At 58.0% G+C, this 230,686-nt stretch carries 208 protein-coding genes and 4 pseudogenes (2 of these 212 only partly in view); 134 read left to right on the top strand and 78 right to left on the bottom strand.

All coding sequences use genetic code 11. The features are described from left to right. The 6 genes from IPM27_07960 to IPM27_07935 all read right to left on the bottom strand — a co-directional run. Window positions 1-1,600, bottom strand: partial view of a DUF2075 domain-containing protein gene (locus IPM27_07960; GenBank protein ID MBK9161485.1) — the 5' portion only. The gene continues 377 nt to the left of window position 1, outside the view; 1,600 of the gene's 1,977 nt are visible here — the first part of the coding sequence; the start codon lies at window positions 1,598-1,600; the stop codon falls past the left edge of the window. A 16-nt stretch (window positions 1,601-1,616) separates the two neighbouring features. Next, window positions 1,617-2,117 (bottom strand): GNAT family N-acetyltransferase, encoded by a 501-nt coding sequence (locus IPM27_07955; protein MBK9161484.1) that lies wholly within the window; start codon window positions 2,115-2,117, stop codon window positions 1,617-1,619. Window positions 2,118-2,119: 2 nt separating this feature from the next. Further along, window positions 2,120-2,386 (bottom strand): DUF1778 domain-containing protein, encoded by a 267-nt coding sequence (locus IPM27_07950; protein MBK9161483.1) that lies wholly within the window; start codon window positions 2,384-2,386, stop codon window positions 2,120-2,122. A 68-nt stretch (window positions 2,387-2,454) separates the two neighbouring features. Beyond that, window positions 2,455-2,706 carry a type II toxin-antitoxin system prevent-host-death family antitoxin gene (locus IPM27_07945; protein ID MBK9161482.1) on the bottom strand — a complete coding sequence of 84 codons (252 nt, stop codon included), beginning with the start codon at window positions 2,704-2,706 and terminating at the stop codon, window positions 2,455-2,457. Window positions 2,707-2,818: 112 nt separating this feature from the next. Further along, window positions 2,819-3,157: an endoribonuclease MazF gene (mazF, locus tag IPM27_07940; GenBank protein ID MBK9161481.1), complete on the bottom strand. Its 339-nt coding sequence runs from the start codon at window positions 3,155-3,157 to the stop codon at window positions 2,819-2,821. Next, the gene (locus IPM27_07935; protein ID MBK9161480.1) at window positions 3,157-3,399 is read right to left on the bottom strand and encodes an AbrB/MazE/SpoVT family DNA-binding domain-containing protein; all 243 of its coding nucleotides are present in this window, start codon (window positions 3,397-3,399) and stop codon (window positions 3,157-3,159) included. The genes mazF and IPM27_07935 overlap by 1 nt, the downstream gene beginning before the upstream one ends. Before the next feature lie 145 nt (window positions 3,400-3,544). Here IPM27_07935 and IPM27_07930 point away from each other — a divergent pair, with 145 nt between their 5' ends. The 3 genes from IPM27_07930 (at window position 3,545) to IPM27_07920 (ending at window position 5,166) form a co-directional block, all read left to right on the top strand. Further along, window positions 3,545-3,805, top strand: coding sequence for a YkgJ family cysteine cluster protein (locus tag IPM27_07930; protein ID MBK9161479.1), 261 nt, complete (start codon window positions 3,545-3,547; stop codon window positions 3,803-3,805). Window positions 3,806-3,812: 7 nt separating this feature from the next. Then, complete coding sequence (locus IPM27_07925) at window positions 3,813-4,022, top strand: DUF1289 domain-containing protein (GenBank protein MBK9161478.1); 210 nt, start codon at window positions 3,813-3,815, stop codon at window positions 4,020-4,022. A 316-nt stretch (window positions 4,023-4,338) separates the two neighbouring features. Next, window positions 4,339-5,166 (top strand): undecaprenyl-diphosphate phosphatase, encoded by an 828-nt coding sequence (locus tag IPM27_07920; GenBank protein ID MBK9161477.1) that lies wholly within the window; start codon window positions 4,339-4,341, stop codon window positions 5,164-5,166. 206 nt (window positions 5,167-5,372) lie between these two features. On the opposite strand, the gene IPM27_07915 is transcribed toward IPM27_07920, so the two are convergent. Beyond that, a complete protein-coding gene (locus IPM27_07915) occupies window positions 5,373-7,577 on the bottom strand; it encodes a TonB-dependent receptor (protein MBK9161476.1) in 2,205 nt (734 codons plus the stop codon). Window positions 7,578-7,747: 170 nt separating this feature from the next. On the opposite strand from IPM27_07915, the gene IPM27_07910 reads away from it, so the two are divergent. Next, window positions 7,748-8,020 (top strand): oxidative damage protection protein, encoded by a 273-nt coding sequence (locus tag IPM27_07910; protein MBK9161475.1) that lies wholly within the window; start codon window positions 7,748-7,750, stop codon window positions 8,018-8,020. Window positions 8,021-8,031: 11 nt separating this feature from the next. After that, window positions 8,032-10,122: a polyphosphate kinase 1 gene (ppk1, locus tag IPM27_07905; GenBank protein MBK9161474.1), complete on the top strand. Its 2,091-nt coding sequence runs from the start codon at window positions 8,032-8,034 to the stop codon at window positions 10,120-10,122. A gap of 45 nt (window positions 10,123-10,167) precedes the next feature. On the opposite strand, the gene IPM27_07900 is transcribed toward ppk1, so the two are convergent. Beyond that, complete coding sequence (locus IPM27_07900; GenBank protein MBK9161473.1) at window positions 10,168-10,551, bottom strand: hypothetical protein; 384 nt, start codon at window positions 10,549-10,551, stop codon at window positions 10,168-10,170. Between the two features lie 79 nt (window positions 10,552-10,630). Here IPM27_07900 and IPM27_07895 point away from each other — a divergent pair. From IPM27_07895 to IPM27_07885, 3 genes and pseudogenes are all read left to right on the top strand, one after another. Continuing rightward, a pseudogene (locus tag IPM27_07895) lies at window positions 10,631-11,076 on the top strand (histidine phosphatase family protein). Window positions 11,077-11,105: 29 nt separating this feature from the next. Further along, on the top strand, window positions 11,106-12,590 hold the full coding sequence (pap, locus tag IPM27_07890; protein MBK9161472.1) for a polyphosphate:AMP phosphotransferase: 1,485 nt from the start codon (window positions 11,106-11,108) through the stop codon (window positions 12,588-12,590). Window positions 12,591-12,780: 190 nt separating this feature from the next. Next, window positions 12,781-13,727: pseudogene (locus IPM27_07885) on the top strand (cytochrome-c peroxidase). Between the two features lie 63 nt (window positions 13,728-13,790). Here the strand turns inward: IPM27_07885 and IPM27_07880 are convergent. The 14 genes and pseudogenes from IPM27_07880 to rsmI all read right to left on the bottom strand — a co-directional run bounded on the left by IPM27_07880 (window position 13,791) and on the right by rsmI (window position 25,919). Next, window positions 13,791-14,105, bottom strand: coding sequence for a DUF2288 domain-containing protein (locus IPM27_07880; GenBank protein MBK9161471.1), 315 nt, complete (start codon window positions 14,103-14,105; stop codon window positions 13,791-13,793). Next, a complete protein-coding gene (locus IPM27_07875; GenBank protein MBK9161470.1) occupies window positions 14,102-14,479 on the bottom strand; it encodes a hypothetical protein in 378 nt (125 codons plus the stop codon). Before IPM27_07875 ends, IPM27_07880 begins: the two co-directional genes overlap by 4 nt. A 2-nt stretch (window positions 14,480-14,481) precedes the next feature. Continuing rightward, window positions 14,482-15,021: a gamma carbonic anhydrase family protein gene (locus tag IPM27_07870; protein ID MBK9161469.1), complete on the bottom strand. Its 540-nt coding sequence runs from the start codon at window positions 15,019-15,021 to the stop codon at window positions 14,482-14,484. Window positions 15,022-15,044: 23 nt separating this feature from the next. Then, window positions 15,045-15,542 carry a DUF3465 domain-containing protein gene (locus tag IPM27_07865; protein ID MBK9161468.1) on the bottom strand — a complete coding sequence of 166 codons (498 nt, stop codon included), beginning with the start codon at window positions 15,540-15,542 and terminating at the stop codon, window positions 15,045-15,047. A gap of 123 nt (window positions 15,543-15,665) precedes the next feature. After that, window positions 15,666-15,818, bottom strand: a pseudogene (locus tag IPM27_07860) (cold shock domain-containing protein). A gap of 214 nt (window positions 15,819-16,032) precedes the next feature. Continuing rightward, window positions 16,033-16,509, bottom strand: coding sequence for a hypothetical protein (locus IPM27_07855; GenBank protein MBK9161467.1), 477 nt, complete (start codon window positions 16,507-16,509; stop codon window positions 16,033-16,035). Between the two features lie 314 nt (window positions 16,510-16,823). Next, a complete protein-coding gene (gene pyrC, locus IPM27_07850; protein MBK9161466.1) occupies window positions 16,824-17,858 on the bottom strand; it encodes a dihydroorotase in 1,035 nt (344 codons plus the stop codon). Between the two features lie 78 nt (window positions 17,859-17,936). After that, entirely contained in the window at window positions 17,937-18,212 is a 276-nt protein-coding gene (locus IPM27_07845) for a type II toxin-antitoxin system RelE/ParE family toxin (GenBank protein MBK9161465.1), read from the bottom strand. Further along, complete coding sequence (locus tag IPM27_07840; GenBank protein ID MBK9161464.1) at window positions 18,205-18,432, bottom strand: ParD-like family protein; 228 nt, start codon at window positions 18,430-18,432, stop codon at window positions 18,205-18,207. The genes IPM27_07845 and IPM27_07840 overlap by 8 nt, the downstream gene beginning before the upstream one ends. A gap of 76 nt (window positions 18,433-18,508) precedes the next feature. Continuing rightward, window positions 18,509-19,138, bottom strand: coding sequence for a CerR family C-terminal domain-containing protein (locus IPM27_07835; protein MBK9161463.1), 630 nt, complete (start codon window positions 19,136-19,138; stop codon window positions 18,509-18,511). Next, complete coding sequence (locus IPM27_07830; protein ID MBK9161462.1) at window positions 19,135-20,637, bottom strand: efflux transporter outer membrane subunit; 1,503 nt, start codon at window positions 20,635-20,637, stop codon at window positions 19,135-19,137. Before IPM27_07830 ends, IPM27_07835 begins: the two co-directional genes overlap by 4 nt. A 46-nt stretch (window positions 20,638-20,683) precedes the next feature. Then, entirely contained in the window at window positions 20,684-23,803 is a 3,120-nt protein-coding gene (locus IPM27_07825) for an efflux RND transporter permease subunit (GenBank protein MBK9161461.1), read from the bottom strand. 9 nt (window positions 23,804-23,812) lie between these two features. Then, window positions 23,813-24,961 (bottom strand): efflux RND transporter periplasmic adaptor subunit, encoded by a 1,149-nt coding sequence (locus IPM27_07820; GenBank protein MBK9161460.1) that lies wholly within the window; start codon window positions 24,959-24,961, stop codon window positions 23,813-23,815. Between the two features lie 88 nt (window positions 24,962-25,049). Further along, window positions 25,050-25,919, bottom strand: a complete 870-nt coding sequence (rsmI, locus tag IPM27_07815) for a 16S rRNA (cytidine(1402)-2'-O)-methyltransferase (protein MBK9161459.1) — start codon at window positions 25,917-25,919, stop codon at window positions 25,050-25,052. Here rsmI and IPM27_07810 point away from each other — a divergent pair. The 15 genes and pseudogenes from IPM27_07810 (at window position 25,914) to purU (ending at window position 38,243) form a co-directional block, all read left to right on the top strand. Then, window positions 25,914-27,155 (top strand): penicillin-binding protein activator, encoded by a 1,242-nt coding sequence (locus IPM27_07810; protein MBK9161458.1) that lies wholly within the window; start codon window positions 25,914-25,916, stop codon window positions 27,153-27,155. The two genes, rsmI and IPM27_07810, sit on opposite strands and share 6 nt — an antisense overlap. Further along, entirely contained in the window at window positions 27,152-27,496 is a 345-nt protein-coding gene (locus tag IPM27_07805) for a YraN family protein (GenBank protein ID MBK9161457.1), read from the top strand. Before IPM27_07810 ends, IPM27_07805 begins: the two co-directional genes overlap by 4 nt. 190 nt (window positions 27,497-27,686) lie before the next feature. After that, window positions 27,687-28,274: a phosphoheptose isomerase gene (locus IPM27_07800; protein ID MBK9161456.1), complete on the top strand. Its 588-nt coding sequence runs from the start codon at window positions 27,687-27,689 to the stop codon at window positions 28,272-28,274. Between the two features lie 2 nt (window positions 28,275-28,276). Continuing rightward, window positions 28,277-28,849 (top strand): BON domain-containing protein, encoded by a 573-nt coding sequence (locus IPM27_07795; GenBank protein MBK9161455.1) that lies wholly within the window; start codon window positions 28,277-28,279, stop codon window positions 28,847-28,849. Beyond that, window positions 28,849-29,334, top strand: a complete 486-nt coding sequence (rfaE2, locus tag IPM27_07790) for a D-glycero-beta-D-manno-heptose 1-phosphate adenylyltransferase (GenBank protein MBK9161454.1) — start codon at window positions 28,849-28,851, stop codon at window positions 29,332-29,334. Before IPM27_07795 ends, rfaE2 begins: the two co-directional genes overlap by 1 nt. After that, window positions 29,331-29,693: a DUF971 domain-containing protein gene (locus IPM27_07785; protein ID MBK9161453.1), complete on the top strand. Its 363-nt coding sequence runs from the start codon at window positions 29,331-29,333 to the stop codon at window positions 29,691-29,693. Before rfaE2 ends, IPM27_07785 begins: the two co-directional genes overlap by 4 nt. Before the next feature lie 15 nt (window positions 29,694-29,708). Next, window positions 29,709-30,443, top strand: a complete 735-nt coding sequence (gene ubiE / locus IPM27_07780) for a bifunctional demethylmenaquinone methyltransferase/2-methoxy-6-polyprenyl-1,4-benzoquinol methylase UbiE (GenBank protein MBK9161452.1) — start codon at window positions 29,709-29,711, stop codon at window positions 30,441-30,443. 28 nt (window positions 30,444-30,471) lie between these two features. Next, entirely contained in the window at window positions 30,472-30,810 is a 339-nt protein-coding gene (locus IPM27_07775) for an alkylphosphonate utilization protein (protein ID MBK9161451.1), read from the top strand. Window positions 30,811-30,822: 12 nt separating this feature from the next. Then, window positions 30,823-31,017: a hypothetical protein gene (locus IPM27_07770; GenBank protein ID MBK9161450.1), complete on the top strand. Its 195-nt coding sequence runs from the start codon at window positions 30,823-30,825 to the stop codon at window positions 31,015-31,017. Next, window positions 31,001-31,636 (top strand): RluA family pseudouridine synthase, encoded by a 636-nt coding sequence (locus tag IPM27_07765; protein ID MBK9161449.1) that lies wholly within the window; start codon window positions 31,001-31,003, stop codon window positions 31,634-31,636. The genes IPM27_07770 and IPM27_07765 overlap by 17 nt, the downstream gene beginning before the upstream one ends. 77 nt (window positions 31,637-31,713) lie before the next feature. Beyond that, complete coding sequence (locus IPM27_07760; protein ID MBK9161448.1) at window positions 31,714-32,559, top strand: Tim44 domain-containing protein; 846 nt, start codon at window positions 31,714-31,716, stop codon at window positions 32,557-32,559. Window positions 32,560-32,564: 5 nt separating this feature from the next. After that, complete coding sequence (locus IPM27_07755) at window positions 32,565-33,146, top strand: hypothetical protein (GenBank protein ID MBK9161447.1); 582 nt, start codon at window positions 32,565-32,567, stop codon at window positions 33,144-33,146. 4 nt (window positions 33,147-33,150) lie between these two features. Beyond that, a complete protein-coding gene (gene ubiB / locus IPM27_07750; GenBank protein ID MBK9161446.1) occupies window positions 33,151-34,674 on the top strand; it encodes a ubiquinone biosynthesis regulatory protein kinase UbiB in 1,524 nt (507 codons plus the stop codon). Window positions 34,675-34,851: 177 nt separating this feature from the next. Then, window positions 34,852-35,736: pseudogene (locus IPM27_07745) on the top strand (serine/threonine protein kinase). Between the two features lie 1,637 nt (window positions 35,737-37,373). Then, window positions 37,374-38,243 (top strand): formyltetrahydrofolate deformylase, encoded by an 870-nt coding sequence (purU, locus tag IPM27_07740; GenBank protein ID MBK9161445.1) that lies wholly within the window; start codon window positions 37,374-37,376, stop codon window positions 38,241-38,243. A 78-nt stretch (window positions 38,244-38,321) separates the two neighbouring features. Here the strand turns inward: purU and IPM27_07735 are convergent, their stop codons facing one another. The 3 genes from IPM27_07735 to IPM27_07725 are packed head-to-tail and all read right to left on the bottom strand — an operon-like array spanning window position 38,322 to window position 40,914. Then, a complete protein-coding gene (locus IPM27_07735) occupies window positions 38,322-39,731 on the bottom strand; it encodes an ammonium transporter (protein MBK9161444.1) in 1,410 nt (469 codons plus the stop codon). Window positions 39,732-39,740: 9 nt separating this feature from the next. Then, window positions 39,741-40,079 carry a P-II family nitrogen regulator gene (gene glnK / locus IPM27_07730; protein MBK9161443.1) on the bottom strand — a complete coding sequence of 113 codons (339 nt, stop codon included), beginning with the start codon at window positions 40,077-40,079 and terminating at the stop codon, window positions 39,741-39,743. Window positions 40,080-40,128: 49 nt separating this feature from the next. Then, the gene (locus tag IPM27_07725) at window positions 40,129-40,914 is read right to left on the bottom strand and encodes a hypothetical protein (protein ID MBK9161442.1); all 786 of its coding nucleotides are present in this window, start codon (window positions 40,912-40,914) and stop codon (window positions 40,129-40,131) included. 236 nt (window positions 40,915-41,150) lie between these two features. Here IPM27_07725 and IPM27_07720 point away from each other — a divergent pair, with 236 nt between their 5' ends. Both IPM27_07720 and IPM27_07715 read left to right on the top strand, forming a co-directional pair. Then, on the top strand, window positions 41,151-41,390 hold the full coding sequence (locus IPM27_07720; protein ID MBK9161441.1) for an accessory factor UbiK family protein: 240 nt from the start codon (window positions 41,151-41,153) through the stop codon (window positions 41,388-41,390). 157 nt (window positions 41,391-41,547) lie between these two features. Beyond that, complete coding sequence (locus tag IPM27_07715) at window positions 41,548-43,038, top strand: YifB family Mg chelatase-like AAA ATPase (protein MBK9161440.1); 1,491 nt, start codon at window positions 41,548-41,550, stop codon at window positions 43,036-43,038. A gap of 11 nt (window positions 43,039-43,049) precedes the next feature. On the opposite strand, the gene IPM27_07710 is transcribed toward IPM27_07715, so the two are convergent. Further along, window positions 43,050-43,505, bottom strand: coding sequence for a bacteriohemerythrin (locus IPM27_07710; protein ID MBK9161439.1), 456 nt, complete (start codon window positions 43,503-43,505; stop codon window positions 43,050-43,052). Between the two features lie 169 nt (window positions 43,506-43,674). On the opposite strand from IPM27_07710, the gene IPM27_07705 reads away from it, so the two are divergent. The 8 genes from IPM27_07705 (at window position 43,675) to mpl (ending at window position 52,424) form a co-directional block, all read left to right on the top strand. Then, the gene (locus tag IPM27_07705; GenBank protein MBK9161438.1) at window positions 43,675-47,583 is read left to right on the top strand and encodes a methionine synthase; all 3,909 of its coding nucleotides are present in this window, start codon (window positions 43,675-43,677) and stop codon (window positions 47,581-47,583) included. Between the two features lie 63 nt (window positions 47,584-47,646). Beyond that, entirely contained in the window at window positions 47,647-48,741 is a 1,095-nt protein-coding gene (locus IPM27_07700; GenBank protein ID MBK9161437.1) for a 3'-5' exonuclease, read from the top strand. 68 nt (window positions 48,742-48,809) lie between these two features. Next, on the top strand, window positions 48,810-49,496 hold the full coding sequence (locus tag IPM27_07695; protein ID MBK9161436.1) for an FKBP-type peptidyl-prolyl cis-trans isomerase: 687 nt from the start codon (window positions 48,810-48,812) through the stop codon (window positions 49,494-49,496). Further along, window positions 49,497-49,949 (top strand): FKBP-type peptidyl-prolyl cis-trans isomerase, encoded by a 453-nt coding sequence (locus IPM27_07690; GenBank protein ID MBK9161435.1) that lies wholly within the window; start codon window positions 49,497-49,499, stop codon window positions 49,947-49,949. A 64-nt stretch (window positions 49,950-50,013) separates the two neighbouring features. After that, window positions 50,014-50,457: a hypothetical protein gene (locus IPM27_07685; GenBank protein ID MBK9161434.1), complete on the top strand. Its 444-nt coding sequence runs from the start codon at window positions 50,014-50,016 to the stop codon at window positions 50,455-50,457. Then, window positions 50,454-50,624: a hypothetical protein gene (locus IPM27_07680; protein MBK9161433.1), complete on the top strand. Its 171-nt coding sequence runs from the start codon at window positions 50,454-50,456 to the stop codon at window positions 50,622-50,624. The genes IPM27_07685 and IPM27_07680 overlap by 4 nt, the downstream gene beginning before the upstream one ends. Beyond that, the gene (locus tag IPM27_07675; protein ID MBK9161432.1) at window positions 50,621-50,974 is read left to right on the top strand and encodes a DMT family protein; all 354 of its coding nucleotides are present in this window, start codon (window positions 50,621-50,623) and stop codon (window positions 50,972-50,974) included. Before IPM27_07680 ends, IPM27_07675 begins: the two co-directional genes overlap by 4 nt. Window positions 50,975-51,056: 82 nt before the next feature. Next, window positions 51,057-52,424 carry a UDP-N-acetylmuramate:L-alanyl-gamma-D-glutamyl-meso-diaminopimelate ligase gene (mpl, locus tag IPM27_07670; GenBank protein ID MBK9161431.1) on the top strand — a complete coding sequence of 456 codons (1,368 nt, stop codon included), beginning with the start codon at window positions 51,057-51,059 and terminating at the stop codon, window positions 52,422-52,424. 1 nt (window position 52,425) lies between these two features. Here mpl and ntrC read toward each other — a convergent pair whose 3' ends face one another. From ntrC to IPM27_07645, 5 genes are all read right to left on the bottom strand, one after another. Then, entirely contained in the window at window positions 52,426-53,835 is a 1,410-nt protein-coding gene (ntrC, locus tag IPM27_07665; GenBank protein ID MBK9161430.1) for a nitrogen regulation protein NR(I), read from the bottom strand. Between the two features lies 1 nt (window position 53,836). Further along, entirely contained in the window at window positions 53,837-54,877 is a 1,041-nt protein-coding gene (locus IPM27_07660) for a PAS domain-containing protein (GenBank protein MBK9161429.1), read from the bottom strand. A gap of 38 nt (window positions 54,878-54,915) precedes the next feature. Beyond that, complete coding sequence (locus IPM27_07655; GenBank protein MBK9161428.1) at window positions 54,916-55,389, bottom strand: DUF4124 domain-containing protein; 474 nt, start codon at window positions 55,387-55,389, stop codon at window positions 54,916-54,918. A gap of 134 nt (window positions 55,390-55,523) precedes the next feature. Further along, a complete protein-coding gene (gene glnA, locus IPM27_07650; protein ID MBK9161427.1) occupies window positions 55,524-56,939 on the bottom strand; it encodes a glutamate--ammonia ligase in 1,416 nt (471 codons plus the stop codon). A gap of 186 nt (window positions 56,940-57,125) precedes the next feature. Continuing rightward, a complete protein-coding gene (locus tag IPM27_07645) occupies window positions 57,126-58,316 on the bottom strand; it encodes a cation transporter (protein ID MBK9161426.1) in 1,191 nt (396 codons plus the stop codon). Window positions 58,317-58,470: 154 nt separating this feature from the next. On the opposite strand from IPM27_07645, the gene IPM27_07640 reads away from it, so the two are divergent. After that, window positions 58,471-58,923, top strand: a complete 453-nt coding sequence (locus tag IPM27_07640) for a rhodanese-like domain-containing protein (protein MBK9161425.1) — start codon at window positions 58,471-58,473, stop codon at window positions 58,921-58,923. Here the strand turns inward: IPM27_07640 and xth (IPM27_07635) are convergent. Beyond that, on the bottom strand, window positions 58,920-59,687 hold the full coding sequence (xth, locus tag IPM27_07635; protein ID MBK9161424.1) for an exodeoxyribonuclease III: 768 nt from the start codon (window positions 59,685-59,687) through the stop codon (window positions 58,920-58,922). The two genes, IPM27_07640 and xth (IPM27_07635), sit on opposite strands and share 4 nt — an antisense overlap. A gap of 69 nt (window positions 59,688-59,756) precedes the next feature. Here xth (IPM27_07635) and pyrE point away from each other — a divergent pair, with 69 nt between their 5' ends. Both pyrE and IPM27_07625 read left to right on the top strand, forming a co-directional pair. Continuing rightward, window positions 59,757-60,404, top strand: coding sequence for an orotate phosphoribosyltransferase (gene pyrE / locus IPM27_07630; GenBank protein ID MBK9161423.1), 648 nt, complete (start codon window positions 59,757-59,759; stop codon window positions 60,402-60,404). Continuing rightward, window positions 60,397-61,002 (top strand): DUF4124 domain-containing protein, encoded by a 606-nt coding sequence (locus IPM27_07625; GenBank protein MBK9161422.1) that lies wholly within the window; start codon window positions 60,397-60,399, stop codon window positions 61,000-61,002. The genes pyrE and IPM27_07625 overlap by 8 nt, the downstream gene beginning before the upstream one ends. Here the strand turns inward: IPM27_07625 and IPM27_07620 are convergent, their stop codons facing one another. The 7 genes from IPM27_07620 to IPM27_07590 all read right to left on the bottom strand — a co-directional run bounded on the left by IPM27_07620 (window position 61,003) and on the right by IPM27_07590 (window position 68,822). Continuing rightward, window positions 61,003-61,638 (bottom strand): carbonic anhydrase, encoded by a 636-nt coding sequence (locus IPM27_07620; GenBank protein MBK9161421.1) that lies wholly within the window; start codon window positions 61,636-61,638, stop codon window positions 61,003-61,005. Continuing rightward, window positions 61,635-62,519, bottom strand: a complete 885-nt coding sequence (locus IPM27_07615; GenBank protein ID MBK9161420.1) for a phosphoribosylaminoimidazolesuccinocarboxamide synthase — start codon at window positions 62,517-62,519, stop codon at window positions 61,635-61,637. The genes IPM27_07620 and IPM27_07615 overlap by 4 nt, the downstream gene beginning before the upstream one ends. Window positions 62,520-62,531: 12 nt before the next feature. Further along, a complete protein-coding gene (gene purE, locus IPM27_07610) occupies window positions 62,532-63,023 on the bottom strand; it encodes a 5-(carboxyamino)imidazole ribonucleotide mutase (protein MBK9161419.1) in 492 nt (163 codons plus the stop codon). A 61-nt stretch (window positions 63,024-63,084) separates the two neighbouring features. Further along, window positions 63,085-64,086 (bottom strand): class 1 fructose-bisphosphatase, encoded by a 1,002-nt coding sequence (locus IPM27_07605; protein MBK9161418.1) that lies wholly within the window; start codon window positions 64,084-64,086, stop codon window positions 63,085-63,087. Between the two features lie 74 nt (window positions 64,087-64,160). Beyond that, complete coding sequence (locus tag IPM27_07600; GenBank protein MBK9161417.1) at window positions 64,161-66,428, bottom strand: VWA domain-containing protein; 2,268 nt, start codon at window positions 66,426-66,428, stop codon at window positions 64,161-64,163. Window positions 66,429-66,491: 63 nt separating this feature from the next. Then, complete coding sequence (locus tag IPM27_07595; protein MBK9161416.1) at window positions 66,492-67,295, bottom strand: CbbQ/NirQ/NorQ/GpvN family protein; 804 nt, start codon at window positions 67,293-67,295, stop codon at window positions 66,492-66,494. 114 nt (window positions 67,296-67,409) lie between these two features. Continuing rightward, window positions 67,410-68,822 carry a ribulose-bisphosphate carboxylase gene (locus IPM27_07590; protein ID MBK9161415.1) on the bottom strand — a complete coding sequence of 471 codons (1,413 nt, stop codon included), beginning with the start codon at window positions 68,820-68,822 and terminating at the stop codon, window positions 67,410-67,412. A 167-nt stretch (window positions 68,823-68,989) separates the two neighbouring features. On the opposite strand from IPM27_07590, the gene IPM27_07585 reads away from it, so the two are divergent. Beyond that, window positions 68,990-69,880 (top strand): LysR family transcriptional regulator, encoded by an 891-nt coding sequence (locus IPM27_07585; protein ID MBK9161414.1) that lies wholly within the window; start codon window positions 68,990-68,992, stop codon window positions 69,878-69,880. A gap of 59 nt (window positions 69,881-69,939) precedes the next feature. On the opposite strand, the gene IPM27_07580 is transcribed toward IPM27_07585, so the two are convergent. The 17 genes from IPM27_07580 to def all read right to left on the bottom strand — a co-directional run bounded on the left by IPM27_07580 (window position 69,940) and on the right by def (window position 90,731). Then, a complete protein-coding gene (locus tag IPM27_07580) occupies window positions 69,940-74,283 on the bottom strand; it encodes a hypothetical protein (GenBank protein ID MBK9161413.1) in 4,344 nt (1,447 codons plus the stop codon). Between the two features lie 21 nt (window positions 74,284-74,304). Then, entirely contained in the window at window positions 74,305-74,937 is a 633-nt protein-coding gene (locus IPM27_07575; protein MBK9161412.1) for a pilus assembly protein PilX, read from the bottom strand. Further along, window positions 74,937-76,013: a PilW family protein gene (locus tag IPM27_07570; protein ID MBK9161411.1), complete on the bottom strand. Its 1,077-nt coding sequence runs from the start codon at window positions 76,011-76,013 to the stop codon at window positions 74,937-74,939. Before IPM27_07570 ends, IPM27_07575 begins: the two co-directional genes overlap by 1 nt. A gap of 16 nt (window positions 76,014-76,029) precedes the next feature. Then, entirely contained in the window at window positions 76,030-76,452 is a 423-nt protein-coding gene (locus IPM27_07565) for a hypothetical protein (GenBank protein ID MBK9161410.1), read from the bottom strand. A gap of 14 nt (window positions 76,453-76,466) precedes the next feature. Beyond that, on the bottom strand, window positions 76,467-77,057 hold the full coding sequence (locus tag IPM27_07560) for a GspH/FimT family pseudopilin (protein MBK9161409.1): 591 nt from the start codon (window positions 77,055-77,057) through the stop codon (window positions 76,467-76,469). Beyond that, window positions 77,057-77,491, bottom strand: coding sequence for a prepilin-type N-terminal cleavage/methylation domain-containing protein (locus IPM27_07555; protein MBK9161408.1), 435 nt, complete (start codon window positions 77,489-77,491; stop codon window positions 77,057-77,059). The genes IPM27_07560 and IPM27_07555 overlap by 1 nt, the downstream gene beginning before the upstream one ends. Before the next feature lie 183 nt (window positions 77,492-77,674). Further along, complete coding sequence (locus tag IPM27_07550; protein MBK9161407.1) at window positions 77,675-78,739, bottom strand: fructose-bisphosphate aldolase class II; 1,065 nt, start codon at window positions 78,737-78,739, stop codon at window positions 77,675-77,677. A 56-nt stretch (window positions 78,740-78,795) separates the two neighbouring features. Continuing rightward, window positions 78,796-80,244: a pyruvate kinase gene (gene pyk / locus IPM27_07545; protein ID MBK9161406.1), complete on the bottom strand. Its 1,449-nt coding sequence runs from the start codon at window positions 80,242-80,244 to the stop codon at window positions 78,796-78,798. 15 nt (window positions 80,245-80,259) lie between these two features. Next, window positions 80,260-81,441, bottom strand: coding sequence for a phosphoglycerate kinase (locus IPM27_07540; GenBank protein MBK9161405.1), 1,182 nt, complete (start codon window positions 81,439-81,441; stop codon window positions 80,260-80,262). Window positions 81,442-81,508: 67 nt separating this feature from the next. After that, window positions 81,509-82,510, bottom strand: a complete 1,002-nt coding sequence (gene gap, locus IPM27_07535; GenBank protein MBK9161404.1) for a type I glyceraldehyde-3-phosphate dehydrogenase — start codon at window positions 82,508-82,510, stop codon at window positions 81,509-81,511. Between the two features lie 34 nt (window positions 82,511-82,544). Further along, a complete protein-coding gene (gene tkt / locus IPM27_07530; protein MBK9161403.1) occupies window positions 82,545-84,557 on the bottom strand; it encodes a transketolase in 2,013 nt (670 codons plus the stop codon). A gap of 116 nt (window positions 84,558-84,673) precedes the next feature. Further along, window positions 84,674-85,324, bottom strand: coding sequence for a response regulator (locus IPM27_07525; protein ID MBK9161402.1), 651 nt, complete (start codon window positions 85,322-85,324; stop codon window positions 84,674-84,676). Next, window positions 85,324-87,444 (bottom strand): HAMP domain-containing protein, encoded by a 2,121-nt coding sequence (locus IPM27_07520; GenBank protein MBK9161401.1) that lies wholly within the window; start codon window positions 87,442-87,444, stop codon window positions 85,324-85,326. Before IPM27_07520 ends, IPM27_07525 begins: the two co-directional genes overlap by 1 nt. A 7-nt stretch (window positions 87,445-87,451) precedes the next feature. After that, window positions 87,452-88,048 carry a DUF4390 domain-containing protein gene (locus IPM27_07515; GenBank protein MBK9161400.1) on the bottom strand — a complete coding sequence of 199 codons (597 nt, stop codon included), beginning with the start codon at window positions 88,046-88,048 and terminating at the stop codon, window positions 87,452-87,454. Next, window positions 88,023-89,297, bottom strand: a complete 1,275-nt coding sequence (rsmB, locus tag IPM27_07510) for a 16S rRNA (cytosine(967)-C(5))-methyltransferase RsmB (GenBank protein ID MBK9161399.1) — start codon at window positions 89,295-89,297, stop codon at window positions 88,023-88,025. Before rsmB ends, IPM27_07515 begins: the two co-directional genes overlap by 26 nt. Next, the gene (locus IPM27_07505) at window positions 89,298-90,218 is read right to left on the bottom strand and encodes a methionyl-tRNA formyltransferase (GenBank protein ID MBK9161398.1); all 921 of its coding nucleotides are present in this window, start codon (window positions 90,216-90,218) and stop codon (window positions 89,298-89,300) included. 9 nt (window positions 90,219-90,227) lie between these two features. After that, complete coding sequence (def, locus tag IPM27_07500) at window positions 90,228-90,731, bottom strand: peptide deformylase (GenBank protein MBK9161397.1); 504 nt, start codon at window positions 90,729-90,731, stop codon at window positions 90,228-90,230. A 92-nt stretch (window positions 90,732-90,823) separates the two neighbouring features. On the opposite strand from def, the gene IPM27_07495 reads away from it, so the two are divergent. The 4 genes from IPM27_07495 to topA are packed head-to-tail and all read left to right on the top strand — an operon-like array spanning window position 90,824 to window position 95,936. Next, window positions 90,824-91,846: a LysM peptidoglycan-binding domain-containing protein gene (locus IPM27_07495; protein ID MBK9161396.1), complete on the top strand. Its 1,023-nt coding sequence runs from the start codon at window positions 90,824-90,826 to the stop codon at window positions 91,844-91,846. A 2-nt stretch (window positions 91,847-91,848) separates the two neighbouring features. Then, window positions 91,849-92,925 carry a DNA-protecting protein DprA gene (gene dprA, locus IPM27_07490; protein ID MBK9161395.1) on the top strand — a complete coding sequence of 359 codons (1,077 nt, stop codon included), beginning with the start codon at window positions 91,849-91,851 and terminating at the stop codon, window positions 92,923-92,925. Between the two features lie 5 nt (window positions 92,926-92,930). Next, complete coding sequence (locus tag IPM27_07485; GenBank protein MBK9161394.1) at window positions 92,931-93,386, top strand: DUF494 domain-containing protein; 456 nt, start codon at window positions 92,931-92,933, stop codon at window positions 93,384-93,386. Between the two features lie 9 nt (window positions 93,387-93,395). Further along, window positions 93,396-95,936, top strand: a complete 2,541-nt coding sequence (gene topA, locus IPM27_07480) for a type I DNA topoisomerase (protein MBK9161393.1) — start codon at window positions 93,396-93,398, stop codon at window positions 95,934-95,936. A 98-nt stretch (window positions 95,937-96,034) separates the two neighbouring features. Here topA and gyrB read toward each other — a convergent pair whose 3' ends face one another. From gyrB to dnaA, 3 genes are all read right to left on the bottom strand, one after another. Continuing rightward, entirely contained in the window at window positions 96,035-98,413 is a 2,379-nt protein-coding gene (gene gyrB / locus IPM27_07475) for a DNA topoisomerase (ATP-hydrolyzing) subunit B (GenBank protein ID MBK9161392.1), read from the bottom strand. 49 nt (window positions 98,414-98,462) lie between these two features. Continuing rightward, the gene (locus IPM27_07470) at window positions 98,463-99,569 is read right to left on the bottom strand and encodes a DNA polymerase III subunit beta (GenBank protein ID MBK9161391.1); all 1,107 of its coding nucleotides are present in this window, start codon (window positions 99,567-99,569) and stop codon (window positions 98,463-98,465) included. Between the two features lie 197 nt (window positions 99,570-99,766). Further along, window positions 99,767-101,119: a chromosomal replication initiator protein DnaA gene (gene dnaA, locus IPM27_07465; protein ID MBK9161390.1), complete on the bottom strand. Its 1,353-nt coding sequence runs from the start codon at window positions 101,117-101,119 to the stop codon at window positions 99,767-99,769. Between the two features lie 175 nt (window positions 101,120-101,294). Between dnaA and rpmH the strand changes: the two genes are divergently transcribed. The 26 genes from rpmH to IPM27_07335 all read left to right on the top strand — a co-directional run bounded on the left by rpmH (window position 101,295) and on the right by IPM27_07335 (window position 133,028). After that, complete coding sequence (rpmH, locus tag IPM27_07460; protein ID MBK9161389.1) at window positions 101,295-101,429, top strand: 50S ribosomal protein L34; 135 nt, start codon at window positions 101,295-101,297, stop codon at window positions 101,427-101,429. Further along, window positions 101,410-101,781 carry a ribonuclease P protein component gene (gene rnpA, locus IPM27_07455; protein ID MBK9161388.1) on the top strand — a complete coding sequence of 124 codons (372 nt, stop codon included), beginning with the start codon at window positions 101,410-101,412 and terminating at the stop codon, window positions 101,779-101,781. The genes rpmH and rnpA overlap by 20 nt, the downstream gene beginning before the upstream one ends. Further along, complete coding sequence (gene yidD, locus IPM27_07450; GenBank protein ID MBK9161387.1) at window positions 101,766-101,975, top strand: membrane protein insertion efficiency factor YidD; 210 nt, start codon at window positions 101,766-101,768, stop codon at window positions 101,973-101,975. Before rnpA ends, yidD begins: the two co-directional genes overlap by 16 nt. A gap of 14 nt (window positions 101,976-101,989) precedes the next feature. Then, window positions 101,990-103,648 carry a membrane protein insertase YidC gene (gene yidC / locus IPM27_07445; GenBank protein MBK9161386.1) on the top strand — a complete coding sequence of 553 codons (1,659 nt, stop codon included), beginning with the start codon at window positions 101,990-101,992 and terminating at the stop codon, window positions 103,646-103,648. Continuing rightward, on the top strand, window positions 103,629-104,978 hold the full coding sequence (gene mnmE / locus IPM27_07440; protein MBK9161385.1) for a tRNA uridine-5-carboxymethylaminomethyl(34) synthesis GTPase MnmE: 1,350 nt from the start codon (window positions 103,629-103,631) through the stop codon (window positions 104,976-104,978). Before yidC ends, mnmE begins: the two co-directional genes overlap by 20 nt. Before the next feature lie 86 nt (window positions 104,979-105,064). Further along, a complete protein-coding gene (gene mnmG / locus IPM27_07435) occupies window positions 105,065-106,966 on the top strand; it encodes a tRNA uridine-5-carboxymethylaminomethyl(34) synthesis enzyme MnmG (protein ID MBK9161384.1) in 1,902 nt (633 codons plus the stop codon). Beyond that, window positions 106,963-107,598: a 16S rRNA (guanine(527)-N(7))-methyltransferase RsmG gene (gene rsmG, locus IPM27_07430; GenBank protein MBK9161383.1), complete on the top strand. Its 636-nt coding sequence runs from the start codon at window positions 106,963-106,965 to the stop codon at window positions 107,596-107,598. The genes mnmG and rsmG overlap by 4 nt, the downstream gene beginning before the upstream one ends. Further along, entirely contained in the window at window positions 107,595-108,398 is an 804-nt protein-coding gene (locus IPM27_07425) for a ParA family protein (protein MBK9161382.1), read from the top strand. The genes rsmG and IPM27_07425 overlap by 4 nt, the downstream gene beginning before the upstream one ends. Further along, window positions 108,391-109,242, top strand: coding sequence for a ParB/RepB/Spo0J family partition protein (locus IPM27_07420; GenBank protein MBK9161381.1), 852 nt, complete (start codon window positions 108,391-108,393; stop codon window positions 109,240-109,242). The genes IPM27_07425 and IPM27_07420 overlap by 8 nt, the downstream gene beginning before the upstream one ends. A gap of 2 nt (window positions 109,243-109,244) precedes the next feature. Continuing rightward, a complete protein-coding gene (locus IPM27_07415; GenBank protein MBK9161380.1) occupies window positions 109,245-109,742 on the top strand; it encodes an ATP synthase subunit I in 498 nt (165 codons plus the stop codon). Further along, entirely contained in the window at window positions 109,735-110,598 is an 864-nt protein-coding gene (atpB, locus tag IPM27_07410; GenBank protein MBK9161379.1) for a F0F1 ATP synthase subunit A, read from the top strand. The genes IPM27_07415 and atpB overlap by 8 nt, the downstream gene beginning before the upstream one ends. A 50-nt stretch (window positions 110,599-110,648) precedes the next feature. After that, on the top strand, window positions 110,649-110,891 hold the full coding sequence (gene atpE / locus IPM27_07405; GenBank protein MBK9161378.1) for a F0F1 ATP synthase subunit C: 243 nt from the start codon (window positions 110,649-110,651) through the stop codon (window positions 110,889-110,891). A gap of 53 nt (window positions 110,892-110,944) precedes the next feature. Continuing rightward, window positions 110,945-111,415, top strand: coding sequence for a F0F1 ATP synthase subunit B (locus tag IPM27_07400; protein MBK9161377.1), 471 nt, complete (start codon window positions 110,945-110,947; stop codon window positions 111,413-111,415). A 5-nt stretch (window positions 111,416-111,420) separates the two neighbouring features. Next, entirely contained in the window at window positions 111,421-111,954 is a 534-nt protein-coding gene (locus tag IPM27_07395) for a F0F1 ATP synthase subunit delta (protein ID MBK9161376.1), read from the top strand. Window positions 111,955-111,984: 30 nt separating this feature from the next. Next, complete coding sequence (locus IPM27_07390) at window positions 111,985-113,526, top strand: F0F1 ATP synthase subunit alpha (protein ID MBK9161375.1); 1,542 nt, start codon at window positions 111,985-111,987, stop codon at window positions 113,524-113,526. A 71-nt stretch (window positions 113,527-113,597) separates the two neighbouring features. Next, window positions 113,598-114,464 (top strand): F0F1 ATP synthase subunit gamma, encoded by an 867-nt coding sequence (gene atpG / locus IPM27_07385; protein ID MBK9161374.1) that lies wholly within the window; start codon window positions 113,598-113,600, stop codon window positions 114,462-114,464. 52 nt (window positions 114,465-114,516) lie between these two features. Beyond that, complete coding sequence (gene atpD, locus IPM27_07380) at window positions 114,517-115,938, top strand: F0F1 ATP synthase subunit beta (GenBank protein ID MBK9161373.1); 1,422 nt, start codon at window positions 114,517-114,519, stop codon at window positions 115,936-115,938. A gap of 18 nt (window positions 115,939-115,956) precedes the next feature. Beyond that, entirely contained in the window at window positions 115,957-116,382 is a 426-nt protein-coding gene (locus IPM27_07375; protein MBK9161372.1) for a F0F1 ATP synthase subunit epsilon, read from the top strand. Between the two features lie 100 nt (window positions 116,383-116,482). Continuing rightward, a complete protein-coding gene (gene glmU, locus IPM27_07370) occupies window positions 116,483-117,835 on the top strand; it encodes a bifunctional UDP-N-acetylglucosamine diphosphorylase/glucosamine-1-phosphate N-acetyltransferase GlmU (GenBank protein ID MBK9161371.1) in 1,353 nt (450 codons plus the stop codon). Window positions 117,836-117,997: 162 nt separating this feature from the next. Continuing rightward, window positions 117,998-119,821: a glutamine--fructose-6-phosphate transaminase (isomerizing) gene (glmS, locus tag IPM27_07365; protein MBK9161370.1), complete on the top strand. Its 1,824-nt coding sequence runs from the start codon at window positions 117,998-118,000 to the stop codon at window positions 119,819-119,821. Window positions 119,822-120,228: 407 nt separating this feature from the next. Then, window positions 120,229-120,522: a BrnT family toxin gene (locus IPM27_07360; protein MBK9161369.1), complete on the top strand. Its 294-nt coding sequence runs from the start codon at window positions 120,229-120,231 to the stop codon at window positions 120,520-120,522. After that, window positions 120,491-120,799, top strand: a complete 309-nt coding sequence (locus IPM27_07355; protein MBK9161368.1) for a hypothetical protein — start codon at window positions 120,491-120,493, stop codon at window positions 120,797-120,799. Before IPM27_07360 ends, IPM27_07355 begins: the two co-directional genes overlap by 32 nt. A gap of 540 nt (window positions 120,800-121,339) precedes the next feature. Further along, on the top strand, window positions 121,340-123,040 hold the full coding sequence (locus tag IPM27_07350) for a ShlB/FhaC/HecB family hemolysin secretion/activation protein (GenBank protein MBK9161367.1): 1,701 nt from the start codon (window positions 121,340-121,342) through the stop codon (window positions 123,038-123,040). 81 nt (window positions 123,041-123,121) lie between these two features. Beyond that, window positions 123,122-126,232, top strand: coding sequence for a filamentous hemagglutinin N-terminal domain-containing protein (locus tag IPM27_07345; protein ID MBK9161366.1), 3,111 nt, complete (start codon window positions 123,122-123,124; stop codon window positions 126,230-126,232). Between the two features lie 107 nt (window positions 126,233-126,339). Continuing rightward, window positions 126,340-131,757, top strand: coding sequence for an S-layer family protein (locus IPM27_07340; protein MBK9161365.1), 5,418 nt, complete (start codon window positions 126,340-126,342; stop codon window positions 131,755-131,757). Between the two features lie 380 nt (window positions 131,758-132,137). After that, on the top strand, window positions 132,138-133,028 hold the full coding sequence (locus IPM27_07335; GenBank protein MBK9161364.1) for an adenylate/guanylate cyclase domain-containing protein: 891 nt from the start codon (window positions 132,138-132,140) through the stop codon (window positions 133,026-133,028). Window positions 133,029-133,080: 52 nt separating this feature from the next. Here the strand turns inward: IPM27_07335 and IPM27_07330 are convergent, their stop codons facing one another. Both IPM27_07330 and IPM27_07325 read right to left on the bottom strand, forming a co-directional pair. Beyond that, window positions 133,081-133,362, bottom strand: coding sequence for a type II toxin-antitoxin system YafQ family toxin (locus tag IPM27_07330; protein MBK9161363.1), 282 nt, complete (start codon window positions 133,360-133,362; stop codon window positions 133,081-133,083). Continuing rightward, window positions 133,349-133,615 carry a type II toxin-antitoxin system RelB/DinJ family antitoxin gene (locus IPM27_07325; GenBank protein ID MBK9161362.1) on the bottom strand — a complete coding sequence of 89 codons (267 nt, stop codon included), beginning with the start codon at window positions 133,613-133,615 and terminating at the stop codon, window positions 133,349-133,351. The genes IPM27_07330 and IPM27_07325 overlap by 14 nt, the downstream gene beginning before the upstream one ends. A 332-nt stretch (window positions 133,616-133,947) precedes the next feature. On the opposite strand from IPM27_07325, the gene IPM27_07320 reads away from it, so the two are divergent. The 3 genes from IPM27_07320 to IPM27_07310 are packed head-to-tail and all read left to right on the top strand — an operon-like array spanning window position 133,948 to window position 134,705. Beyond that, window positions 133,948-134,232, top strand: a complete 285-nt coding sequence (locus tag IPM27_07320) for a type II toxin-antitoxin system RelE/ParE family toxin (protein ID MBK9161361.1) — start codon at window positions 133,948-133,950, stop codon at window positions 134,230-134,232. Between the two features lie 42 nt (window positions 134,233-134,274). Next, on the top strand, window positions 134,275-134,412 hold the full coding sequence (locus IPM27_07315) for a hypothetical protein (protein ID MBK9161360.1): 138 nt from the start codon (window positions 134,275-134,277) through the stop codon (window positions 134,410-134,412). A 2-nt stretch (window positions 134,413-134,414) separates the two neighbouring features. Beyond that, window positions 134,415-134,705: a HigA family addiction module antidote protein gene (locus tag IPM27_07310; protein MBK9161359.1), complete on the top strand. Its 291-nt coding sequence runs from the start codon at window positions 134,415-134,417 to the stop codon at window positions 134,703-134,705. 219 nt (window positions 134,706-134,924) lie between these two features. Here IPM27_07310 and IPM27_07305 read toward each other — a convergent pair whose 3' ends face one another. The 3 genes from IPM27_07305 to IPM27_07295 all read right to left on the bottom strand — a co-directional run bounded on the left by IPM27_07305 (window position 134,925) and on the right by IPM27_07295 (window position 137,587). After that, window positions 134,925-136,772, bottom strand: a complete 1,848-nt coding sequence (locus IPM27_07305) for a sulfotransferase (protein ID MBK9161358.1) — start codon at window positions 136,770-136,772, stop codon at window positions 134,925-134,927. 124 nt (window positions 136,773-136,896) lie between these two features. Beyond that, a complete protein-coding gene (locus tag IPM27_07300; GenBank protein ID MBK9161357.1) occupies window positions 136,897-137,220 on the bottom strand; it encodes a helix-turn-helix domain-containing protein in 324 nt (107 codons plus the stop codon). Then, window positions 137,210-137,587 (bottom strand): type II toxin-antitoxin system RelE/ParE family toxin, encoded by a 378-nt coding sequence (locus IPM27_07295; GenBank protein ID MBK9161356.1) that lies wholly within the window; start codon window positions 137,585-137,587, stop codon window positions 137,210-137,212. The genes IPM27_07300 and IPM27_07295 overlap by 11 nt, the downstream gene beginning before the upstream one ends. A 71-nt stretch (window positions 137,588-137,658) precedes the next feature. On the opposite strand from IPM27_07295, the gene IPM27_07290 reads away from it, so the two are divergent. Then, window positions 137,659-137,871 (top strand): hypothetical protein, encoded by a 213-nt coding sequence (locus IPM27_07290; GenBank protein MBK9161355.1) that lies wholly within the window; start codon window positions 137,659-137,661, stop codon window positions 137,869-137,871. Window positions 137,872-137,898: 27 nt separating this feature from the next. Here the strand turns inward: IPM27_07290 and IPM27_07285 are convergent, their stop codons facing one another. Together IPM27_07285 and IPM27_07280 are read right to left on the bottom strand one after the other, a co-directional pair. After that, on the bottom strand, window positions 137,899-138,726 hold the full coding sequence (locus IPM27_07285) for a glutamate racemase (GenBank protein ID MBK9161354.1): 828 nt from the start codon (window positions 138,724-138,726) through the stop codon (window positions 137,899-137,901). A 1,177-nt stretch (window positions 138,727-139,903) separates the two neighbouring features. Then, window positions 139,904-141,502: an ABC-F family ATPase gene (locus IPM27_07280; protein MBK9161353.1), complete on the bottom strand. Its 1,599-nt coding sequence runs from the start codon at window positions 141,500-141,502 to the stop codon at window positions 139,904-139,906. Between the two features lie 296 nt (window positions 141,503-141,798). Between IPM27_07280 and IPM27_07275 the strand changes: the two genes are divergently transcribed. The 10 genes from IPM27_07275 to IPM27_07230 all read left to right on the top strand — a co-directional run bounded on the left by IPM27_07275 (window position 141,799) and on the right by IPM27_07230 (window position 153,750). Then, a complete protein-coding gene (locus IPM27_07275; GenBank protein ID MBK9161352.1) occupies window positions 141,799-143,091 on the top strand; it encodes a hypothetical protein in 1,293 nt (430 codons plus the stop codon). 108 nt (window positions 143,092-143,199) lie between these two features. Beyond that, window positions 143,200-144,495 (top strand): glutamate--cysteine ligase, encoded by a 1,296-nt coding sequence (gene gshA / locus IPM27_07270; GenBank protein ID MBK9161351.1) that lies wholly within the window; start codon window positions 143,200-143,202, stop codon window positions 144,493-144,495. A gap of 245 nt (window positions 144,496-144,740) precedes the next feature. Then, window positions 144,741-145,802, top strand: coding sequence for an FAD:protein FMN transferase (locus tag IPM27_07265; GenBank protein MBK9161350.1), 1,062 nt, complete (start codon window positions 144,741-144,743; stop codon window positions 145,800-145,802). Between the two features lie 103 nt (window positions 145,803-145,905). Continuing rightward, window positions 145,906-146,292: a PTS fructose transporter subunit IIA gene (locus IPM27_07260; GenBank protein MBK9161349.1), complete on the top strand. Its 387-nt coding sequence runs from the start codon at window positions 145,906-145,908 to the stop codon at window positions 146,290-146,292. Next, window positions 146,293-146,562 carry an HPr family phosphocarrier protein gene (locus IPM27_07255; GenBank protein ID MBK9161348.1) on the top strand — a complete coding sequence of 90 codons (270 nt, stop codon included), beginning with the start codon at window positions 146,293-146,295 and terminating at the stop codon, window positions 146,560-146,562. Continuing rightward, a complete protein-coding gene (gene ptsP / locus IPM27_07250) occupies window positions 146,559-148,283 on the top strand; it encodes a phosphoenolpyruvate--protein phosphotransferase (protein MBK9161347.1) in 1,725 nt (574 codons plus the stop codon). The genes IPM27_07255 and ptsP overlap by 4 nt, the downstream gene beginning before the upstream one ends. A gap of 209 nt (window positions 148,284-148,492) precedes the next feature. Continuing rightward, entirely contained in the window at window positions 148,493-149,632 is a 1,140-nt protein-coding gene (locus tag IPM27_07245; GenBank protein MBK9161346.1) for a homoserine O-acetyltransferase, read from the top strand. A gap of 452 nt (window positions 149,633-150,084) precedes the next feature. Next, window positions 150,085-150,699: a methionine biosynthesis protein MetW gene (metW, locus tag IPM27_07240; GenBank protein ID MBK9161345.1), complete on the top strand. Its 615-nt coding sequence runs from the start codon at window positions 150,085-150,087 to the stop codon at window positions 150,697-150,699. A 210-nt stretch (window positions 150,700-150,909) separates the two neighbouring features. Then, a complete protein-coding gene (locus IPM27_07235; GenBank protein ID MBK9161344.1) occupies window positions 150,910-152,133 on the top strand; it encodes an AmpG family muropeptide MFS transporter in 1,224 nt (407 codons plus the stop codon). Between the two features lie 54 nt (window positions 152,134-152,187). Further along, the gene (locus tag IPM27_07230; protein MBK9161343.1) at window positions 152,188-153,750 is read left to right on the top strand and encodes an AAA family ATPase; all 1,563 of its coding nucleotides are present in this window, start codon (window positions 152,188-152,190) and stop codon (window positions 153,748-153,750) included. A 149-nt stretch (window positions 153,751-153,899) separates the two neighbouring features. Here IPM27_07230 and argA read toward each other — a convergent pair whose 3' ends face one another. From argA to IPM27_07215, 3 genes are all read right to left on the bottom strand, one after another. Further along, the gene (gene argA / locus IPM27_07225) at window positions 153,900-155,219 is read right to left on the bottom strand and encodes an amino-acid N-acetyltransferase (protein MBK9161342.1); all 1,320 of its coding nucleotides are present in this window, start codon (window positions 155,217-155,219) and stop codon (window positions 153,900-153,902) included. A 269-nt stretch (window positions 155,220-155,488) separates the two neighbouring features. Further along, on the bottom strand, window positions 155,489-155,674 hold the full coding sequence (locus IPM27_07220; GenBank protein ID MBK9161341.1) for a 4-oxalocrotonate tautomerase family protein: 186 nt from the start codon (window positions 155,672-155,674) through the stop codon (window positions 155,489-155,491). A gap of 95 nt (window positions 155,675-155,769) precedes the next feature. Beyond that, complete coding sequence (locus IPM27_07215) at window positions 155,770-156,501, bottom strand: 16S rRNA (uracil(1498)-N(3))-methyltransferase (protein MBK9161340.1); 732 nt, start codon at window positions 156,499-156,501, stop codon at window positions 155,770-155,772. 87 nt (window positions 156,502-156,588) lie between these two features. On the opposite strand from IPM27_07215, the gene IPM27_07210 reads away from it, so the two are divergent. The 16 genes from IPM27_07210 to xth (IPM27_07135) all read left to right on the top strand — a co-directional run bounded on the left by IPM27_07210 (window position 156,589) and on the right by xth (IPM27_07135) (window position 176,281). Further along, window positions 156,589-157,146, top strand: coding sequence for a thioredoxin family protein (locus tag IPM27_07210; GenBank protein MBK9161339.1), 558 nt, complete (start codon window positions 156,589-156,591; stop codon window positions 157,144-157,146). 20 nt (window positions 157,147-157,166) lie between these two features. Beyond that, window positions 157,167-157,958, top strand: coding sequence for an inositol monophosphatase family protein (locus tag IPM27_07205; GenBank protein ID MBK9161338.1), 792 nt, complete (start codon window positions 157,167-157,169; stop codon window positions 157,956-157,958). A gap of 15 nt (window positions 157,959-157,973) precedes the next feature. Further along, entirely contained in the window at window positions 157,974-159,347 is a 1,374-nt protein-coding gene (trkA, locus tag IPM27_07200) for a Trk system potassium transporter TrkA (GenBank protein ID MBK9161337.1), read from the top strand. Next, window positions 159,348-160,808, top strand: a complete 1,461-nt coding sequence (locus tag IPM27_07195; protein ID MBK9161336.1) for a TrkH family potassium uptake protein — start codon at window positions 159,348-159,350, stop codon at window positions 160,806-160,808. It abuts the gene before it with no gap. Window positions 160,809-160,908: 100 nt separating this feature from the next. Next, the gene (locus IPM27_07190; GenBank protein MBK9161335.1) at window positions 160,909-161,307 is read left to right on the top strand and encodes a response regulator; all 399 of its coding nucleotides are present in this window, start codon (window positions 160,909-160,911) and stop codon (window positions 161,305-161,307) included. A gap of 4 nt (window positions 161,308-161,311) precedes the next feature. Next, entirely contained in the window at window positions 161,312-161,677 is a 366-nt protein-coding gene (locus IPM27_07185; protein MBK9161334.1) for a response regulator, read from the top strand. A gap of 17 nt (window positions 161,678-161,694) precedes the next feature. Continuing rightward, a complete protein-coding gene (locus IPM27_07180; protein MBK9161333.1) occupies window positions 161,695-162,189 on the top strand; it encodes a chemotaxis protein CheW in 495 nt (164 codons plus the stop codon). Between the two features lie 28 nt (window positions 162,190-162,217). Beyond that, a complete protein-coding gene (locus IPM27_07175) occupies window positions 162,218-164,242 on the top strand; it encodes a type IV pili methyl-accepting chemotaxis transducer N-terminal domain-containing protein (protein MBK9161332.1) in 2,025 nt (674 codons plus the stop codon). 21 nt (window positions 164,243-164,263) lie between these two features. Beyond that, entirely contained in the window at window positions 164,264-169,360 is a 5,097-nt protein-coding gene (locus tag IPM27_07170) for an Hpt domain-containing protein (GenBank protein ID MBK9161331.1), read from the top strand. Between the two features lie 73 nt (window positions 169,361-169,433). Then, window positions 169,434-169,994, top strand: a complete 561-nt coding sequence (locus IPM27_07165; GenBank protein ID MBK9161330.1) for a YqgE/AlgH family protein — start codon at window positions 169,434-169,436, stop codon at window positions 169,992-169,994. Continuing rightward, window positions 169,987-170,445 carry a Holliday junction resolvase RuvX gene (gene ruvX / locus IPM27_07160; GenBank protein ID MBK9161329.1) on the top strand — a complete coding sequence of 153 codons (459 nt, stop codon included), beginning with the start codon at window positions 169,987-169,989 and terminating at the stop codon, window positions 170,443-170,445. Before IPM27_07165 ends, ruvX begins: the two co-directional genes overlap by 8 nt. After that, window positions 170,442-171,398 carry an aspartate carbamoyltransferase catalytic subunit gene (locus IPM27_07155; GenBank protein ID MBK9161328.1) on the top strand — a complete coding sequence of 319 codons (957 nt, stop codon included), beginning with the start codon at window positions 170,442-170,444 and terminating at the stop codon, window positions 171,396-171,398. Before ruvX ends, IPM27_07155 begins: the two co-directional genes overlap by 4 nt. Further along, window positions 171,395-172,669, top strand: coding sequence for a dihydroorotase (locus IPM27_07150; GenBank protein ID MBK9161327.1), 1,275 nt, complete (start codon window positions 171,395-171,397; stop codon window positions 172,667-172,669). The genes IPM27_07155 and IPM27_07150 overlap by 4 nt, the downstream gene beginning before the upstream one ends. Window positions 172,670-172,797: 128 nt before the next feature. Continuing rightward, complete coding sequence (locus tag IPM27_07145) at window positions 172,798-174,960, top strand: M3 family metallopeptidase (GenBank protein ID MBK9161326.1); 2,163 nt, start codon at window positions 172,798-172,800, stop codon at window positions 174,958-174,960. A gap of 17 nt (window positions 174,961-174,977) precedes the next feature. Next, on the top strand, window positions 174,978-175,523 hold the full coding sequence (locus IPM27_07140) for a glutaredoxin family protein (GenBank protein ID MBK9161325.1): 546 nt from the start codon (window positions 174,978-174,980) through the stop codon (window positions 175,521-175,523). Continuing rightward, window positions 175,520-176,281: an exodeoxyribonuclease III gene (gene xth, locus IPM27_07135; GenBank protein MBK9161324.1), complete on the top strand. Its 762-nt coding sequence runs from the start codon at window positions 175,520-175,522 to the stop codon at window positions 176,279-176,281. Before IPM27_07140 ends, xth (IPM27_07135) begins: the two co-directional genes overlap by 4 nt. Here xth (IPM27_07135) and IPM27_07130 read toward each other — a convergent pair whose 3' ends face one another. The 4 genes from IPM27_07130 to IPM27_07115 all read right to left on the bottom strand — a co-directional run bounded on the left by IPM27_07130 (window position 176,282) and on the right by IPM27_07115 (window position 180,505). Continuing rightward, window positions 176,282-177,445, bottom strand: coding sequence for a UbiH/UbiF/VisC/COQ6 family ubiquinone biosynthesis hydroxylase (locus IPM27_07130; protein ID MBK9161323.1), 1,164 nt, complete (start codon window positions 177,443-177,445; stop codon window positions 176,282-176,284). It abuts the gene before it with no gap. Next, a complete protein-coding gene (gene pepP / locus IPM27_07125) occupies window positions 177,442-178,746 on the bottom strand; it encodes a Xaa-Pro aminopeptidase (GenBank protein MBK9161322.1) in 1,305 nt (434 codons plus the stop codon). The genes IPM27_07130 and pepP overlap by 4 nt, the downstream gene beginning before the upstream one ends. Next, a complete protein-coding gene (locus IPM27_07120; protein MBK9161321.1) occupies window positions 178,739-179,437 on the bottom strand; it encodes a nucleotidyltransferase family protein in 699 nt (232 codons plus the stop codon). Before IPM27_07120 ends, pepP begins: the two co-directional genes overlap by 8 nt. A 69-nt stretch (window positions 179,438-179,506) precedes the next feature. Next, a complete protein-coding gene (locus IPM27_07115; protein MBK9161320.1) occupies window positions 179,507-180,505 on the bottom strand; it encodes a phosphotransferase in 999 nt (332 codons plus the stop codon). 63 nt (window positions 180,506-180,568) lie between these two features. On the opposite strand from IPM27_07115, the gene IPM27_07110 reads away from it, so the two are divergent. From IPM27_07110 to hemB, 9 genes are all read left to right on the top strand, one after another. Further along, a complete protein-coding gene (locus IPM27_07110) occupies window positions 180,569-182,785 on the top strand; it encodes an LPS-assembly protein LptD (protein MBK9161319.1) in 2,217 nt (738 codons plus the stop codon). Window positions 182,786-182,841: 56 nt separating this feature from the next. Beyond that, window positions 182,842-184,170: a peptidylprolyl isomerase gene (locus IPM27_07105; GenBank protein ID MBK9161318.1), complete on the top strand. Its 1,329-nt coding sequence runs from the start codon at window positions 182,842-182,844 to the stop codon at window positions 184,168-184,170. 3 nt (window positions 184,171-184,173) lie between these two features. After that, entirely contained in the window at window positions 184,174-185,166 is a 993-nt protein-coding gene (gene pdxA / locus IPM27_07100; GenBank protein MBK9161317.1) for a 4-hydroxythreonine-4-phosphate dehydrogenase PdxA, read from the top strand. 80 nt (window positions 185,167-185,246) lie between these two features. Continuing rightward, window positions 185,247-186,035 (top strand): 16S rRNA (adenine(1518)-N(6)/adenine(1519)-N(6))-dimethyltransferase RsmA, encoded by a 789-nt coding sequence (rsmA, locus tag IPM27_07095; GenBank protein ID MBK9161316.1) that lies wholly within the window; start codon window positions 185,247-185,249, stop codon window positions 186,033-186,035. A 42-nt stretch (window positions 186,036-186,077) separates the two neighbouring features. Further along, entirely contained in the window at window positions 186,078-186,917 is an 840-nt protein-coding gene (locus IPM27_07090; protein ID MBK9161315.1) for a hydroxymethylpyrimidine/phosphomethylpyrimidine kinase, read from the top strand. Next, window positions 186,889-187,536 carry a thiamine phosphate synthase gene (locus IPM27_07085; protein ID MBK9161314.1) on the top strand — a complete coding sequence of 216 codons (648 nt, stop codon included), beginning with the start codon at window positions 186,889-186,891 and terminating at the stop codon, window positions 187,534-187,536. Before IPM27_07090 ends, IPM27_07085 begins: the two co-directional genes overlap by 29 nt. Continuing rightward, window positions 187,533-188,816, top strand: coding sequence for a glutamate-1-semialdehyde 2,1-aminomutase (gene hemL / locus IPM27_07080; GenBank protein ID MBK9161313.1), 1,284 nt, complete (start codon window positions 187,533-187,535; stop codon window positions 188,814-188,816). The genes IPM27_07085 and hemL overlap by 4 nt, the downstream gene beginning before the upstream one ends. Continuing rightward, a complete protein-coding gene (locus tag IPM27_07075) occupies window positions 188,816-189,412 on the top strand; it encodes a YihA family ribosome biogenesis GTP-binding protein (protein ID MBK9161312.1) in 597 nt (198 codons plus the stop codon). The genes hemL and IPM27_07075 overlap by 1 nt, the downstream gene beginning before the upstream one ends. Before the next feature lie 161 nt (window positions 189,413-189,573). Further along, complete coding sequence (hemB, locus tag IPM27_07070) at window positions 189,574-190,581, top strand: porphobilinogen synthase (protein MBK9161311.1); 1,008 nt, start codon at window positions 189,574-189,576, stop codon at window positions 190,579-190,581. Between the two features lie 19 nt (window positions 190,582-190,600). On the opposite strand, the gene IPM27_07065 is transcribed toward hemB, so the two are convergent. Together IPM27_07065 and IPM27_07060 are read right to left on the bottom strand one after the other, a co-directional pair. Continuing rightward, window positions 190,601-191,212 (bottom strand): hypothetical protein, encoded by a 612-nt coding sequence (locus tag IPM27_07065; GenBank protein ID MBK9161310.1) that lies wholly within the window; start codon window positions 191,210-191,212, stop codon window positions 190,601-190,603. Window positions 191,213-191,221: 9 nt separating this feature from the next. Then, on the bottom strand, window positions 191,222-193,546 hold the full coding sequence (locus IPM27_07060; protein MBK9161309.1) for a penicillin-binding protein 1A: 2,325 nt from the start codon (window positions 193,544-193,546) through the stop codon (window positions 191,222-191,224). A gap of 150 nt (window positions 193,547-193,696) precedes the next feature. Between IPM27_07060 and IPM27_07055 the strand changes: the two genes are divergently transcribed. The 24 genes from IPM27_07055 to IPM27_06940 all read left to right on the top strand — a co-directional run bounded on the left by IPM27_07055 (window position 193,697) and on the right by IPM27_06940 (window position 223,461). Next, complete coding sequence (locus IPM27_07055; GenBank protein ID MBK9161308.1) at window positions 193,697-194,797, top strand: pilus assembly protein PilM; 1,101 nt, start codon at window positions 193,697-193,699, stop codon at window positions 194,795-194,797. Further along, window positions 194,794-195,381: a PilN domain-containing protein gene (locus IPM27_07050; GenBank protein ID MBK9161307.1), complete on the top strand. Its 588-nt coding sequence runs from the start codon at window positions 194,794-194,796 to the stop codon at window positions 195,379-195,381. Before IPM27_07055 ends, IPM27_07050 begins: the two co-directional genes overlap by 4 nt. A gap of 5 nt (window positions 195,382-195,386) precedes the next feature. Next, on the top strand, window positions 195,387-196,016 hold the full coding sequence (locus tag IPM27_07045; GenBank protein MBK9161306.1) for a type 4a pilus biogenesis protein PilO: 630 nt from the start codon (window positions 195,387-195,389) through the stop codon (window positions 196,014-196,016). Then, window positions 196,013-196,522 (top strand): pilus assembly protein PilP, encoded by a 510-nt coding sequence (locus tag IPM27_07040; protein MBK9161305.1) that lies wholly within the window; start codon window positions 196,013-196,015, stop codon window positions 196,520-196,522. The genes IPM27_07045 and IPM27_07040 overlap by 4 nt, the downstream gene beginning before the upstream one ends. 14 nt (window positions 196,523-196,536) lie before the next feature. Then, window positions 196,537-198,603: a type IV pilus secretin PilQ gene (locus IPM27_07035; protein MBK9161304.1), complete on the top strand. Its 2,067-nt coding sequence runs from the start codon at window positions 196,537-196,539 to the stop codon at window positions 198,601-198,603. A gap of 69 nt (window positions 198,604-198,672) precedes the next feature. After that, on the top strand, window positions 198,673-199,230 hold the full coding sequence (locus IPM27_07030) for a shikimate kinase (protein ID MBK9161303.1): 558 nt from the start codon (window positions 198,673-198,675) through the stop codon (window positions 199,228-199,230). Window positions 199,231-199,245: 15 nt separating this feature from the next. Next, window positions 199,246-200,331, top strand: a complete 1,086-nt coding sequence (gene aroB, locus IPM27_07025) for a 3-dehydroquinate synthase (protein ID MBK9161302.1) — start codon at window positions 199,246-199,248, stop codon at window positions 200,329-200,331. Then, window positions 200,324-201,493, top strand: coding sequence for a deoxyguanosinetriphosphate triphosphohydrolase (locus IPM27_07020; protein MBK9161301.1), 1,170 nt, complete (start codon window positions 200,324-200,326; stop codon window positions 201,491-201,493). The genes aroB and IPM27_07020 overlap by 8 nt, the downstream gene beginning before the upstream one ends. 155 nt (window positions 201,494-201,648) lie before the next feature. Then, the gene (locus tag IPM27_07015; GenBank protein MBK9161300.1) at window positions 201,649-206,292 is read left to right on the top strand and encodes a glutamate synthase subunit alpha; all 4,644 of its coding nucleotides are present in this window, start codon (window positions 201,649-201,651) and stop codon (window positions 206,290-206,292) included. Further along, on the top strand, window positions 206,292-207,755 hold the full coding sequence (locus IPM27_07010; protein ID MBK9161299.1) for a glutamate synthase subunit beta: 1,464 nt from the start codon (window positions 206,292-206,294) through the stop codon (window positions 207,753-207,755). The genes IPM27_07015 and IPM27_07010 overlap by 1 nt, the downstream gene beginning before the upstream one ends. Window positions 207,756-207,870: 115 nt before the next feature. Then, entirely contained in the window at window positions 207,871-208,935 is a 1,065-nt protein-coding gene (locus IPM27_07005; GenBank protein ID MBK9161298.1) for a uroporphyrinogen decarboxylase, read from the top strand. A gap of 68 nt (window positions 208,936-209,003) precedes the next feature. Next, window positions 209,004-211,175, top strand: coding sequence for a primosomal protein N' (locus IPM27_07000; GenBank protein ID MBK9161297.1), 2,172 nt, complete (start codon window positions 209,004-209,006; stop codon window positions 211,173-211,175). A gap of 79 nt (window positions 211,176-211,254) precedes the next feature. Further along, on the top strand, window positions 211,255-212,010 hold the full coding sequence (locus tag IPM27_06995) for an elongation factor-1 alpha (GenBank protein MBK9161296.1): 756 nt from the start codon (window positions 211,255-211,257) through the stop codon (window positions 212,008-212,010). Between the two features lie 4 nt (window positions 212,011-212,014). After that, entirely contained in the window at window positions 212,015-213,427 is a 1,413-nt protein-coding gene (locus IPM27_06990) for an FAD-binding oxidoreductase (GenBank protein ID MBK9161295.1), read from the top strand. A gap of 105 nt (window positions 213,428-213,532) precedes the next feature. Next, a complete protein-coding gene (locus tag IPM27_06985; protein ID MBK9161294.1) occupies window positions 213,533-214,357 on the top strand; it encodes an NYN domain-containing protein in 825 nt (274 codons plus the stop codon). A gap of 74 nt (window positions 214,358-214,431) precedes the next feature. After that, window positions 214,432-214,959 carry a menaquinone-dependent protoporphyrinogen IX dehydrogenase gene (gene hemG, locus IPM27_06980; protein MBK9161293.1) on the top strand — a complete coding sequence of 176 codons (528 nt, stop codon included), beginning with the start codon at window positions 214,432-214,434 and terminating at the stop codon, window positions 214,957-214,959. Window positions 214,960-215,111: 152 nt separating this feature from the next. Next, window positions 215,112-216,251, top strand: coding sequence for a cytochrome c4 (locus tag IPM27_06975; GenBank protein ID MBK9161292.1), 1,140 nt, complete (start codon window positions 215,112-215,114; stop codon window positions 216,249-216,251). A gap of 70 nt (window positions 216,252-216,321) precedes the next feature. Further along, on the top strand, window positions 216,322-216,654 hold the full coding sequence (locus IPM27_06970) for a class I cytochrome c (protein MBK9161291.1): 333 nt from the start codon (window positions 216,322-216,324) through the stop codon (window positions 216,652-216,654). Between the two features lie 146 nt (window positions 216,655-216,800). After that, the gene (locus IPM27_06965) at window positions 216,801-218,768 is read left to right on the top strand and encodes a cytochrome C (GenBank protein MBK9161290.1); all 1,968 of its coding nucleotides are present in this window, start codon (window positions 216,801-216,803) and stop codon (window positions 218,766-218,768) included. 211 nt (window positions 218,769-218,979) lie between these two features. Then, window positions 218,980-220,656: an arginine--tRNA ligase gene (locus tag IPM27_06960; GenBank protein ID MBK9161289.1), complete on the top strand. Its 1,677-nt coding sequence runs from the start codon at window positions 218,980-218,982 to the stop codon at window positions 220,654-220,656. Between the two features lie 19 nt (window positions 220,657-220,675). After that, complete coding sequence (locus IPM27_06955) at window positions 220,676-221,254, top strand: SPOR domain-containing protein (protein ID MBK9161288.1); 579 nt, start codon at window positions 220,676-220,678, stop codon at window positions 221,252-221,254. Then, complete coding sequence (locus IPM27_06950; protein ID MBK9161287.1) at window positions 221,251-221,916, top strand: thiol:disulfide interchange protein DsbA/DsbL; 666 nt, start codon at window positions 221,251-221,253, stop codon at window positions 221,914-221,916. Before IPM27_06955 ends, IPM27_06950 begins: the two co-directional genes overlap by 4 nt. A 69-nt stretch (window positions 221,917-221,985) precedes the next feature. Further along, window positions 221,986-222,732 carry an SDR family oxidoreductase gene (locus IPM27_06945; protein MBK9161286.1) on the top strand — a complete coding sequence of 249 codons (747 nt, stop codon included), beginning with the start codon at window positions 221,986-221,988 and terminating at the stop codon, window positions 222,730-222,732. Window positions 222,733-222,738: 6 nt separating this feature from the next. Then, window positions 222,739-223,461 carry a class I SAM-dependent methyltransferase gene (locus IPM27_06940; GenBank protein ID MBK9161285.1) on the top strand — a complete coding sequence of 241 codons (723 nt, stop codon included), beginning with the start codon at window positions 222,739-222,741 and terminating at the stop codon, window positions 223,459-223,461. Here IPM27_06940 and gatB read toward each other — a convergent pair. From gatB to gatC, 3 genes are read right to left on the bottom strand one after another with little or no spacing between them, the layout of a single operon-like run. Further along, window positions 223,458-224,963 (bottom strand): Asp-tRNA(Asn)/Glu-tRNA(Gln) amidotransferase subunit GatB, encoded by a 1,506-nt coding sequence (gene gatB / locus IPM27_06935; GenBank protein MBK9161284.1) that lies wholly within the window; start codon window positions 224,961-224,963, stop codon window positions 223,458-223,460. The two genes, IPM27_06940 and gatB, sit on opposite strands and share 4 nt — an antisense overlap. 2 nt (window positions 224,964-224,965) lie before the next feature. Further along, the gene (gene gatA, locus IPM27_06930) at window positions 224,966-226,420 is read right to left on the bottom strand and encodes an Asp-tRNA(Asn)/Glu-tRNA(Gln) amidotransferase subunit GatA (GenBank protein MBK9161283.1); all 1,455 of its coding nucleotides are present in this window, start codon (window positions 226,418-226,420) and stop codon (window positions 224,966-224,968) included. Between the two features lie 6 nt (window positions 226,421-226,426). Continuing rightward, on the bottom strand, window positions 226,427-226,714 hold the full coding sequence (gene gatC, locus IPM27_06925) for an Asp-tRNA(Asn)/Glu-tRNA(Gln) amidotransferase subunit GatC (protein MBK9161282.1): 288 nt from the start codon (window positions 226,712-226,714) through the stop codon (window positions 226,427-226,429). 97 nt (window positions 226,715-226,811) lie between these two features. On the opposite strand from gatC, the gene IPM27_06920 reads away from it, so the two are divergent. The 4 genes from IPM27_06920 to mrdA form a co-directional block, all read left to right on the top strand. Continuing rightward, complete coding sequence (locus IPM27_06920) at window positions 226,812-227,855, top strand: rod shape-determining protein (GenBank protein ID MBK9161281.1); 1,044 nt, start codon at window positions 226,812-226,814, stop codon at window positions 227,853-227,855. Between the two features lie 85 nt (window positions 227,856-227,940). Continuing rightward, complete coding sequence (gene mreC / locus IPM27_06915; GenBank protein MBK9161280.1) at window positions 227,941-228,867, top strand: rod shape-determining protein MreC; 927 nt, start codon at window positions 227,941-227,943, stop codon at window positions 228,865-228,867. Next, complete coding sequence (mreD, locus tag IPM27_06910) at window positions 228,867-229,385, top strand: rod shape-determining protein MreD (protein ID MBK9161279.1); 519 nt, start codon at window positions 228,867-228,869, stop codon at window positions 229,383-229,385. Before mreC ends, mreD begins: the two co-directional genes overlap by 1 nt. Next, window positions 229,382-230,686, top strand: the 5' portion of a protein-coding gene (gene mrdA / locus IPM27_06905) for a penicillin-binding protein 2 (protein MBK9161278.1). Its footprint extends 594 nt past the window's final position; only the first 1,305 of its 1,899 coding nucleotides appear in the window; its start codon is at window positions 229,382-229,384; its stop codon lies off the right edge, out of view. Before mreD ends, mrdA begins: the two co-directional genes overlap by 4 nt.

Here is a 230,686-nt window from a genome sequence, read left to right as displayed (position 1 = left end):
ACTTAACATCAATTGCGTGTGGCTTCAGCCGTTCCGCCTGAGACGATACAACTATTCCATAGCGTTCACTGCCTCGTGCATGGTGCTTTAGCCACCCCTTCGCCTTTCCCAGGTCTCTAGTAATTACGATCGGATAGCGCGTCTTGACGCTCTCATAGGTACGTTTTGCAGAATCAATATCTAGATCAAGCAATTGCTTCACTAGCAAAGAAACATCTTCTGCGCGGAAAGAACGCATGGATACGCCCAAATGCAGCTCATCCAAATAATTCACGTTAGCGTGGGACTCCAACAGTTTTAGAGCTTCTCCAGCTTGATATTCACTATCCGTCAAACGCGAAGAAACATAGACGTGCCAATCCGGGAAAGTACGAGTTATTGAATTAATCCATTCACCAATCCCGGCTTCACCTGTATTAATTTCTTGTCCGCCACCCACTAGGCAAACAATAGCCGCCCAATCTTTATGCCTATCCATGCATGAAATTAGGAACTCCGGCTCGGACTGGTTAAAGTTTGGGTAATTCTTCTTGCGCCGCATAAATGATGAAGTTTGCTCAACGTTCCATGCGCGTTGTGCTTCATCAAAAATTGCCACATGCTCTATCGGAGCCGCGTTTGCGTCCCGCAAACAGTCATCTCTGAAGTGATGAACATTTTGTATAAAGGCTTTTACCGAGCTTCTTGCCTCCCCGATCTTTACGCGGTCGCCCCTGCATTTTCCGCGAGACACCTGATCGCGAGCGAGCGCCTCACAAAGAATTTTGACTAGCGGACCATTGCCGGACAAATAGACGCTGTACAGATCGTCTCTCGCCTCAGAATGCTTTGTCGCCACATCCAAACCCACTAAGGTCTTACCCGCTCCTGGTACCCCGGTTACAAAACAAAGGGATTTTTGAGATTGCACTTTCGAGCGTTGAATGACATCGGAAATTGCGGAAGAGGTAAGTCTTAAATTGGTAGCCCCCGCATCAGATCGAGTGATTTCAGCAACAGAATGGCTGTTATACAAGGTCATCGCCGCTTCAATAATCGTAGGAGTAGGGCAATACCGACCAGCCTCCCATTCATCGACATCAACTCTTCCTTCCCCGATAAAACTCAGCACCTCGTCTATTACATACCCCAGTTGGTCCTTATTCGTTTTTACTGGGATTAGCAATTTGTCGTTTCGCGTAGTAAACGAAACAGAAATAGGGGATTGAGCTGCCTCTGTCGCAACCAGTATTGGCGCTATGAATTGTTCATGACTGGATTCATGAAAGTTCTTCAAGTCCAAGGCATAGTCGAACACTTGGTCAAAGGCAAAGCTAGTGTGAGTTTTCTCACCGACCTTGAATTCGACTACGAATATCACTTGGCCAATCAACAAGACTGCATCAATCCTGCGGCCCATTCGTGGGATCGAATATTCAAAATAGATTGATCCCTCGCGGTCTACCAAGACATTTCGAAGAAGATCGATTTGCGCAACCCACGCATCGCGTTGAGTTTGGATTAGCGCGTAGTCGTTGTTTAGGGATAGCTTACCGACAATTTCTTCTGTCGAGCTTCGAAGAAATTCATGAACCGATGCTGAGTAGTACGCTCTATTCATATCATGTCACCGATCTTCATTTTTCAATCACCGCAGCCTGCTCCAGCGTCGCCACCGGCAGATACAGCACCAGCGGACTATCGATGCAGGCAATGAAACCCAGCTTGGTATAAAACGCTTTGGCCTTGTCGTGTTTGGCATCGACCACCACGGCATACAGCCCCACGCGCTGCGAAAATTCCACCGCAAGGCGCAATGCGAACGCCAGCAAGTCTTGGCCGGTGCCTTTGCCCTGATGGCGGACATCTACCGCCAGGCGGCCGATGCGCAGGATGGGGGCGGGATGGCGCGGCAGTTTTGACTGGGCGGGCAGCGATGCCGTGGCGATCTGGCCCGCGCTCACCGTGACGAAGCCAATGACGGTTGCGGCATCATCGGCCAGCGCCACATAGGTTTTACCGAAGCCGCGCCGTTGTTGCTGGCCCGCTTGGCGCTGCAAAAATTCGTTCAGCGCGGCGTCGCCGCAATCGAACCCTTTGCGGTTGTGCTGCTTGCCGAGCAGTTGGATGACTGCCACGTTTACTTGCGCGCCATGAGTTTGCGCAATGCGGCTTTTGGTTTGGGCGGTTTTTCCACGGACGAGGCGAATGCCTCAAAGTCGCGCTGGGTGAGCATGAGCGTGTCGTAGTCCGACACCACTCGCCGTGCTGCCTCGTATGCGTTCTGCAGCATGAAACCGGATACGGTCGTCCCCATCAGCGCGGCGGCGCGTTCGATCATGGCTTTGGCATCGGCGCTGGTGCGCAAGTTGATTCGCGACGATTCATTGGTAGTGATTGCTGACATGGCTGTTACTCCCGATTTACCGATGAAGGTATTGTACGTCAAATTTACGCACATGGCTCATGCGGTTTTCAAAGCGCATCCAGAGTCACCTCGATGGCGCGGCCTTTTTGCTTGAGACGTTCCCTTGCCAGCCGCACGAGTTGCAGGTCGTCGAGTTCTTCCGGCATGGCCTCGTAGCGTTCCGGCGGCACTATGTAAAAGGCGGGCCTGTTGTGGCTGAGCACCGCCACCGTTTGCCTGTTTGATTCGCGGAGGGCGTTGTTCGGGTTTTTCTTGAATTCCGTCATGCTGACAGAAAGGTCGGACAGTATCGTTTCCATTGCCATGATTCAGCTCCTTGATTGGCTCTGATCTATGGGTAGATTAAGCCAGTGGACGGACCTTGAATCAAGCGCGGCCCATGAACGATTGCCCTGCAGTTGATGGGCGGCATCACATTCCAAGCAGCGTCGCAATCTTTGCCCGCACCTCATCCAGTTCTTCATCAGATGCCTTGCCTTTTGGTGTGGCCTTGCGTGCTTTCCAGTCGAGGTTTTTTACCTGGTCGGATAGCACCGCGCCACTGACGTTTTTCGTCTGGATGATGACTTCAAACGGGTAGCCTTTGATCTGCGTGGTCATCGGACAGCACAGCATGGTGCCGGTTTTGCCGTTGTAGGCGGCGGGGCTAAGTACCAGCGCGGGTCGGTGGCCTGCCTGTTCGTGCCCGGCCTGCGGGGAAAATTCGAGCCAGACGATGTCGCCCGCGTCCGGCACGAAGCGCTTCGCCATTACCAGACTTCCTTGCCGACCGGCTCGCCGGTATCAATGGGCTTGTGCTGATTGTTGGTTGTGATTCCGCCCAATAATTCGTCCAGCTTGTAAATCTTGCGGCGTACCGGCTCGATGACGATGCGTCCCTGTTCTTCGCGCACTTCGACCGATTGCTCCAAAGCGACATGCGCCGCCGCCATGACGGATGCCGGTATGCGCACCGCCGCGCTGTTGCCCCATTTTTTTACAATGACTTCCATGATGAATGCCTTTCACAATTTATTTGCCGCAGTTTATTGGGGTACTTATGGAGTGTCAACATTGTTTATACGTTCTGCCGAATTACCTTTTGAATGGCAGGACTTAATTCCGCGCATGTAACAGGCACAGATATAATCGCGCCCCATGAACTGCCGCCCCTCCTGCGCCGCCTGCTGCATCGCGCCCTCGATCACCTCTCCCATCCCCGGCATGCCGGATGGCAAGCCCGCCGGGGTGCGCTGTGTTCAGCTGACGGATGACGACCGTTGTGCGATATTTGGCCGTCCCGAGCGCCCTTCTTTCTGTGCCACGTTGCAGCCTTCGGCGGAGATGTGTGGCGATTCGCGCGAGGCGGCGCTGGCGTGGCTGGCGCGTTTGGAACGCGCGACCAGGCCGTCGGTATAATCGCGGCATGCCCTCGCACTCCGCTATTTCCCATCTTGAGATCTCTGCCGCCACGCCCTGCACCGGTCATTGCACGACCGCGCTGGGCGACGATGTTTGCCGCAGTTGCCTGCGCACGTTCGACGAGATCACGCGCTGGGTGGAGATGAACGAGGAGGAGAGGAGGGCGGTGAACCGGCGTATCGCGCTGGAGCGCTGGGAGCAATCGGCCGGTTGAGGCGGGTATAATCCACAGCCTTTTAAACTTATGGATGCACTGAACAAGTATGGTTTTGTCGTTCCCGCGAAAGCGGGAACCCGGTTAAATCAACAAGCTGGATTCCCGCTTTCGCGGGAATGACGACTTGATCAGCGCATCCTCAGGGTTTCTACCCTCTCCCTGGCCCTGATGGGACTACCAGCCATTCGACTAAGCCCGCAAGCGGGCAAGTCGCTGGTTATCTCCCTGCAAGGAAGAGGGGATGGTGTGTTGGCGGGAATATTGAAAAACTTTTTATCACTGGATTCCCGCCTTCGCGGGAATGACGCACTTTATGGACATCGTATTACTACTCAAAGCCGCCATCCTCGGCGTGGTCGAGGGACTCACCGAATTCCTGCCGATCTCGTCCACCGGGCATCTGATCCTTGCCGGCGACCTGCTGAACTTCAACGACGAGAAGGGCAAGGTGTTCGAGATCGTGATCCAGTTCGGCGCGATCCTGGCGGTGTGCTGGGAATACCGCGCGAAGATCGCGTCGGTGTTCGGCGGATTGGCGCAAAAGCAGGAAGCCGCGCAACGCTTCACGCTCAACCTCGTCATCGCGTTCATGCCGGCCGCGGTGCTGGGGCTGCTGTTCGCGAATGCGATCAAGGCACACTTGTTCGCGCCGGTGCCGGTCGCGATCGCGCTCATCGTCGGCGGCCTGTTCATCCTGTGGGCGGAGAAGCGCGACCACCGGATCACCGTGGAGTCGGTGGACGACATGGGCTGGAAGGATGCGCTGAAGGTGGGTTGCGCGCAGGCTTTCGCATTGATCCCCGGCACGTCGCGCTCCGGCGCGACGATCATCGGCGGATTGTTCTTCGGATTGAGCCGCAAGGCGGCGACGGAGTTCTCGTTCTTCCTCGCGATCCCGACGCTGTTCGCCGCGACGGTCTACGAGATGGTGAAATATCGCGCGCTGTTCAGCGCGGAGGATCTGGGCATGTTCGCGGTGGGCGGCATCACTTCCTTCATCAGCGCGTTCCTGTGCGTGCGCTGGCTGCTGCGCTTCATCAGCCACCACGATTTCACAGTGTTCGCGTGGTACCGCATCGTGTTCGGCCTGATCGTGCTGGGCACGGCCTACAGCGGTTTGGTGAACTGGTCGGCGGGTTAATTCGCCGGCCCGTCATTCCCGAGCGGACGCGAATCCACGAACGACAGCTCCGGGAAGCCCCCGAAACCCCGTCATTCCCGCGCAAGCGGGAATCCAGTCGATTGAAAATGTTTCCGCGCAGCGGACAAAACCCCTTGGCTTTGTCCGCTACGCGGAATTGTTGTCTTGCTGGATTCCCGCTTGCGCGGGAATGACAGCAGCTTGCTTTAGAACTTCACAGTCACGCCCGCGTTGAACGAGCGCCCCATGCCGGGGACGCCGGTGCCGTAAGCCACGCCGGTTCCCATGGTCGCCCCCTGACCGACATAGGCGCCGCCCAGCGGATCGAGGTAGTACTTGTCGAGCAGGTTCTCCACACCCAGGTCGAAGCGCACCTGTTTCCACTCGTAGCTGCCGCGCAGGTTGACCAGCCCGTAGCCGCCGGTCGCCAGTTCCTTGCGCGCCGCCTGCACTTGCGTCTTGCTGTCGACCAGACGCGCTTCCAGCGTGTTGGTCCAGCCGCCCATGCGCTGCTCGACGGCCAGTTTGGCGTTGAGCGGCATGATGTTGTAGAGGTTGTCGCCGGTGGTGAGGTTCTTGCCGTTCACGTAGCTCAGCACGCCGCTGGCGTCGAAGTCGCCGTATGCGCCGCCTTTGGAGATCGCCAGCTTGCCGGAAAGGTCCGCGCCATACAGCCGCGCGCTCTGGTTGGACAGCGTGAGGTTGAGGAAGCCGTCCGTCCGCGCCGGGCAGACGATGCCGACCGATGCGCAGGTGGCCGCGTCGATGTAGTTCTGCACGCGGGTGTAGTAGGGCGACACCTTCAGTTCCCAGCCTCCCTGCGACGCGTCGCGCCATTCGGCGGAGGCGCTCAGGGTGTGCGCGGTCTCGGGCTTGAGGTTGAGGTTGCCGACATAGCCGTTGCCGTCGCCGTACCAGTTGTTCATGTTCATCACCATGGTGTTGGTGTTGGACCATGCGAAACGTTCGTACAGGTTGGGCGAGCGGTTCTTCATCGCGTAACCCGCTTCGAAGCTGGCGCCCTCGCTCGGCGTGTAACGCGCCAGCGCGGTGAGGTCGAGGTTGTTGTCGCTGCGCTGGCGATTCTTCGCGTTGAACGCGGTGGCGGCGGCATTGTAGGCTGCGCCGTAACCCTGCACGTTGCCGGTATCCATCTTCACGTTGCCATAACGGGCGCCCAGTTGCGACACCCATTGCGGGTTCCAGCGCGCTTCCCATTCGGCGAAGATGTCGGTGCGGTCGCGCTGGCCGTTGTTGATGTTCCAGAAGGTGTTGGGCGACATCATCGGCGAGGGCGGGGAAGGATCCCACCAGTCGTTCAGCCGGTATTGCTGGTACTCGATCCCGGTGCGCACGATGTCGCGCTCGGACAGGACGATGTCGGCCTTGACGGTCGCACCGGTGTTCCTGCCGTCGGTGTCCATCGGCATGCCGGGTACGTTAAGCAATGCGCCGTACCAATAGGTCTTGTCGCCGAGGAATTGCATGCTGTGCCGGGTCTGTTCGCTGTAGGCGCGCGCGACCAGTCCGCCCCAATCGTACTGGCCCCGATAGCTCAGGTTGAATTGCTGGCTGTCGTTGCCGGTCATGTCCATGCGCTGGTTGGGAAAGCCCTGGTACGGGATGTTCTGCAAGCCGAGCTTGAGTTCGACCAGATGGTTGTCGCGGCGCAGCCCCAGCGCAAGCTGGTGATTGTCCGACTGGTAGCTGGAAGAGCCGACCTCGTCGCCTGCCACGGTGGCGTTGGTCAGCGAGCCGGTGATCGTGGCGGGCGCCTTGAACGCGCTTGCCGCCCGGTAGTTCTTCGCGCTGACCGTGGAGCCGGTATAGCGCACCGACAGCATGTCGCTGGCGATGGTCGCCGACAGGTTGGCGCCCTGCGCCGCATTGTTGCTGCGATAGAACGCGCCGGCCTGTCCCTTCAATAGCGTGGCGCCGTCCCGCGCGAATTCGGGCGCGGCGGAATCCACCTGTATCGTGCCCGCGATGCTGTCGCCGCCGACGCTGACCGGGGCGATCCCCGCCATCACCTCGACACTGGCAACGTTGGCGGGATCGATGTACGACAGCGGCGGGTTCATGTGATTGGCGCAGGCCGAGATGATGTCCATGCCGTCGACCTTCACGCGCACACGGTCGTCCGCCATGCCGCGTATCACCGGCAGGCTGGATACGCCGCCCGCACGGTACAGGCTGACGCCCGGCTGCCCGTCGAGCAGGCCGGCGGTATCGCTGGTGACCGTCCGCTGGCGGTCCAGCGCGTCCCGGTCCAGACCGACATTGTTCAACGACGGCAGCGGCTGCAACCTTTCCGCCGTTACGCTGACTTCCGGCATGGTCGCCGTCTCCGCGGCGAAAGCGTTCGGCGCGACGGCCAGTGCGACATATAAAGTAATCCGTTTGAATTGCATTGCCTGATCTCCCTGAAAAATGCGCGGCGATTATCGGTGCAATGCGCTTCCGCGGGAATGCGGCATATTGTCGCACCCGCATGTTTGCAGGCTTGCGGACCGATGCGCGCAAAAATACCGGCGCGGTGTCATAATTGCGGAACAGAAAGTTCGACCCGGAGAGATACGACATGACAAGAATGGTGCAGTGCGTGAAACTGGGGCGCGAGGCCGAAGGGCTGGAGCGTCCGACCTATCCCGGTCCGTTGGGCCAACGGATATTCGACAACGTTTCCAAGGAGGCCTGGCAGGGCTGGATACGTTTCCAGACCATGCTGGTGAACGAGAACCGGCTCAATCTGGCCGACGCGCAGGCGCGCAAGTATCTCGCCACGCAGATGGAGAACTATTTCTTCGGCGCGGGCACACAGATGCCCGAAGGCTACGTCCCGCCCAAAAACTGACAGGCCGCTTCGTGTCGAAAAAATTCGTCCCGCAACAATTCCTCAACCGCGAGGTCGGCCAACTCGAGTTCAACAGGCGCGTGCTCGCCCAGGCCGAAGACCAGAGCGTCCCGCTGCTGGAACGGCTGAAATACCTGTGCATCGTCAGCAGCAATCTCGACGAGTTCTTCGAGATACGCGTGGCCGGCCTGAAGGAACAGATCCGGCTGGGCGGCATCGCCACCGGCGCGGACGGCATGACGGCAAAACAGACGCTCGAACTGGTACGCGATCAGGCGCACCGGATGATCGAGCGCCAGTACCAGTTGTTCAACAAGGACATCACGCCCGCGCTCGCGCAGCATGACATCAAGTTCCTGCGCCGCACCCACTGGAACGAGGCGCAGCGCGCATGGGTGAAGGACTTTTTCTTTCGCGAGGTCATCCCGGTGCTGACGCCCATCGGGCTCGATCCCGCCCACCCGTTCCCGCGCGTGCTCAACAAGAGCCTGAACTTCGCCGTGGAATTGCAGGGCAAGGACGCGTTCGGGCGCAACTCGGCGCGCGCCATCGTGCAGGCGCCGCGCGTGCTGCCGCGCTGCATCCCGATGCCGCCGGAGGTGAGCGGCTGCGCGCACGGCTTCGTGTTCCTTTCCTCCATCCTGCACGCGCATGTCGGCGAACTGTTCGCCGGCATGGAAGTGCTGGGCTGCTACCAGTTCCGCGTGACGCGCAACAGCAATCTGTTCGTCGACGAGGAAGAGGTCAAGAACCTGCGCATCAGCCTGCAGGGCGGATTGCCGCAGCGCCATTTCGGCGACGCGGTGCGCCTGGAGATCGCCGACACCTGCCCGCCGCAGATCGCCGAACTGTTGCTCAAGGAATTCAACCTGAACGCAGAGGACCTGTACCGGGTGCATGGCCCGGTGAACCTGGTGCGATTGATGGGCATCCCGGACCAGGTCGCGCGCGACGACCTGAAATTCCCCGCCTTCGTACCCAGCGTCCCGCCCGTGCTGCGCAAGAAGGGCGAGAACATGTTCAAGGTGATCCGCAAGGGCGATGTGCTGTTGCACCATCCTTACCAGTCGTTCAAGCCGGTGATCAACTTCATCCAGCAGGCCTCCAGCGACCCGAACGTGGTGGCGATCAAGCAGACCGTGTACCGCACCGGGACGGATTCTGAACTGATGGAGGCGCTGATCGCCGCAGCCAAGCGCGGCAAGGAAGTGACCGTGGTCGTGGAGTTGCTGGCGCGCTTCGACGAGGAAGCCAACATCAGTTGGGCGACGCGTCTGGAGGAGGTGGGCGCGCATGTGGTGTACGGCGTGGTCGGCCACAAGACCCACGCCAAGATGCTGATGGTGGTGCGCCGCGAGGACGGCAGGCTGCGCCGCTATGTGCATCTGGGTACCGGCAACTACCATCCGCGCACCGCGCGGCTATACACGGACTTCGGCCTGTTCACCGGCAACGACGAGGTCTGCGCCGACGCGAACGAGGTGTTCAGCCAGCTCACCAGCCTGGGCAAGGCGCGCAAGCTCAATCACCTGTGGCAGTCGCCGTTCTCGCTGCACAGCGAGGTACTGCGTTCGATCCGGAACGAGACTGCGCTGGCCAGGGCGGGCAAGCGGGCGCACATCATCGCCAAGATGAACGCGCTGCTGGAACCGGAAACCATCACCGCGCTGTATGAAGCCTCGCAGGCGGGCGTCAAGGTGGACCTGATCGTGCGCGGCGTGTGCGCGCTGCGCCCCGGCGTGCCCGGCCTGTCCGAGAATATCCGCGTGCGCTCGATCATCGGCCGCTTCCTCGAACACACGCGCATCTTCTATTTCCGCAACGAGCTGAAGCACGATGTCTATCTGGCCAGCGCGGACTGGATGGATCGCAACTTCTTCCGCCGTATCGAGGTCTGCTTCCCGATACTCGACGCGAAGCTCAAGAAGCGCGTGATCGACGAGGGGCTCAAGACCTACCTGCGCGACAATTCCCAGGCGTGGGAAATGGACGGCGACGGACGTTACCACCTCAAGAGTGCCAAGCCCGCCTTGCGGAAATGCGCCCAGACCGAACTGCTCAAACTGATCGCCAGTTCTCCGGTAAAGGCGATCCCGCAATGACACGGGCCGGACAAGTCCGGCCCGGCATGTTCGGTTGCAGAGACTTCAGTGCTTCCTGGGGCGGCCGGTCTTGATCTTTTCCAGCCCTTCCAGTGTCAGCTTAAGTTTCGCCGCATCGACCTCGGCCAGCATTTTCAGGCCGGCGCGCAATACCTCGCTCTTCTTCACATGCAGCCCGCTTTTCTGGCACAGCTCTTTGAGCTCCGCAATCTTCTGATATTCGTCGCGCGGCATGGTGAAGCTGTCTCGAACGACCTTGACCTTGCCTTCCTTCTTCGTTTTTCTGTCGCGCTGCTTCAGGATGTCGCTCGGCTTGAGTGCGGGTTTGGCGGTGGCCGCAGGTTTCGGCTTGCTCGCAGCAGGTGCTTTTTTTACTGCCGGTCTTGTTGCAGTGCTTGCCGTCTTTGCGACGGCCCCCTTGGTTGCCATGTCATTCCCCTCGCGTTAAAGTGGTAAAAGCAGTGTATACGGTATATGCTGACAAGTGAATAGATGGTCGGAGGGTATCGTGGAATTGATCCTGTGGCGACATGCGGAAGCTGAGGACGGCACGCCGGACATCACGCGCGCCTCACCGCCAAAGGCAGGAAGCAGGCCGCAAAGACTGCCGCATTCCTGAAGGCCCATCTGCCCGCCAACACCCGCATCCTTGTCAGTCCCGCCACCCGCACACAACAGACCATCGCTCCGCTCGGCAAGCATTTCGAACTGGCCGATGCCATCGGCCCCGGCGCCTCTGCACAGGCGGTACTCCAGGCGGCAGGTTGGCCGGATGCCGACGGCACCGTCCTGGTCGTCGGCCATCAACCCACACTCGGCCACATCGCCTCGCAATTGCTCGGTTGCGGAAACGACTCATTAAGCATCAAGAAGGGTGCGCTATGGTGGTTCAGCCAGCGCGAAGGGGTTTCACAAGCCACCTTGCGTCTGGTCATCGCACCGGATCTTTTGTAGGTTTCATCTCTAAACATCGGGAGGGCATCATGTTTGAATCTGCTGAACTCGGACACAAGATAGACAAAGCCACCTATGACGCGGAAGTGCCCAAGCTGCGCGAAGCATTGCTTGAAGCACAGATGGACTTGGCCAAGCTGGCGAAATTCCCGGTCATCATCCTGGTCGGCGGCGTGGACGGCGCGGGGCGCGGCGAGACCGTGAACCTGCTCAATGAATGGATGGATCCGCGCTTCGTGGAAACGCACGGCATGGGCGAACCGTCCGACGAGGAACTGGACCGCCCGATGATGTGGCGCTTCTGGCGTGCATTGCCACCCAAGGGCAAGGTCGGCGTGTTCCTCGGTTCCTGGTACACCTGGCCGATACTCAACCGCGTGCATGGCATCACCAAGAATTCGCAACTGGACCAGAGCCTGGAGCGTGCCAAGCGCCTCGAGAAGATGCTGGTGGACGAAGGCGCGCTGGTGATCAAGTTCTGGCTGCACCTGTCCAAGGATAAACAGCAGAAACGCCTGAAGATGCTGGAGAAGGATCCCAAGACCCGCTGGCGCGTCACCAAGCGCGACTGGGAACATTACAAACTGTACGACAAGTTCAACGCCGTGCACGAGAGCGTGGTGCGCCATACCAGCACCGCCGAAGCACCGTGGATCATCGTCGAGGGCTACGACGCGCGCTACCGTGGCCTGACCGTGGGCAAGACCATCCTTGATGCGATCCAGAAACGCGTCAAGGAAGCCGGCAAGAAGACCGAGGTCTCCGCGCCGCCGCCGCTGCCGTCGATCGACCAGATCAATGTGCTGAAGGCGCTCGACATGAAGCAGAAGCTCGAGAAGAAGAAATACCAGTCCGAGCTGGAGAAATACCAGGGCAAGCTGGCCCTGCTGTCGCGCGATCCGAGGTTCAGGAACATCACCGTGGTCGCGATGTTCGAGGGCAACGATGCGGCAGGGAAGGGCGGCGCCATCCGGCGCATCACCAGTGCGCTGGACGCACGTCAATACAACATCGTGCCGATCGCAGCGCCGACCGAGGAAGAACGCGCCCAGCCTTACCTGTGGCGTTTCTGGCGGCACATCCCGCGCAAGGGCCGCGTGACCATCTTCGATCGATCGTGGTATGGCCGCGTGCTGGTCGAACGCGTCGAGGGCTTCTGCTCCAGATCGGACTGGATGCGTGCCTACAGCGAGATCAACGATTTCGAGGGGCAACTGGCACGTCACCGGATCGTGGTCGTCAAGTTCTGGCTGACCATCACCAAGGAAGAACAGTTGCGCCGCTTCAAGGAACGCGAAAAGATCGGCTTCAAGCGCTTCAAGATCACCGAGGAAGACTGGCGCAACCGCAAGAAATGGGACGAATATGAGCACGCGGTATGTGACATGGTCGACCGCACCAGCACCGAGATCTCCCCGTGGACGCTGGTGGAAGCCAACGACAAGTACTTCGCGCGCATCAAGGTGCTGGAAACTTTGTGCCAGCGCATCGAAGCGGAAATGAAAAAGAAATGACCTGAGGAACCCTCGCCGACCTTTATCGTCGAACCCGGTACGCTGCCATCCATAACAGGTGGCCTTCGTTACCGGGGCGGCGTCAAAATTTATCGCAATCCATCGTTCATCAAGAAAGGAATCATCATGACCAGACAACGCGTACTGGCACTGTCCATTGGACTGTTTGCCCTGTCAGCCGCTCCCCGGAATGGCACTGGCTGCCGGCAGTAACGAACCGATCCAGCCCATCGCCGCGGTCAAACCCGGCAAACCGGCCGTCGTCGAACTCGGCAAGAAACTCTACTTCGATCCGCGCCTGTCCAAATCCGGCTTCATCTCCTGCAATTCCTGCCACAACCTCTCGATGGGCGGCACCGACAACCTCAAGACCTCGATCGGCCACAACTGGCAACAGGGCCCGATCAATTCGCCGACCGTGCTGAACTCGGGCATGAACCTCGCGCAGTTCTGGGACGGCCGCGCAGCCGACCTCAAGGCGCAGGCGGGCGGCCCGATCGCGAATCCGGGCGAAATGGCCTCCAACCACGAACTTGCCGTTGAAGTCCTGCAATCCATCCCGGGTTACGTAAGGGAATTCAAAACGGCTTTCGGCTCCGACAAGATCGACATCGACAAGGTCACCGAGGCCATCGCCGCCTTCGAGAAGACGCTGGTCACGCCAGACTCGCGCTTCGACAAATGGCTCAAGGGCAATAAGAATGCCTTGAGCAAGGATGAGTTGGCCGGCTACAAGCTGTTCAAGGACAGCGGTTGCACCGCCTGCCATAACGGCCCCGCTGTCGGCGGCAACTCGTTCCAGAAGCTCGGCGTGGTCGAGCCGTACAAGACCGACAATCCCGCCGAGGACGCATCGCCGTCACCGGCAAGGATGCCGACCGCTTCTATTTCAAGGTGCCGACGCTGCGCAACGTGGAACTGACCTATCCGTACTTCCACGACGGCGGGGCTGCCACGCTGGGCGAAGCGGTGAACACCATGGGCCGCATCCAGCTCGGCAAGGACTTCACCGAGGAGGAGAACGGCCGGATCGTCGCCTTCCTGAAGACATTGACCGGCAAACAGCCCTCGTTCCAGATGCCGATCCTGCCACCATCCGTCGACGGCACGCCGCGTCCGCAACCTTTCGGCAAGTGAACGCAGTGACGTAAAAAACAACGGGGGCCGCGAGCCCCCGTTTTCACTGGTGCGGCAACGGGACTATCGCGGTCCGTCCACAGATTGCACCAGCACGTAAGGCCGCGCCACCACAGCCCAGACCATGGCATCCTCTTCGTACCATGCCTTCGCCTGCTCGTCCGTCACACGCGCGACCCCGCCGGCGTCCATCCATTGCGACACCTGTTGCGCATCGTCTTCCGACACCCGGAACGCCACCTCCACCAGATCCAGTTCGGGGCTGACGGCGATCACGACACCGCTGGCAAAATAGCGCTGCAACTCGCGCCATGCGATCTGCGCGGTCTCCATGTTCAACTTGGCGCGATAGATCTCGTCCCGTTCGGCCCGGCTCATTGGCGGCTCCCTTTCATTTCGTCGTCGGCCGCGCCGCGCGCATCGAGTTCCCGCCACATCGCCTGCGCCACGGCCGCCCACGACGATTCGTGTTTGGACAGCGTATCGAAATGCGCCATGTAACCCGGCCCGAAGGCGCGCGTGTTGGTCAGGTGCATCAGCATCGCCAGCCCGTACAGCTCGACCTTGGTGCGCGCCTGACGGTCGCCCCTGCAGGATGCATCCCGCAGCGCATCGATGTTCTGCAGCACATCGTGCGCGAACTTCCGCACACCCGGTTCGTCGCCGCAATTGATGCCGAGCGCCAGACATTTGCGCTCGATCGCCTGATCCATCTGGTGCCCGTTCATCAGCAGGGTATCGTTGCTCAACATCGCTATTTGCCCGATCCTTTCAGATAGTCGTCCTTCAGCCGCATGTAATGCTCGGCGGAATAGCGCAGATAGTCGAGTTCCTCTTCCGTCAGCTTGCGCACCGCTTTCGCGGGGCGCCCCATGTACAGCATGCCGCTCTCCAGCACCTTGCCCTGCGTCACCAGGCTGCCCGCGCCGACCACCACGCGGTCGTGGATCACCGCATCGTCGAGGATGATGGAGCCCATCCCGATCAGGCATTCGTTGCCGATGGTGCAGCCGTGCAAAACAACCGAATGGCCGATGGTCACATGGTCGCCGATGATCAGCGGCGAACCCTCCGGTTTGTCCACCGACTTGTGCGACACATGGCCGAGGCTCAGATCCTGCACGTTCGTGCCGCGCCCGATCACGATGCGATTCACGTCGCCGCGCAGCACCGCGTTGCACCACACCGAACTGTCGTCGCCGATGATCACGTCGCCGATGACCTGACAGGACGGATGCAGATAGACGCGGTCGCCGAGGGCGGGGGAGGTATTCAAGTAGTTGGATAGCGGCATCTTCATTGTCGTTCCCACTGAATTTATTGATACCTTTTTCCTTTATGCTCTATCCATCCCGCCACATGAGATCCACTAGGGTCATTATGCGTCCAGTGGATTACCCCACCTTTTTCGTTCCATTCATATTGTCCATAAAATCTGATTGAGTCCCCCTCGGCAAGGGAGTCAATTCTTTGTGCCAGGTCGATGTTGTGAGCAACCAAGAGCGTCTGGCCCGAGTTAAGGCGCACAATAAACCTTTGATGTCGGCTTCCATCGTTGTCGTCAGACAAAAGCGTTACAACCCTCCCGCTTCCTTCAATTTGGAGATTGCTTGTTCGGGATTCGTATGCTTTGAAGAACTCAGAATCGCTATCATTTACTTGAGCTGACTCTGTGTTCCTGCTTGTTTGTGATGTGGCGGAAAGTGAGCTCTCCTGCAATGTGTTTTCGGTGTTCCTCGCCTCTGCTGAGTCGCTGTTTCGTTCTGAGTAGCTGGCATACCCGTAGACCACCAACACAACCAATAGAATTGGCATCAGGCGACCCGCTACGCCTTGCTTATTGTATGACGGCTTTATTTTGCTTTGATTTTGGCGCGATATCTTGGTGCGAGCAGAAAAGGAAATATCTATCGCCCTCTTTTTGCCTGATTTGTCTATTTCTATTTCGAACGACACTGGTTCACCAAGCTTCGGACGCTGCCCGTCATTTGGAAAAGCAGAAATATGGGCGAATATTTCCCCCTTTCCATGATTTGGCGAGATAAATCCAAAGCCGCGATCATCATTCCACTTGGTAAGCTTGCCGTCGATTCTCATTGTCGTTACATACAGTAATTACAATATTCACTTGCGATGTAGCATCGCCTCAACAACTTCCACTTCATCGTCTCCCCCGCCCTCAGCGGCACCAGCTTGGAGCCGCCAAATTAGACTGCGTGCGGCATCTCCCATTCTTCCTTGCGCAGTGTGACCTAGTCGGTGTTTTGATTTCAATTGGGCTCCGCCCCCAGTATTTACTTTAATTTTACTGACTGAGCGCTTTGATCATGGCTGGAAGCAGGAATCCAATCAATAGCAACGCCATCGCCGGTCGCAGCAAGTTTACAGGTTTCATGTTTCTCTCCGTGATAGCGGTGATGGCATGATTTACCGCTGAGAAAGTAAAGAACATCAACATCGCAGTAACGATGGTCGCATCCGCATATCGCCCCCAATCCACGAGATATACAAGCAAGGCTGTCATGGCCGTGGCAGCATTGGCCAGACCCGATTGAATCTGATAAGCCCGATTGGGTGCATAGCCAATTTTCTCGGAGGCCACTTCTCCCAATATCAGAGATTCAAAGGCTACCGTGCCCGACATGAGCATAACGATGAATGGACCCATAATGTGAAATTGCGATATCGCATCATGGCCAAAATAGTAGGCAAAAAAGATAGTAAGCCCTATGCCGACAGGCCGAAGCCACTCCATTGCCATTGCCAGATTCTTCTTTGTCACTTTGCCTCGCCCCCCCCAATCTTAGTTATCCGCCGAACGAAGGTAAGGGGCTGCGCTTTAGCGCAGTCCCAGCACAGCGGAGCGAACCTGACCGAATATAAATGGACTTCCCGCATCGTAGAGCGGCTAAACCGCACGGCATCGAATGTGCCAAGATTGAATTTCCAGTCAATCTGAATAACGAAGGAGAAGTCCACATGAATGCGTGGTTATCAAATCAGCTATAAGCAATATTGCTGAAATTCGAAAAAACCACTTCATCTAACTCTCTCCGCCCCTAGTAATTGGCTTTGGTGAATGAAACTATCTGGCGGTCATCTGTTGAACTTCCACTTCATCGTCTCCCCCGCCCTCAGCGGCACAAGCTGATGCTCTCCAAATCCCACCGACGCAGGCACTTGCCACTCTTCCTTGCGCAACGTGACCTTATCGGTGTTGCGCGGCAGGCCGTAATAATCCGCCCCATAGAAACTGGCGAAGCCTTCCAGCTTGTCCAGTGCGCCCGCATTCTCGAACGCTTCGGCATACAGCTCGATGGCGGAATGCGCGCTGTAGCAACCGGCGCAGCCGCAGGCGTTCTCTTTGGTGTGCTGCGCGTGCGGGGCGCTGTCGGTGCCGAGGAAGAATTTCCTGTTGCCGCTGGTGGCGGCTTTGACCAGTGCAGCTCGGTGCGTCTCACGTTTCAATATCGGCAGGCAGTAGTAGTGCGGACGGATGCCGCCGACCAGCATGGCGTTGCGGTTGTAGAGCAGGTGTTGCGGGGTGAGCGTGGCGGCGATGGTGTCGGGTGCGCTCGTCACGAACTGCGCGGCATCTTGGGTGGTGATGTGTTCGAACACCACGCGCAGCTCGGGCAGGTCTTTCAGCAAGGGCTGCATTACGCGCTCGATGAACACGGCTTCGCGGTCGAAGATGTCGATGTCGGGGCTGGTGACTTCGCCGTGCACCAGCAGCGGCATGCCGCAGGCTTGCATGGCTTCCAGCGCGGCATAAGTCTTGCGGATGTCGGTCACGCCCGCATCGGAGTTGGTGGTCGCTCCGGCGGGATACAGCTTCACCGCATGCACCACGCCGCTGGCTTTGGCCTTGTTGATCTCTTCCGCACTGGTGATGTCGGTGAGGTACAGCGTCATCAGCGGCTCGAACCTCATCCCAGCGGGCAGCGCTTTGAGGATGCGCTCGCGGTAGGCGATGGCCTGTTCGGTGGTGGTGACGGGCGGACGCAGGTTGGGCATGACGATGGCGCGGGCGAACTGGCGTGCAGTGTCCGGCAGGACGGAGGACATCAGCGCGTCATCGCGCAGGTGCAGGTGCCAGTCGTCGGGGCGGGTGAGGGTGAGTTGCTGCATGGCATTATCCCGTCTGGATGGATGGGGAGATTGTAAATCAAAGACGTATGGGCTGCCTTTACCGCAGGACGCCTTTAATCAGCGCTTGAGGTTGCGGTAAAAATTCTCGTGCGTACCTACCAACAGCAACACACGGGTCGCAGGGTCGTATTCGTAAGCCAATAAGAACAGTTGATTCACGCAATCGAACTTGTAGACGTAAACGCCAGACAAGTCACCTTTCTTGGCTTCGCCGATGCCGGGATCGCGAACGATATCGACTACAGCTTGGTCAACTGCGTCTTTCTGGTTGTTGTGTAATTTTTTGTAGGCTCGCAGAAATGCGTTGGCCTGCAAAACCCGAATATCAGCCACGGAACTGACCCGGCACAAAATCGGTAAGTTGCTTGCGATCTTCCGCCTTGGCCACCAGCAATTCGCGGACGAACTCTATCGGCAGGTCGGGATTGTCCAGCGCAGCTTTGCCAACCTTTGCCCAGAATTCGAGTTGTCCCGCAATCGTACGGCACTCGCCTTTTGATGCAGCCTTCGCTTGTTCGTACAACTCACCTTCAATACGGACTGGCATGCTCATGATCTTCTCCATTTGCTACATTTGTAGTAAACAGTAGCAAATTGCAGCAAGGAAGGCAATCCGGTCCTGCGCCCGGCTATTTCGCCTTCCGTCCCGGATAACCGAGCCCGCTCAACGAGAAATCGGCGATGTGTTTCGCGATCGCTTCGATCTCCCCGTGGTCGTAGCGCAACTCCGGGTGCAGGCGTTGCAGCACCGGATGCGAATGGTGATAGAACGAGCATTGTCCGAGGATGCTGTGCACGCAGCGGTTCACTGCCGTTTCGCCCACCGTGCCGCCGACGATCTCGCGCACCAGCCGGACCAGATGATCGTGCAGCGGCGCGATGGCCTCGCGCACGATCTTGTCCAGCCCCGGCGTGGGATCGGCCAGTTCGCGTGCCATGATGCGGCATTGCGACGAGGCGCTGCCCTCGTCCAGCATCATGTGCATGAAGTCGCGGATGAACAGGCGCAGGCGCGCCTCGGGGCAGGCGTCGGCCTGTGCGTTGGTCTCCTGCAACAGGCGCAGCGATTCGAAGTGCAGCGCCTCGGCCAGCAGGCCGTCCTTGCTACCGAAGTGATAGCTCACTGCCGCGACGTTGGCCCCGGCGCGGCGGCAGATCTCGCGCACCGTCGCCCCCTGGAAGCCGCATTCGGAGAAGGCTTCGCGCGCCGCCGCCAGCAGCCGTTCGCGGGTCTGCTCGGCCGGCGCATCACATTTCATTTTCCGGGCTCCGGTTCCGCGCCCTGACCCGCCAGCGCCTTGTAGAGTTGCGCGGCGTTGGACAGCGCGATGCGCCGCACCTGCACTTCGCCCTGCTGCGCGGCGAACGCTTCGCGCTGCGCGTCCAGCAGTTCGAGATGGTTGGCGATGCCCGCCTGGTAGCGCGCCTCGACCAGCTTGAGTCGCTGTGCCTGCGCCCGCGCGTTGGCTTGCTGCGCGTCGAGCTGCACGGCGAGTTTCTCGCGCGCGTCGAGCAGATCGGCCACTTCGCGGAACGCCTGCTGGATGGCCTTTTCGTATTCGGCGACGGCGATCACCTTGCGTGCCTCGGCAACGTCAAGACTTGACGAGTGGCGTCCGGCATCGAACAGCGGTTGCGCCAGCGCGGGCTGGAAGCTCCATGCGCCGCTGCCCGCATCGAACAGGCCCGCCAGTGTGCGGCTGGCGGTGCCGACGCTGCCGGTCAGCGTGATGCGCGGCAGGAACGCCGCGCGTGCCGCGCCGATGTTGGCGTTCGCCGCGACGAGATTTTGTTCGGCCGCCAGCACGTCGGGACGCTGCAACAGCACTTCGGCGGGCAGGTCCGCGATCAGGTCCGGCGTGATGTCCTGTCCGGCAAGGGCGCGGCCGGCCGGCAGGTCCTTCATCTGTGCGACCGGCTGGCCGACCAGCACGTCGAGCAGGTTCGCGGCGGCGGCCTGCTGCCGTTCCAGGCTGGCCTGTTCGGCCAGCGCGGCCTGATATGCGCCTTCCGCCTGCAGGTATTCGAGGTCACCCGCCACACCGAGGTCGCGGCGGCGCGAGGTCAGTTCGCGGTATTCGGCGCGCGTCCTTGCGGTGGCAGCGGCCAGTTGCGCGCGCTCGCCCAGTTCCAGCAACGACAGGTAGGCGTTCGCCACCTCCGCGACCAGTGACAGGCGGAACGCGCGCTGCGCGGCTTCGGTGGCAAGGTAGTTCGCCCTGGCCGCCGCGCTCAGGCTGGCGACGCGCCCCCAGAAATCCAGCTCGAACGACAACAGGCCGAGGTTCACGTCATAGCGTTGCGACTTGAAGGTGCGCCCGGTGAACGAGGTACTGGCCGGCGATGCCGACGCGGTGCGCGACGCATTCACGCTGACGTTGGGCAGGCGGTCGGCCTGCTGGATGCCGTATTGGCCGCGCGCCTCGGCGATGCGCGCCGTGGCGATGCGCAGGTCGCGGTTGTTCTCCAGCGCGGCGGCGATCAGCGTCTGCAAACGCGGGTCCGGGTAGTAGTGCGCGATGTCGGTGTCCGCCACCCGGCGCGCGCCGTCCGCCTTGGCGGAACCGGGCCATGCGGCGGCGACCGGCGCCTCGGGCCGCTGGTAGGTCGGCGTCAGCGAGCAAGCGCTTAACATTGTGAGCGATAAAATGACGAGTATCGGAAAATACCCGTCATTCCCGCGAAAGCGGGAATCCAGATAATTAAAGAATTTACGCGTAGCGGATAAAGCCTTGATTTTGTCCGCTACGCGGGACATTTTTTCGCTGGATTCCCGCTTTCGCGGGAATGACGGAGCTAATGGATTAGCTGGATTCATGGCGCGCCTCCTTCTGTTCGGCATGTGCGCGCGCATGACCGGGGAAGAAGCGGCGCACCACAACGAAGAACACCGGCACCAGGAACACCGCCAGCACGGTGGCGGCGAACATGCCGCCCATCACGCCGGTGCCGATGGCATGACGGCTCTGCGCGCCCGCGCCGGTGGAGATCGCCAGCGGCGTCACGCCGGCGATGAACGCGATGGAGGTCATCAGGATCGGGCGGAAGCGCAACCGGCACGCTTCCAGCGTGGCGTCGATCAGGCTCATGCCTTCGTCCTGCAGCTTGCGCGCGAATTCGATGATCAGGATGGCGTTCTTGGACGACAGGCCGATGATGGCGATCAGGCCGACCTTGAAATACACGTCGTTGGGCAGGTCGCGCAGGGTGACCGCGAGTACCGAACCGAACACGCCCAGCGGCACCACCAGCATCACCGCGAACGGGATCGACCAGCTCTCATACAGCGCCGCCAGACACAGGAACACCACGATCAGCGACACGGCGAACAGCAGCGGCGCCTGCGCGCCTGATTGCGTCTCCTCGCGCGCGGTGCCCGACCATTCGAAGCCGAATCCCGGCGGCAGCTTCGCGGCGATCTCCTGCATCGCCTGCATCGCCTCGCCGGAACTGCGGCCGGGCGCGGGGCCGCCGGCGATCTTCATCGCGGGCAGACCGTTGTAGCGGTCCAGCTTGGGCGAACCGGAGATCCATTCCGCAGTGGCCAGCTCGGACAGCGGCACCATGCCGCCCCGATTGTTGCGCACCGATACCTTGAGGATGTCGTCCGGCGTGCGGCGGGTGTCCGCCTCGGCCTGCATCTGCACGCGCAGCACGCGCCCCTGACGCACGAAGTCGTTGAGATACACCGTGCCGAGCAGCGATTGCAGCGTCTCGTTCAGGTCGGTGATGGACACGCCCAGCGATTCGGCCTTGAGGCGGTCGATGTCGAGGAACAGTTGCGGCCCGGCCTCCTGCCCTTCCGGACGCACGCCGGCCAGCACCGGGTTCTGCATCGCCATGCCGAGCGCCATGTTGCGCGCCTCCAGCAACTTGTCGCGGCCCATCCCGCCGCGGTCCTGCAACCGGAAATCGAAGCCGCCCGCCGCTGCCAGCTCGGGGATGGGCGGCGGGTTGATGGAGAAGATCATCGCCTGCTTGATGCCGAACAGCATCATGTTGGCCTTGCGCGTCAACGCGTCGGCGCCGCTCTCCGCGCCGGGGCGCACGTCCCAGTTCTTCAGGCGCACGAAGGCGATCGCCGCGTTCTGGCCGCGCCCGAAGAAGGAGAATCCCGCCACGCCGATCACGTGTTCGACCTCTTTCTGCCCGAGGAAATACTGCTCGACTTGGGTCAGCACTTCCAGCGTGCGTTCGCGCGTCGCCCCCGACGGCAACTGGATGACGCTGATGAAATAGCCCTGATCCTCGGACGGCAGGAAGCTGCCCGGTAACTTGCTGAACAGCCCGCCCGCCGCCAGCAGGATCGCCGCGTACACCAGCAGGTAGCGCCCGGTGCGCGTGACGATCCGGCTGACCGTGCCGGTATAGCTGCGCGTCAAGCGCTGGAAGAATTCGCCGAACCTGCCGGGCGGCTCGGCTTTCTTGTGCCTGAGCATGCTGGCGCACAGCGCGGGGGTGAGCGTCAGCGCCATCAGCGCAGAGAAGCCCATGGTCAGCACCAGCGTGACCGCGAACTGGCGGTAGATCGCGCCGGTCGAGCCGGGGAAGAACGCCATCGGGACGAACACTGCCGACAGCACCAGCGTGATCGCGATGATCGCGCCGACGATCTGGTCCATGGCCTTGCGGGTCGCGTCGCGCGCCGACAACCCCTCGGTGGTCATGATGCGCTCGACGTTCTCCACCACCACGATGGCGTCGTCCACCACGATGCCGATGGCCAGCACCATCGCGAACAGCGTCAGCACGTTGATCGAATAGCCCAGCAGGTACAGGCCGACCAGTGCGCCGGTCAGCGCGATCGGGATGACGATGGTGGGGATCAGCGTCGCGCGCAGGTTGCCGAGGAACAGGTACATCACCAGGAACACCAGGAATAGCGCCTCGGCAAGACTCTTCTGCACTTCCTTGATGGAGATGTCGATGAACTGCGAGGTTTCGTACGGCACCACCCAGTCGATGCCCTGCGGGAAGAACTTCGCCAGTTCCGCCATGCGCGCTTTCACCGCTGCCACCGTTTCCAGCGCATTGGCGTCGGGCGTCAGGCGGATCGCGATGGCGGCGGTCGGCTGGCCGTCGATGCGCGCGGCGGTCGAATAGTCCTGCGCGCCCAGCTCGACGCGCGCGATGTCCTTCACGCGCAGCGCCGATCCGTCCGGATTGGTGCGCACCACGATGTTGCCGAACTCTTCTGTCGTGGACAGCCGGCTGCGCGTGACGATCACCGCATTGAGCTCCTGCCCGGATGAGGAAGGCAACTGGCCCAGTTCACCGACCGCGAGCTCGGAGTTCTGCGCGCGTACCGCTTTCGACACGTCAGCAGGCGAGATGCCGTAGGCTTGCAGCTTCTCCGGCTTGAGCCAGATGCGCATCGAGTATTCGGTGCCGAACAGCAGCGCCTCGCCCACGCCGGAAATGCGGCGGACGCTGTCCAGCACGCTGGCGCTGGCGTAGCTGCCCAGCGCAACGTTGTCGAGGCTCTTGTCCGGCGACACCAGCGCCACGATCATCACGTAGTTGCGCGCCGACTTCGTCACGGTGACGCCCATCCTGCGCACTTCTTCCGGCAGGCGGATCTCGGCACGCTTGGTACGGTTCTGCGCTTCCACCGAGGCCAGATCGAGATCGGTGCCGGGCTGGAAGGTCAGCGTGATGCTGCCCCGGCCCAGTTCCGCCGACGATTCCATGTACAGCAGGTTCTCGATGCCGTTCATCTCCTGCTCGAGCAGCGCGACGACGGTCTCCTCGATGACCTGTGCCGACGCGCCCGGGTAGGTGACCGTGACCGCCAGTGCCGGCGGCGCGACGGACGGATACTGTGCGACCGGCAGGCCGCGCAACGCCAGCATGCCGCCGAGCAGGATGATCAGCGCGATGACCCAGGCGAACACCGGGCGGTCGATGAAGAATTTGGAGAACATGGCGCGTCCCTACTTGCCGGAAGACAGCTTGTCTTCCATCTTCAGGCCGTTGTTCCCGACCCACGGTACCGGCTTCACCGGCGAACCCGGTCGCGCCTTCTGCAGGCCGTTCACGACGACCTGCTCCCCGCCCTTCAGTCCGGAAGCAATGAGGAAATCCCCGCCTGCCATGCCACCGGTCTTGACCGGCACGGGCACGGCCTTGCTTTCAGGGCCGACCATCATCACGAACTGCCCCTCTGGCCCCGACTGAACCGCGCGTTGCGGGATGCGGATGGCATTCTGCGCCACCGCTTCGGGGAAGCGGATGCGCACAAACATGCCGGGCAGCAGTTCGCGTTTCGGATTCGGGAATTGGGCGCGCAACGATACCGAGCCGGTGGCCGGATCGACCGCCATGTCGGCAAAGAATATCCTGCCGTCCTGCGGGTACACGCTGCCGTCTTCCAGCAGCAGTTCCACTTTTGCGGATTCGGCGCGCTTGAGCCGGCCGTCGGAGATCGAGCGGCGCAGCCGCAACAGGTCGTTGCCCGGCTGGGTGAAGTTGATGTACACCGGATCGAGTTGCTCGACAGTCGCCAGCAGGGTGGCTTCGCCCCTGCCGACCAGCGCGCCCTCGGTCACCATCGCGCGCCCGACGTAACCGGAGATAGGCGCGGGCACGGAAGCGTTCTGCAGGTCTTCCTCGGCGCGGACCAGCGCCGCTTCGGCCTGCCTGGCCTTCGCGACCGCGAGATCGAATTCCTGTTGGCTGACCGCCTTGACCTCCAGCAACGGACGGTAACGCTCGACGGTCTGGCTCGCGATGTCCAGGTCGGCCCTCGCCGCTGTTGCAGTCGCGCGGTAGGTGCGCGCATCGATCTGGAACAACGACGCACCCGCCTTCACATCGCTGCCTTCCCGGAACAGTCGTTTCTCGACCACGCCCTCGACGCGCGCCCTCACCTGCGCGGTGCGGTAGGCCTGCACCCGTCCGGGCAAGTCCTGTGTCAGCGTCGCGTCGCCCGGCGCGACCGTGACGACATCGACCTCGGGGGGCGGCGGCATGCCGCCGCCCGGCGCGCCTGCCGGGGCGCCCTTGCCGTCGCCTCCGCAGGCGGATAGCAACAGTGGGAGCAGCAATACGGGAAGGGCATAAGGCAGGCGATCGGAAAACATCGGGATTCCCTCTGTAAAGATGATTGGCCGTAACGTGTGTCGAGCGTATCAAACGCCTGTTTGAAACACAACCACCGGGCGGGCGTGGCTATTCCGTCGCCTTGCGTTCCAGCGCGTGGCGGTACAGTTCGTTCTTGTTGCCGCCGGTGATCTTCACCGCAAGCTGCACCGCCTGCTTGAGCGGCAGCTCGTCGAGCAACAGCGTCAGGATGCGTTCGGTTTCGGCATCCACGCCACCCTCTTTCTGCGTCGCGGCGCCCGACACCAGCAGCACGAATTCGCCGCGCCGGTTGTTCGGATCGCTGTTCAGCCAGTCCGGCGCCCCGCCCAGTTTGCAACGGTGGATGTCTTCGAACAGTTTGGTGACCTCGCGCGCAAATACGATCTCGCGTTCCGCACCGAACGCCGCGAGCAAGTCCTCCACGCATTCGAGGATGCGGTGCGGCGCCTCGTAGAACACCAGCGTATAAGGACTGTCGACGAGCGGCTCCAGCGCGTTGCGGCGCGCCGCCGGCTTGTTCGGTAGGAATCCGTAGAACAGGAAATGCGGGTTGTCCAGCCCGGAAGCCGACAGCGCCGCGATCGCCGCGCTTGCGCCGGGAACCGGAATGACGCGCAGACCCGCGGCACGCACCGCTTCCACCAGCAGCGCGCCGGGATCGCTGACCGCAGGCGTGCCGGCATCGCTGACGAAGACGACGCTCTGTCCTTCACGCAATGCCGCAACGATCTTTTCCGCCGCGCCGCGCTCGTTGTGCTGATGTACCGCGACCAGCCGGTTCGCGCGGATTCCGTGGTGTGACAACAGGTGTGAGGTGTTGCGGGTGTCCTCCGCAGCCACCACGTCGGCCCCGCCCAGCACGTCCAGCGCGCGCAGCGTGATGTCGCCAAGGTTTCCAATCGGGGTGGCGACTACATATAATGCGGCCTCCAACTTTTGCGGATGTGAATGATGCAACGTGCACTCCTTTTGTTTTCCAGCTTGTTCGCACTATACGCTTGCACCGGTACCGTACCGCACAAAGCGGAGGTTGAAAAGCGCCCCTCCGCCGTGGTCGAACGGCCTGTTGCCAAGGCAACCGTTCCCGAACAGATCGCCGCCCCGGAAGCCAGGGTGGAACGGGTGCCGGCCGTACTGCCCGACGGCACCCCCGCACCGCACATCGCGCTGCTGCTGCCGTTGAAATCGCCGATATTCGGCACCGCAGCCGATGCAGTGCAGCAGGGCTTCATGGCGGCGGCCAGCCAGCCAGGCTCGGTTTTGCCGATACGCGTCTACAGTGACTTCGACGAGAACGTCAGCGTGATCGCCGCCTATCGACAGGCCGTCGCCAATGGCGCCCACGCCGTGGTCGGCCCGCTGACACGCAACGGCGTCGGTGCGCTGGCGGCGGAAAAGCGTATCCCCGTGCCGACCCTGAGCCTGAACATCGTGGACGCACGCCCCACCCAGAACCTGTATTTCTTCGGTATGGCGGTGGAAAACGAGGCCCGGCAAGCCGCCCGGCTGGCCCGCGAGGCGGGCCTGCACAAGTCCATCGTCATCACCACGCATACGCAACTGGCGCGGCGCCTGCAACTCGCCTTCGAGGAAGAATGGGATCGTTCGGGCGGCACGATATCGCGCGAGATCGAATTCAATAACGATCCCGCCGTGTTCGCGGACATCGCCGAAATGCCGGATACGCTGATCTTCCTCGCGACCGATGCGCCCGTTGCGCGCCTGATCCGCCCTTACCTGCCGAACAAATTGCCGATCTACGCCACCTCGCAGATCTTCGTCGGCAACGACAACACGCTGGTCAATTACGATCTGGACGGCATCCACTTCGTCGACATGCCGTGGCTGTTGCAGGCCGATCTCCCGGAAGTGATGATGTATCCGCGCGCCAACCCGCCGCTTCCTGTGGATCACGAACGACTCTACGCGCTGGGGATAGACGCCTTCCGGCTGATCGAATCGCTGCTCGCCGGCAATACGCGGTCGCTGATGCTGGACGGGGTCAGCGGGACCGTGCTGCTCGACGGGCATACCTTCCAGCGCATCTCCCTCCCGGCGGTATTCGGACAAGGGCGCGCGCAACTGCCCGGCACTTCGTCCGGTTCCGTCCTGCCGATGTTTCCCGGCATGATGCCTCCCCCGTCCGGACCTGAGGCAATCCCGGCCGAACCGGGCGCTACCCCGCCGCAATGAACCATGACGGCGCGCAAGCCGAACAATGGGCTGCAGGGCATTTGCAGCAGCAGGGCCTGGAGCCCGTGGCACGGAATTATCGGGGCCGCTTCGGAGAGATCGACCTGATCATGCGCGACGGCGCGACGCTGGTGTTCGTCGAGGTGCGGTTGCGCAGCAATCCCGGTTTCGGCGGGGCCGCCTCCAGCATCGATGCGCGCAAGCAGCAGCGCATCATCCGCACCGCACAGCAATATCTGGCCGGCCTCGCGCACCTGCCGCCGTGCCGTTTCGATGCGGTGCTGATGGACGATGCCTGCGGCAGGAATGCGCAATGGCTGAAGAACGCGTTCGAGGCATGAAGACCCCTGCGCAACCGTCGCGCCCGGTGACGGGTTACCGGAATACGGTTCGACGTCCCCATATATATGCACATGTACTGCGGTTCATCGCCGCTTTCCTCCTTGCCTGTCCGTCACCCGGAGGTCTTGGGCATGAATTTGCAGGTTATTCAGGTTAATATCCGTTCTCAATAAAACAGCAACAATCAACATGGACATCAACAAACGCATCATCAAGCACTTCAAGGACAGCGCCGACCTCAAGCTGAAGGTGAAGGACGCGCTGGCGCAACCCATCGCCGACGGTGCACAGGTCCTTTTCGATTGCGTCGCCAACGACGGCAAGATCCTGTGTTGCGGCAACGGCGGCTCGGCTGCCGATGCGCAGCACTTCGCGGCCGAATTGCTGAACCGTTTCGAGAAGGAACGCCCCGGCCTGGCCGCCATCGCGCTGACCACCGACAGTTCGGTACTGACATCGATCAGCAACGATTACGATTTCAACCAGGTCTTTTCCAAACAGGTGCGCGCGCTCGGCTTGCCCGGCGACAGCCTGCTGGCAATCTCCACCAGCGGGAATTCGCCCAACGTGACGGCCGCGATCCGCGCCGCGCACGATCGCAGCATGCGCGTGATCGCGCTGACCGGGCGTGACGGCGGCGAGATGGCCACCGCGCTTAATCCGGACGACGTGCTGATCTGCGTGGACGGAAAAAATACCGCGCGCATCCAGGAAGTCCACCTGCTTACCCTGCATTGCCTGTGCGATGTGATCGATTACTTGTTGTTAGGAGAATAACCATGCGTACGAAATTTTCACTGTTGTTGCTGGTCATGCTGTCCACCACGCTGCAAGGCTGTTTCCCGGTGATCGCCGCAGGCGTCGGCGCCGGCGTGATGATGGCGACCGACCGCCGCACCAGCGGAGCGTATGTCGAGGACGAGGCGATCGAGACCAAGGCGTTCGACCGGATTGGCAAGCAATACAAGGGGTCGCTCGTGCATGCCAATGTCACCAGTTTCAACCGCAACGTGCTGATCACCGGCGAGGTGCCCGATGCGGAAACCAGGACTGCGATCGGCAGAATCGTCGCCGGCATCGACAACGTGCGCAACATCAGCAACGAACTGGTCGTCTCCGGCCCCAGTTCCCTGACCTCGCGCAGCAGCGACAGCCTGATCACCTCGGACGTGAAACTGCGCTTCGTGCATGACAAGCGTTTCAATGCGGACCACGTCAAGGTCGTCACCGAGAACGGCACCGTGTTCCTGATGGGCATCGTCAAGCGCGCCGAGGCGGATATCGCCACCGAAATAACCAGCACCACCGGCGGCGTGCAGCGCGTGGTGCGGCTGTTCGAATACCTCGATTGATGCTTCAGGCACCTGCCCACGAGCGCAAGATCTGCGCGGCGGGCGACGCCGCTGCGCGTGCCGCGGCGCTGCCGCGTCCGCTGGTGTTCACCAACGGTTGCTTCGACATGCTGCACCGCGGCCATGTCACCTATCTGGCGCAGGCCCGCGCGCTCGGCGCCTCGCTGATCGTCGGCGTCAACAGCGACGCCTCGGTGAGGCTGTTGGGCAAGGGCGGCGACCGCCCCGTCAACCCGCAGGACGACCGCATGGCAGTGCTCGCCGCGCTGGAATCAGTCAGCCTGGTGATCCCTTTCGACGAGGCCACACCGCTGAACCTCATCCTCGCCTGCCATCCGGATGTGCTGGTAAAAGGCGGCGACTGGCCGCCGGAGAGCATCGTCGGCGGCAGCGAAGTACAGGGCTGGGGAGGGGCGGTGCACAGCATCCCGTTCCTGCACGACCGTTCCACCACCGCTCTGTTGAAGAAGATACGCTCATTATGAACAATAATCTTTTGCCTACCGAAATCATCCTGCACCAGCAGTCGAAAGCGCTGGAGATCGCTTTCGATGATGGCGCGCGCCATACGCTGCCCGCCGAATTCCTGCGCGTCTATTCGCCATCGGCCGAGGTGCGCGGACACGGCGAGGGCCAGGAAGTGCTGCAGGTCGGCAAGCGCGATGTCGGTATCGTCGCAGTCGAACCGGCCGGTCAGTACGCGCTCAAGATCATCTTCGACGATGGGCACGACAGTGGACTGTACACCTGGGACTACCTGCACGGACTGGGACAGAACGAAGAGATCCTCTGGCACAATTACCTGCACCGTCTGGAAGAAGCGGGCGCAAGCCGGGACAAATAATCTGGGAGCACGGACATGAGCAAGACCACCCATTTCGGTTTCGAGACCGTCGCCGAGGAAGAGAAGGCCAAAAAGGTCGCCGGCGTGTTCACCTCCGTCGCCGGCAAGTACGACGTGATGAACGACCTGATGTCGGTCGGGCTGCACCGCATCTGGAAGCGCTTCGCGGTCGGCCTGGCCAATGTGCACAGCGGCCAGCGCGTGCTGGACGTGGCGGGCGGATCGGCGGACCTGTCGCGGCTGTTCCTCAAGGCGGTCGGCGAGACCGGCCAGGTCGTGCTCACCGACATCAACAACGCGATGCTGCGCGTCGGGCGCGACCGCTTGCTCGATGAAGGCATCGCCACGCCGGCCGCGCAATGCGATGCCGAGCACCTGCCGTTCCCCGATAATTATTTCGACTGCGTCAGCATCGCCTTCGGTCTGCGCAACGTCACCCACAAGGATGCCGCGTTGCGCGAGATGCACCGGGTGATCAAGCCGGGCGGACGTGTGATCGTGCTGGAATTCTCCAGGGTCGCCAAACCGCTGGAGAAGATGTACGACCTGTATTCCTTCAAGCTGCTGCCGAAGATGGGCGAGCTCATCGCCAACGACGCCGACAGCTATCGCTACCTCGCCGAATCCATCCGCATGCATCCGGGACAGGAAGAACTGAAGCAGATGATGGTCGATGCCGGACTGGAGCGCGTCGAGTATTTCAATATGACCGGCGGGGTGGTGGCGGTGCACCGCGGTTACAAATTCTGATCCGCCACCCAAAGAAGGAAGGCCGGTTGTGAGCAATCTACCAAAATGCCCCAAATGCGGTTCCGAATTCACCTATGAGGACGGCGACAACTATGTCTGCCCCGAGTGCGCGCACGAGTGGCCCAAGGCTGTAGCCGAGGCGGCCGAAGAAGTGAAGGTGTTCAAGGATGCGTTCGGTACGGTTCTGAATGACGGTGACACCATCACCGTGATCAAAGACCTGAAGATCAAGGGTTCGTCTTCGGTGGTGAAGGTCGGCACCAAGGTGAAGAACATCCGTCTGGTGGATGGCGACCACGACATCGATTGCAAGATCGACGGCATCGGCGCGATGCAGTTGAAGACCGAATTTGTGAAGAAGGTTTAACGGAGAAGAACGATGAGTGGCTGGGGCTGTCCGCACGAGGACGATGGCAAATGCCAGAAGGTGTTGAACAAGCCGTGCGACATCGGCATGAAGGGATGCGTGCTGGCAGGACGCTTCCGCTTTGCCGACGACAGCAAGAACCGCCCGAAGAAGGCTCCGCATGGCCCCTCCGGAACGCCCGCGTCGGGTGATGACGACAAGAGATAGTCTTCCCGAACTGATCTACCACGACGGCTCGCTGCTGGTCGCAAACAAGCCCGCCGGGTTGCTCGCCGTGCCCGGACGCGGCGCGGACAAGCAGGATTGCCTTGTTGTGCGACTCCAACAATATTTTCCGGACGCGCTGGTGGTGCACCGCCTGGACATGGCGACTTCCGGCCTGATGGTGTTCGCGCGCGGGGCAGAAATGCAGCGCAGGCTTTCGCGGATGTTCCATGACCGCGATGTGCAAAAGCGCTATGTTGCAGTGGTGGCTGGCAAGCTGGAAAACGCAGCAGGCGAGATCGATTTGCCCATTGCCGCCGACTGGCCGAATCGTCCGCTGCAAAAAATCGATGTCGTAGCAGGCAAGCCCTCGCTCACCCGCTATCGCCTGCTGGCATACGATGCGCAAAACGGTTCGAGCCGCGTCGAACTGGAGCCGTTCACCGGCCGCAGCCACCAGTTGCGTGTCCACATGGCCGTCATCGGCCATCCGATCCTGGGGGATGCGCTGTACGGGAATGCCGCCAGCGCGCCGCGCCTGTTGCTGCACGCCAGCGCGCTGGGCTTCCCCCATCCGCTCGGTGATACTCCGCTTTCCTTTGTGTGTGAGCCGCCGTTTTGAGCTGCGGCAAGTCCTGTGCGCCATTGGCCGATGCTATACTTCCGTTCGCATTGTTTTAACCACCCCCGAGGATACGCATGAAGCGCTTTTTGTTATTTTTCACCATTGTTCTGACCAGCCTTTCCCTGTTTGCAGCGAACGCCGAGGCCAAACGCCTTGGCGGGGGTGGCAGTTTCGGCAAGCAACGCTCGATGGCTCCGCAACAGGCACAGAAAGCACCTGCTGCCGCCCCCGCTCCCGCACAGGGCGCGACCCCGGCAAAGCCGGGCAACAAATGGCTCGGTCCTTTGGCTGGCTTGGCGATCGGCGCAGGACTGGGTGCGCTGTTCGCCAGCATGGGTCTGGGTGAGGGCATGGGCACGATCCTGATGATCATCCTCGCCGGGGTCGCGGTGATGTTCCTGGTCTCGATGTTCCGCAAGAAGCAGCAGCCCGCGATGCAATACGCCGGAGCGGGTGCGCCCTATGGCGGCACACAGCAACCAGCAGCACAACCGCTGAGCGGCGGCGCAACGAATCCGGTTTCCGCAAGCAACGCCAGCATCCCCGCCGATTTCCCGGTAGAAAGTTTTTTGCGCAGTGCCAAGACTTCGTTCATCCGCCTGCAGGCCGCGAACGACCGCAAGGACTTGAATGACATCCGCGAATACACCACGCCGGAGATGTTCGCCGAGATCTCGATGCAGATGCAGGAGCGCGACGGCAGCGCGCAAAAGACCGATGTGCTGTCCATCAATGGCGAGTTGCTGGAAGTGGCCAACGAAGGCGGCCTCGCTATCGCCAGTGTGCGTTTCACCGGTCAGTTGTCCGAGAACAACGGCGCGCCGGAAAGCGTCGACGAGATATGGCATGTGCAGAAGAGCTTGGCCGACGAGAAGTCAGGGTGGCTGCTCGCCGGCATCCAGCAGACCACGCTGCACTGAATGCCATGTTCGCCCAACCGTCTGCCGCTGCGCTGAACCACCTGCTCAAGCAAAACAGCTGGGCGATGGCGCGGCTCATCCGTTTCGCCGGAAAGACGGCGCGCTTCGATATCGCGCCGCTCTCTTTCGCCTTTACCATTCTGCAGGATGGCACGTTGCGCAGCGCGGACGCTTCCGCCAGCGCCGACGCGGCATGCGTGATCGCGCCTTCGCTGTTGCCGAGACTGGCGCTGCATGACGAAAAAGCGCACAGCGAGATCATCAGCGAAGGCGATGGCGCACTGCTCACGGAGATATTCTTCCTGTCGCGCAACCTGCGCTGGGACGCGGCGGAAGATCTGAGCCGCATCACCGGGGACATCGCGGCGGAGCGCATCGTGCAGACCGCTCATGAAGCACAGCGGCAGTTGCGCGATGCGGCCTCGAGCCTGTCGCATGCCGCAAAGGAATACTGGACGGAGGAACAGCCGCTGCTGGCCAAGCCGCAGCAGGTTGCCGCATTCATGCAGCAGGTGGACACGCTGCGCGATGATGTGGCGCGTCTGGAGTTGCGCGTCAGCCGTTTGTTTGCCGCGCGGGAACCCTGACATGTTGCGTCTGCTGCGGCTGTTGAAAATCATCTTTGTGGTATTGCGCTTCGGGCTGGACGAATTCATGCTCGCGCACAGCCGTGTGCGCTGGATGCGCACACCGCTGAACATCCTGCTGTTCATGCGCGACACCTCTGCCCCGCGCGCAATCAGGCTGCGCCACGCACTGGAAAACCTCGGTCCGATCTTCGTCAAATTCGGCCAGATGCTGTCCACGCGCCGCGACCTGATGCCTGTCGATATCGCCGACGAACTCGCCAGACTGCAGGATCAGGTGCCGCCCTTCCCTTCCGCCCAGGCCATTGCGCTGCTGGAAGCCAATTACCGCAAGCCGTTGCGCGAGGTGTTCCAGAGTTTCGATGAAACGCCCATCGCCAGCGCCTCGGTCGCACAGGTGCATTTCGCCGTATTGCCTGACGGACGCAAGGTCGCCGTGAAGATATTGCGCCCAGGTATCACCGACATCATCGCGCACGATGTCTCCTTGTTGAAAGCCGCCGCCGACCTGATCGAACAGGTGTGGGCGGACGGGCGCCGCCTCAGGCCACGCGAGGTTGTCGAGGAATTCGAGAAGCATCTGGCGAACGAACTCGACCTGATGCGCGAGGCCGCCAACGGCAGCCAGCTCAAACGCTCGTTCGCCAGCTCGGACCTGTTGCTCGTCCCGGAGATGTACTGGGATTTCTGCTCCAGCGAGGTGATGGTGATGGAACGCATGAGCGGCATCCCGGTCAGCCAGGTTGGCGCCTTGCGCGCTGCCGGCATCGACATCCCCAGGCTGGCCGCGAACGGGGTGGAGATCTTCTATACGCAGGTGTTCCGCGACGGCTTCTTCCATGCCGACATGCATCCGGGCAACGTACTGGTGTCGCCGGACGGCCGTTATATCGCGCTGGATTTCGGCATCATGGGCACACTCACAGACACCGACAAGCATTATCTGGCACAGAACTTCATCGCGTTCTTCCGCCGCGACTACAAGCGTGTCGCGGAAGTGCACATCGAATCCGGCTGGGCGCCGGCTGAAACCCGCGTGGATGAACTGGAGGCGGCGATTCGCGCGGTATGCGAACCGATCTTCGACCGGCCATTGCGAGAAGTGTCGTTCGGCCGCGTGCTGCTGCGCCTGTTCCAGACCTCGCGCCAGTTCGGCATCGAAGTGCAGCCGCAACTGGTGTTGCTGCAGAAGACCCTGCTCAACATCGAAGGGCTGGGCTTGCAACTCGATCCGGAGCTGGATCTGTGGAAGACGGCCAAACCCTGGCTGGAAAGCTGGATGAACGACCAAGTGGGCTGGCGCGGTTTTATCAGGACGCTGCGCGAGGAAGCGCCAAATTATTCCACCCTGTTGCCGCAGATCCCGCGCTTGCTGCATCGCTACCTGACAAACGATACCGCCAGCCGCAATGATGAGATACAGAGACTGATGCTGGAGCAGCAACGACGCTACAATGCGCGCCTCACGCTCATCAGTCTGCTCCTGCTGGGTATTTTTGCATGGGAAATTGTTCGTACCGCATCCTGACTCAGGATGAAAAAATAATATTTTTTTGGCTGTTCAGGGTGAGAATCAGGGCTTGCTAATAGATAAAATGCTTGCGTTTCCGACTCCCCCAAAAGAATCAGGGACTATATAATGCGACGCGCATGACCTTTGATAGGTGCCGATTCCGCGCTCTTAAAAAGATGGTAATAACGCCGAATGTCTGAATTAAAAAAACTGGGCAAATATAATGTCGTGCGCGAGCTCGGCAAAGGCGCCATGGGCGTTGTTTATGAAGGCTTCGATCCCTTCATCGAACGCGTCGTCGCCATCAAGACCATTCTGAAGAGCCAGCTTGAACCCCAGGAAGCCCAGGACATGCTCAACCGCTTCCGCCGTGAAGCGCAAGCCGCCGGACGTCTGACGCATCCCAACATCTGCGCGATCTACGAGTACGGAGAAGATGGCGACACCGCGTTCATCGCGATGGAATTCATCAAGGGCAAGGAGCTCAAGAGCTTCTTCGACTCGGAGGAACGCTTCCAGCTGCCGGACACCCTGCGCATCATGTCGGAACTGCTGGCCGCACTCGATTATTCGCACAGCAAGGGCGTGGTGCATCGCGACATCAAGCCGGCCAACATCATCATTCTGGATGAAACCGGCCAGGTCAAGGTGGCCGATTTCGGCATCGCGCGCATCGAGTCGTCCACACTGACCCAAGTCGGCACCGTGCTCGGCACGCCCGCCTACATGTCCCCGGAACAGTTCATGGGGAATGTCGTCGACCGGCGCAGTGACATCTATTCATCCGGCGTGATCCTGTACCAGTTCCTGACCGGTGAAAAACCTTTCACCGGCTCGGTGGCGGCCATCATGCACAAAGTGATGAACCAGATGCCGATCCCGCCGTCGCAACTGAACATGTCTATTCCGAAATCGCTGGATTTCGTGGTGGAAATGGCGATCGCCAAACGTCCGGAAGACCGCTTCCAGACCGCCGGGGAATTCGCCGAGGCATTGCGCGACGCCGTCCAGGGAGAGATGACCGGCGACATCGGTGCAGACCTCGGGATGGATTCGGATGCGACTATCGTCGGCTCGGATGAAACGGTCGTCGGCGCAGCGGCCGACATGACCGCGCAAGCCGCTGCCGCTACCGATCCGGCGGAGCTCGATCACTGGCGGCGCATCCAGAGCAGCACCAGCATCGCGGACATACAAGCCTACCTGAAGAAATATCCCGGCGGCAGTTTCGCCAATCTGGCCAAATCCAAGATCGCCGCGCTTGAAAAAGCGATGCTCGAGCGCAAGCGTAAAGTCGCGCAGAAGCAGCCGAAGGTTTCTTCCGGTGAAGACGATACCTCGCAAACCGAGATCAGCTTCTGGAACAACATCAAGGCCGACGCCAACAAGGAAGAACTCGAGCTTTACCTCGAAAAATATCCGGAAGGACATTTCGCGGAACTTGCGCGCCTGAAGCTCAATGCGCTCGGCAAACTGGGGGGAGCTGCTGAAGGACCGCCATCCTCTAAAAAAACCGTCTGGATCATCGCAGCTGTCGTGCTTGTCATCGCAATCGGTGGCGGTGGCACATGGTTCGCGATGAAAAAACCTTCCGAACCGCAAGTGGTCGTGCCGCTGACTGCCGAGGAGCAGGCGCGCGCCGATGTCGAGAAGGTGAAGAAGGAAAGAGAAATGCTGCAGCAAAGGATGGCGGAGCTGCTCAAGATCGAACAGGATAAGCTGGAGCTGGCACGCCAGGAAAGGGAAAAGATAGAACAGGCCAACAAGGAAAGAGAAAAGGCGGAGCTGGAGCTGGCGGAAATGGCCAAGGCCGAGCAGGAAATGATCGAGAAGATCAGAGCGCAGGCCCAGCGCGAGAACGAATTGGCTGAGCAAGCCCGGAAGGAAGGCGAAAGGATCGAGAAAGAAAGGCTGGAAAGAGCAAGACTGGCCAAGGAAAGAGAACAAGCCGAGAAGGAAAGAGCGCAAGCGGAGAAGGAAAGGCTGGCTGCCGCCAAGACTGCTGCAGAAGCTGAACGCATCCGTAAAGAACAGGCAAAGGCTGAGCTGGCAAGACAGAAAGTCGAGCAGGCAAGGCTGAAGGCCGAGCAGGCAAGGCTGAAGGCCGAGCAGGACAAACTCGCCAAGACAAAGGCTGAACAGGAAAGACTCGCCAAGGAGAAAGAACTTCGCGCGAAGCAGGAACAGGAATTGGTCAAGCTGAAGGCTGATCGCGAAGCTGCTGCGGCAAGGGCGGAGGCCGCCAAGCAACGTGCTGCAGAAGCCGAAATCAAGGCCAAGGCTGCCGCGGAAGAAGCCGCCAAAGCCAAGGCCAGAGCTGATGCCGAAGCCCAGGCCCGGGCCGATGCCCAGGCCAAAGCCAAGGCGGAAGCCGATGCCAAAGCGAAGGCCGAGGCGGAAGCCAAAGCCAAGGCAGAAGCAGAAAAGCCCAAGGCCGCTCCTGCCCAGCCTGCCGTATCCGGAAGCGCCAAGGATATGTATGACGAAGGCATCCAGCTTGAAAACGAAGGCAAATTGAAGGAATCCCTGAACGCCCTCCTGAAATCGGCCAAAGCAGGCTACGGGCCGGCCATGAAGAAGGTGGGCGACATCTACAACAAGGGCAACGCAGCCGTCCCGCGCGATTACATGCAGGCCATCAAGTGGTACGACAAGGCGAAAAAGGCGGGCGTCGACGTCGGCGAGGATATCAAGCGCTGATGGCGTCGATCGGCATGAGTGCGGCGCGGCGCTACACCCTGACCATTTCCTGTCCCGACCGCGCGGGCATCATCGCCGCCGTGAGCGGCTTCATCGCACAGCACGGCGGCTTCATCGTCGAGGCCAGCTATCACACCGAGCAGGAAGCGCAACGTTTCTTCATGCGCCAGGAGATACGCGCCGATTCCCTGCCATTCGACGCACAGGAGTTCGACCGCCGTTTCGCGCCGCTGGCGCAGGAATTCGACATGACCTGGCGGCTTGCCGATTCCACGCAGAAGAAACGCCTGGTCATTCTGGTCAGCAAGCAGGACCATTGTCTGGACGACCTGTTGTATCGCTGGCGTAGCGGCGAGCTGCAGGTTGATATTCCCTGCGTGATCTCCAACCACGAAGACCTGCGCAGCTTCGTCGAGTGGCACGGCATCCCGTTCATTCATGTCGAGATGCCGGGCAGTGATGCCTCGGCCAAGGCTGCTGCATTTGACAGGATCATGGCGCTGTTCGAACAACAGAGCGGCGATTGCATGGTGCTGGCGCGTTTCATGCAGATACTCCCGCCGGCAGTGTGCCAGCGTTATCCGGGGCGCATCATCAACATCCACCACAGTTTCCTGCCTTCTTTCGTCGGCGCGAAACCTTATCACCAGGCTCACCGGCGTGGCGTCAAACTGATTGGCGCAACCTGCCATTACGTCACCGAGGATCTGGACGCGGGCCCCATCATCGAACAGGACACGGTACGCATCGATCACGGCGATGCGGTCGAGGACCTGGTGCGCTACGGACGCGACATCGAGAAGACCGTCCTGTCGCGCGGCCTGCGCTACCACGTGGAAGACCGCGTGCTGGTGTGTGGCAACAAGACCATCGTGTTCAAGTAAGCGTACGATTCACAAAAATAAAAAAGGGCACCTTGCGGTGCCCTTGAAATGGAGCCGGGGAGGCTCCGGGAGGAGAGGTTACACGTTGTACGCGCGTTCGCCGTGCGTCGCGGTGTCCAGACCTTCGCGTTCCGCTTCTTCCGAAACGCGCAGACCCATGACCATGTCGACCAACTTGAAGCAGACGAAGGCGACCACACCGGACCACACGATGGTGACCAGCACGCCGGTGGCCTGCGTCATCACCTGACCTGCCATGGTGTAGCCGTCGATGCCCACGCCGCCCAGTGCCGGCGAGACGAAGATGCCGGTGCCGATCGCGCCGACGATGCCGCCCAACGCGTGGATGCCGAACACGTCGAGCGAATCGTCATAGCCTAGCGACTTCTTCAGGCCGGACACGCCCCACAGACAGACCGGACCGACGATCAAGCCGAGGGCGATGGCACCCATCGGGCCGACCAGACCGGCAGCCGGTGTGACGGCAACCAGACCGGCGACTGCACCGGAAGCGATACCCAGCATGGAAGCCTTGCCGCGCATCATCTTCTCAGCGCCCATCCAGCTCAGTGCCGCAGCGGCAGTGGCGACGATGGTGTTCAGGAAGGCCAGTGCTGCACCGCCGGTGGCTTCCAGGTTGGAACCGGCATTGAAACCGAACCAGCCCACCCACAGCAGGGATGCACCGATCATGGTCATCGGCAGGTTGTGCGGAGCCATCGGCTCTTTACCGTAACCGATACGCTTGCCGATCACGATCGCGCCCACCAGTGCCGCGATACCGGCGTTGATGTGCACCACGGTACCGCCGGCGAAGTCCAGCGCACCCATCTCGAACAGGTAGCCACCGGTTGCCCACACCATATGTGCGATCGGCAGGTAGGAGAAGGTGAACCACAGTGCAGAGAACACCATCAGTGCGCCGAACTTGATGCGCTCGGCGAAGCCGCCGATGATCAGCGCGGTGGTGATCGCCGCGAAGGTCAGCTGGAAGGCCACGAAGGTGAACTCGGGGATCACCACGCCGTCGGTGAAGGTGGCAGCGGTGCTGTCACCGGTCATGCCGGCCAGGAAGAACTTCGAAGTGTCGCCGATCAGCCAGTTCATGGCGCCGCCGTCACCGAAGGCCAGCGAGTAACCGTAGATCACCCACAGGATGGAGATCAGCGCGAAGATTCCGAACACTTGAGAAAGTACGGACAGCATGTTCTTGGCGCGCACCAGGCCACCGTAGAACAGGGACAGGCCCGGTACGATCATCAGGATCACCAGCAGCGTGGACAGCATCATCCAGGTAGTGTCGCCCTTGTCGGGAACCGGCGCGGCAGCTTCCTCCACAACAGGTGCTGCGGCATCGACAACCGGCTCGACGACATCCGCGACCTGTGAGACCGCACTGGCTGTGGCGGCCATATCTTCCGCAAAGGCAGGTATGGCCATGCCGCTCAGCATGGACAGCAAGGTAATCATTACGAGAAGTTTTTTCATGATGCTCTCCTATAAGGCATCCGTACCGGACTCGCCGGTGCGGATGCGTATCACTTGCTCCAGGTCGGATACGAAAATCTTGCCATCACCGATCTTGCCGGTTTGTGCAGCTTTCTCGATAGCCTCCAGCACCTGATCCAGCATGTCGGCTTTTACGGCAGCTTCCACCTTTACCTTGGGCAGAAAGTCCACTACATACTCCGCACCGCGATACAGCTCGGTGTGTCCCTTTTGCCGCCCGAAACCTTTGACCTCGGTGACGGTGATGCCCTGCACACCGATGGTGGACAAAGCTTCGCGCACTTCGTCCAGTTTGAACGGCTTGATGATGGCTGCGACCATTTTCATGACTCTCTCCTTGTCAATAAGGGGGCGGTGAACGCCCCCTTGGTTACGTTCAGAATGCGTGGGTAACAGACAAGGCAACCGTGCCCTTGCCCCAGTCGCCACCAGTCGCGGGCCAGGTATAAAAAGGACTGGCGTTGGTGTCGGTATAAGCCAGGCCGAACACATAGCCGCCAAAGTCCTTGGAAACTCCCAGCTTGTAATCGCTATATGTAGGCGTCAGCCCTGCTACCGTAGCGGCGTCAGCAGTCGTGCCCTTATAGGTTTGCTTGCCGACGTGGGCCGCGAACGTGATGCCGGTATCGCCGACAGGCACACTGGCATTCAGCTCGAGATAGTTGGTGCCCTTCGCGCCCGGTACGGTCAGGAACTGGCCCAGTCCATAGGAATACTTGGCGCTGATCCATTTGTAGCCGATCGACCCGTAGATCTCGTCAGTATCAGCCTTGGCAAAACCGGCGGCAGCCGTGTAGCTTCCGAGGTAGTTGTAGCGGATGAAGCCGATGTCATAGGTGAAGTCTTCGGCGAAGCTGTTGCGGAAACCGAAATAGGTGTCCAGTTCCATGCCGACGCTGCCGGTGGCAACCGCGCCGCTATCAGCGATCCAGCTGACGTTGGAACCCCACATGCCGGCATACAGGCCGCTGGCGTGCGAGTAGTCGATGCCGCCCTGCACGGCCGGGTTGTGGGCGTTCTGGGCGATGCCGCGGAAGATGTAGTCGGTGGTGAAGCCGACGTTCGCGCTTACGGTATGTGGGGAGGCCTCTTCGGCCATCGCCACGCCCGGCATTGCCAGCGCAGCCAATATCATGGAGTTCAGTAATTTCGTTTTCATCATGTTTCCTTTCTGGTTGATTAACGGGATAACGGTATCCGCCCATACAAACAGCAGGATGCGTGCCACAAAATAATAATCATTATTAAACAGTATATTGAATGTCATTTTCTGGATGCCATTTATCGCCATGCACCATTTGCATGCGATATAAGGCTTCCTTTGCACCGGCTGTGTGCGTCCTGTGCCGGCTAATTTTGCTAAACTGCCTGACGTCGCAATCATTCAGGAGTTTAGTCATGCTGGACAACAAAGTATTCGATGAAATCTCTGCCAAGCTACAAGAGGCGGTAAACAGCAGTCCGGCCAAGGACATCGAAAAGAATGTCCGTGCGCTGTTGCAGCAGGGCTTTGCAAAACTCGATCTGGTCACCCGTGAAGAATTCGACGTGCAAGCGCAAGTGCTGGCGCGTGCCCGGGAGCAGTTGACCGCACTGGAGGCGCGCATCGCCGAGCTGGAAGCGCAACGGAACAAATAAACCTTGCACCACAAAGCGCACGAAGGCCACGAAGAAACCATGCGCCATTTCGCGGCCTGTTTCCCGGAATCAACTGGCCGGATTCCACGATTGCGCGCCATCAAGCTCCTCCGTGAACCTGGTGTTTTTCGTGGTGCAATGACTCTCCCGGAAAATCATGTCTCTGGCCGTCCTTTATAGTCGCGCACTCTCCGGCATGGAAGCCGCGCTGGTCACCGTCGAGGTGCACCTGGCCAACGGGCTGCCCAGCTTCACCATCGTCGGCCTGCCGGAAACCGAGGTCAAGGAAAGCAAGGATCGCGTGCGCGCCGCCCTGCAGAATTGCCAGTTCGAATTTCCCGCCCGTCGCATCACCGTCAACCTTGCCCCCGCCGACCTGCCGAAAGAGAGCGGGCGTTTCGATCTGCCCATCGCGCTGGGCATCCTCGCGGCTACGGGACAGATCCCTTCCGACAGGCTTGCCGAATATGAATACGCCGGCGAACTGGCGCTGACCGGCGAACTACGCGCGATACGCGGGGCACTGGCGATGACCTATCACGCCGCTGGCTCCGGTCGCGCTTTCATCCTGCCCGCCGTGAATGCCGCCGAAGCGTCGCTGGTGCAGGATGCGACGGTTTACGCGGCGGGATCGCTGTTGCAGGTTGCGGCGCATCTTGCCGGACGCGAGGCGATGCAACCCCATGTCAGCCAGCCGCGAACCCTCGCGCCGCGCTACCCGGACATGCGCGAGGTAAAGGGGCAGGCGCAAGCCAAGCGCGCGCTGGAGATTGCCGCCGCCGGGGGGCACAGCTTGCTGATGGTCGGCCCGCCCGGTACCGGGAAATCCATGCTGGCATCGCGCTTTCCCGGCATCCTCCCGCAGATGTCGGAAACCGAAGCGCTGCAAAGCGCGGCCGTGCAATCACTGGACGGCAATTTCGATGTGGCCAGATGGAAGACCCGCCCCTATCGCGCACCGCATCACACCGCATCCGGCGTGGCACTGGTCGGCGGCGGCAGCAACCCGCGCCCAGGCGAAATATCGATGGCTCTGCACGGTGTGCTGTTCCTGGACGAATTGCCCGAATTCGACCGCAGCGTGCTGGAAGTGTTGCGCGAGCCTTTGGAATCGGGGCATATCACCATCTCGCGCGCCGCGCGTCGTGCCGATTTCCCCGCACGCTTCCAGCTCATCGCGGCGATGAATCCCTGCCCGTGCGGTTACCTCGGCCACTACAACGGCAAATGCCGCTGCACGCCCGACCAGGTCTCGCGCTACCGCAGCAAGATATCCGGCCCGTTGCTGGACCGCATCGACATCCGCATCGAAGTGCCTGCCATACCGCAGGAGGATCTGACCGGAAAGGGAAACGGCGAAAACAGCGCAGAACTTCAGGCGCGTGTCGAAACTGCCCGACAGCGCCAGCTTGCGCGGCAGAACAAGGCGAATGCGGAACTTTCGGTAACGGAGATCGATGCGCTATGTGCGCCGGACGAGCAGGGCACCGCGCTGTTGCACAGCGCCATTGCCCGACTCAACCTTTCGGCGCGCGCCTATCATCGGATACTCAAGGTGGCGCGCAGCATCGCCGATCTGGAAGGATGCGACACCATCACCGCCCGGCATGTCGCCGAAGCGGTGCAGTATCGACGTTTGAGTTTCTGAATTGCAGCGTTTCAGCTGAACAGCCGGCCGAAAAAGCCCTTTTTCTTCTCTACAAAGGCTTCATGCTGCGCCATGTTGCTCTTTACTGCAGTCACATAATCCGCATCGTCGCGTTTGATGTGGTTGAACAGCCAGGTGACCAGCAGATTGTTCAGCTCTTCTGAAACATCATCGCCGAGCTTGAAGCGTTCCTGATACTCGCCCACGCGTTTCACGAACAGGTCATGCACTTTCTTGTGCGCCTTCAGGAAAGGATAGTGCGCCTCTTCCTGCAGACTTTCCTCGAACGCAAAGTGCGATAGCGTGTAATCCACCAGCTCGTCGATCACCTTGCCGATATCCTCTTTTTCGTGTCCGCTGGTGCGCGCATCGTGAAGTTCATTGATGTAATCCACGATCCTTCTGTGTTGCTTGTCGATGACCTCGATGCCTGTATCCAGATCCGCACTCCACTCAAGCTTGCCCATGACATCCTCCCAAGGAATAGTTTTCTATATTTGATCGTCCGCAACTTCCAAAGCGGGCTCGGATAATATACTCCCAATTCGTTGCCTTGTTGATTTTGCGCAAATTCCCGGACTGCCGGGCGGGGGGGCGCATGCTAAAATCTGCGCTCATTTATTGAGCGTACACGCCATGAGCCATACCCTGCATCCCATCGAAAAACTCCTGCAGCAACGCATCCTCATCCTCGACGGTGCCATGGGCACCATGGTGCAGCGCCACAAGCTGACCGAGGCGGATTATCGCGGCGAGCGCTTTGCCGACTGGCCGAGCGATCTCAAGGGGAACAACGACCTGCTGGTGCTGACCCGCCCGGATGTCATCAAGGGCATCCATTGCGAATACCTGGCGGCGGGCGCGGACATCATCGAGACCGATACCTTCGGCGCAAACGCGACCACGCTGAAGGCCTATGGCATGGAGGCGCTGAACTACGAACTGAACAAGGCCGGTGCCGCACTGGCGCGCGAAGCCTGCGATGAATATGCTACCGCAGACAAGCCGCGCTTCGTCGCAGGCGTGCTCGGCCCCACCGACAAGACCGCGACCATCTCGCCCGACGTGAACGACCCGGCGGCGCGCAACATCAGCTTCGACCAATTGGTGAGCGACTACTCCGACGCCACGCGCGGCCTGATGGACGGCGGCGCAGACCTGATCCTGATCGAGACCATCTTCGACACGCTGAACGCCAAGGCTGCCATCTTTGCAGTACAACAAGTCTTCGAGGAACGTGAAGAAGCGGAGCGGCAGCGGGAAGAAGCGTTGCGAGCAGGCAATGATGCAAGGCGCCCCGGAGCGAGCAACGAGACATACCGCGATGGTAGGCGAGGCGTGAGCGAGGACGTAACGCAGCAGACGGGACGCGCAGCAGCTTATTCCCGTTGCCGTCTGCCGATCATGATCTCCGGCACCATCACCGACGCATCCGGCCGTACGCTGACCGGTCAGGTCACCGAGGCGTTCTACAACTCGCTGGCGCACGCCAACCCCATTTCCATCGGTCTCAACTGCGCGTTGGGCGCGGAAGAATTGCGCCAGTACGTGGAAGAACTGTCGCGCGTCGCCAACTGTTATGTGAGCGCCCACCCCAACGCGGGTCTGCCCAATCCATTGGCCGAAACCGGCTACGACGACACGCCCGAGAACATGGCGGGTCACATCAAGGAATGGGCCAGCAGCGGCTTCCTCAATATCATCGGCGGTTGCTGCGGCACGTCGCCCGACTTCATCAAGGCCATCGCCGAGACGGTGCAGGACATCGCGCCGCGCAAGATCCCGCAGAACCCGGTCGAGTGTCGCCTGTCCGGTCTGGAGCCGTTCAACATCGGAGCGGATTCTTTGTTCGTGAACGTGGGCGAGCGCTGCAACGTGGCGGGTTCCGCCAAGTTCAAGCGCCTCGTCATGGAAGGCCAGTACGAAGAAGCGCTGGAGATCTGCAAGCAGCAGGTCGAAGCGGGCGCGCAGGTGATCGACATCAACATGGACGACGCCATGCTCGACGGCCAGGCCGCGATGGTAAAGTTCCTCAAGCTCATCGCTTCCGAGCCGGACATCTCCAAGGTGCCGGTGATGATCGACTCCTCCAAGTGGGAGATCATCGAGGCAGGGCTGAAGTGCGTACAGGGCAAGAGCATCGTCAATTCCATCTCGCTCAAGGAAGGCGAAGAGAATTTCGTCAAATACGCCACGCTGGTGAAGAAATACGGCGCGGCGGCGGTGGTGATGGCCTTTGATGAAAAGGGCCAAGCGGATACCTACCAGCGCAAAATCGAGATTTGCGAAAGGTCATATCGCTTGCTCTCGGGCGACCCGGCAAGATTCAGGGATACCGCTCCTTCCCCCCTGCAAGGGGGAGGGGATAGGTCGGTGGAGTTTGACCAAGGCATCGGTTTTCCGCCCGAAGACATCATCTTCGATCCAAACATCTTCGCGATCGCGACCGGCATCGAGGAGCATGACAACTACGCCGTGGACTTCATCGAAGCGACCGCGTGGATACGCAAGAACCTGCCCTACGCCAAGATCAGCGGCGGCGTGTCCAACGTGTCGTTCTCGTTCCGTGGCAACGAGCCGGTGCGTGAGGCGATCCACACCGTGTTCCTGTACCACGCCGTCAAGGCCGGCATGAACATGGGCATCGTCAACGCCGGACAACTCGGCGTGTACGAAGAACTGCCGAAGGACCTGCGCGAGGCGGTCGAGGACGTGGTGCTGAACCGCCATCCCGACGCGGGCGAGAAACTTGTCACGCTGGCCGAGAACTTCAAGGGCGGCGGCAAGGCACAGGTCGAAGATCTGGAATGGCGCAAAGGCACGGTGCAGGAACGCCTGACCCACGCACTGGTGCGCGGCATCACCACCTTCATCGTTGAAGACACCGAAGAGGCACGCCTGCAAGCGACACAACCGGTGGATGTGATCGAAGGCCCATTGATGACCGGCATGAACGTGGTCGGCGACCTGTTCGGCGCGGGCAAGATGTTCCTGCCGCAGGTGGTGAAATCGGCGCGCGTGATGAAGCAGGCCGTGGCGCACCTCATCCCCTACATCGAAGCGGAAAAGCTGCGCTCCGGCGATACCAAGCCCAAGGGCAAGATACTCATGGCGACCGTGAAGGGCGACGTGCACGACATCGGCAAGAACATCGTCACGGTGGTGTTGCAGTGCAACAACTTCGAGGTCATCAACATGGGCGTGATGGTGCCCGCGCAACAGATCCTCGACACCGCGCGCGAGCACAACGTGGACATCATCGGCCTGTCCGGCCTGATTACCCCGTCGCTGGAAGAGATGGCGCATGTAGGGAAAGAGATGGAGCGTCAGGGCTTCACCATCCCGCTGCTCATCGGCGGCGCAACCACCTCGCGCGTGCACACCGCTGTGAAGATCGAACCCAACTACCCGAGCGGCACCGTGGTGTATGTGACGGACGCTTCGCGCGCCGTGGGCGTGTGTAGCAACCTGCTCTCTTCGACCCTGCGCGACGACTACGTGGCCGAGATCAAGGCCGACTATCAGGCGGCACGCGAGCAGCACGCGGGCAAGCAGGGCAAGGCGACTTATGTCCCGCTGCAAGAAGCACGCGAGCATGGCCTGAAGACCGACTGGAAGAAGTATTCACCACCCAAGCCCAAGCTGCTCGGCGTGCAGAAGCTGGAGAACTACCCGCTGGACATCCTCGTCGACTTCATCGACTGGACGCCGTTCTTCCAGGCATGGGAACTGGCCGGTCGCTATCCGAAGATATTGAGCGACGAGGTGGTCGGTGCGGAAGCGACCAAGCTGTTCGCCGATGCGCAGGCCATGCTGAAGAAGCTGGTCAAAGAGAAATGGCTCACCGCCAACGCCGTGTTCGGCCTGTTCCCTGCCAACACCGTGAACAGTGATGACATCGAGATCTACACCGACGACAAGCGCAAGAACGTGGCGATGATCTGGCACAACCTGCGCCAGCAGACCAAGAAGCCCGCCGACATCCCCAACTATTGCCTGGCCGATTACATTGCGCCCAAGGGCAGCAACGTGAAGGACTACATCGGCGGGTTCGCGGTGACAGCGGGTATCGGCATCGAAAAGAAGATGAAAGAGTTCGAGAAGGCCCACGACGACTACAGCGCCATCATGCTGCAGGCACTGGCCGACCGTTTGGCCGAAGCCTTCGCCGAGCACCTGCACCTGCGCGTACGTCGCGAGTTCTGGGGCTATGCGGCGGATGAAGCCTTGAGCAACGAAGACATCATCGCCGAGAAATACCGCGGCATCCGCCCTGCCCCCGGCTATCCCGCCTGCCCCGAGCACAGCGAGAAAGGCCCGCTGTTCGAGTTGCTGCAGGCACCCAAGAACGCAGGCATCACGCTGACCGAGAGCTACGCCATGCTGCCAACTGCAGCGGTCAGCGGCTTCTACTTCTCGCACCCCGAAGCGAAGTATTTCGCCACCGGCAAGGTGGACAAGGATCAGGTCGCGGATTACGCCCAGCGCAAGGGTTGGACGGTGGAAGAGGCGGAGCGGTGGTTGGCGCCGGTGTTGAGTTACTAGGGATAATCGAAGAAGTCTAAGAGCCGGTTTATTGTATTCATATATCGAGTAGAGAGGCGCTGAATGGCGGGAAAGAAGCCCAAGCTAGAAGTGGGAATGATACCGGCTAATGCTTGGGGGCAGAATGTGCGGGCCATTGTGTCTGAAAGCAGTTGGTCCATGCTCCGCTACCGGTTTGGTGCGATATATGACTCCTACAGCAATTATCCCGACCCGGCATTGCCATTAACGTGCGAATGTTGTGGAGGTCAGTTTCTAGAAAACCTGCACTTGCACGAACTTTGGTGTTTCGATGATGAACAAGGCACCCAAACTCTCACCGGATTCAAGGTGGTTTGCGAGGACTGTCACAACTCAATTCATATAGGCCGAGCTAATAAGGTTGGGATTGGTGATGTCGCGAGACAGCACCTAATGAAAGTGAATGGATGGTCTGATCGACAGCTAATCAATCATCTTGAAAAAGCCCAACGCCAATGGGTTAGAAGGCTCGGGGTTGAATACTCGCTAGATGTGAAATGGCTGATTGACCAAGGTCTTCTCTCCCCTAGAGAAATCCACATGAGCTGGTTGAAGCGACCTGCGCGAGTATTTGATCGCGTTGGCGCTATTGAATGGGCAAGAGACATTTTAGAACTACCTGATGTGGTTATCCTTGATACAGAAACAACTGGCCTGATAGAGGGTTTTGATCGTAATCCTGAGGCTGAAATTATTGAACTTGCAATCATTACAACTTCAGGTGAAACGCTTTATGAGCGCAGATTCAAGCCTTTGCATTCAATACCAGACCGAGCAAAAAAAATACATGGCATAACAAACACAATGGTAAGGCGCAGCCCGAGCTTTGCTAAAGAGTATTCAAAAATCATCGAGATACTTCATGGCAAGATCATCGTGACGTACAACTCACGATTTGATAGCAAGATATTCGACAATACATGCAAGCTGCATGGGTTACCACTTCCAGATCATGTCACATGGGAATGTGCCATGAGGGTATTCAAAGCATATTTGGAGCCAGCAACAAGGTTTGTGAAACTTCCGAACGGATGTCATTCGGCGTTGGGGGATTGTCACGCCACATTAGATTTGATTCACTCAATGGCTAAAAATGAAGATATCCAAATTAGCGATGATATCGAGCAGCAAGCGTAGGATGGTAAAGCAGCGCGATACTGAACAAATGACCTCCGGCATTACAGAAACTAACTAGAAAGAGAAATATGACCACCCTCATCAAAACCGACACCAAACTGGGCGAAGGCGCGGAAGCGCAGGCAGGCCAGACCGTCATCGTGCACTACACCGGCTGGCTGTATGACGAAGACGCAGCAGACAACAAGGGCACGAAGTTCGATAGCTCGCTGGACCGCAACGAGCCGTTCGATTTCCCGCTCGGCGGCGGGCGTGTCATCAAGGGTTGGGACGAGGGCGTGGCGGGCATGAAGGAAGGCGGTACGCGCACCTTGGTGATCCCGCCCGAGATGGGCTATGGCCCGCGCGGTGCGGGCGGCGTGATCCCGCCGAATGCGACGCTGGTATTCGACGTGAAGCTGCTGAAGGTGATCCGCACCGAGATGGTGGATACCAAGGTCGGCGAGGGCGACGAGGCGCAGGCCGGGCAGCATGTGACCGTGCATTACACCGGCTGGCTATTCGACAAGCACGCGGAAGGTAACAAGGGCACCAAGTTCGACAGTTCGCGCGACCGCGACGAGCCGTTCGAATTCCCGCTGGGCATGGGCCATGTGATCCAGGGCTGGGACATGGGCGTGCAGGGCATGAAAGTGGGCGGTCAGCGCACGCTGACCATCCCGCCGGAGATGGGTTACGGCAAGCGCGGCGCGGGCGGCGTGATCCCGGGCAACGCGACGCTGGTGTTTGAAGTCGAACTGCTGGGTGTGAATTAAATGAGGGGCTTCACTTTCTTTCCGCTCGCCGCACTGATCGGCGCAAGCAGTCTGTTGTTCAGCGCCTGCTCTCAAGCCGAGTTGCCGGCGGCCAAGCCCAGCAATGTGACTGAGCTGATGCAGATCGAAGTCAAAGCGGGTGCGGGTGAGGTCGCCAGTGCCGGGCAAATGGTCTCGGTGCATTACACCGGCTGGCTGTATGACGAGGCCGCGCCGCAGCACAAAGGCCAGAAGTTCGACAGCTCGCGTGATCGCAACCGTCCGTTCGAATTCCCGCTCGGTGGCGGTCGTGTCATCAGGGGCTGGGATGTCGGCGTGCAGGGCATGAAAGTGGGCGGACAGCGCACTTTGGTCATTCCCCCGGAATTCGGCTACGGCGCCCGTGGTGCGGGCGGGGTGATCCCGCCGAATGCGACGTTAGTGTTTGAGGTTGAGTTGCTTGGAATCAACTGAGGCTCGCTGTTAGACTTCCCTCATGTTCTATCTCGAACTTTTCTCCGCGCTGGATCGCCACAAAGTGGACTACCTGCTGATAGGCGGGTTGGCAGTCTCATTGCATGGCGTGGAGCGTTCCACGATGGATGTGGATATCACGGTGGCGATGAATCCTGCCAACCTTGCGGCGCTGATCGATACAGCAAGAGAATTGAAGCTGACGCCGGTGCTTCCGGTGCCGCTGGAGTCGTTGGGAAATATCGAGTTGCTGCGTGATTGGCATGCGCAGCGTCACCTTGAGGCTTTTGCGCTACGCACCCCGGAATTGGCCGGGGTGACGATTGATGTGCTGCTGTTTCCTCCGGTCGATTTCGCCGTGATGATAGGGCGCGCGGTCGAGTTTGAGATTGCTGGAACGGCAATCAGGGTGGTTTCAATCGACGATTTGATCGCGCTGAAAAGTGCCGTAGGCCGCCCCGTCGATCTTTCTGATGTGGCGCATCTTCAAAGGATCAAATCGGCATGAAGCAGCCTTTCGATCCTGGCGACCGCACTTACTACGTGAGCGATGAACGGCTGCGCGCGTTCAAGGCGCTCACGCCGGAGCAGCGTTTGCGCTGGGTGGAGGAATTGGCTGGCTTCTTGCGATTGGCCAAGGTCAGCAAGAAGCGGCCTGTCACCAAACGCACATGAATCTGATCTCCAATCCGTTGCTGGTCACGGCGCTGATGCTGGCCGTGTCCAATCTGTTCATGACCTTCGCGTGGTACGGCCACCTGAAGAACCTCTCATCGTCTCCCTGGTATGTGGCGGCGCTGATCAGTTGGGGCATCGCGCTGTTCGAGTATCTGGTTCAGGTGCCGGCGAACCGCATCGGCTACACGCAGTTGAGCCTGGGCCAGCTGAAGATCATGCAGGAGGTCATCACGCTGACGATCTTCGTGCCGTTCGCGGTGATGTACATGAACCAGCCGCTGAAGCTGGATTTTCTTTGGGCGGGGCTGTGCCTGATGGGCGCGGTGTATTTTATTTTCAGGACGTAAAACCTTCCCTCTCCCGCCCTGTCGGGCACCCTCTCCCGCTTGCGGGAGAGGGGAAGGGGAGAGGGTGAAGCTGGAATGAACAATGAGCAAACAAAAACATATCCACATCCTCGGCATCTGCGGCACTTTCATGGGCGGCATCGCGGCGATCGCCAAGCAGTCCGGGTTTCGCGTCACCGGTTGCGACGCCAACGTCTATCCGCCGATGAGCACGCAGCTCGAAGCCCAGGGCATCGAGCTCATCGAAGGCTGGGGCGCGGAACAGCTCGAGCTGAATCCAGATGTTTTTGTGATCGGCAATGTGGTGTCGCGCGGCAATCCGCTGATGGAAGAGATACTCAACCGCAACCTGCCCTATGTATCAGGCCCGCAATGGCTGGCCGATACATTATTGCGCGGCAAGTGGGTGCTGGGCGTAGCGGGCACTCACGGCAAGACCACGACCGCTTCGATGCTGGCCTGGATAGTGGAACATGCGGGGCTGAATCCCGGCTTCCTGATCGGCGGTGTGCCGCAGAACTTCGGCATCTCGGCGCGCATCACCGAGTCGCCGTTCTTCGTGATCGAGGCGGACGAATATGACACCGCGTTCTTCGACAAGCGCTCCAAGTTCGTGCACTACCGTCCGCGCACGGCGGTACTGAACAATCTGGAGTTCGATCATGCCGACATCTTCCCCGATCTTGCCGCCATCGAGACTCAGTTCCACCATCTGGTGCGCACCGTGCCGGGGAACGGGCTGGTGGTATGCAACGGGCGAGAGGAATCCTTGCAACGCGTAATCAAACGCGGTTGCTGGACGCCGGTGGAGCTCTTTGGCGTGCCTCACCCGGCTGCGGAAAATATGGCGGATGAGAAAGGCTGGCGCCTTGACGGAGACGACACGGTCTATTTCGACGGCAAGGTGCAGGGTTCGCTGCAATGGGAGCTGATGGGCGAGCACAATCGCATGAACGCGCTGGCCGCGCTGGCTGCCGCGCGCCACGCCGGCGTGCCGGTCGCACAGGGGCTGGCGGCGCTGGCCGGGTTCAGGAACGTGAAGCGCCGCATGGAGGTGCGCGGAACGGTCAACGGCATCACCGTGTACGACGATTTCGCACACCACCCGACCGCCATCGCCACCACGGTCGCCGGACTGCGCCGCAAGGTCGGGCCGGCACGCATCCTCGCGGTACTCGAGCCCCGTTCCAACACGATGAAGCTGGGCGTGATGAAGGATGCGCTGCCCGGCAGCCTGCAGGACGCCGACCTGACGTTCTGTTATGCCGGGAACCTGGATTGGGATGCGCGCGGCGCGCTCGCGACGCTGGGCGACAAGGCTGTGGTGAAGGATGACATCGGCGCGCTCGTCGAGATCATCGCGGCAACCGCGCGATCGGGCGACCACATCCTGGTGATGAGCAACGGCGGCTTCGAGGGCATACACGAAAGACTGCTGGAACGACTCTGAGTCATTCGTCCTGATTGTCCAGCCCCAGCTCCTGTATCTTGCGCGTCAGGGTGTTGCGCCCGATGCCGAGCAGGGTTGCGGCCTCGACCCTGCGCCCCCCGGTATGACGCAGCGCCTGCAGGATCAGGGTGCGCTCGAACTGTGCGGCAAGCGTATCCATGATGCGTTCGTCACCTCGTTGCAACACCTGAGCCGCATGCCGCGCCAGCGCCGCACTCCAGTCATCCGCAGCCACCATGTCGGCCGCAGAATCGGCGCGCCATTCCGGCGGCAGATCGGCGATCTCGACGACCTGTGAGGGCGTCATCACGGTGATCCAGTGGCACAGGTTCTCCAGTTGCCGCACGTTGCCGGGAAAGTCCTGCGCGGAAAGAAAGCGCAATGCCTCTTCGCTCAGCCTCTTCTGTTCCACCGCCAGGTCACGCGCGCTCTTTTGCAGGAAATATTTTGCCAGCAACGGAATGTCCTCGCGCCGTTCGCGCAGCGGAGGCAGGCGCAAACGGATCACATTGAGACGATGGAACAGGTCTTCGCGGAATGTGCCCTGCTTGACGCGCTCGTCGAGATTCTGGTGCGTGGCGGTGATGATGCGCACATTGGCCCGGATCGGTTGTTGACCGCCGACGCGGTAATAGCTGCCGTCCGACAGTACGCGCAGCAGGCGCGTCTGCAGATCGGACGGCATGTCGCCGATCTCGTCGAGGAATAGCGTGCCGCCCTCGGCCTGTTCGAAGCGGCCCTGTCGGCTTGCGGCCGCCCCGGTGAACGCGCCGCGTTCGTGGCCGAACAGCTCGGACTCGAGCAGATCCTTGGGAATGGCCGCGGTGTTGATCGCAATGAAAGGTTTGTCGGCCCGCGCGCTGTGATGATGCAGCGCACGGGCTACCAGTTCCTTGCCAGTACCGGATTCGCCGTTGATCAACACCGTGGCATTGGATTGCGACAACCTTCCGATGGCACGAAAGACTTCCTGCATCGCCGGCGCCTGGCCGAGGATCTCGGCAGCCACTTCCACTTCTTCGACACTGCCGGATTTGCGCTTGCTTTGATCGATCGCGCGCCGGATCAGTTCGAGCGCATGGTTGACATCGAACGGCTTGGGCAGGTACTCGAAGGCTCCCCCCTGAAAGGCGGAAACGGCGCTTTCCAGGTCGGAGTAGGCGGTCATGATAATGACGGGGACATGCGGATGCCGCTCGTGCAATATCTGCAGGAAATCCAGGCCGGAGCTGCCCGGCATGCGAATGTCACTCACCACGACTTGCGGGGGGTTGCGGTCCAGTTCCCGCAACGCCTCATCCGCCGAGGCAAAACTCCTGAACTCTATATTCTCGCGCGCCAGCGACTTCTCCAGCACCCAGCGGATGGAACGGTCATCGTCTATGATCCAGACAGCTTTCATGTCAGTCACCTCAAGGTAGCGGGAGCATTACCGTAAAACAGGTACGCCCCGGTTCGCTGTCAAATTCTATCGTGCCGTTATGCTGGCTGACGAAATCCTGCGCAAGTGTCAGCCCCAGCCCATGCCCATCCGCACGGCCCGATACCAGCGGATAGAAGATCTTGTCCTGCAGTTCGGCCGCGATGCCGGGCCCGTCATCAATGACCTGCACCATCACTGCAAGCTTGTAGCGGCGCTTGATCAGGGTTACCTGCCGCGCGATGCGCGTGCGCAGGATGATCAACCCTTTGCCCTGCATCGCCTGGGCTGCATTGCGTACGATGTTGAGCATGACCTGGATCAATTGCTCTTTGTCGCCGACCAGCGCGGGCAGGCTGGTGTCATAGTCGCGGCGGAATTTCAAGCTTTCCGGCATCTCCGCCAACATCACGCTGCGCACCCGCTCCAGCACCTCATGAATGTTGAGCGCGCTGTAATGCGAAACATTCTGTGGCGCCAGCAGGTTCTCCGTCAATGCGCGCAAGCGATCCGCTTCCTGCACGATGACCTGGGTATATTCGCGCAGCGCGGGTTTTTCCAGCTCCTGTTCGAGCAGTTGCGCCGCACCGCGGATGCCACCCAGCGGGTTCTTGATCTCATGCGCCAGATTCCGCAACAGCATCCGGTTGGCCTGTGTCTGGTCGAGCATCTGCTCTTCGCGTGCCAGCTTCAACGGGCGGTCTATCGGATGGAATTCCAGCAGCAGATAACGTTTGGCAAACTGCAGGGGGGTGGCCGCACAGCATAACTGCAGCTTGCCTTGCGTATGCGTACCCAGTGTCAGGTCGTGTTCGATGAAACTGGCGTTGTTGCGCACCGCTTGCTGTATCGCGCTGGCCAGTTGTTCGGTATGGGTGAATACCTGCTGAACCGGATGGGTGAGCAGGTTTTTGACACTCACATCGAACAGATCCTCCGCAGCAGGATTGAGGTAACAGATGCGCGCTTCCTCATCCAGCAGGATTACGGCTGTCTTGAGATGTTCGAGTGTAAGGTAGGGAAAGTCAGGCATATATCCTCAATACAGCAGAAAACATGCCAGAGCGAGCGTTATTTCAGCTTGGACAGTTCGGCGTTGAGCGCTTCGATGTTCTTCTGGTGTATCTCTACCTGATCGCTTAACGCCTTGACCTTTTCTTCGTACTTCGCAACGTTGCGATAGGTCTTTCCATCCTTCCCCCTGTAGACCTCCGGATTGTCTTCGCCTTCCTTCAGGTTCTGCCGTGCTTCTTCGAGCAATTTCGTTTCGGTCGCCAGTTCATCCTCGAGTATCTTGCGCCGGGTGTCGTCGCGATTTCTTTGTGTTTCCCCGTCTACCTTCGGGAAGTCCTCCGGCGAAGCGGCCGTATGTTTCCGGCCCGGCGGCGTCATTGTATTGATCGGTTCCAGAATGATCTTTTTGCCGCCCTTGATCGGCGTGCTGGAATAAGTGACATGTCCATCCGCATCGACCGCCTTGTAGATTTCTGCCTGCACCAATATCGGGCAAGCGCATAGCACGGCAAACAGGTATCGGAGTTTCATGTTCGTCTTTCCTCGAAATGACGCGGCAAGTATAGGACATGCATCTGACACAGACAAACCATTTACAGTTCAAGTCGCAACAAAAAACGGGGCTTGCGCCCCGTTTTCCGATACGTTCCGATTCGGGCCGATGATCAGATGCTGTAATACATATCGAACTCGACCGGGTGCGTGGTCATGCGGATGCGGTTCACTTCGGCCATCTTCAATTCGATGAAAGCGTCGATGAAATCGCTGGAGAACACACCGCCACGGGTCAGGAACTCGCGATCCTTGTCCAGGCAAGCCAATGCTTCGTCCAGACCAACTGCCACGGTCGGGATCTTTGCATCTTCTTCCGGAGGCAGGTCGTACAGGTTCTTGTCTGCCGGATCGCCGGGGTGGATCTTGTTCTGGATACCGTCCAGGCCGGCCATCAGCAACGCGGAGAAGCACAGGTACGGGTTCGCAGTCGGATCCGGGAAGCGGGCCTCCACGCGGCGCGCCTTGTCGCTGGCAACGTGCGGGATGCGGATGGAAGCGGAACGGTTCTTGGCGGAGTAGGCCATCTTCACCGGCGCTTCATAGTGCGGAACCAGACGCTTGTAGCTGTTGGTGCCCGGGTTGCAGATCGCGTTCAGTGCCTTGGCGTGCTTGATGATACCGCCGATGTAGTACAGGGCAGTCTCGGACAGGCCGGCATAACCGTTGCCGGCAAAGGTGTTCTTGCCGTCCTTCCAGATCGACTGGTGCACGTGCATGCCGGAACCGTTGTCGCCAACGATGGGCTTGGGCATGAAGGTCGCAGTCTTGCCGTACTGGTGTGCGACGTTGTGCACGATGTACTTCAAGGCCTGGGTCTGGTCGGCGCGGCGCACCAGCGTGTTGAACTTGGTGCCGATCTCGCATTGGCCGGCAGTCGCCACTTCGTGGTGGTGCACTTCGACTTCGATACCGATGTCTTCCAGCGCCAGACACATCGCGGCGCGGATGTCGTTCAGGCTGTCAACGGGAGGAACCGGGAAGTAACCGCCCTTTACGGTCGGGCGATGGCCGGTATTGCCGCCTTCGAATTTTTCGCCGGTCGCCCAGGCTGCCTCTTCCGAATTTACGCGCAACGTGCAACCGGACATGTCCACCGTCCAGTTCACAGAATCAAAGATGAAAAACTCGGGCTCAGGTCCGAAGAAGGCGGTGTCACCCACGCCGCTCGACTTGAGGTAAGCTTCGGCACGCTTGGCGATCGAGCGCGGATCGCGATCATAGCCTTTGCCATCGGTCGGCTCGATCACGTCGCAGGTGATGACCAGTGTGTTCTCGTCCATGAACGGATCAAGGTAGGCGGTAGACGGGTCCGGCATCAGCAACATGTCGGAAGCCTGGATGCCTTTCCAGCCGGCGATGGACGATCCGTCGAATGCATGACCATCCTCGAACTTGTCCATGCCAACATATTTGGCTGGCACACCTACATGCTGCTCCTTGCCGCGTGTGTCAGTAAAACGCAAATCCACGAACTTGACATCGTGATCCTTGATCATCTTCAAAACATCATTTGCCGACATCGACATAACTCTCTCCCAAACAATTTAGGTTAAACAGCGAATAAACAAAAAAACCGGAAACTTTATATGCAGAAAGCATGCCAGAGTTATCTGGCACGCCATGTCACGACATGGTGGGCATTGTGCCATAAGCCCGCGCCGCCACACACAAATTATTTGCACCAAACACGTGCGCCCTGAATTCCTTTTGCACTAATTCGGTGCATGGTTGCGATGGACGTGGATGGCACGAAACCATTCGTCGTTCTGCGCTATCTCGTCGCAACGCGCCTGAAGCAAATCGGCCTGGTCGGCGTGCTGCTGCGTGGCCGGAAGATAGATCTCAGCGTCTATCTTGCCATCCAGATAATGGAAAATCACGCGATTGTCTTTTATCGAAGTCTCGCCGAGCCTTGATACCAGATGATCCAGCAATACCGAGCGACTGGGCAGGTGCGCATTCGGTTTTACCTTGCGGTCATCCTCGGGATCGATGTGTATCATCACATCCAGCACATGATGGTTGCGCAATACTGCCTGCCGCGCCGCCTCGGCGATGTAATGCCCCTCGGAGACGCTGATCTTGGGATCGACCATTATGTGTGCGTCAACCAGGGCATTGTCAGCCATCTTGCGCGTGCGCAGTTCGTGCAGACCGCAGACGCCGGGCGTTTTGCGCAAGGTTACGCGTATCGCCTCCACCTCTTCTTCATCCAGGCCGGTATCGATCAGTTCTGCCATCGCTTCCAGCGCCAGTTTGCCTCCCATGTGCGCGATCATCACGCCCACCACCGCCGCCGCGAGCAGGTCGAAAAAGGTATAGCCCAGCAGATTGCCCGTCACGCCGACTACGACTACAAGCGACGATGCCGCATCGGACCGTGCGTGCCACGCATTGGCGACCAGCATCTGCGAACGCACCCGCTTGGCCACTGCCAGCATGTATCGGAACATGCCTTCCTTGGCGATCAAAGCGATGACCGCCACGGCAAGCGCCATCGGATTCACGGCCTGCAAGGCAGCCGGTTGTTGCAGGCGCAATGCAGCGGTCACCAGCAGACCGATGCCAAGCACTGCCAGGAACGCCCCCAATATCAGCGTGGCGGCCGTCTCCACGCGAGCATGGCCATAAGGATGATTGGCGTCGGCATGTCGATTGCTGCTGCGATTGGCATAAAGCACCAGCACATCGGAAAGCAGATCCGACAGTGAGTGCAGGCCGTCCGCCATCAAGGCCTGCGAGTGCGACAGGAATCCGCCCACCACCTGGAAGATCGTCAATATCAGGTTGATCACGATACTGACCCACGTGCTTTTCTTTGCGGCGGCAAAGCGCTCCGGATTCACCGGTTCAGAAGTGTCAAAATCATCTTGCAGCCGATGTGTGTGCGTGTGCTTTTCCATGTCGATTGCGCTAGTATTTGTCCGTGATGCGGTATTGATTCTACACCTGCGTGGCCGATTCCACTTCCGCCGACTGGACGATGAAAGCAACCGGCCGGGTAGCATAGCATCCGCATCCGATCCGTTAACTATCGGCGCAACAGAGAGAACTGCCATGGGAAAAATCACTGCCATCCTGCAAACCGCGCAGCTACGTGCCAGAGAAGCCGGGCTGCCCTACGAAGGAGCGCTTCTGCCCGGTGAGGCCTATGAGATATTACATTCCGCTCCGGGTGCCGCATTGGTCGACGTGCGCACCCGCGCCGAGATCGACTGGGTCGGTAAAGTACCCGGCGCGATCGAGATCGAATGGGCGTTCTATCCGGGCATGCAGCGCAACCCCAATTTCATGGTGCAACTGGAGCAACAGGTGGACAGGGAATCGCTGGTGTTATTCCTGTGCCGCTCCGCGCAACGCTCACACATGGCCGCCATTGCGGCGACACAGGCCGGATTCAACGATTGTTACAACATCCTCGAAGGTTTTGAAGGCACCAAGAACACCGAGGGCCGGCGTTGCACGATCAACGGCTGGTGCGTAGCCGGACTGCCTTGGTCGCAAAGCTAGCCCGCATAATCGACAATCAGGGGCGCATGATCTGAAAATCGCTGTGCCTTGTAGATGCTGGCTGCCAGTGCGCGCTGTGCGATACCCGGTGTGGCGATCTGGTAATCGATGCGCCAACCGACATCCTTCGCCCACGCCTGCCCGCGGTTCGACCACCATGTATAGGCTTCGAGTTCGGGGTGTACTTTCCGGAACACGTCGACGAAGCCGACCTTCTCGAACAACTCGGTGAGCCATGCGCGCTCTTCCGGCAGGAAGCCGGAGTTCTTTTTGTTGCCACGCCAGTTCTTGAGGTCCTTCTCGGTATGGGCGATGTTCCAGTCGCCACAGATCACCACCTCGCGTCCACTGGCGCGTAATTCCTGCAACCGGGGCATGAATGCCGCCATGAACCTGAATTTCACGGCCTGCCGCTCTTCTCCGCTGGAACCTGAAGGAAGATACAGCGAGACGACGCTGTATTCGGAAAATTCTGCACACAGATATCGCCCCTCGGCGTCAAACTCGGCAATGCCCAATCCGCTGGTGATCTGGGACGGCCGTACCCGGCTGTAGATGCCAACGCCGCTATAACCTTTTTTTTCGGCGTAATGGAAGTGCCCATGAAACCCGGACGGCGCCATCATTTGGGCCGTCATGTCCGCTTCCTGTGCCTTGAGCTCCTGCAGGCAAACGATATCTGCATCCTGCTGTGCCAGCCATTCATAGAATCCCTTTCCGGCTGCCGAACGAATGCCGTTCAAGTTGATGGTGATGATGCGCATGAAAATTTCCGATGGTTGAACTCACGCCATTATAATGCGACGGTCTTCCACCAGACCTCTGCAATGAACATGTCCAATTTCAGGCAGGATTTCATACGCTTTGCCGTACGCCAGCAAGTACTGCGCTTCGGTGAGTTTCAAACCAAGGCGGGGCGCATGTCGCCGTATTTTTTCAATGCCGGGCTGTTCAACGACGGCAGCGCGTTACGCAACCTTTCACAGTTTTACGCCCAGGCGATCCTTGCCGCCGATTTGCCATTCGACATGCTGTTCGGTCCCGCCTACAAAGGCATCCCCCTGGCCGCCGGCACCGCTATCGCGCTGGACGAACAAGGCCGGAACATCCCTTATTGCTACAACCGCAAGGAGGCCAAAGACCATGGCGAGGGTGGCACTACCGTGGGTGCGAAATTGCAGGGCAGGGTATTGATCATTGACGATGTGATCTCCGCCGGCACCTCGGTGCGCGAATCTATCGAACTGATTCGCGCTGCCGGAGCAGCGCCTTGCGGAGTGGTCATCGCGCTGGATCGCATGGAACGCGGACAGGGCGAATTATCCGCCGTGCAGGAGGTACAACGAAACTATGGCATCCCTGTGGTGTCAATTGCCACACTGGACGATTTGCTCGGTTATTTGCAGGGCGAAGCCGAGATGGTGCAGAATTTGGCTGCCGTCCAATCTTATCGTGATCGTTATGGGGTGAAAAATGACTAAATCCAGACTGCTCATCGCACTTATCGCCGGCCTTACTTTCTGCCTGCCCGCTTCGGCCAAGATGTACAAGTGGGTAGATGACAATGGCGTCACCCATTATGGCGAAACCATTCCGCCGCAATACGCCAACAAGGATCGTGCCGTACTGGAGAAGGGGCGCGTTGTCAAAAAACAGGAAGTGCTCACCGCCGAAGAGCGACGTGCCAAGGAAGAGGCGGACAAACAGGAACGTATTGAAAAAGAAGCCGCCATTGATCGAAAACGCCATGACAAGGCACTGATCAATACCTACAGCAATGTGAATGAAATCGATCTGGCCCGCTCACGCAATCTGCAACAGGTGGACGCGCGCATCAGCAGCATCAACTCGCAAATCAGGATGTCCAGCGATAGTTTGGGGGGCTTGCAGAAAGAAGCCGACGGGCGGAAAAAATCCGGAAAAGCGGTTCCGCCTTCGCTGCTTGACGACATCCAGTCAACGCAGGAACGCCTGGAGAATTTACAGCAGGAACTGGGGAACGCCAATGCCGAAAAGGACACCCTGAACGCGCGCTATGATACCGATAAGGCGCGCTACAAGGAGCTGACCGGCAAATAGCTATAGCGTTTCAAACTGGCGGGTGGTTGCATCATATCCCAGCAACTGCCCGAGTTCGATATCGAAGTACCAGCCGTGCAGTGTCAATGACCCCGCATCAACGGCCTCCCGTATCCATTCGAACGTCATCAGATTTTCCAGCGAGCTCAGGATGGCCTGTTTCTCGCATTCCCTCTCCTGCTCGTGCAATGGGGCATCCGTGAGCATTTGCCGAACTTTTTCCTGCGCCTGCTCTGCCACACGCATCCAGCTATTGATGTATGCCGCTTGCTCGCCGGCCGCACCGCCGCTCATCAACGAACGTATTCCGCCACAGTGTGCATGTCCAAGCACGATGATGTGCTCCACTTTAAGAATGCGCACGCCATATTCCAATGCCGCACTGGTGCCATGCCGCCCCCCGCTGCGCATCTCGGCCGGCGGGACGAGGTTCGCCACATTGCGGATGACAAACAGATCGCCCGGTTCGCAATCGAGCACGAGAGCGGGATCCACACGGGAATCGCAGCATGCAACGACCAGAAACCGCGGGGTTTGCCCTTCCTGGACAAGCTGACGATACAAGGCGTCATCATCCGCAAAGTGTCGTTCGCGGAACCGGTGGAAACCCGCGATCAAATCGGTTGGCTGTGTCATGCGCCAATAAGGCGCTGCTGCGCTTCGCGATATTTCTCAGCAGTCTTTTGCAGGATGTCTGCTGGCGCGGGTGGCGCGGGCGGCTTCTTGTCCCAGCCAGAAGCCTCCAGCCAGTCGCGCACGAACTGCTTGTCGAAACTGGGCGGGTTGCTGCCCACATTGTATTGGTCGGCAGGCCAGAATCGTGAGGAATCCGGCGTTAATGCCTCGTCGATAAGATAGAGCTTGCCCGATGCGTCGGTGCCGAACTCGAACTTGGTGTCGGCGATGATGATGCCCCGCGTCAGCGCGTAATCGGCTGCCTCGGTATACAAGGCAAGCGTGGCTTTCCTGACTTCCTCTGCGCGATCCGGGCCCAGCAGCCTTTTGGCTTCTTCAAACGAGATGTTCTCGTCATGTTCTCCAACTGCCGCCTTGGTGGAAGGCGTGAACAGTGGCTCGGGCAATTTCTGTGCTTCCTGCAGCCCATCCGGCAGGCGGATGCCGCACACCGCGCCGGTCTTCTTGTAATCCTTCCAGCCGGAACCGACCAGATAGCCGCGCACGATAGCCTCGATGGGCAGCGGTTTAAGTTTCTTAGTAACGAAGGAACGCCCGCGCACCTGAGCCTTTTCCGCTTCCGTCTTCACCACCGCTTCCGGATCAATGCCGGAAAGATGGTTGGGAATGACATGTGCCAGTTTCCTGAACCAGAAATTGGATACGGCCGTCAGCACCTCGCCCTTGCCGGGGATGGGTGTAGGCAGGATGGCATCAAAAGCGGACAGGCGATCCGTCTGCACGATCAGCAGATGGTCGGCGTCCACCTCGTACAGGTCGCGCACCTTGCCGCGATGCAGGAATTTCAGGCTGGGCAGGTTGGATTCAAGTAATGCAGACATGGCTCTCCCCGATTACAAAGTGGGCAGGGTAGTTGCAGCGATCTGTTCGGCCTGCTTCCTGCGATAGTCGCCCAGTTTCTGTGCCAGGCTCTTGTCGTTCAGCGCCAGCATGGAGACCGCGAACAGGCCTGCGTTTGCTGCCCCTGCCTCGCCGATTGCAAAGGTTGCGACCGGAATGCCCTTGGGCATCTGCACGATGGAGAGCAGGGAGTCCATACCCTTGAGATATTTGGACGGAATGGGCACGCCCAACACCGGCAGCGTGGTCTTGCCGGCGATCACGCCCGCCAGGTGTGCCGCACCGCCGGCACCGGCGATGAAACACTGCGCCCCTTGTGCGCTTATATCCTTGATGTAATCGAACAACAGATCCGGTGATCGGTGTGCCGAGATGACTCTCGCATCGTATTCGACGCCGAAATCTTTCAGTTGCTGGGCAGCCTGCTGCATGATGTCCCAGTCATTGGCGCTGCCCATGATGATGGATACCAGTGGTTTGCTCATTTCTTTCCCTCGGATTGCGGACGGAAAAACGCCCCCGACATCGCGGGGGCGTCCCCGTGGATTATGCGCTTTTGTGGTAACCGACTACGCGATCGACCTCGTTCTTGGAACCCAGGATGACCGGCACGCGCTGGTGCAGGCCTTCCGGCTTCAGTTCCATGATGCGATCACGGCCCGTGGAACTCACGCCCCCAGCCTGCTCGACGATAAAGGACATCGGGTTGGCTTCGTACATCAGGCGCAGCTTGCCGGCCTTGGCCGGATCCTTGGTGTCGAACGGATACATGAAGATGCCACCACGGGTCAGGATGCGGTGTACTTCCGCAACCATGGATGCGACCCAGCGCATGTTGAAGTTCTTCTCGCGACCGCCGTCCTTGCCTTTCATGCACTCATCCACATAACGCTGTACCGGTGCTTCCCAGTAGCGCTGGTTGGACATGTTGATGGCGAACTCGGCCGTGTCCGCCGGAATCTGCATGTTGGGGTGCGTCAGGAAGAAATCGCCGACATCACGGTCCAGCGTGAAGCCGTTCACGCCGTGGCCGGTGGTCAGCACCATCATGGTGTTGGGGCCGTACAGCGCATAGCCTGCGCACACTTGTTTGGTGCCGGGTTGCATGAAGTCGGCAGCGGTCGGATTGGTCACGCCTTCCGGGCAGCGCAGGATGGAGAAGATGGTGCCGACGGAGATGTTCACGTCGATGTTGGACGAGCCGTCCAGCGGGTCGAAGGTGATCAGGTATTTGCCACGCGGATATTGCTTGGGGATCTCGTAGATGTCGTCCATCTCTTCGGAAGCCATCGCTGCCAGGTGGCCGCCCCACTCGTTGGCCTTGATGAAGACCTCGTTGGTAATGATGTCCAGCTTCTTCTGGGTTTCGCCCTGCACGTTCTCGCTGCCCGCCGAACCCAGCACGCCGATCAGCGCGCCCTTGTTCACATCGTGTGCGATCTGTTTACAGGCGGAGACGATGTCGCTGAGCAGGCCGGTGAAATCACCGCTTGCGTTGGGAATATGACGTTGTTCTTCGATGATGAATTGAATCAGGCTTTTGCTCATGCTTCTTTCTCCTCGTTTAGTTATTCCGAATCCCGAATCGCGATTCTACTTCTTTTCCCGCTGGCTCTCTATGGCTATTTGGTCAATGAAATGAATAGTTCCGGCAATTTTTCCGGCAGGCGGTCGATATGATCGACAACGGTGTATTGCTTGCCGAAAATGTCCGACACATATTCGTCCGCCTTTGGGTCCAGTGTGATGCAATAACTGTAAATTCCGTCCCGATCCAGCTCGTTGACCGCCTGATGCGCATCTTCGATCAGCATGCGCTCATCCTTCGTATCGATGTCTGAAGGCTGGCCATCGGTGAGGATCAGCAGCAATTTCTTGTCGGCAGGCTGGGATTTCAAATAATGGCCGGCGTGGCGCATGGCCGCTCCCATGCGGGTCGACCAGGCCGCGTTCATCGCTGCCAGACGGCCTTTTACCTGATCGTCCCATTTTTCGTTATACCCCTTGATGTGCAGGAAGCGCACATCATGACGGGTATTCGAGTGGAAGCCCGAGATCGCAAATGGATCACCCAGATGATCCACAGCCCACGCCAGTAGTGACACGGCCTCCTGTGATAATTCCAGAATCGTCTGGCCCGTACCCTGCACTTTTTCGCCCAATGACTCGGAAAGATCAAGCACCAGGGATACGGCGATGTTGCGTCCGTCCGTGCGGTGGCTCATATTGATACGCGGGTCGGGTGACGAACCGCTCTTGTAGTCGATCAGCGAGCGAAGCGCCACATCCAGATCCAGCTCGGAACCTTCTTCCTGATAACGGATGCGCACCTTGTCCTGCGGCTTGATCATATCGAGGATCCGCTTCATGCGCTTGGCCAATGCAGCATGTTTTTCCAGCAGTCGGTCGATCTTGCCGGCACTGCCCCCGGGATGCAGCACTTCGTACACGCTCACCCAGTCAGGGCGATAGCTCTGGTTGGTGTAATCCCACTCGTCGTAATGGCGCGGAGGCAGTGAATGCAGTTCTTCTTCCTCCTTTTTCTTCTTGTCGAGATGCTCGAATGTGGTGTCCTCGTCATCGCCCTGTTCAATATAAATCCACAGATGACGATTATCGTCGCGATAATCCACTTCGGTATCCTGGAAATAGACGTTGGGTGAAAGATCCTGCTGTCTGCGCATGCGGGCAATAAACGCCAGGGCGAGGCTGGCCATATCAGGACTTTTGCTTTCGCCGTCTTTCATGGCTTCAAGGAAGCGATTGGCAAATTCCCGAATGTCGGCATTTTCGTATTGATAATCAGGATCCAGCATGGCACGCGACACCATGGCCAGCTTGATGCGGATGCTGGAAACCTCGGTGTTCTCCAGCAGGCTTTCATCCGGTATTGGATGCAGAGCAAGGAATAAACGCCTCAGGCCCGGGTACCTTCGCATGGCCAGATAATCGACCCGGCAATCCTCGAAAATCTCGACGCCCAGACGCTGGAACGGGCTCCAGTTGTCGACCACCATTTTGGTGCTCCAGCGCCGGTGTGCGGCCATGTGTGCCAAGGTTGCGCGATAACGGTCAATACCGCTGATGCCATCCATGTCGTCAAACACATCCGGCAACCGGATACCTTCTTCATCGTAGTAGGGCGCCGGCTTGGTCAGCTCATCAAAAGCCAGCGAATAGGGCACCAGTTGATCGTGATCGCTCCACAGGCCGCGCATATACATGTCAAGCTTGCGTTCATTATCGATGAGTAACGTGCCATGGCGCTCGCGCTGTAACACGGCTTTTGAATCGGCCGATTCCAGTGTGAAATACTCGATCTGACGTTCGGGATGATCGTTGTAATAACGGATACCGTATTCGATCCAGTTCTTGAAGCCTTCAATGGGTACCAGCGTCAGAACGCGTGGAGCCTGTTTGAGAAGATCGGGCAGGCCGGGGCTGGGGAATGTCGTATGGTGTCCGTGAACCGAGCCTGAAGTTCGATTCATCATGTCGCGCACGATCTCGACATACTTGGAGAACAACTTGCTGGTATGCAACGATCTGGCCACGGCACCGCTGGTTTGCAAGAACGGAACGATCGCCTTGAAATTGGTATGCGTGGACATGTAGTGTGCAAATTCGCGCAGATCGGCCAATGCCTGCTCGCCGACCAGGTCAGCGACACCCGGCGCTTCTTCCAGATAGACCAGCAAAGGTTCCGCGCCACGCCCCATCTTGCCGATAAAGCGTGCGTTCTCTATGTAAGAGTCAAGTCCTTCATTGGACAGCAGGGCTCTTGCTTCCCGCATGCATCCCTCAAAGACCGCTTCTACCTGGGAAAAATTACAGCCCAGCTCCTTCCAGTACCTTTCGAAGCTCTCGTTCTTCACGGCAGAATCAACCATCGATATCACCTCCAGGCAATGAGATCGTCATGCTTGTTGTGCTGACTTGGATTGCCGGTCTGTTTAGCCGAACGCAGCGTCGATCGCATGGTCGAGCGTATCCCGGATATCGGCATCGTCCGTGATCGGGCGAACCAGCGACATGCGACAGGCCGCTTTAGGATTGACCCCATTCCTGATCAGGGTGGCAGCGTAAACCAGCAGACGCGTTGAGATTCCCTCGTCAAGGCCATGCCCCTTCAGGTTGCGCGCGGCCTGGCCTATCAGGACCAGCTTGCCGCAAACCTCCATATCAAGGCCGGTTTCCTTGGACAGGATCTCCGCTTCCAGACTTGCTTCCGGATAATCGAATTCAAATCCGGTAAAGCGCTGTTTGGTGGATTGCTTCAAGTCCTTCATCAGGCTCTGGTAGCCCGGGTTGTAGGAGATCACCAGTTGGAAATCAGAATGCGCCTCGATCAACTCACCCTTCTTGTCCAGGGGTAACGTGCGGCGGTGGTCGGTCAGCGGGTGGATCACAACTGTCGTGTCCTGACGCGCCTCGACGATCTCATCCAGATAGCAGATCGCGCCGATGCGTGCTGCGGTAGTCAGCGGACCGTCCAGCCAGCGGGTGCCGTTGGCATCCAAAAGGTAGCGTCCAACCAGATCGGAGGCCGTCATATCCTCGTTACAGGCGACCGTGATCAACGGCTTGTTCAATTTCCATGCCATATATTCAATGAAACGCGATTTGCCACAACCGGTCGGCCCTTTGACCATCACGGGCAAACGCGCAGCATAGGCCGCTTCATACAGTTCTACTTCATCGCCCTGAGCCTGATAGAACGGCTCCTTGTGAACTTTGTATTGTTCTTTGCTATCCATTGTGAACTCCTTGGTTCGATGCAACCCCGCTTCTGTATTGCGGGATATTGCGTCTGGAATAAAACGCCCCCAACGTGTGGGGGCGCGTTATTTTTGCTTCGATACAGCCTGGGATTACTTATGAACGCCCAGCTTCTCGCGCCAGCCCGGGAAGTACTTGTCCGAATCTTTCGGGAACGACTCGAAGGCACGGGCGAATTCCTTGTGGGTCTTCGCGTACTCGATCGGGTCTGTTCCGGTCTTCCAGCACTCGTACGCCTGACCCAGAGAGATACCGCCAGCTGCCGGGCTGTCGATGTGGCCGAACGAGCCGCCGCCGCAGGTGTTGATCACGTTGCCGTGGCCCAGGTTCTTGAAGAAGCCTGGCAGACGCAGCGCGTTCATACCGCCGGAGATGATCGGTGCTGTCGGCTTCATGCCGTACCACTTCTGGTAGAAGTAAGGTCCTTGGCACTCGTCACGCTCGATCATGTACGCCAGTACGGTTTCCTTGGCGTGGCCTTCCATCTTGCCGTAGCCCATGGTGCCGGTGTGGATGCCGGAAGCGCCGGACAGACGTGCGATCTTCATGTAGCACAGCGGATCCATGCCCATCGGCGACTTGTAGGAAGTCACAGCACCGTGACCTGCGCGGTGGAAGTGCAGGAAGACGTCCGGGAACGCGCGGCGGGCTGTCGTTACACCTGCGGGGCCTGTCACGAAGCCGTCAACCAGGAAGGCGACATGCTTTTCGGAGCCGATCTTTGCGAACTCACTGAGGATGTACTCGCCACGCTTGATCATCTCGCCGTGGAAGTCAGCGGTCACGTTAGCCGAGAACAGCTTGGCCTGGCCGGTTTCCTGCTGAGCCTTGTCCATCGCTTGAACAACCTTGGGAATGACCACTTCCATCGGGCAGAAGACCTGGTTTGCTTGAGGCTCATCGTTCTTGATGAAGTCGCCACCCAGCCAGAAATCGTAACATGCCTTGGCAAACGGATCCGGACGCAGGCCCAGCTTGGGCTTGATGATGGTACCGGCGATGTAGCCGCCATCCACTTCAGGACGGCCCAGCACGCGCCACAGATCGGCGATACCAGCGCTTGGGCCATCGAACTTCTTGATCATGCACTCAGGCACCAGGAAGTCCAGCATGCGCAGGCCGACGTGATCACCCATACCCTGGTTGTTACCCAGGATCAGGGACCACATGTGAGAGATGTTGTAGTAGCCGTCGATCAGGTTCGGATCAAACAGATCGACCGGATAGGCGATCTTCATCAGACCGCCGCCCTTGACGGGGTCATCACCGAACGCAGTCTCGTCCACTTCATAAACCAGCGCGTCGACGCCACGGGTGAAGTCGTCGGTCGTGGAGACTTCCACGTTGGTACCGGTCGACGATTCGGCGGCCACGTGGGCAGCCACTTCCAGGAAGCCGTAGCCCTTGGCCGGTATCAGTTTATATGCGACAAGCAGGTGCTTGCCGCCCTTGATCAGATCCTCTTCCTTGAGGCTCAGATTTGCATAACGATTCGATTGATCCATTGCTTCCTCTCCTGTGTTTACGTTGAATATCAGAAACCACTACGCCTCTACAACGGTTGTCACTATAGAGGCCTCAAAGCATAAGGGATAGTCAATTGTTTTTATAGAGTCCATAAGAGTTGCTTATGGTTTAGAATGCCCACCTATAAATCAAACCTCGCTCACGCATGCTGCATCTTACTTTGCGACAACTTCAGGTTTTTGAAAAGGTGGCTGCCCACCTCAACCACTCGCGCGCCGCTGAGGAACTATACCTCTCGCAACCCGCCGTGTCCATGCAAATCAAGCAGCTCGAAGAGAATATCGGACTGCCGCTTTTCGAGCAGATGGGCAAGAAACTTTACCTGACCGAGGCGGGGCGCGAACTGTTCCACTATGCGCGGAATATCGGCCAGCAACTCGCTGAAATGAAATCGCTCTTCGATGAGATGAAAGGCCTGGGGCATGGCAGGCTGACCTTGTCGGTGGTCAACACCGCCAACTATTTCACGCCACAATTACTGGCGCGTTTCTGTCAGCAGCACCCCAATATCAACGTCATTCTGCAGGTTGCCAACCGCGATGCGGTGCTCAAGCAACTCGCCGACAACAACACCGATCTGGCCATCATGGGACAACCGCCGGACGGACTGGACATCAGCGCCGAGTCGTTCATGGACAATCCGCTGGTGGTCATCGCTGCGCCCGACCATCCGCTCGCCCGCCTCAAGCGCGTCAAGTTCGCGCAACTGGCGCAGGAAACCTTCCTGTCGCGTGAAATGGGCTCGGGTACGCGCAGCGCAATGGAACGCGTATTCGCAAAGCATCACATCCAGCCGCGCATCAGCATGGAGATGGAGACCAACGAGGCGATCAAGCAGGCCGTGCAGGCGGGCATGGGCCTCGGCATCCTGTCACTGCACAGCATCGAACTGGAACTGGAGACCGGACGACTCGTGGTACTTAACGTCGAGCATTTCCCGCTGCTACGCCACTGGTTTGTCGCGCACCGCAGCAACAAACGCCTGTCCGGCGCGGCGATGGCTTTCAAGAACTTCTTGCTTTCCGGCTTGCTATGAAACGCCTCTGCAAATGAAAAGAGCGGGCATTGCCCGCTCTTTTCCAGAATACCTAGCGCTTATTGGATCAATTCACGCCACGCCTTCCGTGTCACACCCCCACCCCCGCCGGTGGCGGTGGGCGTTTCCTGCGAAGTGATGTTGCCGCCGGTATCCGTGATGATCGTGATCACCTTGCCGGTCTGCAAACGGATCGTGTTCATACCCGCCACCATCGCATTGGAGGCGAGCCGCTTGCCGGCAGTTTGCAACGATGCCGTCGGAAGATACTGGCCGCTCTTGAAATCCAGATTGTAGAGGAACGAATAACCGCCCACCGTACAGGTGTTGGTACTCGGCACGTTGGTCGCAACGGTCAGCGAACCGAGTTGCAACTGCACATCGACGTTCACGCGCTCACCCGGCGAGCTGCCGGCCGGATCGAAATCCATGTACCAGCCGGACTTGGTTGACCAATTGACCGGGGTCGTGGATGTCGTACGCAACTGCTCGCCGCCGGGGCCGGTGAAATTGGTCAGTGTCTGCTCCACCAGCAGGCCGGTTGTCCTCGCCTGACCAAGCCCCACCGGAGACAAGGTATCCTTGATCGCATAGACCGATTGCTGATCCAGATTCCCCTTGTCGGATATGCCGAGATAGCGTCCCGTGCCGACCATCACCACCTGATAATCGACGCCACCGTAGGGTACGACGGTCAATTCAGGCTTCGTGGTAATGGATTGGACCCCCGCGCCGTTGATCGCCCCCAGCTCGGCCAGCAATACCGCCGTGCCGTTGGTCGAAACGGCCGCTGCGGGCGGCGTGGCCGAATCCAGCGTGAAGCGCCACAGATTGCCCAGCAGGTCGCCACCGTAGAAACGCAGGGCGGTATTGTCCGTGTCCGTAGTGACGACCACATTGATCTTCGCCAGACCGCTTGGCGACAAGGTGCTTCCAACCCCGGTTCCGATCTTTTCAAGCAGCGTGCCGTCATTGGCATTCAACACATAGAGATAGCCCTGGCCGTCACCGGGTAGCACGTTGTTATACCCGGAAGTGAGCACGACCACCCAGGTTCCGTCCTTGCGCTTGGCCACCAGCGGGTTGCCGAAACTGTATCCCAGGTCAGGGTCGTCTGCCGTGGTGAAATTCCACAGCGCCTTCGGTGCGGCGGGATCGGTCACGTCCAGTGCGTAATAACCACGGCCGCCGGCGTTCAATCCGCCCACCAGGATGGTCTTCCATTCGGTATCGGCACATGTCGCGGCAGGCGCATTGGGACAGATATCCGCGACTGTCGGTGAACCGTCCACATAATAATGGTGGTTGGCCTTGTAGTTCTCGTCTGCCAGGCGGTACATGTTGTTCATCACCATCGGCGGGATGTACGCCCATTGCTCCTGACCGGTATCGCCGTTGAATGCATGCACCATGCCGTCGTTGGCTGCCACATAGACCGTCGGGGTCCGGCTCGCCTGTACCGTGTCCCGGAACGACACATAGCCGGCATCCACGTACTTGAACGGCGGCTTTCTGACATAGACCGGCTGGGACGTGACCATGTCGCCCAGCACGTGTTCGCGGGTGCGGTAGATCGTGCCTTCGTTGCCTTTCTGTCCGCGCAGGAAATTGACCAGATTGGCGCCGGATGCATCCGTCGCATTGGTGGTGCTGTTGGTCGAGTCGTCGGAGATCAGCGTCGGACATTGCGACAGTTTCATCGGCACGGTACACATGTCGGCGAAATAGGCTTTTTCGGTCGCACTCAGGCTGGCGTAGAGGAACGGCTTCAGGTTGTTGGCGGTACTTCCGTCGTAGGTGTAGATGGTGCGCGTATCGGTCGTCGTCCCCACCTTGACGTCCAGCAGCGGCTGCGCCGTCCAGATCGGGTCTGCCGAAACGTCACCGGTCTGCGGGTCGATGGTCTTGGCCTGCAGGTCGCCGTCCCAGTAGTTGGTGCGGTACAGCGCGATGAACAGGAAGTTGTCGCCCGCCACCGGCTCCAGGTTACTGGTCGCCGCTGCGGCAGCAGAACCGGTGCGCGCCGTGACGCCGGACAGCGCATTGCTGATCCCGCTCACCAGGGTGCCCGGATCGCGCGCGCTGTAATAGACGCCGCGCCCGTCGACCGCGGCATGCCACAGGTCGTCGATCCGCTCCGCTCCGCTATTGGAGATCGGGTCAGGCCAGTTCTTGGTGCCCTGCTTGATCGCGTTGAAATCGGCCGAGCCGCCCGACAGATAGTTGTCGGCATAGCCCAGCGTACCGTCCACGCCCAGCCCCAGCGTGAAGGTCGTCATGTGCTGCTGCTGGTTGACGTCGTCGCCGCTGCCCGGCACGTTGTTCTCGCATACGTCGGTGCCCAGCCCGCCGGTGCAATTGCCGAGCGCAGTGGTACGCAGATCGGTCTGGTAGTAGTACATCGCCACGTCCGCGAGGGAATCCGAAGTCCCCCCCGTGCCGGCGGTGCAGGTGGTCGTGGTGTAATTGTTGGATGCATCCGGCAGGGCCGCGACACAGGACGTGGTGGTGGTCGGGCCGGTCGTCACGGTATCGCACGATGTCGTCACGTAGCTGTTGCCCGAAGTGGGCGCCTCGGGCGTACAGGAAGCCACCGGGGTCGGCGCCAGGACTGAAGTCGTGGTACAGGTGCGGGTCAGCCAGTTATTGCTTACTGAAGCTGTCTGCGGCGTGCACGAGGAGACATAGGTCGGTCCCGTGGTGTTCGTCTGGCAGGTGGTGGTTGCGCCCCCCGAAGTGCCCGCCGTGCAGGCGTCCGTGCCGACCCAACCGGTATCGGCGATCTGGCAGGTGATGGTCTGCCCGTTGGTCGGACCCGAGGCCGTGCAGGAAGTCACGTTCACCCAGCCGGTATCGGTCGTCTGGCAGGAAACGGTCGCGGAAGGTGTGCAACTGGACACATTGCTCCATGCCCCCAGGTTGGTCTGACAATCCACTGACGATGAGCCGCTCCAATAATCCGTACCATCATTGGTCGGGGTGCATGAAGCACTGTTCACCCAGTTCTGGATGAGCCGGCAGTCTTTCCGGCTACTACCGCTGTCGTCTATCACGCAACCGGTGGCGCTGGACCATGAGCTCCAGGTACTGCCGGAATTGCTCGAGGTTCTTTTTTCCAGACTGCCGGTCACGCATTGATCCTGTTGTGAGCCGCTGGAATCTATGGAGCAACTGTTCTTGTCATTCCAGTCCTCCCATGTGACACCGGAATCATAGGAGCGCAGGCGATACAGTTGACCGGTCACCTTCTGGTTTGAACCGCTGGCCTGCTGGATCTGTTGGGTGCGTTGCTGGATCTGGGTCGTCCGGTATTGCAACTGGCTGGTGGACTCGGATATCTTGTCCTGCCGTTTCTTTGTCTGGCTGGTCGATTTCTGCTGGCTCGCGCCGTCGTACAGGGGACGCGGCGCGGCGCCATCCTGCTGGCCGACATTGGTGCTGCCATTGAGCTTGTCCGGACCGTAACTGCTGGATTCATTGTTGGTGTTCCAGTAACCGTCGGTGGACAGGATGGTGAAGTTCTGCTGGCAGGAATACTGCACCGGGTCGTTCGCGCCGGTCAGCAACTGGCCGCCATAGATACGGCCCGCCTTGGCCAAGGCTGCGCGCAGTGGCGTAGCACTGATGGTCTGCGCATCGTACAGTTTCTTGTACCATTTCTCCTTCTGGCCGGTGCCGTCGCCGACATAATTGAAATCGGCAATGTTCAGGAACCGCGCATCCGTGGAACTCACTCCCGTGTAGCTGATGGTCGTAAAGCCCACCCGGAAGCTGCTGTCTATGTCCTTGAACGCCTGGCCGGCCGCCGTTTTCATGGTGGCCAAGCGGTCACGGTAATAGCTGTACCAGTTGGCGAAATTCTCGCGCTCGTCGGGATTCGCTGCCGGTCCCGATGTCGTACTGACAACCACCTTGGTATAACTGCCGTCGGAATAGCAGGTGCCGCGGACCGGCGTAGCCGGGGTCGCCCCGGTATATTTATAGTAGTAAGCCGGCTGGTCCGAGCTGTCGCTGCCGGTCCGGAACTGGCTGGCCAGGTTCTTGGTCGTTGCGCCAGTGGTAAAGCCGTCCGTCGATGCGGCGGTAAAAACGGAGTTCGGATAGGAGGATCCGTCCGCATATACCGGCGGCGAATAGGTGATGTCGGGGTTGTAATAGACGCCGTTGTAGTAGGCATTGCGATAACAGAACTTGCTCTTGTTGTTGTTGACCGAGTCCGGCAGGTATTCCCAACCCATACTGCCGGAATCGTCCAGGATGAACAGCACGTTCGGCTTGACCGACGAGACCCCCCCGGAGGCCAGCGGCGAATTGGAAATATCCGTCAGCGCCGCCTGTGCATTCATGCTCAACCCCAGCAGCAACGCAAGACCCAGCGGCGCAGTTTTAAGGGTGGTTTTCATATGTCCTCCTGCCGTAATAGGCTAGAAAAATACAATGGTTTCGACAAAACTGGTGGTGTTGCGCGGCCCGCGGACACGCGTGGTGATCCGGTAATATTCCACTTGCACCTCGCCGCTCAGGCCGCCCTTGGTGGTGTAGTCCTTGGCGCCGGAACTGGTGCCTGCGACCGTTGTCGCCGTGGAGGCGCAATTGTTCGCCAGCCCGGCTGCCGGGCAGAGCCGGTGTATCACGTACCTGGCCTCGTAGCCGGCCGCATTGGCGGCGATCAAAGGCGACGGTTCGATGCAGGCGGGCACCGCGAGTCCGCCGCAATTATCCTTGTCCCAGTCGACCCTGGGACGGGTCAGGTCGCCGCTGTTGCCGGTCATGTCCAGCGTTTCCTGGCTGGTCGCGTAATACCCGCTGGAAGGGATGTCCGCTTGTGATGCGGCCACTCCCGCGATTGCCGACAGCCAGTTGATGGCGGCTTCGGTTCCGGAATCGCCGGCCAGAACGGCTCCCTGCTTGAAGGCCATGTTGCCGGCCACGACGTTGCCGGTATCGACCGAGCGGATCAGCGCGATCGCGGCCAGGGTCATCGCAACCAGCGCGATCAACGTGATGATCAGCACCACGCCTCTCTGCCGCCCGGCGTTTATATTTTGTTTTTTCATTAGCTGTTTCTCCAGAGCATGTTGCGCAATGGCACGATTGTTTCAAAAGTCTTGTAGCGATAGCACATCCAGTTGGCGTCTGCCGCTAGATTGATGACTCCTCCAGCCCAAGACGGGCCAACTGTAGTGGTGTCGCAAACACCTGTTGCCGGATTCGGTTTTTCCATCAGGCCGTTGCGTGCGACGATGGCAAAACGGATCGCATAGATCCGGTTGACGTCTCCTGCGTCGCCTACCGTACCGCTCGCGTCGGCGTCGATCATGGCGGCGCTCCAGGTATCGACCTGTGAGTCCGTCTGCACGCCGGCACGCGTGTCGAAACCGTATTGCGCCTGCAGGCTCGCCACATCCGAGGAGATGATCTGGGAATTATTGGTATTCGTTGCGGAGATGTAATCCGTCAGCACCAGATTGTTGTTCGCATCCACCGAGTAGGTGTGGGACAACAGGCTGCCGACGTTCATCAGCAATGCATCGGTCGAGAAGGTGGCGGGGAATATCGCTGTATTGCCGTTCCAGCTACCCGCAGCATGTATGACAGGATTCAGCACCGGGTCTGCGTTATCGACCTGGAACAGGGTGCAGTTGGGCGGCGTGCTTCCTTCGTAGGCAATGAGCAGGTCGCCTTGCGACATGCCCAGCGTGGCGCTGACGTTGATCTGCGTGTCGGCCTGGTTGTGTATCGCGATGACTCTGACCGGCAGGCTCCAGCTGGATTTGTTCCCGGAAAGGACGGTGATGCTGTCCGTCGACCCGCCTGCTCCGTCCACAATGGTTGCGGGGGCCAGCATCAGATCGGCCAGCGCCGCGTTGTTGAACGACCTTTTCAACGCGCAGCCTGTCGCCTCGCCCAGCCCATATCCCGACATGCGGATGTCGCGCTCGATGATGTAGAGACTCACACCTCCATTGGTCTGCGCGTCCGAACCGCCTGTGGTAGTTCTTTTCTGGCCTTCGAACGTGGCGAACACCTGCATCACGATAATGGTACTCAGCAAACCGATGACCATGCCGACCATGATCTCAACCAGGCTGAAACCGCTGTTCCGATGTCTGTTCTGAATGATGGGTGACATGTGCGCCTTCTTCCGTCTAGTTTCTGATCACTGCAATGGCGGTGTAATTGTGCGAGGCGGCCTCGTCCGGTGCCTGCCAGAACACCGTGACGCTCGCATTGTTGTCCGCGTCGATGGCGATGGTCGGCGCATTCGCGGGCACTCCCGCAACACCCGGCAGCGTCTGCGCGACTGAACTTGCCCAGGCGATATAACCCGCGCCGGCCTGGCTGCCGAAATTGGCAACGAGGGCGGCATTTGATTTGTCTGCGACCCACATCTGACCGATCGCCTGATTGGCAAGCAAGCTGGCGTCGGTTCGATATTTCGCCAGTGCGACGTTCTTGATCGACGCGGCCTGCAGGCCGATGATGGCCAGGATTCCGATCGAAAACAGCAGCATTGCGATTAATGCCTCCAGGATCACTGCGCCCCGTTGCCTGTTCTCGAGTGATTTCATAGTTCGCATCCTCATCATGCACAGCCTTGCGGATTGGTCGCGCGCGGCAACGCCGGATCGCACATGCGCACTTGGCCGCCGACCTCGACCACGATCACCATGCGTCTGGCATTGGCATTGGCCGCATTCATCACGTCAATCCGGGAAATGTCGGCGCCGATGTTGGCGACAGGCATGCGTCCGATCCCGTCGAACGTGACGCCTGCGGGCAATCCGTTACCGATCGTGAGCGGCACATCGAAATGATTGGCGGGGATGGGGGCGGGGAGTGCTGCCACGCTTACACCTACACGGGCATTCTTGCCGGCCTCGTTGCTGTAGCTCTGGATGTTCGCCGGGCAATCTGCCGTCACCGTGACGCAGCCTACCGTCCAGGACACGACCCCAGTGGCGTCCGTCAGATCGAGGCGCACGTTTGTATTGCGTCTTACCGCTTCGGTGCGCGCCAGTTGCAAACCATTCAGTATCGATTCCGCCGCACCTCTGGTCTGGATGTTTTGCGTCCACAGGTTAAACGCGGGCATGCCCATGGTCATGAGCAGGCCCATGATCACGATCGCGATCAGCAATTCGATCATGGTCACGCCGCGTTGTTTGCGCTCCATCAGCATGTCTGGCCTTGTTTGGTGAGCCAGCAGTTTGCCGGGATTCCTGTCCAGTCTGCCGGCGCATCGTCAGTCACTTTGGTATTGTTCTGGTCGATGGTGTAGATGAAATCGCCCACCCCCTCGGCTGCCACGCCTGTCGCACGCGCCGTAAATGCAGAGGCCGTCAGGATAGGGCAGTCGTAGGTGAAATATTTGGTGCCTGTCGGCAAAGGCGCCACAGTACCGGCAGTACACCCTCCCTCATAAGTTCGGCTATCCTGATAGTATTGCTCGAGTTTCACGCGCATCGCCGCAAGCTCTGTCATTGCTTCGGTCAATTTGCCGCGCTGCACATAGTTACCGTATGCCGGCACGGCAACGGCTGCCAGAATCGCAACGATGGCGACTACCACCATCAGTTCTACCAATGTGAATCCCTTCTGTTTGTTCATGATTTTCTCCTTAGTCGACTGAGTGCGGATGTTAGACATCTCGTTCTGCCGCTTCCAGCGACGTCCGACCAGAGGAAGGTCATTACTGACAAGCGGTTTCACCTAATGGCCAGACGGTTTTTGATTCATGAAAAAAGAAAGCGGCCCGAAGGGCCGCTTTCCTGTTTGCTGCTCTAATGCAAGTTACTTGATGACTGCGTTCAACTCACCCTTGCTGTAGCGGGTCGCCATCGAGTCCAGCGAGATCGGCTTGATCTTCCCGGCCATACCTGCGGATCCGAAGGCTTCGTAACGAGCCTTGCAGATCGCGCGCATCGCCTTGGTGGTTTCAGCAAGGAACTTGCGTGGATCGAAGTCCTTGGGATTCTGCGACAGATAGCGACGGGTCGAGCCGGTGGAAGCCATGCGCAGGTCGGTATCGATGTTCACCTTGCGTACGCCGTGCTTGATGCCTTCGACGATCTCTTCGACCGGTACACCGTAGGTCTGGGGCATCGCACCGCCGAACTGGTTGATGATCTCCAGCCATTCCTGCGGCACCGAGGATGAACCGTGCATCACCAGGTGGGTGTTGGGGATGCGCGCATGGATCTCCTTGATGCGGCTGATCGCCAGCGTGTCGCCAGTGGGCGGCTTGGTGAACTTGTACGCGCCATGTGAAGTGCCGATGGCGATCGCCAAAGCGTCTACCTGGGTCAACTTGACGAATTCGGCGGCTTCATCAGGATCGGTCAGCAGTTGGTCGTGGCTCAGTTCGCCTTCTGCGCCGTGACCGTCTTCCTTCTCACCCATACCGCTTTCCAGCGAGCCCAGACAGCCCAGTTCACCTTCGACGGAGACACCGACTGCATGTGACATGTTCACGACACTGCGGGTGATGTTGACGTTGTAATCGAAGGAGGAAGGTGTCTTGCCATCGGTCATCAGCGAGCCGTCCATCATCACGCTGGAAAAGCCGGAACGAATGGCGTTGATGCAGACCGCTTCGGAGGCGCCGTGATCCTGGTGCATGACGACAGGGATGTGCGGATACATTTCCACAGCAGCTTCGATGAGGTGGCGCAGGAACGGCTCACCCGCATATTTGCGCGCGCCTGCCGAGCCTTGCATGATCACCGGGCTGTTGCATTCGTCGGCCGCCTCCATGATGGCCTTGACCTGCTCCAGATTGTTCACGTTGAACGCGGGCAGGCCATAACCGTTTTCCGCCGCATGATCGAGTAGTTGACGTAGGGATACAAGTGCCATTTTTTCCTCCTGATTAAATGAAAATACTGATTCGTACTGCTGCTTCTGTCATAACTTTATTGGATGCTGTTCTTGCGGTGATCGCCCACCCTCACGATTTTCATCGTGTTGGTATGCCCAGATTTGCCCACGGCTTCTCCTACGGTCACCACGACCAGGTCACCTTCTTCCAGATAACCCATTTTCACCAGCTGCAGTTCGGCATCAATCAGCTCCTGTGAAGTCTTTCTCACCGAGCTTGGAAACAGTACCGGATGCACACCGCTGAACAAGGTTACCTTGGTAAGCGTCTCCGGCACCGGGGTCAAGGCGAAGATCGGCACGCCCGCGTTGACACGTGACATCCACAAGGCGGTAGACCCGGATTGCGTCATGGCCACGATCGCTTTCACGTTGAAATGCGAAGCGGCGAACAAAGCCGACATCGCAATGGACTGGTCGATGCGCAAGAAGCTCTGGTTTGTACTACGACAGTCGATGGCATTGTCCTCGGCTTCGCGCTCGGCCTTGCTGCAGATGCGCGCCATCGCTTCGATGGTTTCAACCGGATAATCGCCAACGGCCGTTTCGGCCGACAGCATCACCGCATCTGTTCCATCCAGAACCGCGTTGGCCACATCAGAAACCTCGGCGCGCGTCGGGATTGGATGGGTGATCATCGACTCCATCATCTGGGTCGCTGTGATGACCAGCCGGTTCTTGGCACGCGCCATCTTGATCATGCGCTTCTGCAGTCCCGGTACCGCCGCGTCGCCCACCTCCACACTCAAGTCTCCGCGCGCCACCATGATGGCGTCGGATGCATCGATGATGTCGTCCAGCACGGGGATGGCTTCGGCACGTTCGATCTTGGCCATCAGCATGCTTTTCCCACCTGCGGCCTCCATCAGTTCACGCGCATAGCGCATGTCATCGCCGGTACGCGGAAAGGATATCGCCAGATAGTCGGCCTTGATCATTGCGGCCGTCTTGATATCTTCCTTGTCCTTGTCGGTCAGCGCCGGCGCGGTCAGGCCGCCGCCCTTGCGGTTGATGCCCTTGTTGTTGGAAAGCACGCCCCCGCGAATGACCGTACAGACGACTTCCTGCCCCCGGACTTCGACCACCTCGAATTCCAGCATGCCGTCGTTCAGCAACAAGATGGAGCCCTGGCTTACATCCTTGGGCAGATCCTTGTAGTCGAGTCCGACACGTTCCTGATTGCCGTTTCCTTCCAGCGCGGCATCCAGAATGAAGGTCGCGCCTTTTTTCAGCACGATCTTGTCGTTCTCGAATTTGCGCACACGGATCTTGGGCCCCTGCAGATCGGCCAGGATACCCACGGTACGACCCACAGCAAGCGCTGCAGCCCGGACCGTTTCCGCCCGTTCCATATGATCCTGTGCCGAGCCATGTGAAAAATTCATCCGCACCAGATCGACTCCGGCGCGGATCATTTGTTCCAATACCTTCTGGTCGCTGGAGGCGGGCCCCAGCGTTGCAACTATTTTGGTTCTGCGCAGCATGTAATTCCTGGTTGGTTATTGTTTGGCGCGCTCTTCCAGAATCGCCACGGCAGGCAAGGTCTTGCCTTCGAGGAATTCAAGGAAAGCACCGCCCGCGGTAGAAATGTAGGACACCTTGTCATAGATATCGTATTTCTGGATTGCCGCAATCGTGTCGCCGCCACCCGCGAGGGTGAACGCCTTGGTTTCGGCAATCGCCTTGGCAATGGTCTTGGTACCATCACCGAACTGGTCGAATTCGAACACGCCAACGGGGCCGTTCCATACCACGGTACCCGCCTTCATGATGATGTCGGCCAGTTCCTGAGCTGACTTGGGACCGATGTCGAAGATCATGTCGTCATCCGCCACTTCGCCCACATTCTTCAGCACGGCCGGTTCATTGGCGTCGAATTTCTTGCCGCACACCACGTCCACGGCGATGGGAATATTGGCGCCGCGCTGTTTCATTTTTTCGATCAGCGCTTGAGCAGTCGGAACCAGATCACCTTCGCACAAAGACTTGCCGACGTTACCGCCGGTCGCCTTGATGAAGGTGTTGGCGATACCACCGCCCACTACCAGCTGTTCGCACTTCTCGGACAACGACTCCAGCACGGTCAGCTTGGTGGAGACCTTGGAGCCACCGACGATGGCAACCATCGGACGTGCAGGGCTCAACAGCGCCTTGGTCAGGGCCTCGAGTTCTTCAGTTAGCAGGATACCCGCAGCCGCCACGGGTGCAAACTTGGCGACACCGTGAGTCGATGCCTCGGCGCGGTGCGCGGTACCGAACGCGTCCATCACAAACACATCGCACAGTGCAGCGTATTTCTTCGACAGTTCGTCGTTGCTCTTTTTCTCGCCCTTGTTGAAACGGCAGTTCTCCAGCAGCACCAGTTCGCCATCGGCAACACTGAAACCGCCATCCACCCAATCCTTGATCAGGCGCACGGGCTTGCCCAGTTTATTGGCAATGGTGTCAGCCACAGGCTTAAGCGAGTTTTCTTCGGAATAAACACCTTCTTCCGGGCGGCCCAAATGGGAAGTCACCATAACTTTTGCGCCGGCATTCAGTGCGGCGTTGATGGTTGCCATGGAAGCAGTAATCCGCGCATCGGAAGTTACCTTGCCGTCTTTGACGGGGACGTTCAGGTCGGAACGGATCAGGACGCGCTTGCCCTTGAGATCCAGGTCGGTCATTTTGATCACAGACATGATTTTTCCTTATATACAGACGATAGAAGCTGAAAGGGCTGGCACAGCCAGCCCTTGTCTTTGTGGATTACTTGGCTACATGCAATGCGAAACGCATCATGTTGCAGGTGTACCCGTACTCGTTGTCGTACCAGGCAACGATCTTCACGAAAGTGCCGTCCAGTGCAATACCGGCTTCGGAATCGAAGATCGACGAATAGCCGCAACCGCGGAAGTCGGTCGAAACCACCTTCTCGTCGGTGTAACCCAGCGTCTTGCTGATGTCGCCATTCTGCGATGCCGCCTTCATTGCCGCGCAGATGTCTTCGTACTTGGCTTCCTTGTTCAACTCGACGGTCAGGTCGACCACGGAAACGTCGGAAGTCGGCACGCGGAACGCCATGCCGGTCAGCTTGCCATTCAGCTCTGGCAACACTTTGCCTACCGCCTTGGCTGCGCCAGTGGAGGAGGGGATGATGTTCTCCAGAATGCCGCGGCCGCCGCGCCAGTCTTTCTTGGACGGACCGTCAACAGTTTTCTGGGTCGCTGTGGCAGCATGCACGGTGGTCATCAGGCCGCGCTTGATGCCCCAGTTGTCGTTCAGCACTTTGGCGACCGGTGCCAGACAGTTGGTGGTGCAGGAAGCGGCAGAAACGATGGCTTCGCCCTTGTAGGCGGTGTGATTCACGCCGTACACGAACATCGGGGTCTTGTCCTTGGAAGGAGCGGAGATCACGACCTTCTTTGCGCCTGCTGCGAGGTGCTTCTTGCAGCCTTCTTCGTCCAGGAAGAAACCGGTACATTCCAGAACCAGTTCAGCACCGACTTCGGTCCACTTCAGGTTTGTCGGGTCAGTTTCGGCAGTCAGGCGGATTTTCTTGCCGTTCACCACCATGCTGTTGCCTTCAACCTTGATATCACCCTTGAAATTGCCATGCACGGAGTCGTATTTCAGCATGTATGCCAGATAGTCCGCGTCCAGCAGGTCGTTGATAGCGACCACTTCAAATTCCGGAAAGTCCTTTGCAATTGCGCGGAACGCCATGCGGCCGATACGACCGAAACCATTGATGCCAACTTTGATAGCCATTGCTTTTCTCCCGTTTAGTAATTAAAGGTGTTATTTACAGTACGCTTTTCACGGCCTTGACGACATTCTCCGTCGTGAAGCCGAAGTGCTTGAACAGTTCGGGGGCCGGAGCGGATTCGCCGAAGGTATCCATGCCGACCACAGCACCGTCCAGCACGTACTTGTACCAACCGCCGGTCACGCCAGCCTCGACCGCGACGCGCTTGACGCCCTTGGGCAATACGCTGTCCTTGTAGGCCTGATCCTGCTTGTCGAACACATTGGTCGACGGCATAGAAACCACCCGTACATTGACCCCTTCCGCCGCCAACGCCGTCTGTGCGCTCAATGCCAGCGACACTTCGGAACCGGTAGCGATGATCACGGCCTGCGGCTTTCCACCCGCTGCTTCGGACAGAACATATGCACCCTTGCGGATGTTGGCGATCTGCGCCGCATCACGCTTCTGGAACGCCAGATTCTGGCGGCTGAAGATCAGGCTGGAAGGACCGTCGGTGCGCTCGACTGCAGCAACCCATGCCACGGCGGACTCAACGGTGTCGCACGGACGCCAGACCTCCATGTTGGGGATGTAACGCAGCGTGGCAGTCTGCTCGACCGGCTGGTGGGTCGGACCGTCTTCGCCCAGACCGATGGAGTCGTGGGTGAACACATAGATCACGCGCTGTTTCATCAGCGCCGACATGCGCAATGCATTGCGGGCATATTCGGAGAACATCAGGAAGGTGCCGCCGAACGGCAGGAAACCGCCGTGCAGTGCCATACCGTTCATGATGTGCGACATACCGAACTCGCGCACGCCATAGCTGATGTAGTTGCCGGGCTTTTTGCCGGAAACATGGTGCGCGCCCGTCCAGTTGGTCAGATTGGAACCGGTCAGGTCGGCAGATCCACCAAGGAACTCCGGTAACGCAGGTTGCAATCCGTTAATGGCGTTTTGCGATGCTTTGCGTGTGGCAACGGTCTCCGCCTTTTCGTTGGTCTTGGCGATGAACTCGGCTGCATGGGCCGCCCAGTTGGCCGGCAGTTCACCCTTGACGCGGCGTTCGAACTCGGCAGCTTCTTTCGGAAATGCTTTTTTGTATTCGGCGAACTTGTTGTTCCACAGCTTTTCCAGCCCTTCGCCTTTGGTGCGCGCATCCCATGCCTCGTAGACATGTGCGGGAATCTCGAACGGAGGATATTTCCAGCCGATATGCTCACGGGTCGCGGCGACTTCTGCATCGCCCAGTGCAGCGCCGTGCACGTCGTGTGTGCCTTCCTTGTTGGGGGAACCCGCGCCGATAACGGTCTTGCAACAGATCAGTGTCGGCTTGTCAGTGACTGCATGCGCAGCCTTGATGGCAGCGTCGATCGCCTCGGGATCATGACCCTGCACGTCGGCGATGACATGCCAGCCATAGGCTTCGAAACGCTTGGCTGTGTCGTCTGTATACCAACCGTCTATGTGGCCGTCGATGGAAATGTTGTTGTCATCCCAGAACGCGGTCAGCTTGCCCAGCCCCCAGGTACCCGCCAGTGCACAGGCCTCATGCGAGATGCCCTCCATCATGCAGCCGTCGCCCAGAAATACGTAGGTATTATGGTTGACGATCTCGTGGCCGGGCTTGTTGAATTCATTGGCCAGCAGCTTCTCGGCCATCGCCATACCCACTGCATTAGTGATACCCTGACCGAGCGGACCTCCGGTAGTTTCCACACCAGGGGTATAACCGTACTCAGGGTGTCCCGGAGTCTTGGAATGCATCTGGCGGAAACGCTTCAGCTCGTCGATCGGGAGGTCGTAGCCGGACAGGTGCAGCAGTGCATAGACCAGCATCGAGCCATGGCCGTTGGACAGGATGAAACGGTCGCGATCGGGCCATTTCGGGTTGGCCGGATTGTGACGCAGATAACGGTTCCACAGCACATCGGCGATTTCCGCCATGCCCATCGGAGCTCCCGGGTGACCGGAATTAGCTTTCTGGACGGCATCGACTGCCAGCATGCGGATTGCGCCTGTGATGTCGTTGTATTTTGGTGGGGTTACATTACGCGCTGCTGACATTTCCGATGCCTCCTGAAATTTTTTTGGGATTATTGAGATGTATTAAGTTTGCGTTTGAGCGGGTGATTATGCCGTAGCCCCCCAATTAGGGCAACAACCGTCCAAAAAGGAAGTTTTTACTGGACGGCGTTCTCATTGCCTTTTTTGGCAAATTTGATTCCCAGTTGCTTGAGTTTTCGATACAAATGGGTTCTCTCCAAACCCACTTTCTCAGCTACCCGGGCAACATTGCCGAGCTCTTTCTTCAAATGGTAATCGAAATACAGGGCGTCAAAATACTCCCGCGCCTCGCGTAACGGCAAGTTCAGCGGCAATGAAAAATGCTGTTCTTGACCATCAATGCTCAAAGTAATTTTTTGTTCCCGCTCTCCGTCCGTCGACATCGGCGGTTTGGGCGCGCCATCCTTGAAAGCTGCGGCAACCGTGCTGAGCAATTTTTGCAGTGAAACAGGTTTCTCCAGAAAATCCACGGCCCCAATACGTGTCGCCTCGACAGCCGTTTCAATTGTTCCGTGCCCCGACATCATTATGACTGGCATGGTCAGCAGATCCTGTTCAACCCATTCCCTGAGCAGGGTCACACCATCGGTGTCGGGCATCCAGATATCAAGCAGAACCAGGTCGGGCTCATGCTCGTTCCGGTAACTCCGCGCCTGCCCGGCATTTTCGGCCAGATGAACCTGATAACCCTCGTCGAACAGGATTTCCGACAGTAATTCGCGGATACCTATTTCATCATCGACCACCAATATTTGCTTGCTTGCCATTATGTCTCCTCAACCAGCGGCAAACGGATATTGACAAGAGCCCCGCCGCTCGCACCATTTTTAATGTCGATTCGACCGCCATGTTCCTCGACGATTTTTTTCACAATTGCCAACCCCAGACCGGTGCCTTTGGTTTTGGTTGTCATGTACGGCTCGAAGGCGCGCGATAGTACTGTCTCGGAAAATCCGGGGCCATTATCTTCAACCTGCAAATGAATCTCGCCGTTTTGTGTTTCCGTACTCAATATGATTCCGGGCCGCGCAACTCCGGCCAGCGCATCTTGTGCATTCTGCAGCAAATTATGGAGTACTTGCCTTAACCGTGTTGTGTCTCCGCTAATTTCACTTCGCGGAGCATCCAGTCTTAATGTAATGGGGGTGGCATTTGCCTCATACAGCCCCAAGACCTCCTTGATCAGCCTGTGCATATCAAGACGTGACAATTTCAAGGCTGGACCACGGGCATAATTTGCGAAGTCGCCCACCATGTTCTTCATTGCAGCCACCTGACTGACTATGGTCTGCGTTGCGCGCGTCAATAACTGGGCATCAGCTTCATCCAACTTGTCGTTCAATTTGTGTTGCAGACGTTCTGCCGAAAGCTGTATCGGAGTAAGCGGGTTCTTGATCTCGTGCGCAAGACGGCGCGCGACTTCTCCCCATGCGGCTTGTCGTTCAGCCTGCAGCAAATGGCTGATGTCGTCGAACACCACCACATAACCCGCCTCCCCTCCTTGTGGCAAACGTGTTCCGCGCATCAGCAATATCTGATTGCCATTCTTGCTTAATCGTTCTATTTGCCTCTGCCATTCCCCGTTGGAGGTTTCGACAAAGGCTTCGCTGATGGTTTTGCAAAACGAATGCAACAAAGGATGGTCTTCGGCAATCCGGCTTAACGACATGCGCTGCATTCCTTCCAGTGGAACGGACAGAATTTGGGCGGCGCTGGTATTCACGGAACGGAGGCGGAATTCATTATCCAACGCCATAACGCCGGAAGACAGATGGGTCAGCACACTTTCCAGATAGCCTTTTGCGCTCTCCACTTCCCGTCGCTGCTGTTCGCTGGACTGTTTGGCCTCGAACAGTTGTTGTGTCATCTGGTTGAACAGGCCTGTCAAAGCGCCTAATTCGTCGCTGCTTTGAATCGGATACTGGCCGGTAAAGTCGCCCTGTGCTACTGCCCGCGTCCCGTCCGCCAATGCTTCCAGGGAGGATCCCAGCCGTTCGCTGATGAAAAAGGCTGTCGATACCGCCGTCAACAAAACCACTAGCAGTGATAGCGTCAGTGTAATCGCATAGAGTCTTTTCAGTGCAAGTCGCGATAGTGTCAGTTCCTGATAATCGCGATATACGGCCTGGACCGTTTCTGCATCTTCTTCTATTTGCTTGGGCACCGGTTGTGAAAACTGCAGAATATAATGCCCGTTCGCGTGAGTATTGGAATTCACCGTCACCAGGACACGCAAGGTCAATCCCTTGTTCGGCAGGGCGTCGATAACTTCATATTCACCCTTATCCAAAACCAGGCGTAACAATTCCGCATCCGGCATATCCGGTAAAAGCGCATTATTACCCGAAGAAAATGCAATCACATTTCCTTTGGCGGTAAACAATGCCGCTTCCTGAGCCACCTTTTCATCTATCAATTGATCCAGCGCGAACTGGAATTGCTGCGGTTGCTTTTCTGCCAGCAACAAGGCAATGAACTGGGTTTTCTTGCTCAGTTCTTTCAGGCTGTTGTCCAATCCGCTTCTGCCAAGATTGAGCCCGCCTTCCAGGGCTTTTTCCACGCGCACATCGAACCATGACTCAATACTCTTACCCAGAAACTGCACCGATACGGCGTAAACCAGAATTCCGGGCAAGACCGAGATCAGTATGAAAAACAGGACCAGTCTTAACGTCAACTTTGCCCCGAATACCTTGCGCTTGAGTTTGTTGCGCAGACGCCATAGCTGATAACCAACCAACCCCGTCAACGCGATCGCCAGCACGCCGGTGATTCCCAGCAGGGTGTAGTAATTGAGTGAAAGTACTTCGGTATTCGCGTTGCCGCTGGACAATAGGTACAGCAATACCCCGCCGAGCAATACACTGATGAGAATTATGTTTCTCATTGCTCCGCTACCCCGCCTTGCTATCACTGCTCGCGTTATTTTCATCGGGCCTGATCACCCAGCGATACCAGCCTGAATCGAGTGTCCAGTCCTTGCCGGTCAACATATTCACCTGAAACAATTTCGGTAATTGTGTGGTGTCCAATCGCAATCTTACCGCGACCGTATAGTCCCCACTCTTCTGCATCGCTTCCGCAGGAATAAAGTCGGAGCTTTGTCTGGATAATATGTCCAGTGCGTCATCAAGGCTGGCAAAATTCTGGAACAGCGCACCTCGCGAGATACGGTATTGCCGCGTCAATACGCTATAGGAAAGCTTGACGGTCTGTTGGCCCAGAAAGATTTCTTCATCCAGCCAATACCAGCGGGAGCGCTTCAATGAAAATTCACTTACAAAATAAATCGGTATCCCGCGTGACAGGGCCTGCTGCACCACGTCGGTCAATTTGATGTCATAGTCGACGTAGATTTGATAACCTTCCTCGCCTGAACGCATTTCCGACTTGTTGACGAAAACGTCATCCGCATAGACCGATGTGAGCAACAGCCCGACGAGCAGCGCGCTGCGCAGCAATACGCTAAACGCTTTTTTGAAGTAGCGCATAAAAGAAACCATCATGCTCGTCATCGGGTAGCAATTGTCCCCCGCTATTCTCCGGCAAGGATATTTGTAATCGGCGCGCCTCCGGGTGATGTTCCAGAAATGTCGCGACTACCCGCTCATTTTCCTGCTGGAAAACCGAACAGGTGGCGTAGAGCAATTTACCATTTTGTGCCAGCAGTCGCCACAACGCCTGCAGAATATCCAGTTGTTGCGCGGCGAATGCGGGGATATCTTCCTGACGGCGCAACCATTTGATATCCGGATGTCGACGCACCACGCCAGAGGCAGAGCAGGGTACGTCGGCCAGTATCCTCTGAAAAGTTTTTCCATCCCACCAGCCTTCCGGTTTGCCTGCATCACCCGACACCAAAGATGCGGATAATTGCAGACGCCGCAAATTTTCCGCGACGCGTTGCAAGCGTTTTTCGTCCTTATCCAACGCAACCATGTCCACCTGCGCGCACTCCAAAATGTGGGCGGTCTTCCCGCCCGGCGCGGCACACGCATCCAGCACGCGCATGCCGTCCTGTACGTCCAGCAGGTGTGCGGCATATTGCGCGCCGGCATCCTGCACTGAAACCATCCCCGAATGAAACCCGGGCAGATTATCTACAGCAACCGGTTTATCCAGTTTCAATGCGTCTGGTTCGACCAATTGGGCGGAGAGACCCTGCCGTTCCAGTTGCGACAAATATTCCGCCGTCTTGCCATATCGTCGGTTAATCCGCAAAGTCATCGGCGGATGCTGATTGCCTGCAGTCAGTATGGCGGGGCTTTGTTCGCCGTACTGCCTTTGCAATTCGTCTATCCACCATTGAGGATGGTTGTATTTTCCTTCTCCATCTTGGGCGGCCTGTTCAAGCAAAATGGCGTGGTTGCGCAAAAAATTGCGCAGGATTGCATTGGCCAAACCGCTCGTTCGGGGGTTCAAGGATTGTGCAGCGCGTACAGCATGATCCACTACGGCGTATTTTGCTGCCCTGCTGTACTGCAACTGGTACAGCGCAACCAGCATGAGAAATTGCAGACGTTCATCTGATAATGGCTTGTGTAATAGCGCTTGCAGGATTGCATGCAACTGTCCATAAAAACGCAGCGTGCCATAACTCAGGTCCTGCAATGCAGCGCGTTGTGATGATGTCCAATTCATCTTGTCGCGCAACGCTGCATCCAGCACATGATTGAGGTTGCGCCCATTCGCCAGCACTTGCTGAACGATTTGGCTGGCGACGAGTTGCAGATTATGCATTTACAAGAACCGGTCGCCGACCCTGACCGGTATGGCCTGCAAAAATTGGCTGGCTGGCTGCGCCTTGCCACCGGGCCGCTGTAGCACTTCCAGCCGTAATGCATCCTTGCCACACGCTACAGTAATTCCTTGCTTACCCAGCGCCAGAACTGTACCAGGCTCGCCTTGTTGCACAGTGTGTTCCGCCTGCCATATCTTGATTCCCATCCCGTTGAAAACCGTATGGCACACCGGGAAAGGGTTGAACGCCCGCACGGCATATACAATCTGCCGCGCATCCATTTGCCAGTTGATCTGGCTCTCGCTTTTGAGCAGTTTCGCGGCATAAGTGGCAACTGTGTCGTCCTGTTTAACCGCTGTCAGCCGGTTTTCCTGCAGCAGACGCAACGCTTCCAGAATGCTGCTTGCCCCCAGCTCTGCCAATTTGTCGTGCAATGTCGCTGCAGTATCGTTTGGCGAAATGGGACAGGATCGCCGCAGCAGCATATCTCCAGTATCCAGCCCCTCATCCATCTGCATGATGGTAATGCCAGTCTCATTGTCGCCGGCAAGGATTGCCCGCTGGATCGGTGCGGCACCACGCCAGCGTGGCAACAGTGAAGCATGGATATTCAGGCAACCGAAACGGGGCAAACCAAGCACAGCCCGTGGCAGGATAAGTCCATAAGCGGCAACAACCATTACTTCTGCATCCAGTGCGGCAATCTCTCGTTGCGCCTCTTCTGTTCGAAGCGAGGCGGGCTGCAATACCTGTAATCCGTGTTGTAATGCCAGCTGCTTTACCGGTCCAGAGGTCAATTGCATGCCCCGACCGGCCCTCCGGTCCGGCTGGGTTAAAACGGCAACAATTTGATGCTCTTCGTGTAGTGCTGCCAGCGCATTGGCAGCAAATTGCGGAGTACCGGCAAAAATGATTTTCACGGAGATACTTTATAGTGTTTCGCGTTGTCGCTTTTTCAGCTTGGCGCGAATGCGGGACTGTTTCAATTGGGACAGATACTCGACAAATACCTTTCCGCGCAAATGATCCATTTCATGTTGTATGCAAACCGCCAAAAAACCTTCGGCTTCGAGCGTAATTAAATCACCTTTTTCATCAAGGGCACGTACGGTCACCTTTTCCGCGCGGCGTACGGTCTCATAAATGCCCGGTACCGACAGACAGCCCTCTTCACATTCATTTTCGCCGTTACTGGCAATAATTTCAGGATTAATAAATACCATCAATTGATCGCGTGCCTCTGAAACATCGGCCACGATAACCTGTTTATGTACGTCCACCTGTGTTGCCGCCAAACCCACGCCGGGAGCGGCATACATGGTTTCCGCCATATCGCGCACCAGTTTGCGGATATGGTCATCAATGTAATCGACGCGATTTGCAATCTTGTGTAGTCGCTCGTCGGGATATTGCAAAATTTTCAGGATTGCCATAAATGCTTGCTTATTTATATGACTAGATGCAGAATTTAACGCAACACGACAACATTGCGTGTCCCTTACTATCGACTCTGCCGGAGCTTTCCATGCGCAAGATTATATCGCTGATTTGCTTTTTATTGCCCGCCCTGGCTTTTGCCGCCCCCTCCGAAATCAGCCCGGAAATACGCACCGACGCGCCAGACCGGCACATCGTCGTCAAGGGTGATACATTGTGGGACATTTCCGGAATGTTCTTCAAGGACCCATGGAAGTGGCCGCAGATTTGGGGCATGAACAAAGATACCATCAAGGATCCACACTGGATTTATCCTGGAGATGTGATCATTCTGAATCGCGCAAACGGAACTTTGGAGATCGGCGCGGCGGGCGGCAGGGATATTCTCAAGCTTTCACCCCAAGCCATCGCGAGTCCAAGCGCTTACGATGTTATTCCGAGCATTTCCTCAAAAAGCATTACACCGTTCCTGAGCCAGCCGCTTGTCATTGAAGAGGGCGCCCTGAAGGATGCGCCAACACTGATCGGAGCGCGTGAGGGTCGCGTACTGTTGGCAGTCCACGATATCGGTTTTGCAAAGAACCTTTCGCAGGATAAAGGCGGCAAATGGCAGATTTACCGCCCGGGCAAGAGATTCATCGATCCTGATACTGATGAAGTGTTGGGTGTCGAGGCAATCTATCTGGGCACTGCAGAAGCCAAGACTTTTGCAAACGTCAGCACTGTTGAAATTACCTCTTCTGTACAAGAAATCTATTCGGGTGATCGCCTGGTTGCGCCTTCCAGTGAAATCATCAGCAATTATCTGCCGCACGCTCCTGGTAATAATATTGCTGCCAGTGTAATTTCAGTATATGGCGGTGTATCCCAAGCTGGGCAAAATACCATTATCACTCTCAACAAGGGCGCGCGTAACGGAATCGAAAACGGTCACGTGCTGGCGCTTTATCGCAAAGGAGAAATGGTAACAAGCGAGGGCGCGGATTTCCTGTTGCCAGATGAACGTTATGGTCTGGTATTCGTGTTTCGCGTATTTGACAAGATTTCATACGGATTGGTAATGAATACACGCCTGCCGGTACAACTGCTGGACCGCGCACAAACCCCCTGAGCATGGCCGTAGATTTCCCGCTCAAGGCTTGGCTGGCGCTAAGCTTGGTACGAGGCTTGGGAGCTGATAGTGCGCGCCGTCTGTTAAAGGAGTTCGGCTCTCCCGAAGCGATTTTTTCTGCATCCCCGGGTTCCCTCAAGTTGATTGTCAAAAGCAATGTAGCTGTTGAGGTTGGCCGGGGAATTGATGATGAACAACTTGTTCCTGTTTTGGCTTGGCTGGAGGACAGCAATAACCACATTGTCACGCTAGCCGATAGTGACTACCCGCAAAATCTGCTGCATATTCCCGATCCTCCATTGCTTTTGTATGTCAAGGGCCGCCTCGATTTGCTCAATCATCCTGCTCTGGCTATTGTCGGTAGCCGCAATTCCACCCCGCAGGGAAACCACAACGCCGAAGCTTTTGCCAAATCGCTTAGTGGCGCCGGAATATGCATTATCAGTGGCATGGCTCACGGCATTGACGCCGCCGCCCATCGTGGCGCACTGCAAGGACGGGGGAGCAGCATTGCTGTTGTCGGCACAGGACTGGACAAGGTTTATCCTGCTGCCAATCATGAGTTGGCTCACATGCTTGTCCAAAAAGGGGCGCTTATTTCGGAGTTTCCGCTTGGCACACCACCATTAGCCGGCAACTTTCCGCGCCGCAATCGTTTAATTAGCGGTATGAGCATGGGTTGCCTGGTAGTGGAAGCGTCATTGCAAAGCGGTTCTTTGATTACTGCACGATTGGCATCGGAGCAGGGCAGGGATGTATTTGCGATTCCCGGTTCCATTCACGCTCCCCATAGTAAAGGTTGTCATGCTTTGATTAAACAGGGTGCGAAATTAATCGAGACTGCGCAAGATATTCTGGAAGAGTTGGGCAACTCGGTAATTGTCCCTTTGGACAATCCAGATAATCAGGGCGCCTGTCTCGCTTTACTTGAGCAACTTGGTTACGACCCGGTTGATACTGACACCCTCAGTATTCGTTGCGGCTTGACGGTAGCCGAGCTATCCGCCATGCTGTTGACGCTTGAATTGGATGGGCGCATCAGCGTGTTGCCCGGCGGCTTGTATCAACGAATTCACTGAATATCATGTTTGAAATATTAATGTATCTTTTTGAAAGCTATTTTGATGCCGGCAGTTATCCCGAGCCGGACAAATTGTCGCGCAAGCTTTCTGCTGCCGGTTTTGAGGGTGAGGAAATAGACGAAGCAATAACTTGGCTGTCCGCATTGCATCAACAAGATCCCGTTAATTATCCCGCCGCCATTGAATGCACCGGAATACGTTACTTTGCAGAGCTGGAGCAACAGCGCATCAGTTTCGCAGCGCGCCAGTTCTTGCTGTTCTCGGAACAACAACGCATGATTTCCGCTGTAGAACGCGAAATGATCATTGATCGGGCTGTCGCATTGCAACACGAGAACCTCGGGCTGGATAAGCTCAAAATGATTATGCTGATGGTGCTATGGAACCGCCATCAAGACCTCGATGCGCTGTTGATCGAGGAATTGCTCAATACACTGCATTCCACGCAATTACATTAAACCTCACGCATGGCAACCAACCTTCTGATCGTCGAATCCCCGGCAAAAGCCAAAACCCTCAAAAAATACTTGGGCAAGGATTTCGATGTCCTTGCTTCATATGGCCATGTACGCGATCTGATACCCAAAACCGGCGCAGTTGATCCAGACAATGATTTTGCCATGCGGTACGAAACCATCGCACGCAACAGTAAACATGTGGAGGCAATCGCCAAGGCAGCAGCTCAGGCCGACAATATCCTGCTGGCGCCAGACCCGGATCGCGAAGGAGAGGCAATTGCTTGGCATATTTCCGAGCTGCTTAAAGGAAAGCGCGCATTGAAAAGCAAGAAAATGCAGCGCGTTGTATTTTACGAGATCACTCAGTCTGCAGTTCGTGAAGCGGTCGCTCACCCTCGCGAGATATCTATGCCGCTGGTAAATGCGCAACAGGCTCGGCGCGCACTTGATTACTTGGTTGGCTTTAATCTTTCGCCCTTGTTGTGGCGCAAGATTCGTCCTGGATTGTCGGCAGGAAGGGTGCAAAGTCCTGCACTGCGGCTAATTGTCGAGCGAGAACTGGAAATTGAAGCGTTCAATAGTAATGAATATTGGACTGTACATCTTGATAGCAACAAGAACCATCAACCATTTACTGCCAGATTGTTTCAATACCAAGGCAAGAAATTGGAGCAGCTCAGTATTGGCAGTCAAACCGAATATGAGGCGATTCACTCCAAGCTTATTAATGCGAAGCTGCCCCCGAAGGTTGTTCGTGTTGAAAAGAAGGTGCGACAGCGCTATGCAGCTCCACCGTTTACCACATCCACCCTCCAGCAGGAGGCCGTACGCAAATTGGGCATGTCAGCTGAACGCACCATGCGTACCGCACAGGCCTTGTACGAAGGCATTGATATCGGCGGTCAGGTTGTCGGTTTGATTTCCTATATGCGCACCGACTCACTTTCCCTTGCCATGGAGGCGGTGCAAGAAATTCGTGGTTATATAAGCAATAATTTTTCCAGTGAATATTTGCCCAGCACACAGCCGATCTACAAGAACAAAAGCAAGAACGCACAGGAATCGCACGAAGCAATACGCCCGACAGCCATCGAGCGTACACCTGATAGCTTGCGCCCCCATTTGACCGCCGATCAGGCGCGTCTTTATGAAATGATATGGAAACGTACGCTCGCATGCCAAATGGCGCCAGCTCGCTTTGATACCGTCAGCCTCGATATTCGTTTGGGCGGCGATAACACGTTATTTCGTGCTACCGGACAAGTATTGGTTTTCCCGGGTTTTATCGGGGTATATACGGAAGGTGTCGATGATGCCGTCGAAGAAGAGGGGGGAAGCTTGCCACCACTGTCTGAAGGCGATGTCTTGCCGGTTGATAATTTATACGGTGAGCAGCATTTTACTCAGCCTCCACCTCGGTTTTCAGAGGCCAGCCTGGTTAAGGCCTTGGAAGAACATGGGATTGGCCGCCCATCTACCTACGCCACCATTATCTCTACGTTGCAAGCCCGTGAATATGCTCTCCTAGACAAAAAACGCTTTGTGCCCACGGACGTTGGGCGAGTGGTTACTCGCTTCTTGACTGAACATTTCACTCGCTATGTAGATTATGGTTTTACAGCGCACTTTGAAGATGAGTTGGATGAAGTGTCTGACGGAAAGCGAGATTGGATTGGCGTGCTTGATGAGTTCTGGAAAGATTTTTCCGCGCTTGTTAACGATAAAACCAACATTGATCGCCCCGTGGAATTACTTGACGAGGCTTGTCCGGACTGTGGCAAACCACTCGCTAAGAAACTTAGCCGTTATGGTAGTTTTATAAGTTGCACCAATTATCCGGAATGCAAGTATAAGCGTAGCATCACCGGGGAATCACCAGATGATGCCTCTGCCCGCGTGATGCTTGGCCTGCACCCGGAAATGGATTTGGCCGTACTTCTGTTACGCGGTCCGTACGGCCACTATGTACAACTCGGTGAAGCTGAAAAGGGGGCAAAAACCAAACCCAAGAGGGTTTCTTGGCCCAAAGAAATGCCGATTGAACAGGCTGATTTATCCAGCGCATTAAAATTGCTATCGCTTCCACGTGAACTTGGCCTGAATCCCGAATCTGGCAAGAAGGTTATTGTCAATATTGGCCGCTTCGGTCCTTATATCGGTCATGACGGCAAATTCAAATCCATTCCGCGCACCGATAATATTTTCGATATGCAGTTGGATCGTGCGCTGGATCTGCTGGCGCAAGCGCGCGATAACAACATTGTGCTTCGCACTCTAGGCAGCCATCCGGATGATAATGCCCCTGTAGAGGTATGCAGCGGTCGCTATGGTCCCTATGTGCGTCACGGCAAGATCAATGCGACCTTGCCAAAGGGCGTATTACCCGAAGCCATCACCCTGGAAGATGGGCTTAATCTAGTCGCCGCCAAAGCGGCAAAGGGCAAAACTGGAAAAATAAAGACAGTTAAAAAATCTGCAAAAAAGGTTGTTGAAAAAAAAGAAGCTAAAACCAAACCCCGTGCGTCGGTAAAAAAGAAAATAGCTGTATAAATTGTAGTGGTTCAGACGTCTTGCATCACAGGTAAGTGTCCACTTTTTCACTTATTGAGAAAAATGTCACCTTTTCTGAGAACCTACAAAAATACAAATTACACGTCCAGGTTTTTCACGCCGAGTGCATTTTGCTCAATGAATGCCCGGCGCGGCTCAACGACATCGCCCATCAGTGTCGTAAATATCTCATCGGCGGAAATTGCATCTTCAATACGTACGCGTAGCAAGATGCGGTTTTTTACATCCATTGTGGTTTCCCACAATTGCTCTGGATTCATTTCACCCAAGCCTTTATAACGCTGGATACTGATACCGCGCTTTGCTTCTTCGAGCAGCCAGTCCATGGCTTGCCTGAAACTGGTTATCATGCGCCTTTGTTCTCCACGAACAATATACGCGCCCGGCTTGATCAAATCGTTCAGCATATCCGCCACTTGACGAATCTGTGCATAGTCACTGCCATGCAGGAAATCATGATCTATATAGCTAACCGAATAATTACCGTGGTATAGCTTGTTTAGGCAAAAACGCAACTCTCCCATTTCATCAGTTTCGACGACAACCTTGATATTGCCCCCACAGGCATCTTCAAGCAATTTGGCACCGCTTTGCGCCAAGCTTTCGTTATCCAATGACAAGGCGGGTAAAGTCAGTAGCGCATGGCTGGCTTCTGGTGCGGTGAAGCGGGACAGCCGATCAATTACAGCCTCTGCAATAAAATATTGCTTGGCAATTTCTTCCAGCGCATCAGTCTGAATCGGATTGGCATCAACCGATGGGTATAACACCGCATTTTTCAACCCGGAATTGAGCATATATGTTTTCATCTCTTGGTCATCCTTGAGATAGCGCTCTTCCTTGCCTTGTTTGATTTTGTATAGCGGAGGTTGTGCAATGTAAATGTGGCCGCGCTCAACCAATTCCGGCATTTGACGATAGAAAAAAGTCAGGAGGAGCGTGCGTATATGTGAACCATCTACATCTGCGTCGGTCATGATGATGATTCGATGATAACGCAGCTTGTCCGCGTTATATTCGTCCTTGCCAATACCGGTTCCCAGCACTGTAATCAGTGTTGCAATTTCCTGTGATGCAATCAACTTTTCAAAACGGGCTTTTTCAACATTCAGAATCTTCCCTTTAAGGGGTAATATTGCCTGAAATTTTCGGTCGCGCCCCTGTTTGGCCGACCCCCCCGCTGAGTCTCCTTCAACCAAATACAGCTCCGACAGGGCGGGGTCTTTTTCTTGGCAATCCGCCAATTTTCCAGGCAGCCCGATACCGTCCAAAATCCCCTTTCGGCGCGTCAGTTCGCGTGCCTTTCGGGCAGCTTCGCGAGCTCGGGCGGCATCAATGATTTTATTAACTATAATTTTTGCATCATTTGGTTTTTCCAGCAAAAATGCGCCCATCTGTTGACCAATCAGATCCTCAATCACTGGGCGAACCTCAGATGACACCAACTTATCCTTGGTTTGGGATGAAAACTTTGGATCGGGTAGCTTTACTGATAATACGGCTGTCAAACCCTCCCGCATATCATCACCGGCGGTGTCTACTTTGGCTTTTTTTGCTAGCTGTTCAGCTTCAATATAATTATTTAAGGTGCGAGTCATCGCGGTACGCAAAGCGGTTAAATGCGTACCACCATCTCGCTGTGGAATATTATTAGTAAAACATTGCACAGTTTCCTGATATGAATCATTCCATTGCATCGCAATTTCTGCAGTAATTCCATCCTTTTCACCGATTGCATGGAAGACCGTTGGGTGTAGTGCCGATTTATTTCGGTTCATATACTCAACAAAGCCCCGAATGCCTCCGGCGAATGCAAAATTCTCTTCCTTGCCGGTACGATGATCAATTAGCGCAACTTTTACTCCGTTGTTTAAAAAAGAAAGTTCTCGCAAACGTTTTGCTAGGATATCAAAATGAAACTCAATTAGACCAAATGTCTCTTTAGCGGGAAGAAAGTGTACAACAGTGCCTTTTTTGGTTGACGCCCCAATTACTTTAAGTGGTGCAACCGGTTCTCCATGATGAAATTCCATGAAGTATTCTTTTCCTTCGCGGTGAATGGTTAGTTTCAGCCACTCTGACAGCGCATTAACTACCGAGACGCCCACACCATGTAAGCCGCCTGATACCTTATATGAGTTGTTATCAAATTTTCCCCCTGCGTGCAGGATTGTCATGATAACTTCAGCGGCGGAGCGCCCTTCTTCTTTATGTATGTCTGTTGGTATCCCTCGCCCATTATCAGCAACACTAATTGAATTATCCGCATGAATTATCACATTTATTTCATTGCAATATCCAGCAAGCGCCTCGTCTATAGCATTATCAACTGCCTCAAACACCATATGATGTAATCCAGTACCGTCATTGGTATCACCGATATACATCCCAGGGCGCTTACGGACTGCCTCTAGTCCTTTAAGTACCTTAATGCTACTAGAATTGTATTCACTCATTATTATTTTCCTGGGGTTTGCTTTGTTTCACGTGAAACCGTGTTTTTAATTAAATGCGCATTGGCATTACTACATAGCGAAATTCTTGATTTTCTGGTGTTGTTATCAATATGCTGCTATTTGGATCCCCAAATGAAAAATTTGCTGTTTCTCCGCTAATATTATTGAGGCCGTCCATCAGGTAGTTAACATTAAATCCAATATCAAGCGCTTCGCCATGATAATCAGTTTCTATTTCTTCTTGCGCCTCTTCCTGCTCACTATTACTGCTGATAATACTGAGATTTTTTTCTGTTAGAACAAAGCGTACACCCCTGAATTTTTCGTTAGACAAGATTGCCGCACGCAGCAGCGCTTGCTGTATCAAAATACGATCCATCGTTAGATGGTTTTCATATTTTGGGATGACTCTTTCATAATCTGGGAACTTCCCATCAATTACTTTAGTTATCAAAGTAACTCCAGAAAAAGTGGCTTTGACTTGCTGTTTCGAAAATTCTATCTCGACACTGTCTTCTGAATCTGCCAGTAATTTCGATAGCTCAATTACAGCCTTGCGAGGCAGAATAATTTCGTTTTTTTCGAAAGCTCCCTCTACGATTCCGCTGTTATAGGCCAGCCTATGTCCATCTGTTGCCACTGCCTTTAATCTATTTCCATCCAATATCAGCAATACGCCATTTAAGTAGTAGCGGACATCCTGTTGAGCCATTGCATATTGTACTGAAAGCAGAAGGTTTTTAAGTTCCTTTTGCATTAAAACTATATTTTTTGCGCCTTCCAACTGATTGCTCAGTTTAGGGAAGTCCTGCGCTGGTAATGTTTGCAGACTGAAACGACTCTTGTTTGCTCTAATTAGGGCTTTATTTTCTTTGACATCAATTGATATCTTGCTTTGTTCGGGCAACACACGAAGGATTTCCTGTAATTTTTTTCCATTAACAGTAATAGAGGAGCTTTGCCCTTTTTCAGAGTTAACGTCGATCGTTGTTGTAATTTGTATTTCCAGGTCAGTTGCAGTAAAGCGAATTTTATTGTCATGGCTTTCAATCAGCACATTGGACAAAATAGGAAGGGTTTGCTTCCTTTCTACGATTCCAATTACCACTTGCAATGGCTTAAGTATGGTTTCTTTATCGACCTTTTCAATAAACATAATATAAATCCTTAGTAAAAACTAATAATAAACACCATCTCTTGTTGGTAACCTGAAAATATATTTATATATAAAGACATGCTTAATAGTGAAACATAGATTAATGTTGTTGATAGCAATCAGAATAGATGTGGATAATTTATGCAGCTAGTTTGATAATCCAACTTATTAACATTCACTCACATATATTTGCTGACTTATCCACGTAACGTCTGGAGCAATATTCTATAGTCAGCATCGATTGTTGTATCTGCTCCCCTGAAGATTTCGACCATCTTACAAGCATGAATAACGGTCGAATGATCTTTTCCACCAAAAGCGTTACCTATTTCAGGTAAGCTCATCGCGGTTAATTCGCGAGCAAGAGACATGGCGATCTGCCGCGGCCTCGTTAGATTGCGTGATCTCTTCTTTGACAATAAATCTACTAATTTAATGCGGTAATAGTCAGTTACAGTTTTTTGGATATTCTCAATTGATATCTGTCTATTTTGTGCGATCAAAATATCCTTTAGAGCTTCTTTTGCTGTTTCTACTGATATGGAGCGACGATGAAATTTTGCATAAGCTTCCACGCGCTTTAATGCACCCTCTAATTCTCTAACGTTCGAGTTTACATGTTTGGCAACAAAAAAAGCGACCGCTTCATCAAGCACATACCCACCCAGATTGGCTTTTTTTAACAAAATAGCTACCCGCATTTCCAATTCAGGAGGCTCAATAGCAACGGTTAACCCCCACCCAAAACGAGAAACCAAACGACTATCCAACCCACTAATTTCCTTTGGAAATGTATCGCTGGTCATAATAACCTGCTTATGAGAATCAACAAGGGTATTAAAGGCGTAAAAGAATTCTTCTTGAGTTTTTTGTTTGCCAGCAAAGAACTGGATGTCGTCAATCAATAATATATCGAGCGAATGGTAGTATTGCTTGAATTCTTCAAATTTATTGGATTGGTAAGCGCGAACCACATCTGAAACGTAACGCTCAGCATGCATGTAACAAATTTTCGCTTGCGGATTGTTGATTTTAATCTGGTTGCCTATGGCTTGTGTTAGGTGAGTTTTTCCCAGTCCCACCCCGCCATAAATAAACAGAGGGTTGTAAGAAGCGCCAGGTAATTCTGCAACTTGAGAGGCCGCAGCAAAGGCAAGCTGATTGGCTTTACCAGTAACGAAATTAGCAAAAGTTAAATTTGGGTTAAGCTTTCCATAACTGCGAAACGAGGGTTCGATTTTTGGCTTGCTTTCTACAACAGTAGGGGATCGTGGTTTAACAACATCAAGCGGTTTATTGGTGTTTTCTATCTCAATAACGCGAAACTCAAACGAGGGTGCGGGCGAATAAATCAACTCGGCCTGCCTGCTGATTTCGGGCATAAAACGCTCCTGAACCAATTTTAAGGTAAAGGTATTGGGAGCGGTGAGAACAAAAGTACCATTCTCGTTTTTAAGCACTAATGGTTTTATCCAGGAGTTATATTGCTGTGGCGGCAAGTTTTTCTTAAACGAACGAAGGCATGAATCCCAAAATGAAATATCCAACATGGCTACGGTATATGGGTTGAGATCTTTTTTGTGTATGAAAATCGGCAAACAGAAAATGCTCGTGCATTTTACAGGCCGGACAAAAACTTATCCACAGGTAAAAAACCAAATTATGCTTGACAGGCCTGCCGTAAGGCTTTGTAATACCGCGCTTTGAGAAAATGGGATTAATACTATGAAACGCACATATCAACCTTCTGTTACCCGAAGAAAGCGTACACACGGATTTTTGGTTCGTATGAAAACACGCGGGGGCCGTGCTGTAATCAATGCACGTCGTGCCAAGGGCCGTGCAAAACTCGCAGTTTAGTATCCGCGCAAAACTTTCTGCCGCACAACGGCTGTTGCGCAAAGACGGCTTTAATCATGTAATCAAGTCTGAAAACATTGCTGGCAGTTGCTACAAGGTTTTTTTCACGCGCAACAAAGGGAAAAGTGCCAGACTTGGAATAATTGCGGGGAAAAAAACCATTCCCAGCGCAACCAATCGAAACAGGGCCAAGAGAGAAATTCGGGAAACGTTCCGTCAGCACAACATAAGGTTCTGCAAGCTGGATCTGGTTGTGTTGGTAAGGCCTGCCTATATTCAAGGGCTGAACAAGCGAGATGAAAATTTAATAAAGCTGTTTGGCTTGGTTGAAAACAGATGCGAAAAATCGTAATCAAGCTGATACACGGCTATCAATATCTGATCAGCCCACTACACCCACCAACCTGCAGATTTGCTCCCAGTTGTTCACATTATGCTTGTGAGGCCATATCAAAGCATGGACTAATCAGAGGTGCTTGGTTAAGCGTTAAAAGATTGTTGCGTTGTAACCCCTGGCATCCTGGTGGATATGATCCAGTACCATAACTTAGGTTTGAATCATGGACTTACAAAGACTATTCTTGTTTCTAATTTTTACATTCTCGCTTGCCTTGGTTTGGGATGGCTGGCAACGCTATCAATATCCTGATCAATATGTTCAGGAAAGCGAGAGCGCCAATAAAAAAACAGAAAATCAAAAGGTTGTACCATCTGGTGAATTGGGGCACACCATCATAAGCCAGCAGTCGGCTGTGGTTCGGCAATCCGCCCAACAGGAAAGCGAACAAATAATTCACGTTAAAACAGACACACTGGAAGCTGAAATCAGCACCATTGGGGGCGATATAAGTTATTTAGCGCTATTGGAGCATCCCGATGGTTTGGATAAGAACAAGCCAATGGTGATATTTCAGCGCGGTGAGGGCACCCACAATTATGTCGCGCAAAGCGGTTTGCTTGGAACGGGGTTGCCTAACCACACCAGCGCATTCATTCCTGAACAATACCAATACGAACTTGCTGAAAACGCAGAACAAATCCGGGTTCAGCTTAAATCCGTGGGTGGCGCACTAGAAGTTTCTAAAACGATTACCTTTTATAAAGGAAGTTATCTATTGGGGGTTTCCTACGAAGTGAACAATGTGGGCCCATCGCCGATAAAGGCAAGTAGCTATTTTCAGTTAATCAGAAACAGCGTGGCTCCAGAGGGCAGCTCGAAACTTTTGCCTACTTATATTGGTGCCGCCGTATACACAGATAAGGAAAAATTCCAGAAAATTCAATTCGAGGATATTGAGAAGGGGAATGCCGAATACGCCAAGCAGGCGGATGATGGTTGGATAGGTATTTTGCAACACTATTTTGTTGCGGCTTGGTTGCCTAGTGATAATGGCACACATGAGAATTTCACACGGAAATTGAGCGGTGATCAATATGCTGTGGGATACATTTCACCCGAAGTAACTGTTGAATCAGGACAAAAAACACAAATAGAATCCAAGCTTTATGTTGGGCCAGCAAAAACAGATTTAAACCAAATTGCACCAGGCTTGGGTTTAACAGTAGATTACGGTTGGCTAACAATTATAGCTACCCCAATATTTTGGGTAATGTCGCTATTAAATGATTGGGTTCACAATTGGGGCGTTGCAATTATATTGCTTACCGTTTTGATTAAACTGGTATTTTTCCCCCTTTCTGCGGCCAGTTATCGTTCGATGGCGAAAATGCGCGTAGTTGCGCCCAAGCTGGAAAAAATCAAACAACAATACCCGGATGACAGAGAGCAGCTAAATCGCGCCATGATGGATTTGTACAAGAGTGAAAAAATAAATCCTTTGGGCGGATGTTTGCCGGTATTGATTCAAATCCCTGTATTTATTGCATTGTACTGGGCAATACTGTCAAGCGTTGAAATGCGTTATGCGCCGTTCTTCGGATGGATTACCGATCTTTCCGCAGCAGACCCATATTACGTATTACCGGTAATAATGGGGGCGAGCATGATTATCCAGATGCGCCTGAATCCCACACCACCAGATCCATTGCAAGCAAAGGTGATGCAGATTATGCCCATTGCCTTCAGCATAATTTTCTTCTTCTTCCCGGCGGGGTTGGTACTGTATTCCATTGTCAACAACCTTCTTTCCATCGGTCAACAGTGGTATATCACCCGTGCTGCCGAAAAGGAAAATAAAGGTGCTACCACGAAACGCTGACATTATTGCTGCCATCGCCACGGCGCAAGGGCGGGGCGGAGTGGGGATAGTAAGAATATCTGGTTGTGACCTCAAAGCGCTGTCATGTGGAATTTTGGGCAAGCTGCCCGCGGTACGCCAAGCCACATACAGTAATTTTATTGATGGAAATGGCGATATCCTGGATCAGGGTATCGCCTTATATTTTTCAGCCCCCCATTCATATACCGGAGAAGACGTTCTTGAGCTGCAGGGGCATGGAGGACCCGCCGTATTACAACTGTTAATACAGCGTTGTTTGGCATTGGGTGCGCGCCTGGCGCAGCCAGGAGAATTTACCCGCCGCGCCTTTCTAAACGGCAAGCTTGATCTGGCACAAGCCGAAAGCGTCGCCGACTTGATAAATGCCAATACCAGCGAGGCGGTACGCAGTGCCGCGCGCTCATTGCGCGGAGAATTTTCTGCGGTCATTCACGGCTTGGTGGATGAGTTGATTCATCTACGCATGCTGGTTGAAGCCATGTTGGATTTTCCAGAGGAAGAAATAGACTCTATTGATATTGAGCAGCGAAATGCACAGCTGGATCACCTCCAGGCCAAGCTTCAACATACGCTGGAAACAGCAAGACAGGGTAGCTTGCTACGCGAAGGCGCATATATAGTTATTGCAGGACAACCCAATGTTGGAAAATCCAGTCTGCTAAACCGACTAGCCGGAGAAGATGTGGCTTTGGTCAGTGATGTGCCGGGCACTACCCGCGATGTCATCCGCCAGGCAATACAGATTCATGGGGTTCCTTTACATATTATGGACACAGCCGGATTGCGCGAATCCCGGGATGTGGTGGAGAGCATGGGAATTGAGCGCACTCACCAGACTTTGCGGAAAGCGGACCTAATACTAATGTTGCTGGATGCAAGCCAAGGCGTGTCAGAATACGACAAGTCCATTCTGGATTGCCTGCCTGCCGATATTCCGCGGATGCTTGTATTCAACAAGGCGGATTTGTTAAATAAAGAAACAGCGCAACACCTGGAAAGTGGCAAACCACCATCAATATGCGTTTCAGCCAAAACCGGTGAAGGGTTGGAGGAGTTGCGCGGCAGCCTATTAAAGGCAATAGGGTGGAGCGATCTGGAAAGCGGTGTATTCATGGCGAGAACCCGGCACCTTCAAGCCCTGTTGCTGGCGCAAATCCATTTGAGGCAAGCTCAATCCGTAATTGCCAGCGCAGAGTTGTTTGCGGAAGAATTGCGTCTGGCTCAGCGGGCGCTGAATGAAATTACGGGCGAATACACCCCTGACGATTTGCTTGGGGAGATTTTCAGTAGATTTTGCGTCGGAAAATAAGCTGGATGTGTTTCACGTGAAACAACCCGTTTGGGGTTCTTGGGGCTGTGATGTATGATGCGCGTCCTTTCCGGAACAGCGATAACATGAAATTTCCAGATGTATTCGATGTGGTGGTGGTGGGCGGAGGACACGCTGGCACTGAAGCCGCTTTGGCCAGCGCGCGCGCTGGTGGCAAGACATTGCTGCTTAGTCATAACATCGAAACGCTGGGACAAATGTCGTGCAATCCATCCATTGGGGGTATAGGCAAGGGGCATTTGGTCAAAGAGATTGATGCGCTTGGGGGCGCAATGGCCGCAGCAACCGACGAAAGCGGCATACAATTTCGTGTCCTGAACTCAAGCAAGGGCCCCGCCGTGCGCGCCACCCGCGCACAGGCTGACCGCCTGCTTTACAAACAGGCGATACGATCCCGTTTGGAAAATCAGCCCAATCTCTGGCTGTTTCAGCAGGCAGCAGATGACCTGCTGATTGAGCAAGCGCGGGTGTGTGGCGTTAGAACCCAACTTGGGTTGCGCTTTAACGCTAAAACCGTGGTGCTGACAACCGGTACATTTTTGTCTGGATTAATCCATATTGGACAGGCAAGTTATCAGGCGGGACGCGCCGGCGATCCGGCATCCATCAGCCTGGCTCATCGTTTGCGCGAAATGAAGCTCCCGGTGGGGAGACTAAAAACGGGCACGCCGCCACGCATTGATGGCCGAACCATCGATTATTCAGTTATGCAGGAGCAACAGGGAGACAGGCCTGTACCTGTATTTTCCTTTATGGGCGATGCCGCTCAGCATCCAAGGCAATTGCCATGCTGGATCACCGAAACCAATTCATATACTCATGACATCATTCGTGGCGGGTTGGATCGTTCGCCATTGTTTACCGGCGTAATTGAGGGGGTTGGACCGCGATATTGCCCGTCTATCGAAGACAAGGTCACTCGCTTTGCCAGCAAGTCCTCGCATCAGATATTCCTTGAGCCAGAAGGATTGACTACGCACGAGGTCTATCCAAATGGCATCTCCACCAGTCTGCCATTCGATATCCAGCTTGATTTGGTGCGCTCCATCAAGGGGTTGGAAAGCGCGCATATCCTGCGTCCAGGATATGCAATCGAATATGACTACTTCGACCCGCGCGGGTTAAAAAACTCGCTGGAAACAAAGGCAATCGAAGGCCTGTTCTTTGCCGGGCAAATCAATGGAACTACCGGGTACGAAGAGGCCGCCGCGCAAGGCTTGTTGGCGGGAATCAATGCATCATTACAGGCGCGCGATCAAGAAGCGTGGTATCCGCGACGTGACGAGGCATATTTGGGGGTGATGGTGGATGACCTGATAACATCCGGCGCATCGGAGCCTTACCGCATGTTCACCAGTCGTGCGGAATATCGCTTACAACTGCGCGAGGATAATGCGGATTTAAGATTGACCGAGATTGGGCGCAGGTTGGGAATCGTAGATGATGAGAGGTGGCAGGCCTTCGAGCGGAAGCGAGAATCCATTGCCCGCGAGCAGGAGCGGTTGCGGAGCATATGGGTGAATCCACGCAATTTGCCCGCAGAAGATGCAATTAGAGTGCTAGGCAAGCCCATTGAACGCGAATATGCTCTTTATGAGTTGTTGCGACGCCCGAATGTCAGTTATGCCAGCCTGTTGACCCTGCCCGGCGCCGGTATTGAAATTGCCGACGGAATGGTCTCGGAGCAAGTGGAAATACAGGCAAAATATCATGGATATATTGAACGGCAGCGCGATGAAATTGAGCGCAACGAACAATATGAAATGTTGGCTTTGCCGGACAATTTTGATTACCAAGAGGTGCGCGGACTATCCATTGAGGCGCAGCAAAAACTTAATCAGCACAAGCCCGAAACGGTTGGGCAGGCAGCGCGCATTTCCGGCATCACCCCGGCGGCAATTTCCCTTTTGCTGGTGCATCTAAAGCGGGGCTTTCATGATAACCGGCCGGGCAAGAAGCGCGCGTGACTAACAACAAAGAATTGCAGGAAGGAATTGAAAGACTGGGGATTCCCCTGAGCGCAGATATGCAGGATAAGTTGCTGGAATATCTTGCATTGCTGCAGAAATGGAACAAGGTTTATAACCTGACGGCAATCCGCGACCCCCGGCAAATGGTGAGCAATCACTTGCTGGATAGCCTTGCGGTAGTGCCGCATTTATGGCCAAGACGATGGCTGGATGTTGGTTGTGGAGCCGGCTTTCCGGGGCTGGTGCTGGCAGTCGCCAAGCCCGATTGGCAGTTCACTTTGCTGGACAGTAGCAGTAAAAAAACCAGTTTTGTGCAGCAGACAATTATCGAGTTGGAATTGAAAAACGCAGCGGTTTATTGTGATCGGGTGGAAACGTTCCAGGCACAGGACAGATTCGATGGAATTATCTCGCGAGCATTTACTGAATTGGGTGATTTCTTGCGAATCACGAGACACCTTATTGCCCCACATGGTCATTGGGCTGCAATGAAAGGTTTGGTTGAACGGGAATTGGCGGGTGTGCCGGACGATTGCATGGTCGAACGCACCATCCCATTAAAGGTTCCCGGACTGGAAGCTACGCGTAATCTGGTAATTGCAACATGCAAGGGGAGAAGAGCAGGATGACGAAAATACTGGCTGTTACCAACCAGAAGGGGGGGGTCGGGAAAACCACCACAACGGTGAATCTTGCGGCCAGCCTTGCGGCAGCCAGACAACGCGTGCTGCTTGTCGATCTTGATCCGCAGGGGAATGCGACCATGGGAAGCGGTATCGACAAGCGGGATTTGCGGGGCAGTGTTTATGATGTGCTGCTGGGGAGCAAGTCCATAGTCGAGGTCAAGGTATATTCAGAGAGCGGGAAATACGATGCTTTGCCAGCCAACCGGGATTTGGCGGGAGCGGAAATCGAGTTGGTAGATATTGCTCATCGCGAAATGCGCTTGCGTAACGCGCTGAAGAATATCGAATCCGAATATGATTATGTGTTGATCGATTGTCCGCCGGCATTGAACTTATTGACACTGAACGGCCTGTGCGCCGCCAGATCGGTGATGATACCGATGCAGTGCGAATACTACGCACTGGAAGGCTTGAGCGATTTGGTTAATACCATCCGCAAAGTACGGGCCAACCTGAATCCGGAATTGGAAATCGAGGGATTGTTGCGTACCATGTTCGACCCGCGCAACACGCTCGCACAACAAGTCTCGGAACAATTACAAGAGCATTTTGGCAGCAAGGTCTATCGAACCGTCATTCCGCGCAATGTGCGCTTGGCGGAAGCACCCAGTTATGGTGTGCCGGCGCTGTACCACGATAAATTATCCAAAGGGACCCGGGCGTATCTGGCTTTGGCCGGGGAATTATTGAACAACGCGGCCCAACATAACATGGCAATATCAGAGGAAACAAAAAATGACTAAACCAAACAGGGGATTGGGACGCGGACTGGATGCCTTATTGTCCAGCGGGAAGAGCGAAAAAGACGAGGTGATGCGCGACTTGAATGTAGCCATGCTGAAGCCAGGGAAATACCAGCCGCGATCCCGGATGGATGAAGCTTCTCTGAATGAACTGGCGGCATCCATCAAAACGCAGGGAATCATGCAACCCATCCTGGTGCGTCAACTTGCCGATGGCAGTCATGAGATTATTGCTGGTGAACGACGTTGGCGTGCAGCTCAACTGGCTGGGTTGACCCACGTGCCGGTATTGGTGCGCAGCGTCGCCGACAATGTGGCGCTGGCAATGGCGCTGATCGAGAACATTCAGCGCGAGAACCTGAATCCGCTGGAAGAAGCCATCGGAATCCAGCGGCTGATCGATGAGTTCAAAATGACCCACCAGGTTGCAGCCGAAGCGGTTGGACGTTCGCGCAGTGCGGCCAGTAACCTGCTCAGATTGCTTAAGTTACCCCAGGCCGTGCAGGAAATGCTGATGGAAAACAAGCTGGACATGGGGCATGCGCGTGCGCTGTTGTCGCTGGAAGGGGTGCAACAAGTACTATTGGCCAACAAAATAGTACTGGAAGGCCTTTCGGTGCGAGAGGCGGAAAAACTGGTACAGCAGCAAGGCGAAAACCCCTCCGCCAAGGTGCCCGGCAAGAAGACACACAAAACAGATCGTGATACGCAACGGTTACAAGAAGAGACTAGCGCCCGACTTGGTGTTCACGTCGAGATCAAGCCGAATAACAAAGGCGGCGGCAAGCTTGTCATCGAATATGCCAACCATGAACAACTTGACGGATTTTTATCGAAACTTTGAGAATGGCAAATGAGGTGACAAAGCAGCATAGCAATCCACTGCGGCAATGTTTGACACCTCTGACAAACGCCGCTATCATCGCGGCGCTCATACAAGCCGAGGCACAAGAAAAAAATCGAGCGTGGCGAGTGACGAAGCTGCAGATTCTCGTCACAATATTCGCAGGAAGCATGGCCTATGGCAGTGGAGCAACGCCGCAATCAGTGATAGCGGTGCTGAGCGGGGGAGGAGTTTCGGTTCTCAACAGTGCATTGCTGGCTTGGAGAATGTCCCGAGTAAACCAGCACACTGCCCATGATGCACAACATCAATTACGGCTAATGTATTTCTACGCTGCCGAGCGTTTTTTAGTGGTAGTGGCGTCGCTAGGGGTTGCCATGGCGACATTGAATTCACCGTTTGCGGTACTGGGCGGTTTTATAACAGGTCAAACGGCGCTGATGCTGGCCCGGTTGTTTATGAATATCAAAACTGAAGATAGCGACCAAGAAAATGTCTAGCGAAGCGCATACATCTGCAGAATACATCAAGCATCACCTCCAAAATCTGACTTACGGTAAATTGCCCGACGGCAACTGGGGCGTCGCTCACAGTTCGGAAGAAGCTCAAGCCATGGGTTTCTGGGCGCTCAATCTTGATACATTCATCATGTCACTGTTACTGGGCGCGCTGTTCATGTTCGCTTTCCGCAGTGTCGCAAAAAGTGTCGTATCGGGAGTACCGGGAAGTCTGCAGAATTTCTGCGAATGGTCGGTCGAATTTGTCGACAGCAGTGTGCGCGGCTCATTTACCGGCAAGAATAAAATGGTGGGCCCGCTGGCGCTAACCATCTTCTTCTGGGTGTTCATAATGAATCTGATGGACCTGATCCCGATCGATTATGTTCCATTGTTGATGAGCGCACTGGGCGTTCCATTCTTCAAGGTTGTCCCATCCACCGATCCCAATGCCACTTTCGGAATGGCAATAGGCGTCTTTCTGCTGGTGCTTTATTACAGCGTCAAAATGAAAGGTGTCGGCGGCTTTCTGGGTGAGTTGACGTTGCAGCCGTTTGGCAAGTGGGGTATGCCGGTCAACTTGTTGCTGGAAGGCGTCAATTTGATCGCCAAGCCGATTTCTCTCGCCTTGCGTCTGTTCGGCAACATGTATGCCGGGGAAATGATCTTTATCCTGATCGCATTGATGGGTGGTGCATGGGCCGGTTTCTCGGTCGGCAATGCAACACTATACGGATCGCAGATTCTGTTATCGCTGGGCTGGGCGATATTCCACATCCTGATCGTGACCTTGCAGGCGTTCATTTTCATGACGTTGACAGTCGTTTATCTGGATATGGCGCATCAGGAACATCATTAAGATTCGCGAGTTTTCACAACTTTAACTTTTATCAACAGGAGAAATAGAAAATGGAAATGACAACTGCTAGTGCACTGCTGTACGTTGCCGGGGCGCTGATGATGGGTCTGGGTGCGCTTGGCGCAGCCGTTGGTATTGGTATTCTGGGTGGTCGTTTTCTGGAAGGTGCTGCCCGTCAGCCGGAGTTGATTCCGATGCTGCGCACCCAGTTCTTCGTGGTGATGGGTCTGGTTGATGCGGTTCCAATGATTGCTGTTGGTATCGCGATGTACGTTCTGTTTGCGGTGGCGTAATAAGTTACTCTCTACTGTAAGAGACAACGCATAATTCAAGAAAGGAAGCTTGCATGAATATCAATGCAACTCTTCTCGCCCAGACCATCATGTTCGCACTGTTCGTGTGGTTCTGCATGAAGTTTGTCTGGACACCCATCATGGCAGCGCTGGAAGAGCGGCGCAAATTGATTGCAGATGGACTGGCTGAAGCAGAACGTGCAAAACATGATCTCGAACTGGCAGCCAAGCGATCCGCAGAGATTCTGCGGGAAGCCAAGGAAAAGGCCGGAGAAATCATTGCTGGCAGTGAAAAACGCGCCAGCGAAATCGTTGAGGCAGCCAAGGAACAGGCCAAGATCGAAGGCGAGCGCATTATTACTGGTGCCAAGGCTGAGATCGAACAGGAAGTATTCCGCGCCAAGGAGCAATTACGCATGCAGGTTTCTGCGATTGCGCTGGCTGGCGCCGGAAAGATTCTTGGACGTGAGATTGATGCCAAAGCGCACAATGATCTGCTCGATAAACTTGCCGCGGAACTCTGATTGCCATGTCTGAAGCCATAACCACAGCGCGGCCCTATGCTCAAGCCGCATTCGAAGAGGCGCAAAAGCTATCCGACCTTAAAGGTTGGTCGGAAATGCTAAGGTCACTTGCAGAAGCAGTAAATTATCCAGAGATTCGCACCGTGATAAGTAGCCCGCGAGTACCAAAGGATAAGAAGGGCCTCTTGATGGCCGATCTGCTGGGCGGCAAACTTGAGCCACAGCAATTGAATTTCGTCCGGGTTCTGGCGGATAACCAGCGTTTGCAGGTCTTACCCGAGATTGCCGCAGCATTCGAAGCGCTCAAATTCGAAGCTGAGAAAAGCATGGATGTGGTGGTGGACTCGGCGTTTGAATTGTCTGTGGCGCAACAAGACAAGATAGTCAATTCGCTGAAGAAGCGCATGGGCCGGGAAATCAAACTGACCTGTAAAGTCAACAAAGAATTGCTGGGGGGCGTAGTGATTCGCGCCGGAGACAAAGTCATTGATGGTTCAGCACTAACTCGTCTCAGCGAGATGGCAAACACCCTAGCCTGATAAAGAATTATCAAGAATAAGGAAATTCAGATGAAGCTCAACCCCTCCGAAATTAGCAATTTGATTCGCAGTCGCATCGAGAATTTCGAGGCACTGACCCAGGCGCGCACCGAAGGTACGGTGGTTAGCGTAACCGATGGTATTGTCCGTGTGCATGGTCTGTCCGACGTGATGCAAGGCGAAATGCTGGAATTCCCCGGCAACACGTTCGGTTTGGCCCTGAACCTTGAGCGCGACTCAGTTGGCGCCGTGATCCTGGGTGAATACGAACACATCACTGAAGGCAACACGGTCAAATGTACCGGTCGCATCCTGGAAGTGCCGGTCGGGCCGGAACTGCGCGGACGCGTAGTGAATGCTTTGGGTCAGCCCATTGACGGCAAGGGCCCGGTCAACAGCAAGATGACTGACAAGATTGAAAAGGTCGCGCCGGGCGTGATCGCGCGTAAGTCCGTCGACCAGCCAGTGCAAACCGGACTGAAATCGATTGACTCGATGGTTCCGGTAGGCCGCGGCCAGCGCGAACTGATCATCGGCGACCGCCAGACGGGCAAAACCGCCGTTGCGGTCGACACCATCATCAACCAGAAGGGTCAGGACATGACCTGTATCTACGTTGCGGTGGGTCAGAAAGCTTCTACTGTTGCCAACGTGGTGCGCAAGCTGGAAGAGCATGGTGCGATGGAATACACCATCGTTGTTGCCGCTACCGCCTCCGACTCCGCAGCGATGCAGTTCCTGGCGCCATATGCGGGTTGCACGATGGGCGAATACTTCCGCGATCGCGGCGAAGATGCGCTGATCGTATATGACGACCTGACCAAGCAAGCCTGGGCGTATCGTCAGATTTCCCTGCTGCTGCGTCGTCCGCCTGGCCGTGAAGCTTATCCCGGCGACGTGTTCTACCTGCATTCCCGCTTGCTGGAGCGTGCAGCGCGAGTGAACGCTGACTACGTCGAAGCCTTTACCAATGGCGCCGTTAAAGGCAAAACAGGCTCTTTGACCGCCTTGCCCGTGATCGAGACCCAGGCGGGTGACGTATCCGCGTTCGTTCCGACCAACGTGATCTCCATTACCGACGGCCAGATCTTCCTGGAGGCCGACCTGTTCAACGCAGGTATCCGCCCCGCGATCAACGCCGGCGTATCGGTATCCCGTGTAGGTGGTGCGGCACAGACCAAAGTCATCAAGAAACTGGGTGGCGGCGTACGTCTGGCTTTAGCGCAATACCGTGAACTTGCAGCATTTGCCCAGTTTGCTTCTGATCTGGACGAGTCCACCCGCAAGCAACTGGAGCGTGGCCGCCTCGTGACAGAGCTGATGAAACAATTGCAATACTGCCCGCTGTCGGTCGCTCAAATGGCCGTTACTCTGTTTGCAGTGAACAAGGGTTACTTCGATGACGTTCCTGTAGCCAAGGCGCTGGCCTTCGAGTCGGCTCTGCATAGCAATCTTGGAGCGAACAAAAAATCGCTGATGGATGCGATCGAGTCGAGCAAAGACCTCTCGGCAGATAACGAGAAATTGTTGATGGCTGCGATCGAGGAATTCAAGGCAACGGCAGTTTACTGATAAAACAACAAGCCATCCCACCAGGCAATCTGAAATGGTTGCCAAGTGGTTGGTTATAAGCGGGAGAGATCATGGCAGGCAGCAAAGAAATCCGCACGAAGATCAAGAGTGTCGAAAACACTCGCAAGATCACGCGCGCGATGGAAATGGTGGCCGCAGCAAAAATGCGCAAAGCGCAGGAACGCATGCGTGCCGCCCGTCCATATGCCGAGAAGATACGCAACGTTGCCGCGCACCTGTCGCGCGCCAACCCGGAATACAAGCATGCATTCCTGGTCAAACGCGAAGCGATCAAGAACGTCGGCCTTATTGTGGTGACTTCCGACAAGGGCTTGTGCGGCGGATTGAATACCAATGTACTGCGTCTCGTGGTGAGTCGCATGAAGTCATGGGATGAAGAAGGCAAGGGGATCATTGTCTGCCCAATCGGGAACAAGGGTTTCAGCTTCATGGGCCGCGTAGGCGCCAAAGTCAAATCCCATCTGACCGGTCTTGGCGATGTACCGCATATGGAAAAACTGATCGGCGCAGTGAAGGCCATGCTGGATGCGTATGTTGCCGGCGAGATCGATGCGATCCACCTGAGCTATAACCACTTCGTCAACACGATGAAGCAGGAACCGCGCATCGAGCAGTTGCTTCCGCTGTCCGGGGAGCAAATAGGCAAGGCCAGCGGTACATGGGACTATATCTACGAGCCGGATGCCAAGCCGGTTATAGACGAGCTTCTGGTGCGCTATATCGAATCCCTGGTGTATCAAGCTGTCGTGGAGAACATGGCTTCCGAACAGAGTTCGCGAATGGTGGCTATGAAGGCCGCCTCGGACAATGCGAAGAACGTCATCAGCGAACTCAAGCTTGTGTACAACAAGGCACGCCAGGCAGCCATTACCAAGGAAATTTCGGAAATTGTCGGTGGCGCGGCCGCGATCGGTTGATACCAGCACGGTTAACGAATTCAGAATTAATTTTTAGACGGGGAATCTCAAAATGAGTCAAGGAAAGGTTGTTCAATGTATCGGCGCGGTGGTTGACATCGAATTTCCACGCGACAAAATGCCCAAGGTTTACGAGGCGCTGAAATTGGCGGACGCGGATAACGCAACCGTTGAAGCGGGCCTGACTTTCGAGGTCGAGCAACAATTGGGCGACGGCGTTGTGCGTACCATTGCAATGGGATCATCCGACGGTCTGCGTCGCGGCATGCTGGTTAACGCCACCGGAAGTGCAATCAAGGTTCCCGTCGGCATGGGTACGCTGGGCCGCATCATGGACGTGCTGGGCCGCCCCATTGATGAAGTGGGTGAAATCAAATCCGACGAATTCCGCGAAATCCACCAGAAGGCACCTAAATTCGACGAACTGTCCCCGTCTGTCGACCTGCTGGAAACCGGCATCAAGGTGATCGACCTGGTTTGTCCGTTCGCCAAGGGCGGCAAGGTCGGTCTGTTCGGCGGCGCCGGCGTGGGCAAGACCGTGAACATGCTGGAACTGATCAACAACATCGCCAAACAGCATAGCGGCCTGTCGGTATTTGCCGGCGTGGGTGAGCGCACCCGCGAAGGCAACGACTTCTATCACGAAATGACCGATGCCGGCGTCATCGACAAGGAAGACTTCACCAAATCCAAGGTTGCGATGGTGTTCGGCCAGATGAACGAACCGCCCGGCAACCGTCTGCGCGTGGCGCTGTCCGGTCTGACCATGGCTGAAAAATTCCGTGACGAAGGCCGCGACATCCTGTTCTTCGTGGACAACATCTACCGTTACACCCTGGCCGGTACCGAAGTGTCCGCACTGCTGGGCCGTATGCCATCCGCGGTGGGTTACCAGCCGACACTGGCCGAAGAAATGGGCCGTCTGCAAGAGCGTATCACCTCCACCAAGGTTGGATCGATCACTTCCATCCAGGCCGTATACGTTCCTGCGGATGACTTGACCGACCCGTCTCCGGCAACCACCTTCCTTCACCTCGACTCCACCGTCGTGTTGAGCCGTGACATCGCCTCGCTGGGTATCTACCCTGCGGTCGATCCGCTGGACTCCACTTCCCGCCAGCTGGATCCGCTGGTCGTGGGCGAAGAGCACTACGGCGTTGCCCGTAAGGTTCAGGCAACTCTGCAGCGCTACAAGGAACTGCGCGACATCATCGCCATTCTGGGCATGGACGAACTGGCACCGGAAGACAAACTGGCCGTAGCTCGTGCGCGCAAGATCCAGCGTTTCCTGTCGCAGCCGTTCCATGTGGCCGAAGTGTTCACCGGAGCGCCTGGCAAATACGTGACGCTGAAGGACACCATCAAGGGGTTCAAGGGCATTGTAGACGGCGAATACGATCACCTGCCGGAGCAAGCGTTCTACATGGTTGGCGGCATCGAAGAAGCGGTCGAAAAAGCCAAGACACTGCAATAATCAGGAATGGGGGCAACCGTGGCAATGACCGTACATCTAGACGTGGTAAGTGCAGAAGAATCCATCTTCTCGGGGCTGGCCGAATTCGTCGTCGTTCCGGGACAGATGGGTGAGTTGGGCATTTACCCGCGTCACGTCGCACTGCTGACGCGCATCAAACCGGGAGCGGTACGCATCAAGCGTCCGGACCAGGAGCAGGAAGAGCTGATCTACGTTTCGGGCGGCATGCTGGAGATCCAGCCCGATGTCGTAACCGTTCTGGCCGATACCGCGATCCGCGGTCACGATCTGGATGAAGCCCGTGCACTGGAAGCCAAGCAGGCCGCAGAAGAGGCGATGAAGAACCGCACTTCCGACATCGACTACGCGGCAGCTCAGGCCGAGTTGCTGGAAGCGATCGCCCAATTGCGTGCCATCCAGCAAATGCGCAAGAACGTACATTGACGGATATCTGTACACCCGAACAAAAAGGCAGCTTCGGCTGCTTTTTTGTTGTGCGGGCGATATACTTCATCATCTCTGAAAAGCCCCGCATATGAGCGACCTGAATATCGTCATCCTCGCTGCCGGTAAAGGCACGCGCATGCATTCCGACAAACCCAAGGTGTTGCACGCCCTGGCCGGCAAGCCACTGGTGCAGCATGTGCTGGATTGCGCAAGTCGGTTCCACCCCAGAAAAGTTTGTGTGATCTACGGACACGGCGGCGAAGCCGTACCACAGGCGATGCGCCGATACGAGGCTGAATTCATCATTCAGGAACCCCAGCTCGGCACGGGCCATGCAGTGCAACAAGCCGTGCCGCATCTTGGCGATGAAGGCCGGACGCTGGTGCTATATGGCGATGTACCGCTGATCCAGCCCGGCACCCTGCACCAGATGCAGCAAGCGGGAGAGGGTCTGGTGCTGCTTACCGTCAATCTCGACAATCCTGCGGGCTACGGACGCATCGTTCGGGACGAGCAGGGCGACGTGCAATGCATAGTGGAAGAAAAGGAAGCAACTCCCGAACAGCGTGACATCCGGGAAGTGAACACAGGCATCCTGCTTGCACCGACAAAAATGCTGCGCGGCTGGCTGGCAAGTTTGAGCAATGACAATGCGCAAAGTGAGTACTACCTGACCGACATCGTCGGCATGGCAGTCCGGCAGGGCATCCCGGTACACACCGTACAGCCTGCACAGGAATGGGAAATACACGGCATCAATAGCAAGGCACAGCTGGCGGAATTGGAACGAACCTGGCAGAAGGTCGAAGCGGATCGCTTGCTCGCACACGGAGTGACGCTTGCCGATCCGGCGCGCCTCGACGTGCGCGGCAAGCTGGTCTGCGGGCGCGACGTCGAGATCGATATCGGCTGTGTTTTCGAGGGTGACGTGGCGTTGGGAGACAGGGTGAGAGTGGGCGCTTACAGCGTCATCCGCAATGCAAGCATTGCGCGGGATACGCAGATCGCGCCATACAGCCACATCGACGACAGCCAGATAGGCGCCGCTTGCCACATTGGCCCTTATGCGCGGTTGCGGCCCGGGACCAGGCTGCATGATGACGCGCATGTCGGCAATTTCGTCGAGATCAAGAACAGCGAGATCGGTCAGGGAAGCAAGGCCAACCACCTCAGTTACATCGGCGACAGCACGGTAGGTCGACGCGTCAATGTCGGAGCCGGAACCATCACCTGCAACTACGACGGCGCGAACAAACACCGCACCATCATCGAGGACGATGCGTTCATCGGCTCGGATACGCAACTGATCGCACCCGTTACGGTGGGCAAAGGCGCAACCATCGGTGCAGGTTCGACCATCAGCCGCGATGCACCAGAAGGGGAGCTGACCCTGTCGCGCAGCAAACAGACAACCATCAAGGGCTGGAAACGGCCGGCGAAGAAAAAATAAAGCAGGCTGGTAACACATGCGTCATTCCCGCGCAGGCGGGAATCCAGCAAAAAATACTCCGCGAAGCGGACAAAACAGCAACGCTGTCCCGCTTCGCGGGAAATCATTTAATCATCTGGATTCCCGCTTGCGCGGGAACGACGGCACGAAGGAGTTTAGGCAATGTGTGGAATCGTAGGTGCCATCGCGCAGCGGAATGTCGTGCCGATCCTGCTGGAGGGATTGCAACGTCTGGAATATCGCGGTTATGACTCCGCCGGCCTCGTGGTGGTACGCGATGGCAGGCTGGAACGCGTGCGCAGTACCGGGCGGGTGGCCGAACTGCGCGAACGTAGCGCCGCAACGGAAGGGCAACTCGGCATAGCGCATACCCGCTGGGCGACGCACGGCGTGCCGAGCGAGCGCAACGCGCATCCGCACATGAGCCGCGACCACATCTCCGTGGTGCATAACGGAATCATCGAGAACTACGAAGAGCTGCGCACCCGCCTGACGGCAGCAGGATATGAGTTCACCTCCGACACCGACACCGAGGTCATCGCACACCTGATCCACAGCCATTTTTCAAGCAGATCCCTGCTGGCTGCAACCCGGGCCGCCCTGGCCGAACTGGTGGGCGCGTATGCCATCGGCGTGGTTGCCTCCGATGACCCGGACCGCCTCATCTGCGCGCGACGCGGCAGCCCGTTGTTGCTGGGCGTGGGGGAGGGCGAGTATTTCATCGCATCGGATGTATCCGCGCTACTGCCAGTGACGCGCAAAGTGGTCTATCTGGAAGAAGGCGACGTCGTCGAGCTGGAACGTCCCGGCTACCGGATATTCGATGCGACGGGTGAACAGGTCGAGCGTCCCGTCCAGCTGAGCGAGCTGAGCAACGAAAGCGTCGAACTCGGCCTGTATCGTCACTACATGCAGAAAGAGATCCACGAGCAACCACAGGCATTGGCGAATACGCTCGAATCGGTATGCAACAGCCAATCGCTGGTGCCGGGTATCTTCGGCGCGGAAGCGGCCGCGACGCTGGCGGACATAGACAGCATCCTGATCCTGGCCTGTGGCACCAGCTACCACGCCGGACTGGTGGCGCGCTACTGGCTGGAAGATATCGCCGGCATCCGCTGCAACGTGGAGATCGCCAGCGAATATCGTTACCGAGTCAGCGTGCCCAACCCGAAGTCGCTGGTAGTCGTGGTCTCGCAATCAGGCGAGACCGCCGACACCCAGGCGGCGCTCAACCATGCCAAGGCACAAGGACACACACACACGCTGGCGATCTGTAACGTACCGGAGAGCGCGCTGGTACGCTCATGCAAGCTGCGCCTGCTGACCCGCGCGGGACCGGAGATCGGGGTGGCCTCCACCAAAGCCTTCACTACACAGCTTGCCGCATTGTTCCTGCTGACCCTGGTGCTGGCCAAGACGCGTGGCCGCATGACCGCACAGCAGGAGCAGCAACACCTGCATGAATTGCGTCATCTTCCCAGCGCGACACAAAAGGTACTGGAACTGGAGCCACAGATCGCCAAACTTGCCGAACAGTTTGTCGACAAACATAACGCGCTTTTCCTGGGGCGCGGCTTGCATTATCCGATCGCGCTGGAAGGCGCGCTCAAACTCAAGGAGATATCCTACATCCACGCCGAGGCATATCCGGCAGGCGAACTGAAGCATGGCCCGCTGGCACTGGTGGACAAGAACATGCCGGTCATCTCGGTGGCGCCGAACGACGCGTTGCTGGAAAAGCTCAAATCCAACCTGCAGGAAGTGCGCGCGCGCGGCGGCGAACTGTATGTATTCGCGGACGCGGAAACACATATCAAAGAGGCGGACGGCATCCACATCATGCAGATGCCGGAACATGCCGGTTACCTGAGCCCGATCCTGCACACCCTTCCGCTGCAACTGCTGGCCTACTACGTCGCATTGCAAAAAGGCACCGATGTGGACAAGCCCCGCAATCTTGCCAAGTCGGTCACTGTCGAGTGACCGGCTGGGCGCGGGACTTGCGGTGAAGACTCTTGTACCCGGAGGGTTGCGCAGCAAGTTAAGCCCGAAAGGGCGGTCGGAACCACAAGCCTTGCAACTTGGCTAAATCCGTCACGGTTGAGTGATGGATTTAGTGCGCGGTTTACGGCGGAGGCTCTTGTACCCGTAGGGTGAACGTGAGTGTAACGAACGTTAAGGTGCAGCGCACCGGCCAAAGCCACAAGCCAGAAGAAGTTGCAGGAGCCCGGCTTGCCGGGTGATGCGCAAACTGTCGAGTGACCGGCTGGGCGCGGGGCTCGCGGTGAAGACTCTTGTGGCCGTAGGGTGAACGTGAGCGCAGCGAGCCTCGTTATAGCTTTCCATATTGCCGTATGGCTTTTTGTATGGACTAATGCTACTCTGCACCCATGGCTGAAACTCGCTTTGATTGGGATCCCGACAAGGACGCCGAAAATCAGGGGAAGCATGGAGTCTCCTTCTCACGTGCCCAATACGCCTTTGCGGACCCGCAGCGCGTGATAGCCAAAGACGAGGCACACAGCCAGACCGAAGAGCGGTTCTATTGCTTTGGCGAAGTTGACGGCGGTGTGCTCACGGTGCGGTTCACTTACCGCGCTTCGGTTATTCGAATCATCGGCGCCGGTTATTGGCGCAAAGGAAAGGCGATCTATGAGCGCGAAAACGAACAAGGCCGAAACTAAAATCAAATATACCGATGAACCCCTTGGCAAGGTTCAGGTGGTTTCAGACTTCCTCCCCTCGCCGGCCGAATTGGCATTTCGTGAAGAAGGTGTGAAAGTAACTCTGGCCCTGAGCAAGAAGAGCATCGAGTTCTTCAAGTCGGAGGCCTCAAAGCATCACACTCAGTACCAGCGCATGATTCGCCGACTTCTCGACGCTTATGTTGATGGTCAAGCCCCAACCCGGCAGTCCACACGGACGCTGCGCGATAAAGATAAAGCCGCGCAGCGCCGATGACCTCTAAGTCGTCATTCCCGCGCAAAGGGGTAAGCAGGCAAGCCGCATAGCGGTTGCTCGCAAAGCGGGAATCCAGCAAGAAAAAATGCATTTTCATTAAACCCACTGGATTCCCGCTTGCGCGGGAATGACGCGGCTATTACTTCACTCGACTTCATTTCTGATCGTCTTGTCCTGATTTATGGAAGGCTCAATAGGCCGAACTATCTATGCATTTCGGCATATATGGCCAAAATGCAAAATAGCCTACTATGTGTCCGGGAGACCGGACAGGGATTTGTAGATCGCGACTGCCATGTATAAAGAATCGAGAAGATGGGCGATAACGATAAATAGGGACGCTTTGGTTGACACCCCGCAAACGGCTGGGTTAGCATCGCGCACCGTTGAATGTTTTATAGTGGTATAGATGCGTCTGTTTAGTGATTTGAAATTCCCAACTAAAACAAAGTTGATTTTTATTTGAGTTAAACCGGATTCGCAGATTGAGATCCGGATCGATATTGCGCGCAGGAAATTTAAAGTAAAAGGGGTGGAAAAATGCGACAAGAATTCTGGCAATTGAACAAGCTTGCCACGACTGTGTTATTGGTGATGTGCAGTGGCATGGCAATTGCCCAGCCGGACGCAGGTAGTCTGCTTGAAAGTCAAAAGGAACCATCGCAGCCACCCAAGCCCGCGCCGGATATCAGCATCGAACAGCCGGCGCCCCCTGCGTTGCCCGAGACGGCGGGATTATCGGTAAACGTCACCGCATTCAAGATCAGTGGTAACACCGTATTCGCCGAAGGCGATCTGTTGCCGCTCATCGCATCCTACGTTGGCAAAGAGCTGACCTTCGACGAACTGCAAGAGGCGGCGAATGTCCTGACTGCCCATTACCGCAAACACGGCTATTTCCTCGCGCATGCCTACCTGCCCAAGCAGAACATCAAGGACGGCACGGTCGAGATCGTGATACTCGAAGGTCGCGTGGGTCAACCCAAGCTGCACCTCAACGAAGGTGCGCGTCTTTCCGAATCCGTGGCACAGGGGATCGTCAACCAGATCGAGCCGGGCCAGTTGATCAACGAGACCGGTCTGGAACGTCCGCTCCTGCTGCTGAGTGATATGCCGGGCGTAAAAGTCAAATCGACACTGGCGCCCGGTAGTGAAGTCGGCGCCGCCGATGTGCTGGTGGATGTGACGGATACCGGGAACTTCGTTACGGGTGACGTCGGGGTCGATAACGGCGGCAACCGTTTTACCGGCGAATACAGATTGAACGGTGGCGTGAGCGTCAACAACCCGACCGGACTGGGTGATGTGCTGACGGTGCGCGGCACGAACTCGGATTCGGGCGGAATGAAACTGGGCCGCGTCTCCTACACCATCCCCGTATTTTCGCAAGGCACCAAGATCGGCGCCGCCTACACCGACCTGAACTATCGGATAGGCAAGGATTTCGCAAATCTGGGGGCGCATGGTCGTGCCGGCGTGTTCGACGGCTTCGTGCAACATCCTTTCATCCGTTCGCGCAACCTCAACGTGTTCGGCCAGCTCGGCTACACCCAGAAAAGACTGCAGGACGTGATCGACTCCATCGCGGCATCCAGCGAAAAGAAAACCACGGCAACGGCATTGGGTGTCGGTGGCGATTCTCGTGATGAACTGGCTGGCGGCGGGCTGAACACCTTCAGCCTGTCCTATACGGTCGGCCAGCTTGATATCAAGACCGCGACCGACCTCGCGGCTGACCAGGGTGCGACCGGCTACAAGACCAACGGCAACTACGAAAAGCTCAATTACGGTGTGGGACGTCTGCAAAGCCTGGGCGAGAACCTGGCGTTGTTCGGCAACCTGAGCGGCCAGCTCGCTTCGAAGAACCTCGATTCTTCCGAAAAATTCTCGCTGGGCGGACCAAGTGGCGTACGTGCCTACCCGGTGGGAGAAGAGCCTGCGGACGAAGGTTACATCCTGACCGGCGAAGTTCGTAAGACCTTCGGCGAACCCCTGCTGGGCGGAGAGTTGATGGCATTCGGCTTCGTCGATGTGGGACATGCGCAGGCACACAAGCAAGCGTTGCCTACCGACACCAATCTCAAACGCGATCTCAGCGCCTATGGCGTGGGCATAAGCTGGGGCGAGACGGCGAACTACATCGTGCGCGCCACCCTGGCATGGAAGGGCAGCAACAACATGCCGACTTCCGACGTGGATCGCGATCCACGCATGTGGTTCTATGTATCCAAATGGTTCTAGGGAATGTTCCATTCCGGCAGATGCCGGGATGCAGTCATCAGATATAACGGCGACGTAATAACGCAATATTGAGGGGTCAACATGAACAGCGAAAAAGATTTCACATCCAAAGCAGCTTCCGGCAAAACCAAGCCAACTTCCTGGGTCGTGAAGCTCTCCGGCGGCAGAAAACTCTATTACACCCTCAGACGTCGTCGCGTCGTCAGCAGCCTGGTTGCAGCGCTGCTCACCGCATTCATGGGACACACCTACGCGTTGCCCACCGGCGGCTCCGTAGCAGCGGGTTCGGCAACCATCAGCCAGACCGCGCAGACCATGCAGATCGACCAGGCATCGCAGCGTGCAGTGCTCAACTGGCAGGGTTTCAGCATCGCCACCGGCGAACTGGTGAACATCAACCAGCCGGGCGTGACCTCGGTAATGCTCAACCGTGTGCTCGGGAGTGACCCCTCCTCGATCTTCGGTAGCCTCACCGCCAACGGCCAGGTATTCCTGGTCAACCCCAGCGGCGTACTGTTCGCGCCCGGTGCCAACGTCAACGTCGGCGGCCTGGTTGCCACCACCCTCAATATCAGCGACGCCGACCTGATGGCCGGCAACAACGTCTTCGTCAATGGCGGCAATGCAGGATCAGTCGTCAACCAGGGCGCGATCAACGCCGGCTATGCCGCGCTGCTTGCGCCGCAGGTATCCAACCAGGGCGCCATCGTCGCGCGCATGGGAACGGTTGCGCTGGCCGCGGGCGACCGCGTCAGCCTCGACCTCGTCGGTGACGGCCTCATCAGCGTCGCCGTGGACGGCGCGGCAGTCAACGCCAGCATCGCCAACAGCGGCCTGATCCAGGCCGACGGCGGCAACGTATTCCTGACCGCGCGTTCCGCCAACGCCCTGCTCGACACCGTCGTCAACATGGACGGCGTCATCAAGGCCAACACCCTCTCCAACCAGAACGGCACCATCGTGCTGGACGGCGGCAATGCCGGTGTGGTTTCCGTCAGCGGCACGCTGGATGCCTCCGGCGCCGGCGCGGGACAAACCGGCGGCACCATCCAGGTTCTCGGCGACCACATTCAACTGACCGGCGCAACCATCGACGCATCGGGCGATGCGGGTGGCGGCACGGTACTGGTGGGCGGCGACTTCCAGGGCAAGGGCGCGGTAGCCACTGCGGCCTTCACCACGGTCGACCAGAACACCACCATCGCTGCCAATGCGAACACTACCGGCGACGGCGGCAAGGTCATCGTATGGGCCGACGATACGACAAGATATTCCGGAGCCATCAGCGCGCGCGGCGGTGCGAATGCCGGTGACGGCGGCTTTGTCGAAGTCTCCGGCAAGGGTGTTCTGGCGTTCAACGGAACGGCAGACCGCCGTGCGCCACATGGTTCGGCTGGCACATTGCTGCTCGATCCGACAGATTTGCAGATCATTACGCCCGGAGTAGACTCCGCTGAATTTGCTGGCTGCTCAACCGTTAGCTGTGGGGCAACCACCGAAGCTGTATCGACCTTGACCGATGCGACTCTGGCATTGGCATTGCTCGGTGGCCCTGTAAACGTCAATGCAATCGCAGGTACTGGTCTTGGCGGCGGCACAATCAACTGGACGGCTGCGGCTACAGTTGATGCGAGTGCTAATTCGCTGACACTTACCGGCACCTCAATTACCTTCGACGGAACGTTGACCAATGTAGCCAATCTGATATTTTCTACCGCACCAACGGGTACTGGGACTGCGACCACCTCCACTGGCGGATCAATCACTGGGCTGGGAGCAACGACATTCAACATCACCGGCGCCACGACAGGCACGGCCGGAGGCATCACATTTAACAACTTCACCGCAGCGGACACCACCGCCGTGACCGGCGCGGTCGGCTTTGACGACGCGGCCCAGAGCAACCAGGGCATCACCTTCGCCTCGGCAGCCACAGTGAGCGGCACCGGCGCGATCGCCAACGTGAACGGCAGCTTTGCCGACGACACGTTGACCTCGACGGCGAGCACCATCGTCTACACGGGCTTCAATGCCGTGAGCGGTGCGGGCACCGCGCTGACCACGGTGAACGGCAGCTTTGACGACACCAACCTGATCTCGACGGCGAGCGGCGTGAACTACACCGGCTTCGCACTGGGCACGGTAGCGGGTACGGGCACCGCGCTGACTGGCGTGGCGACCAGCTTCAACGACGGCACCAAGGTATCGGGCAGCCTGATCAACTACAGCGGCCTGGCAGGACTGGCGACGGTAGCGGGTGACGGCACGGCGGACGTGGCCAACTCGGCGGACTTCGCCATCGGCGGCTTGAACACCGGCACCGGTACCAGCGGCATCATTTACAGCGCATTCGACACGGCGAGCAATACCACCGCCGTGACCGGCGCGGTCGGCTTTGACGACGCGGCCCAGAGCAACCAGGGCATCACCTTCGCCTCGGCAGCCACAGTGAGCGGCACCGGCGCGATCGCCAACGTGAACGGCAGCTTCGCCGACGACACGTTGACCTCGACGGCGAGCACCATCGTCTACACGGGCTTCAATGCCGTGAGCGGTGCGGGCACCGCGCTGACCGGCATGAACGGCAGCTTTGACGACACCAGCCTGATCTCGACGGCGAGCGGTGTGAACTACACCGGCTTCGCACTGGGCACGGTAGCGGGTACGGGCACCGCGCTGACTGGCGTGGCGACCAGCTTCAACGACGGCACCAAGGTATCGGGCAGCCTGATCAACTACAGCGGCCTGGCAGGACTGGCGACGGTAGCGGGTGACGGCACGGCGGACGTGGCCAACTCGGCGGACTTCGCCATCGGCGGCTTGAACACCGGCACCGGTACCAGCGGCATCATTTACAGCGCATTCGACACGGCGAGCAATACCACCGCCGTGACCGGCGCGGTCGGCTTTGACGACGCGGCCCAGAGCAACCAGGGCATCACCTTCGCCTCGGCAGCCACAGTGAGCGGCACCGGCGCGATCGCCAACGTGAACGGCAGCTTCGCCGACGACACGTTGACCTCGACGGCGAGCACCATCGTCTACACGGGCTTCAATGCCGTGAGCGGTGCGGGCACCGCGCTGACCGGCATGAACGGCAGCTTTGACGACACCAGCCTGATCTCGACGGCGAGCGGTGTGAACTACACCGGCTTCGCACTGGGCACGGTCTCGGTACGGGCACCGCGCTGACCGCGGCGGCGACCAGCTTCAACGACGGCACCAAGGTATCGGGCAGCCTGATCAACTACAGCGGCCTGGCAGGACTGGCGACGGTAGCGGGTGACGGCACGGCGGACGTGGCCAACTCGGCGGACTTCGCCATCGGCGGCTTGAACACCGGCACCGGTACCAGCGGCATCATTTACAGCGCATTCGACACGGCGAGCAATACCACCGCCGTGACCGGCGCGGTCGGCTTTGACGACGCGGCCCAGAGCAACCAGGGCATCACCTTCGCCTCGGCAGCCACAGTGAGCGGCACCGGCGCGATCGCCAACGTGAACGGCAGCTTCGCCGACGACACGTTGACCTCGACGGCGAGCACCATCGTCTACACGGGCTTCAATGCCGTGAGCGGTGCGGGCACCGCGCTGACCGGCATGAACGGCAGCTTTGACGACACCAGCCTGATCTCGACGGCGAGCGGTGTGAACTACACCGGCTTCGCACTGGGCACGGTAGCGGGTACGGGCACCGCGCCGACTGGCGTGGCGACCAGCTTCAACGACGGCACCAAGGTATCGGGCAGCCTGATCAACTACAGCGGCCTGGCAGGACTGGCGACGGTAGCGGGTGACGGCACGGCGGACGTGGCCAACTCGGCGGACTTCGCCATCGGCGGCTTGAACACCGGCACCGGTACCAGCGGCATCATTTACAGCGCATTCGACACGGCGAGCAATACCACCGCCGTGACCGGCGCGGTCGGCTTTGACGACGCGGCCCAGAGCAACCAGGGCATCACCTTCGCCTCGGCAGCCACAGTGAGCGGCACCGGCGCGATCGCCAACGTGAACGGCAGCTTCGCCGACGACACGTTGACCTCGACGGCGAGCACCATCGTCTACACGGGCTTCAATGCCGTGAGCGGTGCGGGCACCGCGCTGACCGGCATGAACGGCAGCTTTGACGACACCAGCCTGATCTCGACGGCGAGCGGTGTGAACTACACCGGCTTCGCACTGGGCACGGTCTCGGGTACGGGCACCGCGCTGACCGGCGTGGCGACCAGCTTCAACGACGGCACCAAGGTATCGGGCAGCCTGATCAACTACAGCGGCCTGGCAGGACTGGCGACGGTAGCGGGTGACGGCACGGCGGACGTGGCCAACTCGGCGGACTTCGCCATCGGCGGCTTGAACACCGGCACCGGTACCAGCGGCATCATTTACAGCGCATTCGACACGGCGAGCAATACCACCGCCGTGACCGGCGCGGTCGGCTTTGACGACGCGGCCCAGAGCAACCAGGGCATCACCTTCGCCTCGGCAGCCACAGTGAGCGGCACCGGCGCGATCGCCAACGTGAACGGCAGCTTTGCCGACGACACGTTGACCTCGACGGCGAGCACCATCGTCTACACGGGCTTCAATGCCGTGAGCGGTGCGGGCACCGCGCTGACCGGCATGAACGGCAGCTTTGACGACACCAGCCTGATCTCGACGGCGAGCGGTGTGAACTACACCGGCTTCGCACTGGGCACGGTCTCGGGTACGGGCACCGCGCTGACCGGCGTGGCGACCAGCTTCAACGACGGCACCAAGGTATCGGGCAGCCTGATCAACTACAGCGGCCTGGCAGGACTGGCGACGGTAGCGGGTGACGGCACGGCGGACGTGGCCAACTCGGCGGACTTCGCCATCGGCGGCTTGAACACCGGCACCGGTACCAGCGGCATCATTTACAGCGCATTCGACACGGCGAGCAATACCACCGCCGTGACCGGCGCGGTCGGCTTTGACGACGCGGCCCAGAGCAACCAGGGCATCACCTTCGCCTCGGCAGCCACAGTGAGCGGCACCGGCGCGATCGCCAACGTGAACGGCAGCTTTGCCGACGACACGTTGACCTCGACGGCGAGCACCATCGTCTACACGGGCTTCAATGCCGTGAGCGGTGCGGGCACCGCGCTGACCGGCATGAACGGCAGCTTTGACGACACCAGCCTGATCTCGACGGCGAGCGGTGTGAACTACACCGGCTTCGCACTGGGCACGGTCTCGGGTACGGGCACCGCGCTGACTGGCGTGGCGACCAGCTTCAACGACGGCACCAAGGTATCGGGCAGCCTGATCAACTACAGCGGCCTGGCAGGACTGGCGACGGTAGCGGGTGACGGCACGGCGGACGTGGCCAACTCGGCGGACTTCGCCATCGGCGGCTTGAACACCGGCACCGGTACCAGCGGCATCATTTACAGCGCATTCGACACGGCGAGCAATACCACCGCCGTGACCGGCGCGGTCGGCTTTGACGACGCGGCCCAGAGCAACCAGGGCATCACCTTCGCCTCGGCAGCCACAGTGAGCGGCACCGGCGCGATCGCCAACGTGAACGGCAGCTTCGCCGACGACACGTTGACCTCGACGGCGAGCACCATCGTCTACACGGGCTTCAATGCCGTGAGCGGTGCGGGCACCGCGCTGACCGGCATGAACGGCAGCTTTGACGACACCAACCTGATCTCGACGGCGAGCGGCGTGAACTACACCGGCTTCGCACTGGGCTTCGACACGGCGAGCAATACCACCGCCGTGACCGGCGCGGTCGGCTTTGACGACGCGGCCCAGAGCAACCAGGGCATCACCTTCGCCTCGGCAGCCACAGTTGGCGGCACGGGTGCGATCGCTAACGTGAACGGCAGCTTTGCCGATGACACATTGGTCTCGACGGCGAGCGGCATCGACTACGCGGGCTTCAATGCCGTGAGCGGTGCGGGCACCGCACTGACCGGCATGAACGGCAGCTTTGACGACACCACATTGATCTCGACGGCGAGCGGCGTGAACTACACCGGCTTCGCACTGGGCACGGTCTCGGGTACGGGCACCGCGCTGACCGGCGTGGCGACCAGCTTCAACGACGGCACCAAGGTATCGGGCAGCCTGATCAACTACAGCGGCCTGGCAGGACTGGCGACGGTAGCGGGTGACGGCACGGCGGACGTGGCCAACTCGGCGGACTTCGCCATCGGCGGCTTGAACACCGGCACCGGTACCAGCGGCATCATTTACAGCGCATTCGACACGGCGAGCAATACCACCGCCGTGACCGGCGCGGTCGGCTTTGACGACGCGGCCCAGAGCAACCAGGGCATCACCTTCGCCTCGGCAGCCACAGTGAGCGGCACCGGCGCGATCGCCAACGTGAACGGCAGCTTTGCCGACGACACCCTGATCTCGACGGCGAGCGGCATCGACTACTTGGGCTTCAATGCCGTGAGCGGTGCGGGCACCGCGCTGACTGGCGTGGCGACCAGCTTCAACGACGGCACCAAGGTATCGGGCAGCCTGATCAACTACAGCGGCCTGGCAGGACTGGCGACGGTAGCGGGTGACGGCACGGCGGACGTGGCCAACTCGGCGGACTTCGCCATCGGCGGCTTGAACACCGGCACCGGTACCAGCGGCATCGTTTACAGCGCATTCGACACGGCGAGCAATACCACCGCCGTGACCGGCGCGGTCGGCTTTGACGACGCGGCCCAGAGCAACCAGGGCATCACCTTCGCCTCGGCAGCCACAGTGAGCGGCACCGGCGCGATCGCCAACGTGAACGGCAGCTTTGCCGACGACACCCTGATCTCGACGGCGAGCGGCATCGACTACTTGGGCTTCAATGCCGTGAGCGGTGCGGGCACCGCGCTGACCGGCATGAACGGCAGCTTTGACGACACCAGCCTGATCTCGACGGCGAGCGGCGTGAACTACACCGGCTTCGCACTGGGCACGGTCTCGGGTACGGGCACCGCGCTGACCGGCGTGGCGACCAGCTTCAACGACGGCACCAAGGTATCGGGCAGCCTGATCAACTACAGCGGCCTGGCAGGACTGGCGACGGTAGCGGGTGACGGCACGGCGGACGTGGCCAACTCGGCGGACTTCGCCATCGGCGGCTTGAACACCGGCACCGGTACCAGCGGCATCGTTTACAGCGCATTCGACACGGCGAGCAATACCACCGCCGTGACCGGCGCGGTCGGCTTTGACGACGCGGCCCAGAGCAACCAGGGCATCACCTTCGCCTCGGCAGCCACAGTGAGCGGCACCGGTACCATCTCCAATGTTGCTGGCTCCTTTGCAGATGACACGTTGATCTCAACAGCTAGCGGCATAGACTATGCCGTTGGCTTTACTGGTGTGACGGGAACAGGCACCGCTCTGACAGGTATGAATGGGAGTTTCGATGACACCACCCTGATTTCTGCGGCGAGCGGCGTGAACTACACCGGCTTCGCACTGGGTACGGTCGCGGGTACGGGTACCGCCCTGACAGGTGTGGCGATCGGATTCGACGACACGACGCGGATATCAGGCAGCCTGATCAATTACACGGGCCTGGCTGGGCTGGCGACGGTCTCGGGTACGGGCACCGCGCTGACCGGTGTAGCGGGCAACTTTGCCATCGATACCAGTATCTCGGCAGCGAGCGGCTTGAACTACGCTGGCCTGGCCTTGGGTACGGTTACTGGCACAGGTGCCGGATCTGTTACCGGTGCGGGAACCTATAACATTACCGGTGTTGATCAGGGCAACAATGGTGCAGGATTAAACTGGATAGCATTCGCGAACATAGCCGCTTCCGGGGCAAGCACGATCAACGGTGCCGGAGGCAGCCTCAGCGGTAGCCTCACCAGCGCAGGTACAACCGTAGCGAGCGGAACGATAACCACTACTGGCGCGCAAACCTATACCGGTGCGGTTACTGCGGCGGGGCCGCTGGCACTTGATGCTGGTGCCAGCGCGATCACCGCAAACAATGCGGCGAACGACTTCGCCGGTGCGTTATCGCTCAATGGTGGTAGCGCGACGGTCGCGGATGCCAACGCACTCATCATGGATGTATCCAACGTGGCCGGTGCGCTGAATCTTACAACCGGTGGCGCGATCACCAGCATTGGCCTGGTGTCGGCTGGCACGCCGAATCTGACCACACGTGCCGGCGGGATCGGCACGACGGGTACACCGTTTGCGCTGAATTCGGCGGGTACGACCACGGTGGACATTACGGGCAATATCACCGGCACTTCAACGGCGGGCGTCCTGACCAATGCGGGCGCGGGCGGTATCCTGCTGGTGACGCCGCCTACCGGGCTGGTGAACTATAACGGTGTCGCATACGGTGTTGCGGGAGTCGGAACTGCAATTCAATCCGTCCTTGCCTCTGCGTTCGTCTCACAGAGCGCCGCGTTGGCATCAAGCTTCTCAACGGAAAGCGTTTCCAAGTGGATCGAGTTCGGTCTGGCCGTGCCGATCGGTACTGCGCCACCCGGTATTGATGCTGTCATTGCAGAGGGACTTTCAATGCCGACAGGTCAGGTACCTCGGGAAGAGCTGGAGTTCAAGATCGAGGTATTGGATGCATTGATCAAGGACATCAAGGATGGAAATGTTGGTGCCGATGTGCTGGAACGGAACGGTACCACCCTGGAACAGCTTGAGGAAAATCGCAGGAAGTTGCAGGACGCATTGAACAAGTTGGACAATGCCACGTAAGCAGAGACAGGCAACACCGTCGATGTGAACCGACAAAGCAGGTGATGTTGACAGCAGGGGAGATTCGGTCTCCCCTGTTTGTTGCTTGTAATCGGTGGACTCCTGTTATACTTTACGCAGGGTTGAGTTGAAGTGGCGCCATTTCTGGTGCAATATCAAAACCGGAACAGTATTGGGTAAAGTGGTTATCCGGGGCGGATAAGAAAAGGTAAGCTGACAATAAAATCGCCAACTGATTTTTACAGGGTTATGTCATTCATTCTGGAAATTCCTATTCTGGTTCGCGATCAAGCCAATGATCCGGTGGGCTCGGCATGCTGCAGCAACATGCTCGCAGGCGGATCTGCGCAGGAGTTCCATTCAGTGATGCGGGTGTCGTAATGGAAGATCAACCCAACAAACTTGCCATCCTGTTTGCCGATGTCGCCGGCAGCACCAAGATGTATGAAACGCTCGGCGATTCCAGCGCGCTCGCCAATATCACCCGTTGTCTGGGGCTTCTCGAAGACCTGACAAAAAGTGGTGGCGGCAGGTTGATCAAGACGATCGGCGACGAGGTCATGGTGGCGTTCCCCGATGCGCAATCCGCCATGCAGGCGGCGATCGAGATGCAGCTTGGCGTGGATAACATGCCTCGCATCGATACCGTGAAGATGGCGGTCCGCATGGGCTTCCATTACGGTGAAGCCCAGGAAGTGGATGGCGACGTTTTTGGCGATACGGTGAATGTCGCCGCACGGATGACAGGGCTGGCCAAGGGCGGACAGATCATCACCACCGAACAGACCGTGATCAGTCTGCCGCAGGAAATGCGCGCGCAGACACGCTTCCTGGATGCGCTTACGGTAAAAGGCAAGGCGGACGACGTTCGCATCTACGAAGTCATCTGGCAGGAGTCATCCGAGATGACCATGATGACGGGCCGCCTCGCACCCCCGCCGCCAGTTGCAAACCGCATACGGCTCATCCACGCGGGCGAGAACATCGTGCTGGATGCGGACAATCCGGCGGTGACGCTGGGCCGCGATGCGACTGCGGACATCACCATCCCGGACAAGATGGCTTCGCGCATGCATGCCAAGATCGAACGTCGCCGCGACAAGTTCGTGCTGGTGGACCAGAGCACCAATGGCACTTATGTCACTATCGCCGGTGAAAAAGAGATGATGCTGCGCCGTGAGGAAATGATATTGCGCGGCAGCGGCACGATCAGCCTGGGCCATCCGATGAACGCTTCCGGCGAATATCTCGAGTTCTTCAGCGAGCTGTAATTCCAACGCTTATCGCGCAATACCCGTACAAGTGCGCGAGCATTCGTAGCATTTACAATCCAAGCTCACTATGCGAACCAAGCCGCGCCAGCACAATGCGCTTGTCGTCCGGCTTTTGATAGATCAGCACAAGGTCGGGTTTGATATGGCAATCGCGAAATTCTTTCCTATTACCTGTCAGCGCATGGTCGTGGTAGCGCTCCGGTAACGGCTGGTCAGTCACCAGTAGCTTTAAGATTTCCCGAAAATCTTCTTCAAGCGTTGCGCGGTGCTGCCCTTTCAACTCGCGCTTGTAATCTCGCTTGAGTTGGTTTGTCCGTTCAATCGTCCGCATTCAGATCAGCCATCAAATCGTCAATGGTCTTGAACTTGGTCAGACCCTTGCCGCTGCGCACCTGTTTCATCGCCTTAATGGTTTCCTCATTGGGAATTAACGGCTCGAACGGCAGGGCTTTTTCGCGTGCAACGCGGGTCAACATAATGCGGAACGCATCGGAAACGGTAAGTCCCATTGCCGCCAGAACTGCGGCAGCTTCATTTTTGGTATGCTCGTCTATGCGAGCACGTACAACTGCATTTGTGGCCATGTCACACCTCCTTATATTTGAGCCATATTGTAGCCCAAGTCTGGATTGGCCGCCTGGCTAGCTGCACTCCCCTCTCCCGCAAGCGGGAGAGGGCAATCGCCCGTAAAGGGCGCTCCCACACCTGTGGAGCCAATTAAACCAGCCACCTGCCCATCGTATTTTGGAATGGCTATGCAAGGCCATCGGGCGATCGGATAACCGGGAATCCTTCATCTACCTGTAGGAGCCCGACTTGTCGGGCGATCACACATCAGAGTTGAATCCACGTTTGCATTCCAAAAGGACTGACAAGCGATCGTTGCGTGGCATAACGGGATGCGTTATGCTGGCGCATGATCATCGGGTTTGCGTCAAAAGAAACTGAAAAAATCTGGCGAGGCGAGGTGTCGCGCAAATTGCACCGCGATATCCAGCAGGTTGCTTTACGCAAATTATTCATGCTTGACAGGGCGCAGTCGTTGGGCGATCTGCGAATCCCGCCAGCCAACCGGCTTGAAGCATTGAAGGATGACAGGAAAGGACAGCACAGCATTCGTATCAACGATCAATGGCGCATCTGTTTCATATGGATGGATAGCGGCCCGGATGCAGTTGAGATAGTTGATTATCACTATTGAGCCTTCCATAAATCAGGACAAGATGATCAGAAATGAAGTCGAGTGAAAAAACGCGTCATTCCCGCGCAAGCGGGAATCCAGCAAGAAAAAAATGCATTTTCATTAAACCCACTGGATTCCCGCTTGCGCGGGAATGACGGCGCGAATGTCATTAATTATGGAAACATCAATAAGGAGTGAGAATGAGTAAATTGCGGAATATCCATCCGGGCGAAATTCTCCTTGAAGAATTCCTGATCCCGATGGGAATAAGCCAGACCAGACTGGCAAACGCCATTGGCGTACCACCACGCCGTATCAACGAGATCGTGCTGGGCAAGCGCGGCATTACTGCCGATACTGCCTTGCGTCTGGCAAAAGCCTTCGGCACTTCTGTTCAATTGTGGATGGGATTGCAGGATGAATACGAATTGCGTGAGGCGCGCAGCTCGATCAAGGAGCAACTGGAACATGTCATGCCGCTTGCCGTGTAGTTGGTGGGCGTAGCAAATTTCAATTCAATTTAAAGGCGAGTTTCCAATGCCCGGAGTTATCTCTTCGGGTGCGCTGGCGCACTCTCCTCTCCCGCTTGCGGGATAACCAGCGACTTGGAGGCTACGCCGTCTAGTCGAATGGCTAGTAGTTTTATCAGAGGGGGCGGGGGAGAGGGCTGTATATCCTGATTCAAGGGGAACGACCTGATTACCCCGTCATCAACGCCCCGGCGCCAGATCACCTAACGCCTCGAACAGCGGCCCGAGGAACTTCTCGTAGGGCTTCCAGCGCTGCACGGAAGTCCTGTAGATCGGCTGGCGTACCTGAGTGACACTGGCCGTGCGTACCGCACGTTTGTTCTTGTGAAAATTAAGGCAGGCATCGTCCCATTCCAGTCCGCAATACTCGATCAGGCGGCGTGCCTGCGTCTCCTGATCCGCGACGATATCTTCATATTGCACTTCAAGGAAAGCGCCCTCCGGCAACACCATGCGCCAGTGATCCATCAGGCGGGCGTAGTCGGCGTAGTAGCGCCCCAGCTCCGTCAGGTCATAGCTGTATTCCTGACCACCCGAGAACAGTTTGGTGAAGCAGGACAGACAGGTATCCACCGGGTCGCGCCGGACATGGATGATCTTCGCATTGGGCAGCGTCAGGTGGATCAGGCCGAGCGCGGTGAAATTGCCCGGCATTTTGTCGGTGATGCGCGAGCTGTCTGGTGCGCGCGGCCGCAGGCAGGCCACGTATTCTGAGCCCATTTTGGTGAGCTGAGCCGGGTTGATCTGACGCATATAGTTGGGATAGGGGATGCCAGCGACATGCCGGTGTGCGATTGCCGACAGGTCTGTCAGTTCACCGGCCCCATGAACCATGGGATGGCTGGCGATGATCTGCTCGGTCAATGTCGTGCCGGAGCGCGGCATGCCCAGCACGAAGATCGGCACGGATGAAGGATCGCCGACACCGCGCAGGCGAGCCATTGCCCCTGCACTAAAGTGATGGATGATTGCATCGAACAGATGTGTGGTCTGGTCTGCTTTATAGTCAAGCGTGGCGCGCTTCAGATGGCAACCCTCTAGAAAGTACGGGAAAGCCTTGTAGTGATCGCCGAGGTCGTCATAGTATTTACCTAAGGTGAAATTCATTAGCACCAAATCGTTATGCGAGAACAGAGCGATGCCGTTTCGTGCTTCATTCTCAAGCACAATCAGCGCGTCAAGTTGATTATCACTTGCATTTGATTTTCTGGATTGCACCAGATTGTAATGGGCAATGACTAAATCTGGTTTGAATTTTATGGCTTGCAGATAGCTTGTTTCGGCCTCATCCAATCTTCCTAATTCCTTTGTGATATTGCCCAGATTGCAATGAACCTCTGCGAAATCGGGTTTGATTTGTAGTGCCTTGCGACAACTGGCCTCTGCCTCACTTAAGCGATCCAACTCCTTGAGCGCGATTCCCAGATTGTTGTGCGCTTCAGGATCCATGGGTGACAGTGCGATAGCCTTCCGCATGGGTGCTAGCGCATCCTCATTGCGATTCATGCGATGAAACGCCAAGCCCAATCCCTTCCAGACGATCCCGTGCTGCGGGAAGCGCAACGTCAATGCCTGGGCGAGGACGGCGGCCTCCTCGTAACGCCCCTCATTGAACCGTGCTGCCAGTGCATCGATGTCCTGCTGGCTGGGGGCTGCCGGCGTGTCGTTCAGGCGCCGTGCCAATGCCTCGACCGCATCGTCTTTCAGCCTGCGCAACCTGCCCTCGTCGAACGCCTGCCGCGCAAGTCCCACCTGTCCGGTCTGGATCAGTGCCTCGATGTAACTCAAGCGATACTGCGTGTGATCGGGGTTGGATTCAAAGGCAATCCGAAGATGCGGCAGCGCCCCGGCAGGTTGCTTCACCTGCAACGCGATCACGCCGAGGTTGTGGTTGGCATCCGGGTGGTTCGGTTGTATCTGGAGGATGATGCGGTACAGGTGTTCAGCCTCCGCGAGGCGACCAGCCTGATGGTGGGCGATGGCCTGTTGCAGTAGCTGTGCGGTGTTTGGTGGAGCGGCGTCAGTCATGGTCGAATCCATGCGGCATTCTATGACAATAAGTCCTCTTGCAAATACAGGCGCCCGACTTTGCGCGGCGCAGTCTTGATGAGCATCGCGCAACAAGTTGCGCTCCCACAAAGTCTACTAACAGTTAGATCAGCGCTTCCAGCCCCTTGCGATCCAGGATGCTCAGCAGCTTGAGTGATGGGCCGCTCGGATGCTTATCGCCGATTTCCCATTGGCGTACGGTCGACAGGCTAGTGTTGAGCACGGCAGCCAGTACGGCTTGGCTTATGCGATAACGATCACGCAGGCCTTTGATCTTGTTGCTGTCGTATCCGGGAACAGCCTCCAGACAGAGTGCATCGTATTGCTGCATCTTGCGCTTATTGATGAAGCCCAGGTCATGCAGATCGGCAGCCGTCTCATGTACGGACTGCAGGATGCTGCTTTTTGATTTTCGTTTAGTGGTCATGGCATATCTCCAATAATTTTTCCTGTATCACTGCCGTATCCAGTTGGGCTGATCCCAGTGCCAGCAAGTCGGCGGCGATGTTCTGCAAAGCTTCCAATTCATTGGTACTGATATTGGCGCGGACGTTTTTCTCAAAACCGAATACGAAGAACCATCGATTCTTGTGGTTGGTCGCCAGGAGTGTTCTGGCCCCGCCGCTTTTGCCGCGCCCGGGAATGGCGACGCGCTTCTTGACTACATATCCGCCAAGATGAGCATCGACTAAACCCTGTGCCATTTCAGCAACTGCACCGCAAAGTAACGCATCGGACAGTTCTGTTTTTCGCATCCAACGGTTGAAGCTGTGAGTTTTGAATACCCGTTTCATGTGCATACTATAACACTAAGCGATATAGTGAAAACGATAAATTGTGATCGGGTTAAATAGCGATATCGGCGATGATCGGCAATCCCACACCAATTATTGATGTTCCCATAATTCATGGCGTCCGCGCCATCATTCCCGAGCAAGCGGGAATCCAGCAAGAAAAAAATGCATTTTTATTAAACCCACTGGATTCCCGCCTGCGCGGGAATGACGCGGTTTTTTCTTCACTCGACTTCATTTCTGATCGTCTTGTCCTGATTTATGGAAGGCATCAATATTATTGATGCCGGACCAAGAAGGCTTGGGTAACCTTATAAACAGTTCTGCGGCAGATGCTGGGCCGCGACGGCATCGCCCCACAGCACGGACATGATGCGCGAGGCTGTTGCCGTATCGCCGCTGGTGAAGAATTCTGCGGCGGTCGTCCGCCCTTCGACGGGCTCGGGGTGAACGGGAATTCGTCCCGAGGGTTTCTCGGTCAGAAGCCGCCGTTGAAGCTGGCGCGCGACCGCGGCGCCGGTGTCCACCAGTGTGACGTTGGCGCCGACTGTTTGCTGGATCAGCGGCGCGAGGAAGGGGTAGTGGGTGCAGCCGAGGATCAGGGTGTCCGCGCCGCGTTCCAGCAGTGGGGCGGTGTAACGCCCGACCAGTTCGCGCGTCTGCGCGCTGTCCAGTTCGCCGCGTTCCACTTGTTCGACCAGGCCGGGACAGCCCTGGGTGACGATCTCGACAGCTCCGGCATATCTTTCCAGCAACGCCGCGAAGCGCGCGCTTTCCAGTGTGCCGATGGTGGCCAGCACGCCAACCACCCCGCTTCGGGTGGCGGCGACGGCGGGTTTGACCGCCGGTTCCATGCCGACGATGGGCAGGTCGAAGGCCGCGCGCAGGCTGGTCACGGCGGCGGCGGTGGCGGTGTTGCAGGCGACGACGATGGCGTCCGCGCTTTGTTCGATCAGGAAGCGGCTGAGTGCGTGCGAGCGCTGTTCGATGTAATCGGGCGATTTGTCGCCATAGGGCACATGGCCGGAATCGGCGACGTAGAGCAGGCGATCTCCGGGCAGCAGCCGGCGGATGTGGTGCAGGACCGAGAGTCCGCCCACGCCGGAATCGAAAACGCCGATGGTTCTGCCCTGATTCAATGTCACTCCATGATTGAGCGATGCCCGTTGAGCTCCATTATCGGTCACTTCCCCCGGCAAGGGGGAAGGTTGGGATGGGGGTTGCAGCCTTTAATGTTTCTACCCTCTCCCTGACCCTCTCCCTTCAAGGGAGAGGGAATTGGTTTGCCGTGAAATCAGGGAGCGCAATTTACCTCGAAGAGGTTCTTGTTCAATGTCACTCCATGATTGAGCGATGCCCGTTGAACTCCATTATCGGTCACTTCCCCCGGCAAGGGGGAAGGTTGGGATGGGGGTTGCAGCCTTTAATGTTTCTACCCTCTCCCTGACCCTCTCCCTTCAAGGGAGAGGGAATTGGTTTGGCGTGAAATCAGGAAGCGCAATTTACCTCGAAGAGGTTCTTGTTCAATGTCACTCCATGATTGAGCGATGCCCGTTGAGCTCCATTATCGGTCACTTCCCCCGGCAAGGGGGAAGGTTGGGATGGGGGTTGCAGCCTTTAATGTTTCTACCCTCTCCCTGACCCTCTCCCTCCAAGGGAGAGGGAATTGGTTTGCCGTGAAATCAGGGAGCGCAATTTACCTGGAAGAGGTTCTTGTCGCCTGCGTGTATTGCGCGATCCGTTCAAATCGCGCAATGAATTGCGCTCCTGCAACCGCTCTGTCATTCGCGCGCAAGCGGGAATCCAGTTGATTTAAGGATGTGCTGATCAAGTCGTCATTCCCGCGAAAGCGGGAATCCAGCTTGTTGATTTAACTGGGTTCCCGCTTTCGCGGGAACGACAAAACCATACTTGTTCAGCGCATCCTTAACAATCTCGCGAAGCGGCCTGTTTTCTGGAATTGTCCGCTTCGCGGAACCATTTAACCGCTGGATTCCCGCTTGCGCGGGAATGACGCGCTCCAGATTCTTCGCGGTTAGCGCGGCCTGCTGGATTCCCGCTTTCGCGGGAATGACGGAATATCCAGTGCATCGTTAGCGCCTTACAACAGATTGGGTTCCCGCTTTCGCGGGAACGACAAAACCATACTTGTTCAGCGCATCCTTAACAATCTCGCGAAGCGGCCTGTTTTCTGGAATTGTCCGCTTCGCGGAACCATTTAACCGCTGGATTCCCGCTTGCGCGGGAATGACGCGCTCCAGATTCTTCGCGGTTAGCGCGGCCTGCTGGGTTCCCGCTTGCGCGGGAATGACATTGCTAAACCGCCATGCCCTGGTCGCGCAGGTACTCTTCATAGTTGCCGTGGTAATCGGTCACGCCCTTCGCGGAGATCTCGATGATGCGCGTGGCCAGCGAGGAGACGAACTCGCGGTCGTGGCTGACGAACACCAGCGTGCCTTTGTACAGGTCGAGCGCGGTGTTGAGCGATTCGATGGATTCCATGTCCATGTGGTTGGTCGGCTCGTCCATCAGCAGCACGTTGGGTCTTTGCAGCATCAGCTTGCCGAACAGCATGCGGCCTTTCTCGCCGCCGGACAGTATCTTGACCTTTTTCTTGCCGTCGTCGCCGGTGAACAGCAGCCGGCCCAGCGTGCCGCGCACCGCCTGGTCGTCGTCGTTCTCGCCGCGCCAGTCGGACATCCAGTCGGTCAGCACCTTGTTGTTCTCGAATTCGTATTCGTGGTCCTGCGCGTAATAGCCCGGCCTGGCCTTTTCCGCCCACTTCACTGTGCCGGTGTCGGGTTCCAGGTCGCCGGCCAGGATGCGCAGCAAGGTGGTCTTGCCGATGCCGTTGGGGCCGATGATGGCGACCTTTTCGCCCGCCTCGATGCGGAAGTTGACGTTGGAGAACAGCGTGCGGTCGAAGCCCTTGGCCATCTTCTGCACTTCGACGGCGGTGCGGTGCAGCTTGTCGCGCTCGTCGAATTCGTAGCGGATGAACGGATACTGGCGGCTGGACGGCTTGATGTCCTCGATCTTGATCTTGTCGATCTGGCGCGCCCGCGAAGTGGCCTGTTTGGCCTTGGAGGCGTTGGCCGAGAAGCGCGCGACGAAGGCCTTCAGTTCGGCCACTTTTTCCTTTGCTTTGGCGTTGTCCGCGGACAGTTGTTCGCGCGCCTGCGCGGAGGCCAGCATGTAATCGTCATAATTGCCGGGATAAGTGGTGATCTTGCCGTAGTCAAGATCGGACATGTGGGTGCACACGCTGTTCAGGAAATGGCGGTCGTGCGAGATGATGACCATGGTGCAGTTGCGCGCGTTGAGGATGTCCTCCAGCCAGCGGATGGTGTTGATGTCGAGGTTGTTGGTCGGCTCGTCCAGCAGCAGGATGTCCGGGTTGGAGAACAGCGCCTGCGCCAGCAGCACGCGCAGCTTGAAGCCGGGGGCGATCTCGCGCATCGGGCCCTGGTGCTGTTCCAGCGGGATGCCCAAGCCCAGCAGCAGTTCCCCGGCGCGCGGTTCGGCGGTGTAGCCGTCGTATTCGGCGAAGGTCGCCTCCAGGTCGGCGGCGCGCATGTAGTCTTCTTCGGTCGCGTCGGGGTTGGCGTAGATCGCGTCGCGTTCCGACATCGCCGCCCACATCTCGGCGTGACCCATCATCACCACGTCCAGCACGCGCATGTCCTCGTAGGCGAACTGGTCCTGGCGCAGCTTGCCGAGGCGCTCGCCCTTGTCCAGCATCACCTCGCCTGAGGTCTGGTCGAGGTCGCCGCCGAGGATCTTCATGAACGTGGATTTGCCGCAGCCGTTGGCGCCGATCAGGCCGTAGCGGTTGCCGTCGCCGAACTTGACGGAGACGTTCTCGAACAGCGGCTTGGCGCCGAACTGCATGGTGATGTTTGCGGTGGATAACATAAGACTGCCTTTATTTCGAAGGGGCGCATTCTACCATCCGATGCGGCCGGGGTAAGGTTTCCGCGACGGGATCGGGACAAATCGCCCGGCATGGCGCGCGGGGAAATCGCCCTTGGAATCAGCGGACCAGGATTAACGGCCTAGATAATTTTGGTAATTGCCGCAGTCATGTTTTATTGGTAGATTGACGCGATTTTTTCATATGCAGTGCGCTGTCGTGCGGCATTCGTATCGCGTCGCGTGGTTGCGGTAACTTTTTGTTGCCGTGAAACTCATTGAGTCATCACGGAGTTCTTTTGCAACAATGCAGTTCATTTCTTGATAAGGAGTTAATAATGCGCCGTCTGGCTGTGTATGTAATGTTTTCCTTGTTTTCCTCATCCGTATGGGCGATTGATGACAATCCGTATTTTGATGCCAAATCCTCGCCAGAACAGCAGATCGCTGCCTATGTGGATGCGACCGGGACGGACAAGCTGAAAGGCGTAAAGCGCGTGCTGGTGCCGCAGTTCCGCGTGGAATTCCAGTTGCGTTCCGAGATAAGCAAAAATGTCAGCGAGCGCAACGCGGCAACCGGTTTTACGGCGCAACGCAACGTGTCCGTCTATCTGTTGCTCAAGGGGGTGGAGGATGCCAAGTTGCAGAAAATCACCGACATGGCTTATCAAAATTTCCTGAAAGAAATGACAGCGGCAGGTATCGAGGTGATCGGGCCGGATAAATTGGCGAATGAGCCTGAATTCGCGGCTGTCGAAAAATTGGGCAAGGCCTCGCCGGTCGTGCTTGAAACCAAGGACGGAATATCACATTTCTTCGCGCCAAATGGCGGGAAGGTCTATACCCTGTTGCGCCGCAGTGATCAGGATCGCCAAGGCTTTGGCAGTGGATTGTCCAGCGGCTTTGAAGACATGACGAGAGAACTGCCCAAGGCGGAGTTGGCGCTTTCCAAAAAATACGATGCGCCGTGCATGAAGGTATTGCTGACCATCGCACCCGGGCAGGCTGAGGTATCCGGTTGGAATGGCATTGGTATTTTAGGTGATGCAGTGACGCTGGTTAATGGTACGGCCGAGGTGCTGCCTGCCCTGACCATGCTGGAAGAATCGCGCATCGTATTCCGGAGTGCCAATCATTCCGAGAATGACTCCAAGATGTTCGGCGGCAGGACTTTTTTCGGTGCCAAGGTGCGTGACTTTACACAGGAGGGTGATTCCGCAATCTATCTGAAAAAGCCGTTGCTGATTGCTGATCAGGTTTCAACCAAAAAAATGGAAGAGACTACGGGGGCAGGTGCGCAAGTGATGAATGCGGCGACCACTATCAATAAAGTCGAGAAGGTCGGCGGATTGATGGGGGCGCTGGGCGGCTTTGTCCCATTCGGCGGGGCGTTGGCTCCGGCCGCGAAAGTGGCGCAAGTGGCCGAAGTGACGGGTAATCACGATCACCACGAATTTACAGTCGAAGCGGACCCGAAGATGTACGAGGCTGCGGCTAATCATGAGATTTCAATTACACTGGGTTTGTTGCTGGCCAAAGCAACCGAGGCTATGGGTGTGGCTGCTCCACTATCGCAACCCGCGCCAAAATAACCTTCTTCGATTGTTTTCAGGGTTTGGCCGCCCGCCTTGTGCGGGCGGTTTCATTTTGTGCGAACGCATAAGCTAGAATGCAAGCAGTTTGTTACAGGTACAAAACCGATGGTCCCCCATCTCACTACCGCGCTGACCGGCCCGCTGCTCGATCTGGAGCGGCGCTTCCTGGATGCCATGCCGACCATCGAGCACTGGTTCCGCACCCAATGGATGGAGCATACGCCGCCGTTCTATTCCTCGGTGGACCTGCGCAACAGCGGTTTCAAGCTGGCGCCGGTGGACACCAACCTGTTTCCCGGCGGGTTCAACAATCTCAATCCGGACTTCCTGCCGTTGTGCGTGCTGGCGATGCAAAGCGCGGTGGAGAAGATCTGCCCGGAGGCCAAAGGCATTTTGCTGATTCCCGAGAACCACACGCGCAACCTGTTCTATCTGCAGAACGTGGTGCAGCTCGCCACCATCTTCAAGCAGGCCGGGATGCGCGTGCGGGTCGGCAGCCTGCTGCCGGAGATCACCGCGCCGACGGATTTCCCGTTGCCCGGCGGCGACACGCTGACGCTGGAGCCGCTGGTGCGCAAAGGCAATCGCATCGGGCTGGCCGATCCCGGATCGGGGTCCGGGACGGGTTTCGACCCGTGCGTGGTGTTGCTCAACAACGACCTGTCGGGCGGCGTGCCGGACATCCTGAAGGGTCTGGAGCAGGGCGTGTTCCCGCCGCTGGCTGCGGGCTGGCATGTGCGGCGCAAGTCGCAGCATTTCGCCGCCTATGACCGCGTCGCCGGCGACGTGGCGGGCCTGCTGGGTGTCGATCCCTGGCTGCTCAACCCGTATTTTGCCGTCTGCGACAAGGTCGATTTCCACCAGCGCGTCGGTGAGGAATGTCTCGCGGCGCAGGTGGACGGGGTGCTGCAGAAGATCCGTGCCAAGTACGCCGAATACGGCGTGAAGCAGGAGCCCTTCGTCATCGTCAAGGCCGATGCGGGCACCTACGGCATGGGCATCATGACGGTCAAGGACGCCAGCGAGATCACCCACCTGAACCGCAAGCAGCGCAACAAGATGGCGGTGGTCAAGGAAGGCTTGCAGGTGCAGGACGTGCTGATCCAGGAGGGCGTGTACACCTTCGAGGAGATCGGCGATGCGGTGGCCGAGCCGGTGATCTACATGATCGACCATTACGTGGTCGGCGGCTTCTACCGGGTGCATACCGCGCGCGGGGTGGACGAGAACCTCAACGCGCCGGGCATGTCGTTCAAGCCGCTGGCGTTCGAGACCAGCTGTACTCTGCCCGATCCGGCCATCGCGCCGGACGCGGTGCCGAACCGTTTCTATGCCTACGGCGTGGTGGCGCGCCTGGCGTTGCTCGCGGCTTCGCTGGAGCTGGAGGCGATGGAGGAGTGATCTTCTTTTTGTCATTCCCGCGCATAACCAGCCACTTTGCTGGCGTAGTTTGCCAGCTTGGTCGAATGGCTGGCAGTTCCATTAGGCGGGAATCCGGCTTTTTGTGCCATTGCTCCACGATAATGCGTACGTCATTCCCGCGCAGGCGGGAAACCGGCCAGATCGACAAACCCCGCGTAGCGGGACAAGAGGGTTTTGTTCGCTTCGCGAGATTTTTGAATCGCTGGATTCCCGCCTGCGCGGGAATGACGGCCCGTTATGGTTTGCGGCTCATCTTGCTGTTCGGCCTGCTCGCTCTCAACGGTTGCGGCGGCAAGGAGCCGCTGTACCACGAGCAGGGCTATGTGTTCGGCACGCTGGTGGATGTCAGCGTCTATGGCGAGGAGGAGCCGCGCGCGCGTCAGGCAGTGGCCGACGTGCTGGGCGAGTTCCAGCGGTTGCACGACATGCTGCATGCCTGGCAGCCCGGCGAGTTGAGCCGGTTGAACGCCGCGTTCACCGGCGGCGAGGGACAGGACGTCACCCCGGAGCTGGCGGCGATGCTGCAGGACGCGGCACGGCTTTCGGCACGATCGAACGGCCTGTTCAATCCGGCTATCGGCGGTCTGGTGCAACTCTGGGGTTTCCACGCCGACGAATTCAAGGCGGTGCGGCCGGACGGGGAGAAGGTCGCCGCGCTGGTGAAGGCGAACCCGCAGATGGGCGACCTGGTTTTTCTCCCCTCGCCCGTCAACGGGAGAGGGGAAATATTGAGAAGCAAGAACAGGGCGGTGCAGATCGACCTGGGTGGTTATGCCAAGGGGTATGCGCTGGACAGGGCGGCCGAACTGTTGCGCAAGCGCGGCATCCGGAATGCGTTGGTCAACATCGGCGGCAATATCCTGGCGCTCGGCAGTCACGGCAAACGCCCGTGGCGCGTCGGCATCCAGCACCCGCGCAAGTCCGGCGCGCTGGCCATGCTCGATCTGCATGATGGCGAGGCGATCGGCACGTCCGGCGATTACCAGCGCTATTTCGAGCTGGACGGCAAGCGCTATTGCCACCTGGTCGACCCGCGCAACGGGTATCCGGCACAGGGCGTGCAGGCAGTGACGGTGCTGGCGCACGGGCCGCATGCCGGCGTGATGTCCGATGTGGCTTCCAAGCCGCTGTTCGTCGCGGGTGCGGACGGCTGGCGGGCAGCGGCAGCGCAGATGGATCTGGCGGAAGCGATGCTGGTGGATGCACAGGGCGGCATTCATCTCACAGCCGCATTGCAGAAACGGCTAGAATTCGCGGACAAGGACGTTCATCCGCAGGTTGAGTGAGTATTGCACGGACAGGAATCGCCCCTGAAAAACATAAAAACCGGAAAGGCATGCCGTGCCGCTGCTGGCGCATGCTGCTCACTGGATGAGAGGGAGAGTTGAATTGGTCGGGATATTGTTAGTGACGCACAACGGGCTGGGCGACAGCTTCATCGATTGCATCAGGCATGTGCTGGGCGAGGCGCCGCGCAACCTCAGGGCCTTGTCGGTTCGCGCGAGCGATGACACGCAACAGAAGCTGGTCGAGGGCGAGGAGCTGATCAAGGAACTGGACGCCGGTAGCGGGGTGCTGATCCTGGCAGATGTGTTCGGCGCCACGCCCAGCAACATCGGGCGGCAGTTGTGCCATGCCGAGCGCGTCGAGGGTGTGGCGGGCGTGAACCTGCCGATGCTGTTGCGCGTGCTGGGTTACCCCGGCAAGACCTTGCCGGAGTTGGCGAAGATCGCCATCGAAGGCGGCCGCGAATGCATCGTGCATATGGAGCATTAGATGTTGCAGCAGGATGTGGTCATCATCAACAAGCTCGGCATGCATGCGCGTGCCTCGGCCAAACTCACCCAACTGGCCTCGCGCTTCAAGTGCGAGGTGATGATGTCGCGCAACAAGCGCCGCGTGAACGCGAAGAGCATCATGGGGGTGATGATGCTGGCCGCGGCCAAGGGCATGACCGTCAACATCGAGACCAGCGGCGAGGATGAGGCCGAGGCGATGGAGGCGTTGCTGGCGCTGATCAACGATTATTTCGGGGAAGGCGAATGAGCTTTACATTGCATGGCATTGCGGTCTCCGGAGGCATCGCCATCGGCCATGCGCACCTGATCTCGCATACTTCGCTGGAGGTGGCGCATTACGTATTGCCGAAGCAACTTGTCGACGGCGAGCTCGCGCGGTTCGATGCGGCATTGCAGGCTACGCGCACCGAGTTGGCGACGCTGCGCGGCAACCGTCCGAACTATGCGGCGGCCGAGTTCGACGCCTTCCTCGAATTGCACCAGATGATCCTGGACGACCCTCAACTGAGCGTTGCGCCACGCGATATGATCGCCAAGGAACAATGCAACGCGGAATGGGCGCTCAAGGTCCAGACGGCGGCACTGGTCGCGCAGTTCGATGAATTCGAGGACGCCTACCTGCGCGAACGGCAGGCCGACGTGAAACAGGTTGCCGAGCGGCTGCTCAAGCAGTTGCTCGGACTGCCCGGCGGCCAGCCGCCGCTGCCGCGCCGCGATACCGAGACCATCATGGTGGCGCACGATCTGAGCCCTGCCGACCTGATCCAGTTCAAGCCGCAACACTTTGCCGCATTCGTCACCGATGTCGGCGGCGCGACTTCGCACACCGCCATCGTGGCGCGCAGCCTGAACACGCCGTGCGTGGTCGGCCTGCACAACGCGCGCCAGTTGGTCTGCGAGGATGATCTGCTGATCCTGGACGGCGACCAGGGTGTGCTGATCGTCAATCCGGACAAGTCCATCCTTGCCGAATACCGGCTGCGCCAGAGCGAACGGGAGCTGGAGCGCAAGAAACTCAGGCGGCTACGCACCGCGCGCGCCACCACGCTGGACGATACGCCCATCGACCTGTACGCCAACATCGAGAAACCGGAGGACATCACCGAGGCCAGGGAGAACGGCGCGACCGGTATCGGCCTGTTCCGCAGCGAGTTCCTGTTCCTCAACCGCGAAGAACTGCCCGGCGAGGACGAGCAGTTCGAAGCCTATCGTGCGGCGGCGGTCGGCATGGAAGGCCAGCCGGTCACCATCCGCACTTTCGACCTGGGTGCCGACAAGCAGATCAGCGGCGCGGAACGCGTGGCCAACAATCCCGCACTGGGTCTGCGCGCGATACGGTTATGCCTGGCCGAACCGCAATTGTTCCGCACCCAGTTGCGCGCGCTGCTGCGCGCCTCGCACTATGGCAACGTGAAAATACTGGTGCCGATGCTTTCCGGGGTATCGGAACTGAACCAGACGTTGCAGTTCATCGCCGCAACCAAAGAAAGTCTGGATCGCGAGGATATTCCCTACAATCGCGAAGTCGGGATCGGCGGCATGATCGAGATCCCCGCCGCCGCGCTGGCGCTGAACGTGTTTGCGAAGAAGCTCGACTTCCTGTCCATCGGCACCAACGACCTGATCCAGTACACGCTGGCGATCGACCGTACCGACGAGGATGTCGCGCATCTCTACGATCCCCTGCATCCCGCCGTGCTGCATCTGCTGTCGCACGTCATCACCACTTCCAACCGGCTCGGCGTGCCGGTGTCGGTGTGCGGCGAGATGGCCGGCGAACTGGTCTACACGCGCCTGCTGCTGGGCATGGGGCTGCGCCAGTTATCGATGGCGTCGTCGCAGGTGCCCGGCGTCAAGCAGCGCGTGCTGACCACCAACTTGCCGGAGATCGCGGCGCTGACGCAGAAGATATTGCGTGCCGAAGATCCGCTGAAGATCCGCGAACTGCTGTACCGTCTCAACGCCTGACGGCCGGCATGCGACCGATTGACAGCCATTCGCAAAACACGGAAACTGCGCCCCATGACCTGACGGGCGTCGTTCGTTCGGTTGAAGGGACAATCGTTTTACCAGTGCCGATTTGACATCAGCTTGCGGGGCACTCTAAACATACCAGCTAAAGCGAGGCAACCCGTCCCGCGCAAGCTGAACGGGTTTTGTTTTTTGGAGCGAATATATTGGAAACAGCCAATAGCATCGGCAATGTCAGTGTGCAGCGCGCCACTTTCGACACCCCGCTGACCTTCCGCAGCGGTGCGGTGTTGCCGCGCTATGAGCTGGTGTACGAGACCTATGGCACGCTGAATGCCGACCGGTCGAATGCGATCCTGATCTGCCACGCGCTGTCCGGCAACCATCACATTGCGGGGCATTACGCGGACGACCCGAAGAGCACGGGCTGGTGGGACAACATGGTCGGCCCGGGCAAGCCGGTCGATACCGACCGGTTCTTCGTGATCGGCGTGAACAATCTCGGCGGCTGCCACGGCTCGACCGGGCCGTCTTCGATCGACCCGCAAACCGGCAGACCGTATGGCGCGAGCTTCCCGGTCATCACGGTGGATGACTGGGTGGAAGCGCAGGCGCGGCTGGCCGACCGGCTCGGCATCGAGAGATTCGCCGCCGTGATGGGCGGCAGCCTCGGCGGGATGCAGGCCCTGCAATGGTCGCTGTCGTTCCCCGAACGCGTGCGCCACGCGCTGGTGATCGCCGCCGCGCCGCACCTGACGGCGGAGAACATCGCCTTCAACGATGTGGCACGCAACGCGATCCTGACCGACCCCGATTTCCATGGTGGCGATTTCTACCAGCATGGCGTGGTGCCGACGCGCGGGCTGCGCCTGGCACGCATGCTGGGACATATCACCTACCTGTCGGATGACGCGATGGCGAACAAGTTCGGGCGCGGGTTGCGCTTCGGACAGTTCAACTACGGCTACGAGGTCGAGTTCGAGATCGAATCCTATTTGCGCTATCAGGGCGACAAGTTCGCCACCCGTTTCGACGCCAACACCTATCTGCTGATGACCAAGGCGCTGGACTATTTCGATCCCGCGCACGATTTCGATGGCAATCTGAACCGCGCGTTCGCGCGCGCCAAAGCGGATTTTCTGGTGATCTCGTTCACCACCGACTGGCGTTTCTCGCCGCAACGTTCGCGGGAGATCGTGCGGCCGCTGCTGCACAACCGGCGCAATGTCAGTTATGCCGAGATCACCTCCACACACGGCCACGATTCCTTCCTGATGGAACACCCGCATTATTTCGAGGTGATGCGCGCCTACCTGAACAACGTTGCGAAGGAGGTGGCGGCATGAGCAGGAAGCAGGGGCCCCGCGCAGCGGGGATGCGACCGTCCGCGAGTGACGCCGGACGCCGAAGATGCCGGATCGTGGATTGCTCTTCATACGTAAAGGAGGCGTCGGCATGACAACACGACGCGTAGCGGCTTGTTGCGGCGCAGGCTCACCTTCAGGTTATGCCGGAGCCAACCGGAAGCAGGGGCCCCGCGCAGCGGGGATGCGACCGTCCGCGAGTGACGCCGGACGCCGAAGATACCGGATCGTGGATTGCTCTTCATACGTAAAGGAGGCGTCGGCATGACAACACGACGCGTAGCGGCTTGTTGCGGCGCAGGCTCACCTTCAGGTTATGCCGGAGCCAACAGGAAGCAGGGGCCCCGCGCAGCGGGGATGCGACCGTCCGCGAGTGACGCCGGACGCCGAAGTGGCAGGCTTGTGAATGGTCTGGTGCATATAAAGGAGGCGGCATGAACCGGAACGACATCGCCAAACTGGTCACAGATCGCCCGGACTTCGCCGCGATCGCCGCCTGGATACCGAACGGCGCGACGGTGCTCGACCTTGGCTGCGGCGACGGCAGCCTGCTGCGCTATCTCAAGGAGACGCGCGCAGTGAGCGGTTACGGCGTGGAGATCGATGACGTCGATATCGTTTCCTGCATCACGGCCGGCCTGAACGTGATCCAGAACGACCTCGATACGGGGCTGTCGGATTTCGAGGACGATTCGTTCGATTTCGTGATCCTGTCGCAGACCCTGCAAGCGACCCGCCATACCGAACCGCTGATCCAGGAGATGCTGCGCGTCGGGCGGCAGGGCATCGTCAGCTTCCCGAACTTCAGCTACTGGCGCAACCGTTATGACGTGTTGCTCGGCAACATGCCGGTGTCGCGCGAACTGCCCTACCAGTGGTACGACACGCCCAACGTGCACCTATGCACGCTGCACGATTTCGAGTCGTTCTGCCGCGACCACCATGTGGCGGTGCTGGAACGCCGCGTGATGACCGGCGACCAGGAGATCGGCCTGTTGCCCAACCTGCTCGGCAGCACTGCGGTGTACCGGTTCCAGCGTGGGGTGTGATTCGGTGAGCCATCTCCCTGGCCCTCTGGGAGAAGCAACTAGCCATCCGACCAGGCTGCAAGAACCCGCAGCCAAGTCGTTGGTTATCCCGCAAGCGGGAGAAGGAATAATGGCTCCCCTCTCCCACAAGTGGGAGAGGGGCCGGGGGAGAGGGAAAACACACACAGAGGTGCATCCGTGACCGTCTGGCAGCAACTCTTCACCAAGCGCATGTTGATATGCGTCTTCACGGGTTTCGCCTCCGGCCTGCCGCTGTTCCTGCTGTTCAATCTGGTCCCGGCCTGGTTGCGTACCGAACAGGTCGACCTCAAGACCATCGGACTGTTCGCGTTGATCCAGTTTCCCTACACCTGGAAGTTCATCTGGTCGCCCTTTCTTGATCGCTATGTATTGCCGATACTTGGTCGGCGGCGCGGCTGGATGCTGCTGACGCAGATCGGCCTGCTGGCCGTGATCGCCACGCTCGGCGGCTTCTCGCCGCAGACCGACATGACTGCCATCGTGCTGTTCTGCACGCTGCTCGCCTTCCTCTCCGCCACGCAGGACATCGCGCTCGATGCCTATCGCCGCGAACTGCTGAACGATGTGGAACTGGGCCTCGGCAACGCCATCCACGTCAACGCTTACCGCGTCGCCGGGCTGGTGCCCGGTTCGCTGTCGCTGATCCTCGCCGACCACATGGCGTGGGACTGGGTGTTCATCATCACCGCATTATTCATGCTGCCCGGCGTTGCCATGACGCTGATGGTGAGCGAACCGCACCGCGCCTCACCGCCCAAGACGTTGCGCGAGGCGGTGGTGGAACCGTTCCATGAATTCATCACGCGCAACGGCTGGAACAGCGCGCTGCTGGTGCTGGCCTTTTTGCTGTTCTACAAACTCGGCGACAGTATGTGCACCGCGCTCGCCACGCCGTTCTATCTGGACATGGGGTTCAGCAAGACCGACATCGGCCTCATCGCCAAGAACGCCGGCCTGTGGCCCTCCATCATCGGCGGCATGCTGGGCGGACTGTGGATGGTGAAGATCGGCATCAATCGTGCGCTGTGGCTGTTCGGTGTGGTGCAGGTGGTGTCCATCTTCGGCTTCGCCTGGCTCGCCTCGCACGGTCCCTTCACCGAGATCGGCGTCGCCGAACGCACCCAGCTCGCCATCGTCATCGGCATGGAAGCACTGGGTGTGGGCCTGGGCACCGTCGCCTTCGTCGCCTTCATCGCCCGCACCACCCATCCCGCCTATACCGCCACCCAGTTCGCGCTGTTCACCAGCCTGATGGCGATCCCGCGCACCTTCGCGAATGCCGCGACAGGATGGCTGGTTGAGTCGATGGGTTGGACGACGTTCTTCCTGCTGTGCGTACTGCTGGCGATACCGGGGATGCTGTTGCTGTTCAAGGTTGCGCCGTGGAACGAGCCGCTGCCCGGATCGGGCTAGCCCGTTCATCGGCAGGGCGGTAACATGGCCGCAGGCCTTTCCGCAGGAAGCACGATGGTTTCCGGGCAGTCATTCCAATTGCAACAGCGGCTGGTCGCCGCGTTGCTCGATCCGCGCCGCTACCCCGATGCGGTGCCTCATGTGCGACTGGTTGAGACGCACATCTCGTGGGTGCTGCTGGCCGGGCGCTACGTCTACAAGATCAAGAAGCCGCTGTCCCTGGGCTTCCTCGATTTTTCCACGCTGGAGCTGCGCAAGCATTGCTGCGATGAAGAGGTCCGGCTGAACCGGCGTCTTGCGCCGCAGTTGTATCTCGGTACCGTGTCCATCGGCGGCGATCCAGATCACCCGCAGTTCGGCGCGCAGCCCGCCATCGAATACGCGGTGAAGATGCGGCGTTTCCCCGATGACTGCCTGATGGATGGTCTGTTGTTGCGCGGCAAGATCATGCCGAAGCACATCGACCGGCTCGCTGCTGTCATTGCCGGCTTCCATGCCGGGCTACCTGCCACGCCGCCCGCCCCGCTGTTTGGCAGTGCCGCCGAGATTAGCAAGGATGCGCTGCAGAACTTCGAACCGTTACGGTCATGGCCGGATGCGGCAGATGAAGTGGCGGAGCTGAAAGCGGCGACGGAGGCCGAGCTGGCAGCATGCGCCGCTATCTTCGCGCAGCGGTGCAGGGCGGGCTTTGTGCGCGAATGCCACGGCGACCTGCATCTGGGCAACATCGCGCTGATCGGCGACGAGCCGGTGCCGTTCGATGGCATCGAGTTCAATCCTGCGCTGCGCTGGATCGACGTGATGGACGAACTGGCCTTCCCGGTGATGGACCTGCTGCACCGCGAGCGCCCCGACCTGGCCTGGCGGCTATTGAACGCATGGCTGGAAAGCACCGGTGATTACGGCAGCGTGGCGGTACTGCGCTTCTACCTGTCTTACCGCGCCACGGTACGCGCCAAGGTCGATGCGATCCGCGCTGCACAATCCGGCTTGTCGCGGCGCGCGGCGAACGAACGGTTGCGCGCCAGCCGCAGTTACCTGGTGCTGGCGCGCAACTGTCTCGCCAGGCCAGCACCCGCGCTGATCCTCACGCACGGCCTGCCCGGTTCCGGCAAGACCACTTTTGCGCAGGCCGCGCTGGAGCGCTTCGGCGCGATCCGCATCCGCTCGGATGTCGAGCGCAAGCGTCTGCACGGTCTCGGTGCGCTGGATGACAGCCGTTCCCGCTTCGGCGAGGGCATTTACAGCGCGACGGCCACGCAGCGCACTTACGCGCGTCTGCTTGAGCTTGCGCACGAGCTGATCGGATACGGATTTCCGGTGATCGTCGATGCGGCCTTCCTCAAACAGGAGGAGCGCGCGAGCTTCCACGAATTGGCGAGGCAGATGCGCGTGCCATTCGCCATTGCCGCGATGCTGTCAGACCAGCGGATGTTGCGAGAGCGCATCGCCCGGCGTCAGGCGCAGGCAGGCGATGCTTCGGAAGCGGATGTCGCAGTGTTGGAAAAACTGGCGGCTTCAGCCGAGCCGCTGTCATCGTCGGAGCTTGGTTGTGCTGCGGACTTCGCGGGACGGAACGGCTGGAACGAACTGGAGGCGCTGCTCGGTATTACCTAGGGACGAGCTGATCAAGTCGTCATTTCCGCGCAAAGGGGTAAGCAGGCAAGCCGCATAGCGGCTGCTCGCAAAGCGGGAATCCAGCTTGTTGATTTAACCGGGTTCCCGCTTTCGCGGGAACGACAAAATCATACTTATTCAGCGCATCCCTAGAGCTTGCGCGCGAACACCTTGGATTTGCGCCGGTAGTTGTACAGCACCTTCTTCTGCTCGGGCAACTCCGCGACGTCGCCCTCCTTGAAGCCGCGCTCGATGAACCAGTGCGCGGTGCGCGTGGTCAGCACGAACAGCTTCTGCAACTCTTGCGCCTTGGCGACCGAGATCATGTGGTTGAGGATCGCCTCGCCGTAGCCGCGGTCGCGGTATTGCGTGTCCACAGCCAGGCAGGCGAGTTCCGCCGCCGCCTCGTTCGGGAACGGGTACAGCGCGGCGCAGCCGATGATGCGATGGTCGTGTTCCAGCACCACGAAGCGCGCGATCTCGCGTTCCAGCAGTTCGCGCGAACGCCGTACCAGGATGCCCTCGGCTTCCAGCGGGCGCAGCAGATGCAGGATGCCGCCGACATCCTCGATGCTGGCATCGCGCAGGGTGTTGAGCGTGCTTTCCACCACCATGGTGCCGATGCCGTCGTCGCTGAACAGTTCCTGTAACACAGCGCCGTCGGTGTGGCGGCTGATCAGATGGGTGCGCGATACCCCGGCTTCGCAGGCGCGTATCGCACAGGGCAGGAACAGGCTCACGTCCGCAGGCAACTTGCGCTTGCCGGCCAGCACCCCCTGCGCCTGCACGACGGTGAGTTCCTTGAGCAGTTCGCCTTTCTTAATCTGCACGCCGTCAGTGTCCATCAGGAATACCAGCTTGTCGGCGTCCAGCGCGATGGCGGTGGCGGTGGCGACGTCTTCCAGCGTGACGTTGAATACTTCGCCGGTCGGCGAATAACCGAGCGGTGAGAGCAGCACCACTTCGCCGAAGTCCATGCGATCGTTCAGCGCGGTGACATCCACCTTGCGCACGCTGCCGGTGTGCTGCAGGTCCACGCCGTTGATCACGCCGATCGGTTGCGCGGTGATGAAATTACCGCCCGCGACGCGGATGTCGGCATTGGCCATCGGCGAATTCGCCAGTCCCATCGACAGCAACGCTTCGATCTCGACGCGCACCCGTCCGACGGCCTCCTTGACGCATTGCATGCTCTCGGCGTCGGTCATGCGCACGCCCTGGTGGTAGGCGTCATCCAGGTTGTTCTTTGCCAGGTGCTGCTCGATCTGCGGGCGCGCGCCATGCACCAGCACCAGCCGGATGCCGAGCGCGGCGAGCAGGTTGAAATCGTGGGCCAGCTCGACGAACTTGCCGTCGGCAACCACCTCACCGCCGAACGCGATCACGAAGGTCTTGCCGCGAAAGGCGTTGATGTAGGGTGCGACGGAGCGGAACCAGGCAACGAAATCGGCGGAGGTGGAAGCAGGCATGGGGATCTCCCTGTTCGAATACGTGCATGATGCCGCGCTATTCCCCATCTAGCAACTGTCATCGGGGAATGATCCGCCAGCCGCCGGCGGAGCCGGCAACAACGAATGCATGATGCAGTAACCGAACAGCCGTGCCGGCTCAACTTTCGTCAAGTAGCTTGCCCGCAATCGCCCGGTTCTCGTCGGGCAATTCGTCGAATGCGATGTAGGTGTAGCGGTTGTGACACGGTGGGGCGAAGCCCGCTGGTGCGGGAACAGCCGCGTATACATTACTCTTCATCGAGCAGCTTGCCCGCAATCGCCCAGTTCTCGTCGGGCAGTTCGTCGAATGCGATGTAGGTATACGACTTCGGCTTGAGCGCGATGCGCTCGAGCGTATCGGTGATCTCCTCGGCGATTCTGGCTTTCTGGTCGCGCGTGAGGTTGCCGGCGATGCGGATGTTTACGTAGGGCATGATGATTTCCTTTGGTAAAAAATACATCTCACGACGAAGTTCACGAAAATCACGAAGAGACCATATCTGCCATGAAAAACTTCGTGTCTTCGGGGTTAAATAAAATCTCCCCACAGGGTTTGCAGCGCGGCGAGTCCCGCAATGGCGGCGGTCTCGGTGCGCAACACGCGCCCCCCCAGCCGGACCGCCGTGAAACCGCTTTGCAACGCGCTGCCGCTCTCGGCTTCGGTAAAGCCGCCTTCCGCGCCGATCAGCAATACCACCCTGCCCGCAGGCTCGGCCTGATGATGCAGCGAGACCTCGCTTTGCGGTAGCAGAATGAATTTCGTGTCCGATGCTTCCTGTGCCTGTCGCAACCACGCCATGATGTCCAGTGGCGCGTGGATGATGGGCAATACGTTGCGCCCGCATTGTTCGCAGGCCGAGATGGCAACCTGATTCCAGTGTTCCATGCGTTTGCCGATCCGTTCGGCGGATAGTCTGGCGACGCTGCGTTCGGTATTCAGGGGCTGGATTTCCGAGACGCCGAGTTCGGTGGCCTTCTGCACCACCCAGTCCATCTTTTCGCTGCTGGACATGGCTTGCGCCAGCATGACCTTCAACGGTGATTCGCGGTCGGCGACGGTTGGTTGTATCGCGCCGACGAGCACGCGCTTGCCATTCAGTTCGGCAATCACGCCCCGACACCCGTTGCCGAGACCATCGAAGATTTCAATGCGATCCTTTTCGCGCAGGCGCAGCACGCGTGCGGCATGGTGGGCCGCGTCCGGCGGCAGCTCGAACGAGCCGCCGGACGGCAGCGGCGGTGGGCAATAAAAACGCGGCATCAGTCAATAACCTTCATCTCGGGCCGGGTTGTCGGCAAGGTGCGCGTGATAATATAACGCCTCCGAAAATGATGTCAGGAGTTTGTCATGGTGAGTCTGCAACCACCCCTTTGCGATTTTGGCTGGAAGGCCCGCGATTTCGATCTGCCGGGCGTGGACGGCAAGCGGTACAGCCTGGCCAGCGCACGCGGCAGCAACGGCCTGCTGGTGATGTTCATCTGCAATCACTGCCCCTACGTGAAATCGATCCGCGACCGGCTGGTGCGCGATACGCTCGAGCTGCAGCAACACGGCATCAACAGCATCGCCATCATGTCCAACGATCCCTCGGAATACGCGGAGGATTCGTTCGATAACATGAAGCTGGTCGCGCAACAGTACGGTTACCCCTTTCCTTACGTGTGGGACGAGACGCAGCAGGTCGCCAAGGAGTACGGCGCGGTATGCACGCCGGATTTCTTCGGCTTCAATGCGAAACTGGAGCTGCAATATCGCGGGCGGCTGGATGCGTCGCGCAAGGAGGCCGTGCCTGATGCGCCGCGCGACCTGTTCAATGCCATGCTGCAAGTGGCGCAGACCGGCCAGGGGCCGCGCGAGCAGATCGCCAGTATGGGCTGTTCGATCAAGTGGAAAGACGAGACGTGACGCGTACGGGCGCCCGCGGCATGAGCGCCACGCTCAAGGCGGTGGTCGCTGCCGTGAAGCTGGTTGCTTCGGAAGAGATCATGCCGCGCTACCGCAAGGTGGCGCACCAGCGCAAAAGCGACGGCAGTCTCTGCACCGAGGCGGATACTGCAGCGCAACAGGCGCTGACCCGGAGGCTGCAGAGCATTTTTGACTTGCCGGTGCTGGGCGAAGAGATGTCTGCCGACGAACAGCAGGCGGCATGGTCATCAGGCAGCGAAGGGATGTGGTGCATCGATCCGATCGACGGCACGTCCAATTTCGTGCACGGCCTGCCGTATTTTGCGGTTTCCGTCGCGTTGTTGCGCGAAGGCAAGAGCGTGCTGGGCGTGGTGTACGATCCGGTAGCCGATGAGGTATTTGCCGCCGAACAGGGCAAGGGGGCGTTCCTGAACGGTGAAAAACTGCTCGGGCGCGAAACGGTCGAGTCGCTGGGGCAGGCGCTGGCAAACGTCGATCTGAAACGGTTGGGTACTAAGCTGGTCGCGCAACTGGCGACCTGTCCACCCTATGCCTCGCAGCGCAATTTTGGCGCCAGTGCGCTGGACTGGTGTTATACCGCCGCCGGACGTTATGACGTATATTTGCACGGCGGTCAGAAACTCTGGGATTATGCCGCCGGCACATTGATCCTGTGGGAAGCGGGCGGACATGTTTGCTGCATCGAAAACGATGATTTTGTGCTGGGCGATATCTGGCATCGCTCGGTGATCGCGGCGCGCAATGAAGAATTGTTCGACGCGTGGAAGCACTGGATACGCGCGCAACTGTAGCCCGGGGAGACGGCTTTGAAGATCTTGATACTTGGTGCGGGGCAGGTCGGTTCAACGGTGGCGGAAAGCCTGGTCGGCGAAGCCAACGATATCACCATCGTGGATCACGACGGCGAGAAATTGCGCCAGCTGCAGGATCGGCTGGATCTGCGCACCATGACCGGCAATGCGGCTCACCCTTCGATTCTCGAACAGGCCGGGATCGCCGATACCGACATGCTGCTGGCGGTGACGCAGAGCGATGAGGTCAACCTGGTGGCCTGCAAGCTGGCCGCCAGCCTTTACAACACGCCGACGCGTATCGCGCGAATCCGCACCGCGGATTTTCTGGCCCGCCCGGAGGTATTCGGCCCGGATAATTTCTGCGTCGATTTCTCGATCTGTCCAGAACAGATCCTCACCGAGTACATCACCAAGCTGATCGAGTTCCCGGAGGCCTTGCAAGTGCTGGAATTTGCCGGGGGCAAGGCTTCGCTGGTGGCGGTACGCGCTTTCGAGGGCGGCCCGCTGGTCGGTTCGCAACTGAACCTGCTGCGCACCCACATGCCACAGGTGGATGCACGCGTCGCGGCGATCTTCCGCAAGGACAGCCCGATCATTCCGGAGGGCGATACCGTGGTCGAGGCGGGCGACGAGATATTTTTCATTGCCGCCGCCGGCAATATTCGCAGTGTGCTCAAGGAAATGCGCAGTCTGGACAAGCCCAGCAAGCGGGTGATGATCGTCGGCGGCGGCAATATCGGTCGCCGCCTGGCCAAGTCGCTGGAGCATGATTACCAGGTCAAACTGATCGAATACAACAAGAGATCCTGTGAAAGGCTGGCCGGCGAATTGAGCAATACGCTGGTGTTGAACGGCGACGGCACGGATGAGAAATTGCTGCAACAGGAACATGTCGGCGAGGTGGACGTGTTCTGCGCACTGACCAACGACGACGAAAACAACATCATGTCCGCGTTGCTGGCCAAACAGGGCGGGGCACACAAGGTGATCGCGCTGATCAACCGCAGCGCCTATGTCGGTCTGGTGCAGGGCGGCAAGATAGACATTGCGTTGTCTCCGGCGCATGTCACCATCGGTTCCCTGCTGGCTTATGTGCGGCAGGGCGATGTGGAGGCGGTGCATTCGCTGCGGCGCGGTGCCGCAGAGGCGCTGGAGCTGATCGTACACGGTGACCGCAAATCGTCCCATGTGGTCGGTCGGCGCATCGACGAGATCGATCTACCCAAAGGCGCGACCATCGGCGCGCTGGTGCGGGGCGACGAAGTCATCATGGGCCACCACGATACCGTGATCGAGGCGGATGACCATGTCATCGTGTTCGTCATCGACAAGAAGATGGTGCAGAAGATCGAGAAACTGTTCCAGGTCAGCATCGGATTTTTCTAAATGATACGCACTCTGACCGTTCTGCATGCGCTCGGGTTGTTGTTGGTGATGTTCAGCATGACCTATGTCATGCCGATAGCCACAGCACTGATCTATTCGAATGACGCGATGCTGTTGAATTTCCTGCTGGCGATGCTGTGGACGGCGGCGGCCGGCATATTGCTGTGGTTGTTGACCAGACATTACAAGGGCGAACTGTCGATCCGTCACGGCTACCTGCTGGTGGTGGTGATGTGGACGGCCATGCCGCTGTTCGGCTCGATCCCTCTGCTGCTGGTGATACCCGGACTCTCGCTGACCGACGCGTATTTCGAGACCATGTCAGCCATGACCACCACCGGCGCAACGGTGCTGACCGGCCTGGACAATCTGCCGCCGTCCATCAACATCTGGCGGCATGAATTGCAATGGTTGGGCGGCTTGGGCGTCATCGTCCTGGCCGTGGCGGTGTTGCCGTTGCTCGGGATCGGCGGACGGCAGCTGTTCAAGGCGGAGACGCCGGGGCCGATGAAGGAGTCCGCGCTTACCCCGCGCATCGCGGATACCGCACGTAACTTGTGGATCGTCTATGTGGCCATTACCCTGCTTTGCATCGGTGCGCTGAATTGGGCCGGCATGGACTGGCTGGATGCCGTGTGCCACGGCTTTTCCACGATGGGTCTGGGCGGGTTCTCCACCCATGATGCCAGCGTCGGATATTTCAATTCTCCGCTGATCGAATTCGTGATGATCGTGTTCATGCTGTTCGCGGTGATCAACTTCGCCACGCATTTCCTCGTCTGGCGCCATAAGGCCGTGCATCTGTATCTGCGGGATACGGAAGCCAAGGCGGCGCTCGGCATCATCCTGTCGAGTTGTTTCGGGATCGCTTTCTTCCTGTGGTGGAACGGTGTATATCCGGAATTCATGACGGCGCTTCGCCATGCCAGCTTCAACGTGGTTTCGATCGGGGCGAGTTCCGGGTTTACCAGTGCAGACTACAATCAATGGCCGATCTTTGCGCCGTTATGGATGTTGTTCATTGGCTGCATCGCAGCCAGTTCCGGCTCTACCGGCGGCGGCATCAAGATGATGCGCACGCTGGTGTTGTTCAATCAGGCAGGGCGCGAATTCATCAAGCTGCTGCATCCGGCAGCGGTGAATCCGATGAAGATCGGTGGCCAGGTCGTGCCGAACAATATCGTGTTCGCCGTGCTGGGTTTTATCTTCCTGTATTTCATGACCATCGCTACGCTGACTTTCATTTTGCTGATCAGCGGCATGGATTTCGTCTCGGCATTTACCGCGGTGCTGGCCTGCGTCAACAATTTTGGCCCCGGGCTGGGGACGGTGGGGCCGGCGAGCAACTATCAGGGATTGACCGATTTCCAGACCTGGATATGCACGTTCGGCATGCTGGTCGGGCGGCTGGAAATCTTTACCGTGCTGATCCTTTTCACTCCGCAATTCTGGCGGCGTTAAATACGCCATGACAGCACGGACGAGATGCGTTACGATTGTTGCCTAGGGCTTTTCATTGCAGTTGATTAGAGCACTTCAGTGCCAGTAGGGAGCGTGCGAGTTGAATGAGAACCAGCCATTGTCGGGAGTGAAGGTGGTGCTGATCGATGACAGCAACACCATCCGGCGTAGCGGCGAGATATTCCTGTCGCAGGCGGGCTGTCAGGTCATCCTGGCCGAGGACGGCTTTGACGGCTTGTCCAAGGTGGTCGACAACAAACCCGATATCATCTTCGTCGACGTGATGATGCCGCGTCTGGATGGCTATCAGACATGCGCGCTGATCAAAAACCACAAGAGTTTCAAAAACACCCCGGTAGTCATGTTGACCAGCAAGGACACGCTGTTTGACCGCGCGCGTGGCAAGCTGGTCGGTTCTGATCAGTATCTGATCAAGCCTTTCAACAAAAAAAGCCTGATCGAGGCGGTCATTACACACACACAGCAAATAAAGGAATAGAACGATGGCAATCAAAAAAATACTGGTCGTGGACGATTCGGCAACCGAGCGCCATATCATGGGCGAGGTTTTGACCAAACAGGGTTTCGAGGTTTCCTTCGCCATGGACGGCGAGTCCGGCGTGGCTCAGTCCAAGCGTGACAAACCGGATCTGATCATCATGGATGTGGTGATGCCCGGGTTGAACGGCTTTCAGGCTACCCGCGCAATCACCAAGGATCCGGAGACCCAGCATATCCCGGTTCTGATCTGCACCACCAAGGATCAGGACACCGACAAGCTCTGGGGCATCCGCCAGGGCGCGAAGGATTATGTGGTCAAGCCGATCGACGCGGCAGATTTGCTCAGCAAGATTGCAAAACTCAACTGACGCAAACCTGAATCATCATGGCAAAACGCCTTAATCTGCGCGAGTTTCAACAAAGCCTGAGCGATCGCATGCAGGACAAGGGGCGCGCCAGCGAACAATTGTCGTCGCTGGGTGTGCAGATCGCCGGACAGAACTGGCTGGTGGACATGGTTGACATCAGCGAGGTGCTGACACTGCCGCCGCTGACCCCGGTCCCGCTGTGCAAGGCGTGGTTCCGCGGTGTTGCCAATGTGCGCGGCAATCTGTTTTGCATTGCCGATATGGCCACTTATCAGCATCGGGGTGAAGCAACCGGGGATATCGCTAATCGCGTGTTGCTGGTCGCGGGGCGCCATGCGTTCAATGCCGCCTTGCTGGTCGATCGCGTGCTCGGTTTGCGCGATGTGCGCGACTGGCAGCAAAGCGAAGCTGAAGGTCAGGTTGAGTATCATGATGAGCGCGGTGTCTCATGGCGCAAGCTGGATGTGGTCGGTTTGCTTGAGCAGCCGGATTTTTTGCAGGTAGGCGTTTAGTCATTCCCGTTCGGGGGAGGAAAATAACATGGCATTCAAACTGAAATTACCCAGTTTCAAACAATTCAGAAAAACCGTCGCGGACGATGCGTCCAAGGCGGCCGATATCCGTCTGCCACTGATCGGTCATTTGTCGATCGCGCAACAGCTGAAGATACTGGGTAGCGCGACGGTGTTATGCATGCTCGTGGCGGCGATCGGGGCCTATATCAACAACCGCGAAGCCGGGTACAGCTCACGTTATGTCGGTGAGTCCAGTAAATTGCTGATGTTGTCGCAACGGCTGGCAAAGGATACCCAGTTAAGCCTGTCCGGCAACTCGGATTCCTTTGATGGTCTGACGCAGAGCAAGCAGGATATGTCCAAAGTCATCGAATTGTTGGACAAGGGGGATGCCTCGTTGCCGCCCACCGGTGGCGATGCCCGCGACGCCCTGAGTACGCTGACCACCAGTGTGAACAAGACGATGCAGGATGTGCAGGCGGTGGAAAACGGCCGCCCCGGTCTGGTGACGCTGGGTAGTGCGATCACGGTGATCGATAATACCAGTGAAGAGTTCCGCGGCTTGACGCAACAAATGGTCAGCAGCTACCAGGGGGAGCAGAAGGTAGCGGCGACCAGCTTGTCCCTCGCGGTGGAGCGTATCGCCAAGGACGCGGCGAAGATGTTGTCCAGTGATGTGTCGCTGGAACAGCTGGCGCAATTGGGCGTTGATACCTACGCGGCAGAGGATGCGTTGCTCGCGCTCCCCTCGGACGATCCGAACGTGCAAGCGGCGACGGCATTGTTCGAGCCGTACCGCAACAGTATCGAGATTCTGGTTTCGCAAGCGCGTAACCTGGTGGAGGCGAAGGCCGCCGCCAATGCCATCCTGGTCGACTCCGATATTCTGCTGGCCAAGGCGCAACTGCTGGTCTCGGCCTACCAGACCACACTGATGTCGCGCATTTCCGGTACGGTCGCGCTGCTGGCCGGCGGTCTCACGCTGTTGTTTCTGCTGCTGATTTCCAAGGAATATCTGGAAGATTCCCATCGCCGTGCGGCGGAAGCGGAGCGATCCAACAAACAGAACCAGGATGCGATTTTGCGCCTGATGAACGAATTGAGCGATCTGGCGGAAGGCGATTTGACGATCCGGGCGACGGTGACCGAGGACATTACCGGCGCGATCGCCGACTCGGTGAACTACACCACCGAGGAATTGCGCAAGCTGGTTGGACGTATCACTGCGGCTGCCGAGCAGATGAGTAGTGCGACCAAGGATGCGGAAGATGTGTCCAAGGGTCTGCTCGATGCGGCGCAGAAGCAGGCGCGGGAAATCGAGGATGCAGGAGAGTCGGTGCAGTTGATGACCAAGTCGATTCAGGAAGTGGACTCCAGCGCTTCACAGTCTGCTGGCGTGGCGCGCCGCACCCTTGCAGCAACCGAGGAAGGTGCCAAGGCGGTGCGTAATACCATCGCCGGTATGGACGGTATCCGCGAACAGATCCAGGAAACCTCGAAGCGTATCAAGCGGCTCGGTGAAAGTTCACAGGAGATCGGCGAGATCGTGGACCTGATCTCGGACATTACCGAGCAGACCAACGTGCTGGCGTTGAATGCCGCCATTCAGGCGGCTTCTGCCGGCGAGGCGGGGCGCGGCTTCTCGGTGGTGGCGGAAGAGGTGCAACGTCTGGCGGAACGTTCTGCCGAGGCGACTCGGCAGATCGGTGCGCTGGTCAAGACCATTCAGAGCGATACCCATGATGCGGTGGCGGCGATGGAAAAGAGCACCTTGGGTGTGGTGGAAGGTGCCAAACTGTCCGAAGTGGCGGGGCAGTCGCTGAAGGAGATTGAGCAGGTGTCGAACGAACTGGCGACACTGATTAACAGTATTTCGGTATCCACCCAGGTTCAGACCGATATGGCCAGCGAGGTGGCGACAGTGATGCAGGACATTCTGAAAATTACCGGACAGACTACGGAAGGTACGCGCCTGACGGCGAATTCCGTCGCGCAGCTGACCGGCCTGGCCAACGACCTGAAAGGTTCGGTCGAGGGCTTCAAGGTCTGATGACGGATACTTAAAACGGGAATGGTAAAACAGGCACAATTCGATACGGCCGCACTTTCCGCCGTCAAGCCCGGCCTCGATGCCGCGCTGGATGAGGTGGGGGCAAAGCTTGAGCAATTTCTGGCTGCGCCGGATGACAACCTGTCCGCATTGATGGCGGCCAGCGCAGAATTGAGGCGTTTACCGGGTGTGCTCAAAATGGTGCATCTGGAGGGCGTGGCGGTGCTATGCGCCGAACTCGAAACCGTTCTGGACGAACTGGCGTCGCACCCGGGCCTCCTGACCGATTTGCATCGCGACGTATTGCGCGATGCCCTGTTCGGCATTTCGCATTATCTGGAAGCGCTATTGCACGGTGCGGATAATGCCGCGTTACGTTTGTTTCCCCAGTATCAGGGACTGCAGAGCCTGCGCGGCCTGGAAATGTCGTTCGAGCTGGATCTGTTCTACCCGGATCTTGCGGTGCAACTCCCGGAAAAGGTGATGAATGGCGTGCCGCCGGACGATGCGATCGGTCAGATCAAGTCTGCGCGCAGCCAGTACCAGCAGGGTTTGATGCGATTCCTGCGCCAGGATGATGTCCCTGCCGCGCTGCAATTGATGCAGCAGGCAGTCGATGCCGTGTTGGGCTATGTCCCGCAAGACGATGGGCGCGCGTTCTGGTGGGTCAGTCGTGCGCTGCTCGATTGTGTGATGCTGGATGGCCTGCCTCCGGAGCTTGGTGCGCGCAAGTTGTTTGGTCGCATCGACCAGCAGATGCGCGCGGTCGTCGATGGCAACGCCACCGATGTGCAACCCGTGTTGAACGAAATGCTGTATCTGGTCGGGCGCAGCCATGCCGTCAGCGAGCAAGTGGACGAAGTCAAGCAAGCTTACGGACTGGATCGGTATTTACCCGAGGTTTCTGCTTTGCCGCCGGGTGAAGCCGAGCAGCTGCTGGGAGTGATGCGCGATCATTTGCGGACGGCCGGGGATGTCTGGGAAAAGTGTGCGAAAGGCGATAAAGACGCCTGTGCCAGCTTTGTCGAACAAATCGATACCCTTGCCATGCAGAGTGAAAAACTCGACCGCAATACTCTGCAACCCCTGACCAAGCATATCAAGGAGATGTCGCTGAAAGCCGCCGATCCGGATGTGGCACGACAGGTCGGAATGGATATGGCGCTGGCGCTACTGTTGCTGGATAGCGGCATAGAGCATTACAGCTATCTGGGCGGAGCATTCCAGGAGAAGGTTCGCATCCTGTCGGAGCGGTTGAGTGCGGCGCTCGATCAGCAGCCGGAAAACGAGCAACAGATGTCCGATCTGATCTCGCTGCATTGTCAGACCGAACAGGATGAGGCAATGGAACCGCTGGTCAATGAGATGCTGGCGAACCTCCAGCATGTCGAACAAGGCTTGAGCGCTTTTTTCAGCGACGCGGCCAATCGCAACGAGTTGCCCGGACTTGAGCGCCTGATGGCGCAGATACACGGTGGCCTGCGCATCCTGTCCCTTGAACAGGCCGAGCAGCTCATGGTTTCCGTTCTGGAGTGCATACATGCATATGTACACGGCAATGCCACGGCCACGCCGGCAGAAAGCGTCGCGCTGGCCGGGGCGGTGAGCGCACTGGAAAACTATCTGCAACATCTGATACATGGCCACCAGGATGAGGATGCTTCGTTGCAGGTTGCGTCGGCCGACCTGAAAAAATTGCGCCACGTGTCCGTGCCGGAGAAGGCGGTTCCGGCCGAGCAGGCAGGTGTCGCTGCCGAGTTCCAGCGACCGATTGGCGAAGACCAGGAATTGCTCGAGGTGTTTCTTGAGGAGGCGCAGGAAGTTCTGGGCATCATGCATGACAATTTGGAGATTTGTCAGTTGCACCCGGATAGTCATGAACCCCTGGTGACCATCAGGCGTGGCTTCCATACGCTCAAGGGTAGCGGGCGCATGGTCGGGCTGACCGATCTGGGCGAGGTCGCATGGTGTGCCGAGCGCGCGATGAACAAGTGGTTGCAGGAGAACAAGCCAGCCACGCCCGGATTGATACATTTCATCAACCAGACGACGCAGGCCTTTTCCGGCTGGGTGGAGGCGCTCAACAGCCAGGGGGGGGTGCAGATCGAGGCCGGAGACTTGGTCGCAATGGCGCAGCAAATCGAGGATGGTATCGAGCCTGATATCAGTGCACGCGTCAAACCGGCGGAAGCAAAAGCGAAACAGGTGCAGGTATCCGCTTTGCAACCTGTTGTGGAACCTGAGACGGTGCCCGAGCCGGTACCTGAACCCGAGTCGGCGCCCGAACCCGATCAGGTCGTGATCGGCGATATTACGCTTTCTTCATCACTGTTCGGCATAGCCAGTACCGAGGCCAAGCAAAATGCGCTTGTCCTGAACGACCAGTTCGCCGTGATGCAAGCATCCAGACCGCCGGTCATCCCGTACGATTTTATGCGTGCGGCACATACACTCGCGGGCGTGAACCGCACCATGGGATTCACTGCCGTGGCCGATTTGGCTTATACGCTGGAGGGTTGGTTGCAGGCGCGCATCGAAAAACCGTTCGCGTTGAGCAATCGTCAGGCGCAAATGCTGGTGCATGTCATCGTTGCCATTCAGGAAATGGCGCAAGACATCTGCAATCAGAAGATGCCGCCGCCACGCCGTGACCTGATCGATCAATTGCTGGCGGACAAGGACAGGCTGCTTGAAGAAGCGACGCCGGCTGTCGTGGACGAGGCGGTTACACAGGAAATCACTCCACCCATTCCGGTGGTGCCCACTCAGGAAGCCGTTCCGGCAGAACCGGTGGCATTGCCCGAGCGCCGCGCCGCGCCGACGAAACCTCAAGTCCGCGATGATGTGGATGAACAACTTCTGGAGATATTCCTTGAGGAGGCGGATGACCTGAGCCCGAAAGTCAGCGCCGGATTGCGTGCCTGGCGGGAAAATCCGGACGACACCCAGCAGGCCGACCAGTTGAAGCGCTTGTTGCATACCATCAAGGGCAGCGCGCGAATGGCAGGCGCGATGCGCATCGGTGAGATTGCACATGAAATGGAAGACCGCGTGCTGGCCGCCGCGCAGATGCGTGAGCAGGACGGATATTGGGACGGGCTGGAAAGCGATTTCGATCGTATCAATGCGTTGCTGGAAGAGCTGCGCGGTGGCGAGCCGGTAGTAGAGGAAGTTCCTGACGGATTCGGTCGGCGAGCGGAAGACCGCGGCGGTGTCGAGCGCAGAGCTGAACGGCGCGGAGAAGATCCTTCCGGCGCCGAGCGCAGGAACGAACAACGCGCCTTGGATGTGGGAGCGGAACGCGCCTTGCTCGCCAACATGTTGCGCGTACGCTCGGATGTGGTGGACAGGCTGGTGAACGAGGCCAGCGAAATCAGCGTGACCCGTTCGCGGATGGAAGCCGAGATCCGCGCATTCAAGGACGGGTTGATGGAGTTGACCGGTAGCGTGACTCGTCTGCGCAAGCAGCTACGCGAGGTCGAGATCCAGGCTGAAAGCCAGATGCAGGCGCGTATTTCTCTGGTCAGTGATGATGCGGAACATTTCGATCCGCTCGAATTCGACCGTTTTACGCGTTTGCAGGAACTGACACGTTTCATGAACGAAAGCGTTCATGACGTGCAGACCATTCAGCTATCGCTGCTGAAGAACATCGACGAGACGGACGCCGCGATGTCGGCTCAGGCGCGGCTTAACCGCGAATTGCAGCAGAGCCTGATGAATGTGCGCATGGTGCCGTTCTCGAACATCAGCGAGCGGCTTTACCGTATCGTCCGGCAAACCGGCAAGGAGTTGAACAGGCGTGCCAACCTGGAGTTGATCGGTACGGGAGTCGAGCTTGACCGAAGCGTGCTGGAGAAAATGACCGCGCCTTTCGAGCATCTGTTGCGCAATGCCATCGCGCACGGCTTGGAAGACGAGCAGGAACGTGTCCGGAATGGCAAGGATGCCATCGGCGAAATCAGAGTGAAATTGCACCAGGAAAGCAATGAGGTGGTGTTCGAATTCAGTGATGACGGGGCAGGCCTGAACTTTGCCGCATTACGCGAAAAAGCGATCGCCGGAGGATTGCTGGGAGTAAACGAAGAGGTCAGCGAGGAGCAGTTGGCGCAGCTTATCTTTACCTCCGGGATTTCGACTGCAGAGCAGGTGACCGAAGTGGCGGGGCGCGGCGTCGGCATGGATGTGGTGCGTAGCGAGATCACCGCCCTGGGCGGCCGTATCGACATCAGTTCGAAGAGCGGCAAGGGAACAAGTTTCATTATCCATCTGCCGCTTACGCTGGCAGTCACGCAGGTTTTGATGGTGAATGCCGGCGATGCGATGTATGCCATTCCTTCGATCATGATCGAACAGGTGCGCCAGGTGAAGTTCGCCGATATGGAGGCGCTGTACCGCGATCGCCAGATCGAATGGCACGGCAAGACCTATCCCTTGGGTTATCTGCCCCACCTGTTGGGTGATGCCGAGCGGGCACCTGAAAACCAGCCGCGCAATTCAGTGTTGCTGTTGCGTAGTGGTGAGCAACGCGTCGCCTTGCATGTGGATGCGCTGCACGGCAACCAGGAAGTGGTGGTGAAGAACGTCGGTCCGCAACTGGCACGGTTGCCGGGCATTGCCGGCGCGACCGTGCTGGGTAACGGCGCCGTGGTGCTGATCCTGAATCCGGCGCAACTGGCGCAGCGTATCGTGACGACGGTGCGCAAGACCGTTGCCGCCGCGCCGGAAGTGCTGCGCGTCCTGCCGTTGGTGATGGTGGTGGACGATTCGCTGACCGTGCGCAAGATCACCACGCGCCTGTTGACGCGTGCCGGCTATCAGGTCGTTACCGCCAAGGACGGCGTGGATGCCCTGGAACAACTCGGCGAGATCACGCCAGCCGTGATGCTGCTGGACATCGAGATGCCGCGCATGGACGGTTTCGAGCTGGCTAAACACCTGCGCCGCGACGCCAAGACACAAAATCTCCCCATCATCATGATTACATCGCGTACTGCGGACAAACACCGCGACTATGCAATGCAACTGGGTGTGAACGCATACCTCGGCAAACCCTACAATGAAGAAGAGTTGCTGCAGCAGATCGCGGGGTTCGTAGCCGTTCCGGAAATGGGTTGACGGTCGGCTGATCTCATAGGCGTGGCAACGCCGGAGAATTGTGCGGGCATCACGGGAAAGCTACAATGCGCCCATGTCAGACTTTAACCTTACCGACCATTTCCTGATCGCCATGCCGGCGATGCAGGAAGGTGTCTTCGCCGGGACGCTGACGTATATTTGTGAGCACAACCAGAACGGGGCGCTGGGTATCGTGGTCAACCGGCCGATCAGCCTGACGCTGGGCGAGATGTTCGGACAGATCGATATCCCGCTGCACCGCCCCGAACTGGAGAAAATGCCGGTGTATTTCGGCGGGCCGGTACAGATCGAGCGGGGTTTCGTGTTGCACGACACGCAGGATGACTGGCAATCCACGCTGCGCATCAACGACCGGCTTGCGCTGACCACATCCAGGGATATCCTCGAAGCGCTGGGCCGGGGTCAGGGGCCGCGCAACATGATCGTCACGCTGGGTTATGCCGGCTGGGATCAGGGCCAACTGGAGCACGAGATCGGCGAGAACACCTGGCTGACGGCGCCGGCCTCCGAGCATATCCTGTTCGATCTGCCTCCCGAGGAACGCCTGCCCGCCGCGATGTCGCTGTTCGGCATCGATTACGCTGCGCTGTCCGAGGAGGCTGGGCATGCCTGATGGTGCGGTTGCCCTGCGTCCATCCGGCACACTGCTCGCATTCGATTTTGGCACCAGGCGCATCGGTATCGCCGTTGGCAACACGGTATCCGCCACTGCGCAGCCGCTCACTACCATCAACGATGAAAAGAACGAGGTTCGATTTGCGGAGATCGCCACGCTCATCGGCGAATGGCAACCGGCGGCACTGGTGGTCGGGCTGCCCTGCAACGAGGATGGCACTCCACACGAAATGACGGCGCTGTGCCGTCGCTTCGCCAATCGGCTCAAGGGACGCTTCGATTTGCCCACTTTGCTGGTCGATGAGCGGTATACTTCCGCCGCCGCGAGTGCCGTACTGGACGGGGTCGGGATACACGGCCGGAAACAGAAGTCCCTGATCGACCAGTATGCCGCACAGCAGATACTGCAAGCGTATTTCGACGAACCCAGCGCAGGAATCTACGCATGAACAACCCGCAATTGAACCGCCACGGCGAACTGCAACACCTGCTCTCCACCGAGGGCCTGCCGGTGCAGATCCTGCGCAATTTGCTGGACAAGGCTGCCGAATTCGTGAATATCGCCGAAGAACGCGAGATCAAAAAAATCCCGCTGTTGCACGGCAAGTCGGTATTCAACATCTTCTTCGAGAACAGTACCCGCACCCGCACCACCTTCGAGATCGCCGCCAAGCGCCTGTCCGCCGACGTGGTCAACCTGAATATCGGTTCTTCCAGCACCAGCAAGGGCGAGACGCTGCTGGATACCGTGGACAACCTGTGTGCGATGCATGCGGACATGTTCGTGGTGCGCCACTCGCAGTCGGGTGCGGCACATCTCATCGCGCGGCACGTCGCGCCGAACATCCATGTCATCAATGCCGGCGACGGCCGTCATGCACATCCGACGCAGGCGCTGCTCGACATGTTCACCATCCGCCACTACAAGAAGGAATTCCATAACCTGCGTGTCGCCATCGTCGGCGATGTGCTGCATTCGCGTGTGGCGCGTTCGCAGATCCATGCGCTGACCACGCTGGGCGTGCCGGAAGTGCGCGTGGTTGCGCCAAAGACCTTGCTGCCGACCCATGTCGACAAGCTGGGCGTGCGCGTCTTCCACGACATGGAGCAGGGATTGAAGGATGTCGACGTGGTGATGATGCTGCGCCTGCAGAACGAGCGCATGCAAGGCGCGCTGCTGCCTTCGGCGCAGGAATATTTCAAACACTACGGATTGACGCAGGAACGGCTGGCGCTGGCGAAAGAAGATGCCATCGTAATGCATCCCGGCCCGATGAACCGCGGTGTGGAGATCGACTCCAGCGTGGCGAACGGTCCGCAGTCCGTGATCCTGCCGCAAGTCACGTTCGGTATAGCGGTGCGCATGGCGGTGATGAGCACGCTGGCGGGGGAGGCGGCATGAGAACACATATCAGGAACGGTCGCCTGATCGACCCGCAGAACAACATCGATGCGCAACAGGATGTGTTCATCGTCGACAAGCGCATCGTCGGCATCGGCATGCCGCCACAGGGCTTCGTTGCGGAACAGGTGATCGACGCCGGTGGGCTGGTCGTGGTGCCGGGCCTGGTGGACGTCGCGGCGCGACTGCGCGAACCGGGCTACGAGTACAAGGCGACACTGGAATCGGAAATGACTGCCGCAGTAGCGGGGGGGGTCACCTCTCTGTCCTGTCCACCCGATACCGATCCGCCGCTGGATGAACCGGGGCTGGTGGAGATGCTCAAGCATCGCGCCCGTTCCCTGAACCAGTGCCGCGTGTTTCCGGTCGGCGCCCTGACTTACGGATTGAAGGGTGCGGAACTGACTGAGATGATCGAACTGACGGACGCGGGCTGCAAAGCGTTCAGTCAGGCCGACGCACCGCTTACTGATACGCGGGTATTGATGCGCGCAATGCAATATGCGGCGACCTTCGGCTATCGCGTCTGGCTGCGTGCGCAGGACAGTTTCCTTGCCAGGAACGGCGTGGCGCACGATGGCGAAGTTGCCACGCGTCTGGGTCTGCCGCCCATTCCGGTGGTGGCCGAGACCATCGCACTGTCGACCATGCTGCAACTGGCACGCGAGACAGGCGTCATCCTGCATGTCTGCCGCATTTCCAGTGCGGCCGGCGTGGAGATGATGCGCGCTGCCAAACGGGAAGGCCTGAAGGTCACCTGCGACGTGTCGATGAACCATGTGCACCTGACCGAGACGGACATCGGCTATTTCGATGCAAACTGCCACCTGACCCCGCCGTTGCGCGACCAGCGCGATCGCGAGGCGTTGCGCGCCGGGCTCAAGGACGGCACGATCGACGCGATCTGTTCCAACCATTCACCCGTGGATGATGATGCCAAGCAACTGCCGTTCGCCGAGGCCGAAGCGGGAGCGACCGGGATCGAATTGCTGTTGCCGCTGGTGCTGAAGTGGGCGGCGCAGGAAAAAATCCCGCTGCTGGATGCGCTGTCCCGCGTGACCATCCATCCTGCGCGGTTGCTGGGCCAGAAGGTCGGGCACCTGTCGGTGGGTGCGCATGCAGACATCTGCATATTCGACCCGCAGGCGGCATGGAAGGTGGAACCGGCCGCGCTAAGGAGCCAGGGCAAGAACACACCGTTCAACGGTTACGAGATGCAGGGGCGGGTGCGTTATGCGCTGCTCGACGGGCAGATCGTTTTCCGGCAATGAACCTTCAATAACCCCATGCGCCCTCGTTCGGGGGCGCTTCGATTTTCCGGAATGACAGGAATCCATTGCTCGACTTTGGCTCCGACATAGCCTGTACCGAAATCCAGCCAACAATATGTGAGTAAAAAATGACAGCACATCCTCAATCAGCAAATCCCCTGTTGGATTTTACCGGTCTGCCGCGCTTTGCGGAGATCCGGCCCGAACACGTTGCACCGGCAATCGACCAACTGATTGCCGAGAACCGCGCGCTCGTAGTGCGCCTGCTGGAGGGCGATGCGCCGCCGACATGGGACGGGTTCGTACGACCGATGGAAGATGCCAACGAACGATTGTCGCGCGCATGGGGGCCGGTCGGTCACCTGAACGCGGTGATGAACAGCCCGGAACTGCGCGAGGCCTATAACGCCACGCTACCGAAGATCACCCAGTACTACGCCGAACTGGGGCAGAACCTGGCGCTGTTCGGGAAGTTCAAGGCGTTGCGCAACAACCAGGAGTTCGAGGGGTTGAGCGCTGCGCGCAAAAAGATCATCGAGAACGAGTTGCGCGATTTTCGTCTGGGGGGAGCAGAATTGCCGGAAGAGCAGAAGGTCCGGTATCTGGAAATCCAGGAGCGCCTGTCGGGGCTGTCGTCACGTTTTTCGGACAACCTGCTGGATGCGACCAATGACTTTACGCTGTTGATCGAGAATCGCGATACGCTTTCCGGTCTGCCGGATGACGTGTTGCAGGCCGCGCACGAAGCGGCGCAGTCGGCCGGCAAGTCCGGCTGGCTGTTCACGCTGAAAGCACCATCCTACCTGCCGGTGATGCAGTTCGCCGACGACCGCGGACTGCGCGAGAAGATGTACCGCGCCTATGCCACGCGCGCCTCCGAGTTCGGCAAGCCGGAATGGGACAATACCGGACTGATGGACGAGATCGTCGCGTTGCGTGCCGAGGAGGCGAAGTTGCTGGGTTTTGCCAATTACGGCGAACTTTCACTAGCGAGCAAGATGGCGGACACGCCGCAGCAGGTGGTGGGATTCATGCGCGAACTGGCGCAACGCGCGCGCCCGTTCGCCGAAAAAGACCTGTCCGAATTGCGCGAATTCGCACGCGATGAACTCGAGATGGGCGAACTGCATGCATGGGACATCGCCTATGCCAGCGAAAAGCTGCGCGAGCGGCGCTACGCATTCTCCGAGCAGGAAGTGAAACGATATTTCCCGGAAGACGCGGTGTTGCCCGGCATGTTCCGCCTGGTCGAGACGCTCTACGGGCTGCGGATCGAGCAGTCTTCGGCACCGGTATGGCATGAGGACGTACGCTTCTTCGATATCCGCGACGCGCAGGGCGGGCTGGTCGGGCAGTTCTACTTCGACCTGTATGCGCGCAATAGCAAGCGCGGCGGCGCCTGGATGGATGACGCGATCACGCGCCGCCGCCTGGAAACGGGCATACAGACCCCCGTGGCATACCTGAACTGCAACTTTTCCGCGCCGGTTGGCGGCAGACACCCGGCATTGTTCACCCACGACGAAGTCATCACGCTGTTCCACGAATTCGGACATGGCCTGCATCACCTGCTGACCGAAGTGGAAGAACTGGGCGTATCCGGCATCAACGGCGTGGAATGGGATGCCGTGGAACTGCCCAGCCAGTTCATGGAAAACTTCTGCTGGGAATGGGAGGTGCTGCAGGGTATGACGCGCCATGTGGCGACTGCGAGCAGCGAGCAGGGGTCCGCGAGGCGGGATGGGAGCGTCCGCGAGTCGGTCGCGGCATCGCTACCGCAGAGCCTGGAGACTCCCTCTTTGCCGGTTGGCGATGCCCAAGCGGGAGAAACGCTGCCGCGCGCGCTGTTCGACAAGATGCTGGCCGCGAAGAATTTCCAGAGCGGACTGCAAACCCTGCGCCAGATCGAATTCGCGCTGTTCGATATGCTGATGCACAGTAATTTCGAGGCGGGAGGGAACCGGCGCATCCTGCAGTTGCTGGACGAGGTGCGCGCAGAAGTTGCGGTATTGATCCCGCCCGAGTTCAACCGCTTTCCGCACAGTTTCGCGCATATCTTCTCGGGCGGTTACGCGGCGGGCTATTACAGTTACAAGTGGGCGGAGGTATTATCGGCGGACGCATACAGCCTGTTCGAGGAACAGGGGGTGCTGAATCCGGATGTCGGCGCGCGGTTCCGCAGCGAGATCCTGGCGGTTGGCGGCAGCCGCGACGCGATGCAGTCGTTCACCGCGTTCCGCGGGCGAGAGCCGGGCATGGACGCGCTGTTGCGGCATAATGGGCTACTCTGAAAGTATCGGGAGGCGAGATGAAACATATCATTCTGTTGCTGGGCTGCTTGCTGGTGTGGTCATCGGGCGCGCAAGCGGGGGAGCTATACCGATGGGTGGACGACAAGGGCAAGGTGCATTACGGGGATGTACCGCCACTCGACGCGGCGGAGATCGAGCGCAAGAAGCTTTCCGCCGAGGTTGTGCCAAGCGAGGATATCCCCTATGAGACACGCCGCGCGATGCAACATTTCCCCGTTGTCCTGTATGTCGCGGAAAACTGCGCAGAGTATTGCAGGCAGGCGCGCGACCTGTTGAGCAAGCGCGGCATCCCGTTCAGCGAAAAGATGCTGGTCACCCAGGAAGATGCCGACGCCCTCAAAGCGTTATCCGGCAGCGACAGCGTCCCGACGCTTGCGGTGGGCAAGTCATACCTGAAAGGTTTTCTCGAAAGCGCATGGCATAACGAACTCGACATAGCGGGCTATCCGAAGACCGCGCCTTATCGTGTTTCCAAATCTGGACCGGCCGCGTCCGGCGATGCGGCGAGCCAGGTTACCCCTGAAAATCCCGCCGCACAATGAAACTGGCTACCTGGAACGTCAACTCCCTGAAGGTGCGCCTGCCGCATGTGCTGGACTGGCTGTCCGCCAATCCGGTCGATGCGCTATGCCTGCAGGAGACCAAGCAGCAGGACGGTGATTTCCCGCAGGCTGCATTGCAGGACGCGGGCTATCACAGCGTATTCAGCGGGCAGAAGACCTATAACGGCGTGGCGATCCTCAGCCGCGAACCGGTCAGCGATGTGCAGGCCGGCATCCCCGGTTTCGAGGACGAACAGAAGCGCGTCCTTGCCGCGACCCTCGGCGATATCCGCGTCGTGGACGTCTACATTCCCAACGGCAGCGAAGTTGATTCCGACAAATACCATTACAAGCTCAAATGGCTGGACGCGTTGCACGGCTGGTTGCGGGAAGAGTTGGCGAGGCACCCGAAGCTCGTCCTGCTCGGCGATTACAACATCGCGCCGGAAGACTGCGACGTGTACGACCCGGTGGCATGGCAGGGAAACGTGCTGGTCAGCGAAGCGGAGCGCGACCGGTTCGGAAGATTGCTTGCGCTGGGGCTGCGCGACAGCTTCCGCCTGTTCGAGCAGCCGGAGCAATCCTATTCATGGTGGGATTACCGGATGATGGCGTTCCGGCGCAATCTCGGATTGCGCATCGACCACATCCTGATCGGTGAAGCGCTGGTTGCGCAATGCAAAAGCTGTGTGATCGACAGGGCGCCGCGCAAACTGGAACGACCGTCTGACCATGCGCCGGTGGTGGTGGAGTTGTAGTTATCCGTTCGCCCCGAACATCATCCGTTTCGCGACGAATTTTTTCGCGAACGGCAGGCAATCCAGCGCGGTCAGCGCGGCGGCCCGGCCCGTGCCGACCAGCGGCAGGTCGTTGGAGAACAGGCGCACCAGCCCGTCGGTAAACCTGATGCCCGCTTCGCGGTCGGTTCGGCGACTGTTGCGGTAGGCGGCGAGCATCGGCTCGGAGCCCATGGTTTCCGGCGTGGCATCGAGGATTTCCTGAGCCAGTTCCCATGCGTCGCGCACACCCATGTTGAAGCCTTGCCCGGCTACCGGATGCAGGGTCTGCGCGGCATTGCCGAGCAACACGGTATGCGGCATCGGCGCCTGTTGCGGGGCGCGCTTCAGGCCGAGCGGGAAACAGGTGCGCCTGCCTGTGGTCAGGAATTCTCCGACCCGATCACCGAAATGGCGGTGCAGTTCCTGCAGGAATCGCGCATCGTCCCATGCCAGCATCTCCTGCGCCCGTTCGTGCGGCGCGGTCCACACCAGCTCGTAGCCATCCTTGTAGGGAAGCAGGGCCAGCGGACCCTGCGGGGTAAATCTTTCAAAGGCCGTATTGTTTTGCGGGGTCTCGCAAGTGACGTGGGTGATCAGCGCGGTCTGCCCGTAGTCGTGGAATTCGGGTGGAAATTGTTGGGCCAGCAGTTTCCCGCCATCGGCGACGACGGCGAGGCGTGCCTGCAGGATGCGTTCCCCGTTGTCCTGCTGATAGCCGATGCTGGCGTGATCGGCCCGGCCTTCCAAACGGGTGACGCTGGTGCTGTAAAGGGTCTTGATGCCGCTGTCTCTCAGCGCTTCGGTCAACGTGTCCTGCAGAACCGGATAAGGCAGCACATAGCCGAGTTCCGGTGTTCCCATTTCCTCGGCGCGGATCATGGCGCGCCCGAAACTATGTTTTTGCGAAATGTGTATGGTGCGGATCGGCGAAACATCCTGCAATGCATCCCAAACGCCCAGCCGGTCCAGCAACAAACGGCTGCCATAGGACAGAGCCAACGCACGCGCATCACTGCTCGGCGCATTTTCCGGCCGCGCTTCCAGCACGAGGAGGTTCAACCTGCTGCCGCGCAGGGCCAGTGCCAGCGCGGTGCCGACCGGCCCGCCGCCGATGATGACGATGTCATATTCCTGTGTGTTCACGATGGCCTCATCAGTTGTTCGATGGCCGCGACCGATTTGGGGGCGGCGGCAGTCAGTATTTCATTATCCCTTCCGGTAACGAGCACATCGTCCTCGATGCGGATGCCGATGTTCCACAACGCAAGCGGAACATCGTCGGCAGGCCGGATATAACAACCGGGCTCGACGGTCAGCGTCATGCCTGGTTGCAGGGTACGCCAATCCCCGTCGATCTTGTAGTCGCCGACATCGTGTACGTCCATGCCCAGCCAGTGCCCGGTGCGGTGCATGTAGAACCTCTTGTAGCTTTCGCTTTCCAGCACGTCATCCACGTTGCCGTGGCACAGCTTGAGGTCGATGAAACCCTGCGCCAGCACGCGGACGGCCGCGTCATGCGGTGCATTCCAGGTGTTGCCGGGACGCACGGCTGCGATCGCGGCGTCTTGTGCGGCCAGTACCAGCTCATAGACATCTTTCTGGGCGGCGGCAAAACGGCCGTTCACCGGATAGCAGCGCGTGATGTCCGCCGCATAGCCATCCACTTCGCAGCCGGCATCGACCAGCAACAGGTCGCCATCCCTGAGCTGAGCGCTGTTGTCGACATAATGCAGCACACAGGCATTGGCGCCGCTCGCAACGATGGACGAATAGGCGGGGTGGCGTGCGCCATTGCGGCAGAACTCGTGCAACAGTTCCGCCTCCACTTCATATTCAAAAAGATCCGGCCGGGTGAAGCGCATCGCGCGCTGGTGGGCCTGTGCGGAAATGGCCGCCGCGCGACGCATGACGGACAGCTCGTGAGCATCCTTGAGCAGGCGCATCTCGTTGAGCAAGGCGCGCACATCATGAACCTCATCCGGTGCGCGAACGCCGTTGCGGGCTTTTTCACGTACCGCCCTGCGCCATGCGAGGATGCGGTTGTCCCATGCGGGATCATGACCCAGCGGATAAAACAGCGCGGGCTGGTCACCCATCAGTTCGACCAGCTTCTCGTCCAGTTGCGAGATCGGGTAAGCGGCATCGAAACCGAATTGTTCCCCGGCGGCGTCCGGTCCATAACGGAAGCCGTCCCATATCTCGCGTTCCGGGTTCCTTTCGCGACAGAACAGGATGCTCCGCTCCTGGTCCCCCGCGACCAGAACGAGTACCGCTTCCGGTTCGGTGAATCCGCTCAGGTAATAGAAATTGCTGTCATGGCGATACGAATAATGTGTGTCGCCGTTGCGCGCCACTTCCGGAGCGGTGGGAATGATCGCGATACCGCGCCGCATCTTGTCCAGAAGAAGCTTGCGGCGTCCGGCGTAAAGTGCGGTGTCAGGCATGGGTTGCATTCTGCGGCGCGCGCAGCCGCTTGTCGAGTTCATCCAGCCGTTGCGGCGTGCCGATGTCCATCCAGGTTCCGCGATGATGTTCGCCGCTGACTGTGCCGAGCGCGATCTGCTCACGTAACAGGGGGGCGAGCGGCGCCTTGTCGCCGCGAGGAATGGACGCGAACAACGTGGGGCGGTACAGGCCGATGCCGCTGAAGGTCCATTTAGGTCCGGTCTCCGTTACCCGCTCGCCGTTCAGTCCGAAATCGCCGTCGGGATGGTGGTCCGGGTTGTCGACCAGGACCAGATGGGCATTATCCAGGCCGTCGCACATCTGTGCTGCAAGCGCGGGTAACCGCGCAAAATCGTAGTCGCACCAGATATCGCTGTTGATGACAGCAAAGGGCACATCACCCAGTAGCGGCAAAGCGAAGGCGATGCCGCCCGCAGTTTCCAGTGCCGTGCCTTCGCTGGAATAGCGGATGCTCGCGCCGTAGCGGTTGCCGTCGCCGAGCGCCAGTTCGATCTGCGTGCCGAGGTGGGCGTGGTTGATGACGAGGTCGGTGATGCCGGCCGCGACCAGTCGTTCGATATGCCAGACGATGAGTGGTTTGCCGCCTGCCTGCAACAGAGGCTTGGGTGTATGGTCCGTCAGCGGACGCATGCGTTCGCCACGGCCAGCGGCCAGGATCATGGCGCGCATCTAACAACGCCTTTCACGATTGCCCCCTCTCCCATCGGGGGAGGGTTGGGGTGGGGGAGATGCGCAGAATCAAGCGGATGCTCCGGTCTGTTGTGTGTGCAGGGAAAGTTCGATCAGCAGGTTATGCAAGGGCTTGAGGCCGATATAACGCTCACAGGCACTGCGCAGGTATTCCATGACCAGCGGCATGTCCTTCAGATAACCGTCCTTGCCGTCGCGGTGATACAGGCGGGCGAAGATGCCGAGTACCTTGATGTGGCGCTGCACCCCCATCATCTCGTAGTCGCGATAGAACTCGCCGAAGTCGGCGCGTACCGGCAGGCCGGCTTTGCGCGCCTTCTCCCAGTAGCGGATCAGCCAGTCCATCACATCCGCTTCGTCCCATTTGACATAGGCATCCTTGAACAGCGACGCCAGATCGTAGGTGATGGGACCGTACACCGCATCCTGGAAGTCGAGGATGCCGGGGGGGCTATCCTCGACGAACATCAGGTTGCGTGAATGGTAATCGCGGTGCACATAGACGCAGGGCTGAGCCAGATTGTTGGCCAGGATGTGCCGGAAGCTGCGCTCGAGGTCGTTGCGCTGTTTTTCGTTCAGGGTCACGCCCAGATGTTTGCTGATATACCACTCGGGGAACAGATCCAGTTCGCGTCGCAGCAAGACTTCGTCATAGGGCGGCAGTTCGCCCTTCTTCGAGGTGAGCTGGATCCTGATCAGGGCATCGGTCGCTGCACCATAGAGCCGCTTGGCATTGTCGGCATCCAATGCTTGCAGGTAGGTGGTGTTGCCCAAGTCGGCCAGCAACAGGAAGCCTTGCCCCAAGTCTTTGGCATAGACATGCGGCACATGGGCGCCGGCATCCTCGAACAGTTTGCCGATGTGCAGGAACGGCTGGCAATCCTCGTGCTGCGGCGGCGCGTCCATCGCCACGCGCGTGGTGCCGTCGGCGAACGTGACGCGGAAATAGCGCCGGAAGCTTGCATCTGCCGAGGCGGGGGCGAGAGTAAAGGAGGTGCCGGGAAACAGGCCTTGCAGCCAGGCGATAAGTTGTTGCTCGCGTTGCATAATGAAGATTCTCGGGAAGGCTTGATGGTAAACTGCGGGGAAGTTTATCACCTTACGATTCCCATGCGGTTTTGTCCCAAACCAATCGCATTTTCTTTGCTCTGCATTTTTGCGCATGACGCAGCCGCAGAGGCGGGTGCGTTCGCATTGCGCATGGACAGGACTTTCATGGCGATGGCCGATGCGGTGCAGGAAACGCCAGCGTTCCTGGATGCGGATGAGCTGACAGGCAAGAAGGAAGACCAGATCGAGGCGACGGGCAATGTGGTTTTGCGCAAACGCGGGCAGTCCATCCGTGCGGATCGCCTGCTGTATTTTCAAAATACGCAGGATCTGGATGCGCAAGGCGCAGTGGTGCTGGAGCAGGACGGCAATACCATGAGCGGGCCGTACCTGAAACTCAATCTGGACACCGGCATCGGCACCATGGAAAAACCGGTTTACCATCTGGTCGAGAACGATGGGCGCGGTTCCGCGGAAGTGATGCACTTCCATGACAAGCAGCACTACACGCTGGATAATGCGACCTACACCACTTGCCCGGTCGACGATCAGGACTGGCTGCTGAAGACGAACTGGCTGGAGATCGATCGCGAAACACATGTCGGCACGGCCCACCATGCGCGCGTCGAATTCATGGGGGTACCCATCCTTTATTCACCGTGGATGGACTTTCCGCTCAATGACCAGCGCAAGTCCGGTTTCCTGTCGCCGGTATTCGGCAGCACGAACAAGGGTGGCGGTGAATTGATGTTGCCGTATTACTGGAATATCGCGCCCAATCGTGACGCGACCATCGCGCCGCGCGTAATGGCCAGGCGCGGCGTGCTGCTCAACAACGAATTCCGTTATCTGGAGCCTGGTTATGGCGGTGAGCTGCACGTGGACTTATTGCCCAGCGATGCACTGACAAACCGCAGCCGTAGCCGCATTGCGCTGAAACACAACCAGGCGCTGGCAAGCAATCTGAACGGTTATGTCAATCTTAATCGCGTTTCGGACGATGCGTATTTCCGGGATCTGGCCGATTCGGTGAACACGACTTCGCAGGTCAACCTGATGCGCGAGGGGGTGTTGTCCTACAACGCAGGATGGTGGAATGCGGCAATGCGCGTGCAACGCTATCAGACCTTGCAGGATCCCGCTGCGCCGATCGGTGTGCCTTATGCGAGATTGCCGCAATTGACGGTGGCGGCGCAGCAGAATTATGGCGGCGCCAATCTGACCCTTGCCGGTGAGTTTGTCGATTTCAGCCATCCCACTGCGCTGAATGCCAAACGGCTGGTATTGAACCCCAGCGTCAGTTACCCGTTGTTGAGCGATCCGGCGTTCTATCTCACGCCGAAGATTGGCGTGCATAGCACCCACTATGCGATGGGGACGGGCAATAAGGCAGCCCTGCCAGACACCTCGCGCACCCTGCCGATCCTGAGCGTGGATAGCGGCGTCGCTTTTGAACGTGACTGGAACCTGTTCGGAAGCAACTATCTGCATACGCTCGAACCACGCGCTTTTTACGTGTATGTGCCGTACACCGATCAATCGCGCCTGCCCAATTTCGATTCGGCGCAGGCCGCGTTCAGTTTTACCCAGATGTTCACCGAAAACCGTTTCTTCGGGAGCGACCGTGTCGGTGACGCCAACCACATTACGCTGGCCATGACTTCGCGATTGCTGGACCTGGAGAATGGGAACGAGCGCCTCAAGGTAATGCTGGGTGAACGTTTCAGTTTCAGTTCGCCGCGCGTGAATCTGGTTGCGCCTGCCGTGAGCACCAATCGCTCGGACATATTGATGGGGATTTCCGGGCAGGTTACTCGTGCGTGGTCGCTGGATAGTGAATTCCAGTTCGATCCGAACCAGTCGCATACGCAACGCTACAACATCGCGGCACGCTACCGCCCCGAGGCGGGCAAGGCGCTTAACATGGGTTACCGTTTCCAGCGCAACACCTTGCGCCAGATCGACGTGTCCACGCAATGGCCGTTGTCCAGCCGCTGGCATGCGGTTGGCCGCTGGAATTATTCGTTGCAGGACGCGCGCATTTTGGATGCGATAGCCGGGCTTGAGTATAATCAAACCTGCTGGACGCTACGCTTTGTCGCGCAACGGTTTGCCACGGCCACGCAACAGGCCAATACCGGTCTGTTCGTGCAGCTTGAACTCAACGAGTTGGTCAAAGTGGGCTCCGATCCCTTGAATTTGCTTAAGCAGAGCGTGCCGGGCTATGCCAAGCTGAACGAAAAACCTGCCCGGAGTCCTTCGCGGGCGTTGCGCTGATTTAGAGAAAGAGAAGAATGCGAATAAACCTTCCGATGATGTGCTGTGCCTTGCTCATGCTACAACCGGCTTTTGCCGAGGATGGCTTGCCAGTCGAAGTAACGCAGGCCGTCATGCCGACACCCGCTGTCCCGCAGATAGATCCGCAAAAGCAGGTTGCAGTGATCGATTCGGTGGTCGCGGTGGTGAACGATGACGTTATTACCCGCCGTGAACTGAATGAGCGAGTGTGGGTGGCCGTGAGGCAGTTGCAAAAACAGGGCACGCCGTTACCTGAACCCAAGGTGCTCGAAAAGCAGATTCTCGAGCGCATGGTCGGCGATATGCTACAGGCGCAATTCGCACGGGAGAGCGGTGTGCGTGTGGATGATGCGCAACTGGATATGGCGATCACGCGCATCGCACAGCAGAACAATTTCCCGTCGCTGGCGGAATTCCGCAGCAAACTCGAGGCGGAAGGCGTGGATTTCAAGAGATTCCGCGAGGAGATCCGCAGTGAGATCATTTCGACGCGTTTGCGCGAGCGTGAGGTTGAAAGCAAGCTGATTGTCAGTGACACAGAAGTGGACAACTATCTCGCCAACAAGGCCAAACTGGGCGGCGAAACGGAAGAGTTCCATCTGGCGCACATTCTGGTGGTGGTGCCGGAACAGGCGAGTTCGGAAAAGATCCGGTCGGCGCGTGACAAGGCCGAGCAGGCCTTGAGTCAATTAAAGGATGGTGCTGACTTTGCGCAAGTGGCTGCCGGTTTTTCAGATGCCAAGGATGCTCTCAATGGTGGAGATCTTGGTTGGCGGCCCGGCGATCGTCTGCCGCCGCAATTTATGGACGAGTTGCAGAATATGCAACCCGGCCAGACGACCCGGGTGCTGCGTAGCCCGATCGGTTTCCACATCATCAAATTGATCGAGAGGCGTAGCGGGGGTACGGCGCCGGTCGTGATCGTCCAGACACATGCGCGGCATATTCTGATCAAGACCAGCGAGATCGTTTCGGAAAAGGAAGCCGGAGAAAGGCTGATGGAGATCAAACAACGCATAGAGAATGGTGCGGATTTTGCCGAACAGGCCAAGCGCTTCTCACAGGACGGCAGCGCGCAACAGGGCGGTGATCTGGGGTGGTTCTCGCCCGGCCAGACGGTGCCGGAATTCGAGGATGCGATGAACAGGCTGCAACCGGGTGCGATCGGCGTCGCGCAGTCGCAGTTCGGCTGGCATCTGATCCAGGTGCTGGAGCGGCGCAATGCCGATGTCAGCGAGCAACAGCGACGCCAGCAGGCACGCATGGCCATCGGTGCGTTCAAGTCTGACGAACTGTATCAGGACTGGTTGCGTCAATTGCGCGATCGAGCGTTCGTCGAATACCATCTCGAAGAGAACAATTGACCGTTGGACACTCAGTCAGCACCGCTCGTCATTACATCGGGGGAGCCTGCGGGTATCGGCCCGGATCTTTGCGCCAGACTTTCGGCTATTCCGCCTGAAATCCCGTTCGTTGTCATTGCCGACAAGGCGTTGTTGCGGCAACGCGCTGCCCGGCAGGGTATCGACATACAGGTATGTGACTTTGTGGCCGGCCAGGAACGGTCATGCCAGCCCAATGTTCTCCCTGTGATTCATGTTCCACTTGCTGCTCCATGTCAGGCTGGTGTGTTGGATGCGGCGAATAGCGGGTATGTACTGGCAATGCTGCGCCGCGCTGTGCAGGGGTGTGTCACGGGTGAGTTCTCGGGGATCGTGACAGCTCCGGTACACAAGGGTGTCATCAACGATGCCGGGATATCGTTCACCGGTCACACCGAGTTCCTTGCCGACTTGAGCCATACGCCGCTGGTGGTAATGATGCTGGTCGGGGGCGGAATGCGCGTGGCGCTGGCAACGACCCATCTTCCGCTGAGTGAAGTGCCGGCCGCAATTACGGCGCAGCGGCTGGAGGATGTGTTGCGCATCGTTCACGGCGATCTGATGCATCGTTTCGGCATTGGCCACCCGCGAATCCTGGTGGCGGGGCTGAATCCGCATGCAGGTGAGGGCGGCTATCTGGGTCGCGAGGAAATCGACGTGATGATCCCGGTGCTGGACAAGTTGCGCGCCGGGGGGCTGGATGTGAGCACGCCATTGCCTGCCGATACTTTATTTATCCCGGAGAAGCTGGCGCAGTGCGATTGCGTGCTGGCGATGTATCACGACCAGGGGTTGCCGGTATTGAAGCATGCCAGCTTCGGGCGGGGCGTGAATGTAACCCTGGGCTTGCCATTCATCCGCACTTCGGTGGATCACGGTACGGCGCTCGATCTGGCCGGGACCGGCAAGGCCGATAGCGGCAGCTTGCTGGAAGCGATTAGAGTGGCTGAAGAGATGGTACGGCATGAATCAAAATAAACCGTTGTCCATGAAATGCACGAACAATCGTGTCGATTTGTTTCGTGCTTTTCGTGAGCTTCGTGGACTGATGGTTTGAAATGAATCACAAGGCAAAAAAGAACTTCGGACAGAACTTTCTCATCGACCAGAACATCATCGCCGGCATTGTGCTCGCTATCCGCCCGGAACCCGATGACAATATGGTCGAGATTGGTCCCGGTCTGGGCGCGTTGACCAGGCCGTTGCTGGAACGCCTGAAGCATCTGCATGTTGTGGAGATCGATCGCGATATCATTGCGCGGCTGGAGCGCGATTACCCTCAAGCCGATCCGGAAACCAGATTGACGGTGCATGCCGGCGATGCGCTCGATTTCGATTTCGCGACATTGCCAGCCCCGTTACGCATCGTCGGCAACTTGCCCTACAACATTTCTTCCCCGCTGCTGTTCCATTTCGCCGGTTATGCGGAGCGCGTCACCGACATGCATTTCATGTTGCAGAACGAGGTGGTGCAGCGCATGGTCGCCGGGCCCTCCACCCCGGAATACGGACGGCTGTCGGTGATGCTGCAATATCGTTTCCAAATGGAAAAACTGATGGACGTACCGCCGCAATCGTTTCGCCCCGCCCCCAAGGTCGATTCCGCCGTGGTGCGCATGATCCCGTTGCCTGCGGACGAAATCGTTGTAAGCGACGAAAAACTTTTTGCGGAGATCGTCAGGATGGCCTTCGGCCAGCGGCGCAAGACCCTGCGCAATACCCTGCGTGCTTATCTGGACGAAAGTGATTTCGCGGCATTGTGTCTGGATGCGCAATTGCGTGCCGAAAACCTTGCGGTCGCGGAATTTGCGCAGATCGCCAATTATCTGGGTAAGCGGATAGGTTAGAATGACCACCCCCATACAATTGCTCATCCCATCACCTTGCCCATGTCCGATACCTTTCCGTTGGTAATGAGTTTTGCTGCAACCGATCCTAGCGGCGGCGCAGGTTTGCAGGCCGATATGCTGACCATTTCCAGCATGGGCTGTCATGCGTTGTCGGTGGTCACGGCCATTACCGTGCAGGATACCAGCGGGGTGGACGATGTATTGCCGATCGATCCAGACTGGGTGGTAGACCAAGCGCGTGCCATGCTTGAAGACGTGCCGGTGGCGGCGTTCAAGATCGGGTTGCTCGGTAGCGTGGAAAATATCGCGGCCATCGCCGAGGTGTTGGCGGACTATCCGGATATTCCACTCGTGCTCGATCCGGTGCTTTCTTCTGGTCGCGGTGACGAATTGGCAAACGAGGACATGCTTGATGCGATGCGCGAATTGCTGATTCCACAAACGACCATCATCACGCCGAACAGCATGGAGGCGCGGCGTATTGCATTGAACGACGATGACGAAGACGACGACCCTACCCTCGAAGAATGCGCCAAGCGAATTTTGGCGATGGGTTGCGAGTATGTGCTGATCACCGGCACGCACGAGCAGACGCCGAAAGTTATCAACACCCTGTATGGCGAACGCGGCGTATTGCGTAGCGACAGCTGGGCACGTCTGCCGGGGATCTACCATGGATCGGGTTGCACCATGGCTTCGGCGATTGCAGCCTTGCTGGCGCAGGATGTGGATGTGGCGGAAGCCGTCAGGGAGGCGCAGGAGTACACCTGGCAGACCTTGAGCGCAGGCTTTCGTCCCGGCATGGGGCAATTTATACCGGATCGCCTGTTCTGGGCGCGTGGCGAAGAGGATGAACAGCAATCCGAACGCCCGAATTAGCGGTCTGTATGCCGTCACGCCGGATGAAGCGGATACGGCGGAGTTGTTGCGCAAAGTACGGCTGGCTTTATTGGGCGGAGCGCGCGTGTTGCAGTATCGCAACAAATGCGCCGACGATATATTGCGCCTGGAGCAGGCAGCTGCGCTACGCAAACTGACAAACGAGTTCTCGGCAACATTCATCATCAACGATGATGTGTCGCTGGCCTTGCAAGTGGATGCGGCTGGCGTGCATCTGGGCAGCAAGGATGGGAGTGTGGCGGCGGCGCGATCATTGCTGGGTGACAATAAGATCATTGGCGTGTCTTGTTATAATCGCGCGCCACTGGCGCTTGAGGCAGAGCGACAGGGCGCGGATTACGTGGCATTCGGCGCGTTCTTCCCATCCGGCATCAAACCGGGTGCGGTGAAGGCGGAAGTGCAGTTGCTGCAAACGACACGCCCCGAATTGATTTTGCCCATCGTTGCCATCGGCGGCATTACGACGGAAAACGGCAGGGTACTGGTCGAAGCCGGCGCTGATGCGCTGGCGGTAATCTCGGCGTTGTGGAATGCACCGGATATTGAGGCCGTCGCACAGGAATTCTCAAAACTTTTCAGCAGGAAATTAAGGACATGACTTCGCATAATCAGGAACTATTCGACGAATCCCAGAAGATCATCCCCGGCGGCGTGAATTCGCCGGTGCGTGCATTCAAGTCGGTCGGCGGCACACCGCTCTTTTTTAAGCGCGGACATGGCGCCTACGTATGGGATGCGGATGACAAGCGTTATATCGATTACGTGAATTCCTGGGGGCCGATGATTGTTGGGCACTGTCACCCCGAGGTAGTAAAAGCTGTGCAGGCTGCCGCTGCCGAAGGGTTGGGTTTCGGTGCGCCGACCGCTGCCGAGCTGGAGATCGCCGAGGAGTTGTGCAGGATTCTGCCGTCACTGGAGATGGTGCGTCTGGTCAGTTCCGGCACCGAGGCGACGATGACGGCGATCCGTCTGGCGCGCGGCTTCACCGGCCGTTCGCGCATCATCAAATTCGAAGGATGCTACCACGGCCATTCCGACGGTCTGCTGGTCAAGGCTGGTTCCGGCGCACTGACCTTCGGCCAGCCCAGTTCTTCCGGCGTGCCTGCCGAAATCGCCGCGCTGACCACGGTGCTGGATTACAACGACGCGGCGGGTCTGGAGAAGGCATTCGCCGAATTCGGTAACGAGATTGCGGCAGTGATCGTCGAGCCGGTTGCGGGCAACATGAACCTCATCCTGCCCAAGCGCGAATTCCTCGATGCGATGCGCAATCTGTGCACCAAGTATGGCGCGGTGCTGATCCTGGACGAGGTGATGTCCGGTTTCCGCGTAGGCCTGCAAGGTGCGCACGGCCACTTCGGTATCAAGCCGGACCTGATCACGCTGGGCAAGGTGATGGGCGGTGGCTTGCCCGCCGCCGCGTTCGGCGGTCGCCGCGACATCATGCAATGCCTCGCGCCGCTGGGCGCGGTGTACCAAGCCGGCACACTGTCCGGCAACCCGGTCGCGGTGGCTGCCGGGTTGACCACGCTGAAATTGGTGCAGGCTCCGGGCTTCTACGAGCGCCTGACGAAGAGCGCCAAAGACATGACCGAAGGTATCGCCGCGAGTGCGAAGAAGCACGGCATCCCGTTCAGCGCGCAGTCCATCGGCAGCATGTTCGGTCTGTATTTCAGCGAGCAGGCGCCGACCAGCTATGCCGAGGTGATGGCCAGCGACAAGGCAGCGTTCAACCGCTTCTTCCACGCGATGTTGGCAGAGGGTGTGTACCTTGCGCCGTCTGCGTTCGAGGCCGGCTTCGTGTCTGCCGCGCACAGCGATGCGGACATCGCGGCGACCGTCGCCGCCGCTGACAGAGTCTTCGCGGCCTGGAAATAATGGGCCTCTTCTCCCAAGCGAAGTTCTACACCACCGTCAATCACTTGAAAGACTTGCCGCATCATGGCGGCAGGGAAGTTGCGTTCGTCGGACGTTCCAATGCGGGCAAGTCGAGTGCCATCAACACGCTGGCCAACCACACAAGGCTGGCATTCACCAGCAAAACGCCGGGGCGTACCCAGCACATCAATTTTTTCGAGTTGGGCAACGATTGTTTTCTGGTGGATTTGCCCGGTTATGGCTACGCCAAGGTGCCGCCCGATGTTCAGGCGCACTGGGAGCAATTGCTGGGACAGTATTTGCAGACACGCCAGGAACTGGCCGGCTTGGTGGTGATCATGGATGCGCGGCATCCTCTGACCGAGCGGGATCAGGGTATGCTGGACTGGTTTGCGCCGACCGGGAAACCCGTCCATATCCTGCTTACCAAATCTGACAAGCTGAGTCGCCAGCAGGCCATGTTGACCCTGAATCGCGTAAAATCCCATCTTGTAGAGTATTTTCCACAATGTTCCGTACAACTGTTCTCCAGCTTGAAAAAGCTGGGTATGGAAGAAGCTGAGGGAGTGATTGCCGGTTGGATGAAAAACCAATAGGCAAAAAAATGCCCCCGGATGAACCGGGGGCAAACATCTTAACAGGGTTAAGATTCACGCTCAGGGAGGAGAAACGTGGAATGATTCATCATCATTCACAGCGTCAGATAAGCAATTTCTAAAATGGTTCCATGGAAATCACTTTAATTTTAGGATAAATCATGCAAACACTCGGCCAATACCCACAAACCAGAATGCGCCGGATGCGCCGCGATAAGTTCTCGCGGGACTTGATGTGTGAGCATGTGCTCACACCGTCAGACCTTATTTACCCGGTTTTTGTGCTGGAGGGCAAAAGCAGGATCGAGGAGGTGAGATCCATGCCGGGTGTGCAGCGCAAGACGCTTGACCTTTTGCTGAAAGATGCTGAGCAATGCATGAAACTGGGTGTACCGGTGATGGCGATCTTCCCGGTCATCGATGCGTCGTTGAAAAGCCTGGAAGCCGAAGAGGCCTTCAATCCTGAAGGATTGGTGCCGCGCGTGGTGGCCGAACTGAAGAAGAGTTTCCCGGAGTTGGGCGTGATGACGGACATCGCGCTTGACCCCTACACCAGTCACGGACAGGACGGCCTGATCGATGACGGAGGATATGTGCTGAATGAAGAAACGGTCGAGGTGTTGTGCAAACAGGCGCAAGCTCATGCCGCAGCTGGGGCGGACATCGTTGCGCCGTCAGATATGATGGATGGGCGTATCGGTGCGGTGCGTAGCGCGCTGGATGAGAAAAACCAAATCCACACCCGCATCATGGCCTATTCGGCCAAATACGCTTCCAGTTTCTATGGCCCGTTCCGCGATGCGGTGGGTTCCAGTGCCAATCTTGGTTCCGGCAACAAGTACACCTACCAGATGGATCCCGCCAATTCAGACGAAGCGCTATGGGAGGTCGGACTCGATCTGCAGGAAGGCGCGGACATGGTAATGGTCAAGCCGGGTATGCCCTACCTCGACATCGTGCGTCGCGTGAAGGACGAGTTCAAGGCACCGACCTTTGTCTATCAGGTGAGCGGCGAATACGCGATGCTGAAGGCTGCAGCACAGAATGGCTGGCTGAATGAAGAAGCGTGCGTGCTGGAAGCGTTGCTGGCGTTCAAACGGGCCGGGGCGGATGGTATATTGACGTACTTTGCGCTGGATGCGGCGAAGTGGCTGAAAGCCCATGGCTAGCGCCGTTGTCACTGGTGAGCTATCCGTCTTCCGGTTCGTCATCCAATAATTTTTCTATTGCCGCGATATCCGCGTGGGTCTCCGGGTGTCGGCTACCGCTGTGGCGGGCGTTTTCGGGCAGTACGACGATGTGTATCTGGAGGCCTGATTCGCCGGTCAGCGTGTAGCTTGGCACGGTCTCTTCGCGTCCGCATATCCGCGCTCTCCATTCGCCACCTTCGAATCCGATGTCGTGCTTGAGCAGAAACAGCAATACGGCCTTGGTATCATCGGAAAACAGCATCAGATTGATGTCTGAATGTATGCCTGCTGTTCCGCTCAGCACCGAACCCGTGAGATACGGGTTGAATTGGGCTAACGGGCGCATGGCGGCAAGAGCTTCTTTGCGTAACTGATGCAAAATGCCGGGGTGGCTGTCGTGCTGGTAAAGCGCGCGATAGCTGTGCAATGCATCTTCCACCTCCAGATTGCTCGGCAGGTGTTGCGTGTCTTCAGCCCCAAGTTGCCGCGCAGCCTTGCGTTTGGCAAAAGCAAAATCCGTAATGCCTCCCTCGGCCATCAGTTGGGCAGCCCGATGAGCAAGTCGATCGCGCATGTGATTGTGCTTTGGGGGATGTTCCTTGTCGTTCATCTTCCAGGGTCAGAGCAATTGGTCCTTGATAATATCCGACGGTTTGGCTTCCTCGGCGGTCGAGGGCATAGCCTGTTCACCCGGAAGGCTTTCTTCGTAAAAATATTCGACTAATTCACCAGTTTCATCACGATATCCGGCCTCATTGATACGCGCTGCGACCATGGCATCGGGCATGCTATAGACGGCTTGCGGCACATCCTTGAGAACCTTTTCCATGTAGTCGACCCATATCGGCAACGCCGCGCCACCGCCGGTTTCCCTGTCACCCAGACTGTGCGGTTGGTCAAATCCCATCCACGAGATGCCCACGATGGTGGGCTGGAAGCCGCAGAACCATGCGTCTACCGAGTCGCTGGTGGTGCCTGTCTTCCCGGCAAGATCCTGACGCCCAAGCTGCATGGCGCGAATGGCGGTGCCATGCTTGACTACATCCTGCATCATGCTGACCATGGAAAAGGCATTGCGTACATCAATTACCTGAGCCGCATCTTCGCCTGCGACAACGGGAGTGGTTCTGCTGAGCACATTGCCACGAGCGTCCTCGATACGATCAATGAAGTATGGGTTGACACGAAAGCCTCCATTGGCGAAAACGGAATAGCCGGTGAGCATCTGCAACGGCGTTACCGATCCGGCACCCAACGCCATGGTCAGGTAAGGCGGGTGTTTGTCGGCATCGAATCCGAACTTGGTGATGTAGTCCTGAGCATATTGCGGCGTGATCGATTGCAATATCCGTATGGAAACCAGGTTCTTGGATTTGGTCAGTGCCTGGCGCATGCGCATCGGGCCAGCGAATTCGCCGTCGTAGTTTTTTGGCTGCCAAGGCTCGCTGCCAGTTTGCTCGGCATCAAAAAACAAGGGGGCATCATTGATCACGGTTGCGGGGGTAAAGCCTTTCTCGATTGCTGCGGAATAGACGAAAGGCTTGAGGCTGGAACCGGGCTGCCGCCATGCTTGCGTGATATGGTTGAACTGGTTGCTATTGAAGTCGAAGCCGCCGATTAGAGATCGGATCGCGCCATTTCTTGGATCGCCGGAAACAAAGGCTGCTTCGACCTGGGGCAATTGGCTGACCTGCCATATGTTTTTATCGTCTTTTTGCAACCGTATGATGGAACCGACATTGATGCGCTGGTTCAGGGCAACCTTGTTGCCCAAGGCGCGTTGAACGAAGCGTAACGCGGCACCCTTGACTTCAGCTATTTCCCCGCCCTTGCAATATGCGCGAATCAGCTTGGGCGAGGCTGCCAGAACAACAGCAGGAATCAAATCGTCACTGTCGGCGATATCCTGCAGCGCCTCTTCCAATTGCTCATCACTGCCGCCCTTGGGCAAGGCGATGAAGCCCTCCGGCCCGCGGTAACCATGGCGCCGGTCATATTCCAGCACCCCTTTGCGAACTGCATGATAGGCGGCAATCTGGTCTTGTTGCAGAATCGTGGTGTAGACCTTCAGGCCCTGCGTATATGCATCATCTTGGTATTTTTCGTAAACAATCTGACGGACCATTTCCGAAACGTAATCTGCTTTGATATCGGATGTCTGAAAGCCGGGTTGGCGATAGGCACGCTTGGTTACCACGGACTGCTGCTGTGCGGCCTGTAATTGGTCGTCGTCAATAAAACGGAGCTCATGCATGCGTCGCAGAACGTAAAGCTGTCTCAGTTTGGCGCGCTTCGGGTTGACCACGGGATTATATGAAGAGGGCGCTTTGGGCAGTCCGGCAAGCATGGCAGCTTCGGCAAGCGTGATTTTTGCGAGAGGTTTGCCAAAGTAGACCTGCGCCGCAGCAGCAAAGCCGTACGCACGCTGGCCGAGGTAAATCTGGTTGAAGTACAACTGAAGAATTTCATCTTTGCTCAAATTGTGTTCGATTTTGAAAGCGAGCAACATTTCGTTGAATTTGCGGGTCATGGTTTTTTCTTTGGAAAGAAAAAAGTTGCGTGCGACTTGCATGGTAATTGTGCTGGCCCCCTGTTTTGCGCCGCCAGATGTGAAATTCGAGATCGCTGCGCGTATCACGCCCTTGTAATCTACGCCGCCATGCTCATAGAATCGATCATCCTCGGCGGCGAGGATGGCATTTTTCATCACATCGGGCACCTCGGAGATTTTGACGAGCGCACGCCGCTCCTCACCGAATTCGCCGAGCAATATGCCTTCGGCGCTATAAATGCGAAGTGGAACCTTGGGCCGATAATCGGTAAGTGTTTCCAGTGAAGGCAGCGCCGGATAAGCCAGCATGACAGCCAGCGCAAGCAATATGGCGGGGAGTATGAATAAGGCCAGCACGACAAGAAACGGTGAGAGCCAACGGCGGGAAGGCATAGGCAGTTGTCCTGAACAAAATGAGAAAGATGTAGCGCGCCAAATTATATCGGCTGCGTTGAGAAAACACCCCCCAAAAAATAGCTTTACACGATTTATAGTTATTGCTAGGATTTAAACCACTTTATATAAAGAAGCTGTAAACGGCCTATGCTTAAAGTAAATTTCGATATTCCGTTGGACTTTTTACAGACTACTTCACCGCCGTTGATTGGCGTGGATATCAGTTCGTCGTCTGTCAAAATGGTCGAATTGAGCGAGGCGCCAAAAAAAGGCGGGTACATAGTTGAGCGATATGCCATCGAGCCTTTGCCTAAAGATTCCGTCAGCGACGGAAACATCAACAATCTAGATGCAGTTTCAGAAAGCTTGCAACGTGCGTGGAAGCGTTTGGGAAGCCGTATCAAAAATGTCGGCTTGGCACTGCCTGCTGCCGCCGTGATTACCAAGAAGATTCTGTTGCCTACAGGTTTGCGTGAAGAAGACTTGGAGTATCAGGTCGAGTCTGAGGCGAACCAGTACATTCCCTTTGCGCTTGAAGAGGTCAATCTCGATTTTCAGGTCATCGGCCCTGCGCCCGGGAGTGCAGAGGAAATTGAGGTGTTGCTGGCAGCTTCGCGCAAAGCCAATGTTGAAGATCGGGTTGCGGCCGCACAAGCTGCCGGTTTGCGGGCAGTTGTCGTGGATGTCGAGCCGTATGCAGCCGAGATGGCCTTTGAGCAGATCAGCGCGCAACTGCCGGACGGTGCGCAAGACAAATGCGTGGCACTGGTTGATATTGGCGCAAATGTAATGAGCATCAATGTATTGCGTAATGGACAATCGGTGTATGCAAGAGATCAGCAGGTTGGCGGAGATCAGTTGACCCAGCAGATTCAGGCGATGTTCGGCTTGTCTGCCGAGGAAGCCGAGTCGGCCAAACGTAATGGTGGACTTCCGGATAACTATGAGAGTGATGTGTTGTCACCCTTCCGTGAGAACGTGGTGATGGAAATTGCGCGGGCCCTGCAATTCTTTTTCACCTCGACCCAGTACAATGAGGTCGATTACATCATATTGGCAGGCGGCTGTGCGGTATTGCCCGGTCTGGACGATGCGGTGGCGACGCGCACCCAAGTAAGCACCATGGTTGCAAATCCATTCGCCCTGATGACACTTTCGAGCCGCATCAAACCCAGACAGTTACAGGCTGACGCGCCATCGTTAATCATCGCTTGCGGCTTGGCAATGCGGAGGTTCGACCCATCATGATACGCATTAACTTATTGCCTCACCGCGCAGAAAAACGCCGCGCCCGTCAAGTCCAGTTTGCTGCGCTAAGCGTGGTTTCGGTGGTGCTTGGCGCGGTGTTGGTCGGTTTTGTGCACGTGGCGATTGGCACCCAGATATCCTATCAGGAAAGGCGCAACGAGTACCTGAAGACAGAAACGGCGGTTCTGGACAAGCAGATAGAGGAAATCAAGAAATTGCGCGAACAGACGCAATCCTTGCTGGCTCGCAAGAATGTTGTGGAGGCGCTGCAAAGCACGCGTTCCGATGTGGTGCATTTGCTTGACCAGATGTTGCGCATATTGCCGGATGGGGTTTATCTGAAAACGCTCAAGCAGACAGGCAACCAGATCAACCTGGTCGGCTATGCGCAGTCAAATGCGCGCATATCCACGTTGATGCGGGCCATTGATACTTCACCATGGCTGGATTCCCCTTCGCTGGTGGAGATACATGCTACCAGCGCAAACGGCATGCGGGTAAGCGAGTTTACGCTTAGATTCAACTTGACCAAGCAGAGTGCAGAAACAGATGGCTCTGCTCAACCAACCGGCAAAAAGGGCTGAGCGTCATGATGAACCTTGATGATCTGAAGAATTTAAATCCCAAGAATCCGGGATCATGGCCTTGGTTGGCAAAACTTATCGCCTTTGGTTTGTTGTTCCTTGGGGTGGTTGTTGCAGGCGCTTTGCTTGATTGGCAGGAACAGTGGGAAAAGCTGCAAACCATCAAAAAAGAAGAGGGCAGTCTAAAAGAGACCTATTTGAGCAAGAAAAAAGAAGCAATCAACCTGGATTTGATCAAGAAGCAGTTGACCGAAACACAGGAGTCCTTTGGCGCATTGCTCAAGCAGTTGCCCAGCAAGTCGGAAATGGATGCCTTGCTGACGGATATCAACCAGGCAGGTTTGGGTCGCGGCTTGCAATTTGAATTATTTCGCCCGGGTGGTGAGACAGTGAATGGCGCATTTGCCGAGCAGCCGATCACGATCAAGGTGACCGGGAATTATGATGATATAGGCAAGTTTTCCAGTGATATTGCGATGTTGCCGCGAATAGTCACGCTCAATAACATTTCCATCAATCCTGTAGCGAATGGATTGTCCATGGATGCTATTGCAAAGACCTTCCGCTATTTGGATGAGAACGAGATGGCGGCCCAGAAGAGGCCGGCCAAGAAATCCGGGGGGGCGAAGAAATGAGATTGATTTGTCTTGCGCTGTTATCTTTATTGTTGGCCGGGTGTGGCGGCGAAGAGTTCCAGGATCTGCGCGATTTCGTCAAGAATGCGGGAGCGGATATGCGCGGCAAGATTCCCCCTCCGCCCGAAGTAAGGCCTTACGAGCCTTTTGCCTATAGCAACGACGAGAACCTTTCCGATCCGTTCAAGCCCCGCAAACCGGATTTGCGTTCCGGGGGGAATGCCGGACTTAATCAGCCGGACCTGGATCGTCCAAAGGAGGCGCTGGAGGAATTCCCGCTCGAAGGCCTCAAAATGGTCGGTTACCTTTATCAGGATAAGGTCGGATATGGGATCATCCGGGCTCCTGACGGGAAGTTGCACAGGGTCAAGGCAGGCAACTATATCGGATTGAACTTCGGTTTGATAGAAGAGATTTCGGATACCGGGATGATGGTTAAAGAAGTGGTGCAAGATAGCGCCGGTGACTGGTCTGAACGCATGAGCAGCCTGCAATTACTTGAATGATTCGGGAGTGAGATATGAAACAGCTTAATAACATGGTCAGAGACATGGGTCGTATGCTCGCCGTATGCGTCGTTTTCGGTACGTTGTGCGCTCAGGCGCAGGCCGAAACGCAGAACAGCATTACCGCACTGAACGTCGGTAGCGCAAGCGACGGGACAACGGTCATCAGGGTTGACCTGACGCAGCCGCTGGCGAATGTGCCGCGAGATTTTACGATCAATACGCCACCGCGTATTGCGCTGGACTTTCCCAATACGTCTAACGGCTTGGGGGAGTCGGTCAAGAATTTCAATCAAGGGGATTTGCGCAGTGCGAATATCGTCCAGGCAGGCAGCCGTACGCGCCTTGTGATCAATCTTGGCCAGATGCTCCCTTACAATACCAAGATCGAAGGCAACAGCCTGCTGATTACTTTGCAGGGCAAGGCGTCAAGTGTGGCTGCGAGTGACGGGGCCTCTCGTTTTACGGAGGCTAGCCCCGAAGCACAGAAACACACCTTGCGCGACATCGAATTTCATCGCGGGAAAGACGGTGAAGGGCGTGTGCAGGTCGATCTGTCTGATTCCGGGATCGGTATAGATATACGCCAGCAGGGTACCGCCCTGATCGTGGATTTCCTGAAGACCAGTCTGCCGCGTAATTTGCAACGCAAGTTGGATGTGGTCGATTTTGCGACTCCGGTGCAAGGTGTAGATACCTTTGCGCAGGGGGACGGAGTGCGCATGGTGATCGAACCGAAGGGGCAATGGGAACATGCTGCATACCAGGCCGACAATAAATTCATCGTGGAGGTGAAGCCGGTTGTCGATGACCCAAGCAAGCTGACCAAGAGCGGCCAGACTGGCTATGCGGGCGAAAAATTGACGCTCAACTTCCAGAAGATCGATGTGCGCGAAGCGCTGAATGTGATTGCTGATTTCACCGAACTGAATATGGTAATCAGCGATACGGTGAGCGGCAATTTGACGTTGCGCCTGAAAGATGTCCCTTGGGATCAGGCGCTGGATATTATCCTGCAGAGTCGCGGTCTGGATATGCGCAAGAACGGCAACGTGATCCAGGTGGCCCCCCGCGAAGAGATTGCGGCCAAGGAAAAAATCAATCTGGCCGCGAAACAGGAAATATCGGATCTGGAGCCGTTGCGTACCGAGAGTTTCCAACTCAGCTATCAGACCGTGTCCGAAATGATCAAGCTGCTGACGGACGCCAAACAGCCCATCCTGTCGAAACGCGGGAGCGCTGTATCCGATCCGCGCACAGGAACCATATTCGTGCAGGATACGCCAACGCGTCTTGAGGAAGTGCGCAAGATCATCAAGCAGATCGACGTGCCGGTAAGACAGGTGCTGATCGAGGCGCGCTTTGTCTCCGCAACCGATGATTTCAATCGGACCCTGGGTGGTAGACTGGGCTATACCGGGCCTGCAGTCGGCCCGAACGCAGGCTTTGCAGTGGGGGGCAATGTTCCTACTGCAACGCGCGGGGTAGTTGATGGCAATGTGAACTTGCCCGGGGCGGCAAGCGGAATGGGCGGGTTGACACTGTCGCTGTTCAATCCGCTGGCGACCAAGGTGTTGACGCTGGAATTGGCTGCTTCCGAACTGGACGGCAAGACCAAAAACATCGCCAGCCCGCGTGTGGTGACAAAGGATAAGGTCGCCGCCAAGATATCATCCGGAACGCAGATACCGTATCAGGCGGCCACCAGCAGCGGTGCAACCAGCGTTTCGTTCAAGGACGCGACACTGAGCCTTTCTGTTACGCCACAGATCACGCCGGATGACCATATCAACATGAAGGTATCCGCCAATCAGGATACGGTCGGCGCGGTTTATGGTGGCGTGCCAAGCATCAATACCAAAACAGTTGATACGGAAGTGTTGGTCGAGAATGGCGGGACGGTCGTAATCGGCGGTGTGTTCACTCAGACGGTAGGAGATTCCACACAGAAAGTACCGTTGCTGGGTGATATACCCGTTGTCGGCTGGCTGTTCAAGAACAACGTCAAGAGCGACGCCAAATCAGAGTTGCTGATATTTATCACGCCCAAGATCATGAGCGATGAGATGAACCTGCGTTGATTGCGCGGTTTAGCCAAACATGAGCCCGGCACAGTCCGGGCTTTTGTTTTTATCGATTACAATGGCAACATGCAGAGCGATCAACAGAACAACCCGGAAAATCGATCACGTAACCTGATTCTGGTGGGGATGATGGGGTCGGGAAAAACCACGATGGGACGTGCATTGGCTGGCCATCTTGGAAAGGTGTTCGTGGACAGTGACGAAGAAATTCGCCATCGTACCGGAGTGACGATTCAGCATATATTCGACGTCGAAGGCGAGGCAGGCTTTCGCCAGCGTGAGTCAGCAGCAATAGCGGATCTGGTCAAGCGCGAAAACATCGTACTGGCAACAGGTGGCGGGGCCGTGCTTGACGAACAGAACCGGGAGCTCCTGAAGCAAAATGGCATTGTTGTCTATTTGAAGGCCAGCGTGCATGATTTATTGCAGCGTACGCGCCGGGATCGCAATCGACCGCTACTACAGACCGACGATCCGCGCGCCAAATTGACGGAGTTGTTCCATCAGCGCGATCCGCTATACCGGCAGGTTGCGGATATCGTTGTCCATAGCGGCAAACAAAGCGTGCACGCGTTGATGCTGCATTTGCTGGAAGAAGTGGAAGCACTGAAAAGAACGGCTTAAGGATTGCGATTGATCATGCAGACAGTGACAGTGGGGTTGGGAGTGCGCAGTTATCCGATACATATTGGAAGCGGATTGCTGGGCCATCCGGAATTGCTTTGTAAGCATTTGCCGCGCAAGCGCGTTGCCATCATTACCAATACCACCGTTGCGCCGTTGTACCTGGACAGGCTGCTAAATACTTTGCGGGATGGCGGTGTCGATAATGTGTCCATTATTCTGCCGGATGGCGAGGAATTTAAGAACGCCGATACACTGCAGAAAATCTATGACAAGTTGCTGACCAGCCGTTGCGAACGCAGTACGCCGATCATCGCGCTGGGCGGGGGCGTGGTCGGTGACATGGCCGGTTATGCTGCAGCGACTTATTTGCGCGGCGTCCCGTTCATACAGATTCCGACGACGTTGCTGGCGCAGGTAGATTCCTCGGTGGGCGGCAAGACCGGCATCAATCATCCGCTCGGCAAGAACATGATTGGCGCGTTTCACCAGCCGCAACTGGTGCTGGCCGATATCGATACGCTGAATACCTTGCCGGATAAACAGTTATCGGCGGGACTGGCCGAGGTCATCAAATACGGGCTGATCTGCGACCTGCCGTTCTTCGAATGGCTGGAGGCAAATGTGGAGAAACTGTTGGCGCGCGATGCTGAAGCACTGCGATATGCCATTGCACGCAGTTGCCAGAACAAGGCAGAGGTCGTTGCGGCAGACGAGCGCGAAAGCGGTCGACGCGCCCTGCTCAATCTCGGGCATACCTTCGGGCATGCCATCGAGGCCGGAATGGGATATGGCAATTGGTTGCACGGAGAAGGCGTCGCAGCGGGTACCATCATGGCGGCCGATCTGTCGCGGCGTCTGGGCTGGATCAACGCGCAGGATGTGGCGCGCATACGCAACCTGTTTGAACGCGCGAATTTGCCTGTCGTGCCTCCTGATCTGGGGGCAGAAACCTACCTTGAGCATATGGGGCTGGACAAGAAGGTCGAAGGCGGCAAGATGCGCTTTGTCCTGTTGAAGGCGATCGGGAGCGCAATTGTTTATGGCGATACGCCGCCCGCACTGTTGCAACAGACGCTGGAATCGTGCGTGAATGGCTGAACTGGCGCCATACGCGGTCAGCGAATCAAACTCGCGCGGCCGGAAGATACCTGAAGCCGCTCCATGCGGACGCAGTGAATACCAGCGCGACCGCGACCGTATCATTCACTCCGGCGCCTTCCGGCGCCTGGAATACAAAACGCAGGTGTTCGTCAATCACGAGGGCGACCTGTTCCGTACCCGTCTTACCCACAGCATCGAGGTAGCCCAGATCGCGCGATCCATCGCGCGCCGTCTGCGATTGAACGAGGATCTGGCGGAGGCGATCTCGCTGGCCCATGATCTGGGTCATACCCCGTTTGGTCACGCCGGCCAGGACGCGCTGAATGTCTGCATGAAAACTTATGGCGGTTTCGAACATAACCTGCAATCGCTACGCGTGGTGGATCGGCTGGAAGAGCGTTATGCCGCATTCGACGGGTTGAACCTGACCTTTGAGACGCGCGAAGGCATCCTCAAGCATTGTTCTGCAGAGAATGCGGCCCGACTGGACGAATTGGGGGAAAGGTTCCTGAGTGATCGGCGCCCGTCGCTGGAAGCGCAGATCGCCAATCTTGCCGATGAGATCGCCTATAACAATCACGATGTCGACGATGGACTGCGTTCCGGATTGATCACGCTGGAACAGATTGCTGCCGTCCCGCTGGTGGCGACGCATTTGCAAGAAGTGCGTGACGCTTATCCCGCATTGACTGAACGGCGTATGGTGCATGAGACCGTGCGGCGCATGATCAATACGCTGGTGTCGGATCTGATCCGGCAGAGCGAACAAAATATCGACAGGCATGCTCCGAAAACCCTTGAAGCGGTGCGCAAAGCGCCGCCGATCATTGCTTTCAGCGCCGAACTGAATGAACAGCAACAGGAACTCAAAAGTTTCCTGCGCATCCATTTATACCGCCATTATCGTGTGATGCGCATGAGCACCAAGGCGAGGCGCATCATAAGTGACCTGTTTGGGGTGTTCATGAACGATGGGAGGTTATTGCCGCCCCAATTCCAGCAGTACGAAATTGCCGAAACGCAACAATTGCGTGGCGTATCAATGGAAGCTGTGCGTGCCCGTGCAGTGGCCGACTATATCGCCGGGATGACGGATCGTTACGCCATTCGCGAGCACAGGCGCATTTTTGCGGTCGAGGAGATGCCGGCTGGCCTGTAGGTCGTCTAGGGCGGCGCGGTTGCCCGCGGACGCCAGACAAGGTAAGATTCCCGCCCTTTCGCTTTTGAGTTTGCCGTGGCGACGTGTGTCGTCATTTTTTGCTTTAAGTCATACCGTTTAAATTGGGGAGCACCGTGAGCAACTCTTCTTTGCCGATGCAGCAAGGTTTGTATGATCCGCGCCAGGAGCGCGATGCGTGTGGGGTAGGCTTCATTGCCCACATCAAAGGCAAGCAAAGCCATGACATAGTAAGTCAGGGATTGCAGATACTGAAAAACCTGACGCACCGTGGCGCGGTGGGGGCAGACCCGCTGGCTGGCGATGGCGCGGGAATCATGATCCAGATCCCGGACCAGTATCTCCGGGACGAAATGGGTTGGGGGCACATCCATCTGCCGCCCATCGGCGAATATGGCGTCGGAATGCTGTTTCTGCCGCGCGACGAGAAAGCGCGCCACGCGTGTGAGCGGGTTGTTGAAGAGAAAATCGTCGCCGAAGGACAGGCGCTGATCGGCTGGCGCGATGTATGGGTGGATAACAACGGCCTGGGAGAAAGCGTCAAGGCGGTAGAACCGGTGGTGCGCCAGGTTTTCATCGGGCGTGGGGCGAACTGTGCCGATGCTGACGCTTTCGAGCGCAAGTTGTTCGTCATCCGCAAGATCGTGGAGCATGCCGTGCGCGGTTTACCCGAAGGGCAGGCGGAAGGGTTCTACGTTCCTTCCATGTCATCGCGCACCATCGTATACAAGGGCATGCTGCTGGCCGACCAGGTCGGCCAGTATTATCTCGACCTTCAGGACGGGCGCGTAAGCAGCGCCTTTGCGCTGGTGCACCAGCGCTTCTCCACCAACACTTTCCCAACGTGGGATCTGGCGCATCCTTTCCGCATGATCGCCCACAACGGTGAAATCAACACCGTGCGCGGCAACGTGAACTGGATGACTGCGCGCCATGCGGCGATGTCTTCCGGATTGCTGGGCGAAGACCTGGAAAAACTCTGGCCGCTGATCACCGAAGGTCAGTCCGACTCGGCCTGTTTCGACAACGCGCTGGAATTGCTGGTGGCGGGCGGCTATTCGCTGCCGCACGCGATGATGCTGCTGATCCCCGAGGCATGGGCGGGCAATCCGTTGATGGACGAGGAGCGTCGTGCCTTTTATGAATATCATGCCGCCCTGATGGAACCGTGGGACGGCCCCGCTGCGGTGGCATTCACCGATGGCCGCATGATCGGCGCGACGCTGGATCGCAACGGCCTGCGCCCGGCACGTTATCTGATCACCGATGACGACATGGTGCTGATGGCTTCGGAAATGGGCGTGCTGCCCGTCGACGAAAAGAAGATCGTGAAGAAGTGGCGTTTGCAGCCCGGCAAGATGTTCCTGATCGACATGCAGAACGGCCGCATCATCGATGACGTCGAACTGAAGAACCAGCTTTCCGGTGCCAAGCCCTACCGCGAATGGATCGAGAAGTCGCGTTATTTCCTTGGCGACCTGATCGCCGTCGAGGGGGAAACGCAGCTTAACGCGACGCTGCTGGATACCCAACAGGCCTTCGGTTATTCCCAGGAGGACATCAAGTTTATCCTGGCGCCGATGGTGAATGCCGGTGAAGAGCCGACCGGCTCGATGGGTGTCGATGCCGCGCTGCCGGTGTTATCGAACAAGAACCGCTCGTTCTACGATTATTTCCAGCAACTGTTCGCGCAGGTGACCAACCCGCCGATCGACCCGATCCGCGAAGAGATCGTAATGTCGCTGACCTCGTTCATCGGGCCGAAGCCGAACCTGCTGGGTATCGAGGAAACGAACCCTCCGTTGCGCCTGGAAGTGCACCAACCGGTACTGTCCAACGACGAAATCGCCAAATTGCGCAACATAGACAGGCTGACCGACGGGCGTTACCGCTCATTGGCGCTGGACATCACCTTCCCCGTTTCCAAAGGTGCGGCGGGTTGCGAGGGTGCGGTCCGTGCGTTGTGCAAGGCGGCCGAAAAGGCGGTTGCAGACGGCTATAACGTGCTGATCCTGTCGGATCGTGCAGTGTCGGCCAAACGCGTCGCCATTCCGGCGCTGGTGGCCTGCTCCAGGGTGCACCACCATCTGGTGCGTGGCGGACTGCGCACCAGCACCGGCTTGGTGATCGATACCGGGTCGGCGCGCGAAGTTCATCATTTTGCATTGCTGGCGGGCTATGGCGCGGAAGCCGTTTGCCCGTGGCTGGTCTACGAGACCATCGATGCGATGAACCTGCCAGCCAATGTTGATGCCAAGGAAGCCAGGAAGCGTTTCATCAAGGCGATCGACAAGGGTCTGATGAAAGTGATGTCCAAGATGGGCATCTCCACGTACCAGTCCTATTGCGGCGCGCAGATCTTCGAGGCGATCGGGCTGAACGCTGGGTTCGTTGCCGAATATTTCACCGGCACGGCCACGCAGATCGAAGGGATCGGCATCAAGGAAGTTGCAGAAGAGGCGGTACGCACGCATCACAACGCATTCGGCAGTGATCCGGTGCTTGCCAACGCGCTTGAGGCGGGCGGCGAATACGCTTATCGCGTGCGCGGCGAAGAACACATGTGGACGCCGGATTCCATCGCCAAACTGCAGAACGCCACGCGCACCAACAATGCGGCGACCTATAAGGAGTACGCCAAGCTGATCAACGAGCAGAGCCGCAAGCTGAAGACGCTGCGCGGCCTGTTCGAGGTTCGGCCCGCCGGCCAGCCTGTGCCGCTCGACGAAGTCGAGCCGGCCAAGGAGATCGTCAAGCGTTTTGTCACCGGTGCGATGTCACTGGGTTCGATCTCGACCGAGGCCCACACCACACTGGCGATCGCGATGAACCGTATTGGCGGGAAATCCAATACCGGCGAGGGTGGCGAGGATGCTACCCGTTTCAGGCCGTTCAAGGGCGGCGAGATGCTGTCCGACATCATCGGCAGGAACCGTATCGAAAGCGACCGCGAACTCAAGGCGGGCGATTCGCTGCGCTCCCGCATCAAGCAGGTGGCGTCCGGCCGTTTTGGCGTGACTGCCGAATACCTGTCAAGCGCCGACCAGATCCAGATCAAGATGGCGCAGGGTGCCAAGCCCGGCGAGGGCGGCCAGCTGCCCGGCCACAAAGTGTCCGAATACATCGCCAAGCTGCGCTTCTCGGTTCCCGGCGTGGGCCTGATCTCGCCGCCGCCGCATCACGACATCTATTCCATCGAGGATCTGGCGCAGCTGATCCACGACCTGAAGAATGCCAACCCTTCCGCGTCGATCTCGGTCAAGCTGGTTTCCGAGGTTGGTGTGGGAACGGTGGCCGCAGGGGTATCCAAGGCCAAGGCGGATCACATTGTGGTTTCCGGTTTCGACGGAGGCACCGGCGCATCGCCGGTCTCGTCCATCAAGCATGCTGGCACACCCTGGGAATTGGGCTTGTCCGAGGCGCAGCAGACGCTGGTGTTGAACCGGCTGCGCGGCCGCATCGTGCTGCAGGTGGATGGCCAGATCAAGACCGGACGCGACGTGCTGATCGGCGCCTTGCTGGGCGCGGATGAGTTCGGTTTCGCCACCGCGCCGCTGGTGGTGGAAGGTTGCATCATGATGCGCAAGTGTCACCTCAACACCTGTCCGGTGGGCGTGGCGACGCAGGATCCCGAACTGCGCAGGAAATTCACCGGCCAGCCGGAACATGTGGTGAACTACTTCTTCTTCGTTGCCGAAGAAGTGCGCGAATACATGGCGCAGATCGGCATTCGCAGGTTCGATGACCTGATCGGGCGCAGCGACCTGCTGGACGTGAAACAGGGCATCGCACACTGGAAGTCGCAGGGACTGGATTTCTCCAGGGTATTCCATCAGCCTGACATGCCATCCGACGTGGCGCGCCGCCATGCCGAACAGCAGGATCATGAGCTGGAGAAGGCGCTCGACAACACGCTGATTGCGCAGGCGCAGGCCGCACTGAACGACCGGCAGCCGGTCGTTATCGATAGCGCTATCCGCAACGTCAACCGGACGGCCGGCACCATGCTGTCGCACGAGGTTGCCAAACGGTACGGCCATGCCGGGCTGCCGAACGACACCATCAAGGTGCGGCTCACCGGCACGGCGGGGCAGAGCTTCGGCGCGTTCCTCGCGCACGGTGTCTCGTTCGAACTGAAGGGCGAGGGCAACGACTATGTCGGCAAGGGATTGTGCGGCGGGCGCATCGCCATCATGCCACCGCCCGAGTCCGGACTGGTCGCGCACGAGAACATCATTGTCGGCAATACCGTGCTGTATGGCGCGACATCCGGCGAATGCTATTTCAGCGGTGTGGCAGGCGAGCGCTTTGCGGTGCGCAACTCCGGCGCCGTGGCGGTCGTCGAGGGCCTGGGTGACCACGGTTGCGAATACATGACCGGTGGCATGGTGATCGTGCTGGGCCAGACCGGCCGCAACTTTGCCGCCGGCATGTCCGGCGGCGTGGCTTACGTGCTGGATGAGGACGGCGGTTTCGAGAAGCGCTGCAATCTTTCGATGGTGGCGCTGGAGCCGATTCCGGCCGAAGTCGACGCGAGCGAGACCGGCGAAGTGGAAGCGCATGGCCGCGTACACTTCAACCACCTCAACAAGGCCGACGAGAAGGTGCTGAAGCAGTTCATCCGGAACCATCTGGAACATACCGGCAGTGCACGCGCGCGCACCATCCTGGATCACTGGGCAAAATACCTGCCCAAGTTCATCAAGGTGATGCCGACCGAGTATCGCCGCGCATTGCAGGAGATCGCGGCACAGAAGAACCAGCAGCTGGAGGTTGCATAATGGGTAAGCCAACCGGATTCATGGAGTTCAAGCGTCTCAGTGAGGAAAGCCTTGCCGTCAAGAAACGCCTGAAGAATTACAACGAGTTCGTGCTGCACCTGAGCGATGATCAGGCGCAGACACAGGGCGCCCGCTGCATGGACTGCGGCATCCCGTTCTGCACCAGCGGCTGCCCGGTCAATAACATCATCCCGGACTGGAACGACCTGGTGTATCGCGGCAATTGGAAGCAGGCGATCGAGGTGCTGCAATCGACCAACAATTTTCCCGAGGTGACCGGACGCATCTGTCCTGCGCCCTGTGAGGCTGCGTGTACGCTGAACATCAACAACGATGCGGTCGGCATCAAGTCCATCGAGCACGCCATCATCGATAAGGCCGGCGAGAACGGCTGGGTGGTTCCACAACCGGCCGCGCAGCAGACCGGCAAGAAAGTGGCGGTGGTTGGTTCCGGTCCGGCCGGCTTGGCGGCTGCCCAGCAACTGGCGCGTGCCGGGCATGCGGTGACGGTGTTCGAGAAGAACAGCCGTATCGGCGGCTTGATGCGCTACGGCATCCCGGATTTCAAGCTGGACAAGCGCCTGATCGACTGGCGCATGGTGCAACTCGAGGCGGAAGGCGTCAAGTTCAAGACAGGCGTGTTCGTCGGCAAGGAAGCGCCGGGCAAAGGCATTGCCAACGACGCAAAGAAGACGGTTACGCCGGATGAGTTGCTGAAGAAATTCGATGCCGTGGTCCTTGCAGGCGGATCCGAGCAGCCGCGCGATCTGGCAGTGCCGGGGCGCGAACTGGACGGCGTGCATTACGCGCTGGAACTCCTGATCCCGCAGAACAAGGAAGTCGCCGGCGACGGCAAGAATCCGATCAGCGCAAAAGGCAAGCATGTGGTCGTGATCGGCGGCGGCGATACCGGTTCCGATTGCGTGGGCACCTCCAACCGTCACGGCGCCGCATCGGTGACGCAGATCGAAGTGATGCCGCGCCCGCCCGAAAAGGAGAACAAATATCTGGTATGGCCGAACTGGCCGATGAAGTTGCGTACCTCAAGCTCTCATGACGAGGGGTGCGACCGCGATTGGGCGATCGCCACCAAGGAGTTTGTCGGCAGCAAGGGCAAGCTGGAAAAGATCCGCGCCGTCCGCGTCGAGTTCAAGGATGGCAAGCTGGTCGAAGTTCCGGGCAGCGAATTCGAGATCAAGGCCGATCTGGTGTTTCTGGCGATGGGTTTCACCAATCCGTTGCAACAGGTGCTGGATGCGTTCGGCGTGGAAAAGGATGCGCGCGGCAACGCGAGGGCGGCCACCGATGGCGAGGGATGCTACCGGACCAGTGTGGACAAGGTGTTCGCGGCGGGCGATATGCGCCGCGGCCAGTCGCTGGTGGTGTGGGCGATCCGCGAAGGCCGCCAGTGCGCGCGTGCCGTGGACGAATACCTGATGGGCGGCAGCGTCCTGCCCCGCTAACCACATCAAGACTCCACGAAAGGTACGAAAGCACGAAACTGGTTTTGTTCGTGTAGTTCCGTGTTTTTCGTGGACAGTGAATTTCTGAAATTGACAGAGGCGTATTGATTCCGACATGAACTTCAAAGTAAAGAACGACACCTTCCTGCGCGCCCTGTTGCGTCAGCCGACCGAATATACGCCCTTGTGGATGATGCGTCAGGCCGGGCGTTACCTGCCGGAATACCGTGCCACGCGCAAACAGGCAGGCAGTTTCCTCGGTCTGTGCAAGAACCCGGATTACGCGACCGAGGTGACACTGCAGCCACTGGAACGCTTCCCGCTGGATGCGGCGATCCTGTTCTCCGACATCCTGACGGTGCCGGACGCGATGGGGCTGGGCCTGTATTTTTCCGAAGGCGAAGGCCCGAAATTCAAGCGTCCGTTGCGCGACGAAGCGGCGATCAAGGCATTGCGCGTGCCTGACATCGGCACTGAGCTGAAATACGTTACCGATGCCGTGACCCAGATCCGCAAGGCGCTGGACGGCCGCGTGCCGCTGATCGGCTTTTCCGGCAGCCCGTTCACGCTGTCCTGCTACATGGTCGAAGGCGGCGGCAGCGACGACTATGCCAAGGTGAAGACCTTGATGTACAACGAGCCGAAGCTGATGCACCACATCCTGGATGTGACCGCGCAGGCGGTGATCGCCTACCTGAATGCGCAGATCGAAGCCGGCGCGCAGGCGGTGATGATCTTCGACTCGTGGGGCGGCGTGCTGTCCCATGCGGCATTCCACGAATTCTCGCTGGCCTATACGCAACGCATCGTCGATGGCCTGATCAAGGAAAAGGATGGCGTGCGCATCCCGTCCATCGTGTTCACCAAGGGCGGCGGGTTGTGGATCGAGAGCATCGCCAATACCGGCTGCGACGCAGTGGGGCTGGACTGGACCATGGATATCGGCATCGCCCGCCAGAAGGTGGGGCACAAGGTCGCCCTGCAGGGCAACATGGATCCTGCGGTATTGTTCGCTTCGCCGGATGCGATCCACAGCGAGGTTGAGCGAATCCTGAGCAGCTATGGGTACGGCAGCGGTCATGTGTTCAATCTGGGTCACGGCATCTCGCAGCACTCCGATCCGGAGCATGCGGCGGCGCTGGTCAGGGCAGTACACGAGCTGAGCAGGAAGTACCACTAGCAATTCGTTGCGCAACAGAGCCGCAGGCAACCCCTGCGGCTTTTGCATTTCTGCGACAATCACGGCCTATGACTATCGTTCGCGTCGCTCTCGATGTTCCGTTGTCTACCCTGTTCGATTACACGATCGAGCAGGAGGTGGCGGTCGGGCAGCGCGTGGTCGTGCCATTCGGAAAACGGCAGATGGTCGGCGTGGTGATGGAAATCGTCGAGTCAACGGAACTCGCGCCGGAGCGCATCAGGACGGTGACGCGGGTACTGCATGACAGCACGCCGCTATCGGCAGAAATACTCGGCCTGCTGCATTTTTGCAGCGACTACTACCGTTATCCGCTCGGCCAGGCCGTCCTTGCGGCGCTGCCGACGCATCTGCGTTCGGATAAACCGGTCATCGGCAAAAAGGTGTCGAACTATCGGCTGACGGCTGGTGGCACAGCGCTCGACTTGGCCGATTTCCCGAAGCGCAAAGTGGTGCAGCGGCGCATCCTGGCGAAACTTTCGGAACATCCCTGTAATCTTGCGCAACTCAAGGCGCTGTCGGCAACGGCGCGCGCGCAGCTCAAGGCGCTGGTCGAGTGCGGGCATGTCGAATGTTTCGAGGAGGCATTGCCTGCCCAAAGGCACACTTTCGACAGCGAGCACACGCTCACCAACGAGCAGCAACAGGCGGTGGATGCCGTCACGCAGTCCAGCGGATATGCCTGTTTCCTGTTGCACGGCATTACCGGCAGTGGCAAGACCGAGGTGTATGTGCACCTGATGCACCAGGTGTTGCAACGGGGCGGCCAGATATTGCTGCTGGTACCCGAGATCAATCTCACGCCGCAACTGGAGCAGTATTTCCGCAGTCGCCTGCCGGGTGCCGCCCTGGTCAGTTTGCACAGCGGCTTGAGCGAAGGTGAGCGCTTGCACAACTGGCAGCAGGCACAGGCGGGGAAAGCACAGATCGTGTTCGGCACGCGCCTGGCGGTGTTTGCCGAATTGCCCCTCCTTGCGCTGATCGTCGTTGATGAGGAGCACGATCCCTCGTTCAAGCAACAGGACGGCCTGCGTTATTCGGCACGCGACGTGGCGATCTTTCGCGCCAGCCAGCGCGGTGTGCCGGTTGTGCTGGGTTCAGCCACGCCATCGCTGGAAAGCTACCATAACGCGCAGACCGGTCGCTACCGGATGCTCAGGTTGACCGGGCGCGCGCAGTCTGACGCGCGCCTGCCGTCGGTGCGTTGCATCAACACCAGCCAGGCCGTGATGCATCACGGCATCAGCGAAGAGCTGTTGCGTGAGGTCGGCCAGCGCATCGCGCGCAAAGAACAGAGCCTGCTGTTCATCAACCGGCGCGGCTATGCTCCGGTGCTGATGTGCACCGGTTGCGGATGGCTGTCCGGCTGCAGGCATTGTGCGGGTAAGATGGTGCTGCACCTCGACGACAGACGGTTGCGCTGCCACCACTGCGGTTACCAGATACGCGTGCCGCAGACTTGCCCGGATTGCGGGAACGCCGAGTTGCACCCGGTCGGCAGCGGAACGCAGCGCGTCGAAAATGTATTGCGGGAACGGTTTCCCGAAGCGCGCATTTTGCGCGTGGACAGGGACAGTACCCGTAACAGGCGCACCTGGCGGAACATGCGCGAGCAGATCCACGCCAATGGGGTGGACATCCTGGTGGGCACACAGATGCTGGCCAAGGGACACGATTTCCCTGCACTGACGCTGGTCGGTGTGCTCAATCCGGACAGCGCGCTATACAGCAGCGACTTTCGCGCGCCTGAAAAACTGTTCGCGCAACTGGTGCAGGTGGCAGGACGCGCCGGTCGCGCTGACAAGCCGGGCGAAGTGCTGATCCAGACTGCTTTTCACGATCATCCGCTGTATCGCGCCTTGCAGACGCACGATGTTGAAGGCTGGATGACCGCTCAACTGGCCGAACGCCGGATGGCTGGTTTCCCGCCATTCGTCTATCAGGCGATGTTGCGCGCCGAAGGAAAGGATGAGTCCGGAGTTTACGCATTCCTCGGGCACTCGCGCACCGCGGCCATGGCACTGGCAATGCCAGTCGAAGTCTATGGCGTGGTACCCGCAGCCATGCCCAAGCGCGCCGGCCACCATCGCGCACAATTGCTGGTGCAGAGCGGTAACCGCAAGGCACTCCAGGAATTTCTGGGTGCGTGGAAGTTGTCACTGGATGGGCTGCCGGCGCAAAAACTCCGCTGGTCGCTGGATGTCGATCCGCTGGATTTCTGACGTTACCCGACAGAGTTATAGAAACCCTTACAGATAAGAGCGTTATAATACGAAAGTTTGTTTACACGAGAAAATCATGATGAAAGAGATTCAACGGTTTACGCTGGCAGACCTGGCCTTGCCGATCAAGACGCTTTTCACCGGTTATCTGCTGGTGGTGGGGCTTGGCTTGATGTTCGCTGGCGCGCAGATCATGTATACCCACGGCATGGCAGATGGAAAGTTAGGCCTGTCGGTGGATGACATCGTCTACAGCTATCATGGCAAGCGCGACGAAGGCTCGAAGCTGGTCGCCAAATTGAACGGTTCGATGATGAACAATGCGCCGCCAGAGGTGCGTCTGGCCATGATCAAGTGGGCAGATGCCGGCGCATCCGATGAAGAGTGGGATATGAAAATCTCCATGGATGTCGATCAGTACTGTTCACCCTGCCATGCGAACATCCCCGGATTGGCCGATCTGAGCGACAAGGCAGTGATGAAGCGCATGGTTCAGGTCGACGAGGGGCAGTCTCCTTCCGCCTTGACGCGTGTTACGCATATTCACCTATTCGGCATCTCGTTCATCTTTTTCTTCATGGGCTGGATATTCACCTATGCCTCCGGTATTTCACCGCTAAACAAGGCGATCCTGATCTTCACGCCGTTCGCATTCCTGATCGTGGACGTGCTGGCGTGGTGGCTGACCAAGCTGAATCCGAATTTCGCATGGTTCGTCATCATCGGTGGTTTTGGCTACAGTCTGGCGGCCAGCATCATGATCTTCACTTCGCTCTACCAGATGTGGATATTGCCCCGGCGGCTGCTCAATCCGGTCAACCCGCTGACGGACTAGGGCGGTGGCAACGGCAGGAGACATCCTTCAACGCATCGCCGCCCTTGTGGGCGGCGATGCCGTTTTGACGGATGCTGCGGCTGCCGCGCATTGTCGTGATTGGCGTGGTCGCTATCAGGGACAGGCATCGGCGGTCGTGTTGCCGGCAGACACGCAACAGGTGTCCGGGGTGGTGGATCTGTGTGTGGAAAACGGCGTCAGCATGGTCCCGCAAGGCGGCAACACCAGTCTGTGCGGCGCTTCGGTGCCGCTGGCGGACGGCACTCAACAGATCGTCATCAACCTGTCGCGCATGAACCGCATCCGTGAGATGGATGCGGTCAATTACACCATGACCGTCGAGGCGGGCTGCACGCTTGCCTCGTTATATGAAGCGGCGGAGAAGGTTGACCGGTTGTTCCCGCTCGGGCTGACGGCCATTGCACCGCATTGCGAAATCGGCGGCAACCTTTCCACCAATGCCGGCGGCCTTGGCGTGCTGCGCTATGGCAACGCGCGCGATCTGGTGCTGGGACTGGAGGTGGTGCTGCCGGACGGGCGCATCTGGAACGGGTTGCGTTGCCTGCGCAAGGACAACACGGGCTACGACCTCAAACACCTGTTCATCGGTGCGGAAGGCACGTTGGGCATCATCACTGCCGCCGTGCTGAAACTCTATCCGCGCCCCCGATCGACAGCGACAGCATGCGTCGCCGTACGCGATCCGGCTGCTGCTGTCGCATTGCTGGCGCACCTGCGCGCGGCATGCGGCGACCGGATCAGCGCGTTCGAGCTGGTTTCGCGCCCCTGTCTCGATCTTGTGTTCAAACATATTCCCGATACCCGCGAACCGTTCGGTACAACTCATGAATGGATCGTTCTCGTCAAACTAGCCGATGTCCTGTCCGCGCCTCTGGACAAGGAGTTACGCGCCGCACTCGAATCGTTCGGCGAGAGGGTAGACGGGTTCGACATCACGAATGGCGAGGCGGACGCCGAACGCTGGTGGAAGCTGCGCAAGAACATCGCGGAAGCGCAGAAGATAGAGGGTCTCAGCATCAAGCACGACATCTCGGTGCCGGTCAGCCGTGTTGCGGAATTCATTTCGCAGACCGGCACTGCGCTGCGAGACACTTATCCCGGCATCCGCATCGTGGCTTTCGGGCATATGGGCGACGGCAATATCCATTACAACACTTCGATGCCGGATGGTGTGCAGAACAGGGAGTTCATCGACCGGCACGAACACGATGTCAACCGCATCGTGTATGGGATCGTGGCCGGACTGGGCGGCAGTTTCAGTGCCGAGCATGGCATCGGCCAGCTCAAGCGTGCCGAGATTGCTCGCTACAAGAGCCCTCTGGAGATCGAGCTGATGCGCGGCATCCGGGACATGCTTGACCCGGGCGGGCTGATGAATCCCGGCAAGGGGGTGTAGCACGCTCGCCATGCCGAAAGGAGCGGCGAATTCTGATATAGTCAGCCAGAGTCCAGGCGCGCAATTCCAGCGCCGGTCAGAATCAGACCAACCCCGGAGACACACATGGCGGCCCAACCCGAAATCACCAATATGGCCCTGTTCTGCGATTTCGAGAACGTGGCGCTGGGCGTGCGCGACGCCAAGTACGCGCAGTTTGACATCAAGAAAGTGCTGGAGCGCCTGCTGCTCAAGGGCAGCATCGTGGTCAAGAAAGCCTACTGCGACTGGGAGCGATATAAAGAATTCAAAGCCCCCATGCATGAAGCTTCGTTCGAGCTGATCGAGATCCCGCATGTGAGACAGAGCGGCAAGAATTCCGCCGACATCCGCCTGGTTGTCGATGCCCTGGACCTCTGCTATACCAAATCCCACGTCGACACTTTCGTCATCATCAGCGGCGATTCCGACTTCTCCCCGCTGGTTTCCAAATTGCGCGAGAACAACAAGTATGTGATCGGCATCGGCGTGAAGGATTCGACCTCCGACCTGCTCAGCGCCAACTGTGACGAGTTCATCTTCTACGACGACTTGGTGCGCGTGCAGGAAGCCAAGAAGAAACAGGCAGCGAAGAAGACGCCTGCCAAGGCAAAGGCAGAAACGGCAAAACCGTCTGCGGCCGGGGGTGAGGAGAACAGGAAACAGGAAGCAATGGACTTCCTGATCGAGACCCTCGAAGGGCTGATCGCCGAACGTGGCTCGGACGAAAAACTCTGGTATTCGATGGTCAAGCCGACCATGCAGCGTCGCCGTCCCGGTTTCAACGAATCGTACTACGGCTATCGCTCGTTCCGCGAACTGATGGAGGACGCGCAGAAGCACAAACTGGTCATGCTGGTGAAGGACGAAAAATCGGGGCAGTACACCATCCGGCTGCCTGAGTCCGCCTGACGCATGGTTACTCGGCAAGTTGGGCGCAGGTAGCAATTGCGCGGATCTGGATCAATCGGGCTGGATGCGGGAATATGGCAAATGTGCTGATCGTTTATTCGACGACCGATGGGCATACGCGGAAAATATGCCTGCGCTTGCAGAATGTGATCGAGCGGCAACATCACGGGGTTGCAGTCATGCCGCTTCAGGAATGCGCCGATGCCGACCTGCATGCTTTCGACAAGATCGTGATCGGCGCAAGTATCCGTTACGGGAAACATAGTCCGCATGTGGTCGATTTCATCAAAAGGAACGTCGGTCTGCTGGACAGCAAACCCAATGCGTTCTTTTCGGTCAATGTGGTGGCGCGCAAACCGGAAAAGAACCGCCCCGAGACGAATCCGTACATGCGGAAATTCCTCAGGCAGATACCGTGGCGGCCAAAACGGCTGGAGGTGTTCGCGGGCAAGATCGATTATTCGATCTACCGGTTCATCGATCGTTCGGCCATCCGCTTCATCATGTGGATGACCCGGGGGCCGACCGATCTGAATGCTGTCGTCGAATTCACCGACTGGCAACGCGTCGAGGACTTTGGCGAACTCATCGGCAAAATGTAGGTGTTGCAGCGTTGGCCTTGTGAGCGGCCCCGACGCCAATACCCGACTAACCTGAACAGGCGATAGTTCGGCATGATTGTTGTAGAATCGCGCAATTCAGAAAAGCCGAAACACCCGGATATTCCACATCATTCTTCAATTCAGAGGTCGTCATGAACAAACAAGTTTTAGGTTTCTCGCTGCTACTGGCCTTGCTGGCGGGGTGCTCGGAAAAACAAGATTCGCAAGATATGGCTCAACTGCCTCTGGATATCGAAGCCGGCAAGGCAGTGGCCCAGAAGAATTGCGCCATTTGCCATGGCATGGACGGCCGTGGTGCGGCCGACAACATTCCCAATCTGGCCGCGCAACTCGAAAGCTATCTGCTGAAGGCGGTTCAAACCTACGATCACGGCAAGCGCGTCGACAGCAGCGGCAATGTCATGAAGATCGCCGAGGAATTGACGCACCAGCAGTTGCGGGATGTGTCCGGGTTCTACGCCAGCCTGCCGCCGCTGGCCAAGCCGGCAAGCGAGGCCGTCAACTACTCCTACTATGATCGCGGCCAGGCTTTGAGCAAGCCCTGCGCCAGTTGCCATGGTGCGGATGGAAACACCGAAGTTGACGGGGTTCCACGCCTGGCAGGGCAGCATCCGCAGTACATCACCAAGGCGCTCAAGGCCTATCGTGATGGTGTCCGCACCATGCCCTCTATGCATGCGACCCTTTCCGGGCTGAGTCAGGCTGACATCGAGAACATCGCCATCTACTTCGCGTTGAATGAACCCAAGTCGGCCGGCAGCAAGGCGAGCAATTCGCACGAGGGCATGCAGTTCATCAGTACCTGCGTCAAATGCCATGGTACGGCGGGCTATAGCGACGATGTCAGCGTTCCCAATCTGGCCGGACAGAACGCCCAGTATCTCAACAAAGTGATCAAGTCGTATCGCGACAGCGGGCGCGATCACAAGCAGATGCACCAGGCGCTCTCCGGTTTGAGGGATGAAGAGATCAGCAAGATCGCCACCTTCTTTGCGACCGAACTGCCCGTCCACAGCAGTTTCACGCCGCCGGAAACCATCCAGTCCCTGGTGCAGAAATGCGACCTTTGCCATAGCAAGGGGGATGCCAATCCGGAGATGTTGACCCCCAAGATCAACGGCCAGAATCGCACCTATCTGATCAATGCGATGACTACGTATCGGGATGGGGACCGCGGGAATTCGGCGATGCATACGATCGGTTCTTCGCTGTATTTCGATGCCACCATCGAGGGGCTGGCCGAATATTATTCGGCGCAAGAGGCAAAGTAAGCCGCCTTTTTGCGCCCGCATGGTTCTCAATTTAAACAATCGTCAAGAACAGGAGTAACTGGAAATGAAAATGAAGTCTCTCGTCACGTGCACATTCGTTGCATTGTTCGCATTAACTGTCCCGGCTGCACAAGCGGCCGTTGACCAGGCTGGCGCAAAGAAACTGCTCAATGAGAGTGGATGCCTGGCGTGCCACGATGAAACCAAGACCAAGGTAGCCCGTTCCTACAAAAAGATTGCGGCAGCTTATAAAGGCAATTCCAAGGCAGAAGCCGCCATCACCAAACACCTCACGCAGCCGAGCCAAGTTTCGATGGGTGGGGAAATGATGGATCACGCCCAGATCGAAACCGATGATCCGGCAAAGGTAAAGAACCTGGTCAAGTGGATCCTGTCGCGCTGATCTCCGGCTGGGCTGCGCGAAATAATTAGCCGCGCAGCCTTGGTCTGGCGGGGGTGAAAAGCCCCCGTTGTATGTCGCTCCTTCTCGTCCGAAAGAAAATCATGAAAGTCATCGCACACTCTCTTTTCTCGTTCAGAAGATGGGCCATGCTGGCATTGTTTATTCAAGTCTGGCTCTGGGGGGCGACGTTCGCCGTTGCGGCTTCGGATCCGGGTTCGGCAAAGCGGCTGGATAATGCAGGCTGCCTTGTGTGCCATGACGGTAAAGGCGATACGCTCTATGGCAAGGGGGCGGATGGGGAGCCGCGTGAGCTGCATGCCGTGCCGGCTGAAAAGTTCGGAAAGGGCGTACACGCGAACATGGCATGCGTCGATTGCCATGCCGAGATCAAGGACAGTCAGGCGCGCCACCGGGTTTCCGAATCGGCAAAAAAAGCGGACTGTGCCGAGTGCCATATCTCTTTGTGGGTAACAGCGCTACGCGAAGGCAAGCTTGCCGAGAAACCCGGTCTGGGCAGGGTGATGGAGAACATCGGAGCGTATAAGCAATCGTCTCATGCCAAGCCCAATGTCGATGATCCGAATGCACCCAACGCCACTTGCCACGATTGCCATGATGACCATACCTTCAATGTCGCGCCAAGCGGAACGGCGGAGCACGATGAATGGCACCATGCCACCCCCAAGGTCTGTGGTGAAGGCTGCCATGACTGGCAACTGAGTCAGTATGCCAAGTCGGTACATGGCAAGGCATTGCTGGATCAGAACAACCACGATGCGGCAGCCTGCATCGATTGCCATTCGGCGCATTCGGTCACCAGCCCCCATCAGTCCCCGGTCAAACTGGCCATCACCAAGAATTGCGGCGGGTGTCACGAAGAGAACCTGAAGACGTATCGGGAGACCTATCACGGCCAGGTGGGTTCGCTCGGATATGCCTATACCGCCAAGTGCTTCGACTGCCACGGCAGTCATGACGTGCGCAAAGTGAGTGATCCGAAATCCAAGGTGCATCCGGACAACCGTCTGAAGACCTGCCAGAAGTGCCACAATGACAAGAAGCCGGGCATGAACAATGCAACGGAAGGTTTTCTGACGTTCAGCCCGCACGCCAACAGTCACGATTTCGAGAAATATCCGCAGATGTGGATCGTGACCAAATTCATGATCGCGCTACTGGTCGGCGTGTTCATCTTCTTCTGGCTGCATTCCGCACTCTGGTATTACCGCGAATGGAAAGAACAGAGAGAAGGCAAGGTCGTGTCCTATGTTCGCGCGGGCGATCTGCCGGTAGATGAGAGGAAATTCTTCCAGCGCTTCCCGTGGGGTTGGCGCGTCGCACACCTGCTGTTCGCGCTGGTCACCATGAGTCTGGTATTGACCGGCACGATGGCGCTGTTCGCCGAATCGGCCTGGGCGCCGGCACTGGCAGAGTGGTTGGGCGGGCCGCATCAGGTCAACCACATCCATCGCATCCTGGCGGGGTTGTTCGTCGCGATCTTCTTCACACATTTCATCTACGTGATGCAGAAGCTGCTGCGCGACAAGAACTTCCGCTGGTTCGGTCCGGACTCGTTGATCCCGAACTTGAAGGACTTCAAGGATTGCTACGGCATGTTCAAGTGGTTCTTCGGCAAAGGGCCGAAGCCGATGTTCGACCGCTGGACCTATTTCGAGAAGTTCGACTACTGGGCCGTGTTCTGGGGCGTCACCATCATCGGCACCAGCGGTCTGATGCTGGCGATGCCGCATGTGACGGCGACCTATCTGCCGGGTTGGGTGTTCAACGTGGCGACGGTGGTACATGCCGAAGAAGCCTTCCTGGCAGCCGTGTTCCTGTTCACGGTTCACTTCTTCAACAACCACTTCCGTCCGGACAAATTGCCGCCACCCGACATCGTCATGTTCACCGGTGCGCAATCGATGGACGAGTTCAGACGTGACCATCCGGCGCAGTACCAGCGGCTGGTTGATTCCGGCGAACTGGAAAAATATCTGGTGGATGCGCCGTCGTTGCCGATGACGCTGGGTTCAAAGCTGCTCGGGATTGTGCTGATCCTGATCGGCCTGACCTTACTGGTTCTGGTGGCGGCGGGCTTCTTCGGCAAGGTATAGCGCGACGGTCTTTGCCGGCAGGATGGGGCGGAGCGATCCGGCCCGTCGCCGGCAGGGGCGCGCTTCCAAAGTGAACGAAGGACCGCGGTTGATCCCTTTGTTTAACGAACCGAGATACATGGATGGACATGCCGCGCCTTCCGGGAGGAACGGTCATGGGAGTCGCCCGCCCTGAATGCTATAATCCGCGCCTCTTTTGAAGGTGCCCGTAATGTCAGTAGTCCTGAATTTCAAATCCCATCTGGCAGACCTGTTCGCGCAGGCGTTGCGCGAGGTCGTGCCGGAGCAGGGTGATACAACTGTACTCATCGAACGCCCCAAGTTGGCGACGCATGGCGATTACGCCTGCAATCTGGCGATGCAACTGGCCAAGCCATTGCGCAAGTCGCCGCGCGATATCGCGAATGCACTGGTCGCAGCATTGCCGAAAACCGACTTCATCGAAAAGGTGGAGATCGCGGGGGCGGGGTTCATCAATGTATTTATTGCTGCCACGGCCAAGCAACGCGTGATACAGGGCGTATTGCAGGCGGGTGCAGGTTACGGCCATGTGCATGCCGGGCAGGGGCGCAAGGTGCAGGTCGAATTCGTCTCGGCCAATCCGACCGGGCCGCTGCACGTCGGTCACGGGCGCGGCGCGGCGGTGGGCGATTGTCTGTGTCGCGTGCTGCATGCGGCGGGCTGGAACGTGACGCGCGAGTTCTACTACAACGACGCGGGGCAGCAGATCGATAATCTGACGCGCTCGGTGCAACTGCGCTGCAAGGGCATCACGCCGGACAGCCCGGAATGGCCGGAGGATGGCTACCGTGGCGACTACATCGTGGAGGTGGCCAGCGCCTACATGGCCAAGGAGTCCGTCGAGGCGGACGACCAGCGCATCGCCGGCAAGGGCGAGGCGGATGACGCCGAGGCGATCCGCCACTTTGCGGTGGCCTACCTGCGCCGCGAGCAGGATCTGGACTTGCGTGCCTTCCAGGTGGAGTTCGATGTGTTCTCGCTGGAATCCGCGCTGTATACCGAAGGCAAGGTGGAGGCCACGGTGCAGAAACTGATCGCCAGCGGCCACACCTACGAACAGGACGATGCGCTGTGGTTGCGCACCACCGATTTCGGTGACGACAAGGACCGCGTGATGCGCAAGAGCGATGGCGGCTACACCTACTTCGTGCCGGATGTGGCCTACCATCTGGACAAATGGAAACGCGGCTTTGTGCGCGTGATCAACGAGCAGGGATCCGACCACCATTCCACCATCACACGCGTGCGCGCCGGTCTGCAGGCACTCAACGAAGGCATCCCCAAGGGATGGCCCGACTATGTGCTGCACCAGATGGTGACGGTGCTGAAGAACGGTGAAGAGGTGAAGATCTCCAAGCGTGCGGGCAGCTATGTCACCCTGCGCGACCTGATCGACGAAGTGGGTTGTGATGCGACGCGCTATTTCCTTGCGGCGCGCTCGCCTGATTCGCAGCTGGTGTTCGACATCGATCTGGCCAAGTCGCAGAGCAACGACAACCCGGTGTATTACATCCAGTATGCGCATGCGCGCATCAGCACGGTACTGGCACAGTGGGGCGGCGACCGCCAGAGCCTGTTGGGGGCGGATTTCTTGCCACTGGATAGCGAGTACGAGAAGACGTTGTTGCAGCGTATGATTGATTTTCCCCAAGTGATCGAACAAGCCGCCGAAGATCTGGCGCCACACCTGATCGCCTTCTATCTCAAAGAATTGGCGGCCGATTTTCACAGCTACTATAATGCCTCGCGCTTTCTGGTCGAGGACGAGAAGCTCAAGCTGGCGCGCCTGGCGTTGATTCTCGCATTGGCGCAAGTGCTGAAAAATGGCCTGGCCCTGCTCGGGGTGGGCGCACCAGAGAAGATGTAAGGAAAGGAAACGGACAAAGATGGGCAGAATCGCAGGCAACAAATCCACCGCACCGCGCAAAGGGGGCAGTTCGCTTTTGACCGGCATCCTGATCGGCATGGTGATCGGTGCCGGCATGGCGGCCGGTGTGGCATGGTACATCATGAAATCGCCCAGTCCGTTCGTGCAGAGAGCGCAGGTGGCGCCACCGCCCACGGCCGATGCAAGTACATCGCCGGCATCCGGCACGTCGGGTGTGGCAGCTTCTTCCGGAGTGTCCGATACCAAGCCGCGCTTCGAGTTTTACAAAGTGCTGACCGACAAGCCGGACGCAAATGTAGTGGTGACCGTCAATCCTGTCGCGCCTAAGGCACCAGCTGCGAAGGAGGCCTATTACCTGCAGGCAGGCTCGTTCACGAGCGCCGATGAAGCCGAGAACTTGAGGGCCAGATTGACCCTGATGGGCATGGAGGTCAATGTGCAAACAGCCTCGATTCCTGGCAAGGGCATATGGCACCGGGTACGCGTCGGCCCGTTCAGGGGGGCGAGCGAAATGAACAATGCCCGCGCCACGATGAAACAAAATGGCATTGAAACCACTCCAATGCACGGGCAATGATCGCCCGGTTTCTTATCCCGAAGGAGAAAAACAAGATGAAGCTGCTGAAGAATCTGATTGTTGCGGTTGCGTTGATGATGTTGGGCGGTACGGCAGTTGCGGCTGAATTGGGCAAGGATTACAAACTGCTGGATCCGGCGCAGCCGACCAGCACCAAGAATATTGAAGTGCTGGAGTTCTTCTTTTACGGATGCTCGCACTGCTATCACCTGCACGGGCCGCTGAGCGCATGGGAAAAGAAGATGCCCAAGGATGTCGGTCTGGCCTATGTGCCGACCATATTCCGCGATTCGTGGGAGCCGATGGCGCGTACCTATTACGCGCTGGAGGCATTGGGGCAGGTTCACCCGTTGCACGATGCGCTGTTCAAGGCATGGAACGTGAATAACGTGGACCTGAGCGACGAGGGCAAGGTGCTTGATTTTGTAGCGCCGCGCGGCGTGGATCGCGCAAAGTTTTCAGCGGCCTACAATTCGTTTGCCGTGCAGGGCAAGGTGGCGCGTGCCAAACAGATGATCCGCAGCTACAGGATAAGCGGTACGCCGACGCTGGTGGTGGCCGGCAAATACGTGATTACCGGTCTTCAGCCGGACGAGACCATCCGCGTGCTGGACGAGGTCATTGCCATGGCACGCAAGGAGCGTCGCACTGGCAAACATTGATCCGGGTTGCAGGCTTTGCATGTCCGGTCCGGACTGAATGTGCAGGCATTGCCTGTTAAATCGCTGGTCATCAGTGGCGTGTCGAGCGGCATCGGTCTTGCCCTCGCACGCCACTATCTTGAACGCGGCGCGATCGTCGCCGCCATCGCCCGGCGTGGCGAACTGCTGAAATCCCTCTCTGAAGAATTCCCGGGAAAAGTTTTCCCCTATACACTCGATGTGCGCGATGCGCCGTCCGTCCGTGCCGCCGCGGAAGACTTTATCGCCCGGGTTGGCGTGCCGGATATCGTCATTGCCAACGCCGGGGTGAGTCGCGGCACGCTGACCGAATATGCCGAAGACCTCGACTCGTTCCAGCAGGTGATGGATATCAACGTGCTCGGCATGGCCAAGACCTTTCAGCCGTTCATGCGTCCGTTGCTCGACGCGAAACGCGGGACGCTGGTCGGTATCGCAAGCGTGGCCGGCTTTCGTGGCCTGCCGGGTTCCGAGGCTTACTCGGCCTCCAAGGCTGCGGCAATCTCCTATCTCGAATCACTACGCGTCGAACTGCACGGCAGCGGTGTGAAGGTCGTGACCATATGCCCCGGCTATATCAGGACGCCGATGACTGACATCAATCCTTATCCGATGCCGTTCATCCTGGAAGCGGATGATGGCGCACGCCGCATGGCACGTGTCATCGCGCACGGCTGCTCGTTCGCCGTGGTGCCGTGGCAGATGGGCATAGTGGGCTGGTTGCTGCGGCGATTGCCGAACTGGCTGTATGACCGGCTATTCGCCCATGCGCCGCACAAGCCGCGTGGATTGGCATAGAGAGCGATGCAACACCTGTACCAGCGATTCCTCAAGGGCGGTATACCCGAATATCTGGCGCGGCATTACTGGTGGGCCTACCTGTGGGACAAGAGCATCTGGTTCTTCGATCACCAGTCCGTCATCAATGCCATCCTGTTCGGTCAATATGAAAAGCTGTTGAACAGGACACTGCATCATGTCGAAGCGCGTTCCGGCGCACGTCTGCTGCAACTCACCTGCGTGTACGGCAAACTCACGCCTTCCCTGTTTCGCAATGCCGACAACGAGGTACACCTGTGCGATGTCGCCACCGGACAAATGTGCCTGGCGCGGAGCAAGACGCGCGATATCGCCAGACGTTGCCATCTGGCGCAGATGAATGCGGAATCGCTGGCCTATGCCGACGAGAGCTTCGACCAGATCATTCTGTTCTTCCTGTTCCATGAATTACCACCTGAGGCGCGGCAGCATGTGTATGACGAGATCGCGCGAGTACTGAAGCCGGGCGGTTCGGTACTCATCACCGAATATGCCGGCACGCCACATCGGCATCTGCTCTATCGTTTTCCGCTGACGCGCTGGGTACTGGGGACGCTGGAACCGTTCCTGCCGGGATTCTGGCAGGAGGATGTGACCGCGAAACTGAAGGAAGCGCTGCGCAGACAGGACAAGTTGCTGGCCGGTGAGCCGCAAGTCGAATACTGCTTCGGTGGCTTTTACCGGGTGATGCGTTACGACGTGGCTTAACCCGCCAGCTTCTTCTTCAGGACTTCGTTGAGTTGCGCCGGGTTGGCCTGTCCTTTGCTGGCCTTCATGGCCTGTCCGACGAAGAAGCCGAACAGCTTGTCCTTGCCCGAGCGATACTCGGCGACCTTGTCGGTGTTCGCCGCTATGATCTCGTCCACGATCTTCTCGATCACGCCCGCATCCGATACCTGTTTCAGCCCCTTGGCTTCGATGATGGCATCGGCTTCGCCACCCTCGGTCCACATGGTGCGGAACACTTCCTTGGCGCCGGAGTTGGACACCGTGCCGTCGGCGATGCGCTTCAGGATGCCGCCCAGTTGTTGCGCGCTGATCGGGCATTGCGCGATGTCGAGATTGTCGCGGTTCAGTTGTGCGCTGAGCTCGCCGGTGATCCAGTTGGCGCACATCTTGGCAGAAGTTGAAAATTGATTTTCACGTTCGCCTCCTCGCCCGCTTGCGGGAGAGGATTGAGGAGAGGGCAAAACGGCGACCAACGCCGCCTCGAAGAAATCCGCCATTGCGCGCGAGCTGGTCAGCACGCTGGCATCGTAGGCCGACAGGCCTTGTTCCTGATAGCGCAGTTGTTTGGTATGCGGCAGTTCGGGCAGGGTCGCGGCGACCTGTTGCTTCCACTCTTCGCTGATCGCCAGCGGCAGCAGGTCGGGATCGGGGAAATAACGGTAGTCGTGCGCGTCTTCCTTGGTGCGCATCACCCGCGTCTCGCCGCTGTCCGGGTCGAACAGCACGGTGGCTTGCTGGATGCTGCCGCCGTCTTCCAGCGTGGCGATCTGGTGTTGCACCTCGTAGTTGATGGCCTGCTCCAGAAAGCGGAAAGAATTGAGGTTCTTGATCTCACGCCGCGTGCCGAAAGGCGTGCCGGGCTTGTGCACCGAGACGTTGGCGTCGCAGCGGAACGAACCTTCCTGCATGTTGCCGTCGCAGATGCCGATCCACTGTACCAGTGTATGCAGCGCCTTGGCGTAGGCCACCGCTTCGGCGGCGTTCCTCATGTCCGGTTCGGAGACGATCTCCAGCAGCGGCGTGCCGGCACGGTTGAGGTCGATGCCGGTCATGCCGTGGAAATCCTCGTGCAGGGATTTGCCCGCATCCTCTTCCAGATGGGCGCGCGTGATGCGCACGGTCTTTTCGTAAGCGGCGGTCTTCCCTTGTGCGGGGACCTGGATCACGAGCTGGCCCTGACCGACCACGGGCAGCTCGAATTGACTGATCTGGTAGCCCTTGGGCAGGTCCGGGTAGAAATAATTCTTGCGCGCAAACACCGAGCGCGGCGCGATATGTGCGCCGGTGGCGAGGCCGAATCTGATCGCGCGCTCCACCGCGCCCCTGTTCAGCACCGGCAATACACCGGGCAATGCCAGGCTCACGGCGTCGGCCTGCGTGTTTGGCTCGGCACCGAACGCGGTCGAAGCGCCGGAGAAGATTTTTGAGTTGGTCGAAAGTTGCGCATGCACTTCCAGCCCGATGACGATTTCCCAGCTCATGTTCAGATTCCCTGCGGCGCGCGGCTGTGCCAGTCGGTCGCCAGTTGATATTGATGCGCTACATTCAGCATGCGCGCTTCGTCGAAATAATTGCCGATGATCTGCAGACCGACCGGCATGTTGTTATCGCCGAAGCCGCAGGGGATGGACATGCCGGGCAATCCGGCCAGATTCACGGCGATGGTGTAGATGTCGGACAGATACATCTGCACCGGATCGTCGCCTTTCTCGCCCAGCTTGAAAGCAGTGGAAGGCGAGGTCGGCCCCATGATCACGTCGCACTGTTTGAACGCTTCGACGAAGTCCTGCGCGATCAGGCGGCGGATGCGTTGCGCCTTGATGTAATAGGCATCGTAGTAGCCGTGGCTCAGTACATAGGTGCCGATCATGATGCGGCGCTTCACTTCCGCGCCGAACCCCTGCGCACGGCTCTTCTCATACATGTCGGCGAGGTCGCCGTACTCGGGTGCGCGATAACCGTAGCGCACGCCGTCGAAGCGAGACAGGTTGCTCGACGCTTCCGCCGGGGCCAGCACGTAGTACACCGGCACCGAGAGTCTGGAATTCGGCAGCGAGATATCGACGATGGTCGCACCCAGTTTCTTGTATTCGGCGATGGAGGCCTCGATAGCCTTGGCGACATCCGCGCCCATGCCTTCGGAGAAGAACTCCCTGGGCAGGCCGATACGCAGGCCAGTCAGCGGTTTGTTCAAATCGCGTGCGTAGTCTTCCTTGTCACGTTGCAGCGAAGTGGAATCGCGTTCGTCGAAACCGGCCATCACGTTCAGCATCAGCGCCAGATCTTCGGCACTGCGGCCCATCGGGCCGGCTTGGTCGAGGCTGGAGGCGAAAGCGATCATGCCGTAACGCGAGCACACGCCATAGGTCGGCTTCAGGCCCGAGATGCCGCACATCGCGGCAGGCTGGCGGATGGAACCTCCGGTGTCGGTGCCGGTGGCGGCCGCGCACAAACGTGCTGCCACCGCTGCCGCCGTGCCGCCGGATGAACCACCCGGTACGCGTGCGGTATCCCACGGGTTCTTCACTGGGCCGTAGTGCGAGGTTTCGTTGGAAGAACCCATGGCGAACTCGTCCATGTTGGTCTTGCCGAGGTTCACCGCCCCCGCGTTGTTGAATTGCGAGATGATGTGCGCGTCGTAGGGCGACACGAAGTTGTGCAGCATCTTCGAACCGCAGGTGGTCAGCCAGTCCTTGGCGCAGAAGATGTCCTTTTGCGCGACGGGGATGCCGGTCAGCGCATCGGCTGTGCCTGCTGCGAGGCGCGCATCAGCGGCCTTGGCCTGCGCCAGCGACCGTTCTGGATCGATGGTGATGTAGGCGTTGAGCTGTGGGTTCAGCTTCGCCATGCGATCGAGGTAGAGCCGGGTCAGCTCGACGCTGGAGATCTTGCGGGCAGCGAGGGCATCGCCGAGTTGTTTGAGGCTGGATTCGAACATGCTGGCTTACTCGATGACTTTGGGAACCAGGAACAGGCCCTGCTCCACTTGCGGGGCGACAGTCTGGAAGACCTCGCGCTGGTTGGTTTCGGTGACGGTGTCCTCACGCAGGCGCTGGGCCAGATCCTGGCTGTGCGACATGGGCTCGACCCCGTCGGTATCCACGGCCTGCATCTCGGCGATCAGGCCGAAAATGCCGTTGAGCTGGTCGCGGGCGATTTCGATTTCTGCCTCGTTTACCGACAGACGGGCGAGGCGGGCGATTTTTTCAACATCCCGTGTGCTTAAAGACATAGCAAAAACTTTATTGGAATAAGACTAATAGGGTATCATGAACGGGTTTGGCAGCGCACCCCTTTGAGCATTTTCCCTATTGATTACAGGACACAACATGTTTGGATTTTTGAACGGCTATTTTTCTAACGATTTGGCAATCGACCTTGGTACGGCGAACACACTGATCTGGGTGCGCGGACAGGGGATCGTGCTGGATGAGCCGTCAGTGGTGGCGATCCGCCAGGAAGGCGGGCCGAACGGCAAGAAAATCATCCAGCAGGTGGGCTTGGCCGCGAAGCAGATGTTGGGTCGCACGCCGGGCAACATCACCGCGATCCGCCCGATGAAGGACGGCGTGATCGCGGACTTTACCGTGACTGAACAAATGCTCAAGCAGTTCATCCGCAAGGTCTACAAGGCCAGCATCTTCAGCCCGAGCCCGCGCATCGTGATCTGCGTGCCGTGCGGCTCGACGCAGGTCGAACGCCGCGCAATCCGCGAATCGGCAGTCGGTGCCGGTGCGCGCCGCGTGGAGCTGATCGAGGAACCGATGGCTGCGGCGATCGGTGCTGGTCTGCCGGTGGAGGAAGCGACCGGCTCGATGGTGGTGGACATCGGCGGCGGCACCACCGAGGTGGGCGTGATCTCGCTGGGCGGCGCGGTATATTCCGGTTCGGTGCGCGTCGGCGGCGACAAGTTCGACGAGGCGATCATCAATTACATCCGCCGCAACTATGGCATGCTGATCGGCGAGACTACCGCCGAGGACATCAAGAAGACCATCGGCTCCGCCTTCCCCGGCAGCGAGGTGCGCGAGATGGAAGTGAAGGGGCGCAATCTGGCCGAAGGCGTGCCGCGCAGTTTCACCATCTCCAGCAACGAGATACTCGAAGCGCTGACCGATCCGTTGAACAGTATCGTCAGCGCAGTGAAGACCGCACTGGAGCAGACGCCGCCGGAATTGGGCGCGGACATCGCCAACAAGGGCATGGTGCTGACCGGAGGCGGCGCGCTGTTGCGCGACCTCGACCGCCTGCTGATGGAGGAGACCGGGCTGCCGGTGCTGATCGCCGATGACCCGCTGACCTGCGTGGTGCGCGGTTCCGGCCGTGCGCTGGAAAGCATGGACAAGTCCACCAGTATTTTTACGACGGAGTAAATGAATTTCAGGAGGTGGGGATGGGGCGGAAGCGGGAAACGTTCTTGACGCGCAGCTCCCGGCTTTCTGCACACCATTCCAGATGATCGACAATACGCAATCCTTCCAGTTTTTCAATCGCGGGCCCAGCCCTGCGGTGCGACTGGTGTTCTTTGCGGTACTTTCCCTGCTGTTGCTGTTCGTCGATGCGCGTTACCGCTATCTGGAATCCACTCGCAGCACGCTGTCGGTGCTGGTTGCGCCGGTACAGCAACTGGCAGCCATGCCGGGCGAGGTGTGGCGGCATACCAGCGATTTCTTTACCACCCAGCACAGGCTGATAGACGATAACCAGTCGCTGCATCAGCAGCATCGGGTTGATGCGGCGCAATTGCTGCAATTACAGGCGCTGCAACAGGAGAACGGGCAATTGCGCGATCTGCTGGCGCTGCCGCAGCGCGGCGAATATTCGGCGCAACCGGTCGAGATCGTGTATGCCGAACGGGACATCTTCAGGCGCAAGATGCTTGTCAACAAAGGTGTCAACGCGCAGGTGCAGGCAGGACAGGTGGTCATGGACGACAAGGGGATCGTGGGACAGGTCACCCGCGTCTACCCGGAACTTGCCGAGGTGACGCTGGTCACGGAAAAGAACCATGCCGTGCCGGTGCAGATTCTGCGCAACGGGTTGCGCACCATCGTATTCGGTGCGGGCGATACCAGCCAGTTGTCGCTGCGTTATATGCCGGTCAGTGCCGACATCCGGAATGGCGACATGCTGGTCACATCCGGCATAGACGGAGTCTACCCGCCGGGCATCCCGGTCGCCAGGGTGGAGAAGATCGAACGCGACGATGCCTACCCTTTCGCGCGCGTCACCTGTATGCCGCTGGCCGGCGTGGACAATAACCGCCATCTGCTGATCCTGTCAGGTCTGCCCATGTTGCCGGAACGCCCGGCGGAGGAGCCGCCTGCCGAGAGTCGCGGCAAGGGCGGAAAGAAGACCGCGAAAAAGAAGCGGGGGGCTGACTGATGCCTTATTCCTCGCCCGACAATCCCGAAATCCAGCGCCCGGTCGGCAACACCTTCATCGTGTCGAGTGTGCTGTTGGCGCTGTTCCTGAACGCCCTGCCGTGGGAAGGCGTCTGGTTGGCGCTACGCCCGGATTTCGTCGCGGTGGTACTGCTGTACTGGTGCATGCACAAGCCGATGCGCGTCGGTATCGGGATGGCGTGGATGGTCGGGATATTCGCCGATGTGGCTGATGCCAGCCTGTTCGGGCAGCACGCGCTGGCTTATACGTTGCTTGCTTTCGGCGGCGTGGTGCTGCATCGCCGCCTGCAGATGTTCGAACTGCGCCAGCAGACCGTGCAGGTGTTCGGCATCTTCGTGGCGACCTACGTGGTGTACGCGCTGGTGCACTGGCAGTTGAACGGCTATGTGGTATGGTCATACTTCCTCGGTTGTCTGACCTCGACCTTGTTGTGGGCGCCGCTCAGCGTCATGTTCCAGGCGATACGGCAATTGCGCGTGGACCGTGACCGCCCATGAAGCAGCACGTCGAACTCCGGAACCACCTGCGCGAGATCTTCTACTTCCGGCTGCGGCTGGCCATCAGTATCGGCTTCGTCCTGCTGCTGCTGGCGATCCTGCTGGCGCGCTTTGTCTATCTGCAAACGGTGCGTCACGACTATTACCAGACGCTGGCGGAGAGCAACCGCATCTCCGTCGTGCCCATCGTGCCGAATCGCGGCCTGATCCTCGACCGCAACGGCGTAGTGCTGGCGCAGAACTATTCCGGCTACACGCTGGAAATCACGCCCAGCAAGGTTCATGACATGGAGACCACGATCAACGATCTGTCCGCGCTGGTTGCGATCACACCCAAGGATCGCAAGCGCTTCAGAAAACTGCTCGCCGAACGGCATGATTTCGAATCGCTGGTGATACGCAGCCGGCTCGATGACGAGGAGGTCGCGCGGTTTGCCGCGCAGCAATTCCGTTTTCCCGGCGTCGAGATCAAGGCACGCCTGTTCCGCGATTATCCGTTCGGCGAGAAGACCGCCCATTTGATCGGTTATGTCGGGCGCATCAACGAGACCGACGTCCAGCAGCTCGAGGAGAACGACCTGGCGGCCAACTATCGCGGCTCGGACTACATCGGCAAGGTCGGCCTGGAACAGAGTTACGAGAACGAACTGCACGGCGTCACCGGTATCGAGCAGGTGGAAGTCGATTCTGCGGGACGCGCGGTGCGCATGTTGTCGCGCACCCCGCCGTCTTCCGGCAATACGCTGGTGTTGAGTATCGATGCAAAACTGCAGGAGATCGCCGAGCAGTCGTTCGGCAATTACCGCGGCGCGCTGGTGGCGATCGACCCGAACAACGGCGAGGTGCTGGCCTTCGTCAGCAAGCCGGGTTATGACCCCAGCCTGTTCATCGACGGGATCGATTCGGAAAGCTGGGACGAGTTGAACAATTCTCCCGACCATCCGCTCAACAACCGCGCGTTGCGCGGCCAGTATCCATCCGGCTCCACCATCAAACCGTTCATGGCGCTGGCCGGACTGTATTACGGCACGCGTTCGCCGGGCCGCACCATCAGCGATCCGGGCTACTTCACCCTGCCGGGCAGCAGCCACCGGTACCGCGACTGGAAAGCGGGCGGGCACGGCAGCGTGGACATGTTCAAATCCATCGTCATCTCCTGCGACACCTACTATTACGGACTCGCGGTCGATATGGGCATCGACAATATCCATGGCTTCCTGTCGCGCTTCAACTTCGGCAAGAAGACCGGCATCGACCTGGAAGGCGAGACATCCGGCCTCCTGCCGTCACAGGAATGGAAG

The organism is Nitrosomonadales bacterium (genome assembly GCA_016716325.1).
Classification (GTDB): domain Bacteria; phylum Pseudomonadota; class Gammaproteobacteria; order Burkholderiales; family Gallionellaceae; genus Gallionella.
The sequence above is the reverse complement of the archived record's forward strand: the minus strand, read 5'-3'. Positions and strand labels throughout refer to the sequence as shown.

What these genes read in the sequence shown, in the direction of transcription:
- IPM27_07290 (MBK9161355.1), top strand. Translation starts at nt 137,659, where the DNA reads ATGATCGGCAATCCCACACCAATTATTGATGTTCCCATAATTCATGGC.
- IPM27_07875 (MBK9161470.1), bottom strand. Translation starts at nt 14,479, where the DNA reads ATGTTGAGCAACGATACCCTGCTGATGAACGGGCACCAGATGGATCAG.
- IPM27_07300 (MBK9161357.1), bottom strand. Translation starts at nt 137,220, where the DNA reads ATGACCACTAAACGAAAATCAAAAAGCAGCATCCTGCAGTCCGTACAT.
- IPM27_07005 (MBK9161298.1), top strand. Translation starts at nt 207,871, where the DNA reads ATGAACTTCAAAGTAAAGAACGACACCTTCCTGCGCGCCCTGTTGCGT.
- IPM27_07345 (MBK9161366.1), top strand. Translation starts at nt 123,122, where the DNA reads ATGAACAGCGAAAAAGATTTCACATCCAAAGCAGCTTCCGGCAAAACC.
- IPM27_06970 (MBK9161291.1), top strand. Translation starts at nt 216,322, where the DNA reads ATGAAGTCTCTCGTCACGTGCACATTCGTTGCATTGTTCGCATTAACT.
- rsmB (MBK9161399.1), bottom strand. Translation starts at nt 89,297, where the DNA reads ATGCATAATCTGCAACTCGTCGCCAGCCAAATCGTTCAGCAAGTGCTG.
- IPM27_07215 (MBK9161340.1), bottom strand. Translation starts at nt 156,501, where the DNA reads ATGCCGCGTTTTTATTGCCCACCGCCGCTGCCGTCCGGCGGCTCGTTC.
- IPM27_07870 (MBK9161469.1), bottom strand. Translation starts at nt 15,021, where the DNA reads ATGCCGCTATCCAACTACTTGAATACCTCCCCCGCCCTCGGCGACCGC.
- IPM27_07930 (MBK9161479.1), top strand. Translation starts at nt 3,545, where the DNA reads ATGAACTGCCGCCCCTCCTGCGCCGCCTGCTGCATCGCGCCCTCGATC.
- IPM27_07395 (MBK9161376.1), top strand. Translation starts at nt 111,421, where the DNA reads ATGTCTGAAGCCATAACCACAGCGCGGCCCTATGCTCAAGCCGCATTC.
- IPM27_07880 (MBK9161471.1), bottom strand. Translation starts at nt 14,105, where the DNA reads ATGAGCCGGGCCGAACGGGACGAGATCTATCGCGCCAAGTTGAACATG.
- IPM27_06920 (MBK9161281.1), top strand. Translation starts at nt 226,812, where the DNA reads ATGTTTGGATTTTTGAACGGCTATTTTTCTAACGATTTGGCAATCGAC.
- gatA (MBK9161283.1), bottom strand. Translation starts at nt 226,420, where the DNA reads ATGTTCGAATCCAGCCTCAAACAACTCGGCGATGCCCTCGCTGCCCGC.
- IPM27_07295 (MBK9161356.1), bottom strand. Translation starts at nt 137,587, where the DNA reads ATGAAACGGGTATTCAAAACTCACAGCTTCAACCGTTGGATGCGAAAA.
- purU (MBK9161445.1), top strand. Translation starts at nt 37,374, where the DNA reads ATGAGTGCGGCGCGGCGCTACACCCTGACCATTTCCTGTCCCGACCGC.
- IPM27_07710 (MBK9161439.1), bottom strand. Translation starts at nt 43,505, where the DNA reads ATGGGCAAGCTTGAGTGGAGTGCGGATCTGGATACAGGCATCGAGGTC.
- IPM27_07950 (MBK9161483.1), bottom strand. Translation starts at nt 2,386, where the DNA reads ATGTCAGCAATCACTACCAATGAATCGTCGCGAATCAACTTGCGCACC.
- IPM27_07680 (MBK9161433.1), top strand. Translation starts at nt 50,454, where the DNA reads ATGAAGCAGCCTTTCGATCCTGGCGACCGCACTTACTACGTGAGCGAT.
- IPM27_07165 (MBK9161330.1), top strand. Translation starts at nt 169,434, where the DNA reads ATGTCAGACTTTAACCTTACCGACCATTTCCTGATCGCCATGCCGGCG.
- IPM27_07485 (MBK9161394.1), top strand. Translation starts at nt 92,931, where the DNA reads ATGTTTGAAATATTAATGTATCTTTTTGAAAGCTATTTTGATGCCGGC.
- hemB (MBK9161311.1), top strand. Translation starts at nt 189,574, where the DNA reads ATGCAAACACTCGGCCAATACCCACAAACCAGAATGCGCCGGATGCGC.
- IPM27_07865 (MBK9161468.1), bottom strand. Translation starts at nt 15,542, where the DNA reads ATGCCAATTCTATTGGTTGTGTTGGTGGTCTACGGGTATGCCAGCTAC.
- IPM27_07825 (MBK9161461.1), bottom strand. Translation starts at nt 23,803, where the DNA reads ATGTTCTCCAAATTCTTCATCGACCGCCCGGTGTTCGCCTGGGTCATC.
- dnaA (MBK9161390.1), bottom strand. Translation starts at nt 101,119, where the DNA reads ATGTTGGATATTTCATTTTGGGATTCATGCCTTCGTTCGTTTAAGAAA.
- IPM27_07945 (MBK9161482.1), bottom strand. Translation starts at nt 2,706, where the DNA reads ATGGAAACGATACTGTCCGACCTTTCTGTCAGCATGACGGAATTCAAG.
- IPM27_07760 (MBK9161448.1), top strand. Translation starts at nt 31,714, where the DNA reads ATGAAGCGCTTTTTGTTATTTTTCACCATTGTTCTGACCAGCCTTTCC.
- tkt (MBK9161403.1), bottom strand. Translation starts at nt 84,557, where the DNA reads ATGTCAGCAGCGCGTAATGTAACCCCACCAAAATACAACGACATCACA.
- IPM27_07570 (MBK9161411.1), bottom strand. Translation starts at nt 76,013, where the DNA reads ATGTCACCCATCATTCAGAACAGACATCGGAACAGCGGTTTCAGCCTG.
- IPM27_07330 (MBK9161363.1), bottom strand. Translation starts at nt 133,362, where the DNA reads ATGCGGACGATTGAACGGACAAACCAACTCAAGCGAGATTACAAGCGC.
- IPM27_07050 (MBK9161307.1), top strand. Translation starts at nt 194,794, where the DNA reads ATGATACGCATTAACTTATTGCCTCACCGCGCAGAAAAACGCCGCGCC.
- atpB (MBK9161379.1), top strand. Translation starts at nt 109,735, where the DNA reads ATGTCTAGCGAAGCGCATACATCTGCAGAATACATCAAGCATCACCTC.
- IPM27_07420 (MBK9161381.1), top strand. Translation starts at nt 108,391, where the DNA reads ATGACTAAACCAAACAGGGGATTGGGACGCGGACTGGATGCCTTATTG.
- IPM27_07145 (MBK9161326.1), top strand. Translation starts at nt 172,798, where the DNA reads ATGACAGCACATCCTCAATCAGCAAATCCCCTGTTGGATTTTACCGGT.
- IPM27_07525 (MBK9161402.1), bottom strand. Translation starts at nt 85,324, where the DNA reads ATGGCAAGCAAGCAAATATTGGTGGTCGATGATGAAATAGGTATCCGC.
- IPM27_07810 (MBK9161458.1), top strand. Translation starts at nt 25,914, where the DNA reads ATGCAACGTGCACTCCTTTTGTTTTCCAGCTTGTTCGCACTATACGCT.
- glmS (MBK9161370.1), top strand. Translation starts at nt 117,998, where the DNA reads ATGTGTGGAATCGTAGGTGCCATCGCGCAGCGGAATGTCGTGCCGATC.
- pyk (MBK9161406.1), bottom strand. Translation starts at nt 80,244, where the DNA reads ATGCTGCGCAGAACCAAAATAGTTGCAACGCTGGGGCCCGCCTCCAGC.
- IPM27_07010 (MBK9161299.1), top strand. Translation starts at nt 206,292, where the DNA reads ATGGGTAAGCCAACCGGATTCATGGAGTTCAAGCGTCTCAGTGAGGAA.
- IPM27_07660 (MBK9161429.1), bottom strand. Translation starts at nt 54,877, where the DNA reads ATGCCTGACTTTCCCTACCTTACACTCGAACATCTCAAGACAGCCGTA.
- IPM27_07540 (MBK9161405.1), bottom strand. Translation starts at nt 81,441, where the DNA reads ATGTCTGTGATCAAAATGACCGACCTGGATCTCAAGGGCAAGCGCGTC.
- rfaE2 (MBK9161454.1), top strand. Translation starts at nt 28,849, where the DNA reads ATGCTTCAGGCACCTGCCCACGAGCGCAAGATCTGCGCGGCGGGCGAC.
- IPM27_07310 (MBK9161359.1), top strand. Translation starts at nt 134,415, where the DNA reads ATGAGTAAATTGCGGAATATCCATCCGGGCGAAATTCTCCTTGAAGAA.
- IPM27_07035 (MBK9161304.1), top strand. Translation starts at nt 196,537, where the DNA reads ATGAAACAGCTTAATAACATGGTCAGAGACATGGGTCGTATGCTCGCC.
- ubiE (MBK9161452.1), top strand. Translation starts at nt 29,709, where the DNA reads ATGAGCAAGACCACCCATTTCGGTTTCGAGACCGTCGCCGAGGAAGAG.
- IPM27_07020 (MBK9161301.1), top strand. Translation starts at nt 200,324, where the DNA reads ATGGCTGAACTGGCGCCATACGCGGTCAGCGAATCAAACTCGCGCGGC.
- IPM27_07205 (MBK9161338.1), top strand. Translation starts at nt 157,167, where the DNA reads ATGAGCGCCACGCTCAAGGCGGTGGTCGCTGCCGTGAAGCTGGTTGCT.
- topA (MBK9161393.1), top strand. Translation starts at nt 93,396, where the DNA reads ATGGCAACCAACCTTCTGATCGTCGAATCCCCGGCAAAAGCCAAAACC.
- hemL (MBK9161313.1), top strand. Translation starts at nt 187,533, where the DNA reads ATGACTTCGCATAATCAGGAACTATTCGACGAATCCCAGAAGATCATC.
- IPM27_07060 (MBK9161309.1), bottom strand. Translation starts at nt 193,546, where the DNA reads ATGCCTTCCCGCCGTTGGCTCTCACCGTTTCTTGTCGTGCTGGCCTTA.
- IPM27_07915 (MBK9161476.1), bottom strand. Translation starts at nt 7,577, where the DNA reads ATGCAATTCAAACGGATTACTTTATATGTCGCACTGGCCGTCGCGCCG.
- gatC (MBK9161282.1), bottom strand. Translation starts at nt 226,714, where the DNA reads ATGTCTTTAAGCACACGGGATGTTGAAAAAATCGCCCGCCTCGCCCGT.
- IPM27_07755 (MBK9161447.1), top strand. Translation starts at nt 32,565, where the DNA reads ATGTTCGCCCAACCGTCTGCCGCTGCGCTGAACCACCTGCTCAAGCAA.
- IPM27_07795 (MBK9161455.1), top strand. Translation starts at nt 28,277, where the DNA reads ATGCGTACGAAATTTTCACTGTTGTTGCTGGTCATGCTGTCCACCACG.
- IPM27_07335 (MBK9161364.1), top strand. Translation starts at nt 132,138, where the DNA reads ATGGAAGATCAACCCAACAAACTTGCCATCCTGTTTGCCGATGTCGCC.
- IPM27_07645 (MBK9161426.1), bottom strand. Translation starts at nt 58,316, where the DNA reads ATGGAAAAGCACACGCACACACATCGGCTGCAAGATGATTTTGACACT.
- IPM27_07030 (MBK9161303.1), top strand. Translation starts at nt 198,673, where the DNA reads ATGCAGAGCGATCAACAGAACAACCCGGAAAATCGATCACGTAACCTG.
- IPM27_07400 (MBK9161377.1), top strand. Translation starts at nt 110,945, where the DNA reads ATGAATATCAATGCAACTCTTCTCGCCCAGACCATCATGTTCGCACTG.
- IPM27_07785 (MBK9161453.1), top strand. Translation starts at nt 29,331, where the DNA reads ATGAACAATAATCTTTTGCCTACCGAAATCATCCTGCACCAGCAGTCG.
- purE (MBK9161419.1), bottom strand. Translation starts at nt 63,023, where the DNA reads ATGAGCAAACCACTGGTATCCATCATCATGGGCAGCGCCAATGACTGG.
- IPM27_07640 (MBK9161425.1), top strand. Translation starts at nt 58,471, where the DNA reads ATGGGAAAAATCACTGCCATCCTGCAAACCGCGCAGCTACGTGCCAGA.
- IPM27_06975 (MBK9161292.1), top strand. Translation starts at nt 215,112, where the DNA reads ATGAACAAACAAGTTTTAGGTTTCTCGCTGCTACTGGCCTTGCTGGCG.
- mpl (MBK9161431.1), top strand. Translation starts at nt 51,057, where the DNA reads ATGAGCAAACAAAAACATATCCACATCCTCGGCATCTGCGGCACTTTC.
- atpD (MBK9161373.1), top strand. Translation starts at nt 114,517, where the DNA reads ATGAGTCAAGGAAAGGTTGTTCAATGTATCGGCGCGGTGGTTGACATC.
- IPM27_07735 (MBK9161444.1), bottom strand. Translation starts at nt 39,731, where the DNA reads ATGAAAAAACTTCTCGTAATGATTACCTTGCTGTCCATGCTGAGCGGC.
- IPM27_06995 (MBK9161296.1), top strand. Translation starts at nt 211,255, where the DNA reads ATGAAAGAGATTCAACGGTTTACGCTGGCAGACCTGGCCTTGCCGATC.
- IPM27_07515 (MBK9161400.1), bottom strand. Translation starts at nt 88,048, where the DNA reads ATGCGCTACTTCAAAAAAGCGTTTAGCGTATTGCTGCGCAGCGCGCTG.
- gyrB (MBK9161392.1), bottom strand. Translation starts at nt 98,413, where the DNA reads ATGAGTGAATACAATTCTAGTAGCATTAAGGTACTTAAAGGACTAGAG.
- IPM27_07675 (MBK9161432.1), top strand. Translation starts at nt 50,621, where the DNA reads ATGAATCTGATCTCCAATCCGTTGCTGGTCACGGCGCTGATGCTGGCC.
- yidD (MBK9161387.1), top strand. Translation starts at nt 101,766, where the DNA reads ATGCGAAAAATCGTAATCAAGCTGATACACGGCTATCAATATCTGATC.
- mazF (MBK9161481.1), bottom strand. Translation starts at nt 3,157, where the DNA reads ATGGCGAAGCGCTTCGTGCCGGACGCGGGCGACATCGTCTGGCTCGAA.
- IPM27_07105 (MBK9161318.1), top strand. Translation starts at nt 182,842, where the DNA reads ATGCTACAACCGGCTTTTGCCGAGGATGGCTTGCCAGTCGAAGTAACG.
- dprA (MBK9161395.1), top strand. Translation starts at nt 91,849, where the DNA reads ATGGCCGTAGATTTCCCGCTCAAGGCTTGGCTGGCGCTAAGCTTGGTA.
- mnmG (MBK9161384.1), top strand. Translation starts at nt 105,065, where the DNA reads ATGAAATTTCCAGATGTATTCGATGTGGTGGTGGTGGGCGGAGGACAC.
- gap (MBK9161404.1), bottom strand. Translation starts at nt 82,510, where the DNA reads ATGGCTATCAAAGTTGGCATCAATGGTTTCGGTCGTATCGGCCGCATG.
- IPM27_07055 (MBK9161308.1), top strand. Translation starts at nt 193,697, where the DNA reads ATGCTTAAAGTAAATTTCGATATTCCGTTGGACTTTTTACAGACTACT.
- IPM27_07725 (MBK9161442.1), bottom strand. Translation starts at nt 40,914, where the DNA reads ATGATGAAAACGAAATTACTGAACTCCATGATATTGGCTGCGCTGGCA.
- IPM27_07320 (MBK9161361.1), top strand. Translation starts at nt 133,948, where the DNA reads ATGATCATCGGGTTTGCGTCAAAAGAAACTGAAAAAATCTGGCGAGGC.
- IPM27_07805 (MBK9161457.1), top strand. Translation starts at nt 27,152, where the DNA reads ATGAACCATGACGGCGCGCAAGCCGAACAATGGGCTGCAGGGCATTTG.
- IPM27_07220 (MBK9161341.1), bottom strand. Translation starts at nt 155,674, where the DNA reads ATGCCCTACGTAAACATCCGCATCGCCGGCAACCTCACGCGCGACCAG.
- IPM27_07550 (MBK9161407.1), bottom strand. Translation starts at nt 78,739, where the DNA reads ATGGCACTTGTATCCCTACGTCAACTACTCGATCATGCGGCGGAAAAC.
- IPM27_06955 (MBK9161288.1), top strand. Translation starts at nt 220,676, where the DNA reads ATGGGCAGAATCGCAGGCAACAAATCCACCGCACCGCGCAAAGGGGGC.
- pap (MBK9161472.1), top strand. Translation starts at nt 11,106, where the DNA reads ATGTTTGAATCTGCTGAACTCGGACACAAGATAGACAAAGCCACCTAT.
- IPM27_07325 (MBK9161362.1), bottom strand. Translation starts at nt 133,615, where the DNA reads ATGGCCACAAATGCAGTTGTACGTGCTCGCATAGACGAGCATACCAAA.
- IPM27_07920 (MBK9161477.1), top strand. Translation starts at nt 4,339, where the DNA reads ATGGACATCGTATTACTACTCAAAGCCGCCATCCTCGGCGTGGTCGAG.
- IPM27_07600 (MBK9161417.1), bottom strand. Translation starts at nt 66,428, where the DNA reads ATGGTTGATTCTGCCGTGAAGAACGAGAGCTTCGAAAGGTACTGGAAG.
- IPM27_07235 (MBK9161344.1), top strand. Translation starts at nt 150,910, where the DNA reads ATGTTGATATGCGTCTTCACGGGTTTCGCCTCCGGCCTGCCGCTGTTC.
- pepP (MBK9161322.1), bottom strand. Translation starts at nt 178,746, where the DNA reads ATGCCTGACACCGCACTTTACGCCGGACGCCGCAAGCTTCTTCTGGAC.
- ptsP (MBK9161347.1), top strand. Translation starts at nt 146,559, where the DNA reads ATGAGCTTTACATTGCATGGCATTGCGGTCTCCGGAGGCATCGCCATC.
- IPM27_07425 (MBK9161382.1), top strand. Translation starts at nt 107,595, where the DNA reads ATGACGAAAATACTGGCTGTTACCAACCAGAAGGGGGGGGTCGGGAAA.
- ruvX (MBK9161329.1), top strand. Translation starts at nt 169,987, where the DNA reads ATGCCTGATGGTGCGGTTGCCCTGCGTCCATCCGGCACACTGCTCGCA.
- IPM27_07705 (MBK9161438.1), top strand. Translation starts at nt 43,675, where the DNA reads ATGAGCCATACCCTGCATCCCATCGAAAAACTCCTGCAGCAACGCATC.
- IPM27_07700 (MBK9161437.1), top strand. Translation starts at nt 47,647, where the DNA reads ATGGCGGGAAAGAAGCCCAAGCTAGAAGTGGGAATGATACCGGCTAAT.
- IPM27_07625 (MBK9161422.1), top strand. Translation starts at nt 60,397, where the DNA reads ATGACTAAATCCAGACTGCTCATCGCACTTATCGCCGGCCTTACTTTC.
- IPM27_07770 (MBK9161450.1), top strand. Translation starts at nt 30,823, where the DNA reads ATGAGTGGCTGGGGCTGTCCGCACGAGGACGATGGCAAATGCCAGAAG.
- IPM27_06940 (MBK9161285.1), top strand. Translation starts at nt 222,739, where the DNA reads ATGCAACACCTGTACCAGCGATTCCTCAAGGGCGGTATACCCGAATAT.
- atpG (MBK9161374.1), top strand. Translation starts at nt 113,598, where the DNA reads ATGGCAGGCAGCAAAGAAATCCGCACGAAGATCAAGAGTGTCGAAAAC.
- IPM27_07900 (MBK9161473.1), bottom strand. Translation starts at nt 10,551, where the DNA reads ATGGCAACCAAGGGGGCCGTCGCAAAGACGGCAAGCACTGCAACAAGA.
- xth (MBK9161324.1), top strand. Translation starts at nt 175,520, where the DNA reads ATGAAACTGGCTACCTGGAACGTCAACTCCCTGAAGGTGCGCCTGCCG.
- hemG (MBK9161293.1), top strand. Translation starts at nt 214,432, where the DNA reads ATGGCAAATGTGCTGATCGTTTATTCGACGACCGATGGGCATACGCGG.
- yidC (MBK9161386.1), top strand. Translation starts at nt 101,990, where the DNA reads ATGGACTTACAAAGACTATTCTTGTTTCTAATTTTTACATTCTCGCTT.
- metW (MBK9161345.1), top strand. Translation starts at nt 150,085, where the DNA reads ATGAACCGGAACGACATCGCCAAACTGGTCACAGATCGCCCGGACTTC.
- pyrE (MBK9161423.1), top strand. Translation starts at nt 59,757, where the DNA reads ATGTCCAATTTCAGGCAGGATTTCATACGCTTTGCCGTACGCCAGCAA.
- IPM27_07555 (MBK9161408.1), bottom strand. Translation starts at nt 77,491, where the DNA reads ATGAACAAACAGAAGGGATTCACATTGGTAGAACTGATGGTGGTAGTC.
- IPM27_07520 (MBK9161401.1), bottom strand. Translation starts at nt 87,444, where the DNA reads ATGAGAAACATAATTCTCATCAGTGTATTGCTCGGCGGGGTATTGCTG.
- IPM27_07040 (MBK9161305.1), top strand. Translation starts at nt 196,013, where the DNA reads ATGAGATTGATTTGTCTTGCGCTGTTATCTTTATTGTTGGCCGGGTGT.
- IPM27_07115 (MBK9161320.1), bottom strand. Translation starts at nt 180,505, where the DNA reads ATGCAACGCGAGCAACAACTTATCGCCTGGCTGCAAGGCCTGTTTCCC.
- pyrC (MBK9161466.1), bottom strand. Translation starts at nt 17,858, where the DNA reads ATGCAGCAACTCACCCTCACCCGCCCCGACGACTGGCACCTGCACCTG.
- IPM27_07835 (MBK9161463.1), bottom strand. Translation starts at nt 19,138, where the DNA reads ATGAAATGTGATGCGCCGGCCGAGCAGACCCGCGAACGGCTGCTGGCG.
- IPM27_07140 (MBK9161325.1), top strand. Translation starts at nt 174,978, where the DNA reads ATGAAACATATCATTCTGTTGCTGGGCTGCTTGCTGGTGTGGTCATCG.
- IPM27_07210 (MBK9161339.1), top strand. Translation starts at nt 156,589, where the DNA reads ATGGTGAGTCTGCAACCACCCCTTTGCGATTTTGGCTGGAAGGCCCGC.
- glnA (MBK9161427.1), bottom strand. Translation starts at nt 56,939, where the DNA reads ATGTCGATGTCGGCAAATGATGTTTTGAAGATGATCAAGGATCACGAT.
- IPM27_06950 (MBK9161287.1), top strand. Translation starts at nt 221,251, where the DNA reads ATGATCGCCCGGTTTCTTATCCCGAAGGAGAAAAACAAGATGAAGCTG.
- atpE (MBK9161378.1), top strand. Translation starts at nt 110,649, where the DNA reads ATGGAAATGACAACTGCTAGTGCACTGCTGTACGTTGCCGGGGCGCTG.
- IPM27_07360 (MBK9161369.1), top strand. Translation starts at nt 120,229, where the DNA reads ATGGCTGAAACTCGCTTTGATTGGGATCCCGACAAGGACGCCGAAAAT.
- IPM27_07765 (MBK9161449.1), top strand. Translation starts at nt 31,001, where the DNA reads ATGACGACAAGAGATAGTCTTCCCGAACTGATCTACCACGACGGCTCG.
- IPM27_07195 (MBK9161336.1), top strand. Translation starts at nt 159,348, where the DNA reads ATGATACGCACTCTGACCGTTCTGCATGCGCTCGGGTTGTTGTTGGTG.
- IPM27_07075 (MBK9161312.1), top strand. Translation starts at nt 188,816, where the DNA reads ATGGGCCTCTTCTCCCAAGCGAAGTTCTACACCACCGTCAATCACTTG.
- IPM27_07045 (MBK9161306.1), top strand. Translation starts at nt 195,387, where the DNA reads ATGATGAACCTTGATGATCTGAAGAATTTAAATCCCAAGAATCCGGGA.
- IPM27_07120 (MBK9161321.1), bottom strand. Translation starts at nt 179,437, where the DNA reads ATGCGCGCCATGATCCTGGCCGCTGGCCGTGGCGAACGCATGCGTCCG.
- IPM27_07820 (MBK9161460.1), bottom strand. Translation starts at nt 24,961, where the DNA reads ATGTTTTCCGATCGCCTGCCTTATGCCCTTCCCGTATTGCTGCTCCCA.
- IPM27_07085 (MBK9161314.1), top strand. Translation starts at nt 186,889, where the DNA reads ATGAACAGCAATCCGAACGCCCGAATTAGCGGTCTGTATGCCGTCACG.
- IPM27_07925 (MBK9161478.1), top strand. Translation starts at nt 3,813, where the DNA reads ATGCCCTCGCACTCCGCTATTTCCCATCTTGAGATCTCTGCCGCCACG.
- IPM27_07015 (MBK9161300.1), top strand. Translation starts at nt 201,649, where the DNA reads ATGCAGCAAGGTTTGTATGATCCGCGCCAGGAGCGCGATGCGTGTGGG.
- argA (MBK9161342.1), bottom strand. Translation starts at nt 155,219, where the DNA reads ATGCCTGCTTCCACCTCCGCCGATTTCGTTGCCTGGTTCCGCTCCGTC.
- IPM27_07000 (MBK9161297.1), top strand. Translation starts at nt 209,004, where the DNA reads ATGACTATCGTTCGCGTCGCTCTCGATGTTCCGTTGTCTACCCTGTTC.
- IPM27_07595 (MBK9161416.1), bottom strand. Translation starts at nt 67,295, where the DNA reads ATGGATAGCAAAGAACAATACAAAGTTCACAAGGAGCCGTTCTATCAG.
- IPM27_07175 (MBK9161332.1), top strand. Translation starts at nt 162,218, where the DNA reads ATGGCATTCAAACTGAAATTACCCAGTTTCAAACAATTCAGAAAAACC.
- gatB (MBK9161284.1), bottom strand. Translation starts at nt 224,963, where the DNA reads ATGAGCTGGGAAATCGTCATCGGGCTGGAAGTGCATGCGCAACTTTCG.
- IPM27_07605 (MBK9161418.1), bottom strand. Translation starts at nt 64,086, where the DNA reads ATGAGCAAAAGCCTGATTCAATTCATCATCGAAGAACAACGTCATATT.
- IPM27_07265 (MBK9161350.1), top strand. Translation starts at nt 144,741, where the DNA reads ATGACGGCCCGTTATGGTTTGCGGCTCATCTTGCTGTTCGGCCTGCTC.
- IPM27_07230 (MBK9161343.1), top strand. Translation starts at nt 152,188, where the DNA reads ATGGTTTCCGGGCAGTCATTCCAATTGCAACAGCGGCTGGTCGCCGCG.
- IPM27_07910 (MBK9161475.1), top strand. Translation starts at nt 7,748, where the DNA reads ATGACAAGAATGGTGCAGTGCGTGAAACTGGGGCGCGAGGCCGAAGGG.
- rsmA (MBK9161316.1), top strand. Translation starts at nt 185,247, where the DNA reads ATGAATCACAAGGCAAAAAAGAACTTCGGACAGAACTTTCTCATCGAC.
- IPM27_07470 (MBK9161391.1), bottom strand. Translation starts at nt 99,569, where the DNA reads ATGTTTATTGAAAAGGTCGATAAAGAAACCATACTTAAGCCATTGCAA.
- IPM27_07715 (MBK9161440.1), top strand. Translation starts at nt 41,548, where the DNA reads ATGTCTCTGGCCGTCCTTTATAGTCGCGCACTCTCCGGCATGGAAGCC.
- IPM27_07170 (MBK9161331.1), top strand. Translation starts at nt 164,264, where the DNA reads ATGGTAAAACAGGCACAATTCGATACGGCCGCACTTTCCGCCGTCAAG.
- gshA (MBK9161351.1), top strand. Translation starts at nt 143,200, where the DNA reads ATGGTCCCCCATCTCACTACCGCGCTGACCGGCCCGCTGCTCGATCTG.
- IPM27_06985 (MBK9161294.1), top strand. Translation starts at nt 213,533, where the DNA reads ATGGCGGCCCAACCCGAAATCACCAATATGGCCCTGTTCTGCGATTTC.
- IPM27_07155 (MBK9161328.1), top strand. Translation starts at nt 170,442, where the DNA reads ATGAACAACCCGCAATTGAACCGCCACGGCGAACTGCAACACCTGCTC.
- IPM27_07255 (MBK9161348.1), top strand. Translation starts at nt 146,293, where the DNA reads ATGTTGCAGCAGGATGTGGTCATCATCAACAAGCTCGGCATGCATGCG.
- IPM27_07415 (MBK9161380.1), top strand. Translation starts at nt 109,245, where the DNA reads ATGGCAAATGAGGTGACAAAGCAGCATAGCAATCCACTGCGGCAATGT.
- IPM27_07355 (MBK9161368.1), top strand. Translation starts at nt 120,491, where the DNA reads ATGAGCGCGAAAACGAACAAGGCCGAAACTAAAATCAAATATACCGAT.
- def (MBK9161397.1), bottom strand. Translation starts at nt 90,731, where the DNA reads ATGGCAATCCTGAAAATTTTGCAATATCCCGACGAGCGACTACACAAG.
- IPM27_07110 (MBK9161319.1), top strand. Translation starts at nt 180,569, where the DNA reads ATGCGGTTTTGTCCCAAACCAATCGCATTTTCTTTGCTCTGCATTTTT.
- IPM27_07620 (MBK9161421.1), bottom strand. Translation starts at nt 61,638, where the DNA reads ATGACACAGCCAACCGATTTGATCGCGGGTTTCCACCGGTTCCGCGAA.
- aroB (MBK9161302.1), top strand. Translation starts at nt 199,246, where the DNA reads ATGCAGACAGTGACAGTGGGGTTGGGAGTGCGCAGTTATCCGATACAT.
- IPM27_07575 (MBK9161412.1), bottom strand. Translation starts at nt 74,937, where the DNA reads ATGAAAAAACAAAATATAAACGCCGGGCGGCAGAGAGGCGTGGTGCTG.
- IPM27_07565 (MBK9161410.1), bottom strand. Translation starts at nt 76,452, where the DNA reads ATGAAATCACTCGAGAACAGGCAACGGGGCGCAGTGATCCTGGAGGCA.
- IPM27_07305 (MBK9161358.1), bottom strand. Translation starts at nt 136,772, where the DNA reads ATGACTGACGCCGCTCCACCAAACACCGCACAGCTACTGCAACAGGCC.
- rpmH (MBK9161389.1), top strand. Translation starts at nt 101,295, where the DNA reads ATGAAACGCACATATCAACCTTCTGTTACCCGAAGAAAGCGTACACAC.
- IPM27_07280 (MBK9161353.1), bottom strand. Translation starts at nt 141,502, where the DNA reads ATGTTATCCACCGCAAACATCACCATGCAGTTCGGCGCCAAGCCGCTG.
- IPM27_07350 (MBK9161367.1), top strand. Translation starts at nt 121,340, where the DNA reads ATGCGACAAGAATTCTGGCAATTGAACAAGCTTGCCACGACTGTGTTA.
- IPM27_07590 (MBK9161415.1), bottom strand. Translation starts at nt 68,822, where the DNA reads ATGGATCAATCGAATCGTTATGCAAATCTGAGCCTCAAGGAAGAGGAT.
- IPM27_07390 (MBK9161375.1), top strand. Translation starts at nt 111,985, where the DNA reads ATGAAGCTCAACCCCTCCGAAATTAGCAATTTGATTCGCAGTCGCATC.
- IPM27_07655 (MBK9161428.1), bottom strand. Translation starts at nt 55,389, where the DNA reads ATGAAACTCCGATACCTGTTTGCCGTGCTATGCGCTTGCCCGATATTG.
- IPM27_07615 (MBK9161420.1), bottom strand. Translation starts at nt 62,519, where the DNA reads ATGTCTGCATTACTTGAATCCAACCTGCCCAGCCTGAAATTCCTGCAT.
- mreD (MBK9161279.1), top strand. Translation starts at nt 228,867, where the DNA reads ATGCCTTATTCCTCGCCCGACAATCCCGAAATCCAGCGCCCGGTCGGC.
- IPM27_07840 (MBK9161464.1), bottom strand. Translation starts at nt 18,432, where the DNA reads ATGAGCATGCCAGTCCGTATTGAAGGTGAGTTGTACGAACAAGCGAAG.
- IPM27_07150 (MBK9161327.1), top strand. Translation starts at nt 171,395, where the DNA reads ATGAGAACACATATCAGGAACGGTCGCCTGATCGACCCGCAGAACAAC.
- IPM27_07495 (MBK9161396.1), top strand. Translation starts at nt 90,824, where the DNA reads ATGCGCAAGATTATATCGCTGATTTGCTTTTTATTGCCCGCCCTGGCT.
- IPM27_07585 (MBK9161414.1), top strand. Translation starts at nt 68,990, where the DNA reads ATGCTGCATCTTACTTTGCGACAACTTCAGGTTTTTGAAAAGGTGGCT.
- IPM27_07720 (MBK9161441.1), top strand. Translation starts at nt 41,151, where the DNA reads ATGCTGGACAACAAAGTATTCGATGAAATCTCTGCCAAGCTACAAGAG.
- IPM27_07690 (MBK9161435.1), top strand. Translation starts at nt 49,497, where the DNA reads ATGAGGGGCTTCACTTTCTTTCCGCTCGCCGCACTGATCGGCGCAAGC.
- IPM27_07560 (MBK9161409.1), bottom strand. Translation starts at nt 77,057, where the DNA reads ATGGAGCGCAAACAACGCGGCGTGACCATGATCGAATTGCTGATCGCG.
- IPM27_07090 (MBK9161315.1), top strand. Translation starts at nt 186,078, where the DNA reads ATGTCCGATACCTTTCCGTTGGTAATGAGTTTTGCTGCAACCGATCCT.
- xth (MBK9161424.1), bottom strand. Translation starts at nt 59,687, where the DNA reads ATGCGCATCATCACCATCAACTTGAACGGCATTCGTTCGGCAGCCGGA.
- IPM27_07065 (MBK9161310.1), bottom strand. Translation starts at nt 191,212, where the DNA reads ATGAACGACAAGGAACATCCCCCAAAGCACAATCACATGCGCGATCGA.
- IPM27_06960 (MBK9161289.1), top strand. Translation starts at nt 218,980, where the DNA reads ATGTCAGTAGTCCTGAATTTCAAATCCCATCTGGCAGACCTGTTCGCG.
- IPM27_07935 (MBK9161480.1), bottom strand. Translation starts at nt 3,399, where the DNA reads ATGGAAGTCATTGTAAAAAAATGGGGCAACAGCGCGGCGGTGCGCATA.
- IPM27_06965 (MBK9161290.1), top strand. Translation starts at nt 216,801, where the DNA reads ATGCTGGCATTGTTTATTCAAGTCTGGCTCTGGGGGGCGACGTTCGCC.
- IPM27_07580 (MBK9161413.1), bottom strand. Translation starts at nt 74,283, where the DNA reads ATGAAAACCACCCTTAAAACTGCGCCGCTGGGTCTTGCGTTGCTGCTG.
- IPM27_07800 (MBK9161456.1), top strand. Translation starts at nt 27,687, where the DNA reads ATGGACATCAACAAACGCATCATCAAGCACTTCAAGGACAGCGCCGAC.
- glnK (MBK9161443.1), bottom strand. Translation starts at nt 40,079, where the DNA reads ATGAAAATGGTCGCAGCCATCATCAAGCCGTTCAAACTGGACGAAGTG.
- IPM27_07180 (MBK9161333.1), top strand. Translation starts at nt 161,695, where the DNA reads ATGGCAAAACGCCTTAATCTGCGCGAGTTTCAACAAAGCCTGAGCGAT.
- IPM27_07830 (MBK9161462.1), bottom strand. Translation starts at nt 20,637, where the DNA reads ATGTCCCGCGTAGCGGACAAAATCAAGGCTTTATCCGCTACGCGTAAA.
- IPM27_07185 (MBK9161334.1), top strand. Translation starts at nt 161,312, where the DNA reads ATGGCAATCAAAAAAATACTGGTCGTGGACGATTCGGCAACCGAGCGC.
- IPM27_07695 (MBK9161436.1), top strand. Translation starts at nt 48,810, where the DNA reads ATGACCACCCTCATCAAAACCGACACCAAACTGGGCGAAGGCGCGGAA.